Origin of the sequence: Massilia polaris (genome assembly GCF_012927275.1) — a bacterium.
GTDB lineage: Bacteria > Pseudomonadota > Gammaproteobacteria > Burkholderiales > Burkholderiaceae_D > Telluria_A > Telluria_A polaris.
Window position 1 is genome coordinate 1 of the sequence record NZ_JABBGG010000003.1, and the last position, 230686, is coordinate 230686.

Below are 230686 nucleotides of genomic sequence, written 5' to 3' on the forward strand. Positions count from 1 at the left end.
CGTAACATCATTTCGGTGTTGTACGACACCATTCCGGTATCGTGACCGCTGATTCCGGCATCGTGACCGCTGATTCCGGTGGCGGCCGAAATCGGTCACGATAGACCGGAATGGGTGGTCACGATGGACCAGAATGACCGGTCACGATAGACCGGAATCACTGGTCACGATGGGCCGGAATACCCACCAATCTCAAGAACCGCGTCGAAGAGGCCACGGAAGCCGCCGTTGTCGCTTTCTCCCTAGAGCAACCGGCCTTCGGGCAGGTTCGTGCTTCTAACGAGCTGCGCAAGCGTGGCATCTTCATTTCTCCGTCTGGTGTCCGCTCAGTATGGTTACGCCGCGATCTGGAATCGTTCAAGAAGCGACTGAAAGCGCTCGAATCCCATGTGGCAGCGACCGGCGAGGTACTGACTGAGGCCCAGGTCGTCGCTCTTGAGCGCAAGCAGGACGACGACGTCGCCCATGGCGAAATCGAAACGGCCCACCCTGGTTACCTTGGTAGCCAGGACACCTTCTACGTAGGCACGATTAAGGGCGTCGGTCGCATCTATCAGCAGACCTATGTTGATACCTATTCGAAGTGGGCTGCCGCCAAGCTGTACAACACGAAAACGCCGATCACAGCGGCCGATCTACTCAACGACCGTGTTCTTCCATCCATGGAAGAGCACGGAATGGGGGTGATCCGCGTACTGACCGATCGCGGTACCGAGTTCTGCGGCAAGGCCGAGTCGCATGACTATCAACTGTACCTGGCACTGAACGACATCGAGCACACGAAGACAAAGGTTCGCCACCCGCAAACCAATGGGATCTGCGAGCGCTTTCACAAGACGATCCTGCAGGAGTTCTACCAAGTTGCGTTTCGTCGAAAAATCTATCGCGGCATCGAAGAACTTCAGGCCGACCTAGACGACTGGATCGGCTACTACAACAATGAACGGACGCACCAGGGCAAAATGTGCTGCGGCCGAACCCCGGTGCAAACACTGGTTGACGGAAAGGAGGCGTGGCGCGATAAAATCACCACATTGAATAGCTGAATTTGACCTGACAGTCGCAGGCTTCAAACCGGGTAACTGTCAGATCAAGTCGCGATTACTACACATCAGGCCGGCTTGCAAGGTGACGACCTGCTCGCTCCACGTCCTTCCATCGCATCTGTTCGCGACCGGTTCGAGCTCGAAGACGAGGCGCGCCTTGTACGGCTCGGCGCCCACGAACTCCTCAGCGTCATTCCAATAGCGAAGTGTTCCTGACGCGCCCGATTTGCCCTCCGCCCCCGGCGTCCCGACGCTCCCTTTGTCCCCATAGTTCCCGCCCGAACCGCCGCCTCCGCAATTGTTGCCGGGGCCCGACGCGCCCCCGGCACCGGGGTCTCCTGCGTCGCCGCGCTCCCCACCCGGTCCGCCGGATGCTGGGTTGAGATCGACGGCCAACGTGTTGGCTTCGAGGCTCTTCAACAAATTCGATGACAACGTAATTGTCGCTCCATCTCCTCCTGAACCACCAGTGCCACCGGCTCCACTAACACCGCCATTACCCCCACGGCCACCGTTGCCAGGACCCGCTTTTGTGCCCCCGTAGGCATTGCATGAGCGTTTCGCGCCCTTCTCGCCGTTGCCGCCGCGCCCACCTTTGCCCCCCTTTTGTCCTTGTCCGCCCGACTGCCCAGCAGCGAGCAGCGTGACCCGTCCGGCACCGGTCAACTCTCCTATCTCGAACACGAGCGACGAAGCGTTGGCGCCGCCGTCCCCTTTAGCTCCTTGGTCACCCGCTTTTCCGGTGTCCCCGTCGCAGCCATCGCGGTCGCGGCTGCAACTACGAATTCCCCCGGTTGCTCCTGTCGCGGCCACCCCTTGCTTTGGCGACGGGCGATCGTCAGGGGCGTAGAAGCCGATGCGGACGTCGCCATCGACTCGGGCGTTCTTCGCCGAGATGAGGATGCGTCGTCCTTTGGAGTAGTACGCGCCGCTCTCGAACACGAGGGTATCGTTCTCCGGTACCGAAATCGAGACGACGTCCTGGACGGCGGCAGCGTCGAACGCGGCTCGGAAGGATACGTCCGCCGCGCTCGCGCCCAAGGGGAACACTGTCGCGACAACGGCGATCGCGGTCGCCATGAGCACCATCGCGGCCGCGTGGCGTGGCTGAGTGATGTTCGCGAATTTGGCACTCATGTTCATTGAACGATCCTTCTCCAGAAAGTGAAGCCGTCGATCACCGGTACGGACTTCCAGTTCGCGTCTTGAGGGGAGCCCCCGACGGTGACGGACAAGAAGTACAAGGTCCGGGCAGGCGGCGCCGCTCGGGACTGACGAAGCGACTCGAAGGTAAGCGGTGTCTCGGCCTCGGCCCTACGTTGGCTAACGCTGGCGGGCTCCTTGTTTGAGCTACGTATGACGGCGGTCTTCTCGCCGTTTGGAACGCTAAGGTCCACGTATGCGCACTCGGCGTTGCGCCTTAGCTCGCCAGCCGTCCGGTAGGTTACATCGAAGAAAAGGGTCTTGCCGGCCAGGGCGGCCTCGTTCCGGACACGCGGATCAACAATCCCGACCCGCAGCAGTCGCTCGGGCAGCGGCGCTGGAGGACGTGTCATATCGAACGGGATGAGTAGGGTAAATTGCTGCTGCTCACGTGCCTCGGGACTTTCGATTTGTCTCCGAATTTGAGCGTTGAGTTGCTCCATGAATAAGCGCACGTTGGGAGGCGCGCTCCGGCCATTCGCAATCTGTTGCTGATCGAAGAACGGCTGCGCGCCCGAGGCTCGCTCCGCCTGGTACAACTGCCATGCCTGATCAATGCTTCTCGCGATCCCATCGAGAACGGCCATGTGCTTCGCAATCTCGTTGTCGAGATGTGCCGCCGTAAGCGCGACCGGAGTGGTCGCCCCAGGCGAATCGGGCGAGTACCTGCCTGCCGCCAGGTAGGCCGTGAACTCCTCCGGATACGTGAGGATCTCCGGCGGCAGCGAGGGTGTTTTCCAGGTCTCGAAGAAGAGACTGCGACGAAGATCCATCGCGTCGTAATACAGCGCCTGGAGTTCCCGCGCCCACAATTGAAGCGCCGCAGTTTTCCACCGCACGAGCTCTTGGTCATTCGACGGTTTCAACTCAAGCAGCACTTGCTCAACCAGCCGAGTTTCCGCCAACTCCGCCTCGTCCGCAGCTATGGTGTTATGCAGCCCGTCGAGTTTCGCAGTGAGATCCGACAACTCGCGCTGGACATCTGCCAAGCGAGCCAGCTGGCGTTGGAGGGCGCCGTTGTTCTTCTCGATATCGTTGAGCGTTAAATTGTCCGGCTTCGGGATCGCGCCCATTCCGTCGTGCACGGCTTTGACCTTCGACGCGAAGTCGCCTGCGGATTGCCCGGCGCGCTTGGCTGCCTCGGTTCGCGTCAACGGCTTCTTGGCCCCTTCGGGCACCACCTGTTTTCCCGTGAAGACCTGCTCGGCGTCCCTAAGGTCGGCGGTATGTTTTTCCCAGGCCTGCCGAGCCGAATGAAGCTTCTGATACATCTGGGCGTTCTTCGCGGCGATGGTAGCGAGCGTTTCGACGTTTAGCGGTTGGCCTGCATTGTTCGCGTAGACTATGTCGCCAGCGACGCCAACACCGGCGGCGATGGCGGCGCCAGCTGCGGGTGTTCCGATGAAGGAGGCGCCGACAGCGAGGACAGTCGTACCAATTCGGATGTTCCGGAGGTCGCCGTCGCGCCCAGTACGACGTTCGAGTTCCTTGCGGCTGTATTCGCGCTCGTAGGCGACGGCCGCATCGATCTGCTCGGCTCTGGCCAAGGCGCTCGCGATGTCAGTAAAGACCGTGCTCATCTCGGCGCGGCGCAGATTCTGAGCCTCGCCGAGGAATCGGATCCGTGATGTCGCCGCGTTCAACGCATAGGTGTCCAGTACGGGGGCCGAGTGCGCCGACATGATGAGCGTCTTGAGCTTCGACAGCTGGCCGCTGGCGGACTCACGCGACAGCTTGAACCGATCCATGGCCGAAAGCATGTCCTTAGACGGGACGTGCGCGGGACCGCGGCCGCGCTGGTCGACATTCCGCCTCATTAATAGCTCAAGCGCGTCCATATCCATCAGAACTTCCGCGCGCTCAAGCGTCTCGACCAGTGGCCGGACCGCCCGAATGCGTTCCGCAAGGGTCGTCTTTCTTCCTTCGTCGAAAGGGGTCAGGGCGTGGTGCTTGCGCAGTTTGTAGGCCGTGTACGCCGGCCAGGCGACGACACCCTTCATTGCCTCGACGGCGGCGTTCGCGCCATCGTCGCTCACCGTGACGTTCCATTCGGCCGGCAGCGACGCTGGAAACGCGCCATCGAAATTTGAACTGTGGCGCCACAGCGACCTGGAGGCCGCGACACCTTGTAGGATTCCGGCAGTCGTCAGGAGTTGTTGCGCGCGCACGGTGACTCGCCGCGCGCGGTTCGGATTGACCGAAACCTGTAGCGGAAGCGCCAGCGACTTGCGCAGGTCAAGCTGAATGGCGTTAACCTCGAGTCCGTCCGCCGTTGCTGCGGGCTTGGTTAATGCGATCAGGCCCCGGTTTTCGAACGACACCTGATCGGCGTAGATGCGGATCATGCCGCTCTGAAGCGAGATAGGCTCGAGGATGCGCACCACCCGGGCGTCGAAGACCACCTCGGCGATATTGCCTGGCGCCTTGTCGACGGTTCGCACCAATGAGGCAAACCGGGCCGCGTCAACGATGAGGATGTCTCCGACGACCGTTATCCGAAGCCTGCCGCCGCCAAGGTCCTTGACAGCCATCTCGTACGCCGCGTCCTCGTCCCACGCGACGGTCGCAACCGGCGGAAGCGTGAGGGGTGGGCAGAGCGCGGCGGGCGCCAGTGGTTCGGCACGCGCGACGCGCGGTGGAGTCGTCTGCGCGTAACACGCCACCGTGCAGCACGTGGCGAGGGCGGCCAAGATTGCGCGTTGCCTCATCAATGATCCCATTTATTCCGTTCTATTAAGCAACGTTACCGCATTCATTGTGCTCGCGTCAACATTATGCAATGGCCATGCCCAATGATTCCGCGAGGAGGTGCGGAAACAGATGAAATTAGGTTGGCGCTGTCGGCCCGGCACCGACGTTGAGCGCCTAGCTACTATCGAGACTCGGCTAGTTTTCGTTATCGTCAACCGGGCTATAGACGTCCAGACCAAGTTCGATGCCGCGTGCACCAAGAGCGAGCATGCTTTCGGCACTTAGCGAAAAGCAGTCATACCCACTTTGCATGAATACACCGCAAAATATCTATATCGTAGGAGGAGGTCAGGGCCTGCCGAACTCAAGGTCGTTGATCATTTTGGCAATTAGCCATTTGATTTGGCCGAGGCGGCCGACATATCTCATGCAAGACCATAAACGCGGCATTCGGTGAAATGGCAGTACATAGCTTAACGAGTTCGCCAGCCTTTATCTCATCTGACAGTTTGTGTCCGGTCAAGTCTGAGCTAGTACAGTTGAGCATCCGTTCCATGTCGTAAAGAACCTATTCCGCCATCGTAAGGCGCGCTATCGTGGTCTGGGCCGGAAGACGTTTTTCGATACCCAACACCCGAGGTGCGTCCTGAGCGCCGAAATGGCGCCGGGGAACTCCAGATTGCGTCGAAAAGTTCGTTGCCAGCGCATCAAATCGCGCAACTTCCATTTTCTGACTAACCCGTTTTTGAAAAACTCGCGCTGATCGGCGGGAAAAGTGAATTGATCAGGGCTTCCCTAGTGAGGGAATCCGGCCTATCGATCGATGTAAGGCTTTTGAAACTATTGTATTGATGAGCGAAAGCCAGGAGTTCTGCCAAAAATACACGACAAGGTCAAATGCGCGGGCATGCGCGTACGATATCTTGGCACTTGAAAGCGATGTTTGCTACAGGTGTATGTGCTGCCCTCTCTTTTTCATTTCGTACATCGCGTCGTCCGCTTTTTTAAGCAGCTGCTGTGCGTTTACGCCGTGTTCCGGATAGATCGCAATTCCAATACTCGGCGTTATGGATAGCGTCAGGTCGCGCACATGCATCTGACCACATAATTCGGTGCGGATTTTTGCCGCGACCAGTTCCGCGTCGCCGCGGAGGCACGCGCGGTCAAGCAGCACGACAAACTCGTCTCCACCAAGCCTCGCAACTGTATCGGTATCGCGTACACACTGGCCGATACGCCGCGCCACTTCCTGTAGTAGCTTGTCGCCCGTTTCGTGTCCATACAGGTCGTTGATGGGCTTGAACTTGTCGAGGTCGACATACAACAGCGAGAAGCCGTGATTGTTACGCCGCGCGCGAGCCAGTGCAGTATCGAGGCGGTCAAGTAGCAGCGTTCTGTTTGGCAAGCCAGTCAGCGCGTCGTGCTGCGCCATGTGGCGCAGCTGCGAGTGCAGCCGCTTGCGCTTGATCGCCGTCGCGATCTGGGTCGATACAAACTGCAGCAGCTCCTTATCGCGTTCGGTGTAGCACGGCGATCCGTTCGGCTCCATGACCGCCAGCGCGCCAATCACGCCATTGCTCGACGCGAGGGGCAATCCAAGCCAGCACGGGGCGACGCGCGTGGCAGCGTCGCGCAGGAAGTCAGGCAGCTCCACGTGTGACGTTGGCTTGAGCAGCAGCGGCCGCCCCAATCTGATGACGTGTTCGCACAGGGTGTGATGGGCAGCTTCGCTTGCAGCTGTCGATCCGTCCAGCCCGTGGACGTGGTATTTGAAGTCTAGATGCTCGTGCGTTGCGTCGAGGAGCGCGATGGTAAGTCCGGGCGCCGGCAGCAGTTCGTTGATGATGCGGTGGATCTGTGGGTAGAGCGCGCACAGGTCGTTGGCGATGTGGACGGCTTCCGAGATGGCGTACAGCGCGGCCTGCACGGCCTCGGATCGCTTGCGCTCCGTGATGTCATGTGCGATCGCGATGCGCACCTGGTCGGACTGCGACCAGCGGGCGGACCACGAAATATGCACCCTGCTGCCATCCTTGCGCAGGTAGCAGTTTTCGAAATTCGTTTTGCAGTCGCCCGTCATGATCTGGCGCGCCGCCTCAAGCGTGCGCGCGCGGTCGTCTGGAGCGACCATCTCGATCATCAGGGTGCCAACCATTTCTTCGGGCCGGTAGCCGAAGATCCGCTCGCAGGCAGCACTCACAAAGAGAAATCGCCCCTCCCAGTCGACCACGCAGACAGCGTCGAGGAGAAGGTCAACAAAGCCAGATGGCGGCGTGAATGCTCGGGTTTCCATTTGAAAACTATTCTATCCCTATGCGCACCGCATAGGCGCAAATATCTCCTCTTCGTACAACATTAGGCTCCCGGGGGCAACGGTCCGATTCACATCATCCGACTAAAGTACCGATCACTGACCCGAGTAATCCTCCGGCGGCGCCAGCTAGCGCCACCCACCAACGCTTATCTTTCCGATGTTCTAGAGCGCGCGAGTGCAAGTTTACAGCTGTGTCAACCAGCGCCTTAATATCAGACGGTGACAATGGCACCCGAGAGACTCGCGCTTGTTGCTCAAGGGGCAATATTCGATATTCTGCTGCGGTTAGGACGCGCTCCTCATCAACGTCATAACGCTTAGGAAACTGGCGGCGCCATACCAAGGACGCTCGAACGCGTGCCGAATCGAGTCTAAAGAACTCAGGATGCTCTAAGAAAACGACTTTCCATTTCCCTGCCTGCGATTTGTCCGCGGACATGCGATCTGCCCATTCTTCGAAGGAAAGCTTATAAAACTTATAGGTTGCCATTGCCTGAATCGCCGCAATAACATCGCTGAGGCGTTGCGGATCCGCTAGGTAGGGCGATAGCGTCGTATCTTCACGCCTCCAGAGATTGTTGATAAGGGATCGAACCTGTTTCATATGAGGCCAAATGGTGGTTGAGGGGGACGCGAACGAAGTTAGAAATATTTTTAAAAATCGATCGAAGGGCGAGGTTCGACAAAGCTCTCCCTTCGATACCAGAGTTGACGCCAGCTCCGGGAAGGACAGTCCCGCGACGTCAGTCATTGACCAAGCCGCGGGCGAGTGGTTCCCAGCAATCGTTGAAGTGTTTGAAGAAATGACCTGTTGCGTTGCGCTGGTAGATTTACGGCCGTCACAAACCAGAGGTGTTGAAGAAAATCTGTGGAATCGGCAAAATAGTTAGGGTATGCCTCCTTAATACCGCCCACTGCCGTAGTCGACACCAGCGCAACGACCCTGTGTGGGGTTTCCGCGGCAATTTTTTCACACTTAATGTATCGTGCCTCAGCCTCGGCGTTCATATCATCACTGTAGAGCGAGCTGCTAACTTGTCGCTTTTTTGTATCAACCTCGATTAGAGCATAGCCGGTTACAGGGACTTCACTTAGTCGTTCGTTTATGATGTTAAGGGATTGGGCGAAAGCGTTGAATTTAGTGATTACATCCAGTTGCACACAGGCTTCTTGTGCGACGCGACATGCCTCGATAAGATCGGGCCTAGCAAGAATCTTGCCCTCGTAATTTTCGTATTTTTCCGCATCGGTCAAGGTATCGAATAAGTGAATCGATTCCATAACCGCAAATTGTTCACTGACGCTGCGAAAAAATTTCTTCCAATCTGCATTTCCTTGGTTTGATTTCAATGCTTGGCCAGTGAAAAGATCCACAATTTCCAACGCTGTTGCCCAATCGTGCTGAAGAGACGTTCGCACTTGAATTTCAATACTTTTCATCTCTTCCGACGACTCGCCGAACGCCCCTATCAAGTGATACCCGCGGTAACCGTCGTCCTTCGGATTTTTAATATAATCTTTGGATTTGATCTTCCCAGTGCTCACCTTGAATTCAGGACGTTTCCTGAGTTCGCGAACAAGCTGCCTCAAACGTTTCTCATTCGAAACAATTGCGCGACATCCACCAATGTCTTGCATATTTCGAAGTTTCATCGTGTCATAGCGACGCAACTTAGCCACGATGGAAACGTAACGCTTCAACCTCTTTGCGAAAATTGTCGATTTATCTTTTTTCTGCGCCACGTTTTGCAAAATGTTAAATGCAATTTCAAGTGGCTTTTCATGGCTAAAACGCCAGTATGAGAGGATGTCCATCGCTTCCGAGTATGCCGCCGGGTCGGTGTTTATTAGGTCGGCATCGAGCAATTTTTCGCCGGCTTTGATAATCGCTTTTCCAGAATACATTCGCTAGATTGCTCGCAAAGAATAATTGATTGATGGGATAACGCATTGTCAGTCAGCACGACCAACGCCACTGACTTCGCTCTATTCTAGCGTGGTAAATCCGAATCCGCCTCCGCCCGGGGTCTCAATCACGAACATGTCGCCGGCCTGCATATCCGTTTTACCGATGTGTGCGAGCTGTTCGACGCTGCCGTCGGCGCGAACGACAGTGTTGACGCCCTTCGCGCCCTCGCCTCCGCCTGCCATGCCGAACGGCGCGTAGATGCGGTTGTTGGACAGGATCGCCGCTGTCATCGGTTCGAGGAAGCGCACTTTACGCACGCCGCCGTTACCGCCATGCCAGCGCCCTTCTCCCCCCGAACCTTGGCGGATCTCGTAGCTCTCAAGCCGCACCGGGAATCGGAATTCGAGGATCTCGGGGTCGGTGAGGCGCGAGTTCGTCATATTGGTCTGCACCACATCGGTTCCGTCGAAACCCTCACCCGCACCGGAACCGCCCGAAATCGTCTCGTAATACTGGTACTTCGCATTCCCGAACGTGAAGTTGTTCATCGTGCCTTGCGATGCCGCCAGCACGCCCAGTGCGCCGTACAGGGCGTTGGTGATGCAGGTCGAGGTTTCGACGTTGCCCGAGACGACCGACGCCGGATACTGCGGATTGAGCATCGAGCCAGGCGGGATGATGACGTTGAGCGGCTTGAGGCAGCCCGCGTTGAGCGGAATTTCGTCGTCGACCAGCGTGCGGAACACGTACAGCACCGCCGCCATGCACACCGCCGACGGCGCGTTGAAGTTATTTTCAAGCTGGCCGGAGGTGCCGGTGAAATCGATTGTCGCGCTGCGGGTCGGATGATCGACCTTGATCGAGACCTGGATCTGGGCGCCGTTATCGAGCTGGCAGGTGTAGCCGCCGTCCTTCAGCGCGGTGATCACGCGGCGCACCGCTTCTTCCGCGTTGTCCTGTACGTGCCCCATGTATGCCTGCACGACGTCCAATCCGAAGTGCGCGACCATCTTGTGCAGTTCGTCGACGCCCTTCTGGTTTGCCGCGACCTGCGCGCGAAGGTCGGCCATGTTCTGGTCGGGATTGCGGGCCGGATAACGCGCACCGGCCAGCAGCGCCCGGGTCTCGGCGTCGCGCAGCAGTCCATTGGCGCCGTCGACCAGTTTGAAGTTGTTGATCAAAACGCCTTCCTGGTCGATGGTCACCGAATCAGGCGGCATCGAGCCTGGCGTGGTGCCGCCGATATCCGCATGGTGGCCGCGCGAGCCGACGTAGAACAGGATGGTCTGGTCCGCCTCGTCGAACACCGGCGAGATCACCGTCACGTCAGGCAGGTGCGTGCCGCCGTGGTAAGGATCGTTCAGCATGAATACGTCGCCGGGGCGCATCGCGCCTGCGTTTTCGCGCATGACGGTCTTGATGCTCTCGCCCATCGAGCCAAGGTGCACTGGCATGTGCGGCGCGTTGGCGATCAGGTTGCCGCGTGCGTCGAACAATGCGCAGCTGAAGTCGAGGCGCTCCTTGATGTTGACCGAGTAGGCGGTGTTCTGCAGGCGCAGCCCCATCTGCTCGGCGATCGACATGAACAGGTTATTGAAGATCTCGAGCATCACCGGATCGGCCGTCGTGCCGATCGCACGGCGCTCCGGCAGTGCTTCGACGCGCGTCAGCACGAGGTGGTTGAAGTCGGTTACCTGCGCCTGCCAGCCTGGCTCCACAACGGTGGTCGAGTTGTCTTCGGCGATGATGGCGGGACCCTTGATGACGTCACCGGGCCGCATGCCAGCACGCTTGTACAGGCCAGTCTCGTGCCACTCATCGCCGCCGAACATGCGCACGCGCTCATGCGGCATCAGCGGCGCGCTGCGCTCGGAAATATCGGAGGCGAAGCTTTCAGCGGGCGCGTCGGATTTGCCGATGGCTTCCACCGAGACGGCTTCCACGACGAGGGCCTTGGACGGCATCAGGAACGAGAAGCGCTTCTTGTACGCGGTCTCGAACTGAGCCTTCATGCTGCCCGGCGCGTCGAACAGCACGATGATGGCCGAATCGGTGCCTTCATAACGCAGGTGGACGCGGCGTACCAGCTCAATGCGCTCCGGTGCTACGCCCTGCTTCACCAGTTCATCGGTCGCGCCCTGGCCCAGCACTGCCAGGCGCTCATCGAGGGCCGCCTGTGCCAGGTCGTCAAGCCGCTGTTCGACAGCGGACTCGCGCATCGATGTCTGGTCCGCGAGTCCCATTCCGTACGCGGACATCACACCCGCCAGCGTATGGATGAAAACCGTTTTCATGCCCAGGGCATCGGCCACCAGGCAGGCGTGCTGACCGCCCGCGCCGCCAAAGCTGGTGAGCGCGTATTCGGTCACGTCGTGGCCGCGCTGCACCGAGATCTGCTTGATCGCGTTGGCCATGTTACCGACGGCGATCTGGATGAAACCATCGGCAACCTGCTCGGGCGCGGGCGTCGTGCCGGTGGCTGCGCCGATGTCGCGCGCCATTGCGGCGAACGCGGTGCGCACCGCTTCGACGTCCAGCGGCTGGCTGGCTTCCGGGCCGAACACCTTCGGGAAATGGCCCGGCTGGATTTTACCGAGCATGACGTTGCAGTCGGTGACTGCAAGCGGGCCGCCGCGGCGATAGCTTGCCGGCCCGGGATTGGCGCCCGCGCTGTCAGGGCCGACGCGGTAGCGGCTGCCGTCGAAGTGCAGGATCGAGCCGCCGCCCGCGGCGACCGTGTGAATGCTCATCATCGGCGCGCGCATGCGCACGCCCGCCACCTGGGTCTCGAACACCCTTTCGAACTCGCCCGAGAAGTGCGAGACGTCGGTCGAGGTGCCGCCCATGTCGAAGCCGATAACGCGGTCGAAGCCCGCCAGCTGGCTGGCGCGCACCATGCCGACGATGCCGCCGGCGGGGCCGGACAGGATGCTGTCCTTGCCCTGGAAGGTGCGCGCATCGGTCAGGCCGCCGTTCGACTGCATGAACTGCAGGTTCACATTCGGCATCTGGCGCGCGACCTGGTCGACGTAGCGGCGCAGGATCGGCGACAGGTAGGCGTCGACGACGGTGGTATCGCCGCGCGCGACCAGCTTCATCATCGGGCTGACCTGGTGCGACACCGATATTTGCGTAAAGCCGATCTCGCGCGCGATGCGGGCGGCGGCGGCCTCGTGTTCAGTGAAGCGGTAGCCGTGCATGAAGACGATGGCGAGTGAGCGCAGGCCGCTGTCGAACGCCGCCTGCAGCCCGGCGCGCGTGGCTTCCTCGTCGATGGCCTGCACGATCTCTCCATGCGCGCCCATGCGTTCGTCGACTTCAATCACGTGGCTGTACAGGAGTTCGGGCAGCACGATATGGCGGTCGAACAGGCGCGGACGGTTCTGGTACGCGATGCGCAGCGCGTCGCGGAAGCCGCGCGTGATCGCGAGCGCGGTGTGTTCGCCTTTGCGCTCCAGCAGTGCGTTGGTGGCCACCGTGGTGCCCATCTTGACCGCTTCGATCGTGGACACGGGAACCGGTTCGCCTTCGGCCACGCCGAGCAAGTGGCGGATGCCGGCTACCGCCGCATCGCGGTATTGCTCGGGATTCTCCGACAGCAGCTTGTGCGTCACGATACGGCCGTCCGGCTGGCGCGCGACGATGTCCGTGAATGTTCCGCCCCGGTCGATCCAGAATTGCCAATCCATGCGTGTCCCCTGCAAATTCGTTTGAGCGCATATTGTAGTGCGCCGGCCGCTGATTTTAGCGAAAATGCAGTTTTGAAGTTTCAGCAAGCACTCGGAGGCTACATGGGAGCACTTTTCAGCGTCGCGGAGATCCGGCAGGCGGAACAGGCAGCGGCGGCGCAACTGGCGCCAGGAACACTGATGCAGCGCGCGGGCCAGGTGGCCGCGCGCATCGCGATCGACCTCCTGGGCGAAACGCCCGCACCGCCTGTGCTGGTCCTCGCCGGCCCCGGAAACAATGGCGGCGATGCACTTGAAGTGGCGGCCAACCTCGCGCAGGCCGGTGTCGACGTCACCGTCGTCCACCTGGCTTGCGTCGGCGATCCTTCGGCGGAAACCGCGCATGCGCTGGCCAAGGCGCGCGCCAGCACTGCCGAATTCACAGATGCGTTGCCGGCCGGCGGGCCGTGGGCGCTGGTTGTCGACGGCCTGTTCGGGATCGGGCTGGCGCGACCGGTGCAGGGCGAGGCACGCGCCATGATCGAGGCGGTGAACGCCCTGGATTGCCCGGTGCTGGCGCTTGATGTACCGAGCGGGCTCGATGCCGATTCCGGCGCCGTGATCGGGCCGGATGGCGTTGCGGTCCGCGCGACCCACACGGTCACCTTCATTGGCAACAAGCCGGGCTTGCACACCTTTGGCGGCCGCGATTACGCCGGCGAGGTGCTGGTCGCACGACTCGGTATTGCGGAAGACATGCTGCCGGGCGCCAGCGTCCACCTCAATGAGCCGCACCTGTTCGACCTGGCGTTCGTGGCGCGCCTGCATGACTCGCACAAGGGCAGTTTCGGCGACGTCGCCGTCGTGGGCGGTGCCCGCGGAATGGCCGGCGCCCCGATCCTGGCGGCGAAGGCTGCGCTGTTTTCCGGCGCCGGACGCGTGTATGTGGCCTCGATCGACCACGGACCGGCTTACGACAACGCCCAGCCCGAGCTGATGTTCCGCGATGCGGCCAACCACAACTTCGACGGAAGCACCATCGTCGCGGGTCCGGGCATGGGGGATTCCGCGACCGCGATTCGCGTGCTGGCCAGGGCGCTCGATGGCGACAGCCCGCTGGTGCTCGATGCGGACGCCCTCAACCTGATTGCTGCCAGCCCTGACCTGCAATCGCGCCTGTCGGCCCGCCATGCATCGTCGATACTGACGCCGCACCCTTTGGAAGCGGCGCGCCTGCTGGGTGTCACGGCCGGCGTCATACAGGGCGACCGGCTGGAAGCGGCGCGCGAGATCGCTGCCCGGTTCGATGCCTACGTCGTGCTGAAGGGATCGGGCACCATCATCGCGATGCCCGATGGCGAGGCCGCGATCAACCCGACCGGCAATCCGGGTCTCGCCAGCGCTGGCACTGGAGACGTGCTGGCAGGTCTATGCGGCAGCCTGATGGCGCAAGGCTGGCCGGCGCGCGATGCGGCGCTGGCCGCGGTGTGGATGCACGGCGAGGCGGCCGACCGGCTGGTGGCGCAAGGCGCCGGTCCGATCGGACTGACCGCCGGCGAGCTGCCGGAGGCGATTCGGGCAGTCCTGAACCGGATGGTGGCGGAACGGCCTAAACGAGCCGGCCAGCCGCAATCGTGATGATGCGGGCGCAGCGGGCCGCGATCGACGGGTCGTGCGTGACCAGCACGAGGGTGGAGCCGCGCTCGCGGTTCAGCTCAAACATCAATTGGATGACCGACTCGCCGGTTGCCGCATCGAGGCTGCCGGTCGGTTCGTCCGCGAACAGCAGCGGCGGTTCGGTGACGAAGGCGCGCGCCAGGGCGACGCGCTGCTGCTCGCCGCCGGACAGGTACTTCGGATAATGCTTCAGGCGGCTCGACAGCCCTACCCGGCCCAGCATCGCAGTCGCCTTCTCTTTCGCGTCGGCCTCGCCCCGCAATTCCATCGGCAGCATCACGTTTTCAAGCGCGTTCAAATGGGCCAGCAACTGGAAGGACTGGAACACGAACCCCAGCTTGGCCTTGCGCAGCGATGCGCGGCCATCCTCGTCCAGGGCGAAGATATCGCTGCCGTCGAGGATGACTTTGCCGGTCGATGGCGTGTCGAGGCCGGCGAGCAGGCCCAGCAGGGTGGACTTGCCGGAACCCGAAGCCCCGACAATGGCAAGCGTCTCAGCCGGTTGCACTGTAAAATCGACGCTGTGCAAAATGGTGAGCTCGCCACTGGCGTCAGCCACCCGCTTTGATAAATTGATTACTTCGATTGCCGCCGTCGATTTGGCAACGTTGTCAACGTAACTATTGGAAGCTTCTGGAATGTCACGCATGCTTGTTAGTCTCAATAAACTGTGGGTCGGCGCCCTGTTGCTGCTTGCCGCATCGGCGAGCGCCTATTCTGCACCAAAAACGGTGCTCGTGCTTGGCGACAGCCTGTCGGCCGAGTACGGTCTGAACCGCGGTAGCGGCTGGGTGGCGCTGCTCGAAAAGAAGCTCAAGGCCGAACGCATCAGCGCGACGATCGTCAACGCCAGCATCAGCGGCGAAACCACCAGCGGCGGACGCGCGCGCCTGCCCGCGCTGATCAGGCAGCACAAGCCATCGGTCGTCGTGATCGAACTGGGCGCCAACGACGGCCTGCGCGGCCTGCCGGTCGCCTCGGCCGAAGACAATCTGCGCACGATGGTCGACCTGGCCAGGAAGAACGACGCCCAGGTCCTGCTGGTCGGCATGCGCATGCCGCCGAATTACGGCCGTGCGTACACCGAGCAGTTCTTCAATATGTACACCAAGCTGTCGACCAGGTACAAAGCGCCGCTGGTGCCGTTCATGCTGGAAGGCGTGGCCGACCAGCCGAAGCTGTTCCAGGCCGACCGCCTGCACCCGAACGCGGACGCGCACCCGATCATCCTGGCTAACATCTGGCCCAAGTTCAAGCCGCTCGTAAAGGCCCAATGAAGTATCCTGCCCTATTAAACTTCCGCGACATCCTGCCGCAACTCGGCCAATTCGATACGATCATCGACGCCCGCAGCGAGGCCGAGTACGCGCTCGATCATCTTCCGGGCGCGATCAACTGCCCTGTGTTGAACAACGACGAGCGCGTACGCGTCGGCACGATGTACAAGCAGGTCGGCGCGTTCGAGGCCAAGAAGCTCGGCGCGGCGCTGGTCGCGCGCAACATCGCGCGCCATATTGAAGAACGCTTCGCCGACAAGCCGCGCGAATGGAAGCCGCTGGTGTACTGCTGGCGCGGCGGGAACCGCAGCGGTTCGATGGCGCACGTGCTGGCGCGGATCGGCTGGCCGGCGATCCAGCTTGACGGCGGTTACAAGGCCTACCGCGCTCACGTCAGCGAGAAGCTGTCCGAAACCCCGCCGCACACGTTCAAGGTTATTTGCGGGACCACGGGCAGCGGCAAGAGCCGGCTGCTGGAGGTGATGGCCGGGATTGGCGCACAGGTGCTCGATCTCGAGCAGCTAGCGGCGCATCGCGGTTCGGTGCTCGGCAACCTGCCGAGCCAACCGCAGCCTTCGCAGAAGATGTTCGAGTCGACGATCTGGCAGAAGCTGCGCGAGTTCGATCCTGCTGTGACGGTGTTTGTGGAGTCCGAGAGCAAGAAGGTCGGGCAGCTGCGCGTGCCGGATGCGGTGATGGAGAAAATGCGGCAATCGCCGTGCGTGTCGCTGACCCTGTCGCGGCCGAACCGGGTGCGCTTGCTGATGGAGGATTACGAGCACTTTACCCAGAGCCCGGATACGCTCAATGCGCAGCTGGATTGCCTGGTGAAGCTGCACGGGCGCGAGAAAATCGACAGCTGGCATCAGATGGCCAATAGCGGCCGGATGCCGGAACTCGTCGATGAACTGCTGGTTGAGCATTACGACCCGGCTTACCTGAAGTCGATCGACCGGAACTTTGTGCAGTTCAACGAAGCCGAGGTGCTGGAGCTGGGCGATATTTCGGAGGCGGAGTTCCTGTCCGCGGCCAGGCGCTTGCGCGGGTAGCAGCGTGGCATGGGTTCCATAAAACAGAAAAGACCCGGCAGCTTCCGCTGACCGGGTCTTTTGATATGCGCCGCTGATTAGTTAGCTGCGGCTTCCGTCTTCGCTGGCTGTGCCACCGTGATCTTGGTCTTGGCCTTTTGCTTCAGCGCTTCGATGAAGCCGTACATCTCCTGCTGGCCAACCACGCCTGCGATCTGCTCCGCTTCGGCCGCGCGGCGCGCCGCGTCAGGCGTTGCCGGCATCGCTACCTTGCCGATGCGGTACACGCCATAACCCGAGCCCGGGACTTCAACGCCAACATACGCCGGCAGCTTGCTCGCATCCGCCTTCAGCACCGCGAGTGCGGCCGTCGGGTTGATGGTCGGCTGCTTGGTACGCGACACCAAGACCGGCGCGCCGAAACCAGCGGCGTCGCCCGATGCCTTGGCCGCAGCCAGCTTCGCTTCGCCAGCCTTGCGGGCCAGCTTGATCGCTTCTTCGACCGTCACGCGCTGGCGGATCGCCGCATCGACTTCGGCCAGCGGACGCTTGGTCGCAGGCTTGAATTCCACCACGCGGCCGGCAACCAGGGTGCCAGGCGCTACTTCAACCGCTTCGGTGTTGCGCTTGTTCTTCAGCGAGTCGGCCGCGAATACCGCTTGCAGGAACTTGGCGTTGTTGTACGGTGCGTCGGCCAGTGCCGGCGACGGGGTGCGCGCCAGGTTGTCCACGGTCTGCACGGTCAGCTTGAGCTTGTCGGCGACCGGCTTCAGGCTGTCCGATTGCTCGTACACGGTATCGTTAAATACTTCGGCCAGTTCCGAGAACTTTTTCGACATCGTGGCCTTCTTCAGTTCCGCAGTGATCTCGCCTTTGACATCGTCCAGGGTCTTGGTCGCAGCCGGCACAACGCTGGTGACGGTGATGATGTGGAAGCCGAACTCGGATTCCACCAGGGCGCTGATCTCGCCTTGCTTCAGCTTGGCGATCGCGTCTTCAACCGACGGCACGAACGCGCCCTTCTCTACCACGCCCAGGTCGCCGCCTACTTCGGCCGAGCCAGGATCCTGCGATTTCGCCTTGGCGATTGCCGCGAAGTTGGCCGGGGTGGCGCGCACTTCGGCGAGGATCGCTTCCGCCTTCTGCTTGGCGGCGGCCTTGTCGGCAGCGCTGGCGCCCTTAGGCGCGTTGACCAGGATGTGGCTTGCGGTGCGGCGCTCAGGCGAGCCGTAACGCTTCTGATTCTTGTTGTAGAAGTCGGAGACTTCCGCATCGCCGACGGCGACCTGGCTTTCAACGGCGGCCGTATCGAGCACGACGTATTCAACTTTGGCGCGTTCAGGAACGGCGAACAGCGCGGCGTTCTTGTCGTAGTAGGCCTTGACCATGTCGTCGGTGACCTTGACCTGGGTGATGAAGTCGGACACCGGGAATACCAGTTCCTGCACTTCGCGTTCCTGGTCGTTGACGTCGGACAGGCGCTTCGAGACCGAGCGCGGTACGAACGCGCTGGCCTGGACCGCGTTGTTCAGCTGCTGCATCGCCATGTCGCGACGCATGCGCGCGTCGAACATCGCAGGCGACATGCCCTGCGCGGCCAGCACGGCCTTGTACTGCTCCATGTCGAAGCTGCCGTCCGCCTTCTTGAAGGCTTCGATGCCGGCAATGGTCTGGGCCAGCGTGGCGTCGTTGACGGTGAGGTGGCTGCGTTTGATTTCCGCTTCCAGCGCGCGCTCGGCGATCAGGTTGTCGAGGACAGCCTGGCGTGCTTCCGGTGTTTCGAACATCTTCTGGTCGAACTGTTCGCCCATGCTCTGGCGATAGCGGTCCATTTGCTGGCGCTGCGCCTCTTCCCATTCCTGCTGGGTGATCTTCCTGCCGTCGACGGTTGCCACGCCAGTGGTGGCGTCGCCGCTTTGATAGCTGCTGACGCCGACCAGAACGAACGAGGGCACGATCAGCAGCATCAGGAAGACCTGCATCAAGCGTTTGTGAGTGCGGATAAATTCAAACATGGATCAGCCACTTCGAAATTAAGGTAAATGCAACGTGCACATAGAAAAAAAGGCGAACTTTCGTTCGCCTTTTTCTTTGTTCTTGGCGGAGCGGACGGGACTCGCCGACGTTCCGCCGGCCGCGGATTCCCCTGCAGGGAAATCCCTTCGAGCCCGAACCGCATTCCCCGCAGGGGGAATGCTTCTTCCATCTCAATTCTTGGCGGAGCGGACGGGACTCGCCGACGTTCCGCCGGCCGCGGATTCCCCTGCAGGGAAATCCCTTCGAGCCCGAACCGCATTCCCCGCAGGGGGAATGCTTCTTCCATCTCAATTCTTGGCGGAGCGGACGGGACTCGAACCCGCGACCCCCGGCGTGACAGGCCGGTATTCTAACCAACTGAACTACCGCTCCAAATTATGTGCTCCCTGGCGGAGCGGACGGGACTCGAACCCGCGACCCCCGGCGTGACAGGCCGGTATTCTAACCAACTGAACTACCGCTCCAGGAAAACACGATACAAGCTGTACTTGGTGGTGGGCGCTGAGAGGCTCGAACTCCCGACCTAAGCCTTGTAAGGGCTCCGCTCTACCAACTGAGCTAAGCGCCCGCACACTGCCAAATACATCCGGCGTTTGTCACAACGCCGAAGGCCATTAGTTTACTGCATCTTTCAGCGCTTTGCCAGCTTTAAATTTCGGAACGCGCTGCGCCTCGATTTTGATGGCTTCCTTGGTGCGCGGATTGCGGCCCGTGCGGGCTGCACGCTCGCCTACCGAGAAGGTGCCGAAGCCGACCAGGGTGACCGTGTCGTTCTTCTGCAGGCTGGTGGTGACTGCTTCAATCATGGCATCGAGTGCACGTGTAGCCGAGGCCTTGGTGATGTCCGCGGACTTGGCGATTTGTTCAATCAATTCTGTTTTGTTCACATGTGCCTCATTACTTGAAAGGTGCGCCAAAAATTGCGCAGCGCGTATTAAACGCGCTGGCCCTCCCGTGTGTCAAGCCGAAATGAAACAAGCGCCACGAGGGCGCTTGCTTGGCGAGCCGGCTTACCTTGGCTTAGTGCTTGTTAGTGCTTGACGACGTCCGCCTGGCCATCGGCAGCCGGAGCCGCGGTCACGGCGACCGGCGCCACTTCCACGATCGGCTGCGGGTGGCGTTCCAGCGCAATCTCAAGCACCTTGTCGATCCAGCGAACCGGAACGATTTCGAGCTTGTTCTTGACGTTGTCCGGAATCTCGGCCAGGTCCTTCACGTTCTGCTCAGGGATGATCACGGTCTTGATGCCGCCGCGATGCGCCGCCAGCAGTTTTTCCTTCAGGCCGCCGATCGGCAGCACTTCGCCACGCAGCGTGATCTCGCCGGTCATGGCCACGTCGGCGCGGACTGGGATGCCGGTGAATACCGATACCAGTGCGGTCGTCATGGCGATACCCGCGGAAGGACCGTCCTTCGGCGTCGCGCCTTCCGGCACGTGGATGTGGATGTCGCTCTTCTCGAACACGTCGTTCTTGATGCCGAGGCGGTTGGAACGCGAACGCACCACGGTACGCGCCGCTTCGATCGATTCCTTCATCACGTCGCCCAGCGTACCGGTGCGGACCACAACGCCCTTGCCCGGCATCGTCACGGCTTCGATGGTCAGCAGGTCGCCGCCCACTTCGGTCCATGCAAGGCCGACCACCTGGCCGATCTGGTTTTCCTTCTCGGCCACGCCGAAGTCGTAGCGGCGCACGCCCAGGAACTTATCCAGGTTCTTGCCGTTGACGATGACCTTCTTCTCGGACGCCTTCAGCAGCAGCATCTTGACGACCTTCCGGCAGATCTTCGAGATTTCACGCTCGAGCGAACGCACGCCAGCTTCGCGGGTGTAGTAGCGGATGATGTCGCGCACGGCGCTTTCTTCCACCTTGATCTCTTCCTCGCGCAGGCCGTTCGCCTTGATCTGCTTCGGCAGCAGGTAGCGCTGGGCGATGCTGGTCTTTTCGTCCTCGGTGTACCCGGACAGGCGGATCACCTCCATACGGTCGAGCAGCGCCGGCGGGATGTTGTACGAGTTCGAGGTCGCCACGAACATCACGTCCGACAGGTCGAAGTCGACTTCGATGTAGTGGTCCGAGAACGTGTGGTTCTGTTCAGGGTCCAGCACCTCGAGCAGCGCCGACGACGGGTCGCCGCGGAAGTCCGCGCCCATCTTGTCGATCTCGTCGAGCAGGAACAGCGGATTGCGCACGCCGACTTTCGACAGCGACTGCAGCACCTTGCCCGGCATCGAGCCGATATAGGTGCGGCGGTGGCCGCGGATCTCGGCTTCGTCGCGCACGCCGCCGAGCGCCATGCGCACGAACTTGCGGTTGGTGGCCTTGGCGATCGACTGCCCCAGCGAAGTCTTGCCGACGCCCGGAGGACCGACGAAGCACAGGATCGGCGCCTTCAGCTTGTCGACGCGTTGCTGGACCGCGAGGTATTCCAGGATGCGTTCTTTAACCTTGTCGAGACCGTAGTGGTCGCCTTCGAGCACTTTCTCGGCGTTGACCAGGTCGTTGTTGACCTTGGACTTTTTCTTCCACGGCAGGTTGACCAGGGTGTCGATGTAATTGCGCACGACGGTCGCTTCCGCGGACATCGGCGACATCAGCTTGAGCTTCTTGATCTCGTTGTTGGCCTTGTCCAGTGCCTCTTTCGGCATTTTGGCGGCAATTACCTTCTTCTCGAGTTCGTCGATATCGGCGCCGTCTTCGCCCTCGCCCAGTTCCTTCTGGATAGCTTTGACCTGTTCGTTCAGGTAGTACTCGCGCTGCGATTTTTCCATCTGGCGCTTGACGCGGCCGCGGATGCGCTTTTCGACCTGCAGGATGTCGAGTTCGCCTTCCAGCTGGCCGAGCAGGTGCTCGAGTCGCTTGGCGACGTTGAAGATCTCGAGGATGACCTGCTTCTGCTCAAGCTTGAGCGGCAGATGGGCGGCCACGGTGTCGGCCAGGCGGCCGGCGTCGTCGATGCCTGCCAGCGAAGCGAGGATCTCGGGTGGAATCTTCTTGTTCAGTTTGACGTATTGGTCGAACTGCTGGACGATCGCGCGGCGCATCGCTTCGACTTCGGAGTCGTCGCCGACTTCGGAAGAAAGCGGGGTCAGGTCCGCGATAAAGTGCGTCGGCGCATCGCTGACATGATTGATGCGCGCACGCTGGGCGCCCTCGACCAGGACCTTGACGGTGCCGTCGGGGAGCTTAAGCATTTGCAAAATGTTTGCCACGCAACCGATTTCATAGATGTCGGACGCGGATGGCTCGTCCTTGGCGGCAGCCTTTTGCGCGGCAAGCATGATGCTCTTGCCCTGCTCCATCGCGGCTTCCAGCGCCTTGATGGACTTCGGCCGGCCGACGAACAGCGGGATCACCATGTGCGGGAACACGACTACATCACGCAACGGCAACAATGGCAGCGTCGTTTGCTCGGTTAGTTTGGAAGTTGTCATGGCATACCTTATAGAAAGCGTGTATCACAATATTGGCACAGCATCGCCAAAACACAAGGCCGCACGATTAATATTCTCCGAAGTTAATTTGATTAATTCATCAACTTATTTGAATACCGCGGGCAATGCCATAAAAGAATTTAGCACTTCATTAAATAAAAAAGCCACCGCGCAGCTGGCTTGCTGCGAGTGGCTTTTCGATTGAAGCCTGCTTCTTTTATTGAGCTAAATTGTACCGCCAAGAATTGAGGAATCAAACGTTTTTGTTGCGCGCACACACCGTTTTATCAGTTTTCGCCCGATGCTTTAGGCGTTTCGCTGTAAATCAGCAAAGGTTTGGCGCCATTCGTGATCGTATTTTCATCAATTACGACCTTCACGACATTTTGCTGATTCGGCAGGTCGTACATAACATCCAGCAAAGCGTGTTCGAGAATGGAACGCAATCCGCGCGCACCGGTTTTACGGGCCAGTGCTTTACGTGCAATTGCGTGCAAAGCAGCAGGACGAATTTCCAGTTCCGCGCCTTCCATTTCAAGCAACTTGGTGTATTGCTTGATAAGGGCGTTCTTTGGCTCAATCAGGATCTGGATCAGCGCTTCCTCGGTCAGTTCCGACAAGGTTGCGACAACCGGCAGGCGGCCAACCAGTTCCGGAATCAGGCCGAACTTGATCAGGTCTTCCGGTTCGGCTTCCAGCAGCACGTCGCTGCTGGCGCGCTGGGTCTGGCTCTTGACGCTGGCCGAGAAACCGATGCCGCTCTTTTCGGAGCGGTTCTGGATGATCTTGACCAGGCCGTCGAACGCGCCGCCGCAGATGAACATGATGTTGGTCGTGTCGATCTGGACGAAGTCCTGGTTCGGGTGCTTGCGCCCGCCTTGCGGCGGTACCGATGCCATGGTGCCTTCGATCAGCTTGAGCAGCGCCTGCTGCACGCCCTCGCCCGATACGTCGCGGGTGATCGACGGATTGTCCGACTTGCGCGAGATCTTGTCGATTTCATCGATGTAGACGATGCCGCGCTGGGCCTTGTCGACTTCGTAGTTGCAGCTTTGCAGCAGCTTCTGGATGATGTTCTCGACGTCTTCGCCCACGTAGCCGGCTTCGGTCAGGGTGGTGGCGTCGGCGATCACGAACGGCACGTTGAGCATGCGCGCCAGGGTCTGCGCCAGCAGGGTCTTGCCCGAGCCGGTAGGACCGACCAGCAAGATGTTGCTCTTGGCCAGTTCGACGTCGTCTTTCTTGCCCAGGTGCTTGAGGCGCTTGTAGTGGTTGTACACCGCTACCGACAGGATGCGCTTGGCGGTTTGCTGGCCGATGACGTACTGGTCCAGCAACTCGGCGATCTCGTGCGGGGTCGGCAGGTCGCTCTTGGCGCCCGCTACCGTCTCCACATTCGACGTCTCGTCGCGGATGATGTCATTGCACAGGTCGATGCACTCGTCGCAGATGAACACGGAGGGACCCGCGATGAGCTTCTTGACCTCGTGCTGGCTCTTGCCGCAGAACGAGCAGTAGAGGAGTTTTTCGCCGCTGGAGGATTTTTTGTCTGACATGGGGCAGATTTCTATTCGATTGCTAAAATATAACGCTAATACGAGTGCGCAACAAGTGCGCGCATAACTGCCATGCTACCCGAAATAAAAACAAAACGCCCGAACGTTGCGGCGCCCGGGCGTTTTTCAGCAACAGCGTGGCTGGATTACTTCCCGCATCACGCTCGGCTGGTCAACACTTTGTCGATCAGGCCATACTCGGCTGCCTCGTCGCTCGACATGAAGCGATCGCGGTCGGTGTCCTTGTGGATCTGCTCGACGGTCTGGCCGGTGTTCTCGGCCATGATGCGCGCCAGGCGCTCGCGCAGGTAGAGAATTTCCTTGGCCTGGATTTCGATGTCCGAAGCCATGCCTTGCGAGCCGCCCGACGGCTGGTGAATCATGATGCGCGAGTTCGGCAACGAGAAACGCTTGCCCTTGGTGCCGGCAGCCAGCAGGAAGGCGCCCATCGAGGCCGCCAGGCCGGTGCACAGCGTGGAGACGTCCGGCTTGATGAAGTTCATCGTGTCGAAAATCGCCAGGCCGGCCGAGACGGAGCCGCCAGGTGAGTTGATGTAGAGCGAAATATCCTTGTCAGGATTCTCGCTCTCCAGGAACAGCATCTGGGCCACGATCAGGTTGGCCATCTGGTCGTTGACAGGACCGACCAGGAAGATCACGCGTTCTTTCAGCAGGCGCGAGTAGATATCGTAAGCGCGCTCGCCGCGGCCGCTCTGTTCCACGACCATCGGCACGAGGCCGAGTGCTTGTGTGTCCAATGCCGGATTATGATTCATACCTGTCTTTTCCTCTGTGTAAGGGGAGCTTAAAACGAACTTTAAGCTTGTGCGTTGCTTCCCATCAATTCGTCGAAGGCGACGTCCTTGGTGACGACTTTTGCCTTCTCGAGCACATAGTTAACGACGTTTTCTTCCAATACAAGAGCTTCGATGTCGGCCAGGCGGCGACGGTCGCTGTAGTAGTACTTCAGGACTTCTTTCGGATCTTCGTAGCTCTGTGCGAAATCTTCGATCTGGCCCTTGACCTGCTCAGGCTTGGCTTGCAGGTTGTTGTCGCCCACCAGCTGCTGCAGGATCAGGCCCAGCTTGACGCGGCGCTCCGCCTTTTCAGCGAACAGCTCGGTCGGGAAAGGCATGTTCTTGACGTCCATGCCGCGCTGCGCCATGTCGCTGCGGGTCATTTCCGCCAGGCGCTCGGAATCCTGCTGGATCATGACGGTAGGAACTTGCAGTTCGGTAACTTTCAGCAGCGCGTCCATGACGGCTTCCTTGTTGCGCGCCTTGATACGGCCGGCAACTTCACGCTCCAGGTTGACCTTGATGTCCGAACGCATTTTTTCCAGGTCGCCGTCTTCCATGCCCAGCGACTTCGCGAATTCCGCGTCGACTGCTGGCAGGTGGGCCCATTCCAGGTGCTTCAGGGTGATCGTGAAGTCGGCGGTTTTGCCGGCCACGTCCTTGCCGTGGTAGTCCTCTGGGAATGCCAGTGGGAAGGTCTTGCTGTCGCCGGCCTTCAGGCCAACGGTCGCTGCTTCGAATTCCGGCAGCATGCGGCCTTCGCCGAGCACGAAGCTGTAGTCGTCAGCTTTGCCGCCTGGGAACTCAACGCCGTCGATCTTGCCGACGAAGTCGACGGTCACGCGGTCGCCGTTTTCAGCGACTGGCTTGCCGCCGTCGCCGTGCGGGCCGGCTTCGCCCTTGGTGTGGTAATGCACGCGCTGCTTGCGCAGGATGTCGATGGTCTTGTCGATTTCAGCATCGGTGACGTCGGACTTGATGGTTTCGACTTCAACCGACGCCAGGTCGCCAACCACGACTTCCGGGTAGACTTCGAAGGTGGCGTCGAAGGTCAGGGTGCCTTCCGGGCTATCTTCTTTTGGCTCGATTTTCGGGAAGCCGGCGACGCGCAGCTGGTTCTCGTTGGCAGCTTCGTTGAAAGCGCGGCCGACCTTGTCGTTCAGCACGTCCGATTCGATCTGGTAGCCGTATTGGGCGGCGACCATTTTCATCGGAACCTTGCCTGGACGGAAGCCAGGGGCTTTGGCCGTCTTGGCCTGCTTTTTCAAGCGCTTTTCAACTTCCGTACGGACGTCAGTCAGCGGAAAAGAGATCGTCATGCGACGTTCGAGTTTACCCAGGGTTTCGACTGCAGTTGCCATTGTTAAAATCGTCCAAAAAATAATTATTCGTGTGGTGCGAGGAGGGGGACTCGAACCCCCACACCATTGCTGGCGTCAGGACCTAAACCTGGTGCGTCTACCAATTTCGCCATCCTCGCGGGATCGTTGGCCGCACCGACAAAAACAAAGGGCGTCCGAAGGTCAAACCGGCCGCCCTGCACTGCCTTTGTTAGGGGCTACAACATCAACCCGGTATTTTACTGGATTTTCTGACACCACAGGGCGAATTTTGAAATGGGGCGGAACGGGGCCTCAAAACGTCGTTCCCGCCTGCGCGGGAACGACCCTTTTGAGGCTGCCGGTGTCAGGTGCCTACTGGCTTCCTGACCCTGAACCAGGCCGCGTACAAGGCCGGCAGGAACAGCAAGGTCAGCGCCGTCGCCACCACCAGCCCGCCCATGATCGCCACCGCCATCGGCCCCCAGAACACGGAGCGCGTCAGCGGAATCATGGCGAGCGCCGCGGCGGCGGCGGTCAGCACGATCGGACGCGCGCGCCGCACCGCCGCGTCGATCACGGCATTCCACGCTTCCGCCCCATTCGCGATATCGCGTTCGATCTGGTCCACCAGGATCACCGAATTCCGGATGATCATGCCGAACAGCGCGATCACGCCAAGGTTCGCGACGAAGCCGAACGGACGTGAAAGCAACAGCAGCGCCATCGCGGCGCCGGCCACGCCCAGCGGGCCAGTCAGGAATACCATCACCGAACGCGAGAAGCTATGCAGCTGCAGCATCAGCAGCGTGAACACAATGAACAGCACCAGCGGCACATTCGCCGCGATCGACGCTTCCGCCGCCGCGCTGTCGGCCGCCGCACCGGCAACCTCGATCGTATAACCCGGCGGCAGCTTGGCGCGCAGGTCAGCCAGCGACTCCAACACCTGGTCCGACACGGTCGGCCCCTGGATGCCGTCGACGACATCCGACTGCACGGTGATCGCCCACTCGCGCCCTTCGCGCCACACCACGCCCGGCTCCCACACGAAGGCGACGCGCGCCACCTGCGAGATCGTCACCGAACGCCCCGACGGGGTCGGCACGTTGGTCTCGTTCAGCGCCGACAGCGTGGCGCGCTCTTCGACCGGCTGGCGGATCACGATGTCGATCAGCTTGTTATCTTCCCTGAACTGCCCCACCGGGGTGCCGGACAAGATGGTATTCGCTACCCGCATCACCGATTGCGACGTCACGCCCAACGCGCGCATCTTGGCCTGGTCGAGGTCCAGGCGCAACACCTTGACCGACTCGTTCCAGTTGTCGTTCACACCCAGCGAGTTCGGATTGGCGCGCATGACCTCCTTGACCTGGTCGGCCAGCGCGCGCGTGGTCGCGATGTCAGGCCCGCCGACACGGAACTGCACCGGATACGGCACCGGCGGCCCGTTCGGCAGCAGCCTGACCCTGCCTCGCACTTCGGGGAAGTCGTTCTCGAATACTTCGACGATCTTCAGGCGCAACTCTTCGCGCGCCTTCAGGCTGGTCGGCAGCACCACCAGCTGAGCGACGTTCGACTGCGGGAATATCTGGTCGAGCGGCAGGTAGAAGCGCGGGCTGCCGGTGCCGACATAGCTGGTCACGCTTTCCACATTCTCCTGCTTGCCGATGAAGGCCTCGAACTTCTTGACCTGCGCCTCGGTGGCGCTGAACGCGGCCCCTTCCGGCATCCACATCTCGACCATCAGCTCCGGCCGGCTGGAGTCAGGGAAGAACTGCTTCTCGATGAACTTGAAGCCGAATACGCCCAGCCCGAACACCGCCAGCGTCATCGCGATGGTCGCAAAGCGCCATTCGACGCACCACGCCACGACTTTGCGGAAGCGCAGGTAGGCCGGCGTGTTGAACACGTCATGTTCGCTTTCGCCGGCCGTCGTCGCGTGCGGTTTCACCTTCAGCAGCAGGAAGCCGATGTACGGCGTGAAGATGACCGCCACCAGCCACGAGACCAGCAGCGCGATCGCGTTCACCGAGAACATCGAGAACGTGTACTCGCCCGCTGCGGACTGGGCCAGGCCGATCGGCAGGAAGCCCGCAGCGGTAATCAGGGTACCGGTCAGCATCGGCATGGCAGTCGAGGTGTAGGCGAAGGTGGCCGCATCGAAGCGCGACATGCCCTCCTCCATTTTGCGCACCATCATCTCGACCGCGATGATGGCGTCGTCGACCAGCAGGCCAAGCGCGATGATCAGGGCGCCGAGCGAAATCTTGTGCAGGTCGATGTGGAAAATGCTCATCAACAGGAAGGTAATCGCCAGCACCAGCGGAATGGTCAGCGCCACCACCAGGCCTGGGCGCGGATCGATGCGCAGCGGCTTGGTATGCAGGCCGAGCGCGATGAAGCTCACGGCAAGCACGATCAGCACCGCCTCGATCAGCACCTTGATGAACTCACCGACCGATGCGGCAACCGCGCGCGGCTGGTCAGATACCCGTTCAAGCTCGATCCCGACCGGCAGCTGCGACTTGATGCGCGCAACCGTCTCCTCGAGGCCCTTGCCCATCGTGATGATATTGCCGCCCTTTTCCATCGACACGCCAAGGCCGATCACTTCCTGGCCGTTGAAGCGCATCTTGTCCTGCGGCGGGTCCTTGTACTCGCGCTTGATCTTCGCAAAGTCGCCGAGGCGGAAAGTCGCGCCGTTGGCGCGCAGCTGCAGCGATTCGAGCTCCTTGACGTCTTGCAGCGCTCCGGTGACGCGCACCTGCAGGTTGTCGGTCGGCGTCACCATCACGCCGCTCGCCTCGATCGCGTTCTGGGTGGCGATCTGGTTGACGATCACGTCGAACGGCACGCCCAGTTGCGAGAACTTCTTGTGCGAGAACTCGATCGTGATCTTCTCGTCCTGCACGCCGAACTGTTCTACCTTGGCCACCAGCGGCACGCGCAGCAGCTGCTGGCGCACGAAGTCGGCGTGGTCCTTCATCTCGGCGTAATTGAAGCCATCGCCGCTCAATGCGAAGATCGATCCGTAGGTATCGCCGAATTCGTCATTGAAGAACGGGCCGATCACCCCTGCGGGCAGCGTGGCGCGGATGTCGCCGATCTTCTTGCGCACCTGGTACCACGACGCGGACGTCTCGGAAGGCGGCGTCGATTCGCGCAACTCGACGATGATGAAGGTCTCGCCCGGTTTCGAGTAGCTCTTGATCTTGTCGATGTAAGGCGTTTCCTGCAGCTTGCGTTCGAGCTTGTCGGTGACCTGTTCGGCCATCTGCACCGCGGTAGCGCCAGGCCAGATCGCCCGCACGACCATCACGCGGAAGGTGAACGGCGGATCTTCATCCTGGCCGAGATTGCCGTAACTGAGGATACCGCCGATCAGCAGCGCGCCCATCAGGTAGCGGATCAGCGGGATGTGTTCGAGCGCCCAGCGTGAAAGATTAAAACCCCTCATTTCACTGCCCCGGCGGCTGCCACGGGCGCGACCTGCCCGGACAGCAGTTTGACCTTCTGTCCGTTCTTCAGCTTGTTCACGCCGGCGGTGACGATGGTCTGGCCCGGCGCGATGCCGCTCGCGATGACCACGTCGTTGCCGGACGTGCCGCCAACCTGCACGGGCACCAGCTTCACGGCGCCTTTTTCGACGACCCACACGGCAGTCGACGACTTCTCATGGAACAGCGCCGTCAGCGGAACGCGCATCTGCGGCGTCGCCCACTTCGATGCGAACTGCACGCGCGCCGTCATGCCCAGCTTGACGTCGCTGCCTGCGCCAGGAATCGACACGCGCACCGGGTAGGTACGAGTGGCAGGATCGGCCACCGGCGACACTTCGCGGATCGTGCCGCGGATGGCGACATCGGGGTTGGCCCACATGCGCACCGTGACGTCCTGCACCTTGCGCATCGCGTCGACCTTGTCTTCCGGGAGCGAGATCACGATCTCTTTATCGTTGGTGTTGGCGACGCTGGCGACCGGCGTGCCGGCAGCCACCACCTGCCCTACTTCGGCGCTGATGGCGGTGACGACGCCGTCCGTGTCGGACACCAGTGTCGAGTACTGCGCCTGGTTCGACTGCGCCGAGTAGCCGGCCCTGGCCGCATCGACATTGGCCTGCGCCGATGCGAACGCCGATTTGCGTGCGTCGAGCACGGCCTGGCTGACGAAATTCTGCTTGCGCAGCTCCTGGTAGCGTTTCAATTCGGCGCGCGCCAGGTCGCGCTGGGTTTCGGCGGCACGCAGCGAGGCGCGTGCCTGCGTCTGCGACAACTGCAAGTCCTGCGGGTCAAGCTGCATCAGCACCTGGCCGCGTTTGACGACAGTGCCCACATCGACCTTGCGCGCGATGATCTTGCCGCCGACGCGAAAGCCCAGGCGCGATTCGACGCGCGGACGCACCTCACCGGCAAACTCCGCGTTGACGTCGATATCGCTGCTGCCCACCACGATGGCCCTGACCGGCCGGACATCCTCCTGTTTCGGCGCGTCCTTCGAACACGCCGCCAGCAACAGCAGCAGCGAGGTGGAGAGCATGAGGCCGACAGCGGCGGGGCTTTTGGGGCGCAGTTTTTTCAGGGCGAACACGGTGTTTTCCTTTACTATGCGGTGGCGCCTGGGCCACCAATTGCTTAAGCGACAAGATGGTACTACTTTTACATGCGCTCAGCTACTGACTTTCAGGTTATTAATTATAGCTGTGCAGAAATTCCTTTGCTAATGACTTTTGCGTCACTTACTCCTTCATGCCTGTCGATCATTACGAAAATTTTCCTGTCGCTTCTGTATTGATGCCGAGACGGCTGGTCCCGGCCATCGAGGCGATCTACGCCTTTGCGCGCAGCGCGGACGACCTGGCCGATGAGGGCGACGCGGCGCCGGCCGAGCGGTTGGCGGCACTGGCGGCATATGAAGAGGCGCTCGACGGCATCGAGAGCGGCGAGCTGCAGGCCGACCCGCTGTTCGCACGGCTTGCCAGGGTGATCGCGCAATACAAGCTGCCGCTGCAGCCATTCCGCGACCTGCTGTCGGCCTTCCGCCAGGATGTCGTCACCACCCGCTACGCCGGATTCGACGCGCTGCTCGATTACTGCCGCCGCTCGGCCAACCCGGTCGGCCTGCTGATGCTGTCGCTGTACGGTGCCGCCGGCGAGCGTAACGTCCGCGACTCGGACGCGATCTGCTCGGCGCTCCAGCTGATCAACTTCCTGCAGGACGTGGCGATCGACCGCAACAAGGACCGCATCTATATCCCGCTGGACGACCTCGCGCGGTTCGGCGTCGATCCGGCCCAGCTTGACCAGGGCCTCGCTGACGAGCGCTGGCGTGCGCTGATGGCGTTCGAGGTGCGGCGTGCCCGCGCGCTGATGCTCGCCGGCGCCCCGCTCGCGCGCCGGCTCCCCGGCCGCATCGGCTGGGAGCTGCGCCTGGTGGTCCAGGGCGGCCTGCGCATCCTCGACAAGATCGAAGGTGTCGGCTACGACGTGTTCACGCGCCGCCCGCAGCTGAAACCGGCGGACTGGGCAGTCATGCTGTGGCGCGCGATCCGGATGTAACGAAAAATCAAGCTCCCAGCGGTATCGGCAACACCCATCGGCTAGAATAGCGGCTTCCTGTCGCGCACCCTTGCTTTTAGAACATGTCTCCCGACGAATACTGCCACCAGAAAACCGTTCAAAGCGGTTCGAGTTTTTACTACAGCTTCCTGTTCCTGCCGCAGGAGCGCCGCCGCGCGATTACCGCGCTGTATGCGTTCTGCCGCGAAGTCGACGACACGGTCGACGACTGCACCGACCAGTCGGTCGCGCGCATCAAGCTGGCCTGGTGGCGCACCGAAGTCTCGAAAATGTACGAGGGCACGCCGGCCCACCCGGTGATGCAGGCATTGCAGCCGCACCTGGCCGTGTACAAGCTCGAACAACAGCACCTGCTGGCGATCGTCGATGGCATGGAGATGGACCTCGACCAGAGCCGCTACCTCGACTACCCGGCCCTGCAGCGCTACTGCTGGCACGTGGCGAGCGTGGTCGGCATCCTGTCGGCCAGCATCTTCGGCGTGACCAATCCGCGCACGCTGGAATACGCCGAGAAGCTGGGCCTCGCGTTCCAGCTGACGAACATCATCCGCGACGTCGGCGAAGATGCGCGCAAGGGCCGCATCTACCTGCCGATCAACGAGCTCCAGCAGTTCGGCGTGACGGCGGCGGACCTGCTCAACGCGCGCCACAGCGACAAGTTCGAAGCGCTGATGCGCTTCCAGGTCGCGCGTGCATACAAGATGTACGATGAAGCGATGGCGCTGCTGCCGAAGGAAGACCGCCGCGCGCAGCGTCCGGGCCTGATGATGGCCGCGATCTACCGCACCGTGCTCGACGAAATCGAACGCGACAACTACCAGGTACTGAACCAGCGGATCTCGCTCACGCCCATCCGGAAGCTCTGGCTGGCGTGGAAGACCTATGTCCGCAGCTAAGGCGCCGGCCAGCGCCGCCGTCATCGGCGGCGGCTGGGCAGGCTGCGCGGCCGCGGTGGAGCTGGCCCATGCAGGGTGCAAGGTCACGCTGTTCGAAGCCGCCCGTTCGCTGGGCGGGCGCGCGCGCAGCGTCGAGGTGCACGGCAAACTGCTCGACAACGGCCAGCACATCATGCTGGGCGCGTACAGCGACACCTTGCGCCTGCTGCGCCGCGTCGGCATCAAGCCGGCCGCCGCCCTGCTCCACCTTCCCCTGCAAATGCGCTATCCGCCGGGGTCCGGCATGGACTTCGTCGCAGCGCGCCTGCCTGCGCCGCTGCACCTGGCCATCGCGCTGCTGCGCGCGAAGGGACTGGGAGGCGACGACAAAATGGCGCTGGCCCGTTTCTCGACCAGCGCGCGCTGGATGGACTGGACGCTGTACAACGACTGCAGCGTCACCGAACTGCTCGAACGCTTCGACCAGACCCCGCGCCTGATCGCGCTGATGTGGCGTCCGCTGTGCCTTGCGGCCCTCAACACGCCGCCGGAGCGGGCGTCGGCGCAGGTGTTCCTCAATGTGCTGCGCGACAGCCTGGGCGCGCAGCGCGCCGCGTCGGACATGCTGGTGCCGCGCCTCGCGCTCGGCGCCCTGTTCCCAGCAGCGGCGGCCGGCTACGTCGAATCGCGCGGCGGGATTGTCCGCATCGGCGCGCGCGTCGATGCGCTCGAGGCTGCGGGCGATGGCTGGCAACTGCGCTGCGGCGCCGAATCGCAGGCATTTGACGCGGTAATCATCGCCACCCCGCCTTACGTCGCGGAATCGCTGCTCGAAGGACTGGACGCGGCGCCGATTCCCGCGTTCGAGTACGAGCCGATCACCACCTGCTATCTCCAGTACGGCGCCGCCGTGCGCCTCGGCCTGCCGTTTTACGCGCTGGAAGAGCATCCGGAATCGGGCGAATGGGGCCAGTTCCTGTTCGACCGGGGGCAGCTCGACAAGGACCAGGCCGGGCTGCTGGCAGTTGTCATCAGTGCATCGGGCAGCGCCGTTGAGCTTGGCCAGGATGCGCTCAGCGCCGCCGTCGCGCAGCAGTTGGCGCGCGTGCTGGGCCGGCCGGAGCTGGGCTCGCCCTCGTGGACCAAGGTCATCACGGAAAAGCGTGCGACCTTCGCCTGCACGCCGGGACTGCTACGCCCGGGCAATGAAACGGGCCTGCCGGGCCTCTGGCTGGCGGGCGATTACACCGCCAGCGACTACCCGGCGACCCTGGAAGGCGCCGTGCGCAGCGGATCGGCGGCCGCGCGCGCCGTGCTGCAGCGCACAGCCATCCCCTGATATGGCCTCCTGCCCCGCGAAAAATGCAGCCTGTCGCACGGCGGTGGCAGCCAGGTGAGCGTTTGCGTAAAGTCACATCATCGAAACAGGTCTTTCATGATGGATTTGCAAATGAACATCACCCTTGTCCTTCGCGCACTGGCCTTGCTGGCATTTGTCGCCGCAAGCACAGCAGTGATTGTCATCCCGGAACTGATTGGCGGCATCCGCGCGCCGCAAACGCATATCGCCGTCGTGGCCCTTGCCCACGGCTGACGGCAACTGATTGGAGCAACACATGGGCAAACTTGAATATCTCGACGCATTAAAGCGTGCCATGGCCGGGCTGCCGGTCGAGGCGCAAGCCAAGACCCTGGCTTACTACGAACAGCGTTTCGTCGACGGCGTCGCCGCTGGCCTGAGCGAAGAAGAAATCGCGAAGGGTCTCGACGATCCGAAAAAGATCGCCATGACGCTGCGCGCCAACACCCATATGCGCGCTTTCGAGGAAAAGAAGAACCCGGCGAACTTCGTGCGCCTGATGGTCGCGGTCATTGGCCTGGCCATCTTCAACCTGTTCATGGTGGTGCCGGCGATCGTCTACGCATCGCTGCTGGCGACGCTGTACGCATGCGGCCTGGCGCTCTACCTCGGCGGCGTGGCGGTCACCGCCAGCGGCCTGGCCGGCGCCAGCGAGCTGGTACTGGACGGGCCGCTGCGGCACTTCGTGATCCATGGCCGCGACGATGACGGCGAACGGCGCCAGGCCAAGGTCACCATCGATGCGATGGGCGTGCACGTCGATGAAAACCACAAAGGCGACGAAGCGGAAGCCTCGGCCTCCGCCACCGCCAGCGTCGATGTGGACGTCTCCGAGGACACCAACCGCTCCGAACGCGTGATCCGCGGCGCCGAATCGGTGGCTGAACGCGGCATCAAGGTCTACACCGACATGGACGCCGATTCGCGCGCAACCCAGACCGCGGTCGGCCTGGCGATGGTACTTGGCGGGATCGTGCTGTTCCTGCTCAGCCTTGTCGTGACGCGCTACACCTTCATCGGCATCCGGCGCTACATCGATATGAACCTGTCCCTGCTCAAGGGCGCCTGAACCAGATCGGAGTCGCAATGAGAACATTATTAAAAGTCGGATTCGGCATGCTGGTACTGGCGTTCGCGCTGATCGCCATGTCCTACAGCATGCTGCGCGCCGAAGGCACCGCGGGGTCGTCGAATCCTGAAGGCCGCATGGTCGATACCGAAACCCGCAAGGTCGAGGCCCGCGTCACCAGCATCGACCTGACCGGGCCGATCGACCTGACCTTGCGCCAGGGCGCGGTGCCGTCGCTGACGGTGCGCGGCGAAAAGCGCCTGCTCGGGAATGTGGAGACCATCCAGGTCGGCGATACGCTGGAAATCGCGACCAAGGGCATGCTGCTGCATCACCGAAATCCGTTGCAGGTCGTGCTGGTGCTGCCGTCGCTGGAAAGTGTCAGCATCAACGGCAGCGGCTCCAGCACCGTCAACGGCTTCATCGGCGACAAGGCCAATGTGGAGCTGCACGGGTCGGGCAACCTCAAGTTCAACGGGCGCTATCGCGAAGTCGTCGCCGGCGTGCATGGCAGCGGCGAGGTCGAAGTCAATGGCGGCGCCAGCGAAAAGGTCGCCGTCGAAGTGGTCGGCTCCGGCCAGATGACGGTGGTCGGATCGGCCGAAGAATTCAAAGTTGAACAGACCGGATCGGGCGACCTGAATGCGCGCCACCTGGCCGCGCGCGCGGTCAATGTCGAGTTGATGGGCTCAGGGACGTCGATTGTCCAGGCGCGCGAAGTGGCCGCGGTGAGCCTGCGCGGCAGCGGCGACGTCACCGTCCATGGCAGCCCAAGCCAGCGCAGCGTCAGCCGCACCGGCTCCGGCGACGTCACTTTCCGCTAGTAGCCAGCCACGCCAGCGCGCCGTTTGCCGCGGCGCGCGCGCTGGCAAAGCACGCGGTCAGAAGATATCCCCCGGTCGGCGCTTCCCAGTCGACCATTTCTCCCGCTACGAAGACCCCCGGTAGTGCGCGCAGCATGCCGCTTTCCGCCTCAATCGCCTCGAAGCGCACGCCCCCGGCGCTGCTGATCGCCTCGTCGATCGGGCGCGCACGGATCAACCTCAAGGGCAGGTGTTTGAGCGCGGCCGCCAGCAGCGCCGGGTTGGCGAAGTCCTGCTTCGACAGGCACTCGTGCAGCAGCCCGGACTTGACGCCCTTGATACCCAGCCGGCTTTGCAGGTGGCTGGGCATCGAACGGGCGCCGCGCGGGCGCGACACTTCTTCAAACACGCGTTCCGCAGCCAGGTCGGGCAGGAGGTCGAGCCAGATGGTGGTGCTGCCTTCGGCCTCGACCTGGTCGCGCAGGGCGGCGGACAGCGCGTAAATCAGGCTGCCCTCGACGCCGGTTTGCGTGACGACGAACTGGCCCTGCTTGCGAACCATCTGGCCGCCCCTGTCGCGCGAAGTCACGGCCACGGTAATCAAAGGTTCACCCGCGTGGCGGCTGCTGAAATGCTCGCTCCAGTCCACCTCGAATCCGCAGTTGGCCGGGCGCAGCGGTGCTACGTCCACTTCTTTGGCCTGCAGCAGCGGCACCCACGCGCCGTCCGAACCGAGTCGTGCCCAGCTGCAGCCGCCCAGTGCGAGGACCACGGCGTCGGCTTCGGCTTCAAGCTCGCCCTCCGGCGCAGCGAACAGCAGCTTGTCGCCGCGCCAGCCCAGCCAGCGATGGCGCATGTGGAACTGGACGCCGGACTCGCGCAGGCGGTGCAGCCAGGCGCGCAGCAGCGGGGCCGCCTTCATATCGGTCGGGAAGACGCGCCCGGAGCTGCCGACGAATGTCTCGACGCCCAGGCCGTGAATCCAGTCGCGCACCGCTGCGGCGTCAAAGCACTCGAGCCAGCGGGCGACCTGCTGTTCGCGCCCGCCATAGCGCGCGACAAATGCTTCATACGGCTCGGAGTGGGTGATGTTCATGCCGCCCTTCCCCGCCAACAGGAACTTGCGGCCGACGGACGGCATCGCATCGTAGAGGTTGACCTGCACGCCGCCCGCACCCAGGACTTCGGCCGCCATCAGGCCTGCCGGGCCGCCGCCGATGATGGCGACTCTTTTAGTGCGGAGGGAATTGATTGGCATCGATGCGGCGCTTGCGATTGAAGGACCGCCATTTTAGTCGAGATTGGCCTCGCCCAGACAGATGTAAAGGGAACTTGACATGCAAAACCAAGCCGCCTAATATGTAAAGCATACTTGACTAAACGGAGCGATGGCATGCATGAGAAGACGGTAGCGCGAATCTATACGAGGGAAATGTGCGGCGCCATGTTTGTGTATGTGGTCTTGCTGGTCGCCTCGATCAAGCTTGGACGTCCGATGGCCGACGGCGTTGGCCGCATCCTGGCGCTGGCTAGCCGGGTGATCGGTGTCCTGCTGGTGGTGTGGGCCCTGGCGCGCCACTTCCGCCGGGTCGACGAATTCATTCGCCAGACCACGCTGGAAAGCATCGCCATCGCAGCCGCTGTTGCCGCAGGCCTCAGCTTCACCTACGGCTTCCTCGAAACCGCCGGCTATCCGCGCCTGTCCATGTTCGTCGTGCTGCCGCTGATGTTCGGGGTGTGGGGCGTAGTGTCCTGCGTGCGCGCAATCGCCAACCGATGAACAACAGCATTCGCGCCTTGCGGGCCGAATGCGGCTGGAGCCAGGCCCACCTGGCAGACCTGCTGCAGGTCTCGCGCCAGACAGTCAACGCGATCGAGACCGGCCGCTACGACCCCAGCCTGCCGCTTGCGTTTGCCATTGCAAAGCTATTCTCACAACCGATTGAAGCGATCTTCACCCCAGACCAGGAGCCAGCATGAAAAAAGCCGCCGTTCTTCTCGCACTGCTGTTCGCAGCTGGTGCTCCCGCACACGCGCAGGACGAACCGCGCAACCGCTTCGCTTCAACCGAAGTCGCTTCCGAGCGCTTCGAAGTGGGCGCGCTGGCGGTCGAACGCCACGGCAGACGTGGTACGCCGATGATCCTGATCCCAGGGCTGGCCAGTGGAAGCTGGGTATGGCAGGACGCGATTCGCACTTTCCGCGACGACCATGTGCTGTATGTGGTGACGCTGCCGGGCTTCGACGGCCGCGCGCCGATAGCGGGGAACATGCTCGATGAGGTACAGAAGTCGCTGCACCAGCTGATCGACTCGCGCAAGCTGGCCAGGCCAGTGCTGGTCGGGCACAGCCTGGGAGGCACGCTTGCGATCGCGATCGCGGCGCAGCATCCCAACCTGGCTGGAGGCGTTGTCAGCATCGACGGATTGCCGGTCTTCCCCGGCACCGAGGATATGCCGCCCGAGCAGCGCCCGCAACTCGCCAGCGGCATCATGCGCCGCATGGCCGGGCTGACGCCTGCGGCCTTCGCCGGCCAGCAGCAGCAATATATGCGCAGCATTGGCGTAGTCGACATGGCGCGCGCCGATGAACTGGCCAAGCTGACCGCGCGCAGCGATCCGGCAGCGACGGTGCAGTACATGGCAGCTGTGATGGCGCAGGACCTTCGTCCCGGCCTCCCGCAGATAACGGCGCCGGTGCTGGTGCTGGCGCCGTTCCTGGAACTGGACGCGACCGATCCGAGCGCCGGCATGGCCAGCAAGGTCGGCTACTACACCGAGTTGATGTCGGGTACCCCGAAATTGAGCGTGGTCGGCATACCGGGCGCGCGCCACTTCGCGATGATCGACCAGCCGCAGCGCGTCACCGACGCGATCCGCGCATTCTTGAAGTCACGGTAGGGAGAAGTCGATGAAAAGCACGGGATTCTGGATCAGGCGCTATGCCGTTGTCGCTGGCGGCGCTTTCGTCCTGCTGGTGGCAGCCGGTTTGCTGAAGGGCCGCGAACCTGAACGAGTCCTGGCCGAGTCCTTGTTCTGGGGAGTGGTAACGGCGGCGGTATTTACCGCCTTCCGCTACCGTAGCGCGCGCAAAGGCGAGGCGTGCGCGCTGTGCCGCGATACGGTCGAAGACTAGCCGCCGGTCACTGGAGGGAAGAAGGCGACTTCACCGCCTGCTTCCACCAGCGTATCGGGCGGGCACATGACATGGTTGAACGCGGTGCGCAGCGGACGGTCGGCGGCCAGGGCAGTTTGCCAATCACCTCCACGCGCCATCAGGTGTTCGCGAACCGCGCCGACGGTCGTCACGCCTGGCGGCAGCGTCATAGTCTCTTGCGCGGTGCCGACGGCTTCACGCACGCTGGCAAAAAATCGCAGCGTAATTTCCATAGTGTTTCCTAGTGCAGTAATTCGCTGAATGGGACGAAGCGGACGGTATCGCCCGCGGCGATGGCGTTCGACGGCGGATTGTCGATCAGCCCATCGCCCCAGACGGTCGAGGTGAGGACACCTGAACCCTGGTTCGGGAACAGGTCGAGTCCGCCGTTAGTGTTGATCTTCGCGCGCAAGAACTCATTGCGGCGGTCGGCCCTCGGCCAGTTGAAATCGGCGCGCATGCTGAAGGCGCGCGGCGCGACGTCGCCCTGCACGCCTTGCAGGCGCAGGATGAACGGACGCACGAACAGCAAGAACGTGATGAAGCTCGATACCGGATTCCCCGGTAGGCCCAGGAAAAACGCGCTGCCTTCGGCGCGCCGCACTTGGCCGAACGCCAGCGGTTTGCCTGGCTTGACGGCGATCTGCCACATGTTCAGGCGCCCTTCCGCCTCGACTGCCGGCTTGATGTGATCTTCTTCGCCGACCGACACACCGCCAGAGGTGATGATCAGGTCATGTTCGCGCGCCGCGTTGCGCAGCATATCGCGCGTCGCGTCCAGCGTGTCCGGCACGATGCCGAAATCGCTAATCATGCAGCCGAGGTTTTCCAGCAGTGCGCGCAGCGTAAATCGATTCGAGTTGTAGACAGCGCCGGGCGCCAGCGGCTCGCCCGGCATCGCCAGTTCGTCCCCGGTGAAGAAAACGGCTACTTTGAGCTTGCGGAACACGGGCACATTGGCCAGGCCGACCGAGGCCGCGAGTCCCATTTCCTGGCTTCGCAGGCGTGTGCCGGCAGGCAGGATCACCGCACCGGCGGTGATGTCTTCGCCGGCGCGGCGGATCCATTCACCGCTCTTCGGCGCATGGCGAATGATCACCTGGTCGGGCGCCACTGCTTCGCACTGCTCCTGCATCACGACCGCGTCCGCGCCATCGGGAATCATCGCACCGGTAAAGATGCGTGCTGCCTGTCCGGGCGCAAGGAATTGCCCAACGTGGCCAGCCGGTATGCGCTGGCCGACCGCCAGCGTCGCGTCGCCGCGCGCGCAGTCGGCCGATCGAACTGCATAACCGTCCATCTGCGTGTTGTCCGCCGAAGGCACGTTGAGCGTTGAGACCTGGGCGGCGGCGAGCACGCGGCCGTTGGCATCCAGCGTCGCCACCGCTTCGGTTTCGCTAACGGGGCGCGCGGCCTCCATCAGGAAGTCGAGCGCCTCGCTCACCGCGAGCATGGGTTTCGGTGCAGGGTTCATGCTCACAGCCCGGTGTGTTCCGCGATGTAGGCCTTCATTTTCGCTACATCCGGCGGCATGACGATGAATTTCTGCGGCAGCGATTCGATGTCCTCGAAACCCGCCGGGCGTTCCGCGTCCATGCCGACTGCTTCGAGAATGGTCTCGTTGAACTTGGCCGCAAGCGCGGTCTCCAGCACGATCATCGGCACGCCAGCGGCGATATGTTCGCGCGCGACCTTGATGCCGTCGGCGGTGTGGGTATCGATGGTGATGCCGTAGTCGTCGAGCACTTCACGGATCGTGTCCACGCGGTTGGCGTGGTTCGAACTGCCGGAGACAAACCCGTAGTTGGCCACGAGGCGGAACTCGTCGCCGTCGCTGCCCGGCTCGCCGGACAGGTCGAAGCCGCCGTCGGTTTCCACTTTCTGGAACAGCGCGCGCACGCGGTTGGCGTCGCGGCCGACCAGGTCATACACGAAGCGTTCGAAGTTCGACGCCTTCGAGATGTCCATCGACGGGCTGCTGGTGTGGTAGGTCTCGGACGCCTTGCGCACGCGGTACACGCCGGTGCGGAAGAACTCGTCGAGCACATTGTTCTCGTTGGTCGCGACGACCAGTTTGTCGATCGGCAGGCCCATCATGCGGGCGATATGGCCGGCGCAGATGTTCCCGAAATTCCCGGACGGTACGGTGAACGACACCTTTTGCTCGTTGCTGGTCGTGGCAGCCAGGTAGCCGCGGAAGTAATAGACGACTTGCGCGACCACGCGCGCCCAGTTGATCGAATTGACGGTGCCGATCTTCTGGCGCGCCTTGAAATCGAGGTCGTTGGATACTGCCTTGACCATATCCTGGCAATCGTCAAACACGCCTTCGACGGCGACGTTGAAGATGTTCGGGTCCTGGAGGCTGAACATCTGCGCGGTCTGGAACGCGCTCATCTTCTTGTGCGGCGAGAGCATGAACACCCGGATGCCCCTCTTGCCGCGCATCGCGTATTCCGCGGCGCTGCCGGTGTCGCCCGACGTGGCGCCGAAGATGTTCAGCTCCGCGTTGTTCCTGGCCAGCGTGTATTCGAACAGGTTGCCCAGCAACTGCATCGCCATGTCCTTGAAGGCCAGGGTCGGACCGTTCGACAGCGCTTGCAGGACCAGGGTCTTGTCGCCGTCCTGCTCGAGCACGCGCAGTGGCGTAATGTCCTTTGCCGCCTCGCCGTCACGGGCGTTGCGATAGACGTTGGCAGTGTAGGTCTTGGTAGTGAGCGCCTTCAGGTCGGCGTCCGGAATATCGGTCGCGAACTTCTTGAGGATTTCATAGGCCAGGTCGGCGTACGACAGCTTGCGCCACGCATCAAGTTCGCCGCTGGTCACCTGCGGGTATTCCGAAGGAAGATACAGGCCGCCATCCGGGGCGAGGCCGCCCAACAGGATGTCTGAAAACTGCCGGGGGGCTTGCGATGCGGCCGCTGACGCAGCGCGGGTAGACACGTAATGCATAGGTGGGAACGTCCGTTTGGGCTAGCGCTGGATAACAAAGCAATGAAATCGAACGTTTATTATAGCCCGGGAACGACAATCAGCAAGCCGGGTGGTTCACCGTCACGACGTGGATGGCGAGGCCGCCCAGCGACGTTTCCTTGTACTTGTCCTGCATGTCCGCGCCGGTCTGGCGCATCGTTTCGATCACCGAGTCGAGGCTGACGAAGTGTGTTCCGTCGCCCTTCAGCGCAAGCGAGGCCGCGGTAATCGCCTTGATGGCGCCCATGCCATTACGCTCGATGCACGGGATCTGAACCAGCCCGCCGATCGGGTCGCAGGTCATGCCGAGGTGGTGCTCGATGCCGATTTCGGCTGCGTTCTCGACCTGCTCGTTGGTGCCGCCCAGCGCCGCCACCAGGCCGGCAGCAGCCATCGCGCAGGCCACGCCGACTTCGCCCTGACAGCCAACTTCGGCGCCGGAGATCGACGCGTTCTTCTTGCACAGCATGCCGATTGCGGCAGACGTCAGCATGAAATCGCGAATACCTTTGACCGGGTCGCTCGGACGGCAGTCCTCCGCGTAGTAGCGCAGCACGGCCGGGATGATGCCCGCCGCGCCATTGGTAGGCGCGGTGACGACACGCCCGCCGGCCGCATTTTCCTCGTTGACCGCCATCGCATACAGGCTGACGCAGTGGAGCGCGTCGTGCGGCAGGTCGTTGGTGCGGTCGCCGCCCTTGTCTTCGGACTGCTTCCACAAGGTGGCCGCACGGCGCTTCACATTCAGGCCGCCCGGCAGCTGGCCGCCGGTGACGAGACCGTGCGCGATACAGTCGCTCATCACGTGCCAGATCTTGTCGATGCCGGCGTTGAGTTCTTCGTCGCTTATGCGAACGCGCTCGTTCGCACGCAGCATCTGCGGGATCGACAGGCCGGATTCCTGGCCATGGGCGAGCAGCTGCACCATCGTATCGAACGGGAACGGCACCGGCGTCGATGGCGGAGCGTCAGGACTTCCTTCCGCCTCGCCGGCCGCATGGATAAATCCACCGCCGACGGAGTAGAACACCTTTTCAATGACGCTGCCATCGGCCAGCTTGAGCGTAAAGCGCATGCCATTCGGATGCTCGGGCAGGCTGGTCCGCTTGTGGAAGACCAGGTCGGTGGCGCGATTGAACGGCACCTCGTGCGTTCCGAGCAGGCGCAGCTTGCCATCGAGTTCGACTTCGGCCAGCTGGTCTTCGACCGCTTCCGGATCGACATCCTGCGGCGTTTCGCCCATCAGGCCAAGGATCACCGCCTTGTCGGTCGCGTGTCCCACACCGGTGAGGGCCAGCGATCCATACAAGGCCGCTTCGATGCCGACAGCGTTGTCCAGCGAGCCGCATTCGACCAGGAAGCGGCGTGCGGCGACCATCGGTCCCACGGTGTGGGAACTCGACGGCCCTATGCCGATTTTAAACAGGTCGAATACGCTCATGTCCATCAGCTTGTCTCTTTATATTTTGTCGTTTTTTGGGTGAAGCAGCTCAGGCAGCTTTGGTCAGGCCGACGTCGATATTCTCGAGCATGTCGGTGACCATCTGTTCCAGGCCGATGCGGGCTTTCCAGCCCCAATCGCTGGTGGCGCGGCTGTCGTCCAGGCTCTTCGGCCAGGTATCGGCAATCGCCTGGCGGCTGTCCGGTTCGTACGCGACCTTGAACTCGGGGACCGAGCGCGTGATCGCGACGGCCAGTTCGGCCGGATTGAACGACAGGCCAGCCACATTGTACGACGAACGGATCTGCACCTTGTCCGCCGGGGCTTCCATCAGTTCGATGGTAGCGCGGATCGCGTCAGGCATGTAGATCATCGGCAGCGTGGTTTCAGGGCCGAGGAAGCAGTCGTAACGCTCGCCGCGCAGCGCCGCGTGGAAGATCGCGATGGCGTAGTCGGTGGTGCCGCCGCCAGGAGGCGACTTGAAGCTGATGATGCCAGGGTAGCGAATGCTGCGCACGTCGACGCCGTACTTGGTGAAGTAGTACTCGCACAGGCGCTCGCCGGCCAGCTTGCTGATGCCGTAGATCGTGGTGGGGTCCATCACCGTGTACTGCGGCGTATTGACGGCCGGCGTGTTCGGGCCGAAGGCCGCGATCGACGAAGGCCAGAAGATGCGCAGCGGCTTGCCTGCCTCGCCGCGCTCGCGCGCCACTTCGAGGATGTTCAGCAGGCCGTCCATATTCAGGGTCCACGCCTTCAGCGGGGCCCGTTCGCCGGTGGCCGACAGCAGCGCCGCCAGCTGGTAGACCTGGGTGATGCCTTCGTCGGCGACGAATTTCGCCAGGCCTGCCTTGTCAAGCACATCGAGCTGGGTGTAGCGCGCTGCCTTGTACACGTTGGTGGCGCCGATGTCCGATGCGATGACGTTCTGCGCGCCGTGCTGCAGGGCCAGCGCCTCGACCAGTTCACTGCCGATCTGGCCGTTGGCGCCGATGATGAGAATGCGTTCCATGATAATCCTGTTGTTCTTAGTTCTTGAGAATGCCCAGCTCGCGCCCGGCCTGTTCGAATGCCTTGAGTACCGTTTCAAGCTGCTCGCGGGTGTGCGCCGCCGACAGCTGGACGCGCACGCGCGCCTGGCCCATTGGCACCACCGGATAGAAGAAGCCCGACAGCAGCACGCCCAGTTCATACATTCGGGCGGCGAATTTTTGTGCGACCGGCGCTTCGAACAGCATCACCGGGACGACCGGGTGGGTGCCCGGCTTGATGATGAAGCCGATGCGCTCGATCTCGGCGCGGAAGAAGGCGGTGTTCTCGTGCAGGCGGTCGCGCAGTTCGGTCGACTTCGACAGGCGCTCGAGCACCGACAGCGATGCGCCGGCGATCGATGGCGCCAGCGTGTTCGAGAACAGGTAAGGACGCGACTTCTGGCGCAGCGTGTCGACGACTTCCTTGCGCGCCGCGGTAAAGCCGCCCATCGCGCCGCCGAGGGCTTTGCCGAGCGTGCCGGTGATGATGTCGATGCGGCCGATGACGTTGTGGTGCTCGTGGGTGCCGCGGCCGGTCTTGCCCATGAAGCCGGACGCGTGGCATTCGTCGATCATGGTCAGCGCGCCGTACTTGTCGGCCAGGTCGCAGATCTTGTCCAGCTGGGCGATCGTGCCGTCCATCGAGAACACGCCGTCGGTCACGATGACCTTGTGGCGCTTGCCGGCCGCGGTGGCAGCCTGCAGCTGCGCTTCGAGGTCGGCCATGTCGTTGTGCGCGTAGCGGTAGCGGCCCGCTTTGCACAGGCGGATGCCGTCGATGATCGAAGCGTGGTTCAGCGCGTCGGAGATGATCGCATCGTTCTCGTCGAACAACGGCTCGAACACGCCGCCGTTGGCATCGAAAGCCGCTGCGTACAGGATGGTGTCTTCGGTGCCGAGGAAGTCGGACAGCGCTTTTTCAAGCTGCTTATGGACAGTCTGGGTGCCGCAGATGAAGCGCACCGACGACAGGCCGTAGCCATACTTCTCGGTCGCCTCGATCGACGCCTGCTGCGTTTGCAGGTCGCCGGACAGGCCGAGGTAGTTATTCGCGCACATGTTAATCAGCTTGCGGCCGTCTTCGGCCACCACTTCGGCGCCCTGGCGCGATGCGAGCACGCGCTCCGGCTTGTACAGGCCCTGCTCGCGCAGCGTGTCCAGGTTCTGCTGCAGGCCGCTGAAAAACGCGTTTTTGGCTTGATCGCTCATCTTTATCCTCGTCGTGGTGGTGCCGGTTGCTTGACCGACTGTTGCACAATGCTGTACCGTAGTTGCAGATCTTGTACCTGTTCGATCATTTCGTCTTTATCCGATATGTCGAACTCGAATTCAATATAATGGATATTACCCAAGCCCAGTGAAGTTGGCAAGCAACAGTTTGGGTAATCCAATAACTTGCAAATTACATAAGCGTGCTGATGAATACACCCCTGTCGACCAACTCCCCGCCCGAAGTCGGGGCAACCCTGCAGCGGCTGCGCCTTGCGCGCGGCCTGACGCTGGAGGATCTGTCGCGTATCGCGGGCGTATCGAAGTCGATGTTATCGCAGATTGAACGCGAAAAAGCGAATCCGACCATTGCCATCACGTGGCGCCTGGCCAACGCGCTGGGCGTGCCGATCGGGGATTTGCTGGCGTCGGACACGCGCGAAGTCGAGACGATCCGCGTGCTGGACGCACACGAAACCCCCACCCTGCCCGGCGCGCACGCCGGCTACATCCTGCGCATCCTCGGACCGATGGAAATGGCGGGCAAGTATGAGTGGTATGAGCTGACCCTGGCGCCGGGCGGCGAACTGGCGTCGCAGGCGCATGATCCGGGCACCAGCGAGCACCTGACCGTCACGCACGGTTCGGTTGAGGTGGAAGTCGGCACCAGCAAGCGCAAGCTCAAGCTCGGCGGCACCGCGCGCTATCCGGCCGACCAGGACCACATCATTCGCAACACCGGCAAATCCGAAGCCAAGGCGCTGCTGGTAGTAGTCCACCGTTAACATTCAATCGTTTTAAAGCGTTGCAAAACCCATCGGGGTCCGTCCCCGGGGACGGACCCCGACGTTGGGGAAGTTGAGGGTAAGAAAAAAGCGCACGGGCCGGAGCCGCGTGCGCTTTTTCGTTTGGGGTGTCGCTGATTACTGGGCGGCGACTTTCGTCGGTTCGCTCATCTTCAACGCACGCGACAGGAAGCCCCAGCGGTCGGCTACTTCTTCGATCACCTTCGCCGTCGGCTTGCCGGCGCCATGGCCTGCCTTCGTGTCGATGCGGATCAGGATCGGCGCGCCGCCAGCTTGCGCGGCCTGCGCTGCGGCCGCGAACTTGAAGCTGTGCGCTGGTACGACACGGTCGTCGTGGTCAGCCGTCGTGACCATCGTCGCCGGGTAGCAGCTGCCCGATTTCAGGTTGTGCAGCGGCGAGTACTTGACCAGCGCCTTGAACTCGTCCGCATTTTCCGATGAGCCGTAGTCCGAGGTCCAGGCCCAGCCGATCGTGAACTTGTGGAAGCGCAGCATGTCCATCACGCCGACTTGCGGAATGGCCGCGCCGAACAGTTCCGGACGTTGCGTCATCGCCGCGCCAACCAGCAGGCCGCCGTTGCTGCCGCCGCCAATCGCCAGCTTCGATGGCGCGGTGATCTTGTTGGCTACCAGCCATTCAGCCGCGCCGATGAAGTCGTCGAACACGTTCTGCTTTTGCAGCTTGGTGCCCGCGGCGTGCCATTGCTCGCCGTATTCACCGCCGCCGCGCAGGTTGGCAACCACATACACGCCGCCCATTTCCATCCATGCCAGGTTGGCCGGCGAGAAGGTCGGGGTCAGCGAGATGTTGAAGCCGCCGTAGCCGTACAGGTAGGTCGGGTTGCTGCCGTCCATCTTCAGGCCCTTCTTGGACACGATGAACATCGGGACCTTGGTGCCGTCGCGGCTGGTGTAGAACTGCTGACGGGTTTCATACTGGCTTGGGTCGAAGTCGACCTTCGGCTGGCGGAACACCGTGCTCTTGCCGTTCTTCAGGTCGAGGCGGTAGATGGTGGTCGGGTTGGTGAAGCCGGTGAACGCGTAGAAGGTCTCGCTGTCCTTGCGCTTGCCGTTGAAGCCCGATGCCGAGCCGATGCCCGGCAGTGCGATTTCACGCACGGCTTTGCCCTTGAGGTCGAAGACCTTGACCATGCTGCGCGCGTCAGCCAGGTATTCCGTCACGAGCTGGTTGTTGAGCAGGCTGGCGCCCATCAGCGTTTCTTTGGATTCAGGTACGACCTGCTTCCAGTTCGCCTCAAGCGGCTTGCGGACGTCGATGGCGACGATGCGCTTGCGCGGTGCGTTCTTGTCGGTGGCGAAGTACATCACCGATCCGTCGTTGTCGATGAAGTCGTACGATGCTTCGAACTCGTCCACCAGCGCGACGACTTTCGAGTCGGCGCGGCTCAGGTCCTTGTAGAACACGCGGTACTTCGGCGCAGTGCCTTTGGTCGCGGTGATCAAGAGGTACTTGCCGTCGTCGGTGACTACGGCGCGGAAGCCCCATTCCTTCTGGTCAGGACGGTCGTACACCAGCGTGTCGGCGCTCTGCGGCGTGCCGACCTTGTGGTAGTACAGCTTCTGGAAGTAGTTGACGTCGGCCAGCTTGGTGGCTTCCTTCGGCTCGTCGTAGCGGCTGTAGAAGAAGCCTTTGCCGTCCTTGGCCCATGCGGTCGCGGAGAACTTGACCCACTTCAGGTGGTCCGCCAGGTCCTTGCCGGTTTCGATGTCGCGCACTTTCCATTCGGTCCAGTCGGAGCCGGAGGCGGCGGTGCCGTAGGCGAGCAGCTTGCCGTCCCGGCTGACCGCGGCGCCTGCCAGCGCGACGGTACCGTCGGCTGCGAGGGTGTTCGGGTCGAGCAGCACGCGCGGCGTGTCGCTCAGGGCTTTCATGGTGTACAGCACCGACTGCGGTTGCAGGCCGTCGTTGCGGGTGTAGAAGTAGCGGCCGCCTTCCTTGTACGGGACGCTGAAGCGCTCGTAGTTCCACAGCTTGGTCAGGCGCTGGCGGATGTTTTCACGCTCAGGGATCTGGCCGAGGTAGGATTGCGTAACCTTGTTCTGCGCATCGACCCATTCCTTGGTCTCGGCGCTGTTGGCGTCTTCCAGCCAGCGGTACGGGTCGGCGATCGTGGTGCCGTGGTAGTTGTCCTGCTGGTCGACTTTTTTGGTGACCGGGTAGGCGATGGTAACGCCTGCAGGGGCGCACACTTGCGCCATGGCCGGTGCGCCGAGTGTGGCGAGCAAGCCGACGAGAATGGATGCATGTCTCAGTTGCATATGTATGGCATCTTTCGGAAAAGAGTCTTAAGGCTGGGAATTGCCGACACGATGATAGCGCGAAATGCTGCGTCTGGCGACCTCCGGCGTTGCACCGGCGGCAGATGGGATAACGTTGCGATTCCGCGTAATTACACGCCGCGTTCGACCTGGGTGAGGCGGCCGCGCTCCATCACCCAGCGGCGCGACAGGTCGAGCGCCGAACCGATCTCGGCGGGCGTGAGGCGGCGCGCGACGATGCTTTTGTTGGCGCTGGCAGTCTGGTCGCCGGCGTCGGCCGCCAGCAGCATCCACATGTACTGGCGCACCGCGTCGCGCGCGACCCCGCGCCCGCTGCCGTACATGCCGCCGAGGTTGTACTGGGCCAGCGCGTGGCCCTGCTCGGCTGCCTGGCCGTACCAGAACACGGCCATGTGGTCGTCCTGCGGTACGCCCTGGCCGTTGGCGTACATGACCCCGAGGTTGTTCTGCGCGCTGGGATCGCCCTGCTCGGCGGCGATGCGGTACCACTGGGCGGCCTGCACTTCGTCCCTGGTCACGCCCTGCCCCGTCGCGTAGATGACGCCGAGGTTGAACTGGGCGTTCGGCGCGCCCTGTTCGGCGGCGCGGCGGTACCACTCGAGCGCCTTGTTCTCGTCGCGCCCGGTGCCGCGGCCGGTGGCGTACATGCTGCCGAGGTTGTACTGGGCCATCATGTGGCCGTGCTCTGCCGCGCGCTGGTACCAGGCCAGCGCGCGCGCTTCGTCGCGCTCGACGCCCTGGCCGCTTGCCAGCATCGTGCCCAGTTTGTATTGGGATTCCTTGTCGCCCTGGTCGCCGGCGCGTTGCAGCCAGGCGCAGGCGCGCAGCGGGTCGGCGCGCACGCCGAGTCCGTCGGCATAGGCCAGGCCCAGTTCGCGCTGGGCACCCGCGTTGCCTTGCGCGGCGGCCTGGCGAAACCAGCACACGGCCTGCGCCGCGCTGGCCTCCACGCCCAGTCCGCGCTTGTACATCATGCCGAGGTGGAGCTGGGCGATGGCGTCGCCCTGCACGGCGGCCTTGCGGAACCAGGCCATGGCGAGCGGGTAATTGACGGCGGCGCCGCGGCCGTACAGGTAGCACTCGGCCAGCAGGCTTTGCGCGCTGGCGACGCCCTGCTCCGCGGCGCGGTAGAACCAGGCCAGCGCGAGTTCGTGGCTTTGCTCGACGCCACGCCCTTTTTTGTACATCTGGCCGAGATTTTGCTGGGCGGAGGCGTCGCCCTGCTCGGCTGCGTGGCGGAACCAGTAGACGGCCTCGGCATCGCTTTTTTGCACGCCGCGGCCGTTGTAGTACAGCGCGCCGAGGTGGTTCTGGGCGAATGCCAGTCCCTGCAGCGCGGCCTGGCGCAGCCAGCGGAAGGCGCGCGCGTAGTCGCGCTCGATGCCGTCGCCCTTCTTGTACATCAATCCGAGGTTGAACTGCGCATACGCATTTCCAGCCTCGGCCGCGTGCCTGAACCAGACGTAAGTTTGATAGTTCTCGCGGGAGATATTCTGGCGGTTCATTCGCATCCTCCGGCTCGCGGGCCGTGAACTTGCAGGATTGGGCGGCGGCGGGCGCCAGGCAATACAGATAATTATTGATAAAATCTTAATTCGGGAAGGATGCGCCGGTTTGACTGCGCACAAGCGTGCTCTCGGCGTGGCGCGCTATGGCGGCGTAAAAAAACCCCGGAATGATCTCTCACAACGGGGTTGATTGCGGCAGGAAACGCGTATGCGCGATTCCTGCCGTCGCGGGCGCTTAGAAGCGGGTGCGCACGCCGAACACGAAATTGCGGCCAGGGAGCGGCGAGACGTCCTTCAGCAGCGAGGTCGACAGGCGGATATCCTCGTCCAGCAGGTTCTTCGCGAGCAGGAACCAGGTCAGGTCGTGGCTGCGGTATTTCTGCGTGTACGACAGGTTGGCGCCGAGCTGGGTGTAGGCCGGCGTTGCCGTTTCTTCGACGCTGGCGAGGCGGTCCTGTTCCATCGCGCGCATCAGCGACATGCCGGTGCGCAGCGGACCCTTGCGGTAGCCGAGGTCGAAGCCGACGCGCTTGGCAGGCTGCAGCGGCAGGCTGTCGCCGCGCTCAAGCTTGCCGCGCGAGGTGTCGGCGAAGGCGCGCAGCGACAGGCCCTGGCCGAGCTGGTTGTAGCCGATCTCGGCTTCCGCGCCGCGGATGCGGGCGTCGGCTTGCTCGAAGATGCGTTCGCGCAGCTCTTCACCTTCTTCCTCGACCAGCACGCCGGTGATGTGGCCGAACACGAAGTCCTTGACCTTGTTTTCGAACAGGTTGGCCTTCCAGCGCACCAGACCCGTGGTCTTCTGCACGGTCAGCTCGATGTTGTGCGAGGTTTCCTTCTTGAAGTCCGGATTGCCGATGTCGAAGGTTTCGGTGGCGTGGTGCGGACCTTCCGAATACAGTTCCTCGGTCGCGGGTGCGCGCTGGGCCACCGACAGCGTCATGCCCGCGCTATAGCCGGGCAATACCGGATACATGCCGCCGATCGAATACGAGGCCAGGTCGAAGTCGCGCTTCTGCATGCCGGACGGGCGGCGTTTGACCGATTCCAGGCGCACACCGGCGTTCATGCGCAGCTTGCCGAAGTCGCGCTCCTCGACCAGGAAGCCGGCCACCGAGGTCGAATGGGTGGCCGGCACCGTGGTGTGGTCCTCGTGTTCGCTGAGCGCCGCGAAGTGGGTATTCTCGGTCTGCATGCCGAGCGTGCCGTGCCAGCCGGCCAGCGGCTTGTGCGCCAGTTCCCAGCGCGACTCCAGCGAGCGGTTGGTGAATTTCACTTCCGGTTCGTTGGCCGCGTCCAGTTCGGTGTGCTGGTAATCGGTGTAGCCAAGCTTGAACTTGAAGCTTTCGACGCCGTCAAACGGTGTGTTGACCAGGCTGTCGATGTCGTAGCGCGTCTGCGACTGGTCGATGCGCGCGCCTTCGCCGCTTGGAATGCCGTACAGGCTGTCCAGCAGCGAGAACGAGGCGCCGACATGGCCCCAATCGCCGATCAGCGAGGCGCCGGCGCCGCCGGTTTCCTGGCGGGTAAACGAATCGCTGAGGCGGCCGCGCGGCGAACTGTCGTCGCCAAGGGCGCGTGGGCCGGGAATCTTGTAGTCATGGGCGCGGCGGATGTTGCCGTCGACGTGGAAACCAATCGCGCCAGCCGCCGCATCGATCGAACCCGAGGCATTGCGCGAGTCGTCGACCGTGCCGTAGCGCACTTCGGCCTGGCCTACCGGCTTTTGTTCCAGGTGGGTCGGGATGCGTTCGTTGACCACATTCACCAGGCCGCCGATCGCGCCCGATCCGTACAGCAGCGCAGCCGGGCCGCGCAGGATTTCGATCTGGCGCGCCACCGCGCCTTCGGCGGCGACCGCGTGGTCGTTCGACAGGCCGGACACGTCGGAGACGGCCATGCCGTTTTCCAGCATCTTGACGCGCGAACCTTCCAGGCCGCGGATGATCGGGCGCGATGCGCCGGGGCCGAAGCCGGAGGCGGATACGCCCAGCTCCTGCGACAGCGTTTCGCCGAGCGAGCCGCCGACCTTGTCGCGCAGTTCGTCGCCGGACAGGATCTTTGCCGGCGTCAGGATCTGGTCGCCTTCGGCGGCGCGGAACGGGGTGGCGGTAACGACCACTTTCGGAATGGCCGCGTCAGTGCCCTGCGGCGCGGACTGGGCGTGGGACAGCGTGGACAATGCGGACAGGACCGCAGCGGCGGCCAGCTTACGTTGGAATTTCATTGATAACCTCAAGCGAAACAATATGACAGGCAAGCGCCAGGCGGGCCGCAGGCGGCCGCAAGGAGCGAATTCATTCGTAGGTGCTGTCAGGCTTGGGGCGGTGCGCGGGGATTGAAGCCGCAGACGACACGCGCGCAATGGCCGCCGCGGTCGGTGGAGATGAAGGCCGTGGCGGCATTGTCGCCGGCACAGAAGGTGCGAGGTGCCGAGCCCAGCGGCGCGACCAGCTGCGCCAGCGCCAGGCAATGGTCGCAGGTCTGGTCCTGTGCGACGGCGGATGACAGGCCGCTGTCGTCGTATGCGTGCTGTTCCGCGTTGGCGCTGTGCAGCGTGCCGGTCCAGTGCGACAAGGCATGCGCGAACGCCATCTGCTGCGACAGCAGCAGCAACAGCGATAGCAGGATGCGATTGAAAACGTGGCGGCTCATGATTGCCGACATTGTAATGCGATCCCGGCCACTCAGGGAACCGTATTTTCCTGCGCGTATTTATGCAGGTAGGCGGGAACCTTGGCGGCGGCAAGCTTGTTAAGCGACACCAGCAGCTGCGGTTCGACCGACGGCAGACGGTAGGTCGCGCCGAGGTGGCTGCCGATATGGCTCAGCACTTCGGCCGCGACTTCGGCATCCGACTCGGCCCGGTGGGCGGCGCTGCGGAAGCGGATCCCGAGCTGGCCCGACAGCTGGCCAAGCTTATAGCTCGGCATGCCCGGGAAGATACGGCGCGACAGCTTCAGCGAACAGACCAGGCCGGCATGGGCCGTGGCGAGGCCGAGCCGTTCGCTCTCGGCGTTGAGGAACTTTTCGTCGAAGCTGGCGTTGTGGGCCGACAGCATGTCGCTGCCGATGAAATCGAGCAACTCCGGGATGACGCGCGCCACCGGCGGCGCATGGTCGACCATGTCCTGGCTGATCCCGGTCAGCGCGGTGATAAACGACGGAATGCGCGCGCCGCAATTGATCAGGGACACGTAACGCTCGGTCACCCTGCCGCCGACGATGCGCAGCGCCGCCACCTCGGTCACCCGGTCGCCCATGGCCGGCGACAGCCCGGTGGTCTCGAAGTCGATCATGACGATCGGTTTTTGTATCATCGCTTATCCAAATTTACGTACTGCATCCAGTGCCAGCCCGGCGCCGATACTGCCGAACAGGTCGCCTTCGACCTTGCGGGCTTTCGGCAACAGCGCGCCGAGCCGCTGGCGCAGCATCGGTACGCCGCTCGAGCCGCCGGTGAAGAACACGGTGTCGACCGCGTCCGCCCCGACGCCGGCCTCGGCCAGCATCTTCGTGACGGCCTGCTCGCAAGACAATACCAGATGTCCGGTCGCAGCCTCGAAACGGTCGCGCTGCAAGGTCAGCAAGTCCGGCGGCGACAGGCGGTCGAGGTCGAGCGTGGCGGTGGCGGCGTCGGACAGTGCGATCTTGCCCTCCTCCATTTTCATCGCCAGCCAGTGGCCGGAGCGGTCTTCGATCAGGTTCTGCAGCCGGACCAGCTTGGCGGGCTCCTGGGCGTCGCGCACCAGGTCCTCGAGCTGGGCCGCGGCCTTGCGCGTGTACGCCTGGTTGATCGTGTGCCAGGTTGCAAGGTTGAAATAATAGCTGGACGGGATTTCGCTGTTGTTCCTGAGCAGGGTCTTGTAGCCGAGCAGCGGCATCGCCGCGTCCAGGCTCAGGTACTTGTCGAAGTCGGTGCCGCCGATGTGGACGCCGCCGGTGGCGAGGATATCGTCGCGGCGGTCGGCCTTCAGGGCGCGCTGGGGCGACAGCCGCACCAGCGAGAAGTCCGAAGTGCCGCCGCCAATGTCGGCGATCAGCACCAGCTCTTCCTGGCTGATGTGCGATTCGTAGTCGAACGCGGCGGCAATCGGCTCGTACTGGAACGCGACGTGCTGGAAGCCGACCGAGCGGGCCACTTCAGCCAGCGTGTCTTCGGCCAGCTGGTCGGCGGCCGCGTTGTCATCGATGAAATACACGGGGCGGCCGAACACGGCGGAAGTGAATTCGCGGCCGGCGGCCGTCTCGGCGCGGCGCTTGACCTCGCCGATGAACTGGGCCAGCAGCATGCGGAACGGCAGCGAGCGCCCCGCCACCTCGGTTTGCCCGTCAATCAGGCTGGTGCCGAGCAGGCTCTTGAGCGATCGCATCAGGCGGCCTTCATAGCCGGCCAGGTAGCCCGCCAGCGCAGCGCGGCCGTAGCTGACCTCTTCGTCCTCGGCATTGAAGAACACCACCGACGGCAGCGTTGGCTTGCCATCTTCCAGGGTCAGCAGCGCCGACGCCAGTCCGCCAGGCGGCTGCATGCCCGGACGCGACCCGATCCAGCCGACGGTGGAGTTGGAGGTGCCGAAGTCGACTCCGCAAGCAATTGCCATGTGACCCTTCCTGTTCAAGAGGGGCGGTATGTTACCAGATTTGTTGCGCGGCGCCCCAGCCATTTTGCCGCCCGGCGCGAACGTTGCTGCTGATCAAAAAGTTTCCACGCTTAAAAAGCTACGCTTCCAGACTGGTAGCCACCATTGAACAGGGGAACATCGTGAGGACACTTCATTGCAGCGCCTGGATCCTGCTCGCCGGACTCGTGCTCGCTGGTTGCGGCGGAGGCAGCGCCGGCGGCCCGAATACTTGCTCCCTTACCAATCCCGGCGGTTGCGGCGGCAGCGCCCAGCCAGGCCCGGCACCGGCAACCCCGCCCGCGCCCGACCCGGCCGCCAGGGCCGCCTCGGTCAGCCTGGTCTTCAGCAACAGCGAACTGGGCTCGGCCGGGTTGGCGGATGACGAGGTCACCGTCACGGCGCTGGTCAAGAGCACCGACAACACGGCGGTCGCGGAGGCGCCGATTTCGTTTTCGGCAGATTCCGGCTTCTTGGCGGTGGGCGCCCCCAGGACCGACCGCAGCGGCAAGGCCGGCGCGGTGCTTGGCACCGGCGGCTCGCGCCTGAACCGGCCGATCAGGATCAGCGCCAGGGTTGGCGCCCGCACCGCCTCCGCCGTGATCCACGTGGTCGGCACCCGCCTGACCATGGCCGGCCCGAGCCAGGTGAACCTGGGCGAGTCGGCCGACCTGGTGGCGACGCTGGTCGATTCGGCCAACCGTCCGATCAGCGGTGAAACAGTCAGTGCCAGCGTCAAGAACGGCAACGTGCTGGCCACGCTCAGCACCATCAGCGACAGCCAGGGCGAGGTCCGCATGAAACTGCAGGGTTCGCAGCGCGGCGACGAACAGGTGACCGTGTCGGCACTGGGCGCCAGCGCGGCCAAGCCGGTGACGGTGTCCGGCAGCGAGCTGGTGCTGCTGCCCGCGGTCACCGTTGGTGCCAGCGGCGTCGAGATGCTCAAGGAAATCATGGTGGACAGCTGCTCACCGGTCGACGGCCGTTACATGACTGCGCAGACCGGCACCGTGACCCTGACCACGTCGCGCGGCACGCTGTTCCGCGACGCCGCCTGCACGCAGGCGCTGGCCGGGTCGCTGTCGATCGCCAACGGCAGCGTGCCGCGTACTTATATCCGGTCCGCCAGCGCCGGGGTCAGCACGGTCGACGCGGTCATTGCCGGGGGACCCGCGGCGTCGACCCGGCTCGAATTCGTCGCGCCGCTGGCCGCGAGCGCCAGGCTGAACCTGCAGGCCGACCTCGCCGTCCTCGGCAGCGGCGAACGCAGCAACCTGATCGCCGTGGTGCGCGACGGCACGCCTGCCAACAACCTGGTCAAGGGCGCGCTGGTCCAGTTCTCGATCCTGGCCGACCCGAGCGGCGGCAACCTGGTCTCGCCATTTTCCGCCGTCAGCGGCAGCGACGGCGTGGCGCGCGGCTGGTTCGTGGCCGGCCCGGCCGATGGCGGCAAGGATGGCACCGTGCTGCAGGCGCGCCTTGCCGCGCTGCCCGGCGCCACGGCATCGACCGCCCTGACGGTCAACAGGAAGGCTTTGTCGATCCAGTTCGGCACCGGCAATTCGCTGTTCGAATATTCGCCGACCGTCCTGCAGAAGGAATTCTCGGTGTTCGTATCGGACAGCGCCGGCAGCCCCGTGAAGGATGTCGCGATCTCGGTCGCCGCCTGGCCCACCATGTACCGCAAGGGGCGCTATGCCTGGCAATCGTTCACCCCGCCATTGCTGGAGCCGGGCATGTGGGTACAGTTCGCTCCGATCACTCCCTGCGACAACGAGGACGTGGCGCGGCGCGGCCTGTATGACCGGGCCTTCGACCGCAACGGCAACGGCGTGCTGGAGCCGGGCATCCCCCTGTCGGTCGTCAGCGGCGGCAGGACCGACGCCTTCGGCATGACCACGGTGTCGCTGCGCTACCCGCGCGACCGCGCCAACTGGGTGCGCGTCGAGCTGACTGTCTCCGGCACGGTGGCGGGGACCGAATCGCGCGCCCGCAATGCGCTCTGGCTGCCGGCCCTGGCCGATGACCTGGCCAGGTACACCGTCAGCCCTCCGGGCGAGATCAGCCCGTATGGCGAGTCGGCCTCGTGCGCCAGCAGCCTGTGAGGCTGGACGGGTTCCGTCATTACGGGATTATGTTGCCATACGGCAATGCGGTGCGCTACACTTGGCCACCCGTTGTTCGGGATGACCCCTCAGCCTGCCCGCAATGACCAACTCGACGCCGCAACTCAGCCATACCATTGCCGACATCAAGGCCATCATCCAGCGCGAATCGCGGCGGGTGACGTCCTACGATGTCGCGATCCTGGCCGGGGTGTCGCAGTCGGCGGTATCGCGCTGCTTCAAACCCGGCGCGAGCGTGTCGAAAGCGACCTACGCGCGCGTCATGCAGGCGGCCCAGGACCTCGATTACACTCCCAACGCCGCCGCACGCAGCCTGATCACGCGGCGCAGCAACCTGGTCGCCGTGATCGTCGCCGGCGCCGTTTCCCAGCATTACTCCGATGTCCTCTCCGAGCTCAGCCGGCAGTTCAGCGTGCGCGGCATGCACATCATCCTGTTCAACCTGCCGTCCGAGAGCGCGATGGAGCGCACCCTGGCCGAGGTATGGCAGCACCAGGTCGACGGCGCCGTGGTCGCCGCACGCCTGTCGGGCGAACAGGCGGCCGAGTTTGAACGCCGGCGCATCCCGATCGTGCTGTTCAACCGTAGCCTGGCGGACCGCGCGGTCAGCGCGGTGGTCTGCAACCAGGAAGAAGCGGCGCGCGCGATGGTCACCCGGCTCGCGGCGGCCGGCCACCAGCGCTTCGCCATGATCGACGGGCCCGGACATTCGCCCATCGCACAGCAGCGCAAGCGCGGGGTCGCGCGGCGGCTGGAAGAACTGGGCCTGCCGGCGCCGCTGGTGGTCGCCGGCGCGTTCGACTACGCCAGCGGGGCGCGCGGCCTGCGCGACATCATCGACCGCCTCGGCGGCGTGCCCGACGTCATCGTCTGCGGCAACGACCTGATGGCGATCGGCTGCCTCGACAGCGCGCGCCATGATTTCAACATCGACGTGCCGGGCCGCCTGTCGGTGACCGGTTTCGACGGCATCGCCGCTGCCAGCTGGATCAGCTACAACCTGACCACGATGCGCCAGCCGCTGCATTCCATGGCGCACGCGGCGGCCGAGATGCTGGTCGGACTGGTATCCGGCACCGGCGGCGCCCACGAGCGGCGCACCTACTCGGCGACCTTCGTCGGCGGCGGCACGGCCCGGCTCGGTCCGGCCTGATGGCGCCACCGCGCGCAACCAGGCGCGGCTAGCGCGGCAGCTTGACGGCGGTGAAGCGCTTCCATAATTTGCGGGCTTTGCCGCCGCTGCCTGCAGCACGTTCGGCAAGCGCTGCCCGGACGGGCGCGATCGCGCCGGCCAGGTCGTGGCGTGCGTTTTCCATCTGCCCGAGCAGGCCCTCGCCCACGGTGGCATCATGGACCTTGCCCAGCTCATCCTGCAATGCGCCTAACGCCCTGACGTAGCGACGGACCTGCTTGCCGCGGTACAGCGAGGCGAAGAATTCGCTCGCGTAGCGCGCCTTTTTGGCGGCGATACGGGCACGGTGCAGGGTCTCCGGCGTGGGCGCGGACAGCGCGCGGCCGCGTTTCTTCATCCGCTTGTGGGCGCGCCGCAATACCTTGCTGGCGAACCCGGCCACGGGTGCGTCGAGGCGGCTCTTGCCCCTGCCGGTGCCCGGTTCGCGCCAGCCGTTGCCGAACATCCAGCGCCCGAGCGACAGCATCAACTTGGTGTAGCGCGGCGAATTGACGGCGGCGGCGGCGCTCAGGTGCGCGTCGCGGCCGCTGTCGAGCGCCGCGTGCGTCACGTCCAGCAGCGGTCCGGCAGCGGGAATGTGCTTCGCCAGCAAGGGCAAGGTGGAACCGGCCAGCACGTCCCAGTCGCGCGCATTGCCCAGCTCATGCGCGAGCCAGTCGACGTCCTGCCCTATCTCGGCGGGCAATTGCACGACATCCTTGAACACATCCAGCGCGGACCGCAGGCGGCGCAGGCCGACACGCATCTGGTGCAGGCTTTCGCCGTTGTAATCGTGGACGACGCCGGCCGCGTTGGCCTGGATTTGCGCGAGGCAATTGGCCGCGATGGCTTTGAACGCCTGCTCCACATTGCTGCCCTTTGCCAGCAGGACGGGCAGGTTGGCGGTCGCCATGCGCGGATGCGGCCGGCACAGCGAATAGCCGCGTTCAACCTTGCTCATCGTGCCGATATGCATGGGTAGGCGCTCATGCAAGGCCAGCGCAAGGTCGAACAGGTGGATGGCGTTGCCGGACTTCAGTTCGAGTTCGATCTCGCTGACGGGCACCGCTTCGTCGCCGCACTCGAGCTTGCCGATGTCGAGCGCGAACTCGACCCGGTCGCCGTCGGGCAGGCGCAGGTCCCACAGGCTGCGCGTGACCTGGCTCTGGAAGATGGGCACCAGCCGGCTTTCGGTAGCCGGCGCGCGCAGCAGCTTGCTCCATGGCGCCTTGCGGTCGACCATCGCGCGTAGCGCTGGAAGGTCGGGCTCGGCACCCGGCACCTTCGACTCCCATTCGTAACGCCGGTGCAGGCCGGCACTGGCGTCGCCACCGGCCTTCAGCGTCTGGATGAACTCGTCGCCGACCCGGCGCACGCGCAGGCCCGCGCCGGCTTGTTTGAGCTGCTGGCGCGCAGTGTCGAAATACGTGTCTGACATCTGCAGCTCGCGCGCCGGCCCCGCCGCATATTGCCGCAGCAAGGGAAGCTCACGCAAGGTGGCCGTGTCTTGCGGCCGGACCAGCAACTTCAGTTCGATTTCCATGAGGGGCCCTGGTGGACGTGCCCAGCCATTTTATAGCGACGCGCCGAACAACTGCGCCACGCTCAAGCGGGGTTGCTTTCCATGAAGATGGCGGCGTTCGGCACGACCAGCGCGTCGCCGAGATTGAGCAACCTTTCGCGTCAGGGCGCGAAAGGTTGCGGCACAAAACCGCGCAGCCAGGGCAAAATCTCATTCATTTTTCAGCACCTACAACAAAGCAACCTGAAAATGCATGACGACGTGATGCTTTATGGAAGCACTGGAATGGTGCGAATGTGTCAATCTGGTGGACCGCTTTGGCCTGTGTCGCCAAAGCTGATGCCGAGCTCGCGCGCGGTGGCGACGGTGTCGCCATCGACCGGCACGCGCTTGCTGCGACCGACGACGTCGGCCAGCGCGACGAGATTGATCCCCGGATAGCCGAGCGCCACCATGACCCCGCCATGGCCATCGGCCAGGGCACGGACGGCGGCCGCGCCGAAGCGCGACGCGCACACGCGGTCGAAGGCGGACGGACTGCCGCCACGCAGCAGGTGGCCGAGCACCAGCGAGCGGCATTCCTTGCCGGTGCGCTCTTCGAGCAGCGCCGCCACGCGCGCGCCGATACCGCCGAGCCGCTCCGCGTGCCCGCCGGCCGCCGGCGCGAGCAAAGCGCGCTCGCCGCCAAGCTGTTGCGCACCCTCCGCCACCACGACAATCGCATGGCGCCTGCCCGCTCCATCACGTACCAGGATGGCATCGGCGACCCGATCGATATCGAAGGGAATTTCCGGAATCAGGATCGCATGGGCGCCACCCGCCATTCCGGCATGCAGCGCGATCCAGCCTGCGTAACGGCCCATCACCTCAACCACCATCACGCGGTGATGGCTTTGCGCGGTGCTGTGCAGCCGGTCGATGCACTCGGTGGCGAAACCGACTGCCGTGTCGAAGCCGAAGGTCGAGAAAGTGCGGTCAAGGTCATTGTCGATCGTCTTCGGCACGCCAACGACGCGCAATCCCTTCTGGTAAAGCTGATTGGCGATGCCCATGGAGCCGTCGCCGCCGACGATCACCAGCGCTTCGAAGCGCTGCTGCCTGCACAGGTCGACCACTTCGCCGGAGCGGTCACGCTCGCTCATTGATCCGTCGGCGCCGCGAACGGGAAAGCGAAGCGGGTTGCCGCGGTTGGTGCTGCCAAGGATCGTGCCGCCGAGATGCGCGATGCCGTGCACGTCATCAGCGGTCAGCCGCTGTACCGGCTGCCCCATGCAGAGATCGGGCGAAAGCAAGCCATTGAAACCATCGCGGATGCCGTAGCACTCCCAGCCCAGCCTTTCGGCCGACAGCACGACAGCGCGGATCACCGCATTTAATCCGGGGGCGTCGCCGCCGCCCGTCAGCAATCCGATTCGCGTTACCCGCTTATCCATGCGCGCTCCTGTCGCGAAACCTTCCCGTCATGCCGGCTTGATGAACGCCTTTACGAAGTCGAATGACGTCACCACGCCGACCACCGTCTCCTTGCTCATCACTACAACGTGGTGCTCCTGCCGTTCGACCATTAAACGCGCAAGTTCGCTGATGGGGGCATCGGCATTCACCTCCAGCGGTTTGTACAAACAGATTTCCCACGCACGCACCGCCGCCGGATCGCGTTTGGCGGACTTAAACTGGATAATGTCGGCTGCGCTGATCACGCCCAACAGCGCGCCCTTCGGCGAATCGATCACCGGAACGAACGACAAGCCGTTTTCGGACAGTTGTGCGCTGACCGATTCGATGGTGTCGTCGGCCCTGGCGGTTACCACCGGCGTCGACATCAGGAATGACACAGGCTGCTCCATGTTCTCCTCCATGGCTAAGCTGCCTTGGTTCGGCGCGGGGCGATACCGAGCTTGCTTTCGGCATCGAGCACTTCGCGTATCGTCTTGATCATCGAATCCGGATTCAGGCTGATCGAGTCGATGCCGTTCTCCACCAGGAAGCGCGCAACCTCCGGATAATCGGACGGCGCTTGCCCGCATATGCCGACGTGCCGGCCATTTCGCCTGCCGCCCTCGATCGTCATGCGGATCATTTCGAGCACGCCCGGGTCGCGCTCATCGAAATCGAACGCGACGATTTCCGAATCGCGATCCACGCCGAGCACCAGCTGGGTCAGGTCGTTGGAACCGATTGAGAATCCGTCAAACAGCTTGGCGAACGCATCGATCTGGATGACGTTATTCGGAATCTCGCACATGACGTAGACCTCCAGGCCGTTGGCGCCGCGCGCCAAGCCATGTTCCGCCATCGCGCGGAGAACATCCCCGGCTTCCTTGATTCTTCGGCAAAATGGCATCATCAGCCTGACGTTGGTGAGGCCCATCTCTTCGCGAACCCGTTTCATCGCGCGGCATTCAAGCGCAAAACCCTCGGCATAGGCCGGATGCGAATAGCGCGCAGCGCCGCGAAAACCGAGCATCGGGTTTTCTTCCTTCGGCTCGAACCAGGCGCCGCCAAGCAGGCTCGCATATTCATTCGTTTTAAAGTCGGACATGCGCACGATGACCGGTTTCGGAAAGAATGCCGCGGCAATCGTCCCGACGCCTTCGGCAAGCTGCTGGACAAAATAATCGCCCGGGGCGGCGAATCCCCGGCCGAGCGCCTCTACCTGCTCGCGAATGGCCGGGTCGTCTATCTTCTCCGGGTGCACCAAGGCCATCGGATGCACCTTGATGTATTCGGCGACGATAAACTCCATCCGTGCCAGCCCTACCCCGTCGTTCGGCAAAAAGCAGGTCTTGAACGCCGTTTCCGGGTTGCCGACATTGACCATCATATGGGTTGCCGGCATTGGCAGTGCCGACAGGTCGATTGTCGTTTTCGTGAATGGAACCCGGCCCGCGTAGACGCGCCCGACATCGCCTTCCGCGCAGGAGACGGTGATCTGGTCGCCGGTCTTTATCTTTTCCGTGGCGGTTCCGCTGCCAACGATCGCCGGCACGCCAATCTCGCGTGCGACTATGGCCGCGTGGCAGGTCCGGCCGCCGCGGTTCGTGACAACCGCCGCCGCCGTTTTCATCACCGTCCCCCAGTCGGGCATCGTGGTATCGGCCACGAGTATTTCGCCAGTCTGGAACTGGTTGAGCTGGTTGACGTCGGCGATGACACGCGCCATTCCGGCCGCCACTTTGGTGCCTACGGCGCGTCCGGACACCACCGCCTCGCCGCTGCGTTCCAGCCGGTATTCATCCAGCGTGGCAGCCGATTTTTGCGACGCCACCGTTTCGGGCCGTGCCTGGACGACATACAACAGCCCATCGACGCCATCCTTCGCCCATTCCACATCCATCGGCACCGGATGGCCTGCCTTTTCGCTGTAATGCTCTTCGATACGCATCGCCGCTTCAGCCAGTTGAACGACCTCCTCGTCGGCCAGGCAGAAGCGCTCACGGTCCGCCTGCGGCGTCGGCTCGTTGCGCGTCGTATCGCCGGCCGCGTCGCCCGAGTACACCATTTTAATTTCCTTGCTTCCCAGCGTGCGGCGCAGTACCGTTCGGCTACCGCTGCGACAGGTCGGCTTGAACACGTAGAACTCGTCCGGATCCAGCGTGCCCTGCACGACGTTTTCACCGAGGCCGTAAGCCCCGGTGACGAACACCACATCGCGGAAACCTGTCTCCGTGTCGAGCGAAAATGTGACGCCGCTGCACGCGAGATCCGAGCGCACCATTTTCATGATGCCGACCGAGAGGAAAACCTTGAAATGATCGAAACCGTTTTCAATCCGGTAAATGATGGCCCGGTCCTTGAACAGGCTGGCGAAACAACGGCGCACGCTGTCGAGCAGTCGATCTTCTCCCGAGATATTGAGATAGGTCTCATGCTGTCCCGCGAAGCTGGCGGTCGGCAGGTCTTCGGCGGTGGCCGAACTGCGCACGGCGACCGTGAGGTCGTCGCCGTATTCCCGTCTCAGCTCGCGGTACGCCTGAAGCACCTGGTCGGCGAGTTCCACCGGCAGTGGCGCGCTGTAGACAAGTTCCCGCGCACTCTGTGCCCGGCGCGCGAGATCATCGACATCCGCCGGATCGAGGCCTTCCAGCGCGTAGTGCAGGCGCGGCCACGCGCCGGCCCGGTCCAGCGTGGCCCTGTAGGCCTCCGCGGTAATCGCGAAGCCGTTGGGCACGCGCACGCCCTGCTGCGTGAGCTGGCGGTACATTTCCCCGAGCGACGCGTTCTTTCCGCCGACCAGCGGCACGTCGGCGATGCCAAGACCGGAAAACCAACGGATGTAGCCGGCACGCTCGCTCATGTGCCCGCCCGCTTATGTTGGGGCCCCTGGTATTCGAGCTCAGCGCGCCGCCACTTTCCGAGATCGGCCGCGGCCTCGTAGGTGCCCTGGAAGAAGTCGAGCAGCAGGTCATCGGGCTGTGCCGCCTCGCGCACGGCATCGTAGGGCAGGATGAACTCGCCAAAGGCTTCGTTGTACGTTGCTGTGGCCGGGGGCGGCTGTGCGGTGTTGAAACCGGCGGGTTGCGGATGCGCATACGCGTAGAAGATCGGCATCGGCAGCGCGTCGCCGCCGGGCCAGAAGCCGCAGCTGTACACCTCATGCGAATACGCATCGCGCGTGACCCAGTCGGGACAGTTCGGTATGCCGCCCGGATGCTGAGGCGCCCGGGCGCCGGAAAAGCGCGTAACGGCCAGGTCGAAACTGCCCCAGAAGAAATGTACTGGGCTGCACTTGCCGACGAAGCGCGTGCGGAATTCCTTCATCACGCGATCGGCTTGCAGCAGCGCGCGCCAGAACCGGTTCGCCGCCGCAGCATCGTAGGACGCATGCCGGTCGTCCTGGTCAAACGGGATGGCGTCGGCGATTTCGTTCGGCCTCGGCCCGATCTGGATAGTCAATCCGAGGCCGGACAGGCAGGCGAAGAATTCCCGATAGAAGCTCGCCACCGAGCGTGGCTGCAAGCCCATCGCTTTCGCCAGGCCGTCGCTGGTGCTGATGCGCAGCAGGTGGTCGATGAAGTCGAACTCGACGTCGAAGGCACGCGAACCGTAGGGAATTGGCGAGGTCGTCAGGCCGCGCGCGGTGAGGTAGAACGGAACGTGCCAGGAATGGTTGAGCCAGGGCGTCCGGACAAGCCGGACCTTGCCGACGATCTGTGTCCACAAGTGGAGTGTGGCGCAGGTCTCCTTCCAATCATGGAACGGCAATCCCGGCCATGCTGAGTTATCGGGTTTGGCGCCCGCAGACGCTGAGAGTGGCATCGACCCTCCTGCTCGTTGATACGTCGTTTAATTATGCGCTTGCCGCAGGATGTTGGACAGCACATCGCGCGATTATTTAAGCGGGTCGGGTCGCTCGGCTCCGCGCGCGGACTGGCGCAGCAGGTCCGGACGGATAAAGCCCCCGGGAATGAGGACCCGCCCGGCGACCTTTTCAATTTCAGCGACTTTTCTCGCCTGCGCCAGTCCAAATCCAATTCCTTGCACGATGAAGAGAGGTGTCCATCGATCGGGGAACCCAGGAATGTATAATCGCGCCGAAAGCGCACAAACGAAAAACGCTGCGGTATCAGCGCAGCGTTTCGTAAGAACGTATCGGGCAGGGCAACCCGGATTGTCAGGCTCCCATTCGAACCGTCACTCCGTACCGTGCAGCAGCGAGCGCCGGCGTGCGTAGCCGAAGTAGATCACCAGGCCGATCGCCAGCCAGATGCCGAAAGCGATCCAGGTGGTCATGCTCAGGAATGCCATCAGTACGATGCAAAACGCGATGGCCAGCAGCGGAATCACTGGCACCCAAGGGCAGCGGAAGGCGCGGTGCAACTCAGGGCGCTTTATGCGCAGCACGATCACTGCGACCGACACCAGGCTGAACGCCGCCAGCGTACCAATGTTGATCAACTCTGCCAGCACGCCGAGCGGGACGACGGCGGCGATCAGGCCGAACACGATGCCGACGACCCAGGTCGCGAAGAACGGCGTGCCGTACTTCGGGTGCAGGGTCGACAGCTTCTTTGGCAGCAGGCCGTCGCGCGACATCGCGAACAGGACACGGGTCTGGCCATAGGCCATCACCAGGATCACCGTGGTCATGCCGAGAATCGCGCCCATGTCGACGAAGCCGGCAACCCAGTTCTCGCCGGCGTACTGCAGCGCGAGCGACACCGGGTGGTCAACGCCAAGATACTTCTGGAATGGGACGATGCCGGTCATGATGGCCGACACAACCACGTACAGGACAGCGCAGGCGGCGAGCGAGCCGATAATGCCGATCGGCAGGTCACGCTCGGGACGCTTGACTTCTTCGGCCGCGGAGGTCACCGCGTCGAAACCAATAAATGCGAAGAACACCAGTGCCGCCGCGCTCATCACGCCATTCATTCCATACGGCATAAATGGCTGCCAGTTCGCCGGCTGCACGTGGCGTGCACCGACGACGATAAACAGCAGCACGACGCCAACCTTGATCAGCACCATGATGTTGTTCAGCCGCGCCGATTCACGCACGCCCCACGACAGCATTGTCGTCAGGACCAGCATGATCACCAGCGCCGGCAGGTTGAACCATGTTTCCACGCCCGGCAGCGCGCCAGGCGCAGCCGACAGCACTTTGGGAAGCTCGATCCCGAATCCCATCAGCAGCGATTGGAAGTAGCCGGACCAGCCGACCGATACGGCCGACGTGGCAAGGCCGTATTCCAGCAGCAGGTCCCAGCCGATCATCCAGGCCACCACCTCGCCCAGCGTGGCGTAGCTGTAGGTATAGATCGAGCCGGCCACTGGAACGGTCGAAGCGAATTCAGCGTAGCAGAGTGCGGCGAACGCACAGGCCAGTGCCGCGATGACAAACGAGACGGTCAAGGCGGGACCGGCAGTCACGGCGCCGGTGCCGGTGAGTACGAAGATGCCGGTGCCGACGATGGCGCCGATGCCCATCAATACCAGGTCGAATGGACCAAGGACCTTTTTGAGTCCGCCTGGGGCACGGCTTGCCGCCACCATGGTGTCAAGATTCTTTGTTCTGAAAATACTCACTACGTTGCCTCCAAATTTAAATCGCCTGCTGCTGCATGTTGCTATCCCAGAAACGACTTCCCCGAAAAAATAAAGGCCTGCGATCCGGAGACGCAAGCCTTTAAATAGAAACGAAACCTGGTGGGAAGTACAAGTTTCGAACTTGTGACCCCTGCAGTGTGAATGCAGTGCTCTACCCCTGAGCTAACCTCCCGAAGTGGCCCGTATTATGGCACATCCGCATCGAAACGTCACGCCTGAGTGCGGCATTACAGCGCACAGATCTGGTACCGGACGTCGCGGCGGTCGTCCGCCTGCGGCCCGGCGACCATGTAGGTGTCCCATCCCAAACGTCGGCCGCGCGGCTCCTCCGTCAGCGAAACACCGCGCACTTCAGCCGCCAGCAGCACCAGCTCGACTTCGTATTCGAGCGACACGCCGGTGAACATATTGACCATGCTGCGCAGCGCGCGCGCAGCCATTCCGCCGGGAAGAAAGGCGTTGAAACTGGCGCCGTCCAGCGGCCCTACCAACAGGCGCAGGCGCAGGTCGCGCTGCCAGACGCGCGCACCGACCATCGCGCCGGCGCCAAGCGCCGAATTGGCGCCTCCCAGCGTCGTCTGCTGGCCGGCCGGCACGTCGTACCAGCAACCGATAAACTGTTCGGCCCTTACCGGCTGGCCGAAATACTCCGACAACATGCGCGCGATCTGGATCGCCGACGCCGGCCGCTGGCGCATCGAGGCGGAAAAGTAGCCGATCGATTCATCCAGCACGAAACCGCCCATCTCGTCCGCGAGGCGCTTGCGCAGCGAGCCACTCCCCAGCCCGGCCAGCGCGAGCAGCAGCGAAAGGAAGGTATCGTGCCCATCGAGCTGGTACTTCAACTCCAGGCGGTACTTGCGCCACGCTTCATAGAACAGGGCGAGCGAGCGGTTCGAATACGTATCGAGGAAGGCGCGCGGGCCTTCGTCCTTCTGGTACAGGAGATGGGCGGCGATCCGCTCGGTGTAATGAGCCGGGAGTGACCCGGTACTGCCCAACAGGCCCATGAAGCTGGGCGTCATTCGTACATACTTCAGCGTCGCCGACTGCAGCGAGCTGCCATGCGAGGCCGCGTCGCGCCGAAAGTCACGCGGTTCGGTATCGATGGCTTCGATCTGGCTGGCCGGGAAACCGAGCGATGTCGAATTCTGGAAGCGTAAGAAGTTCGCGACCAGCCCGTGCTGTGGAGTCCCATGGCGCTTGAGCCAGAGTTCGAGCAGGCGCACCGCCTGGAAGTACTCGAAGCGGTACGGCGCCTGGAACAGGCGTTCGATTACAGCAGGCTCAAATCGCCGCTTCGGGGCATGCATCTCAATAGCTCTTCTCCGGTTTTACTGGATGCCACCACCAGCTGCGTGAAGCTGTTGGCGTGTACGTACAGTCCAAGGAAGCGTTCAATGATATGGGCGAAGGCATGAATCCCGCTGCCGACGAATGCCTCTTCGTCGATGGTCAGGCGCACCTCGACGCCGCGAACCAGGCAGGCGAACGGGTTCCCCGGAAGCCAGGTATTGGCCGCCTTGTGCGAGATCGCCGCAATGCCGCCGATCTGGCGCTGCGATGACGGAGAACGCGGCAGGTCGTACAGCGCGAGCATCTCGCGAAAGGCATCCAGGCCGCCGTCGGACAGCGACAGGTGGTTGAGCGACAGGTGCGAGATCAGGCGCCAGTGCGCGCCCTGCCCGCGCTCGAAGCGGGTGGACGGTGTCGGCTTGCGCAGGAAGCTGATCGCGCGCACGCTGGAGCCGCCTTCGAGAAGCAAGTCGCCGCCCCGCTGGCCATAGGCCAGCAAAGCCGGCAAGTCGCGGTTGGTGCACGTCAGTTCGACACTCAGGGTGTCGGTCTCCACCGCGGCCGGGTCGAAGTCGATATCGACGATCGAAATCTGCGTTTCGAAGCCGGGACTGTTCTCGGCCAGCGTGTCGTCGCGCCGCATCACCCAGTAATGGCCGCGCTCTTCCGGGGTCTGGCCGTGCTGGAGCGAATAGAACGGCCGGAACTGCACGATCGATTCACCCTGCGGCGTCTGGCGCACCAGGCTGACCGAGTCAATCGAGTGCACCTCGAAGGCGTAGGCGCGGCGCGCGTCGGCCAGCACCGGGTAGCTCGCGGAGGTATGCGTCAGGCGGATCGGTTCACCATGGTGGTGAAACAGGTTGACCACGGGCGTACACCCAAGCAGCAGGTTGTTGGTCGACAGGGTGCCCAGCATGCGCGCGATGTTCGAGTCGGTGCGCATGCCCGAAAGCGCCAGGTGCAGGGTGATCGACTTTGTGCCGGATGGGAGCAAGGCGCACAGCGCAGCAATGTCGATATCAAAGAAGTTGAATTTCTCGGGGAAGCAGAAGTATTCGGTCAGCAGCCGATATGCTACGTGGGAGCGTGCGGGAAAATCGATCAGCGTTTCATCTTCATCGAAGCCGGCGGCGCCGAGCGGAATCGCGGGCACCTGAATCCACCGTCCGTTCCCTTCGGCCTCGACGTAAGCGGCAACGGTGCGCATGAAAAGCGCGTCGCGAAGCGCGGCGCAGAACGACGACTCGCCGTCGATGAACACGCGCAGCTTGCGAACGGCCAGCTGCCCTATCCCACCCTGCTCCGCAGTGCTGGCGATCGTCAGACTCACGCTCGACGTCGCGCCGACGGGCGGCCGGACCGCTTCGGGTGCATTGATGATCGCGGCGAATGACGCTGCCGTGAGGGCCAGTGGCGCCACCGTGACCGGGTACACGCTGCGGAACGTGCAGGCGGCCCCGCGTACCGGCCGCGTCTTCATTGCCGTGCCGCGCTCGATTACGCTGGCTGTAGTCAGCTGCGCCGCCGCGCCGGCGAAGTCCATCTGCGCGATCGAGCAGGAGGGAAACGGCCGCAGGTAGTGCGGATACAGCACTTCGAACAGCGCCTCGGTGAATTCGGGGTAATCGTCATCGAGCCGCTTCGCGATGCGTGAGTTGAGCAGCGCGAACGATTCAATCATGCGTTCGATGTGAGGGTCTTCGCAAACCTCGCCGCCGATCAGCAGGCGGCCGGCGATCTTTGGATAGCGTTCGGCAAATTCGCGCGAATAGCGGCGCAGGAAGCCCAGTTCCCGCTCGTAATACGGCAGTAGTTGTTCCACCCTCAACCTCCCGCCGGCGCCGCGCGCCGCGCCTTGTCGATGCTGTAATGGAGCGTCGACGGTTGCAGCTGGGCGTCGAAATTCACCGGCTCTTGCGAGGAGCTCACCACCATCAGCGCGGTGATCGAGAAATTCAGGCTATTGATCGCACCATCGCTCGCTTCAAGCGAAGCGCTGACATTGCGCAGGCGCGGTTCGTGGCGCGCGATGGTCTTCTCCAGGCACGCGCAGATGTGGGCGCGATCGTCGGGACTCGATAGCGATCTTCCGGCAAAATCGGTCAGGCCGTAAGTCACCACCGAGCGGCTGCTTTCGGGGAAGTCCTTCAACAATTCTTCCGACAGCGCGGTGCGGGTGTTGAGCAGCGCCTCGAGGTCGCGCGCCACCGAATCCTTCAAGTCGTCCACCGACATGCGAGAGACGGTGGCGCTGGTGGGGCCGCGGACCGGGACATCCATCAAGCGGTCGAATAAGCCAGGTGTGAAACCCTTCATCGGCACCCCCACGTTCGTCGGCCGGTCGCGGCCGCAGGGTGAAATCTTTACATAGTTAGAGACGAAAAAACAGTTCAATTCGGAACGACCTACGCTCACGTTGAGCAAGCGCAAACGGGCACATCATTGGACTACAAATGTGGCTGGGAAAGGTTATGTTTGCCAACTTAACGTTGGGCAAACGAGAGGCGGCCAACATGAGCGGTAAAGTTCTCTGGGGCGAGGGCCTGTTCCTGCGCCCTCAGCATTTCCAGCAGCAAGACCAGTACCACGAACAACGGCTCCATGAGAGTGTCAAGGCGGTCCACCCGTATGCCTGGGGCGTGAGCCACCTCGACGTCGACCGCGACGCGCTGGCAAGCAACGGACTGCGCTTCCTCGACCTGTCGCTGCGCTTTCAGGATGGCGACCTGTACGACGCTCCCGGCGCCGATGAGCTCCCGGATACGGTCGACCTGAGCCAGCTGCTCCAGTCCCAGCAGAGCGTGACGTACTACGCCGCCCTGCCCGCCTTCAAGCCATTTGGCGGCAACTTCAGCCAGATCGGCCAGGCCAAGGATGCGGCGCGCTTCATCCAGTCCAACCACGACACGCCGGACCTCTACACCAACGCCGCCCAGGCCCAGCTGTCCTACCTGAGGAAGAAGCTTCGCCTGGTATCCGAATTTGAGCCGCGCGACTCGTACACGCACTTCCCGCTGTTGCGCCTGCGCCGCGCGTCGGCCGGGGGCTTTGAAATGGACCCGTCGTTTGTGCCTCCAAGCCTGTCGGTGGCTGCGGCACCGATCCTGTTCATGCAGCTGCGCCGCCTGCTCGACGCGCTGCAGGCGAAGGTGAGCGCGTTGTACGGACACCACCGCGAGCCAAGCCGCAACGTGATCGAATTCCGCTCCGGCGACATGTCGTCGTTCTGGCTGCTGCATACTGCGAGTTCCGCGTTTGCCGCGCTGACGCATCACTTCAACCATCCTGCGCTGCATCCTGAACGGCTGTATGAGCAGCTGCTTGGCATCGCCGGCGGCCTGATGACGTTTTCCAAGAGCTGGACGCTTGCCGACCTTCCGCCGTACCAGCACAACGATCCCGGCCCGGCCTTCGCGAAGCTGCACCAGATCATTCGCGAGCTCGTCGACACCGTCATCTCGTCCAAGTATTTCGCCATCGCGCTGAACCAGGTCAGGCCTTCGTACTACAGCGGCATGCTCGACTCGGGCAAGATCGACGAGAAGACGGCATTCTACGTGGCGGTGTCGGCCAACATGCCGCTGGTCGAACTGGTGGAGGTGGTGCCGCTGCGCTTCAAAGTCGGGGCGCCCGACGACGTTGAGAAGTGCGTGCTGTCGGCATTGCCCGGCGTGCGGCTTCAGCATGCGCCGCAAGTGCCGGCGGCAGTGCCGGTGCGGCCCGACACTTGCTACTTCACCGTTGAAGCGAAGGGGCAGATGTATGAACGCATGCTGCAGGCGCAGTCAATCTCGATCTATGTTCCGTCCGGTATGCAGGAGCTGAAGCTGGAGCTGGTGGCGGTGACGTCTTGATCCGCCTGGAATGGATGGAATCCTACTGACCCGAAGCCGTTGAGAAGCCAGGCGAACGGCCCCGACGCTACTGGCCGAACTTGCGGAGCGCGCGCTCAAGGGCGGCGGCGCCACATGGTCAGGCGTGGCGATGCTCATCGCCGACACCGGGCCTCGATTGAAGCGCGTGATGGAACTGATGGAATTTGCGTCGGGCGCGATGCCGCAGCTAGATGGTGCGGCCGACATCGTCCGCGAAGATCCGTACCAGCGTTGCGTCGCCGTTATCCGGCCTTACGCGTCAGCGTAGTTACGCCAAACGCATGTGCCCTTGACCTGCTTGTCGAGGCCGTCGAGCAGGCCTCCATGGGCAGCGAGCTCATCGTCACTGGCGCGCTGGACAATGATTTCGGCCAGCGCCACTGCCTCCAGCGCGACGCCGGAGCCCTGCGTTTCTACCTCGTCGTACATCGACAGGCTGTTCTGGCCACGCGTCATCGACAGATACACGTCGGCCAGCAACTCGGCATCGAGCAGCGCACCGTGCAGCTTGCGGTGAGAGTTCGATACGCCATAGCGGTCGCACAGCGCGTCCAGCGAATTGCGCTTACCCGGATGCATTTCCTTGGCATTGACCAGTGTATCGATCACGCCACTGGCGTGGCTCACGAAAGGCGGCAGCCCCAGCAGTTTGAACTCATGGTTGAGGAACCCCAGGTCGAACGGCGCATTATGGATGATGAGCTCGGATCCCTCGATATAGTCGCGCAATTCTGCCGCAATTTCGGAGAACTTCGGTTTATCGCGCAAAAACTCCGACGTCAATCCGTGAACCGCCAGCGCGCCCTCGTCCGATTCGCGCTCAGGATTGATGTAGCGATGGAAGTTATTCCCGGTCAGCATGCGGTTCTTGAGCTCGACGCAACCGATTTCAATGACGCGGTCGCCTGTTCGCGGGTTCAGGCCGGTGGTTTCGGTATCAAGTACGATTTGACGCATGGAATTTAGTGAGGTGGTGAAACAAGTTGACGCAGTATAACAGCCGCCGATCAGCGGCGGACCGTTTCAACGCCCTTGTTGGCGAGCACGTCAGCGCGCTCATTGCCCGGATGCCCGTTGTGGCCACGCACCCAGCGCCAGTCGACCTTGTGCTGCTGTTGCGCCAGGTCGAGGGCCTTCCAGAGGTCTTCGTTCTTGACCGGTTCCTTGGCCGCGGTTTTCCAGCCGCGCGCTTTCCAGCCGTGGATCCATTCCGAAATGCCCTTCTGTACGTACTGGCTGTCGGTATGGAGAACGACTTCGCAAGGACGGTTCAATGTGCCAAGCGCTTCGATGACAGCGCGCAACTCCATGCGGTTGTTGGTGGTGTTGAGCTCGCCACCGAAGATTTCCTTCTCGTGACCGTCAGCGACCAGCAGCGCGCCCCAGCCGCCAGTACCCGGGTTTCCCTTGCAGGCGCCATCCGTATAAATCTCTACTTTGCTCATCCAGCTTTTCTACTTTCTGTTAGTTGCGGGCACGCCTTGGGACGCCGATGCCGATTTTTTATTCCATGCGGGTCCGATCAGCGTCATACCCTTGACCCGCTTGACAGCATGCACCATGTACACCGCGCCAAGGTAAGGCCACCAGCGCTTGCCGGCATTCTCCATGAATGCGAAACGGTTCAGCCAGTGCGTCGACCGGCACGGCGGCGCATAACAGCCGAAATGGCTGCGCGTTACGCCAAGATTCAACAATTTTAACCAGTCTTTCATCCGGGGCATAGAAATGAATTCGCCGGCGACAGGCAGATATGGACTGCGCGTGATGCGCCGGACACCCTGCCGGACTCCCCACAGGCTTGCCGGATTGAACCCGCAGATGATGACCTGCCCTTCCGGAATCAGCACCCGCTCGACTTCACGCAGCACCTGGTGCGGTTCGGCGGCAAATTCCAGCACGTGCGGCATCACCACGAGGTCAAGGCTTTGCGAGGCGAACGGCAGTTCGGCGAAATCCAGCGCGACGGCGATCTGCTTGTTGCCGGCCGCCAGCGCGAGCTCGTCCAGGTTCGACATGCGCGTCGCAGCCTGCCACTTGTTCGGCATGCGGTTGGCCGCCAGCGCGTCGATTTGCGGCATGCCCACCTGCACGGCGTTGTAGCCGAAAATATTGGCCGTCAACTCGTCCAGGCATGCCTGTTCCCACTCGCGCACGTAGATCCCGGCGGGTGATTTCAGCCAGCCGTCGAGCGCTATAATGGATTTTTCGGATGCCGCGCTGTCCATGCCTACCCTTTTGTCAAAAACAACACTATGACGTCGATTCCGCGCAGCGATTTGACCGTGCTTGCCATCCCCGCCTTTAAAGATAATTATCTTTGGCTGATTCATGACGGGGTCAAGGCCGCGGTCGTCGATCCCGGCGATGCCGAACCGATCATTGAAGCCCTGACGGCAAATAACCTCGCCCTGACTGCCATTTTACTCACCCATCACCATGCTGACCACATTGGTGGAGTTCAACAGTTGTTGGCACACGCGAGCGTCCCTGTTTTCGGCCCGCGCAATGACGATATTCCGGCCGTGACGCATCCTCTGGCGCAAGGCGATCACATCCGCTTGCGCGGCCTTGAACTGGCATTGAGCGTGCTGGATGTGCCGGGCCACACCCTCGGACATATCGCATACGTCCGCGCGACGGCGGGAGCGCGCTGGCTGTTCTGCGGCGACACCTTGTTCGCCGGCGGATGTGGCCGCGTATTCGAGGGTACGGCAGCGCAGATGGCGGACTCGCTCGGCAAGCTGGCGGCGCTGCCAAACGATACCAAAGTGTTCTGTGCGCACGAATACACCTTGGCCAACCTGCGCTTCGCCCAGGCGGTCGAGCCTGGCAATGCTGACCTGGCGAAACGGGTTGAGGTCGAGACGGCGAAACGCGCGCGCAATGAGCCGACGGTGCCGTCGACGATTGCGCTGGAGAAGGCGACCAATCCGTTTTTGCGCTATCGCGAGCCGGCGATTGTGGACACGCTCGTGAAGCAAGGCCGGCTGGAGGCGGGAGCGCCGCCCGTTCATGCATTTGCAGCGCTGAGGGAGTGGAAGAATACCTTCTGATGTTATCTCGTCGCTCCCGCGAAAGCGGGAACGACACCGATTCAGATCTCTTCGTACAGCGGTAAAGTCAGGAACTCGGCAAACGATTCCGACGTCGACATTTCCTCGAAGATTTCGGCAGCACGCGCATAGCTCGGATCCGAACCGTTCGGCGCGACTTCCTTCACCTTGGCCAGCTCTTCCGGAATCATCGCGCGCACCATCTCCGCGGTCACCTTGCGGCCATCTTCCAGCACGCCCTTCGGCGTACGAATCCACTGCCATACCTGCGAACGGCTGATCTCGGCGGTGGCGGCATCTTCCATCAGGTTATGGATCGGCACACAGCCATTGCCCGTCAGCCAGCTGCCGAGGTAGTGGATGCCGACGTTGATGTTGTAGCGCAGCCCGGCTTCGGTAATCGGCGCTTCCGGCTTGAAGTCCAGCAGTTTGGCGGCTGTGACTTCAACGTCCGGACGCTGCTTCCCGATCTGGTTCGGCTTGTCGCCGAGCACCTTGGTGAACTCGGTCATTGCGAGGTCGACGAGACCGGGGTGGGCAACCCAGCCGCCGTCATAACCGTCGGTCGCATCGCGCGCCTTGTCGGTGCGCACGCCGCCCATCGCGATGTCGTTCTTCGCCGGATCATTCTTGATCGGAATCAGCGCCGACATGCCGCCGATGGCAGGTGCGTTTCGCTTGTGGCAGGTCTTCAGCAACAGCAGCGCGTAGGCGCGCATGAACGGCGCCGTCATCGTCACCTTCGGACGGTCGGCCAGGCAGAAGTCCTTATCCAGCTTGAATTTCTTGATGCACGAGAAGATGTAATCCCAGCGGCCGGCGTTCAGGCCCGAACTGTGTTCGCGCAGTTCGTACAGGATTTCATCCATCTCGAACGCGGCCAGGATGGTCTCGATCAGCACGGTTGCCTTGATGGTTCCCTGCGGCAGGCCCAGCTCGTTTTGCGTCATCACGAAGATGTCGTTCCACAGGCGCGCCTCGAGGTGCGATTCCATTTTCGGCAGGTAGAAGTACGGACCCGCACCGCGCGCCAGCTGCTCCTTCGCGTTGTGCACCATGAACAGCGCGAAGTCGAAGATGCCGCCCGATACGCGCTTGCCGTCAACCAGTACATGCTTTTCGTCCAGGTGCCAGCCGCGCGGACGCACGACCAACGTCGCCACCTTCTCGTTCAGCTTGTACGACTTGCCGTTCTGCTCCAGCGAGATGGTGCCGCGCACCGCGTCGCGCATGTTGACCTGGCCGGTGACCTGGTTGTCCCAGTTCGGCGTATTCGAATCTTCGAAATCGGTCATGTAGCTGTCGGCGCCCGAGTTCAGCGCGTTGATGACCATCTTGCGTTCAACCGGCCCCGTGATTTCGACGCGGCGGCATTCGAGCGCCTTCGGGATCGGGGCGATCTTCCAGTCGCCGGCGCGGATGTGCGCGGTCTCGGCGAGAAAGTCCGGACGCTCGCCCGCATCCAGGCGCCTGGCGCGTTCGCCCCGTGCCGCAAGCAGTTGCTGGCGGCGCGGTTCGAACTCGCGCGTCAGTTTCGCGACCAGCGCAAGTGCTTCCGGCGTCAGGATCTGTTCGTAGCCGGGCTTGATCTCGGCGATGATTTCCATGCCGGCTGGGGTCGGGATGCTCATGGGTTGCTGCTCCGGTAGAGTGAAGGTGGATGCTGGGCGTTTCAATTAAGTTAAAGTATATTCACTATCTGGTAGCTAAACGAGACAATTAATACATTCATCTGTGCGTTTTTGTCACAGATAAGAGGAAACGCATGGGACAGTTTCGCCAGATATCCACCTTCGTCGAAGTTGTCGCGCGCGGCAGCTTGTCGGCCGCGGCGCGCGCCGAAGGCATCGCACCGGCAATGATCGGGCGCCGCCTCGATGCGCTGGAGACGCGACTCGGCGTCAAGCTACTTCAGCGCACCACGCGCAAGCTGGTGCTGACCAATGAGGGCGCGGCCTTCCTGGAGGACTGCCAGCGCATCCTGAGCGAACTCGAAGAGGCCGAATCGGCGGTGGCCGAGCGCAGCGCCAAGGCCACCGGGCACCTGCTGGTGTCGGCGCCGGCCGGCTTCGGCAGGCAGCATGTGGCGCCGCTGCTGCCCTCCTTCCTTGCCGAACATCGCGACGTCACCGTCAACCTCAACCTGAACGACCGCATCGTCGACGTTGTCGGCGACGGCGTCGACGTGGCGATCCGCATCGCCAGCCTGTCCGATTCGAGCCTGGTCGGCGTCAAGCTTGCCGCCAACCAGCGCGTGCTGGTGGCCGCGCCCGCCTACCTGCGCCGCAAAGGCACGCCGAGCACCTTGGCCGACCTGGCCAAACACAATTGCCTGGCGATCAGCAGCGAAGGCAGCCAGCGCGGCTGGTCCTTCAGCGACAACGGCAAGATCGTGACCTTCAAGGTCGCCGGAAACATGGTGTGCAACGATGGCGCGGTGCTGCACGACTGGGCGCTGTCGGGCAAAGGCCTGGCGTGGCGTTCGATGTGGGAGGTGCGCAGCGATATCGAGGCGGGCCGCCTGCGCACGGTGCTGGACCAGTTCGCGGCGCCCGGCAACGACATCTGCGCGGTGTTCGCGCAGCGCCGCCATCTGCCGCTGCGTATCAGGGCCTTCGTCGATTTCCTGCGGCACACGTACTCGGGCGAGGAGTACTGGCGTAAACGATAAAGGCCGGAATTAACCGGCCTTTCGTCATCCCTGCCTCAACAGCAGGGGCGAAAAAAAATCCCCGGAAACCGAGGATTTTTATTTGGATTCAGCTATTAGATAGGCTGAATGTTCGAAGCTTGCTTGCCCTTAGGGCCAGCAGTTACTTCGAAAGAGACGCGCTGGTTCTCTTGCAGGGACTTGAAGCCTGCCGACTGGATAGCCGAGAAGTGAGCGAACAGATCTTCGCCGCCTTCATCAGGGGTGATGAAGCCGAAGCCCTTCGAGTCATTGAACCATTTTACGATGCCAGTTGCCATTACAATTTCCTATTTCAGTTAAGTGGACTTGCGTCCGTTTTCGATCGTTTGAAGAACCAAGTAAGAAATGACAGACAAACTGCACTACTACCTCGAATCCAACGATCCCGTATTATACCGAATAAAACACAAAATGCACGTCCCGCGAAAAATAAAATGCTGACCGTAGAAATAATTCAGTGTGTCAACTATTTAACGCCCGTGTTCACTGCGGCAGTACGGTGAATATAGGGCATCGAAGCGGTACAAGTTTGCGTTATATCAAACGACCATCGTAAGATATCTTGCATTAGGTAACCGCGTCGCACAATTGATCGACTCGCTTGAACGGCAATCTCAGGGATATTGATCGGCTTTCGGATTCATTTCGGCCCAGGCCACATATTCATCCAGCCCGGCCATCCAGTTTTCCCAATCCTGCGGCGCCACCGCGTCGAACGCCATCAGCACGCGCAGGCGCTGTTCAAGCTGGCGCGCCTGCTGGCCGAGTACGCGGAACCCGAAGGTGGCCGCCGATCCGGCGATCGTGTGCAGGATCTGGTGCAGCTCGCCGACCAGCCCGTTGTCCGGCGCGGCAACGTCGAAACGCATGCGCGCGTCGTGCAACCGCGCCATCGTGCTGGGCACGCTGGAAGCGAACTTGTCATTGAGCGCGTTAAGGCGGGCGAAGAAATCCTGGTCAATCAGCGTGGCCATGGGGCTGCTTACTTGGTGCCGAAGATACGGTCGCCGGCGTCGCCCAGGCCCGGCACGATGTAAGCATGGTCGTTCAGGTGCGAATCGAGCGAGGCGACGTACAGCTTGACCTTCGGGTGCGACTTCTGGAACACCTCGACGCCTTCCGGCGCAGCTACCAGCGCCAGGAAGATGATCTGCTCGTCGCTGACGCCGCGCTTCTTCAGCACGTCGACCGCATGCACCGCGGAATTGCCGGTGGCAACCATCGGGTCGCACAGGATGAAGATGCGGTCGCTGGTGTCCGGCAGGCGCACCAGGTATTCGACCGGCATGTGGGTGTCAGGATCGCGGAACACGCCGACGTGGCCGACGCGCGCCGACGGCACCAGTTCCAGCAGGCCGTCGCTCATGCCGATGCCGGCGCGCAGGATCGGCACGATCGCCAGTTTCTTGCCGGCGATGACAGGCGCGTCGATGGTGACCAGCGGGGTCTCGATCTTGCGGGTGGTCAGCGGCAGGTCGCGGGTAATCTCGTAACCCATCAGCAGCGTGATTTCCTTCAGCAGTTCGCGGAAGGTGCGCGTGGAGGTGTCGCGCTCGCGCATGTGGCTCAATTTATGCTGGATCAGCGGATGATTCAGGATAAACAGGTTGGGAAAGCGTGGATCTTGTTTCATTATATTGTTCATTTATTCGTCTAAGTGAGGCGATTGCGCCATTATCCCAGCCACGGCGGTGTTTGTCCTCATTTTGGCAAATAAATGTCCAACGGTCACGTTAAATGATGCAAAAACATCAATCACCCGGTCAGGTGGCGAGCGCCCGCGCCAGGATGGCGTCGCAATCGACGCCATCCGGAAGCCGGCCGTAGGCGCCGCCCACGTCCTGCGCCAGGCGCGAACGCACGAAGGCATCGGCGACGAAGGCCGGCGCATGGCGCAGCAGCAGCGCCGCCTGGACCGCGACGACGATCCGCTCCGCCAGCCGGCGCGCGCCGTACTCGTCCTGCGGCTGCGCCAGGTCCGCCAGCAGCCGTTCGCTGTAAACAATGAATGCGGCATTGCCGCTGCCGGCGAGCGCAAGTTCGGCCGCCAGCACGTCGCGCGTGTCGGGAGACTTGCCGAACGCGCGCAGAACGTCCAGGCACATCACGTTGCCCGAACCCTCCCAGATCGAGTTGACCGGGAATTCGCGGTACAGCCGCGCCAGCGGGCCGTCTTCGACATAGCCGTTGCCACCGATGACTTCCATCGCCTCAGCCCCGAAGCCCGGGCCGCGCTTGCAGATCCAGTATTTGCCGGCCGGCGTCAGGATTCGCCCGAGCAGCGCCTGCGCCGAATCGCCCGCCTCGTCGAAGCAGCGCGCCAGCCGCAGCGCAAAGGCCGTCGCCGCTTCCGATTCGAGCGCCAGGTCGGCCAGCACGTTCTGCATCAACGGCTGCTGCGCGAGCTTGCGGCCAAAGGCGGCGCGTCCGCGCGCGTGATGCAATGCATGTGTCAGCGCGGCGCGCATGATGCCGGCGCTGCCGACCACGCAATCGAGGCGCGTGTGGCTGCCCATCTCGAGGATGGTCGGAATGCCGCGCCCGACCTTCCCGACCAGCCAGCCAGTGGCGCCCTCGAACTCCACCTCCGACGATGCATTCGAGCGGTTGCCCAGCTTGTCCTTCAGGCGCTGCACGCGAATCGCGTTGCGGCTGCCGTCCGGCAGAAAGCGCGGCACGAAGAAGCACGACAGGCCCGCGCTGCCTTCGTCGCCGGTCTGCGCGAGCACCAGGTGGGCGTCGGACTGCGGCGCCGAGAAGAACCATTTGTGCCCGACGATGCGCCATGCGCCCTCGCCTTCGGCGCCAAAGCGCTCACGCGCCGCGCCGGCCTCCATCGGATCGGCGCGCGTGGTGTTGGCGCGCACGTCGGTGCCGCCCTGCTTTTCCGTCATGCCCATTCCGACCAGCGCGCCGGTCTTCTGCTCGATCGGCAGAGAGCGCGGATCGTACTGGCGCGACAGGATCTTCGGCAGCCATTTGTCGGCGATCGGGCCGGCCTGGCGCAGCGCGGGAACCGACGCATAGGTCATCGTGACCGGGCACTGGCTGCCGTTTTCCAGCTGCCCGAACAGCAGGTACTGGGCGGCGCGCGCCACCTGGGCGCCCGGCCTGGCTGAATCCCATGGCGACGCATGCGCGCCCGCCTCGATCAGCATCGACATCAGCTGGTGCCACGACGGATGGAATTCGATTTCGTCGATACGGCGCCCGCCGCGGTCGAAATTTACGAGGCGCGGTCCATTCACATTGGCCAGGCGGGCCAGGTCCAGCGTCTCCGCGCTGCCCAGCTTTGCGCCCAGTTCGCGCAGGCCGTCGGCGGCCCACGCTGCGCCTTCGCGCCCGAGCGCCTCCATCAGCGCGGGATCGCAGGCGAACAGGTTCACGTTTTCGAAAGGGGGCGACTGGTTGAATACCTCGTGCGTGTCGAATTCGCTCATCTCGAAAATCTCTTCAGCTTGAAATGTTAATAATGGAAAGCCACACCGGCGCTTGCAAATTTATATACCAGTTATGGTTAACCCGTCCCGTGGAGGCTAGCGCAAACCCCAGCGCGAAGCAAGCAGCGCCCCCGGCGCGGCGCGGGGCGCGCCGCGCCGGGGGCCCCGCAAAAATGGCTGAGCGAAGTCAAATTTAGCGAAATCAATAGCCTGGGCGGGCATTTTTAATGCGTTTTGGCATCTTTCGATAATACTTTTGGCTCTACTTTGGTAGACTTGCACGGGTTCAAACCGACCCGCCCCAAAATTCCGTCGCCGCGCCGGATATTTCCAGGCCCACTGAAAAGAAAGTTGTATTTGCCAGATGCGTTCCAGTCCTCCATCAGTGCCTGAGCGTGACCTGCCCGTCGGGCAGCTTGCCGCCTCTGACGCCCCGGCGCTCGATCCGCTCCTGGAGGCCGCCGGCGATATTGTGTTTGTGCTCGACACTTCCGGCGCGATCACGAACGCCAGCAAGCGCGCCGGCGCCCTGGCCGGCAGTTCACGCGGCCTGCGCGGCGTGGCGCTGGCCACACTGGCGGCCGATGCCGACCAGCCGGTGTTGCGCAACGCGATCGCGGACGCAGCCGGCGCAGCGGACGCCGTCTGCATCGAAGCGCGCCTCAGGACGCCCGAAAAAGAGATCTGGTTCGAATTCCGCCTTGCCGCATACAGGCTCGCCGACGGCGCGGCCGCCGTGCTGGCGGTCGGGCGCGACATGTCCGGCCAGCACGCCACCGAAGAACGCTTGCGCCACATGGCCACGCACGACGGCCTGACCGAACTGCCCAACCGCCTCCTGCTGTCCGACCGTATCCGGATGGTGATCGCGCAGTCGCGTCGTTCCGGCCAGGGCTTCGTGGTCGCGACCATCGGCCTGGACGGATTCAAGAAGGTCAACGATGGCCTCGGCCACCCGGTCGGCGACGCCGTGCTGCGCATGGCTGCGGCGCGCCTGCGCAAGACGCTGCGCGACAGCGACACGCTGGCGCGCAGCGGCGGCGACGAGTTTGTCGCGGTCCTGCCAGGCACCCACAGCGAGGCGCAGATCAAGCTGGTCACCGGGCGCCTGCTGGCGACGCTGCAGTCGCCGTTTGAAATCGACAAGCACACGGTCTACCTTGGCGCGTCCGTCGGCGTGTCGATCTACCCGCAGCACGCCGAGGACGAAGTACGCCTGGTGGCGCTGGCCGACGCCGCCATGTCGCGCGCGAAGGAAACCGGCAAGGCGCGCTGCGTGGTCTACAGCGCGCGCCAGAGCGGGCCGCCGGAGCACGACATCTCGCTGGAAGCGGCGATGTTCGAGGCGGTGCGCGAAGGCGAGTTTTTGCTGTACTACCAGCCGATCGTCGATGCGCGCACGCGCCAGATCCAGGGCTTCGAGACGCTGATGCGATGGAAGCACCCGACCCTCGGCATGGTGCCGCCGGTACGCTTCATTCCGATCGCCGAAACCAATGGCCTGATCAACCTGCTGGGCGCGTGGGCCTTGAAGGCGGCCTGCGTGCAGCTCAAGCAGTTCGAGGAAGCGGCGCGCCGCAAACTGTACATCTCGGTCAACATCAGCCCGCGCCAGTTCCGCAGCGATAAATTCCTCGACGTGCTCGACGACGCTCTCGCATTCTCGGGCTTGGGCGGCGAGCAGCTGGTCCTCGAAATCACCGAAGGCACGCTGATGGTCGACCCGGCCCACGCGGAAGCCCTGCTGAACCGCATGGCCGAACGCCGCGCGCGCATCGCCATCGACGACTTCGGCACGGGGTACTCGTCGCTGGCCTACCTGAAGCGCTTCCCGATATCGGTGCTCAAGGTCGACCGCGCCTTCGTCAAGGACCTGCCGGACTCGCCCAAGGATGGCGCCATCTGCAACGCCGTGCTCGACCTGGCCAAGCACCTTGGCTTGTCGGTCGTCGCGGAAGGCGTCGAGACCGAAGATCAGCTGAACTACCTCGAACAGCGCGGCTGCGAGTTCGTCCAGGGCTACCTGACCGGCAAGCCGATGCCGGCCCATGTGGCGATGGCCGCCCTCACCGAAGACCTGTACACAGCCCTGTTGCCAACCGACCGAAGGGCGGGAAACCCATGACCACGACTGCCAATCCACCGTCATCGATGACGGCCGAAACCACCCTTGCGCTGCTATGGGAACGCACCCGCCGCCAGGGTGACATGCCCGGGTTCACCAAGGCGATCAGCGCCATCCTCGGCGCCATGCGCGGCGAAGACGAGCACGAATTCAATATGACGCAGACGGTCCTGACCGACCCGGTGCTGACCCAGAAGGTGCTGCGCCTTGCGAACAGCGGCATGTACTCGGCCTTCGGCCAGCGCGTCAACACGGTGTCGAAGGCCGTGCTGGTGCTGGGCACCGAGGCGATCGGCCACCTTGCGCTGGGCCTGAAGCTGATCGAGGAACTGTCCAAATCGCTGCCCGACTCCGCAGTCGCCCACATCGAAATGGAGAAGGCGGTGCTGGCCGGGATGGTGGCGCAGCAGGTGGCCGCCGGCTGCGCGCCGAACGTAGCCGAAGAAGCGGTGGTCTGCTCGATCCTGCATACGCTGGGCCGCATGATGGTGTCGTTCTATATGCCTGAGCGCTGGCAGCAGCTACGGCAGCATGGCGCCGGCCACGAGGATGCGGCGGCGCAGGCGGTGCTTGGCCTGTCGCTCGAACGAATCGGCCTGGCCGCTGCGCGCCACTGGGGACTGCCGCCGAACCTGCTCAGCGGCATGCGGCGCCTCGAAGCGGGCGAACGCAGCGACACCTTCGACCATGGCGACTGGCTTGCCGCGGTATCGACCATGTCGGCCCAGTGCGCCGACGCCTTGTGGGGCGACGAACCCGGAAGCGCGGACGTAATCAGCGCGCTGGCCGCGAAGTTTTCGGCGATGCTGGCGATCGCGCCGGACACCATCGTGGCCGCCATCGCGAAAGCCAAACTAGCTGCCGCCGCCGACCTCTCGATCGCGCCGCTGGCCAAGCCGGCAGAGAGGCGCGCCCAGGCCGCTGCGTCGACCCGCATGCGCGCCGAAGGAAACCGCATCCTGGCCAGCGGCGTGGCCGACATGCGCGACGTGTCGGTGAGCGCGAGCCCCGGCCAGATGACGTCGATGGCGCTGGAAACCCTGTACCAGGGGCTGTCGTTCACGCATGCGATGGCGTTCATGCGCAACCGCCGCGACCGCGAGTACACCTGCAAGATGGGCTTCGGCGACGGCGTCCAGGCCATGATGCCGGAGATGCGCTTTAACGATTCCTACGAAGCGAACGTGTTCCACGCCGCGCTGAACAGCGACCGCGTGATTTTCATCGAGAATGCGCGCGACCCGAAGTTCGCGGCCAAGCTGCCGTCGTGGTGGAAGAATACGCTGTCGGGCGCGCGCAGCTTCGTCATCCTGCCGCTGTGCGCCAACGGCCAGGCCGTCGGCTTCCTGTACGGCGACTGGGACGAGAGCTTCCCGGCGATCCAGCTGAGTCCCGCGGAATTCGCGCTGATGAACGACCTGCGCGGCCTCGTCATGAAGTCGGTCGAACGGCGCCGCCAGGGCGAGATCGCGGCCCTGGGGCGCGTCAACTGAGGGCGCGAGCGGCCTAGGCGATCCTGGGGGTGTTGACGCGGACGTCGCCGCACTGTGCACGGTGCACCAGCGCGTGGTCGATCAGCACCAGGGCCAGCATGGCCTCCGCAATCGGGGTGGCGCGGATGCCGACGCACGGATCGTGGCGGCCGAAGGTTTCGACCATCACCGGCTTGCCGTCCTTGTCGATCGAGCGGCGCGGCGTGCGGATCGACGACGTCGGCTTGATGGCGATCGAGACCAGGATGTCCTGTCCGGTCGATATCCCGCCCAGCACGCCGCCCGCGTTATTCCCGATAAAGCCGTCCGGCGTCAGCTCGTCGCCATGCTCCGAGCCTTTCTGCACCACGCTGTTGAAACCAGCCCCGATCTCCACGCCCTTGACCGCGTTAATGCCCATCATGGCGTACGCGATGTCGGCATCGAGCTTGTCGTAGATCGGCTGGCCGAGGCCGACCGGCACGTTCTGCGCGACGACGTCGATGCGCGCCCCGATCGAGTCGCCGGCGCGGCGCAGTTCGTCCATGGCCGCCTCCATGCGCGCGATCAGCGCCGCATCGGCGCTGGCGGCGAAAAACGGGTTGTTGTGCACATGCTCCCAGCTATCGAACGGCACCGCGATGTCGCCCAGCTGGCTCATGCAGCCCTTGAACACGGTGCCGTACTGCTGCAGCAGCCATTTTTTCGCGATGGCGCCGGCGCCGACCACGGGCGCGGTCAGGCGCGCCGACGAACGGCCGCCGCCGCGCGGATCGCGCACGCCGTACTTGTGCCAGTAAGTGTAGTCGGCATGGCCGGGGCGGAAGCTCTCGGCGATGTTGCCGTAGTCCTTGCTGCGCTGGTCTTCGTTGCGGATCAGGAGCGCGATCGGGGTGCCGGTGGTGACGCCTTCGTACACGCCCGACAAAATCTCGACACGGTCCGGCTCCTGGCGCTGGGTGACGTGGCGCGAGGTGCCTGGACGGCGGCGGTCCAGGTCTGGCTGGATGTCGGCTTCCGACAGCGGCAGTCCTGGCGGGCAACCGTCGATGACGCAGCCGATGGCCGGGCCATGCGATTCGCCGAAGGTTGAGACGGTAAACAGCTTGCCAAATGAATTGCCGGACATGATAAGGAGAGGAATGGCGAAAAAGCCAATTCTACCGTACGCAGGACGATGCTGCTGCCCTGCCCTTCGGTGTCGCCGCCACGCCTTCCTGCCTTACTCCGGGCAGTGCCTCGGAGTAAGGGCTCAATCCTCTTGCGCTGTCTCGGCTGGCCAGTCGCGGATGTAGGCTTTGAGCATGCGGTTCTCGAAGTTCTGGGCTTCCAGCATGGCGCGCGCGACATCGTAGAACGAGATGACGCCGAGCAGCGTCTTGGCATTCATCACCGGCAGGTAGCGCGCGTGCTTCTCCAGCATCATGCGGCGCACTTCGTTGACTTCGGTGTCGGGCGTGACGGTGATCGGATGGTCATCCATATATCTGCGCACGGTGCCGCCGCCGACCGAACCATTGTTCGCGTGCAGTGTGCTGATCACTTCGCGGAAGGTCAGCATGCCGACCAGGTCGCCGAACTCCATCACCACCAGCGAGCCGATATCCTTCTCCGCCATGATGTTCACCGCGTCGACCAGCGGCATTTCGGGCGTGGCGGTGTACAGGATGTTGCCTTTAACCTGGAGGATTTCAGAGACTTTCATGGTGGTCACCCTGTGGGAAGGTTTATCTGCGCTTGCATAGCCGTAAGCTTTACCCGAATGTAGCCTAAGCGTAGCAAAAAATCCAGCATTGCGAAAAATCAAAGCCTTCTGGCGTGCCTCGCATGCTACGATGCGGGCCATTCAATTTCCTGGATGAGCCTACCATGAGCGGTCCCCAGTATCCCGGTTTCGACACCCTGTCGCTGCACGCCGGCGCCACGCCCGATCCTGCCACCGGCGCGCGCGCCACGCCCGTTTATTTCACCGCCTCGTTTGCGTTCAAGGATTCCGACCACGCCGCGTCGCTGTTTAACATGGAGCGCGCGGGCCACGTGTATTCGCGCATTTCGAACCCGACCAACGCCGTGCTGGAAGAACGCATCGCCGCGCTGGAGGGCGGCGTGGCCGGCATCGCCACCGCCAGCGGCCAGGCCGCGATGCACCTGGGGCTTGCGACCATCGCCGGCGCCGGCTCGCACATCGTCGCCTCGCGCGCGCTGTACGGCGGCTCGCAGAACCTGCTGGCCTACACGATGAAGCGCTTCGGCATCGAGACCACCTTCGTCGACCCGCGCGACCTCGATGCATGGCGCGCCGCGATCCGCCCCGAAACCAAGGCGCTGTTCGCCGAGACCCTCGGCAACCCGGGCCTCGACGTGCTGGACATCCCGAACGTCGCCGCCATCGCGCATGAGAACCACCTGCCGCTGATGATGGATTCGACCTTCACCACGCCTTACCTGCTGCGCCCCTTCGACCACGGCGCCGACCTGGTGTTCCACTCGGCGACCAAGTTCCTGTGCGGGCACGGCACCGCGATCGGCGGGCTGCTGGTGGACGGCGGCACCTTCGACTGGCAAACCGCTTACGACAAGACCGGGCGCTTCGGCGAGCTGTGCGAGCCGTATGACGGCTTCCACGGCATGGTGTTCGCCGAGGAATCGACGGTAGCCCCGTTCGCGCTGCGCGCGCGCCGCGAAGGGCTGCGCGATTTCGGCGCCGTCATGAGCCCGCACAACGCGTTCGCCGTCCTGCAAGGAATCGAGACGCTGGGCCTGCGCATGGACCGCCACGTCGCCAACACCCGCAAGGTGGTCGAATTCCTGCTGTCGAATCCGGCGGTGGAGTCGGTGTCGTACCCGGAGCTGGAATCGCACCCGGATTACGACCTGGCCAAGCGCCTGCTGCCGAAGGGCTGCGGCGCCGTGTTCTCCTTCACGCTCAAGGGCGACCGCGCTGCGGGCCGCCGCTTCGTCGATGCCCTGAAGATCTTCTCGCACCTGGCCAACGTCGGCGATGCCAAGTCGCTGGTGATCCACCCTGCTTCAACCACCCACTTCCGGGTGCCGGCCGAACAGCTGGCAGCATCGGGCATCCGCGAAGGCACGATGCGCCTGTCGGTCGGCCTTGAAAACGTCGAGGACCTGATCGAGGACCTGGCGCGCGGCCTCAAACTGTCGCAGAAGGGAGCCTGACATGATCCTGAACGTCCAAGGCAAGCAGGCTTACTGCTACACCGGCGGCAAGGCGTTCGACGCCTCCCGCCCGACCGTCGCGTTCATCCACGGCGCCCAGAACGACCACTCGGTGTTCGCGCTCCAGACCCGCTACTTCGCCCATCACGGCTTCAACGTGCTGGCGGTCGACCTGCCCGGCCATGGCCGCAGTGCGGGGCCGGCACTGGCCAGCGTGCCCGGGATGGCCGACTGGCTGCTGGCGGTGCTCGATGCTGCCGGCGTCGGCCAGGCCATGCTGGTGGGTCACAGCATGGGATCGCTGATCGCGCTGGAAGCGTCGCACCAGGCGCCCGACAAGGTCAGCAAGCTGGCGCTGCTGGGCACGACCTGGCCGATGAAGGTAGCTGACGCACTGCTGGAAACCTCGAAAAACGATGAAGCTGTTGCGATCGACATGGTCAATATCTGGTCGCATTCGTCGATGGCGCAAAAACCGTCCTGCCCGGGCCCGGGCTTCTACACGATGGGCATGGCGCGACGGTTGATGCAGCGCATGTCGGCGATCAACCCGGAGCAGCTGTTCTTTACCGACTTCAGCGCCTGCAACGCCTACGCCAACGGCCAGGCGGCGGCGGAAGCGGTGCGCTGCCCGGTGCTGTTCGTGTTTGGCGCCAAGGACATGATGACGCCGCCGCGGTCGACAAAATCGCTGACCACGGCGATGCCTCACGGCAAGATCGTGCAAGTCGACGCGGGCCACAGCATGATGCAGGAGCAGCCCGACGCCGTGCTGGATGCCCTGTTCAGCTTCGCCAGCGCCGCAAACTAGACCAGCAAGCTCAGCTGGTCGCTTGCGCGGCCAGCTGGCCGGATTCGAAATGCTCGGCCAGGCTCTGGCCCAGCTGGATTTCGACGGCGCCCTCGACCTGGCGCGCCAGCGCGGAAATATCGAGCGTCATCGGCGAATCCGGATTCAGGTCGTAGGCGGCGCCCGCGTCCAGGGTCAGTCCGCCGAACACGAACAGACGGTACACCTCCGATATCTTCAGCCTGGACAGGTTCACCAGCAGCACCCAGTTATCGGCGCCCTCGCGTCCGCGCCGGCGCCATTTCGAACGCGCGATCACATCCGTCTGGACCCGGCCGACCCAGCCCACCGTGACCATCTTCCCCATCAGCGCGGTCATCTCTTCGTAGCCGATGCGGGTATGCGCGCGGATCTCCTCGCTCGACACCAGCGCCGTATCGCCCTGCTGCGCGCGGCCGTGCATCACCTTCAGGATCGCCATCGCGTCGACAAAGGCGCCGCCCGGCACCGGCTCGTACCACCAGCGTTCGTACTTGACCACCGGCAGTGCGGCAGTCAGCACCGCGCCGGCCAGCGTGATCATCCACGACAGGTAGAGCCACAGCAGGAACAGCGGCAGCGCGGCCAGCGCGCCGTAGATGATGGCGTAGGTCGGAAACTGGCGGATAAACAGCGCGAACAGGCGCTTCGCGATCTCGAAGGCGATTGCGGCCACCAGCCCGCCCCAGACGGCGTCGCGCCAGTCTACGAAGCGGTTCGGCACAGTCACATAGAGCATCGTGTAGGCGCCGGTGGTCAGGGCGATCGACACCAGCGTATAGAACACCGTGGCGACCAGCGGCGCGCTTCTGGCCAGGCCAGTGGTGGCGCCGAACAGCTGCGAGGTCGCGGTGATCGACAGGCCCATTAACAATGGCCCGAGCGTCGCCAGCGCCCAGTAAATCGTGATCCGCTGCGCCAGCGGGCGCCCCTGCCGCACGCGCCAGATCTGGTTGAACGCGCGTTCGATCATGCCCATCATCGCGGCCGACGTGAGAATCAGCGCGACCGCGCCGACCGCGGACAGGCTCTTGGCTTTGCTGGCGAACTGCGTGAGGTTGCCGATGATGGTGTTGGCGATCCCCTTCGGCATCAGGGTCTGCACGAAGTAGGCGTCCAGCGCGCTGCGGAAGCTGCCGAAAATCGGGAAGGTCGTGAAAATCGCCAGCACGATCGTCAGCAACGGCACCAGCGCGAGCGTGGTGGTGAAGGTCAGGCTGCCGGCCAGTTGCGGCAGGCGCTCCTCGTTCAGGCGGCGCCGTGCAAACTGGAGCAGATCGCGCATCTGGCTCCAGGTCAGGCCGCGCATTGCGGCGGCGCCGACATCGATCATGTCGCTGGTGGACCGGGAGAGTGAACGGACTGTTTTTGAAAGCATGAACTGGTGAAAATCAGGCCCGGCTGCGGCGTGACAGAGTATAAAGCGCCCTATAATACCAACGATGAACCAAACCAATCCGATAATTCTCGTTTTATACTACTCGCGCCACGGCGCCACCCGCAAACTCGCCGAACTGATCGCCCAGGGCATTGAAAGCATTCCGGGCGCCGAAGCGCGGCTGCGGACTGTGCCGGCGGTATCGACCGTGACCGAAGCGACCGAGCCGGACATCCCGGCCAGCGGCGCACCGTACGTCGAACTGCAGGACCTGGCCGACTGTGCCGGATTGGCCATGGGTTCGCCCACCCGCTTTGGTAACATGGCGGCGGCAATGAAGTATTTTTTGGACGGCACCTCGACCGACTGGCTGGCAGGTACACTGGCGGGAAAGCCGGCGGCGGTATTCACGTCGACCGGCAGCCTGCACGGCGGCCAGGAGTCGACCTTGCTGTCGATGATGATCCCGCTGCTGCACCACGGGATGCTGGTCATGGGCCTGCCGTACACGCAGCCCGAACTAATGACGACCGCGACCGGCGGCAGTCCGTACGGGCCGACCCACTGGTCGGGGCTCGACGGCGACAAGCCGGTCAGCGACGATGAAAAGCGGCTGGCGATCGAAGCCGGGCGCCGGCTGGCCGAAACGGCGGCGCGCCTCTGGAGGACAAGGTAATGGAAACATCGAAGGTCTATCACATCGGAGCCGCGACCAGCCTGGCAATCCTGATCGCATGGCTGCTGGCATGGGAGATGGTGGTCGCGCCGCTCAAGCCGGGCGGATCACTGCTGGCGCTGAAGGTCATCCCGCTGCTGCTGCCGCTGCGCGGCGTACTCAAGCGCGACGTCTACACGCTGCAATGGTCATCGATGCTGATCCTGCTGTTCTTCGCCGAAGGCATCGTGCGCGGCTACAGCGACCGCGATGCCATCTCGCGCATGATGGGCTGGGGCGAAGTCGCGCTGGTTTGCGTCTACTTTACCTGCGCCCTGCTCTACCTGCGCCCCTACAAAAAGGCCGCCAAGAAGATCGCGCGCGAACTTCTCGACAAGGTAAACCGCGCGACCCATGAGTGAGGAATTCCTCTCGCACTGCCGCCATATCGCCGGCGAACCGTTCGTCCTGACGACGGCCGCCGACATGGCCCCTTACCTCGACGACTGGCGCGGCCGGTTCACGGGGAAGGCGCTGGCCGTACTGCGCCCCGCCGGCACCGGGCAGGTGGCGCAACTGGTCAAGGCGTGTGCGCACTGGCGCATCCCGGTGGTGCCGCAGGGCGGCAGGACAGGACTGGTGCTGGGCAGCGTGCCGGACCAAAGCGGCAGCGCGGTGGTGCTGTCGCTGTCGCGCATGAACCAGGTGCGCTCGATCGACGCGGTCAACCGCACGATGACGGTGGACGCGGGCTGCATCCTCCAGCAGGTGCAGGACGCAGCCGCGCTGCACGACTGCCTGTACCCGCTGTCGCTCGCCTCGGAAGGCAGTTGCACCGTCGGCGGCAACCTGTCCACCAATGCCGGCGGCACCGCCGTCCTCCGCTACGGTAACGCGCGCGAGCTGTGTCTCGGTCTTGAGGTGGTGACGCCGCAAGGCGACATCTGGAACGGCCTGCGCGCCCTGCGCAAGGACAATACCGGCTACGACCTGCGCGACCTGTTCATCGGCGCCGAAGGCACGCTCGGCGTCATCACCGCCGCAGTGCTCAAACTGCACCCTCTGCCCAAGGCGTCGTCCACCGCGCTGGTGGCGCTCGGCACAGTGCGCGACGCGCTCGACCTGCTGACGCTCATGCAGGACCGCTGCGGCGCCTGCCTGACCGGCTTCGAACTGATGTCCGCCGTCTGCCTGGAGCTGGTCGCCACCCACTTCCCCGATTTGCCCAGGCCATTCGCCAGGCTCCACGGCCAATATGTGCTGCTTGAATTGTCCAGCTGCGAGTCGGAACAGCAGGCGTCCGGCATGCTCGAACGTGCGGTCGCCGTCGCGCTTGAGCGCTGCATCGCGCGGGACGCGGTCGTCGCCACATCGGCGGCCCAGTCGCGCGGCCTGTGGGACCTGCGCGAACACATCTCGATGGCGCAGGCAAAAGCCGGAAAGAACATCAAGCACGACATCGCGCTGCCAATCTCGCGCATCGCGCGCTTTATCGCCACCACCGACGCCCATCTGCGCGAAGCCTTCCCGGGCTGCGTGCTGGTGACCTTCGGGCACCTCGGCGACGGCAACCTGCATTACAACGTCGCGCCGCCGGAAGGCGTGCCGCATGATGAATTCCTCGACAACGAGCCGGCCATCAACCGCATCGTGCACGACCAGGTCGACGCGTTCGGCGGTTCGATTTCGGCCGAACACGGCATCGGCGCCCTCAAGCGTGACGAACTCAGCCGTTACAAATCCCCAGTCGAACTGGACATGATGCGTGCGATCAAAGCGGCGCTCGACCCTCTCGGCATCATGAACCCTGGCAAAGTCCTCTGAGCGAAGGAGTCGTCATGGTGCGCATGCTGGTGGTCCTCGCAAGCCTTGTCGCTTGCGCGCAGGTGTCGTCACAGACTGTTTACAAATGCAGCGCCAACGGCAAGGTGACGTATGGCGAACAGCCATGCAGCGCCGGGGCACAGGCCACGCTCGACGTTCCGCCCCCGCCGCCGCCCGATCCCGAACTGAAGGAACGGCTGGCGCGCCAGAAGGCGCTGGCCGACTCGCTCGAAAAGGATCGCCGCGAAGCGCAGGTGCAGGCGGCAACGGCCGCTCGCCCTGCCGCCGCCGCGCGCCCATCCCCGCAAATGCAGCGCTGCGAGAAGCTGCGCCTGCAGCTGAGGTGGGCTGAGGAAGACCTGCGCAAGGCCGCCGGCCCGGCTACCGAAGCGCTCCGGCTCAAGGCGCAACGCCAGGCCGAGGCGATGGCAGTTGAATGCCAGCGTTAGGCGTCCTGTCACGCTGGCTGCTGCTTGGCGAATGGCGCGCCCATCCCCTGCGCGCGATTGTCGCGATCATCGCCATCGCGGTCGGCGTCGCGATGGGATTTGCCGTCCACCTGATTAACGCCGCCGCCTTCAACGAATTTTCCGCCGCCGTCAAAAGCATCGCCGGGCAGGCCGACGTCCAGGTCACCGGGCGGGAGGCATGGTTCGACGAAGCGGTCTATCCGCGCCTTGCCAATCATCCGATGGTGGCCATTGCCTCGCCAGTGCTGGAGTTCCAGGTCGGCGCCGCCGGCAAGGAAGGGCCGCTCAGGGTCATCGGCATCGATGTGTTCCGCGCAGGGCAAGTGACGCCGGGCCTGATCGGCGCCGCCGACAACGGCAAGGCCACCGATACGCTCGCCGACGACGCGGTCTTCCTCTCTCCTGCCGCCCTCGAATGGCTCGGCGTGCGTGCCGGCGCCAGCGTGCCGCTGCGCGCCGGCACGGCGGCGGTCATGCTGCGCGTGGCCGGCAGCATGCTGCAGTCGCTGCCTGGCCAGCGCATCGGCGTCATGGACATCGGCGCGGCGCAGTGGCGCTTCAAGAAAACCGGGCAGCTGTCTCGGATCGACCTCAAGCTGCGTAGTGGCGTCAACCGCGACGCCTTTGAACGCGACCTGGCGCGCGAGCTTGAAAAGGACTTCCCCGGACGGTTCCTGGTCGGGCAGCCGGGCGACGAGGAACAGGAAAGCCGCACCAACAGCATGAGCCGCGCCTACCGGGTCAACCTGACCGTGCTCGCGCTGGTGGCGCTGTTCACCGGCGCGTTCCTCGTGTTCTCAACCCAGGCGCTGGCCGTCATCCGCCGCCGGGGGCAGTTCGCGCTGCTGCGGGTGCTGGGGCTGGAACGGCGGGCTTTGCTGCGCCAGGTCCTGATCGAGGGCGCAAGCCTCGGCGTCATCGGCGCGCTGCTCGGCATCGCGGGCGGCTACGGGCTGGCCGCCGCTGCGCTACATTTTTTCGGCGGCGACCTTGGCGCCGGCTATTTTGCGGGCGTCAATCCGGAGGTCCAGTTCGCGCCAGTCGCCGCAGCCGTATTCTTTTCGCTGGGTTTTGGCGTGGCGCTGCTCGGCTGCCTGGCGCCGGCATGGGAAGCATCGCGGGCGGCTCCCGCAGCTGCCCTGAAGTCCGGCGCCGATGAAACGGCGCTGACGCACCTGGACCGCATCTGGCCATCGCTGGTCTGCATCGCGCTGGCAGCCGCGCTGTCGCAAGCGCCACCCGTATTTGAGCTTCCGATTCCCGGCTACCTTTCCATCGCCCTGTTGCTGGTCGGCGGCATCGGGCTGATGCCGCGCCTTGCGCGCAGCCTGTTTGGCGCGGCCAGCCGCCGCTACCAGCGCGACGCCTCCCCATCGCCAGTTCCGGCACTCGCGCTGGCGCGGCTCGGCAACGCGTCCGGGCAGGCCGCGATCGCACTGGGCGGCGTGCTGGCCAGCTTCAGCCTGATGGTCGCGATGGCGATCATGGTGTCGAGCTTCCGCATGTCGCTCGACGAATGGCTGGTGCAATTGCTGCCGGCGGACCTTTATGCGCAGGTCGGGTCCAGCAGCGGCGCCGGCACTTTGGGGCTGGCCGAACAGGCTGCGATCGAAGGTCTTCCGGGTCTCGCGCGCATCGAATTCCAGCGCACGCGCCAGGTCTCGCTCGATCCTGCGCGCCCGCCGGTACGCCTGATGGCGCGGCCGATCGACCCGCTCGATCCGGGCAAGACCATGGCGATGACCGGCCAGTCGCTGCCGGTACCGGAGGGCGCCATGCCGGCCTGGGTATCGGAAGCCATGCTGGACCTGTACAAGGTCAAGCCGGGCGGCACGCTCGCGCTCCCGGTCGGGGGACGCATGCACGGCTTTTTCGTCGCTGGCGCCTGGCGCGATTACTCGAGCCAGTCCGGCGCCGTTCAGATGCGGCTGTCGGACTACCGCGCGCTGACCGGCGACACTGGCGCGAACGCATTCGCCATCTGGACGGATAAAGACGTTCCCGCCGCCCGCATCGAACAACAGATTCGCGCGCTGCCGTTCGGCGCCGCGCTCGAATACGCCCGCCCGGATGACATCCGATCCATGAGCCTGACGATATTCGACCGCAGCTTCGCCGTCACCTACCTGCTCGAAGCAATCGCGATTGCCATCGGGCTGTCCGGCGTCGCGGCCACGTTTTCGGCACAGACGCTGGCGCGTGCGAAGGAATTCGGCATGCTGCGGCATGTCGGCGTGACCCGCGGCCAGGTGCTGCGCATCCTGGCGCTTGAAGGAGGCGCGCTGACGGCGCTCGGGATCGCATGCGGCTTCCTGCTGGGACTTGTCATCAGCCTGATCCTCGTCTTCGTGGTCAATCCGCAGTCGTTCCATTGGTCGATGCAGCTGCACGTGCCATGGCCATTGATCGCAGTGGTCGCAACGGTACTGCTTGCGGCCTCGGTGCTGACGGCACTGATGTCCGGCCGCTATGCGCTGTCGGGCGGTCCAATTCGCGCGGTCAGGGAGGACTGGTGATGCGTATCCTGCTGGCGTTCCTGCTGTTCGCGGCGCAGCTGTGCCGCGCCGCGCCGCCTGTGTTCGCGCCGGTGACACCCGGCGCTGCGCTCGCGTTCCCGAAGGATTTCGGCGCCCATCCCGACTTCCGAACCGAATGGTGGTACGTCACCGGCTGGCTGAACACCGCCGACGGCAAACCGCTTGGGTTCCAGGTCACGTTCTTCCGCAGCCGCACCGGGCACGACCCGGCCAACCCGAGCGCGTTCGCACCAAAGCAGCTGATTATTGGCCATGCCGCGCTGTCCGACCCGTCGCTCGGCAAGCTTGTGCACGACCAGCGCAGCGCGCGCGAGGGCTTCGGACTGGCCTATGCAAAGACCGGCACCACCGACCTCAAACTCGACGACTGGCGGATGACGCGCGCCGCAGACGGCAGCTACAAGGTCAGCATCAAGTCGGCGCAGGTAGCGCTGGACCTTCGCCTCGCACCGACCCAGCCGGTACTACTCCAGGGCGCTGGCGGCTTCTCACGCAAGGGGGCGGACCCGCGCAACGCCAGCTACTACTACAGCGAACCGCAGCTGAAAGTCAGCGGCACCGTGGCCAGCGCCAAGGGCGGTAAAGCCAGGGTGGAAGGAACGGCGTGGCTCGATCACGAGTGGTCCAGCGAAGCGCTCGACCCGGCCGCCAGCGGGTGGGACTGGATCGGCGCCAACCTCGACGACGGCTCGGCCCTGATGGCTTTCCAGATAAGAGGCAAGCAAGGTGGTAAACTATGGGGTCATGCGATGCTGCGCGACGCCTCCGGCAAGGTCACGCAGTATTCGCCCGATCAGGTCAGCTTCACTCCGCACGCGCGGTGGAAATCGCCGCGCACCAATGCCGTCTACCCGGTGGCGACGACGATTGTCACGGGCCGCACGCGCTGGCAGGTCAAGCCATTGCAGGAAGACCAGGAACTCGATTCGCGGCTATCCACGGGCGCCGTTTATTGGGAAGGCGCGGTGACGATCAGCCGCGATGGTGTCCCCGCCGGGCGTGGATACCTCGAGATGACTGGGTACGTCCGGCCGATGAAACTTTAAAAACAACAGAAAACGACAGCACTAACACGATGAGCAAGAGCACCACCAGCACCACCCAGCCCGATCCGAGAGCGGAAAAGGGCAGCCTCGCCGCGTTCAAGGGCCTATTGCCCTTCCTTCGTCCGTACCGCCGCCGGTTCATACTGGCCGCGATCGCGCTGGTGTTCGCCGCCGGCGCCACGCTCGCCATTCCTTACGCCTTCAAGCAGATGATCGACCACGGCTTCGCGCCGGCGGCCGGCCAGCGCAACATCGAAAACGTCAACGAAACCTTTCTCGCGCTGTTCGCGGTAGCGAGCGTGCTGGCGGTGGCGACTGCCGCGCGTTTTTATACCGTGTCCTGGCTGGGCGAGCGCGTGACCGCCGACATCCGCGGCGCGGTCTACGGCCACGTCGTCACGCAGAGCCCCGAGTTTTTCGAGACCACGCAGACTGGCGAAGTCCTGTCGCGGATCACGACCGACACCACGCTGATCCAGGCGGTCGTCGGCACCAGCATCTCGGTCGCCCTGCGCAACATGCTGCTGTTCCTCGGCGGCCTGGTGATGCTGTTCGTGACCAGCCCCAAGCTATCGTCGATCATCCTCGGCCTGCTGGTGCTGGTGGTGGTTCCGATCGTGCTGTTCGGCCGCCGCGTACGCGCCCTCTCGCGCGCCTCGCAGGACCGCATCGCGGACGCCTCGGCAATGGCCGGCGAAATCCTCAACGCGATGCCGACGGTCCAATCGTTCACGCATGAACACATCGAATCGGCGCGTTTCGGCAAGTCGGTCGAAGGCGCGTTTTCCACCGCGATGAAGCGCATCCGCGCCCGCTCGCTGCTGACGATGATCGCGATCGTGCTCGTATTCGGCACCATCGTCTTCGTGTTGTGGCTCGGCGCCCACGCGGTACTCGAAGGCTCGATGACGGGCGGCGACCTCGGACAGTTCATTTTGTATGCGTCCATCGTCGCCGGGTCGATCGGCGCGCTGTCGGAAGTGATGGGCGAAGCGCAGCGCGCCGCCGGCGCTACCGAGCGCCTGCTCGAACTGCTGTCGGTGAAGTCGCCTATCCAGAATCCGGCCAAGCCCGCAGCACTTCCCGCGCGTACGGCCAACGGCGCCGCGCTCGCGCTCAACGACGTCACCTTCTCGTACCCATCGCGTCCTGAAACCGCGGCGCTCGGACACCTTTCGCTGCAGATCAAACCGGGTGAGACGGTCGCGGTGGTGGGTCCATCGGGCGCCGGCAAGACGACGCTGTTCCAGCTGTTCCTGCGCTTCTACGACCCGCAGGCTGGCTCGATCACGCTCGACGGCGTCGACATCCGCCAGCTTGACCTGCACACGCTGCGCGATGCGATCGGCATCGTCCCGCAAGACACGGTCATATTCTCGGCCGACGCGATGGAAAATATCCGCTACGGCCGCGCCGGCGCGACCGACGAAGAAGTGATTGCAGCCGCAAAGATGGCGGCGGCCCACGAGTTCATCGAACGCCTTCCACAGGGTTACAAGTCATTCCTTGGCGAGCGTGGCGTGCGCCTGTCGGGCGGCCAGCGTCAACGCATCGCGATCGCGCGTGCGCTGCTGAAAAATCCACCTCTGCTGCTGCTCGACGAAGCGACCAGCGCCCTCGACGCCGAATCCGAACGACTCGTTCAAAGTGCGCTGGAAGCGGCGATGGTCGGCCGCACCACGGTCATCATCGCGCATCGTTTGGCGACAGTGCAGCGCGCCGACCGCATCATCGTGATGGAAGACGGCAAGATCGTCGAAACCGGCACGCACTCCTCGCTGGTAGCGCTCGGCGGCATCTACGCCAACCTCGCCGCGCTCCAGTTCCACAACGTGCACGTAACTCATTGATTTCTGAACCGTGTCTGTCCTGAGGAACATTGATTCCTCAATCGGGGTCCGTCCCCGGGGACGGACCCCGATTTTCCAGAAGGAATTGTTGTGACCGATGCTGAGCTGCTGAAACTATGTCATACGGTATTGCCGGGCCACCGGGCGAAGACGCCTGCGGAAATGTTTTCGTCAATGGCTGCGTGGTGCGAGGCGAACGATGTCGCGCACGACGTCTATGGCAATGGCGAACTCATTCAGCAGTTCGAACAGAAAATCGCCAGCCTGCTTGGCTATGAAGCCGCAGTGTTCTGCATCAGCGGGACGATGGCGCAGGTCACCGCGCTGCGCCTGGCTTGCGAGGATCGCGGCAGCCGCCTGGCTGCGCTGCACCCGACCTCCCACATCTTCGTCCACGAAAAATCCAACTACCAGTTGCTTGACCACTTCGATGCGCTCCAGGTGGGCGATCGTCATCGACCATTCACGGCAGCGGATCTCGCAGTCATACCCGATCGGCTGGGCGCCGTTGGCCTTGAACTGCCAATGCGCGAGATTGGCGGACAAGTACCGGCATGGGACGAGCTCGAAGCGATCAAGGCCCACTGCCGCAGCCGCAACGTGCACCTGCACATGGACGGCGCCCGCCTGTGGGAAGCCGCCGCCGGCTATAAGCATTCGGCGAAAGAGATCGCTTCGGGTTTCGATTCCGCTTACGTCTCACTTTATAAAGGCATCGGCGGCCTGGGAGGCGCAATGCTGGCCGGGACCGAACGCTTCGTCGCGCGCGCCGCGGAATGGTTCCGCCGACAGGGTGGCAATGTGATCCACCGTTCGCCTTATGTCGTCGCCGCCGCGATGCAGTTCGACCAGCGCCTCGCCGAGATGCCCCTGTACTTCCGCCGCACCGAACGCTTGTACGAGACGCTGCGCGATTACCCGCTGATCAAAGTGAATCCGGCCAGGCCCCAGGCGAATATGCTTCACCTGCACCTGCCGGTGTCGCGCGAGCGCGCGCTTGCGATCCGCAACGAGATCGCGCGCGACCATAAAGTCTGGCTGTTCGGCCGCGCCGCACATGGCGCGCTGTCTGACACCAGCCTCGTCGAGCTGTACGTCGGCGACAACCTGGCCCGCATGCCGGACCACGACCTGCGCGCAGCGCTGGACCTGCTGGTCGCCGCAATGGAAAACCCGGCCTGGGTTACAATCACGCCTTCACCATAAGAGTCCCTCGATGCGCCAATACCTTGATTTCATGCGCCATGTCCGTGACCATGGCACCGCGAAGACCGACCGTACCGGCACCGGTACGCGTTCAGTATTCGGCTACCAGATGCGCTTCAATCTACAGGACGGCTTTCCGCTCCTGACGACCAAGAAGATCCACCTCAAGTCGATCATCCATGAACTGATCTGGTTCCTCGCCGGCTCGACCAACATCGCCTACCTGAAGGAAAACGGCGTCTCGATCTGGGACGAGTGGGCCGATGCCGAAGGCAACCTGGGCCCGATCTACGGCTACCAGTGGCGCAACTGGCCGACGCCCGACGGCGGCCATATCGATCAGGTCTCGCAGGTGCTCGACCAGATCCGGAACAACCCGGATTCGCGCCGGATGATGGTCTCGGCCTGGAATGTCGCCGACATCCCGCAGATGAAACTGCCGCCTTGCCACGCGCTGTTCCAGTTCTATGTCGCCGACGGCAAGCTGTCGTGCCAGCTGTACCAGCGCAGCGCCGACATCTTCCTGGGCGTGCCGTTCAATATCGCGTCGTACGCGCTGCTGACCCACATGATGGCGCAGCAGGCTGGCCTCGAGGTCGGCGACTTTGTCTGGACCGGCGGCGACTGCCACCTCTACTCGAATCATATGGAGCAGGTCGACCTGCAGCTGTCGCGAACAACAGGCCCGCTGCCGCAGCTGGTCATCAAGCGCAAGCCGGACTCGCTGTTCGGCTACAAGTTCGACGACTTCGAAGTCACCGGCTACGAGCCGCAAGCTGCGATCAAAGCGCCAGTGGCGGTTTAACATGACCCAGCTGACCATCGTCGTCGCCATCGACGCCCAGCGCGGCATCGGCGTGAACAACACTCTGCCCTGGCACCTGCCGGAAGACCTGGCGCACTTCAAGCGTGTCACCCTCGGACACCCGATCATCATGGGCCGCAAGACCTTCGACTCGATCGGCCGCGCGCTGCCAGGCCGCCGCAACATCGTCATCACGCGCAATCCGGACTGGCGCCACGAAGGCGTGGAAGCCGTGACATCGCTGCCTGCGGCCATGGCGCTGGTCGGCGACGAAGCGGCGGCTATCATCGGCGGCGCGCAGATTTTCAACGAGTCGCTGCCGCTGGCCGACCGCATGATCGTCACCGAGATCGAACACACCTTCGCGTGCGACACCTTCTTCCCCGAACTGGCGCCCGGCGCATGGCAGGAAACGGCGCGCGTGACTCACCATTCGGACGCCAACGGTTTCGATTTTTCGTACGTGACGTACGAGCGGATCTGAGTGTTTTATTTCCAGAATTGCAAGAGTGCGCCAAACTCGACAAGTAGTGGTTACTCTTACAAAAGTTTTTCACCGGATTGCGGACATTTCTGCGAAAATCCGCTTCTTATTTTTTTCGGTGCCGTGAGCGACGTCCTGCCTTTTGCCAGTGACAGCCCTCGCGGCGCTTCGCTTTGGAGCTGTCCATGAAATTTCGTTTCCCAATCGTCATTATCGACGAGGATTTTCGTTCCGAGAACACATCCGGTCTCGGCATTCGCGCACTCGCAGCCGCGATGGAAAAAGAAGGCATGGAAGTGCTCGGCCTGACCAGCTACGGCGACCTGTCGCAGTTCGCGCAGCAGCAGTCGCGCGCGTCGGCTTTCGTGCTGTCGATCGACGATGAGGAATTCGGCGAGGGCTCGATCGAAGAGACCAATTTCGCGCTGACCGCGCTGCGCGCGTTCGTCAAGGAGATCCGCCACAAGAATGCGGACATCCCGATCTACATCTATGGCGAAACGCGCACCTCGCGCCACATCCCGAACGACGTGTTGAGGGAGCTGCACGGCTTCATCCACATGTTCGAGGACACGCCGGAGTTCGTGGCGCGCCACATCATCCGCGAAGCGAAGTCCTACCTGGACGGCCTCGCGCCGCCGTTCTTCCGCGCGCTGGTCAACTACGCCAACGATGGTTCGTATTCCTGGCACTGCCCTGGCCATTCGGGCGGCGTCGCCTTCCTGAAGTCGCCGATCGGCCAGATGTTCCACCAGTTCTTCGGCGAGAACATGCTGCGCGCCGACGTCTGCAACGCGGTCGAGGAACTTGGCCAGCTGCTGGACCACACCGGCCCGGTCGCCAAGTCCGAGCGCAATGCCGCGCGCATCTTCAACGCCGATCACTGCTACTTCGTCACCAACGGCACCTCGACCTCGAACAAGATGGTCTGGCACTCGACCGTCGCGCCAGGCGATATCGTGGTCGTCGACCGCAACTGCCACAAGTCGATCCTGCACTCGATCATCATGTGCGGCGCGATCCCTGTGTTCCTCATGCCGACCCGGAACCACCTCGGCATCATCGGCCCGATCCCGCTGGAAGAGTTCACGCCTGAATCGATCGCCCGCAAGATCGAGGCGAACCCGTTTGCGCGCGAAGCCGTCAACAAGAAGCCGCGCATCCTGACCATTACCCAGTCGACCTACGACGGCGTGGTGTACAACGTCGAGACGCTGCGCGAAATGTTGGACGGTAAGATCGACACGCTCCACTTCGACGAAGCGTGGCTGCCGCATGCGACCTTCCACGACTTCTACAAGAACATGCACGCGATCGGCAAGGACCGCCCGCGCGCCAAGGAGTCGATGATCTTCTCGACCCAGTCGACCCACAAGCTGCTGGCAGGCCTGTCGCAGGCCTCGCAGGTGCTGGTGCGCGAATCGGAAACGGTCAAGCTGGACCAGGATGCCTTCAATGAAGCCTACCTGATGCACACCTCGACCTCGCCGCAGTACTCGATCATCGCCTCGTGCGACGTCGCCGCTGCAATGATGGAAGCGCCTGGCGGGACCGCGCTGGTGGAAGAATCGATCTTCGAAGCGCTCGACTTCCGCCGCGCGATGAAGAAGGTCGATGCCGAATTCGGCAACGACTGGTGGTTCAAGGTCTGGGGCCCGGACACCTTCTCCGAAGAAGGCATCGGCACCCAGGACGACTGGATGATCCGCGCCGAAGACACCTGGCACGGCTTCGGCAAACTGGCGCCGGGCTTCAACATGCTCGATCCGATCAAGGCCACGGTTGTCACGCCTGGCCTGTCGCTGGACGGCCAGTTCGGCGACACCGGCATCCCTGCGTCGATCGTCACCAAGTACCTGGCCGAACACGGCGTCATCATCGAGAAGTGCGGCCTGTACTCGTTCTTCATCATGTTCACGATCGGCATCACCAAGGGCCGCTGGAATACGCTGGTCACGGCGCTGCAGCAATTCAAGGACGACTACGACAAGAACCAGCCGATGTGGCGCATCCTGCCCGAGTTCGCGGCAGCGAACCCGCGCTACGAAGCCTGGGGCCTGCGCGACCTGTGCCAGTCGATCCACGACTTCTACAAGAAGTCGGACGTCGCCCGCCTGACCACCGAGATGTACCTGTCGGACATGGTGCCTGCGATGAAGCCGTCGGACGCCTTCGCCAAAATGGCGCACCGCGAGATCGAGCGCGTCTCGATCGAAGAACTCGAAGGCCGCATCACTGCGATCCTGCTGACGCCGTACCCGCCGGGCATCCCGCTGCTGATCCCGGGCGAGCGCTTCAACAGGACGATCGTCGACTACCTGCGCTTTGCACGCGACTTCAACGAGCGCTTCCCCGGCTTCGAGACCGACGTGCACGGCCTGGTCAAGCGCGAAGTGGACGGCAAAATGGGCTACTTCGTCGACTGCGTGAAGCTGGACGGCGAACTTCGCTGACCGCTAACCGGTCGCTGGAATAAAAAAGGAACCTCACGGTTCCTTTTTTTTACGCCTTCGGCAGCGTCACTCCACTCTGCCCCTGGTACTTTCCGCCGCGATCCTTGTACGAGACCTCGCACACCTCATCGCTCTCGAAGAACAGCACCTGCGCGCAGCCCTCGCCCGCGTAGATCTTTGCCGGCAGCGGCGTGGTGTTCGAGAACTCCAGCGTCACATAGCCTTCCCATTCAGGCTCGAACGGCGTCACGTTGACGATAATGCCGCAGCGCGCGTAGGTCGATTTGCCGAGGCAAACGGTCAGCACATTACGCGGAATGCGAAAGTACTCGATGGTACGCGCCAGCGCGAACGAGTTCGGCGGGATGATGCAGACGTCGCTCTTGATGTCCACGAACGAATTCGAATCGAAGTTCTTGGGATCGACGATCGTGCTGTTAATGTTGGTGAACACCTTGAATTCGTCGGCGCAGCGGATGTCGTAGCCGTACGAGGAGGTGCCGTAAGAAATGATGCGCCGTCCTTCCTCTTCACGCACCTGGTTGGGAAAAAACGGTTCGATCATGCCGGTGGACTCGGCCATGCGGCGGATCCATTTGTCGCTCTTGATAGTCATCGCTGGGTTCTTGGAGTGAAAGGAATGCAGCGATTTTACGCGAAAAAAATTCAGCCAGGTTGATCGGCCTGGCGCAGCAGGCGGTCGATCATCTCGCGCGTCAGTTTGGCGGTCAATTCGGGCGACTCCATCGGAAACAGGTGTCCGCCTTCGATCTCGACGAAATTTTCCCCGACCAGCTGGCGCGTGGCGCCGCGCCCCGCCTGCCGCAACTCAATCGACCGCGTTCCCGCGACGAAGCCGATCGGCACGGGAAAGCGCCTGCCGGTGACGCTGCCCATGTGGTGCGGCAGCGCGTTATAGATCTCGGTCTCCACTTCGCGCGAGAATCGCAGCTCGACGCCGCCGTCCGGGTGGGGCTTCAGGCCATGCTCAAGGTAAGCATCGAGCACCCCAGGCGCCCAGGCCGCGAACATGTCCTTGGAATTGAAATGTTCAAAGGCCGCGGCACGGTCAGGCCAGGTATGTCGCCGCCGGCGCGAGAATTTCGCGGGCGAAAAGCGGTCGGCGTGGCCGAGCCGCTTGACGGCCCGCCAGATCCACGCGCGCCAGCCCGCCACCACCGGAGAATCGAGCATCACCACGCAACGAACGAGTTCCGGGCGCTGCTTCGCTGCCATCATGCTGAGCATGCCGCCGAGCGAATGGCCGACCAGGATCGCAGGCTGCCGGTAGCTCTCGAGCTGCTCAATCAGCTCGGCGACCAGCTCGGGCCAGCCGTCGGTAACCGGGTAGCGCGGGTCGTGGCCGTGCATGTCGACGCAGCGGATATCGAAATCCGCACGCAGATAGTCGAAGAAATGGCTGTAGGCGCCAGCTGGATAGCTGTTGCCGTGGCTGAAGTGCAGCAGGGGTTTGGTCATTGGGCTCTTGGCCGGATTAGTGTGGCGTGAATTGTAATGCGATTGCGGGCGCCAGGTTAGAAGGAACAATCTAGCGCAGGTGCCAATACCGTGCGTTTTCGCGCCGGTACTCTGTCGCGTCTACACGGGCTCCAAACCTGAAGGTCACCGCGCCGGCTTGATCGGTTCGCAGCCGCTCGACGCCCAACTTCTCGTAACGCTGGATCACCTCGGCCTTGGGATGGCGATACCGGTTGCGGTAGCCAACCTGGAACAGCGCTATGCTGGGCCCGACCCCGGCCAGGAATGCTTGCGTGGACGACGTACCGCTGCCGTGGTGCGGCGCCAGCAATACATCGGAACGCAGGCCGCGCGACTCCCGCGCCAGCAGCTGCGCCTCCTGCGCCGCCTCGATGTCGCCCGCGAGCAGGATCGAATGCCTGCCAGACGTGATCCGCAAGGTGCAGCTGCGCGCGTTGGTCTTGAGGCTGGTGTCGGCGTAGCTTTCAGGTGTCGGGTGCAGCATCTCGAACCGTATGCCATCCCACAACCAGCCCTGCCCGGCCACGCAGCGGTGGTGCGATGGCGAGGCCTTGACGACCGGGTGGTCGAACCAAAGCGACGAAGCCACCCACCCTGTCTTCACCGCGTCCAGTATTGTGAGCGCGCCGCCCGAGTGATCGACGTCGCTATGGGAAACGATGATCCCGTCCAGCGATTCGATCCCGCGCGCCCGCAGGTACGGCAGGATCACCCGATTGCCGCCGTTCGATTCAGTCGAGTAGAGAGGCCCGGTGTCGTACAGCAGGCGATGGTGGCTGGTCTCAATCAGCAGTGCTGTGCCCTGCCCCACGTCGAACGCGGTAACGTGCATCTCGCCCTCGCGGGGATGCGTGGGAAGGTTGGCCAGGAGCGGCAGCCAGCCCGCCACGCCAATCCAGCGTACAGGCCAGCCGCGCGGCGCGAGCATCCACACGGTGCCGGCAATCGCGAACGCGAACATCCATGGGTCAGGCACCGGTGCGGTCCACACCGCGAAGCGCATATCGCCCACCCAGGCAAGCAGCGCCGCGAGCCCTTCCATTACGAGGTGCGCGGCGCCCAGCAGGATATTCGACAGCGGTGCTGGAAGCAGGCTGCCGGCCAGCGACAATGGTGTGACGATGAAGCTCACCAGCGGGATTGCCAGCGCATTGGCGAACGGGCTTACCAGCGACACCTGGGAGAACAGCAGCATTGTCAGCGGTACGAGTCCGATCGTCACCACATACTGCGTGTGCGTGCCGACGCGCAGCGCGGCCGCCATGCGTGTCTCACGAGGCCTGGTACGGCCGCTGGTCGCATACAGGATGACTGCGATGGCGCCGAACGATAGCCAGAAGCCGGGCGCCCGCACCGCCCACGGATCGAGCAGCACTACCAGCCCGAGTGCGGCGCACAGCACGTGCGAAACATTGGTGATGCGGCCGAACCAAAGCGCTGCGGCCACCACGGTCAGCATGTAGAGGGTGCGCTGGGCCGGTATCCCGAAGCCGGCAAGCAGCACGTACAGCAGCCCTGCTCCGGCGCCAGCAAGCGCTGCGACCTTCGGCGCAGGGACTATCAACGGAAGCTGCGCATCGGTGAAGAATGATCGTCGCCACAGGCTGGACGCAATAACAGCGAACAGTCCCGCGACCATCGTAATGTGCAGCCCGGAGATCGACACCAGGTGACTGATGCCGGTACGGTTGAACACCTTCCAGTCCGACTGGTCGATTGCGCGCTGGTCGCCGACCACCAGCGCAACGATCACCCCGGCGTACTCTTTGCCGGCCAGGGCGGCCCGGATACGCGCGCGAAGCGTGGCGCGCGAGCGTTCGACCAGGGTCGAGAACGCCGGCACGAAAGCATCGATTCGCCTGTTCCCATCGACATCGGGACGAATATAGCCGGTGGCGCGAATGCCCTGTTCGAGCAGCCACGCCTCGTAGTCGAAGCCATGCGGGTTCGCGTTCCCATGCGGGCGCTGGAGGCGAACGGTCAGTTGCCATCGCTCGCCCGGCTGAACATCTCCAACCTGGCGGGCTGAATCGCGAAAGCCCGTGTACCAGGCCAGTGCGACTCGCGGCGGCACAGGAAAACGCGCGCCTTGTGCCTGCTCGACTCTAAAATGGAATCGCACGCCCTGGTCGAAATTGTATGGGAGGCTGTCGACGACGCCCGTCAGCGCCAAGTCGCGGCCCTCGTCCTCTTTCGACAGTGTCGGCGCGAGCGCGAGGCCGGCAAGAAAGGCGGCCCAGCAGAAGCCGAGCAAGCCTCCGCCAACCGTGTTGATAACCGGTCGCCGGAGCAGCAGCATCAAGGCGCCAGCGATTGCCAGTCCCGCCACGACAGCTTCGTCCGGCAAGGCCGCGCGCGTCTGCAGCAGCGCAGCGCCTGCGACAAATCCAAGGATCACGCAGCGCATCGGTGGTGGCCGGAGAAGGAAATCCCCAAGTATTGCGCTGGTTCGCTGACCCGGCTTTGGTCAAACTCAAGCTTGAGTGGTGTCGCGGAGGAGTGCCGACAAACGCGGCATGGCGGCCACCGCGGCGCGCATCGTCGCCGTTCTCACGCGGTCAACGTCCAGTTGGCGCAGTTCGGCCAGCATCTCGCCGATCGCAGGAAGATACTCCGGACTATTTCGGCCGGGGTGAATCCACGCAGGCGACATGTCAGGGGCGTCGGTTTCGAGCACGATCGATTCAAGCGGCAGCATGACGGCGAGCCTGCGTATCTGCAAAGCGCGCGTGAAGGTCATGGCGCCGCCGAAGCCAAGCTTGAAACCGAGATCGATGAAGGCCTGGGCTTGCTGGAAGCTGCCGTTGAAAGCGTGCGCGATGCCGCCAGCCGGGCGAATCTGCCGCACATGCTTGAGTACCTGGTCTTGCGAGCGGCGCACGTGCATCAGCACCGGCAGGTCGAAATCGCGTGCTATACGGAGCTGTTCGCGGAAGAAGTATTCCTGCTTCTCCCGCATCGCGGGCTCGCACAGCATCGGTATGAAGTAATCGAGGCCGATCTCGCCGACCGCCACGAAGCGCCAGTCTGCCAACGCTGCCTCGACGGCGCGGCGCATGATGGCCAGATCGTCTTCGGTCGCATTTGGAACGTAGATCGGATGGATGCCAAGCGCGTAACTCGCATTCCCCGCTTCACCGGCCAGTTGCGCGACGGCCTCGAAATTGTGACGGTCGACAGCCGGAATGACGATCATCCCGACCCCTGCGTCAGCTGCCCGGCCAGCTACCGCCAGTGACTCGCCGCCGAATTCGTGCGCGTCAAGGTGGCAGTGGGTGTCGATCCACATCTCAGGCTTCCTGCAGCCCGTTCTCGGTCAGGCGCAGCACGCGGTCGCAGCGGCGCGCCAGTTCGATGTCGTGCGTGACAATGACGAACGCGGTGCCGAGGGACCTGGACAGCTCCAGCATCAGGTCGAACACGTGTTCCGCCGTGGCGTGATCGAGGTTACCGGTCGGCTCGTCGGCCAGCACGCAGCCTGGCTGGGTGACCAGCGCGCGCGCCAATGCCACGCGCTGGCGCTCTCCGCCCGACAGTTCGCCCGGCACGTGGATCACGCGATTGGCCAGGTTCACGCGCGCCAGGATCTCCTCGGCCTTTGCGACCGCCACGGCGCGCTTTTCACGGCGGATCATCAGCGGCATCGCGACGTTATCGAGCGCCGAGAATTCCGGCAGCAGGTGGTGGAACTGGTAGACGAAACCGAGCGTGTTGTTACGCAGCTCGCCGCGGCGCGTCTCCGACAGGTTGGCGAAGTCCTCGCCCATCAAGGTGACAGAACCGGTGGTCGGCGTATCGAGCCCGCCAAGCAGGTGCAGCAGGGTCGACTTGCCGGACCCGGACGCGCCGACGATGGCGACCCGTTCGCCGCGATAGATCGCGAAGTCGATGTTGTTCAATACCGGCACCGAGTAGCTGCCCTGGGTGAAGGTCTTGCCAAGGCCGCGGCAAGCGAGGACTGGCGTGTTGTTCGTGTTATTCATAACGCAGGGCCTCCGCAGGTTTTACTCGCGCAGCGGAGTAGCTTGGATACAGCGTGGCGACAAAGGCCAGCACCACCGACATGCCGCCGATTTTTGCGACGTCGATCCAGCGCAGGTCGGACGGCAAGGTGCTGATCAGGTAGATGTCCTTCGACAGGAACTGGACGCCCAGCATCCGCTCGATGAACGGCACGATGACGTCGATGTTCAGCGCCACCAGCACGCCGAAGCCGACGCCCAGCGCGGTGCCCATGATGCCGACCAGCGCGCCCTGGATCATGAAGATCTTCATGATCGAGCGCGGCGACGAGCCGAGCGTGCGCAGGATCGCGATGTCGGCCTGCTTGTCGGTTACCGTCATCACCAGGGTCGACACAAGGTTGAACGCAGCCACGGCGATGATCAGCGTAAGAATAATGAACATCATTTTCTTCTCGGTCTGGACCGCGGCGAACCAGTTGGCGTTCTGCTTGGACCAGTCGCGGATCAACAGGTCGCCGGACATCGACTTTGCCAGCTCATTCGCCACGAATGGCGCACGGTGCATGTCCTCGATACGCAGGCGAATGCCGGACGGCGCTTCCAGCCGCTCCAGCTTTTGCGCGTCGTCGATATTGATAAAGGCGAGCCCCGAATCGAACTCGAAGTGGCCCGCCTCGAAGATGCCGGACACGGTGAACGAGCGGGTGCGCGGCAGCACGCCGGCCGGCGTGGTCTGCGCCTGCGCCAGCATCATGGTGACCTTGTCGCCCATGCCGACGTTGAGCGAACGCGCCAGGGCATAGCCCATGACGATGTTGAAGGAGCCAGGCTGCAGCGATTCCAGGCTCCCGCGCTTGACGTTCTTGGCGACGTCCGACACCTTGTGTTCTTCCGACGGCAGGATCCCGCGGATGACCGACGGACGCATCACGCCGTCCTGCAGCAGCATGCCCTGGGTTTCGACGAATGGCGCCGCGCCCTTGACGGCCGGGTTGGCGAACGCCTCCTTCGAGGCCTGCTGCCAGTTCGGCATCGCGCCGCGCGCATCGAACACTTCAATGTGGGCCAGCACCGACAGCATGCGGTCGGTGACTTCTTTCTGGAAGCCGTTCATCACGGACAGCACCACGATCAGGGCGGCGACGCCGAGCGCGATGCCGGCCACCGAAATCAACGAGATAAACGATATAAAACTGTTGCGGCCGCTGCGGCGGCCGGCGCGCGTGTAGCGCAGCCCGACCAGCCATTCGTACGGTAATTTGTGGATGATGCTCATGGAATCCGAAGTTTATATAAGAGCACGAAGTGTGCCACACAAAGCTCATCCATGAATAGGACTTGCACAATTGAATCGCCCTCCCCGGCATGAGAATTCATTGAACTTGGTCAGCATCGTCACGTCCGTACCCGGTAATTTCTCGTCGACACACCATATGAAATACAATGCGGCATGACCCAGATTTCGCTTGTCCTGCCGTTTGCCCTGCCCCCTCCTGAACTGGCTCCCGACCTGGTGCGTGCACTGGACGTCCCGTCACTTGCCAGCCTGATAACCCGCACTTCCTCGTTCCAGCCGGTCCCGTTCGAAGGCCCGTTGCGCATGCTGCCGCATGAACTGTGGCTGGCGCGCGCGATCAGCCTCGATGCGAGCGACCGCCCGGCGCTGGCTGCGCAGGCGATGCTCGGGTACCGGCTCGATCCGGGCGACGGCAACTGGCTCATCGTCCATCCGTCGCATATCGAAATCGCGCGCAGCCACATGCTGATGGCGGACCTGCGCACGCTCGACCTGGAAGAGCGTCATTCGCGCATGCTGTTCGACGCCGCCAAGCCCTATTTCGACGAAGCGGGCAAGACGCTGCTGTACGGCGACGCCCACACATGGTTCATGCGCGCCGATAGCTGGACCGGGCTGGATACCTCGACGCCCGATGCCGCAGCCGGCATGAACCTGTCGGACTGGCTGCCGCGCGGCGACAAGTCCATCGAATACCGCAAGCTGCAGAACGAAGTCCAGATGCTGTGGTTCCAGAACCCGGCCAACAGCGAACGCGAAGCGCGCGGCCAGCGCGCCATCAACGCGTTCTGGCCATGGGGCTGCGCGAGCGCGCATGAAGCAATCCCCGCCACGGCGCCGCTGCTTGCCGCAACCGACGCGCCAGGCTGGCTGTCGTCGCTCGCACAGCTGCGCAACCCTGCGCTGGCCGAGCTGCTCGCCAGCAGCGACGGCGACGCACTCCACCTATGCGACAGCCTCACCCAGGCGGCGATCGGCGCCGACTGGGCGGCATGGCTGGCGCAGATGAAGCGTCTCGACAAGACCGTGTTCGCCCCGGCCCTCGCGGCGGTGCGCGAAGGGCGCATAAAAAAACTGCGCCTGGTGCTGAGCCACCGCGACCGCCACATCGAATTCACCACGACCAAACTGGCGCAGAACATGTTCTGGCGCCGTCCATCGCTCGACCGATTGCTGCCATGACCCGTATCGCCACCCGTCCCTGCTCGTTCCGAACCTCCGAGATGCTGCGCCAGGGAGGCGTGCACCCGGTGCTCGCCCGCCTGTTCGCATCGCGCGGCCTCACCGACGTGCGCGAACTATCGAGCGAACTGGCGGCGCTGGTGCCGCCTTCCGGCCTGCTGCACATTGACGCTGCCGCCGTATTCCTCGCCGACGCCATCGCCGCGCAAAAGCGCATGGTCATCGTCGCCGACTACGACTGCGATGGCGCAACCGCCTGCGCCACCGCGCTGCGCGGCCTGCGCGCGATGGGCGCGCACGTTGACTACATCGTGCCGAACCGATTTGAATACGGCTATGGGCTGACGCCGGAGATCGTCGCGCTGACGGCGCGCGAGAAGACGCCTGACATCATCATCACAGTCGACAACGGCATCGCCAGCATCGACGGCGTGCTGGCCGCCAAACAGCTCGGCATCGACGTCGTCGTCACCGACCACCACCTGCCGGGCGATACGCTGCCCGAGGCCCGTGTCATCGTCAATCCGAACCAGCCCGAGTGCGGCTTCCCCAGCAAGAACCTGGCCGGCGTCGGCGTGGTGTTCTACGTACTGCTGGCGTTGCGCGCGGAACTGCGCCGCCGCGGCGTATTCGACGCCCAGACGCAGCCGAAGCTCGACAACCTGCTCGACCTCGTCGCACTGGGCACGGTGGCCGACGTCGTCAAGCTCGACGCCAACAACCGCATCCTGGTCGCACAAGGCATCAAACGGATGCGCGCGGGGCGCATGCATGCCGGCGTGGCCGCGCTGTTCCGTGTCGCCGGGCGCGAAGCGCGCAGCGCATCGCCGTTCGACCTGGGATTCGCGGTTGGTCCGCGCCTGAACGCGGCGGGGCGGCTGGACGACATGTCGCTCGGGATCGAATGCCTGATCACCGACGACGAAGGCCGTGCCTGGGCGATCGCCCAGCAGCTCAACGACATCAACCTGAAACGGCGCGAGATCGAAGCGGACATGCAGGACACCGCCCTGCTTCACCTCGACGCGTTCGAACCGGCCACCAGCAGCACCATCTGCGTGTTCGACGAAAGCTGGCACCAGGGAGTGATCGGCATCGTCGCCTCACGCCTGAAAGAGAAGTTCTTCCGCCCGACGATCACCTTCGCACCGGGCAGCGATGGCTGGCTGAAGGGTTCGGGACGGTCGATCCCCGGCTTCCACCTGCGCGACGCGCTCGATTTGGTATCGAAGCGCGCCCCGTCCCTGATCGACAAATTCGGCGGCCACGCGATGGCGGCGGGCCTGACGATCCGGGCAGATGCGCTCGACGCTTTTTCGGAGGCGTTCGAAACGGTCGGGCGCGCGCTCCTGACCCAGCAACAGCTGGAACGAGTCATCGAGACCGACGGCCCGCTGGAGGACGCGTACTACACGACGCAGTTCATCGAGGTGATCGATGGGCAGGTGTGGGGGCAAGGATTCGCGCCGCCGGTCTTCTGCGACGAGTTCCGCGTCATCAGCCAGCGCATCCTCAAGGAGCGGCACCTGAAGCTGCTGCTTGAGCGGAACGGCCAGCGGTATGACGCGATCTGGTTCGGCCACACCGCATCGGTGGGTGACCGCGCGCGCGTGGCGTTCAGGCTGGACGCCAACGAGTACAACGGCGTCACCCGGGTGCAACTGATGGTCGAACACGCCGAACCCGCGTGACGAAAGTCCGGCGTCAAGCGCGGGAGCCTGAAGGCGGTCCTGTCATCCCAAATTTTTCTGCGCCAGCAGGAGCAAGCTTCCGGCCGCAGCGGCGGTCACGATCCAGATTCCCATTCGGGCCAGCATTGCCATGTATTTCGCGCGCTCGGCCGGATCGTCCACCCAGTTCCGGCCGAACGCCCTGGCCTCGCGGCCAACGACAAAATACACGGCCGGCATGATGATAAAGACCGCTGCGACGGCGAGCCAGGCGACGTTTTCCACCAGGCCGGACGAGAATGCGCCGGTGCCGGACCACGCAGCGAACGGAAGTACGCCCAGCGAAGTCCAAAGTCCCGCCAAAGCGGCGGTTCGGTTGCTCGGTTCAGTCTTCATCTATTCCTTTTTTCGATTCGGGGTCCGTCCCCGGGGACGGACCCCGAATTTCGGTGTCTGCCGATAAATTATGGATTCTTGCAGTCGCAAACATCCGATCCGCGGTTAAACACGATACGCCACTTGCCCGGAGCTTCCAGTCGCCAGATCGAGCTGAAGCGCGCGATCAGCTTGCCCTTGGGGTCGTACGCGGGCCCGCCGCTGATCGCCAGCGTGCCGGACGCGAGCACCTCCACTTCATCCGGCTCCCACGAGAACGGGGCTTCCGGCTTGTCATAGAATCGCTTCCATTCCTGCGCTACCGCGCCTTTCCCATGCTGCGCCTGCTTCGGCCCCGAAAAAAACACGGCCTCGTCGGATAAAAAACTCGTGAACGCAGCATGATCGCGCGCTTTCATTGTCGCCGCGAACGCGCGCTCCGTGTCCGTTACCTGCTGCTTCAACTCTGCGTTAGTCGTCGGCGCCGCTGCTGCCGCACCGATCATGGCGAATACCAGGCTGAACCCCGCTATGCGTTTGAGAATACCCATCGCCGTCCTTTCGAGTGATAACCCAGCCATTCTGCCACCGGCTTGCACAAAGATAAACATCTCTATCGCGAGCGCCGCTTGTACGTTCCATTAAATCGGAGTATAACTAATCCATAACCGGAGCAACCATGAACAATCTAGCCTACGCCTATCCAAAAAGCCGCTTCGAGCCGGCCGTGCTGGTTGACCTGAACGCCAGGCCGGAGCGCGAGCGCCTGTCCAAGTCGGCCCTGAAGGGATTCTTCAAACTTGTGGCCGCGTGGAAGCTGCGCGATGAGGATGCGCGCGAGCTGCTGGGCGGTTTGTCCTCCTCCACCTTCTACGAGTGGAAGAAGAATCCCGACCGCGTTCTCGAGGTCGACCGCATTACGCGCATTTCCTACCTTCTCGGCATCTACAAGGCGCTGCATATCCTTTACGGCGACAAGCTGGCCGACGAATGGGCCACGCTGCCGAACAAGAACCCGATCTTCGGCGGCCGCACCCCGCTGTCGCAAATGCTGGCGGGCGGCCTGCTGGCGATGCAAATGGTGCGCAAGCTGCTTGACGCGCGTCGCGGAGGCCTTTGATCTTGCCGCGCGAGCCAAAGCTGGCGCCGCTGCGCCAGTTCGATACCTGCCGCCTGATTCCATCGCGCTTCGCCGATGTCGAGGACTCGGTGTTGAGCCCTCTCGCCGACAGCAACGACGAGCTGCGCGACCTGTTCGACCTCGATAACGCCACCAACGAGCGGCTGCGCGGTGAATACGGCGGCCTGCCCGGTATCGGCGTCGACGAACTGGTCTTCGGCGTACCGAACTTCAGGATCATCAACGCGGCCTACACCTATCCCCGTCCCGAAGGAAGCCGCTTCAACGACGGCGAACGGGGCGCGTGGTACAGCGCGTTCGACGCCCCGACCGCCCTCGCCGAGATTACCTTCCACAAAACGGTGGAGTACCAGGAGATCGACCGCTTCGACGACAGCGTTACCTACCAGGCGATGCTGGCCGACTTCACCAGCACCTTCCACGACCTGCGCGGCGAAGAAGGCTTCGATAACTGCCTCGATCCGTCCAGCTACATCGACTCGCAACTGCTCGCGGCCCAGCTGCTCGAAGCCGGGTCGATGGGCGTCATCTACCCAAGCGTACGCCTCGCAGGCGGCACCAACCTCGCCTGCTTCCGTCCCGCGCTGGTGGGCAATGTGCGCAGGGGCCAGGCGTATCGGTTAACATGGGCGGGTTCGCCGGTTCCGGTGATCGAATCCATCTGATACTTTAATTCCGACTCAAGCATGAAAACCAAGCCCGAAAACGATACCGACCTGCGCATTAAGATCAACCGCGAGACCGCGCGCCTGCCGTGGTCCGAACTGGAAAAGCACTTCGCGCAAGGGAACGTGGTGTACGTGAGCGCAGAACTCGACTTGGTCGATGTGGCGGTGCGCATCTCGCACGACGACAAGGACAGCATCAGCGGCTGGATGGCCGACGGCAAAGTGGCGAAGGTCACCGACGTGCAAGCGGCAACATGGGCTGCGGCCGATGCGCAGCTGTGGACATCGGTCGTCAGTCCTTTCGTACTGGTCCAACCTGAGAAAACGAAACTGCATTGAAGCCCTTAAGCGACGAAAAAATCATCGACTCATGGTCGAAGAATACCGCCCCATGGACCAACGCCGTGCGCGGCGGCGAAATCGAAAGCCGCAAACTGGTCACTGACCAGGCGATCGTCAACGCCGTGCGTGGCCGGTCGCCTCGCACCGGCATCGACATCGGCTGCGGCGAAGGCTGGCTTATACGGGCGCTCGATGGCATCGAGATGATCGGCGTCGATGCCGTGCCCGGCCTCGTGGACATGGCAAACGCGGCTGGCGGCGGTGACTTCCGCGTGATGTCGTACGAGGAACTCGGCGCGGGTCGCCTGAATGCATCAGTCGATGTCGCTATCTGCAATTTTTCGCTGATCGGAAAGGAATCTGTCGAAGGCCTGCTGCGTGCAGCCCCGTCGCTGCTAAACCATGGTGGCGCGCTGATCGTGCAGACCCTTCACCCGCACCTTGCATGCGGCGACGCGCCCTACCAGGATGGATGGCGCGAGGGATCATGGTCCGGCTTCAGTACCGATTTTACCGATGCGCCGCCCTGGTATTTCCGCACCCTTGAAACCTGGGTCAGGCTGTTCAGCGAGAGCGGCTTGCGCCTGGTTGAGATGCGCGAACCGCTTCACCCGGCGACCGGCAAGCCGGTTTCCGTTATTTTCATCGGAGAGCGCAAATGAAGACTATTTTTACCGCGTCCGTATTCGATGCGACCGTCATCGTGGACGGGAACGAACTATTCAAAGGCAAGGGATCGGCCGGGCTGTGGGCCGAGAAGCTCGCGGCCGAAATCGGCAGCGAGGTGACGGTCGAGAAGATCGGCGCCGGCTGGGCCTTGCGCGGCCAGGTCGACGGCGTCGACTGCACCTGGGGCATTCACGGCCAGCGCCTGATGCAGATCGACCGCGGCTGAACCTCTGCTCAGGGTGCCGGCGCGCGATGTTTCAGCGCGTGCGCCATTTCCTTTATCAGGGCGGCGGCCCGCTGCTCATCGCGGTCGAATCCCATCGAACCATCGCGCAGGGCCATCGCCAGCTGCTGCATCGCTTCCGGATGGTCGCGTTCCGCAGCCGCTTCCAGCCACTTGCGCGCCCCGCCCTCGTCCCTCGGCATCCGCTGGCCCGAGTACAACACGTTTGACAAGAGGAACATCGCAGCCGGATCGCCTGCACGAGCTGAAGCTAGCATCGCCCTGGCGGTATGAGCGCTGTCGCGCCGCGTTCCCATGCCGCTTCGGAGCATTGTCCCGGCACTGCTCGCGGCACTAGCCCCTCCCTTGGCCAGGTCGACCGCATATAGCGCGAAGCCCTTGCCGAGTCCATCATCGTCGCGCAGCTGCGACACATTGTGCAGGCCTGCTTCATGCGCCAGTTCCACCATGCCTGGCGCTGAATGGAAGACGACCGGGCCGGCCGTCCTCACCTTCGTGAACGCCCAGCTGCGGCCACCACCGTGCGTCGCGCGGCTCAGGTTCTTCGTCTCCTTGATATAGGCAATCAGGACCTCACGGTTATTATCCGGCGACGCGATCACCGTCTTGCTGCCGTCGAGGCCAGGGAAGCCGCCGCCGCCACTCGCCCGGTAGTTATTGGTCGCGACCAGGAATTCGTCACCAGCGCCAACCGGTTTGCCGCGGTAGCGGAGCTTGCGGATGCGGTCGCCCGCCGCTTGCGTCACATCGATTTCATAACGCACATCGGCCGAACTCAGGCTGTCGAAGTTATACGACGCGAAAGCCGGATTGACCAGCTCCTGCTGCTCGTTGCGGGCAGGGTCGATCCTGTTGAAGCGCCCGGCGGCATGCTCCAGCCACGACTTGAGTTCCAGCCCGTTCACCTTGACCGCATACAGCGCGTTCGGATACAGGTACAAGTCAGCCGCGTTGTTCAAGGCAAGGCTGCCCGCTGCGACGTCGGTGAAATCAGTCACGCCGGCGTTACCGCTTTTGAACGGCGCCGACATCGACAGCACCGGCAGCCTGGCGTACTGCGGCATCGACGCCCTGACGTACTTCGCCACGTAGTCTGCCTGCGCCTGGTTCACAACCGCCATCGCGGAGACGTCTCCGACGTCGGCAAAGTAGGTCGACATGCGGAATGCGGTCGTGCCGACAGGCGTCTTCACGTAGCGGATTGTCGCCTCGTGCTCATGCGCGACCAGTTCAAGCACCGAAGGATCGGCTGCGACGTATGCCTTGTCGGAGCGCTGCGCACTGCGCGCTTCGACAGTGGTTTTGGCTTTATCGACCACCCATCGCCTGCCGTCATGCGACAACTGCAGCCCGATAACGCCGAGATGTTTGCCCCACAGGCTGGCCATCACCGTCGGCACCCCGTGCACCAGCCCCTTCGCCTTGTCGACACCGGGCAGGTTGAACTGCGCGACCTTGCTCTTCGCATTCGGGAACACCTGGTGCGAATGCCCGATCAGCATGGCGTCCACGCCGGGCACCTGGGCCAGGTAGTAGTTAGCGTTTTCCATCGTCGGCGAGTACGGCGCCGCATCGAGCCCGCCGTGCGAGATCGCGACAATCAGGTCGGCGCCTTGTGCGCGCATCTCCGGGATGTACTTCTGCGCCGATTCGCGTACGCCCTCGGTATAGACTTTCCCATCGAGCCAGCGCTTGTCCCACGACATAATGGTTGGAGGCGCAAAGCTGATGATGCCTACCTTGAGCGTCGCCGAAAACGGCCTGCCGCTCGCATCCTGTGCGCTGATCTTCCTCGCGATGATGTGGTACGGCGCGAACAGCGGCTTGCCTGTCTTCAGGCTGTAGACGTTCGCCAGCACCTGCGGGAACGCTGGCCCGGCGCAGCGCGGTCCGGACTGGTCGACGCCATCGACCTCGAAGCGCTTGCCGGTCACCTGCGACAGGTGCGCCAGGCCGTAGTTGAATTCGTGATTGCCGATGCCGCCGCCGTCGAACTTCAGGTGGTTCATGGCCTTGTAGATCGCCAGTACCTGGTCGCACGCGAGCGGCGCAACCAGCGCCTGGTAGTCCGACAACGCGGTGCCCTGGATCGTATCGCCGTTATCGAGCAGCAGCGTGTTGGCGTACTGTTTGCGCGCTTCGGCGATCAGCGCCGCGGTGCGGTCCAATCCGAGCGATGGATCGGGAGCCAGTTTGTAATAATCGTAACCGACGACGTTCGAGTGCAGGTCCGTGGTCTCCAGCAGCGCCACAGTGGCGCGGCTGCCCGCTGGCGTGCCGCCCGGCGCGGTGGCGCACGCAGCCAAAACGGCGGGAACAAGCAAAGTGCAAATTTGATAACGCATGGGCGGCCCGGGGATAGGTATTGGCAGGATGATACGGGACTGCCGCCGGCATGGGCAAGCGCCCGCGCCTTGCTGCGCCCGTCATCGGGTATAATCTAGGGTTCGATTCAACCAACTATTTAGACCGGAACGCCATGGAAGCCGAACGCATCAACGCCCTCTCCGCCCTGCTGAACGATCTCACCGATCGTGAAGCCGAACTTCGGAGGTATCTTTGACTTCGATAAAAAGTCAGAGAAGCTCGAACAAGTAAACGAAGAACTCGAAGATCCGACCGTCTGGAACGATCCAAAACGCGCGCAGGATCTCGGCAAGGAGAAGAAGGCGCTGGAGGCGATCGTCGATACGTTGACCTCCGCCAAGGCCAACCTGGGCGATGCGAACGACCTGTTCGCGATGGCGCGTGAAGAAGGCGACGATGACACGCTCGAAGCGATCATCGGCGACGCCGACGAAATCCGCAAGGTCATCGAATCGATGGAGTTCCGCCGGATGTTCAACAATCCGATGGACCCGAACAACTGCTTCATCGACATCCAGGCCGGCGCGGGCGGTACCGAAGCGCAGGACTGGGCGTCCATGCTGCTGCGCCAGTACCTGCGCTACTGCGAACGCAAGGGCTTCAAGGTCGAGATCATGGAGCAGTCCGACGGCGAAGTCGCGGGCATCAAGACCGCCACGCTGAAGGTCGAGGGCGACTACGCCTATGGCCACCTGCGCACTGAAACCGGCGTTCACCGCCTGGTGCGCAAGTCGCCGTTCGACTCGGCCAACGGCCGCCATACCTCGTTCACCAGCCTGTTCGTCTACCCGGAAGTCGACGATTCGATCGAGATCGACGTCAATCCGGCCGATATCCGCATCGACACCTACCGCGCGTCCGGCGCGGGCGGACAGCACATCAACAAGACCGACTCCGCGGTCCGCATGACGCACATGCCGTCCGGGATCGTCGTGCAGTGCCAGAACGACCGAAGCCAGCACCGCAACCGCGCCGAAGCGATGGACATGCTGAAGGCGAAGCTGTACGAGATGGAACTGCGCAAGCGCATGAGCGAACAGCAGAAGCTGGAAGACTCCAAGACCGACGTCGGCTGGGGCCACCAGATCCGTTCGTACGTGCTGGACCAGTCGCGCATCAAGGATTTGCGCACCAACTTCGAGACCGGTAACACCAAGGGCGTGCTGGACGGCGACCTGGACGACTTCATCTCCGCGTCCCTGAAGCAGGGCGTATGACGATGTCCGATACCAGGCGTGCATTCGTCTTCGACATGGACGGTACGATCGTCGACAACATGTCCTTCCATACCGATTCGTGGATCACGTTCTTCAAGCGTCGCGGCAAGGACATCGATGCGGACGAATTTTTCCGTACCACCGCGGGACGCCAGGGCAAGGAGATCATCCGCGCCCACATGGGCGAGCACCTGCCCGACCATGAAGTGCTGGAGCTGAACGCCGAGAAGGAATCGGTCTACCGCGAACTGTACGAACCGCACCGCAAGACCGTCACCGGTTTCGACGACCTGGTCGAACAGGCCAAGCTGCGCGGCGTCGGGCTGGCCGTCGCCACCGCTGCGCCGAACGCGAACATCGAGTTCACCCTCGATGGCCTCGACCTGCGCCGCCACTTCGACACCGTCGTCGGCGCTGCCGATGTCGCGCGCGGCAAGCCGCATCCGGACGTGTTCCTGCTGGCCGCTGAACGCTGCGGCGTGAAGCCGGAAAACTGCATCGTTTTCGAAGATGCGCCGCTCGGCGTGGAAGCGGCCCGCCGCGCAGGCATGCGCTGCGTCGTGCTGACGACCACCCTGCCAGCAGAAGCCTTCGCCGAATTCGACAACGTGATCCACATTGCCAGCGACTTTTCCGAGCTGACGATCGACGAGCTGTTCCCCGCATAATCAATCAAAACTAGCGATACTTATCATGACTACGGATATCCAAGAACAAGCCGCAGCACCGGCGGACGACAACAAGATCATCGCCGAGCGCCGCGTCAAGCTGGCAGCCCTGCGCGAAAAAGGCGTGGCCTTCCCGAACGATTTCCGTCCACAGCACAAGGCGGCCGGCCTGCACGAGCAGTACGGCGCCAAATCGCGCGAAGAACTCGAAGCCGAAGCGATTCCGGTCGTGCTGGCTGGCCGCATGATGCTCAAGCGCGAAGCCGGCAAGAAGGCCGCCTTCGCCACGCTGCAGGATTCGTCCGGCGTGCGTGCCGATGGCCGCATCCAGATCTACGCCACCCTCGACCTCACCGGCGAAGCCGCGATGGAAGCGCTGCACCACTACGACCTGGGCGATATCCTGGGCGTGGAAGGCACGCTGTTCAAGACCAAGACCGACGAACTGACGATCAAGGTCACCAGCCTGCGCCTGCTCACCAAGTCGCTGCGCCCGCTGCCGGACAAGTTCCACGGCCTGGCCGACCAGGAGACCAAGTACCGCCAGCGTTACGTCGACCTGATCATGAGCGAAGAGACGCGCCGCACCTTCAAGGCGCGTACCGCCGCGATGTCGTCGATCCGCCGCTTCATGGAAAAGCACGAGTTCATGGAAGTCGAGACGCCGATGCTGCACACCATTCCTGGTGGCGCCGCCGCGAAGCCGTTCATCACCCACCACAACGCGCTCGACATGGAGATGTTCCTGCGTATCGCGCCGGAGCTGTACCTGAAGCGCCTGGTGGTTGGCGGTTTCGACCGCGTATTCGAAGTGAACCGCAACTTCCGCAATGAAGGCGTCTCGCCGCGCCACAATCCGGAATTCACGATGATGGAGTTCTATGCGGCCTACGTCGATTACCAGTGGCTGATGGACTTCACCGAAGCCGTCATCCGCCAGGCTGCGATCGATGCGCACGGCACCGCGATGCTGACCTACGGCGGCCGTGAGCTGGACCTGTCGAAGCCGTTCAACCGCCTGACCATCGTCGGCGCGATCAACAAGTTCGCTCCGCACTACAGCAGCGAGCAGCTGAACGACTCGGCATTCATCCGCACCGAACTGAAAAAGTTCGGCGTGAATCCGATGGCGGGCTGGGGCCTGGGCGCGTTGCAACTGGCGCTGTTCGAAGAGACGGCCGAATCGCAGCTCTGGGAACCGACCTACATCATCGACTACCCGGTTGAAGTATCGCCGCTGGCACGTGCGTCCGACACGCGCGAAGGCATCACCGAGCGCTTCGAGCTGTTCATCGTCGGCCGCGAAATCGCCAACGGCTTCTCGGAGCTGAACGACGCCGAAGACCAGGCAGCGCGCTTCCACGCACAGGTGGCGGCGAAGGACGCTGGCGACGAAGAAGCGATGTTCTATGACGCGGACTACATCCGCGCGCTGGAATACGGCATGCCGCCAGCTGGCGGCTGCGGCATCGGCATCGACCGCCTGATGATGCTGATTACGGACTCGCCAAACATCCGCGACGTGATCCTCTTCCCGCACCTGCGCCGCGAAGACTGATCAGAATGAAATTGGGGCCCTTTCGGGGCCCCAATTTTTTTGTCTGACGTCGTTTAGTTGACGTTCTTCGCTATGAAGAATACGACTGTGACAAGAAAAGTGCCGAATCCATACATTTTCCACGTTAGCGTGTTGATCGTCTTCTGGAACTCTTCTCGCGGAACGTAATTGGAACGAATAACAGCGAGATCAAGCTTCACGGCGTCGACATCTTCTTTGGTCGCGTAGTTTGAGCGCACGACTGCAAGGTCGATTCTCATCGACGCCATGCCTGCTTCTAAGGAAGTGATACGATCATCAAGGCTCATACGACGATCATTGTCGTATCGCCGGCAACTGTCAAGCGGCGCACACTAACCACCTGTGCGCCGGATGACCAGCCTCAACTATTGAACAATCCGATAGCAAGGAACATAAGCCTTGCCCGGCAATTTCATCCGGCTCTGCTCGACGAACGACGTCAGCAGCGCATCCATCGGACCCATGATTGCCGGGTCGCCGTGGATTTCAAAGTGCCCGAACTTTTCAATTGCACGGATACCCTCGTCCTTGACGTTACCGGCCACCACACCTGAAAACGCGCGCCGCAGATTTGCCGCGAGCTGGTGCTTTTCCTGGTTTTTATGCAGGCTCAGGTTGCGCATGTTTTCATGCGTCGGCCTGAACGGACGCTGGAATTCCGGATCGATGCGCAGCAGCCAGTTGAAGTAATAGGCATCGCTGCGCGATTTGCGGTATTCGCGCACTTCCTTGATCCCGGTCTGCATCTCGCGCGCGACCATTTCCGGATCGTCGACGATGATCTTGTAGCGCTTCTGCGCCTCTTCGCCAAGCGTCTGCCCGATGAAATCGTCAATCTGGGCGAAGTACTCGCGCGAGGTTTCCGGCCCGGTGAAAATAAGCGGGAACGGCATGTCGGCGTTATCCGGATGGAGCAAGATACCGAGGACATACAGGATTTCCTCGGCAGTACCCGCGCCGCCCGGGAACACGATAATCCCATGGCCGGTACGGACAAACGCTTCAAGGCGCTTTTCGATATCCGGCATGATGACCAGGTCATTGACGATCGGGTTTGGCGATTCGGCCGCGATAATGCCCGGCTCGGAAATGCCCAGATAGCGGCCAGTGCTGCGGCGCTGCTTCGCATGGCCGATGGTGGCGCCCTTCATCGGGCCTTTCATCGCGCCGGGACCGCAGCCGGTGCAGATATCGAGATCGCGCAGGCCAAGCTGGTAGCCGACCTCTTTCGAGTAGTTGTATTCGACCCGGTTGATCGAGTGGCCGCCCCAGCACACCACCAGGTTCGGATTGCGCTGCGGCTGCAGCACATTCGCATTACGCATGATGTGGAATACCGCATCGGTAATGCCTTCGGTGCGGGTTAGGTCGAAATTCGGGTTATCGGTAATCTCGCTGCTGGTAAAAATAATATCGCGCAGTACCGCGAACAGGTGCTCGTGGATCCCTTTGATCATTTTTCCATCGACGAAAGCGATGGCCGGGGCTCCCTTGATTTCGAGCTTGATGCCGCGCTCGCGCTGCACGATGCTGATGTCGAAAGATTTATAACGCTCCAGCAGTTCCTTGCCATCGTCAATCGAGCTGCCGCAATTGAGTACCGCCAGCGCGCAATTACGGAACACCTGGTAAAGGCCGCCCTGGCTGGTGTCGAGAAGCTTGACGACTTCGGACTTCGACAGCACTTCAAGCCGGCCTTCCGGCGAAATGAGGGTATCGACAACGTCGTGCTCCATAGTACAGATTCCTTTTTCAATATCTGTGAAACGATCAATGCCTGCACTGCCAATATACGACAACTGGCGCGAATAGGGGCGTGGCTTTCGCAAGCCGTGTGGCGGGTAAGTACACGCCGGATACCGCATCTGGCAAAAATTCGCAGAATGTGACGGATTTACATTAAAATGCAGCCCAGTTGGAATTTTCCGTCCTAAACGACGCAGCTTTCCACCGATGATCGTATCAACCTAAACCAGTCAGGAGACCCCCGCATGAGCGGAGCCGCTACCACACCAAATCAGGAAGTCGTTATTCCCGAGTTCAAGCAGATGATGGGACACCCAGGTCCGCTTTGGATGTTATTCATGACCGAATTCTGGGAGCGTTTCGCTTTCTACGGCATCCGTTGGGCGCTTGTGCTTTATATCGTCGCCCAGTTCCATGAAGGCGCAGGCACCGGCCAGGCCGCCGCCAACCTGACCTATGGTTCCTACCTTGCACTGGTTTATGCCGGCGCGGTATTCGGCGGCTATGTCGCCGACCGCGTCATCGGTTACCAGCGTTCGATCCTGATCGGCGCGCTGTTCATGGCGGCCGGCCTGTTCGCCATTACCATCCCCGACCCGAAGATCTTCAACCTGGGCCTGGCCACCATCATCGTCGGTAACGGCATGTTCAAACCGAACATCTCGACCATGGTCGGCAAGCTGTACGCGCTGAACGACACCCGTCGCGATTCCGGCTTCACCATCTTCTACATGGGTATCAATGCCGGCGCGTTCGTCGCACCGATCCTGACCCAGGTCCTGGCACAGAAGATCTTCGGCACCGACGGCACCCCAGCATACAAGGTCGTGTTCTTCGCGTCCGGCATCGGCATGCTGATCAGCCTCGTATGGTTCTACATCGGCCGCGCTTCGCTCAAGGGCATCGGCGCACCGGATGAAAGCGGCCAAAGCCGCACCCGCGCAATCATGGTCGCCGTTGGCGCACTGTTCGTCATCCCGCTGGTGTACTTCCTGCTCGCACTGGGCGCAGCCACGCTGCAGATCATCCTGAGCATCATGTTCGTCATCCTGGCGATCATGCTGATGATCGAAGGTATCCGCGAAGGCAAGATCGCGCGCGACAAGACCATCGCGATGATGATCATCTTTGCGTTCAACATCCTGTTCTGGATGTTCTTCGAACAGGCGGGCAGCTCGTTCACCTTCCTGGCCGAGAACATCGTCGACCGTGTCGGCGCCCTTGGCATGGATGTCTTCCCGACCGCCTGGTTCCAGAGCGTGAACTCGGTCGCCATCATCGTCTGCGCACCGCTGATCGCATGGGTGTGGGTCGCCATGGGCCGCAAGAACGTCAACCCGTCGATCCCGCGCAAATTCGGCCTGGGCATCCTGTTCAACGGCCTGGCTTTCGGCCTGCTGATGTATGCGCTGTCGTTCCTGGTTGATCCAACCTACGGCAAGATCCCGTTCTGGACCCTGTTCGCGGTCTACTGGATCCAGTCGATCGGTGAGCTGTGCCTGTCGCCTATCGGCCTGTCGATGGTCACCAAGCTGGCGCCAACGCGCCTGGTTGGCCTGGGCATGGGCGGCTGGTTCCTGTCGACCGGTATCGGCAACAACCTGTCGGGCATCTTCGCGAGCCACGTCAGCGGCGAGTCCGGCATGTCGGTCGCATCGGCGCTGTCGGGCTACACCTTCGGGTTCTGGTCGCTGATGGCCGGCGGCTTGATCCTGTTCCTGCTCGCACCGCAGATCCAGAAGCTGATGCACGGCGTGAAGTAATACATCGCCTGCATCGTAAAAATGGCGGCCTTCGGGCCGCCATTTTTTTATCCGTTCTGTTCCAGCTGGCGCCGCATCTCGTCCATCTCGCCCACCAGCCAGGCGCGGAAGCGCTGCACCTTCGGCATGTTCTCCTTGCGTGGATTAACCAGGAAGCGGTAGCCATTGGCGAACGGCGCGCTGCGGCAGTTGATCTGCCTGAGTGAGCCTTTCAGGATGTCCTGGCAGGCGATCCCGTACGCCACCAGCGCGATCCCCTGCCCCGCCACCGCGGCCTGCGCAAGCACGCCCCAGTGGCTGTACCCGCGCGAGAAATCGTATTTGCCTTTCAATGCGCGGTTCTCATTAAGCAGCTGAAGCCATGACTCCGGCGACTTCTCGTACAGCAGCGGGAAGTTGGGCAGGTCCGCCAAGCTCAGTTCGGACTGGCCCGGCGCCAGTAAATCAGGGCTGTAGACGGCTATCAGGCGCTCGCGGAACAGCAAGGCAGGGTCGCCGTCGCCGACCGGTCCGTAGCGCACCGCGACGTCGGTCGCATCATCCTCGAGATCGACCGGCGCATCGTTCGAATCGAGGCGGATGTCCAGCTCCGGATACAGCTTGGTGAATCGGTGCATGCGCGGCACCAGCCACTTGATCGCAAACGAGTGGGTCGTCGAAATGCGCAGTACCGATTCCTCGCTGCCCGCCTGCAGCGCGCCGATCTTTGCGCGCAGCTCACCCAGCATGCGGCCCACCGCGATCGCCAGTTCCTGCCCCTTTTCCGTCAGCGTCACGTGGCGCGGGTGGCGGATGAACAGCGCGAACCCGAGGTTTTCTTCCAGGTGACGGACCTGCTGGCTGATCGCCGCCGGAGTCTTGTGCAGCTCTTGCGCCGCCAGCTTGAAACTGCCCCAGCGCGCCGCGCAATCGAAATCGATCAGCCCCGAGAGACTGCGTACCGGTTTCACAATCGCCCCATGGATAAGTTTTTCTTAGTCAATGCCATAATTTTTATCGGTTGATCAATTTCCATCATAAGCAGAAAATATACGCGATCCAACCAGGAAATGCCATGCACAAGAATATATTGGTGATGGGCGGCACTCGCCATGTCGGCAAGCTGCTCGTCCAGAAACTCGTCAATGCAGGCCACCGGGTCACTATCGCCACGCGCGGCCGCGCGCCCGACCCTTTCGGCGAGCGCATCAAGCGTATCCGCGTCGACCGGCGCGATGAAGCAGGCATGCGCCGCGCGTTTGCGGGAATCGAAGGCTACGACGTCGTCTACGACCAGATGTGTTACAGCCCGCTGGACGCCGCGATCGCGGTGCGCGTATTTTCAGGGCGCGTGAAGCGCTACATCATGGCCTCGACGGTCGACGTGTACCGTGGCCTGATGGAAAACCAGGACAGCCCGTACGCCGAGACCGACCTGAATGTACTCGGGCAGATGATCGACACGCGCTACCCATGGCACGATCCGTCGCGCGCGGTGGAAAGCTACGTCGCAGGCAAGCTGCAGGCCGAGGCCTACCTGTACCGCGACGGCACACTGCCGCTGGTTACCGCGCGAATTGGCCACGTACTTGCCGGCCCCGAGGACTTTACCGGGCGCCTGGCGCACTATGTCGACCTGGTTCGCCTGCGCGCACCGCTGCGCTACACGAACGCCGCGGCGGCGAGTTCGTTCATCGACGGCCACGCCGCCAGCAGCTTCCTGGCGTGGGCAGGGTCGCAGGACTTCACCGGCCCGATCAATGCTGCCTGCGATGGCGGCATGTCGGCCTTCGACCTGCTCCACCGCGCAGGGCGCGCGCTCGATGAACCGGTGAGCGCCATCCCGGCCGCGAAAGCGGGACCCGCGGGCGAATTAAGCCCGTTCGACTACCCTCATCCGCTGATGCTGGACACCAGCCGCGCGGCGCGCCTCGGCTATCGCTTCGGCCATATCGACGAGTGGGCCGACGACATCATCCGCCAGCACGACCTCGCCTTCGTCTGACCGACGGCACAAAATGAAAACGGGCGCTTTCGCGCCCGTTTTGCATTCCGGCCTGAATCGCTTTAAACCTTGAGTTTCTTCTCGCGCGCGATCCAGTACAGCAGCACGACCAGTCCCGCGTACGGCAACAGCGACAGCCAGTCGGAGCTTGCGCCCGCATAGAACGGGTTGTACGCCTCCGCCCACTTCATCATCGTGGTATCGAAATCGGTCAGCACGCCCGCCGTGATGGCGATGACGATGCCGGCCAGCGCGCCGCCTGCGATGTAGCCCGATGCCAGCAAGGTGCCAGAACTACGGTCGCCCGCGGCTTGCTGCTCTTCCGGCGTCATCGACGCGATATGCGGCAGCTGGTTATTGCGGCGGTCGACCAGCCAGCGGATAAAGCCGCCAACCGCGATCGGCGCCGTCGACACCAGCGGAAGGTAGACGCCCACCGAGAAGGCAAGCGACTGCACGCCCGCCATTTCGAGCACGACGGCGATCATCACGCCAAGCAGCACCAGCGTCCACGGAAGCTGCTGGTCGAGGATACCCTTGATGATGTAAGACATCAGCACCGCCTTTGGCGCATCGAACTTCTTCACCTCAGAGCCGTCCGGGCGCTTGGTGTGGGTGCCGTTAATGCCCGGGTCGACCAGGTAAGCCAGTTCGCCATTGGCGTTGACGAGGTATTTACCCGCCGGGCCGCCGACGGTGTCGGTCTTCTGCCAGACCTTGTAGGTATTGCTGTCGGTCGCCGCTTGCGGCCCCTGCAGCTGCGCGGTCGCGGTCAGCTTGCTGGCGTCGACCTTCAGGCCAGGCGCCACTTGCGCCGCCGGCACGTAGACCGTGCTGGCGTCATTCAGCTTGAGCAGGATCGGGCCGAGGATCAGCGCCGACGCGAACGCGCCGCACAGGATCGCGTACTGCTGCAGTTTTGGCGTTGCGCCTACCAGGAAGCCGGTCTTCAGGTCTTGCGACGTGGTGCCCGCGTTACTTGCCGCGATACAGACGATCGCGCCAACCGACAGCGCCGTCACGTAGTACTGGCCGCCGGTCCATCCCATGAACAGGAAGATCAGGCAGGTGAACAGCAAAGTCGCCACCGCCATCCCCGAAATCGGGTTCGACGACGAGCCCACTTCACCGGTCAGGCGCGACGACACGGTCGCGAACAGGAAACCGAACACCAGGATCAGCAGCGCGCCCAGCAGGTTCATATGCAGCGGGGTGGCGACCGTAATGATGGCGATGATCGCGAGGCAGCCGATGACGACCCATTTAAGCGGGATGTCGCGGTCCGTACGCACCGATTCGTCTGCTGCGCTGCCCTTGCCCATGCCGGACAAGCCGCCTTTCAGGCCGTTCCAGATGGTCGGCATCGAGCGCACCAGGCTAATCAGGCCGCCGGCTGCAACAGCGCCGGCACCGATGTACAGGACGTAGGCGCTGCGGATATCGTTGGCGTTCATATCCTTGATCAGCATGGTGCCCGGCGATACAGGGACCGTGAGCAGCTCGCCGAAGAATTTGATCATCGGGATCAAGAGCAGGTACGACAGCACGCCGCCGGCCGCCATGGTCGCGGCAATGCGCGGGCCGATGATGTAGCCCACGCCAAGCAGCTCCGGCGACAGTTCGGCGCCGACGGAACCCGCCTTCAGCGGCGCGCCGAACTCGAAGTTGGCCGTGTCCTTCCAGCCCTTGAACGAGATATTGCCAACCTTGTACAGCAGGCCGAGGCCGAAGCCGCCGAAGATAATCGCGGCGCGGCGTTTGGCGGTGCGCGCCTCATCCGAACCCGCTTCGCGGATTTCGCCCGCCGCTGCGCGCGACGTTTCGGTAGCGGCGGCCTTCAGCACCTCGGCGCACGCGGTGCCTTCCGGGTATTTCAGCTGATAATGCTGGTCCACGATCATGGTGCGGCGCATCGGGATCATCATCAGGATGCCGAGCAGGCCGCCCAGCACGCCCACCAGCATCACGCGCGAGATCTCGAGGTCGAAGCCGAGGATCAGAATCGCCGGCATGGTCACGCCCAGGCCGAACGCGATCGACTCGCCCGCCGAACCGGCGGTCTGGGTAATACTGTTTTCGAGGATCGTCGAATCGCGCCCGCCCATCTTTTTGGCGAGGCCGAACAGGGTAATCGCGATGACCGCCACGGGAATCGAGGCGCTGACCGTCAGGCCCACCTTGAGCACGAGGTAAAGCGACGAGGCGCCGAACACCATGCCGAGCAGGATGCCCATGGCCAGTGCGCGGAAGGTCATCTCTGGAAGGTGCGCCGAGGCAGGTATGTACGGCTTGACCGGGCTACGGGTCGGATCGTATGGCATGAAGACAGTCCTTGAAGGATTTTTTTCGCAGGCGTGACTATCGCACAAGCCTGCCCGCATGGAAAGCGGCGGCATACCAATCGACTATAATTCGCCCGACCAAGGCGACCCCGCCGACGCTTCCAGAGAGTGCAGCTTGAGAATTTCTTCCCGCCTGGCGCAAAAGCGATCTACCGGCACAAACCGCGGTTTCATCCTGATCATCCTGATCATCCTGCTCTTGCTGCTGGCTGGCGCCGCCGCCGCCGGCTGGTTCCTGTGGTCGATCGCGAAGAATGTGCCCGAGATCGATGCGGTCACCGATTACAAGCCGAAGATCCCGCTGCGTATTTACACTGCCGACCAGGTGCTGATCGGCGAATTCGGCGTCGAGCGCCGCGACTTCGTGCCGATCGCGCAGATGCCGGACCTGATGAAGAAGGCCGTGCTGGCAATCGAGGACACGCGCTTCTATGAACACGGCGGCATCGACTGGATCCGTGCGATGGGTGCGGCCAAAGCCAACCTCCAGGGCGGCTTCCGCGAGGGTGCCTCGACCATCACCATGCAGGTGGCGCGCACCTTCTTCCTGTCGCGCGAAAAAATCGTGTCGCGCAAGCTGACCGAAATCGCCCTGGCGCTGAAGATCGAAAAGGCGCTCTCGAAGGACCAGATCCTCGAGCTGTACATGAACCAGATTTACCTGGGCCAGCGCGCCTACGGTTTCTCCAGCGCGGCGCGCGCCTACTTCGGCAAGCGGCTCGACCAGTTGTCGGTCGGCGAAATCGCCATGCTCGCGGGCCTTCCGCAGAATCCTTCGCGCCACAATCCCGCGGTCAACCTGAAGCGCGCCACCCAGCGCCAGCATGCCGTCCTCAAGCGCATGTATGAACTCGATTACGTCACCGAATCCCAGTACCGCCAGGCGCTCGACCAGCCGGTACGGGTCAAGCCCGGCGGCCAGCAGTTCGCCACCCACGCCGAATATGTGGCCGAACTGGCGCGGCAGGCGGTCTACGAGCAGTTCCAGGACGAGGCCTACACCTCCGGCATCCGCGTGACCACGACGATCCTGTCGCACGACCAGGACGCGGCCTACGAATCGGTACGGCGCAACGTGCTGGCGTACGACCAGCGCCATGGCTACCGGGGCCCCGAGGGCTTCATCGACTTGCCGTCCGATCCCGCCGAGCGCGACATCGCCATCGACGAGGCGCTGCAGAAGCGCCCCTCTTCCGACGGCCTGATCCCTGCGGTCGTCACGGCCGTGTCGCCACGCGAAGTGAGCGTCGAAACGCAGGGTGGCGATTCGCTCGGCATCAGCGGCGCCGGCCTGCGCTTCGTCGCGCAGGCATTGCCTGAAAAGGCGAAGGCCTCGATCCGGCTGCGTCCCGGCGCGCTGGTGCGCGTCATGCAGGACAGCCGCAAGGCGTGGTCGATCGTGCAGGTGCCCCAGGTAGCGGCGGCGTTCGTCGCGCTCGACCAGAACACCGGCGCATACCGCGCGCTGGTTGGCGGCTTCGACTTCAACCTGCACAAGTTCAACCACGTCACCCAGGCCTGGCGCCAGCCCGGGTCCGCGATCAAGCCGTTCGTGTATTCGGCGGCGCTGGAAAAAGGCTATTCGCCGGGCACGATGATCCTCGACGAAGCCCTCGACCTTCCCGGTGAGAACGCGGGCGCCACCTGGTCGCCGCAGAACGACGACGGCAAATTCGATGGCGCGGTATCGATGCGCGATTCGCTCGCCCATTCGAAGAACGTGACCACGGTGCGCCTGCTGCGCGCGGTGTCGGTGCCGTACGCGCACGAATATCTCGGCAGGTTCGGCTTCGACCGTACCCGCCATCCAAAGAACCTGACGCTGGCCCTCGGCACCGGCGCCGTGACGCCGCTCCAGATGGCGGGAGGCTACGCCGTCTTTGCCAATGGCGGTTATTCGGTACAGCCTTACCTGATCGCGAAAATCCAGGACGCCAGCGGCGCGGTGATCAAGGAGTTCACGCGCCCCGCTGCGCCGCCCGAAAACCAGCGCGTGATCGACCAGCGCAATGCCTTCGTGGTCGACACCATGCTGCGCGCGGTAACGTCATACGGGACCGGTGCTGCGGCCGGAGCGCGCCTTGGTCGCACCGACATCTCCGGCAAGACCGGCACGACGAGCGATGCGATCGACGGCTGGTTCGCCGGATATGGCGGCGACGTGGTCGCGGTGGCGTGGATGGGCTATGACGAGCCGAAGTCGCTGGGCGGGCGCGAGTTCGGCGCCACCTTGTCGCTGCCAATCTGGATCGACTATATGAAGGCTGCCATCGCCAGGCGTCCCGTCCACGCGCGGGAAGCGCCCGAAGGCGTGATGCAGGAAGCCGGCGACTGGATCTATTCCGAATACGCAGGGCTCGACGACTTCAGGTCCATCGACATTACGCCTTTGCCCGAAAGCCCGCCTGCCGAGCCGGAGGAGGAGCAGGATCCGCCGCCGCCGTCCGAGCCTGGGCCGGACAATTAACGTGGCTTTGCACCTGCAGTACGCGGGCGCGCGCCTGCACCCTCCCCCTTATCCGGATCGGCGAACGCCTCGCTCAGCGGGGTGCGCCGGCGCCCGGCCCCGGCCTGTTCGCACTGGCCGCCAGGTGCGGATCGGGCAGCATCAGCGGATCGCGCAGCTTGATGATCTGCTCCAGCCCGTCGCTGTCGACGACCCGGATGCTGTTCAGGCTGACGCCGTCCCGGTCGACCCAGATTTCTGTCACATTGGGAATATTGTGCTCCCAGCGCTCCAGCATTATTTCCAACAATTCACTCTTGTGGTCATAGGTGATGCCGTTCAGCGGCGCAAACCGCGATTCGACCTGCGCTCCCAGCGAAAGCGACTCGACGTCAATCTCCGCCTGCTTACCGGTCAGCATCTTTGACATTGAATCAAAGTATGTTGCCCAAGACGCCTTGTCCAGTTTTTCGATGCTCATGGTGACCTCCTTGCGTAATACTTACACTGTATACTTCGACCCGGCGCGCTGCCGAAAATTCCACAGGTGAGCGCAGACCGCGTCCGGCTGCTGCGGGCCCCGTAAGGTAGAATTGCCCTTCGACACACGCGTGCACATAAAATCAACAGCAAGGACGATGAATGGCGTTTCAGATTGAGCACAAACTTGTCATCGGCGTGGCATCGAGCGCGCTGTTCGACCTGGCCGGATCGCACCAGGTCTACCTCGACAGCGGTCCGGAGGAATACCGCAAGCACCAGGAGCAGAACCTCGACGTCATCCTGGGTAAAGGCGTGGCCTTCCCCTTCATCCGCCGCTTCCTCAACATTAACAAGTGCTTCCCGCGCCAGTCTCCGGTCGAAGTTGTGCTGTTTTCGCGCAATTCGCCCGAAACCGGCCTGCGCGTGATGCGTTCGATCGCCCACTACGGCCTCGACATTTCGCGCGCCGCTTTCATGACCGGCAAATCGCCGTACACCTACCTGCCGGCGTTCAACGCTTCGCTGTTCCTGTCGGCGAACGAGGAAGACGTGCGCAACGCGATCCAAGCCGGCTACCCGGCCGGCATTGTGCTGCCCTCGAAGATCAGCGACGAGGATGACGACATCGAGCTGCGCGTGGCCTTCGACTTCGACGGCGTGCTGGCCGACGACGAATCGGAGACCGTCTTCAAGCGCAACAACGACCTCAATGAGTTCCACGCCCACGAAACCGAACATATGGCGGTGCCGCACCAGCCAGGCCCGCTGGCCGACATGTTCCAGAAGCTGGCGCTGATGCAGCGCCTGGAAGAGCGCATGCAGAAGCGCGATCCCAACTACCGCAAGATCCTCCGCATCGCCATCATCACCGCCCGTAACGCGCCGGCGCACGAACGGGTCGTCACCACGCTCAAGAGCTGGGGCGTGTCGGCCAACGAGACCTTCTTCCTGGGCGGGATGAACAAGACCCGGGTGCTGTCCGTCTTCAAGCCGCATATCTTCTTCGATGACCAGCTGACCCACCTGAAATCCTCGCCGGGAGGGACGATCCCGATGGTTCACGTGCCGTTCGGCGTCGCCAACCGGGGACAGATATAATTACCACCCCTTTCGAGCACCCATAAAGCTGTCGCCTGCATGCCTTTCGATTTAAAGAAGTCCCTTCCTAAAACCGGCACCCGGTTTGCGCTGCCTACCCTGTACGGGTCGTCGGACGCCTACGCGCTGTCGGTTGCCGCGCTTGAACTCAAGGCCGCGAAGCAGATGCTGGCGGTCGTGGTGGCCAACGCCAGCGACGCCCAGCGCCTGCTCGACGAGATTCCGTGGTTCGCCGAAGGGAAGCTGGCATGCCACCTGCTGCCGGACTGGGAAACCCTGCCATACGACGCGTTCTCGCCGCACCAGGACCTGGTATCCGAGCGCCTGGCCACGCTGCACGAAATCCGGAACGGCCAGTGCGACGTACTGATCGTCCCGGCCACCACCGCGCTGGTGCGGCTGGCGCCGCCGTCCTTCCTGGCGGCTTACACTTTCTTCTTCAAGCAGGGCGAGAAACTCGACGAGGCCCGTCTGAAGTCGCAGCTGACGCTGGCCGGCTACACCCACGTGTCGCAGGTGATGTCGCCGGGCGAATACTCGGTGCGCGGCGGCCTGATCGACCTGTTCCCGATGGGTTCCGCGCTGCCGTACCGGCTCGACCTGTTCGGCGACGAGATCGAAACCATCCGCACCTTCGACGCCGACACCCAGCGCTCGCTGTACCCGGTGCGCGAAGTGCGCCTGCTGCCGGGCCGCGAGTTCCCGATGGACGAACCTGCCCGCACCGCATTCCGCAGCCGCTGGCGCGAGCGCTTCGAAGGCGATCCATCGCGTTCGGTCGTGTACAAGGACATCAGCAGCGGCATCGCCTCGGCCGGCATCGAATACTACCTGCCGCTGTTTTTCGAAGAAACGGCCACGCTGTTCGACTACCTGCCGCAAGGCGCCAGCCTCGCGCTGGTGGGCGACATCGACGCGGCCATCAAGCGCTTCACGCTCGACACCGAATCGCGCTTCCGCTTCCTGAAGGCGGACCGCGACCGCCCTATCCTGCGCCCGGACGAACTGTTCCTCAGCGACGAAGCCTTCTTCACCCTGGCCAAGCCGTACGGCCGGCTGGCGATCGCCAAGGACAACGACGGCCAGGCATCCGAACTGTCGGCGCCGATTCCCAACATCGCCGTCAACCGCCGCCTCGACGACCCGCTGGCCAACCTGCGCTCCTACCTGATGCAGGGCGGCGGCCGCCGCGTGATGATCTGCGCCGAGTCGAACGGGCGCCGCGAAACGCTGCAGCAGTATGTCGCCGAATACCAGCTCCAGTTGACGCCAGTCGAAGGCTTCGAAGGCTTCCTGCAGTCCGATGCCAAGCTGGCCCTGGGCGTGGCGCCGCTGCAGGCCGGTTTCGAACTGGTCGAAACCGGCGCCGGCGACCTGGTCTTCATCACCGAAACCGAGTTGTACGCCGGGTCGGGCCGCCGCGCCGGCAAGAAGAAACAGGAAGCCACCACCCAGGTCGAAGCGATGGTGCGCGACCTGTCCGAGCTGAAGATCGGCGACCCGGTGGTCCACATCAACCACGGCATCGGGCGCTACATGGGCCTGGCCAGCATGGACCTGGGCGAAGGCGAAACCGAGTTCCTCCACCTCGAGTACGCGAAAGACACCAAGCTGTATGTGCCGGTATCGCAGCTGCACGTGATTTCGCGCTACTCGGGCGGTTCTGCCGAAGACGCGCCGCTTCACGCGCTCGGCTCGGGACATTGGGAAAAGGCGAAGCGCAAGGCCGCCGAACAGGTGCGCGACACCGCCGCGGAGCTGCTCAACATCTACGCGCGCCGCGCCGCGCGCCAGGGCCACGCGTTCGAATATTCCGCGCACGACTACCAGAACTTCGCCGACAGCTTCGGCTTCGACGAAACGCCCGACCAGGCCGAAGCGATCAACAACGTCATCAAGGATATGACCTCGGGAAAGCCGATGGACCGGCTGGTATGCGGCGACGTTGGCTTCGGCAAGACCGAAGTCGCGCTGCGCGCCGCCTTTATCGCGGTCATGGGCGGCAAGCAGGTAGCGATCCTTGCGCCCACCACGCTGCTGGCCGAACAGCATGCACAGACCTTCGCGGACCGCTTTGCCGACTGGCCGGTACGCATCGCCGAGCTGTCGCGCTTCCGCACCGGCAAGGAGATCAACGCGGCGATCAAGGGCATGGCCGACGGCACCCTCGATATCGTCATCGGCACCCACAAGCTGCTCTCAAGCGACGTCAAGTTCGACCGCCTCGGCCTGGTCATCATCGACGAGGAGCACCGCTTCGGCGTGCGCCAGAAGGAAGCGCTGAAGGCGCTGCGCGCCGAAGTCGACGTGCTGACCCTGACGGCGACGCCGATTCCGCGCACGCTGGGCATGGCGCTCGAAGGCCTGCGCGACTTCTCGATCATTGCCACCGCCCCGCAAAAGCGCCTGGCGATCAAAACGTTTGTACGCGGCGAAGACGGCTCGATCATCCGCGAAGCCTGCCTGCGCGAGCTGAAGCGCGGCGGCCAGATCTACTTCCTGCACAACGAGGTCGAGACCATCCAGAACCGGCTGGCGATGCTGACCGAACTGCTGCCCGAAGCGCGCATCGGCGTCGCCCACGGCCAGATGCACGAGCGCGACCTGGAAAAAGTGATGCGCGACTTCGTGGCGCAGCGCTTCAACGTCCTGCTGTGCACGACCATCATCGAGACCGGCATCGACGTGCCGACCGCGAACACCATCATCATGCACCGCGCCGACAAGTTCGGCCTGGCGCAATTGCACCAGTTGCGCGGCCGGGTCGGCCGTTCGCACCACCAGGCCTACGCCTACCTGCTGGTGAACGATGTCAGCAGCCTGACAAAACAGGCGCAGCGCCGCCTCGATGCGATCCAGCAGATGGAAGAGCTGGGCAGCGGCTTCTTCCTGGCGATGCACGACCTTGAAATCCGCGGCGCCGGCGAAGTGCTGGGCGAGAACCAGTCCGGCGAGATGCTGGAGATCGGCTTCCAGCTGTACTCGGACATGCTGAACGAGGCCGTCCGCGCGCTCAAGGCTGGCAAGGAGCCCGACCTGGCAGCGCCGCTGGCCACCACCACCGAAATCAACCTGCACGTGCCGGCGCTGCTGCCAGCCGACTTCTGCGGCGACGTGCACGAGCGCCTGTCGATCTACAAGCGTATGGCCAACTGCGAGACGCAGGAACGCATCGACGACATGCAGGAAGAACTGATCGACCGTTTCGGCAAGCTGCCCGATCCGGTCAAGGCGCTGATCGAAACGCACCGCCTGCGCATCGCCGCGAAAGCTGTGGGCATCGTCAAGATCGACGTGCACGCCGAGGCGGCCAGCCTGCAATTCATGGTCAACCCGCCGATCGAATCGATGCGCATCATCACGCTGATCCAGAAGAACCGCCACATCAAGCTCGCGGGACAGGACAAGCTGAAGATCACTGCCAGCATGCCCGACCTCGCAGCGCGCGTGAACCAGGTCAAACAGACCATCAAACAACTCCTGACATGAACATGAACCTGGTACTACAGGGGCCGAACGCGCAGCGCGACGTCCTCGACCGCATCGCCGCACGCGCGAATCCGGAACGAATTGTCCCGTTAAGCGACCATGCCGTTCGCTGCGAGCAGTTCGCCTATTCGCTGGAACTGAAGCAGGCAATCGAACTTGCCGCCCACACCGCGCAGGTCGATGCGACCTTCATCGAGGCTGGCCGCACGCTGGCCGACTTCAAGCTGGTGGCGATGGACATGGATTCGACCCTGATCACGATCGAATGCATCGACGAGATCGCGGACATGCAAGGCCTCAAGCCGCAGGTAGCGGAGATCACCGAAGCCGCGATGCGCGGCGAGCTCGATTTCTCGGACAGCCTGAAGCGCCGGGTGGCGCTGCTCGAGGGCCTCGACGCGTCGGCGCTGGAGCGCGTGTACGCCGAACGGCTGCAGGTTTCGATGGGCGGCGAGAAGATGCTGGCCGCGGTCCAGGCGGCGGGCCTCAAGACGCTGCTGGTGTCGGGCGGCTTCACCTTCTTCACCGAGCGCCTGCAACAGCGGCTGGGACTCGATTTCGTCCATGCCAACGAACTGGAAATCGTCGACGGCAAGCTGACCGGCCGCGTGGTTGGCGGCATCGTCGACGCCGAGGAAAAGAAGCGCACGGTCGAACGCATTTGCGCACAGCTGGGCGCCGGCCCGCAACAGGCGATCGTGATGGGCGACGGCGCCAACGACCTGAAGATGATGAAAATCTCGGGCCTGTCGGTCGCCTTCCGCGCCAAGCCGGTGGTGTACCAGCAGGCTGACGTGGCGCTCAACTTCAGCGGCCTCGACGGGTTGCTGAACATCTTGGCGGAGTGAGTCAAGGCAAGTTTCAGTGTTGTTTCTGCTTGTAACAGAAGGTAATCGCCAAGCGGACCGCAACGAAATTTCATATGATGTGGTATCCAGCAGGAGAACCGCATCATGAAAACCCTTATCATCATCGCAGCCGCAGCCGTGCTCGCCGGCTGCGCAACTGCGCCCGGCCCGCAATACGGCTATGGCGCACCGGCCGACCCGTCGCAGTGGCATGTTGTTTCCGTGACACCTGTTCCGGCAGGCACGGGCGCGCGAATCGCGGCAAATTCGCCGGACGGCTCGCGCGTCGAGTATTCGTCCGCGCCGGTCTATGTGCAACAACAACCGGTCTACGCGCCGCAGCCGGTGTACACGCCGCAGCCGTCCTACTACTACCCACCGGTATCGCTGAGCCTGGGCTTTGTCTTCGGACGCCACTGGAGCAGCGGCGGGCGCCGCCACCACGGACGCCGTCACCGCTAAGGCAATAATTGCATCCAGTAATTGTCTTGAATGTAACTACGTGAAATAATCAGGGGCCGTTAATCCGGCCCCTGTTTTTTTTCACCCTACAGAATTTTCCCGCCGATGCCTAGAACGCCCGAGCGGCGCGAACAGATTGCATGAAACTTCGCGCGCACTATTTCCTGCTAGCGTTTTGCATCGTCATCCCGGTCGCCATCTGTTGCAGCATCGCGCTCAACATGCTGAGGAACGCCGAGCGCGAATCCGCAATCCAGCGCATCCACGAAAGCGCGCGCCTGACCGCGCTGGTGGTCGACGCGGACATCGACCGCGCCAAGGCAGTCCTGCAAGTGCTGGCGAATTCCCAGGCGCTCGCCCACGGTGACCGCAAGCGTTTCCACCAGGAGGCCCTGGCGGCCAACGCGGGGCCGGGGGCCTGGATCATCTTGTACGACAAGACCGGCCAGCAATTGATCAATACCCGTCATCCGTTCGGCCGCCCGCTACCGCGGCGCCCGGATCCCGAGCAGGTCGCCGCCCTGCTCGCGAACGGCAAGGTGAACGTCAGCGGCATGCGCTGGGGCGCCGAACTGAACAACAATTTCGTGATGGTCGAGCGCGCGATCGAATCGCCATCCGGCGAGCGTTATGTTATCGGCCAGGCCTTTTCGCCGGCGTTTTTCACCCACGCGTTTTCGAACAGCGCGATCCCGTCCACCTGGCTGGTGGGGATTTTCGACGCCAATGGCGTCTACATCGCGCGCAGGTACGAGGCCGAGAAATTCGTGGGCAAGGCAGTACCGCCGCATGTCCTTGCCGCCTTCAATTCGGCCCCCAATGGCAACCTGCCCAGCAAGACCGCCAAAGGCGCCCGGCTGTATAACGTGTTTACGCATTCGGCGCTGTCCAGCTGGACGATTGCGATCGGCGCGCCGGTCAAGGAACTCGATGACGCCGTCTGGAACGGCATCGGCGTTGTCGCCATCGGCCTGCTGATCGCGATCCTGGGCGCGCTCACGCTGACCATGATGACCGGACGCAGGCTGGTGGCGTTCATCCGGCGCGCATCGGACGCCGCGCGCTCGCTGGGCCGCGGCGACACGGTCGCCACGCTTCCGCCATCGATCATCGACGAACTCGACGAGCTCAATGTCGCCATCATGGACGCCAGCCGCCGCCTGCAATCCGAAATGCGCTCGCGCGCCGATGCGGAAAGCGATCGCAATACCTTGCTCGTCCTCGAGAAGAACGCCCGCGCGAAGGCCGAACAGCAAAACTCGGCCAAGGACGAATTCCTCGCGATGCTGGGACACGAGCTACGCAACCCGCTCAGCGCCGTGACCAGCGCGGTCAGCATCCTGGAAAGCGGCCGGCCGCTGCGCGACGAAATCGTCCAGCGCACCCACGGCGTATTGCGGCGCCAGACCGACCACCTGCGCAAGCTGGTCGACGACCTGCTGGAAGTGAACCGGGCGCTGATGGGCAAGCTCATCCTCGACAAGGCGCCGGCCGACTTGGCGGCGGTCACGCAGCGCTGCGTCGAGACGCTGCAAGCAAGCGGGCGCACCGACGGTTTCGAGCTGCGCGTGTCCACCGAGCCGGCCCCGGTGCTGGCCGATACGACCCGGCTGCTCCAGGTGATCGACAATATCCTCGATAATGCGATCAAGTACAGCCCTGCGGGTGGCCGGATCGAAGTCACCGTGCGCAGCGCCGATGGCCACGCCGAACTGCAGGTGCGCGATTCCGGCCTTGGCATCAATCCGGAACTGCTGCCAAGCGTCTTCGACGTGTTCGTACAGGGCGCCCAGACGCTGCAGCGGGCGCAAGGCGGCCTGGGTATCGGCCTGTCGCTGGTGCGCCGCCTGGTCGGCATGCATGAAGGCAGCGTCACGATCGCCAGTGCCGGCGCCGGCCAGGGCTGCATCGTCACGGTGCGCCTCCCGCTGCTCGCCAGCCGTGCGCTGCCGGCGCCGGAAGCGCCTGCCGCGATGGCCGCGCCGGGACGCCGTGTGCTGCTGATCGAAGATAACGAGGATGCACGCGACATGATGGCGATGCTGCTCGAACTGCGTTCGTGCATCGTCTACACCGCCGAGAATGGCCCCGACGGGATCGCCCTTGCGCTCGCGCGCCAGCCGGAGATCGCGCTGATCGACATCGGCCTGGGGGAGATGGACGGCTACGCGGTCGCACGCGCGCTCAAGGCCAACCCGCTGACGGCGCGGATCGTGCTGGTGGCGCTGACCGGATACGGTACGGGCGCCGACCGCCGGCGCGCCTTCGACGCCGGTTTCGACCAGCACTGCACCAAGCCGATCAAGCCGGATGAACTGGACGCTATCCTTGCGTGACGACGGGCGTGCAGCGCCATGTGCTTCCCGAAGTCGCGCAGGTACTCGTCAGGGTACGACGAATAGTAAATGCGCGGAGACCCGTGCAGGCGCACGTAGATATCGGCGCTGCCTGGCTGGTGCGCTCCTGGCTGCGCGTACGTCTTCTGGCGGCGGGGCCGGTAGAACGACGAGTTGATCTCGACCGCGCCGAACACTTTCGCGTAGCGTTCGAGGCGGCTCCCCTCTTCGGCAAACGCGCCGGTCACGTCGCGCGGAATCGTCCAGTACGGGTGCGCACGTTCCGGCAAGCAGGCTCGCCGATCCCGCCTTACAATGGCGATATTGACTACATTTCGCGGCGCGAGGTATCCATGACTGAACCACTACACATCGTTTGTCCTCATTGCGACGCGGTCAACCGCCTTAGCCAGCAGCGCCTGAGCGACCAGCCCGTGTGCGGCAAGTGCTCGCGCGAGCTGTTCATGGCCAAGCCGCTGGATGTGAGCAGCGTGCGCTTCGCCAGGCACATCGAGCGCAGCGACATTCCGGTGCTGGTCGACTTCTGGGCGCCATGGTGCGGCCCGTGCAGGCAGATGGCGCCAGCCTACCAGCAGGCCGCCCAGCGGCTGGAGCCGATGGTCCGGCTGCTGAAGGTGGACACCGAAAGCGCCCAGGACGTCGGTGCGCGCTACAACATCCGTTCGATCCCGACGCTGGCCTTGTTCCTTCGCGGGCGCGAAGTCGCGCGCCAGCCGGGCGCGATGGATGCCGGCGGCATCGTCGCCTGGACGCAGGCCCAGGTGCAGGCAGCCACCGCCCGCTAACGCCCCGAATCACATCACCAACCAAGGAGCCACCATGTCCCAACAACTCGTCCTGGACGACGTTTCCGACGCCAAGAACCTGGCGCGCATCCTTTACGTCGCGCACGGCATCACCTTCTTCTTCTCGCTAGGGATGCTGTCGATCCTGCCGGTGATCGTCAACCACGTCAAACGGCCCGATACCGTGGGCTCGATGGTCCATAGCCATCATACATGGATGATCCGGACGTTCTGGTACTACATCGCGTGGATGGCCCTCGGATGGGTATTGTTCGCGACGCTCATCGGCCTCCCGCTGGCATTGGTGGTCTGGGGCTGCGCCTGGGTGTGGCACGCGTACCGCCTGATCCGCGGTTTCGTCGACCTTAACAACAACCGGGCCGAATACCTGTAGATCCCGCCTACAGCGTCGCCAGCGCGCGTTCGATGTCGGCGATCAGGTCGGCGCTGTCCTCCAGGCCGATGTTGAAGCGGACCAGCGTGCCGCCGTCCTGCCAGTCGCGGCGCATGTGCTGGATCCGGTAAGGCATCACCAGGCTGTTCGCGCCGCCCCAGCTGTAGCCAAGGCCGAACAGTTCCAGGCTGTCGATGAAGCGGTCGGTCTGCGCTTCGCTGTAGCGCACATCGAACAGCACCGAGAACAAGCCGCCCGCGCCGGTGAAATCGCGCTTCCACGTCTCGTGCCCCGGGCAGTCTTCGAATGCCGGGTGCAGCACTTTGGTGATTTCCGGACGCGCCTTGAGCCAGGCCGCGACCGTGCGCGCGCTGGCGTCATGCGCCTCGAAGCGCAGCTTCATGCTCGGCAGCCCGCGCATCACGAGGAAGGCGTCGTCCGCGCTGACGCCCATGCCCAGGCGCATATGCGCCAACGCGAGGCGGTCGTTCAGGGCGGCGTCGCGCGTCACCAGGGCGCCCATCAACACATCCGAGCCACCCGACTGGTACTTGGTCAGCGCCTGCATCACGATGTCCACGCCCATGTCGAACCCGCGCAGCGCGAGGCCGGCAGACCAGGTGTTGTCCAGCGCGACCAGCACGCCGCGCGCGTGCGCAGCTTCGCAGATGGCCGGCAGGTCGGGCACTTCCATCGAGACGGAACCGGGGGCTTCGGTCCAGATCAACTTTGTGTTCGGCTGGATCAGGCCGGCGATGCCGGCGCCGACCAGCGGGTCGTAGTAGCGCGCGGTGATGCCGAAGTCGTTGGCCAGCCACTTGCCCAGTTCGCGGTTCGGGTTGTAGACGTTCTCGGGCAGCAGGACGTCGTCGCCGGTTTTCAGCAGCGCGAAGTCGACCATCGCGATGGCGGCCAGGCCGCTCGGCGCCAGCAGGCAGTGGGTGCCGCCTTCCAGTTCGGCCAGGCGCGCTTCGAGCGTGAAGGTGGTGGGCGTGCCGTGCAGGCCGTAGTTGTAGGCGTTTTTGTTTTTCCACTCGCCCGAGCGCATGGCGGCGACGTCTTTGAACAGGACCGTCGAGGCGTGGTGGATCGCCGGGGGATAGGCGTCGAAGCCGTCAGGGGCGGTGTACGCCGGGTGGATGATCGAGGTCTGGAGGGTTTTTTTCATGGCCGTGGCGTAGTTCGGCGGATGTGCGGGGGCGCCGAGCCTTCGCTTATCCGCCGTGAATCAAGTTAGCTTAAGCGACCGACGCCCACAGGTCATGCGCGTCGGCGCTGGTGATCACAACATCGGCAAACTCGCCAACCACCAGCTTCTTGCCGGGCACCAGCGAACGCTTGATGTGCACCACGCCGTCGATTTCCGGCGCATCCGCAGCCGAACGGCCGATCGCTTCCTTGGCGCCGACTTCGTCGATCAGCACGCGCACGGTCTTGCCGATCTTGGCCTGCAGCCGCTTGGCCGAAATCTCTTCCTGCAGCAGCATCACGCGCGCACGGCGCTCCTCGCGCACTTCTTCCGGCACCGGGTTGGCGATCTCGTTGGCGGTCGCGCCTTCGACCGGCGAGTAGGCAAAGCAGCCCAGACGGTCGATCTGCGCTTCCTTCAGGAAGTCGAGCAGGTATTCGAATTCTTCCTCGGTCTCGCCGGGGAAGCCGGCGATGAAGGTCGAACGGATCACGAGATCCGGGTTCATCGCGCGCCATGCCTGGATGCGGTCGAGGTTCTTCTCGCCGCTGGCCGGGCGCTTCATGCGCTTCAGGACGTCCGGGTGCGCGTGCTGCAGCGGGATGTCGAGGTAGGGCAGGATGTTCTCGCCGGTCATCATCGGGATAACCTGGTCGACGTGCGGGTACGGGTACACGTAGTGCAGGCGCACCCACGCGCCGTATTGCCTGGCCAGCTGGCCGAGCGCTTCGACCAGCTGCGTCATGTGGGTCTTGACCGGGCGGCCGTTCCAGAAGCCGGAGCGGAACTTGACGTCGACGCCATAGGCGCTGGTGTCCTGCGAGATGACCAGCAGTTCCTTGACGCCGGCCTTGAACAGGTTCTCGGCTTCGAGCATCAGGTCGGCGATCGGGCGCGATACGAGGTCGCCGCGCATCGACGGGATGATGCAGAAGCTGCAGCGGTGGTTGCAGCCTTCGGAAATTTTCAGGTAGGCGTAGTGCTTCGGCGTCAGCTTGATGCCCTGCGCCGGCACCAGGTCGAAGAACGGCTCATGCGGCTTCGGCAGGTGCAGGTGGACCGAGTTCATGACTTCGCCGACCGCGTGCGGGCCGGTAACGGCCAGTACCTTCGGGTGGATCTTCATGATGATGTCGTCGCCGGCCGCATCCTTCTTGGCGCCCAGGCAGCCGGTCACGATGACCTTGCCGTTGGCGGCGATCGCTTCGCCGATCGCGTCGAGCGACTCCTGCACCGCGGCGTCGATGAAGCCGCAGGTGTTGACGATGACAAGGTCGGCGCCCTCGTACGTCTTGGCCGTGTCGTAGCCTTCGGCGCGCAGCTGGGTCAGGATCTGTTCGGAATCGACCAGCGCCTTCGGGCAGCCGAGCGAGACGAAACCTACCTTGGGTGCGGCGGCGGGAATGCCGGTCACAGGGTCTTTTGCGGGAACGGGGATACGGCGGAGTTCGGACATGGGGGAGCGAGGAAATTGCAGGGGAATCGGCTATTGTACCGCACTGCAATGCCTCGATGTTGGGCGATGTACGCCGGAGACGCTATGGCGTGGCTCCGGCGCAGCCCTTGATGTTGCTTACTTCTTATCGACTGGTACGAATGGGAACGCGCCGAACATGGTCTTGCTCTGCGATTGCATCTGTTCCTGCATCTGCACGAACAGGTTTTTGCTCTGGTCGATGTAGTTGTTCATCATGCCTTGCATCATCGGTCCCTGGACATTCATGAACTGGGTCCACATTTCCGGGCTGAAGGGCTTGCCTTCGAACGAGCCCGCCGTGCCGCTGGTGAACTTGTTCTGGATGTCGGTAAACGCCTGGACGTTCTTTTCCAGGTAGGAACCCATCATGCCTTGCATCGCATGGCCGTAATAACGGATGATCTGCGAAAGCACCACGCTCGTGAACATCGGTGCGCCGTTCGCTTCCTCTTCCAGGATGATCTGCAGCAGGATGCTGCGGGTCAGGTCATCGCTGGTCTTCGCATCGACAACGGCAAACTCGTCTCCATCCAGCACCAGTTGTTTAACGTCTGACAAAGTGATGTACGAACTCGTCTGGGTGTCATACAGGCGACGGTTAGGGTACTTCTTGATCAGGCGTTCAGCGCTCTTTTTTGCACTACTCATCTCAGGTTTCCACTATTGCGCCGCAGCGCATTTGAATAATTACGAAAAAAAGGCGGACTTCGGTCCGCCCTCCTGTCAAGCCTACTCCGGGCATTATAAAGTGCTTGAACAGGAAAATACCACTTTACAGGAAGGGCTGCAGTAATTATTGCACTGCATACTAAGCGTAAATACCCGGCAACTAACGTTGCCGGGTGTTCAACGTCAGTCGCCACGCACTTTGACATAGCGGCCGGGCGCCGGTTCGATCGGCCGGAACTGTGCATTGCCGGGCTTGGCCGGGGCCTTGATGTCCTTGCCGCCATTGTCCGCGAGGAACTTGGCCCACTCGCCCCACCAGCTTCCCTTGTGCTCGGTGGAGCCTTCGATCCAGGCGGCTGCCGTCTTCGGCCGCGCCTTGCCGTTGCCGTCGTTGAGCCAGTAGCTGCGTTTTCCCTTCGATGCCGGATTGATCACCCCGGCGATATGGCCGGACGCGCCCAGCACGAAGCGGTTTGCCTTCGGCTTCTTCGGATTGAGCAGCGACATCGACTCGAACGCCGCGGTCCACGGCACGATGTGGTCTTCCTTCGAACCGAACAGGAACACGGGCGCGTCGATGCTGCCGAGGTGGACCGGCACCCCGGCGACCGTCAGTTTACCGCCTTCGCGCAAGTTGTTTTCCAGATACATATTGCGGAGGTACCAGCAAAACATCGGGCCCGGCAGGTTGGTGCTGTCGGCGTTCCAGTACAGCAGGTCGAACGCGGGTGGTTCGTTGCCCTTCAGGTAATTCGACTGGACGTAGTTCCATACCAGGTCGTTTGGACGCAGTGCGGAGAAGGTCGTGGCCAGGTCGCGGCCCGGCATCAGCCCGCCCTGGCCCAGCGCCTGTTCGCGCATCGCTACCTGGGCCTGGTCGATAAAGACGTCCAGCACGCCGGTGTCCTTGAAATCCAGCAAGGTCGTCAGCAGGGTAACGCTGGATGCGGCCTGGTCGCCGCGGCCCGCCAGCACGGCAAGCGCGCTGGCGACGATGGTGCCGCCGACGCAGAAGCCGAAGGCGTTGATCTTGTCCAGGCCGCTGATCGCGCGGGTCACTTCAATCGCCTTGATCGCGCCGGTCTCGACGTAATCGTCCCAGGTCAGCGAGCCCAGGTCCTTGCCAGGATTGCGCCACGACATCAGCATCACGGTATTGCCCTGCTCCACCGCGTAGCGCACCACCGAGTTTTCAGGCTGCAGGTCGAGGATGTAGAACTTGTTGATGCAAGGTGGCACGATCAGCAGCGGCGTTTGGTGGACCGTCGGCGTGACTGGATCGTACTGGATCAGCTGGAACAGTTCGTTCTCGAAGACCACCTGGCCCGGCGCGGTGGCGACATTGCGGCCGACCTCGAAGGCGGACTCGTCGGATTGAGAAATGCGGCCCTTCTGCATATCGGCCAGCATGTTGGCCAGGCCCTTGGTCAGGCTCTCGCCCTTGGTGTCGATCAGCTTTTGCTGCGCTTCAGGATTTGTCGCAAGGTAGTTAGCGGGCGACATCGCATCGACCATCTGCTGGACGGCAAAGCGGATTTTCTGGAGTTCGCGCGGGGGCGCGTCGACCGCTTCGGCCAGCGCCACCAGGAACTCGCCATGCAGCAGGTAGGATGCGGCGTGGAACGCGTTCAGCGGGTTGGACTGCCATTCAGGGGCAGAAAAACGGCGGTCCGACAGCGCCGGCTTGCGCGAGGCGATAAAATCCTGCCACAGCGCGCCGGCTTTCTGCATGTAGTCGGCGCGGATCTCATCCAGTTTGGCTGGCTTGATCGAAACGCCGGCATCCTTCATCATGCCAGCCAACGGATTGGCGCTTTGCTCGGGCAGCTTGAACCATGATTGCCATCCTTGCGGATTGGCGAACTGCGTCATCCAGGCCGAGGCCATCGCTTGCGGATCGGGCATATTCATGTGGGTATCCATTGTTAAAATCGTGTTTCGAATAAGGAAAACCTATGTTGATCGTCGCAATAGCATGGATTTACGTGGTCGCGCTGATGTCGCTGACGGAAACCTCCATCGTCGCCGGCGTCATGACCTTCCTCGGCTACTGCGTGCTGCCATTGTCAATACTCTACTATCTTACAGGCTCCCGGCGCCGGATGCGCAAGGCCGAGATGAAGGCCGCACGCAGCGCTGCGGCGGCGCCCGTCGCAGCGCCCGCTGCACTCGGCGATGGCGGCAGTGACGGCGGTTCGGGTGGCTGCGACGGCGGCGGGACTTGCTGAGTTGGCAGTATTGGCCAAGCCCGCTTGTCCTACTTGAGCCAGATCAAACTCGCCTGACGGCCTGTCAGGTGGTCGCGGCGGTACGAATAGAAACTGTCGCGTTCGGTAAATGTACAGTGGGTTCCGCCTGAAGCCCGGGTAACGCCATCGCGCGCCAGGAACAGCCGCGCCAGCGAATAGATGTCCGCCAGGTACTTGCCCTCATGGCCAGGATACGGAGCGAAAGCCGCCCTCACCTGATGCGCTTCGGCATCGCCATGTGCGCCTGCCACAAAACTCTCCAGCACATCGGCGCCGACTTCAAACGCTTGCGGCCCGATGGCCGGCCCCAGCCACGCGGTGATCTCGCCGGCGCCGCGCGCGCGCATCGCCGCCACGGTTTCAGCCAGCACGCCCGCAGCAAGCCCACGCCAGCCCGCATGCGCTGCGCCAACCACTTTTCCTTCGAGGTCGGCAAACAGCACCGGCAGGCAGTCGGCGGTCATCACCGCGCACACCACGCCGGGGCGATCGGACACGCCGGCATCAGCCACCTGCACCGGCGCGCCGGGGATCACGGTGGCCGAGTCGGCCACTGCGATACCGTGGACCTGCGACGTCCAGGCAGGCGTTGCCGGCAGCAGCGACTGCAGCAGCGCCCGGTTCTCGCGCACGGCTTCGGCATCGTCGCCGCAATGCAGGCCAAGGTTCAGCCCGCAGCCACCGCGCCCGTCGTCGTAAGGCCCGGTGCTGACGCCGCCGCCGCGCAGCGTGGCCATCGCCCCGATGTTGGCGGGGGCGTCTGGCCAGTCCGGCGTGATGAATTGCGCTTGCGTCATGCCGCTTCAGGTTCCGGGATACCGCACCTTGCAATCAGCTCGGCGAAGTCGCCCGCCAGCGGCACGATCCACTCGCAGTCATCGCCGGTGCCGGGATGCACCAGCCCGAGGCGGCGCGCCTGCAGCGCCTGGCGGTGGAAGAACGGCGCCAGGTGCTGCTTGCCGTACACCGTGTCGCCGACCAGCGCGAAGCCGATCGACATCATGTGCACGCGGATCTGGTGGGTACGCCCCGTTTCGAGCTGGCACTGCACCAGGCTGACCGGACGGCCTTCCAGCACGCCGCTGGAAAGGCGCTCGTAATGCGTGATGGCCGGCTTGGCCGAGAAGTTGGTCGACACCGCCATCTTGACGCGGTCTTTCGGGTGGCGACCCATCGACGCGTCGATGGTGCCGGACAGCTGCGGCGTGCCCCATACCAGCGCGAAATACTCGCGCTTGACGCTGCGCGCCTGCAGCTGGCGCACCAGGTCGGTCTGCGCCGCCAGCGTCTTGCCGACGACCATCAGGCCGCTGGTATCCTTGTCGAGGCGGTGCACGATGCCGGCGCGCGGCACATTCGCCAGTTGCGGGCAGTGGTGCAGCAGGCCGTTGAGCAAGGTCCCCGACCAGTTGCCGGCGCCAGGATGCACGACCAGGCCGGCCGGCTTGTTGATGACGATGATGTGCTCGTCCTCGTGCACGATGTCGAGCTCGATTGCTTCAGCTACGTAGGCTTGGTCTTCCGGCGCGCTTTGTGGCAGGATAACGACCGTTTCATCGCCATACGCGGTATCCTTGCCGCGCTTCGGCTTGCCGTCGACGAGCACGTGCCCGCCTTCGAACCATTGCTGGATGCGGCTGCGCGAATATTGCGGCACCAGGCCGGCGACGACTTTGTCGAGGCGCTGGCCGCATGCGTCCGGCGCCAGTTCCAGGGTGATCGGGGACAGGTCGGATCCGGCGAGTGCCGGCGCAAATTCAGCGTCCAGTTCATCGTCAAAATCCGGGTCTTCAGGTAAATCCGCCGAAATCGGCGTTGGAGTTAATATCACAGCATTCCCATCGGCTATAATCAGCCTTTCGTTGAAACTCGAATAATTCTTGCAAAAAGATATGCAAAAAAAATTGAAAGTAGTTGTTGCTTCGTTCCTTCTGCTTGGTATGTCGGCTTGCAGCTTGTTGCCGGAAAAGACCGACGAGACCAAAAACTGGTCGGTAGAGAAATTATACGCTGAGGCGCGCGCTGAAATGACCGGCGGTCATTACGAGAGTGCGATCAAGCTGTTCGAACGCCTCGAATCCAACTACCCGTTCGGCACCTACGCCGCACAGGCGCAGATGGAAATCGCGTACGCCCATTACAAGACCCAGGACCAGGCCCAGGCGCTGGCGGCGGTCGAGCGCTTCATCAAGCTGCACCCGAATCACGCCGCGGTCGATTACATGTACTACCTGCGCGGCCTGATCAGCTTCAACGACCAGGTCGGTTTCCTCGGCTCGCTGTACACCCAGGACCCGACCGAGCGCGACCCGAAAGCGACGCGCGAATCGTTCGCCGCGTTCAAGGCGCTGGTCGACAAATTCCCGAACAGTGTCTACGCGGCAGACTCGATCGCGCGCATGAAGTACCTGGTCAACGCGATGGCACAGTACGAAGTGCACGTGGCCAACTACTACTTCCGCCGCGGCGCCTACCTCGCCTCGCTGAACCGCGCGCAAAAAGCGGTCCAGGAATACCAGGACGCCCCGGCGATCGAAGAAGCGCTGTGGCTGATGGTCCAGAACTACGACAAGCTCAATATGCCTGAGATGCGTGCCGACGCGCGCCGCGTCTTCGTCAAGAGTTTCCCGAGCAGCCGCTTCCTGAACGCGAACGCGCAAGGCAAGCAGTGGTGGAGATTCTGGGGCGGCAAATAATCTAGCCCGCTCCCCTTGGGGGTCAGGTCTGGCAATCGGACATTTTAGTTCCGCAATGTCCGATTGCCAGACCTGACCCCCAAGGAGGAATCAGGCGACTTTGCGGCGGAACACCCAGGTCTTGTCGTTCGACGCATCCTTCACAAACGCATAACCGTCCACGTCGAAGCGCTTGAGCTTTTGCGGGTCGGCAATCCCCTTCACCGCCGCGTAGCGCGCCATCATGCCGCGGGCGCGCTTGGCAAAGAACGAGATAATCTTGTACTGTCCGTTCTTCCAGTCCTCGAACACCGGCGTGATCACCGGCACCGACAGCAGCTTCGGCTTGACCGACTTGAAGTATTCCTCCGACGCCAGGTTCACCAGCACTTTCGCGTCCTGTTCCGCAGCCAGTTCGTTCAGCTTGCCGGTGACGGTTTCGCCCCAGAATGCGTACAGGTCCTTGCCGTGGGGCGTCGACAGGCGCGTGCCCATTTCGAGCCGGTGCGGCTGGATCAGGTCGAGCGGCCGCAGCACGCCATACAGGCCGGACAGGATGCGCAGCTTCGATTGCGCGTACGCGAGCTGCTTGGGCTTGAGCGAGCGCGCGTCGAAACCGTCGTAGACGTCACCGTTGAAGGTCATGATGGCCTGGCGCCCGTCCGCCGGTTCGGCATTCCAGCTCGCGTAGCGGCCCACGTTGAGCGCCGACAGCGTGTCCGAGATGCTCATCAGGCTGCCAAGGTCCGCCGGCGAATAGCTGCGCAGCACGTCGATCAGTTCGCGCGATCGGTGCAGGAAGTCAGGCGTGGTGTGCAGCTTGGTGGTGGGAGGCGTTTCGAGGTCGAGCGATTTTGCGGGCGACAAGACAATCAGCATAGAATTAGTTCAACAATCAAACGATAAACAATCCGACATGATACCTGCTCCAGCGAAACGCATCGTCATCGATACCAACGTCTGCCTCGACCTGTTCGTGTTCCACGACCCGCGCTGGAACACGCTGCTGGCCGACATCGAAAGCGGCGCGCTCGAAGTCGTCACGCGTTTCGATTGCCGCGACGAATACCACGTCGTGCTGCACTACCCTCACCTGCCGCTCGACGCGGCCAGCCGCCCGCGTTCGGCCGAGCGCTTCGATTCGCTGGTCAAGGTGGTCGCGCCCGAACCAAAGCTGATCCGCCTGCCGGTATGCAGCGACAAGGATGACCAGAAATTCCTCGAGGTGGCGCGCGACGCCAGCGCCGAGATTTTGATCACCAAGGACAAGGCCCTGCTGAAGCTGGCCCGCAAGACCGCGCAAGCTGGTTTGTTCCGCATCATGTTGCCGGAAGCATGGGTCAAAGCACGGGCTGCCGAAGCTGCGCTAGAATGAAAAGTCGCTCAATAACTTTCAACGCATCATGAACAGCCCTACCCTGCGCACCAAACTCCCCGCCGTCGGCACCACCGTCTTCACCCGCATGTCGGCCCTGGCAGTCGAGCACAGCGCAGTCAACCTGGGCCAGGGCTTCCCCGACTTCGCATCCGACCCGGCACTGCAGCAGATGGTGTCGGACGCCATGCGGGCCGGCCACAACCAGTATCCGATGATGTCCGGCGTGCCCGCCCTGCGCGAGGCGATCGCCGCCAAGGTGGCGACGCTGTACGGCCACGCCTACGACGCCGCAACTGAAATCACCGTCACCTCCGGCGCCAGCCAGGCCGTACAGACGGCCATCCTGTGCTGCGTGCATCCGGGCGACGAAGTGATCGTCATCGAACCTGCCTACGACTGCTACCTGCCCAATATCACGCTGGCGGGCGGCGTGACGGTGGCGGTCTCGATGGAACTGGGCGCCGATGGCTACAGCGTGCCGTGGCACAAGCTTGCAGCGGCGGTCACAGCGCGCACCCGCCTGATCATCATCAATTCGCCGCACAACCCGACCGGCTCGATCCTGCGCGAGTCCGACCTGCAGGCGCTGTCCGACATCGTTCACGGCACCGATATTCTTGTGTTGTCCGACGAGGTCTACGAGCACATGGTGTTCGACGGCGCGCGCCATGAATCGGTATGCCGCCATGCGGACCTGGTCGCGCGCTCGTTCGTGATCTCCAGCTTCGGTAAAACCTATCACGTGACCGGCTGGAAGGTCGGCTACGTGGCGGCGCCGAAGGCGTTGATGGCGGAGTTCCGCAAGGTGCACCAGTACAACGTGTTCACGGTCAACACGCCGATGCAGCACGGCATTGCCAACTACATGGCCGATCCGAAGCCATATCTTGCGTTGCCTTCCTTTTACCAGCGCAAGCGCGACCTGTTCCGCGAAGGACTGGCCAAGTCGCGCTTTACGCTGCTGCCTGCCGATGGCACCTACTTCCAGTGCGTGCGTTACGCCGCGATTTCCAGGCTGGATGAGGCGGCGTTCTCCGAATGGCTGACGACAGAAATCAAGGTCGCGGCAATCCCTGTCTCGGCGTTCTACAGCCAGCCGCAGGAATCGGGCATCGTGCGCTTCTGCTTCGCGAAAAAGGACGAGACGCTGCAGCTGGCGTTGGAGCGCCTGTCCAGCTTGTAAGATCACCGTGGGGAGACCGTCATGGCAGAATTGGAAGCCACGCAACACGTTCCCGCCGCCCCGGCCTCGGTCCTGCGCAGCCTGAACCTGCTCGCGCATCGGCTCGAACGGGTCTTGGTATCGCTGGGGGCTGACGGCGGTGCCGACACCGAGCTGCGCTCCATCGCCGGCGGCATCCTCGAGGCCGCGCAGAGATCGCCCGACGTTGCACTTGCGAGCATTTACCGGAACCAGATTGCCGGCCCGTACGCGGTTCGCCACTGCGTCGAGGTTGCCATTATCTGTGCGCTGGTCGCGCCCGCCATCCCCACCATCGCGGCCGCGTTGACGATGAACGCCGGCATGGTCCGGCTCGTTGAAACATTCCAGCTCCGGGATTGCGCGCTCAGCGACGAGGAACGCCGCGCGGTCCTGCACCACCCGGCCGAAAGCGCGGAGCTGCTGCGCCGGGCCGGCGTCGACGATGAGGCGTGGATCGCCTGCGTGCTCGCTCATCACGAGCTTGACGATGGCAGCGGCTATCCAGAGGGACGCCGGGCAGGCGACATACCGGAAGCGGCCAGGCTGATCGGCATGGCCGACCGCTACTGTGCGATGGTCTCGGCGCGCAACTACAGGCGGTCCCTGCTGCCTCCCGACGCACTCAGGAAACTACGCGCCGATGGCAACCACCAGCGGCTGATGGCGGCGTTCGAGCAGGACATCGGCGAGTACCCGCCGGGCACGCTGGTCCGCCTGGCCAACGGCGAAACGGGGGTGGTGTCATCGCGCCGAGGCGAGGACGGCGCGATCCAGGTCCATACCTTGCGCGACACTTTGGGGGTGCCGTTCCTGCCCTTCGAACAGCGCAGCACGCGCGAGCCGCATTTCGCCATCGCCGGGGCGCTGCACGAAGACAGCGCCGGATTGCGGTTCAGCATGCGCCAGATTTGGGGCGACGCCGCCGCGGTCTGATTACTTCGCGAACGACGCCATGAACTCAGGCAAGCCTGCCACCCGGTCGGCATTGATTTTGGCGACCGACGGCCGTTCCGCCATGCGCTTCAGGTAGTCCTTGACCGGCAAGACGGCCAGCAGGTCTTCGCCATATATCTTCTTGGTCGCCGATATCGCCAGCGGCAGGTGGCAAACAGCCACACAGTCCGCCAGCGTGAATTCTTCACCCGCGATGTACGGCGAGAATTTCGCCAGCTGCGCGAACGCCGGAATATTCTTGGCCAACTGCTTGCGGACGCGTTCCTTGGTGCTGTCGGACACGGTGCCGCCGAAGAATGCCGCGCCGTACAATTCGCGCACGACCAGTTCCAGGTGCAGTTCAATGAAGGTGATCAGCTCCTGCACCTTGGCGGCGCGGAATGGTCCTGCCGGCAGCAGCGCCGGCTGCGGATAGCGCGCTTCGATGTAGTTGACCAGCACCTGCGACTCCGCGAGGGTGCCGTCTTCCGTTTCCAGATACGGAACCTTGCCGAGCGGCGACTTGGCCAGGATCTCCGCCTTCGGCGTACCCAAGGTAACGCACTCCTCGAACGGGACGTTCTTTTCCAGCAGTACCAGCTTTACTTTATTGTAGTAATTGCTCGCGGCGAAGCCACATAACTTAAGCATATCTATCTGCTCCAGAAGGTTAGCGCGACAGCAGTTCCAGCTTGCGGTCAACAAATGTTCGCAACTGCGGGGTCAGGTTCGTCGACTGGCTGGCGCGTTCAAACGCTGCCACGGCCTCCGCCGTCCGTTTCTCGGCCTGCAGGGAAATGCCCAGGCCCATCCACCAGATGCCGTTGCCCGGCGCGCTGCGCAGTGCAGCCTGGTATTGTTCCGCCGCCTCGCGGTGCCGGTCGTCGCGCGCCAGCGCGCCCGCGAGGAAGGCGTAGTATTCGCCATTGCCCTGCGCGTACGGCAAGGTACGCATCAGTGTATCGATGCCGGAGGTACCGCCCTCGATCTGCAAGCGCGCCAGCAGCATCGCCATCGCCGGCTGGCGCGGGTCGAGCGTCAGGCCGTTTTGCAGCACGCGCATCGCCGGACCCTTGCGGCCCGCTTCCACCAGCAGCCCGACCAGCGTCTGGCGCGCCGCCTCGTGGCGCGGCTCGATGCTGATCGCCTGCTCGAAGCCTGCGATGGCCTCGCCGACGCGGCCATCCTGCAAGCTGGCGAGCGCGCGGTTGTATTCGCTTTCGGCACGCTGGCGCGGGGTCATCTGGCGGCCGGTTTCCGTTGGCGGCTGCGGCCTGCCTGGTTCGGCAAGCTGCGTTGACGCCGCCACGACCGGCACGGCGCGCTTCGGCGTTTCATGTCGTGGGACCGCTGGCCGCGGCGCCGGTTCCTGGTCTGGCTCAGTTGCGCGCGCCGGCTCGACCTGGATTATCGGCATTGGCGGCGCTTCGTCATCGACCACTTCGGGCGGCATCTGCTGCACCATCTTTACGGGTGCGCTCGCGACTGCGCCGGCTGCCGGCCGCTTCAACCACCAGTAACCGGCGCCAGCCGCCAGCATCAACGCGACGGCAGCGGCGACGCCGATGGCGGCCACCGGCGGGTTGCGGCCATGGGAAACCGATTTGAGCTTGCTCTGCGCGGCGGCGCCCGGCGCGGCGGCGCCCGGCGCGGAACCGCGGGCGTCCAGGTCCTGCAGCATTTTGTTAATGAGGCTCAACTTGTCAACGCCCAGGCCAGCCCGCCGGCAGCCGCCAGCACGGAAAACGACGCGGCCCACGGCCACAGGCGCCGCCTGGCGGTGATCGTGTCGCGCGCGGCCACCGATACATGCTGGCGCGTCACTTCCTGCTTGCCCTGGCCGTACGCCACCATCAGCGACTTGTGCGCAAGGATGTTGACCAGGCGCGGAATCCCGCCGCTGGCGCGATACAGTTTCGACACGGCGCCACGGCTGAACAGGCGGGAGCCGCCGAAGCCGGCAACGCGCAGGCGGTGCGCCAGGTAGTAATCGAGGTCGTCCTTGCGCAGCGGGCCAAGGTGGTAATGGAAAATAATGCGCTGGGCCAGCTGGCGCACCGAGTCGAGCTCCAGCTTGCGGTTCAGTTCGGGCTGGCCGAACAGCACGATTTGCAGCAGCTTGCGCTTTTCCGTCTCCAGGTTCGTCAGAAGGCGCAGCGCCTCCAGGCTGACCACCGGAATCGCCTGCGCTTCATCGAGGCACAGCACCACGCGCTTGCCTTCGACGGCCAGGCCCATCAGGCGCATCATCAGCGCCTTGATCAGCTTGTGCTGGTCGACGCCCTTCTCCAGTTCGATCGACAGCTCGTCGGCCAGCGCAAGCATCAGGGTGCGCGGTTCGAGGTAGGGGTTGGGAATGTAGGCGGTAACGAAGTCGTCGCCAAGCGTGGCCATGAACTTTCGGCACAGCAGGGTCTTGCCGGTACCGACCTCGCCGGTGATCTTGATGAAGCCGTCGCCGTTGCGGGCGGCGACCAGCAGCGTGTTGAGCGCCTCCTGCGAGTGCGGACTGGTAAAGAAGAAGCTCGTATCCGGCGTAATGCTGAACGGAACCTCGCGCAGGCCGAAGTGCTCGGTGTACATTACTTGCGCCTTCCTGCGTTCGGGTCCAGGTCCTGGATACGGCGGCTGGTGTCGAGCAGGTCCTGGTTCCAGCTGTCGCCGCCTTCGACGATGGTCGGCTTGATCAGCACGACCAGCTCACGCTTCTGGTTCACATTATTCTTGTTGCGGAACAGGTTGCCGATCACCGGCAGGTTGCCCGCGCCCGGCACTTGCGAGCGGTCGTTGGTCGAGGCCTGGCGCATCAGCCCCCCAATGGCGACGACCTGGCCGTTCTGGCCGCGCACCATGCTGTCGATCTCGGAAGTCGAGGACGCCGCCAGCGGCAGGCTCAGGTTGCCGGCGCTGCCCAGGTTGATGGCCTTGGTAACAGTGGTGACCTGGCTGACCGATGGGTGCACGTGCAGGATGATGTTGCCCTTGTCGTCGATCTGCGGGGTCACGTCCAGCACCACGCCCGAGAAGAAGGGCTGCAAAGTCACGCTCGGCGTCACGGTATTTCCGGTCGTGTTGGTGTTGGTGGTCGTGGTCACGCCAGTCACATAGAACTCGTCGGTGCCGATCTTCAGCACTGCCTTCTGGTTGTTCAAGGTCGCAACACGCGGGCTCGACAGGACGTGGACGGTCCCCTGCGACTCCAGGAAGGAGATCAGCGCGGCGAAATTATTGGTCTGGAATGCCAGGCCGAACAGCGAGCTGCCGAGGCTGCTGGCGTTGGCCAGCGCAAAGCCGGTCGAGGCCAGCAAGCCGGTAGCGTCCGACATCGTTGGTGGCTGGCCGCCGCCGAACGGCAACGGAGCGAGCGTCGTACCGGGGCCGACATAGCCTGTCGACACGCGGTTGCCATGCGAGCTCTTGAACGAGGCAAACGAAGCCCAGTTGATGCCGCTCTGGAAGCTGTCGTTCAGTTCCACTTCAAGGATCTTTGCCTCGAGAATGACCTGGCGGTCCACCGACAGCTGGGTCGCCTTCAGGTAGCGGTCGACATTGCGCAGTTCTTCCGGCATCGCGCGGATCACCAGCACGCCCGACTGCGGGCTGATCACGACGCTGCGGCCACCTTTTTCCGACTCCCCGACGATGGCCTCGATGGCCGCCTTCAGCTCGACCCAGAAGTCGTTGCCCGACGTAGTGTTGACGCTGGAACTGTCCGCTGCCGAGCGGTTGCCGTTGGCATCGCCCTGATTATTGTTCTGATTGTTCTGGTTCAATGCAGTACCGTCGCCGCCGCTATTGCTGATGCCCGCGTTCGCCACCGAGGTCGACGTCACGCGCAGGTTCGACACGCCCTTGCGCGAACCAATCAGGTAGTTGACCTGGAACATTCTGGTCTGCATCGTCAACGGCTTGATCGCAATGCGCGTGCCCTGGATCTGGTATTCGTAACCGTACAGTTCGCGCACGGCGTCGAGCGCCTCGATCATTGTCACGTCCTTCAAATTGGCCGTGATCGTGCCGCTCACTTCCGGATGCACCAGCATGTTGAAGCGGGTGCCGGCAACCAGCGAATTGAAGAACTGCTGTGCAGGTACGTTGTTGAAGGACACGTTGAAACGCTCCTCCAGCGCCGGCCGCGCCTTCGGCAGCTGCGCGGCGAGCGCCGAGGCTGGCGGCAGCAAGGCGTTCGAGACGGCGTCGTCGACCTTTGCCGCGCTGGCGGGCTTCGCGGCCGCGCCGGATACCTCGGCGCTGATCCTGTCGTAGGTCGCGCGCTCGGACGGCGTGCCGCAGCCAGCGAGGGCAAGGGCGGCGGCGATCAGGAGAAGTTTTTGCATGCTGTCTGTCTTCATGGCGTGGCTATTGTTGTACGGACTTCGTGTTCTCGCCAGCAGCTGCCGCCGGGAACAATTTCAGCACTTGTTTCTTGCCGCCTTTCGACAGCACGACCTCGGTTTGCGTCATGCGTTCGACGCGCGCGCCCTTGATGTTGTCGCCCAGCCGGACCATCTCGCCGTCGATCACCGCCACGTGCCGTCCGCCCGGCGTGCGCGCGATCAGGATCGACTGCAGGCGCGGGCCTTCCAGCGCCACCGGTCCTCCCGTCGCCCCCTTGGCATTTGCCATCAGCGATGCCGGCGGGCGTGTCGGATCCTGCAATGCCTGTGCGCACACAACGCCTGCCGTGAGTGTACATGCTGCCATGAAGAAAATGCTGGCTATCGCTTTCACAGCTTCATCCATTTCCGGTCCAGGCTCAGCGTGTGCAAGGTCAAGGTCAGGCGCGAGTTCGGGTACTCTTCGACGTCGAGCGCGGCGCTGCTCCACAACAACTGGGTCGGCATCGTCTCGAGCGCGTTCATGTAGTTGATCATGTCGAGGTAGTTGCCGCGCACCGTGACCTGGACGGCGTGGCGGTACAGCAGCGCAGCGCCGCCCGTGGCCGCAGCGCCAGATGCCGGGTTGTAGCTGGCCTCGGCGACGGCGGTGGCCGGCAAGGTCTTCATCGACACCAGCGTCAATCGTCCGTTTGCTGCGAGAATGGCCTCCAGCAGCGGCGCGATCTTCTCGGGCGCAACCAGGCCCTGTTCGAGCGCGCGCAGCTTGCCGCCGAGCGAATCGATATCGGCCTTGACTGCCGCCAGGCGCGTGCGGTTCGGCGCATCCGGATCCATCGAGAAACCCGACAGCTTGGCGCTGATCTCGCCGTCGATGCCGCTGATGTTGTTGCGGACCTGGGCGATCTGCGTGCGCAGTGCCTGTTCCTTGGCGAACAAGGGACCCAGCATCAAGGAATACACGACGAACAAAATGGCCGCGGCCGCGGCCACGAATACCATCGCGCGCTCGCGCAGGCTGAGCGCATCGATCTTGTTGCCGAGCGCGACAAGGCGTGCAGTCATCGCGCGGCCTCCTGCACGACCGATTCAAGGCGGAACTCGACGAACGGTGCTGCGCTGGACTTGCCGCCTTCGTCTTTCATCTCGCCCTGGGCAATCTCGAGGCTGGAGAACGACTTGCCCTGCATCACAGGCTCGCGCGTCAGGCGACTGATGTAGCCCGGCACCATGCTGCCTTCCAGCGCCCTGCCCCGGATGCCGATGTCAGTCCCGGCGACCGAAACACCGGTCAGCCACAGCCCATTCATGTTCTGGCGCGCCAGTGCCTTGTAGTATTCGGAATAGCCGGTCGTGTTGCCGAGTTCTCCGCGTTCGAGTACACCCGACACCAGCCGCAAGGAACGCAGTTGCGCCTCCGCCTCAGCGATTTGAGCTTCCAGCTCTTTACTCGGCGGCCTTGGCGCGAATTCGGCGTTCACCATGGCCTGGCGGGCCCGCTTCTGCACCAGCTGGGCGTTGACCGCCATCGCTTCCTGCTCGCGCGCGTTGACGTGATGCTTGCCGTACGCAACCATCGCCAGCGAACCGAACAGCAGCACGCCGAGCGCCTGGGCCATGGCAATGCTGCTGAAGACCTTCTTCTGCTTGAGGAAGACCGGGTTGAAGAGGTTTATCTGCTGGCTCAAAGCCGCGTCTCCTCATGGCGCAAGGCCGCGCCGATGGTGAAGAAGAAGCGCTGCTGCGCCGCTTTGTCCAGCAGTTCGGGCACGCCGCTGATGTCCAGCGCGTCGCCCAGGTCCATCGTCTGGACCGGCGTGTACAGGTTGCTCGACAGGTATTCCTCGAGGCCCGTGACTGCGCTCGGCGCGAGCAGAAGCTTGGAAACGCTGATGAAATGGAACTGGCGGTCGAAGTGATCGAGCGAGCGTTGCAGCTCAAGCGTGATCTTGTCGAAGCTGGCGTGCTTGCGGTCGTGGTCGGTGTCGAGCAATTGCTCGAGCGTGACGTCGATGCGGCGCGACAGGTAGAGTTCGCCCGTGAAGGTCACCGTCAGCAAGCCGCCGTCGGCGCCGAACGACAGCATCGCCAGGCCGCAGCCTTCGGGCTCTACCAGGGTCGAAATATTTCGCTGCGCCATTTCGGGAATATCGATCACCGACAGGCCCACTTTGGCCGTGGCAAAAAGGGCCTGGCGCTTTTCGATGACGCTGTTGCGCGCGGCGACGGCGAACATGCCGTGGTTGGTGCGCACTGTGGCGTTCTTGTCGGCCGGGATATCGAGCACGTCGATGGTGGCGTCGTCGACGTGGAAGTCGAGCATGTCCTTCAGGCGCCAGCGCACCGCGGTCTTGAGTTCGTCGGCGGGAACGTTCGGCGCCTCGCCGGCCAGCATCTGGTACTCGCCGCCGGACAGGACGGTGGTGCAGTGGAAGGTGGCGGCGCGCAACTCGCGGCCTGCCTTCTCGAGCAGATCGGCGTCGGGGCGGCCAGCGTAAAACACACATGTCTCCACCGCCGGACGGGCACCGGGAACACGCGAAATGCGGGCGGCGGCGATGCCATCGCCACGCAGCGAAAATGACAGCCAGGATTCAATCTTCTTCGCTTGTTTGAAAAAACGCATGCAGGCAAAAGGTAAAGTTAGGCGACTAAATGAAGAACGCGCGATAGGCGCTTGATTATATTCAAGTTTCGCAGGGTATCGATACTAATTTTACAACTGGGAAATATATATTCTGTTTTTCGCGCAGTTGGGCTGCAAATACGCCACGCCGGGGCTGGCTAGTGGAGTTCGCGCAGGTAGATCAGCGGGCTCTTGTAGGTGCCGAATTTGATCCTTGCCTTCGTGCTTGGCAACCAGAGGAGGTGGTCGACCAGCAAGTCGACGCTGCCGGCCTTCCCGGGCAACGAATTGACCGAGAACCTGGCGGTACCGGCGGACAGCAGCTGCAGCGGAGAAGGTAGCAGACTGAGCACACTTCCGCCAAGGCTGCCATTGAGCTTCGTGAAGGTGGCCCTGGATGGATCGATCAAGTTGTGGTTGTCGGTGCTGCTCGGTTCCCAGTTGCTGCCGCTCCAGTATTGCGCGCTGACTTGCACGGGAAGATTCAGCCGCTCCGAGCCGTGTGCGCTTGGCACCAGCAGGCGGCCATTGACGATCCGGATGCCCGCCTCGGGCGAGTCCACCGGCAGCTTCGAGCTTACTGCTCCTCCGCTCTCCACAGCGCGCAGGTAGATACTGTCGGGCGCGCCCCACGGCCCCTGCGGTGAATCGCGATCAAACGGATTGAGCAGCGTGTAAGAAGGTTCAACCGTGGCCACGCCATCGATAAACTTCCCGGCAGGCGCAGTGGCAGGACTCAGGCTAAGCTTTTGCACCGTACCGCCGGCCTGGTCCCATGCCGACAACACGACTTCACGGGCGAAACCGCCCCGGTAGTTCATTGTCCGAACGCCGCTGGCGCTTCGCGCTGTGACCATGACCTCGAATGCTTCCCTTGAATATGCCCCCGCCTCGATACCGGACGGGCATCCCATTTTGATCCTGCACGCCATCCTCTGGCTTGTACTGGTCATGAAATGGTGGGGAATGAAACGTCCAGCCGTGGCCGGCGTAACGATCAGCTTGTCGAGCCGGACATCCAGGTACGTCGACGCCGCGATGCCGGGCGTCAGCTGGATAATGCCGACGTCGTCCCACTTGAATTGCGCTGTCGCCTTTCCGTTTGCCGGTGTACCGAACTTGCCGATCAGTTCGGGAAGTACACGGACCGCGCCGTCGTGCGCGTCAACGTCGTCGTGCAGCATCGCTGCCTTACCCGGTACCGTACTCGCGCCGACCGACACTGCCGGCACCAGGAACAGCGCAGGGTCGCTCTCCCGGCCAAAATTCGGTGTCAGCGTTTTAGACTTTGCATAGGCGCCGACCGTCACCGTGAATGGAACGCCAGCACGGATGACAAACGCGTGGTCATCGGCAAGCGCGCCTGGCACAGCTGTTGTTCCGTCGTTCCCCTTGATGTCGGAAATCCTTACCTCATCCGGAACAGACACGAATGCCATGCTGCCGCTCGCTTTCCGGCTTGCTACCGGACGCAGGAATAATCGAATTTGGCCTACGTCGGCATAACTGAAGCTGGCCGCCGCCGACACACCGTTGAACGTCACCGTCACGGGGGCGGACCAATTGGCGGGCTCGACGCCGTCGCTCGCGCAGACCGGCAAGGTCTTGAGGGCGTAACTCGCCGACACCCCGGCGGGTGACGATGGATTCAGGCAGCTCAGGCCAAACTCCATCGATTCTGTTGCCGGTGAAGGGGCAACAGGCACGCCATTCGAAACCGGAGTGATATAAATAGTGCGAACTTCACCTGCGACGATCGGTGCAAGTGTCGTCGAACATTGTTTTTCGGAATCCAGTGGCACTCCCGCGTTGCATGCCGAATCGGTGAACACATATTTAAGGGAGCCATCCGATACAACCCCCTTGACGATAACTGTATTATTTTCAGGAACCGGATCGTACATCTTGCCGGTTACCGCAGCACTCACGGAAATCGTCCCGCTGGCGCTCACCTTTGCCGTGAGGATCAGGCTCCCCAACGCCGAGCCGGATGAAAGCGATGCCGGGTTGCTACACGTGACGACCTGCCCTGCGCTGCTGCATGTCCAGCCCGTCCCTGTGCCCGACACAAACGCCAATCCCGAAGGCAAGGTCGTGGTAACAACGGTCGGCCCGCTTTCGGTGCTGGGCCCTTTATTCGACACGGTCACCGTATAGCCGACGCTCTGGCCGGGCGTCATCTCGTTATTCTGCAGCATCGAAATGTTGAGGTCCGACATCGGAACGTTCGGCAATGCGACGACTTCCGCGCTGAGCAGGACGAGGTCCTGCCCCGACTCGTAGCGGGTCGATGCCGTGGTCTGGCCGCCCTGGATGACGGGGTAGCCTACCGTGTAGGCATCGAAATCGATGCCGTACGACTTCTTGTCCCCGTCAATGTTACTTTGCGAGTTGAACTGGTTCCCGCTTGGATTAAGGGAGTCCGTCATCGCGTATCCATTGAAGCTGAGATTCTCGCCGGAACCGTCCAGCGTCACATCGCCTTCCCAAGTAATGTGCGCCACCCGGCCAGTTGCGCTGCCGACGGGGTTCGGCACGCGGAAACCGCTGAGGCTCAGCGAGATGCCGTTGTAGCGCATGTACTGGAACCCTTCGTACAGGTTCAACATGCGGAACGGCTCGCTGTCATCCGAGTAAACCACCAGCAGCGCGAATCCGCCCAGAACACCTTCAACCGAGCAGTACGGGGCATTGGTATCGACGGTCAGGCCCCTGAACGAGTATTTATCGTAATCCTCTGCCTTCTTACCGTTGCCGTTGCCATTGCCTTTGCCGTTCTTATCGTTCTCTTTCTTATCGCCCCACTTCTTCTTGACCTGTTCGGTTACATCCACAGCACCGGAATAATAGTTATAGTTATTACCGATCGTGGTCGAGTAGTAGCGTCTTTCGGCCTCGGCGCTGACGGAAACGCCATCGAAAACAACGGTGAAATCAGGGTTGTAGTTGGAGCCTGCCCAGTACAGCTGGGCGCTGAGGATGGTCGCTGTCGAGGGTATGCCCGCCAGGCTGGTCGTGCGGTCGATGCTCGGGTCGAACACTTCGCACGGCTTGTTGTTACCCTTGTTGCGAATGGTTTGCTGGATACCGGCAAAGTTCACGTTGCCGGCGAAACTCTTGAGCAGGCGGATAGCAGTATCAGCGCGCGCCACCTGACAAGCCAACGCAAGCGCCAGCATCAGGACAAGCCGCGTGACAAGATTGAATTGGGCCATCAGAACGTCGCCTCCATCGCACGCTGCACGTAGTCCGAGGTATTAACCGGGTTCGGGCACAGGCCGCCTGCGTTGGGCGCATTGCACGCGGTGGCGGTGACCTTCCAGCGGTCCAGTGCGCCCTCGACGCCGCTGTCGGTCGCCGGGCCAGCTGCTCTCACGCATCGGACAGTCACTGTGAACCCGCGCAACGACGTCGCGCCGTCCATGGAAAACGACGATTCAGCGTCGCACGTTCCTTGCCGCGCCTGCTTGAAAATACCCCACTCAAGCCCTGCGCGCGCCGCCTGGTAGGCGCGCGCCCCCTGGATGTCCAGGGCCGAGCTTGTCTGCTGCGTGGTGAATACCGTGACCATCGCAACGGCCAGCGTGGCGATGACGACGAGCAGGAAGATCGCCGTGACAAGGCCGACGCCGCGGCTGCGCACCAGCGCTGGCATGGCTGATCGGATGTTGTGCGTCATGGCGTGTTGTCCACGTGAACCTGGTGTACCAGTTTGATGGAGCCACCGTCGCCAGGCGATTCAAGCACCAGCGTCAATATCACCAGTGCGCCGCGGCTGTTCGCGTCGGTTGAGTAATCGAACTTGCAGCCGGTGACCCGCTGGGCCAGCAGGTTGGTAGGAACGAATGCCCCAGTAGGCTTACCCTTGACGATGCCGTAGTTCCATTGACGGCTCATGGTGCCGCTGCCGCCAGCGCCGGGCGTGCAGAAGTAGCTTACCGGTTGCCCGACGACATGGAAGCGCGATCCTGGCGATGGCATCGGCGGATTCTGCTGCGCAAATGGATTGGCCTGCAGCTCGATCTGGTAAAGGCCCTTGGCAGCGTCGACGGTCGTGAACTTTTCGACTGTGGCCCTGTTACCGCCGACGTAAGCATCCGCAGGGTCGATGCCGAGGTTGTAGACGACCACGTAGTCGCCCTTCATGATGGCGTGGTTTGCGTCCGGCGCATGCCCGATCATGGTGAATGTGCGTTTGCCGGGATCGACGAAATCGAGCACCGGCTGGCCTGCCAGGTCGTCATCCGGGGTCAGGTAGCGCCCGCCCGCCTTGGTCATGAAAAACGATATCGCATTGCCGCCATCGCTGATAACGATGCTGTTCGGCAGCGCGAGGCGCAACTCACGCGCCATGCGCCGCAGCGACAGGTCGGCGATGTCGGTCAGTTCGGCACGGGCGACGCTGTCGTGGTAGCCCTGCACAGGCATGCGGATGAACACGGCTACCACCGCGCCCAGCACGCCGATGATGACGATGACCATCACCGCCTCGATCAGCGTGAAGCCCGCCTGGCGCGCCTGGTGGATTGCGCGCACGGTCATGGGAAGGTTGGCGCGTAGCGCGTCCGGTAGGCGTCGAGCGCCAGCGTCTGGCCGTCATAGCTGACCTCGACTTTGATGTGAAGCACGTCGCTGTCTGCCCCGGTGCCGCCGATACCGTTCAGCGCCGCCGGACTGATTGTGACCTGGGCCGAATAGCCATCCACTTCCATCGGAGTACCGTTCGTATCGGCAAGTTTGTCTGCGGTGTTATTGAACGCCGCCTTGGCGACGCCCGGCTCGTCCACGTAATCATTGATGTTGTCGTAAGGCCGGCTACCGACGGGTTCGCCCCCACGTCCCTGCCCGAATGATTCCTGGATAGTGCAGTCGGCCGCACTGGTAGTCGTTGGCTCGACGGCCTTCGGATCGGTCGGGTCGCAATAGGTGAAGCCGGCCAGCCTGACTTCCTCAAGCAGGCCTTCGGCGATCATCAGCGCCTGCTTCTGGCGCACCGGGTCGGCGCTGCCCTTGGTGGTGAAGTTCAGTACCTGCAGCAGGCCCGCCAGCGCCGCGCCGATGATCACGATGAACATGATCAGTTCGATCAACGTAACACCGCGTTGGCGCAAGGGTTTAATAAACATAGCCGGTCTCCGGCACAACCATCACGCTGCGCTCGTCGCCGTCACCTTCAATTTTTACCAGGACGCGCTGGAAATTTCCCAGCGTGCCGTCTGCGTTGACGGCGTTAGGCTTGCCGAGCGCGTCGAACGCGAACGAGGCTGCCGGTCCGGACACGGTCTGGGTAACGCCTGCCGGGACTCCCTCGCACAGCCATGACGCGGAATTATCGCAATGCTGCAGCGTGCTTGCCGATCCGCTGTTGGCGCCGGACGGGGCGATGACGCGCGATGCGGCGTTGCAATCCGCTTCAAAACACAACTCGACACTGTCGGTGTCGACCCGCGCGTACACGGGCCGGTTTTGCGCGACAGCCAGCTTCTGGCCATAGCGCAGGATCGAGCGTGCCTGGTTGGCGAACGCGTCCGCGTCAAAGCTGGCGCGGTCGAAATAGCGTGCGGAAGCGATCGCGCCGAGCACGCCGATGATGATCAGTACCGCAATCAGCTCGATCATCGTGACGCCCAGTTGGAAACGCCAGACGTGACTGTGGCCGGTCACGATCTTCGGTACTCGAGAATCGTCGCCAGCCACAGGAACTTTTGCCCGAAACTATTTATTCGCAGTCGGCTGCGGTCGCAGTCAGCGTGAAGGCCGGCGCAACGCCCTTCACGGTGGACGGAGTGTAGCGCAGCACGCATCGAGTCGTCGCAGCCTGGCTGCGCAGGGACATCGGATAGATCGACAGCGTTCCGGCAGCGGCGACAACGTGGTAGTCAGCCGCGAGGCCGGCCAGGGCCGCGGTCGGCGCGGTTGCGCGCAGGTAGCCATCCGCGAGCGTCGTGTATTGCGCAGTCACACCTTCGACAGTCAGGGTGGTAAGCGGGGTGCCGGTACCATTGACCAGGTACTTTCCCTTTGCCATTGCAACGGTCGAGCTCAGCGCGCCCTTGGCCGCTTGCAGGCTCGCCAGACGGGCGTCGCCGCCGAGGCTGGAAAATTTCGGCAGTGCCGTTGCGGCAAGAATGCCGAGGATAACAATAACGACGATCAGTTCGATCAGCGTGAAACCGGCTTGGGCATTGCGCTTCATGTTCGATTTATTCATTAAGAACTCTCCGGTGCGGTAATTGGGCTGGTTTGGTCCGACCCATTTCTTGTTTAGTTTACGATTCTTTTTCCGATACTTGATCCAGGACGACGCCATTATTCCCAGCTGACAGCCCAAGAGTCTTACCATGTTGCGAGGTCAAGGCGATGAATTTTACCTTGAATCTGAGCAATGTTTGTTCTGGGGATTGGAAAGTTTTTCGGACCGATGCTGTATAGACCAGCTCTTTCTTGCCACGGTCGAAGTACCAGCAGTCGTCGGGTAAGCTATTTCCCTCTGGGGAATAGTATTCCCCTAGGTAATTAGCCGGTAACTCAACGAGCAAGGACATTGGATTCTCGTCTATAATCCGCGGCAACTCGTGTTCCCTTTTCGCAACAGAAAGTTGTGCGGTTCGCACGCTCAGCGCGGTGCGCAGCGTTCCAACGAGCCGCTGCACGGCAAGCTGTTGCGCCTCCCGTTGGTACGAATGCAATCGAACCAGCAGTAAAGACGTTAGTACCACGACAATAATCGTGGCCGCAGCCAGTTCGAACAATGTGAACCCGCGGCAGCGCGACTGCGGCATGACTGGCCGCGGGTTCGCGCTCATCGTTTCATGGCGGCGCTGCCAAGATCCCAGATCGGCAGGAAGATGCCGAGGGCGAGCACCAGCACCATCACGCCCAGGAAGGTAATCAGGATCGGCTCGATCTGGGCTGACAGCGTCTTGAGTTCGTAGTCCACTTCGCGCTCGTACATCGCCGCGATTTCATCCATCAGGTCGTCGAGCGAGCCCGACTCTTCGCCCACCGCGATCATCTGCAGCACGATCGGCGTGAACACGCCTGCCGTGACCGAAGTGCGCAGGATCGACTCGCCGCGCTCGACGCCGTCGCGCATCTGCTCGATCCGGGCGCACAGGTAGGCGTTATCGACGGTCTGCGACACCACCGTCAGCGCATGCACGATCGGCACCCCGCTCTTCGACGACAATGCGAAGCTGCGCGCAAAGCGCGCCATCGTCCCCTTCATGATGATCTTGCCGGCAATCGGGATCCCCAGCTTGCGCCGGTCCCACGAATAGCGGCCGGCCGGCGTCGCGATCCACGCACGCACCCCTGCGATCACGCCCGCCAGGAGCACCAGCATCACCATCCAGTAGTCGAGCATGAACTGCGAGGCGCCCATCAGGATGCGCGTCACCAGAGGCAGTTCGGCGTGCATGCCGGCGAACACCTTGGCGAACTGCGGGATCACGAACACGTTCACCACCACCATCGCAATCACCATCGCGATCACCACGAAGGTCGGGTAACGGGTGGCGGTCTTGACGCGGTTGCGCATGTCGCGGTCGAATTCGAGGTGATCGAACAGGCGCAGGAACACGTCGTCCAGGCGGCCGGTCATTTCCCCTACCTTCACCATCGACAGATAGAAGTTATTGAATACGTCGGGGTGCCGGCGCATTGCGGCCGATAGTTCGCGACCGGAGTCAAGCGACTCGCGCAGGTCCTTGATCACGCGGGCGAACGACTTGCTGACCGCCGATTCCTGCAGCCCGGCCAGGCCGCGCATGATCGGCACGCCCGACTTGAGCAGCGTGTAAAGCTGGCGGCTGAAAAGCTGCACGTCCATCGACGTGACCTTCTTTTCGGTCAGCTTGTCCCACAAGGTCTGGTTCGAGGCGCTGGCCGCCGTCTTTTTAGTCAGCGTGATCTCGATAGGCGTCACGTCGGTGCCGAACAGCTGGTCGGCCACCGCGCCGCTGTCGGCGCCTTCCAGCACGCCTTGCATCAATTCGCCGCGCGCGTTGCGGCCTTTGTAGGCGAAGAACGGCACTTAGTCCTCCAGCTGGTTACTAATGCGCATTGCTTCGGACACCGTCGTGCGGCCCTGGACCGCCAGTTGCACGGCGTGGCGGCGCAGCGTGGCGCCTCCCATTTCCTGTTGCGCGGCCTTGAGGAAGTGCGCCGGGTCCGGATGGTTGGACGCATCGACAACCGCCTGCGTCATCTCCAGCAGCTCATAGACGCCGGTCCGGCCGCGGTAACCCATGCCATTGCAGTGCGAGCAGCCTTTCCCGTGGAAGAACCGGGCCTTGTCGACGTGTTCCAGCAATTCGTAGCGCAGCCACTCATGTTCGGCCGGCGTAGGCTGGTGCGGCACGGTGCAGCTTTCGCAGATCACGCGCACCAGGCGCTGGGCCAGCACCGCCTGCAGCGAGCTGCCGACCATGTAGCGCGGCACACCCATGTCCATCAGGCGCAGCGGCGTGCTGGCGGCATCGTTGGTATGCAGCGTCGACAGCACCAGGTGGCCGGTCATCGCCGCGCGCAGGCCGATCTGGGCGGTCTCCTGGTCGCGCATCTCGCCGACCAGCACGATGTCCGGATCCTGGCGCAGCGCGGAGCGCAGCACGCGCGCGAACGACAGCTCGATCTTCTCGTTAACCTGCACCTGGTTGATGCCCGGCAGGCGGTATTCGACCGGGTCTTCGACGGTAATCAGCTTCTTTTCCAGCGAATTGAGTTCGGCCAGCGCGCTGTACAAGGTGGTGGTCTTGCCGCTACCAGTCGGGCCGGTGACCAGCACCAGGCCGTTCGGACGCTGCACGATGGCGCGGAAGCGCTTGACCAGCTTGGGCGGCATGCCGATCGCGTCGAGGCGCAAGGTGGTCCCGCCCTGGTTCAGCAAACGCATGACCACCGATTCGCCGTACTGGGTCGGCATCGTCGAGATACGCACGTCGATCCGCTGCTGCTTGACCTTGATGGCAAAGCGGCCGTCCTGCGGCAGGCGCTTTTCGGAAATGTCGAGGTCCGACATCAGCTTCAGGCGCAGCGCCAGCGGCGTGGCGATCTTGATATCGGCCTCAGTCTGCAGGTGCAGCACGCCGTCGATGCGGAAACGGATCTGCAGGCGCGACTCCTGCGGCTCGATATGGATGTCGGACGCGCGCACCTGGGTGGCGTCGTCGAACACCGATTGCAGCAGCTTGACGATCGGCGCTTCTTCCAGGCCCGGATTGGCGGCCAGCGCGCCGAAGTCGACGAAGCTGTCGCCGAGGTCCTGTTCCAGCTCGCGCGCCGCCTCGGTGATTTCCTCGGTGCGGCGGTAGATGCGGTCGATCGCGGCCAGCACTTCGGTCTCGTTGACGACCGCCAGCTCGATGTTCTGCTTGACCAGCCGCGCGATCTCGTCGTACGCGAACAGGTCGGTCGGGTCGGAGATGCCGACCAGCAGGCTTCCGCGCCGGTCTTCCAGCACCAGCGCGCGGAAGCGGCGGGCCTGCGTTTCAGGCAGCATCCGAACCAGATCCGGGTTGATATTGTAGAACTTGAGATGGATGAACGGGATGGCCAGCTGGTGCGCCAGCGCGCCAGAGATCTGCTCTTCGGTGACGAAGCCGTTTTCGACGAACACGCGGCCCAGCTTTCGGCCGGTGCGCTTCTGCTCGGCCAGCGCCATGCCCAACTGCTCTTCGGATAACAGCTTTTCCTGGACCAGGATTTCTCCCAGCCTGACTTTTTCTGGCCTTGCCATCGACTACCCCGTGAGTTGAACGAACCGCGCGGGCCATTTTAGTCTAGAAATGCCAGTCTTTTGACGTAGGGAATGATTTCTCTGCCGCCATTTGTGAAAACCCGACAGAGTGGGATACAGTGAGACTTTTCCGTCACCACCAATCCTATGCCCACCCGCGCATCGCAACGCCGCCGAATCTTCCTGATGCGCCACGGCAGCGTCACCTACTTCGACCAGTCCGGGAAACCAATCCTGCCCGAAACGGTACCGCTCAATGAGTTGGGCCGTGACCAGGCCAGTGCCGCCGGCCGCGTGTTTGCCGCCGACCAGATCCGTTTCGACCGGGTCATCGTGTCGGGCCTCCCGCGCACAGTGGAAACCGCCAGGCGCGTGCTGATGGAAACAGGCCAGGACATCGAGCTTGAAACGTGGCCGGCGCTGGAGGAAATCCGCGGCGGACGCCTGTCGGCCATTCCTGAACACGAACTGAAAAGCGCCTTCACCGGCGTGTTCGAAGGGCTGGCCGGCGAAGACCAGCGCTTCCTTGGCGGCGAGTCGGTCGGCGAACTGATGGACCGGATCCATCCTGCAATTGAGCGCCTGCGCGCCGACAAAGCGTGGGACACTGTGCTGCTGGTCCTGCATGGCGGGGTCAACTGCGCGATCCTGTCGCTGGCACTGACTGGCCAGCGCATGTTCCTGGGCGGCCTCGCGCAGATGCCTGGCTGCATCAACGCGCTCGACGTCGGCGAGATTGAGAACGACTGGGTGGTGCGCTTCGCGAACTACGCCCCGCCCGGCCCGCTGCAGGCACAGGCGCGCAGCACGACTATGGAACAGCTGTTTGAGCAGTACAAAAAATGGCGCTGAATTTTCTACCGATAAAAAGTACGGTCGTTCTATTCATGAGCTGGAATAAATAGACAACAAGGAGACGCGATGTTCGAAGAAATGATGGGGACCAAACCGGTCTCGGATCGCCAGAAGTTCGATGTCGAGGCCCTCGACGCCTACATGCGCGAGCACGTCGAAGGCTACCAGGGCGGTCCGCTGGCGGTGGAACAGTTCAAGGGCGGGCAATCGAATCCAACCTTCAAAATCAGCAACGGCAGCCAGCAGTACGTGCTGCGCACCAAGCCCGGCCCGGCCGCCAAGCTGCTGCCGTCGGCGCACGCGATCGACCGCGAGTACCGCGTGATGGACGCGCTTCACAAAGCAGGCTTCCCCGCAGCGCGCCAATACGCGCTGTGCCTCGACGAGTCGGTGATCGGCCGCGCGTTCTTCATCATGGAATTCGTCGAAGGCCGCGTGCTGTGGGAACAATCGCTGCCCGGCATGACGCCGTCCGAACGCACCGCGATCTACGGCGAGATGAACCGCGTGCTCGCCCAGCTGCACAGCATCGACTACGCCGCCATCGGCCTGGCCGATTTCGGCAAGCCAGGCAACTACTTCGGCCGCCAAATCGAACGCTGGACGCGCCAGTACCAGGCCTCAAGCACCGAAACCATCGAAGCGATGGACAAGGTGATCGAATGGCTGCCGCAGAATATCCCGCCCGGCGACGACACCTCGATCGTGCACGGCGACTACCGCCTCGACAACCTGATCTTCCACCCGACCGAGCCACGCATCCTCGCCGTGCTGGACTGGGAACTGTCGACCGTTGGCCACCCCGCTGCCGATTTCTCGTATCACTGCATGAGCTGGCACATCGCGCCGGGACAGTTCCGCGGCATCGGCGGGATGGATCTGAAGGCGCTCGGCATCCCGAGCCAGGACGAATATATCGCCTGCTACTGCGCGCGCACCGGCAAGACCATCCACGCCGAAGACTTCAACTTCTACCTCGCCTACAACATGTTCCGCCTCGCGGGCATCATGCAAGGCATTATGAAGCGCTACGTGGACGGCACCGCATCGAGCGCGCAGGCGCTGGAGAACGGCAAGGCAGCGCGGCCGATGGCCGAAATGGGCTGGCACTACGCGCAGCTGGCCATCGCCGAACAAAACTAACCCTCAAGGGCGATCATGGATTTCGACTATTCCGAGCGCTGCAAGGAACTGCAAGCACGCCTGCTCGCCTTCATGGACGAGCACATCTACCCGAACGAGAAGGCCTTCAAGGCGGAAGTTGACCGCAGTGGAAGCGACAAGGGCGACCGCTGGATTCCCACTGCGCTGATTGAGCGCCTCAAGCCGCTGGCGCGCGAACAGGGCCTGTGGAACCTGTTCCTGCCGAAGTCGCCGCGCGCGCCGGAAGGCTTGTCCAACCTGGATTACGCGCCGCTGTGCGAGATCATGGGCCGCGTGAGCTGGGCGCCGGAAGTGTTCAACTGCGCCGCGCCGGACACCGGCAACATGGAAACCATTGAGCGTTACGGCAGCGAAGGGCACAAGCGCGAGTGGCTCGAGCCCCTGCTCCGAGGCGAGATCCGTTCAGCCTTCGCGATGACCGAGCCTGACGTCGCATCGTCCGACGCGACCAACATCCAGACCCGCATCGAGCGGGACGGCGGCGATTACGTCATCAATGGCCACAAGTGGTGGATCTCCGGCGCCGGCGACCCGCGCTGCAAGATCTTCATCGTGATGGGCAAGACCGACCCGGACGCCGCGCGCCACGTGCAGCAATCGATGCTGATGGTGGCGGCCGATACGCCGGGCATCACCATCGTGCGCCCGCTGCCGGTGTTCGGCTACGACGATGCGCCGCACGGTCACTGCGAGATCCGGTTCGAGAACGTGCGTGTGCCGGCGTCCGCGATGCTGCTGGGCGAAGGACGCGGCTTTGAAATCGCCCAGGGACGCCTCGGCCCTGGCCGCATCCACCACTGCATGCGAGCCATCGGCGTGGCGGAACGCGCGCTGGAGCTGATGTGCAAGCGGCTCGACAGCCGGGTCGCGTTCGGCAAGAAGATCTCGGAACAAGGCGTATGGCGCGAACGGATCGCCGAGTCGCGCATCCGCATCGACATGGCGCGCTTGCTGACCCTGAAGGCGGCGTCGATGATGGACACGGTCGGCAACAAGAAGGCGCAGGCCGAAATCGCGATGATCAAGGTGGTGGCGCCGAACGTCGCGCAGCAGGTGCTCGACTGGGCGATCCAGGCGCACGGCGCGGCTGGCGTATCGGACGACTTCCCGCTGGCTTACCAGTGGGCCGGCAACCGCACCTTGCGCCTGGCGGACGGTCCGGACGAGGTGCACCGCAACGCGGTGGCCAAGCTGGAACTGGCAAAGTACGCGGGATAACAAACAATGAGCCTGCAAGCCGTGCGTGAATTCTTCCACGCCCATAATCTGGAAATACCAATCATTAAACTGGAAGTCAGCACAGCCACAGTCGCACTCGCCGCCGAAGCCCACCGTGTCGTGGACGTCTGCTAACGAAAATAGTGACGGCAATGTTGGCTAGCGAACTGGGGCCATGGACAAGCCTTGAACAAAGAAAATTTCATTCAAGCATGTTTTATTGTTATTGTTTCATCATTAATTAAACAAATTACCACTTGCCGCCCGTGAGGCGACACCGAATAGCGGGTCCATACTGAAAATGTTCCTGGGTAGTCTTTGTGCATCATCTCGTCATGGACACTACGATGCTCGATTTCCTACATCTTGTCGTTGTTGCACCCGACAGCAGCCTGCTCTACGCAGGCATGTACGACCCGGTTCTCGTCACGCTATCGGTCGTCGTCGCGATGTTCGCATCCTACGCCGCGCTGCTCGTTTCCCGCCGCGTTGCGGCAACCAGGAAACACCGGCGCATGTGGCTGCTCGCCGGCGGCGTTTGCCTGGGCCTGGGCATTTGGGCGATGCATTTTGTCGGCATGCTGGCCTTCGCACTGCCCTGCACCAGGAGTTATGACTACCGCCTCACCTTCCTCTCCACCATTCCAGCCATGCTGGCCTGCACGCTGGCGTTGAACGTGATCAGCCAACGCGTGATCAGTCCGTTGCGGCTGGGCGTGGGCGCCATCCTGCTGGGTGCAGGGATCGGCGCCATGCACTATTCGGGTATGGCCGCGATGAACCTGGATGGCATCATCCGCTACGATCTCAAGCTGTTCCTGCTGTCGATGGTGGTTGCGGTGCTGCTGGCAGGGCTAGCCCTTTGGATCAAGTTCCGGCTGCCGGCCTGGCCTGCGCTGTGCGCCGGCGTGATGGGATTGGCAGTGGCCGGCATGCACTACACGGCCATGGCGGCCGCCTATTTCGTGCGCGACGGCGACAGCAAACTGGTCGACTCGCAGATCAGTCCGACCTTGCTTTCCGCCGTGGTCCTAACCGCTACCAGCGTCATCATTACCGGTACCATCGTCGCGACCTATGTCGGCAAGCATAAATTGTTTTCCTTTGACCGCTCGTACCGGCTGATCGGCCTTCTCATTGCCCTGTGGGCCGTAATTTCAGCGTTCGGCGTCGACTATTTCCAGCGCCGGCTCGCCGACGAGATCGTGCAACAGGAAACACAACGAGCCCGCCAGCAGGCTGAGGACATCGCCGCGAATATCGAGGACAGCCTGCAACTGTTCAAGGGCATTCCAAAAGTGACGGTCCACGACGGCACCACGCGCCAAATCCTGCGCCGCTTTGGCCCGGACGCCGTCCCATTGTCGCTCGCGCCAACGGAGCGCAAGCAGTTGTGGACGCAGGACCGCGAGCTCGACCAGCTCAATAGTTCGCTTGCGTTCACCGCTTCCAGTTTCAAGGCGGATGCGATCTGGATTGTCAACGCGGCAGGGGACTGCATCGCCGCCAGTAACGCCGGCGGGCCCGAGAGTTTCGTCGGGACCAACTTTGCCGATCGCGTTTATTTTCTGCAGGCGCGGGCCGGCGGCGGCGGCCACCAATATGCGGTGAACCGCGCAAGCAAGGCCGCCGGCGTGTTCTTTTCGTATCCCTTGATCGAACAGGGCCGCTTCCTCGGCGCCGCCGTGGTCAAACGCAGTTTCCTGGCCTTGTCGCCCTGGACCCGCCAATCCAGCGCCTTCCTGGTGGACGCCAACGGTGTCATCGTGTTTTCGCCGGACAAGCGGTATGAATTCCGCACGCTGCCAAGCGCCACGATCGCAGCCATGCCGATCGACAAGCGTATTCTGCAATACTTGCGCAGCAGCTTCGAACCGCTGTCGATCACGCCCTGGGGCGAACGGGGCCTGCCCGGGGTGGTTCGGCTGGGGACCGATAAGATGCCCGTCGTTCTGGGCATGAAGGCCATCGCCGGCGCCGCCATTAGCGTGTACGTTCCGCGTCCGCTCCGCGACCTGAGGCGCCTGCACACGCAACGCCTCTGGCTGTTCGTGCTGATCGCTGTGACGGGCGGCACATTGATCGTCGCTGCATCGGCCATCGTCCTCTACCTGCGCGAAACCAAGCGGGTCGAAGCCGATTTGCGGGTGGCCGCGGCTGCCTTCGAATCGCAGGAGGGCATGGTGATCACCGATGCCGCACACCTGGTCTTACGCACGAACCGCGCCTACACGGACATTACCGGCTTTGCCGCCAAGGATGTGGCCGACCGCGAGTTGGTGCTGCTCGACCCGGACCGCCACAACGCGGCATTTGGCGCAGCGATCTGGCAGGTGATCGAGGACGAGGGATGCTGGCAAGGCGAAATCTGGACCCGTCGCAAGAATGGCGAACCCTACCCGGAATCGCTGGTGGTTACCGCCGTCAAGAACGCGAACGGCGACGTCACCCACTATGTGTGTGCGCTGACCGACATCACCGCGCGCAAGGCGGCGGAAGAGGAAATTCGGAACCTCGCCTTGTATGACTTCCTGACCGGCCTGCCAAACCGGCGTTGCCTGATGGAACGCCTGCACCATGCACTCGCCGCATCGATGCGCACAGGCCTGCACGGCGCCTTGCTGTTCATCGACCTGGACAACTTCAAGGATCTCAACGACACGCTCGGCCACAATATGGGCGACCTGCTGCTGCAGCAGGCGGCGCCGCGTTTTCGCACCTGCGTGCGCGAGAGCGACACGGTGGCCCGCCTTGGTGGCGACGAATTTATCGTCATGCTCGAAGGACTGGACAACGACGCGCTCGCGGCGGCCGAGCATGCCCGGCTGGTGGGCGAGAAAATCCTGGAACAGATGAAGCTGGCCTATGTGCTCGATCAGTACCAGCACATGTGCACCGCGAGCATCGGCATCACTTTGTTCCTTGGGCATGGCGAAGACGTCGAAGCCCTGCTCAAGCAGACCGACCTGGCAATGTATCAGTCCAAGGCGGCCGGCCGCAATACCCTGCGCTTTTTCGACCCGGCCATGCAGGCCGTGGTGTCGGCCCGGGCCAGCCTCGACAACGATTTGCGCATTGGCTTGAAGCAGCGCCAGTTTCAGCTCTACTACCAGCCCCAGGTCGACGACGCCGGCAACCTGGTGGCGGCCGAAGCGCTGCTGCGCTGGCACCACCCGCAGCGCGGAATGGTGCTGCCGACCGAATTCATTCCGGCTGCGGAAGAATCGGACCTGATCCTGGCGCTGGGCGACTGGGTGCTTGAAACTGCCTGCGCCCAGCTCGTTACGTGGGCGGCGCGCCCGGCGACGGCGACATTGTGCATCGCCATCAACGTCAGCCCGCGCCAATTCCGCCAACCGGACTTTGTCGGCCGCGTACTATCCGTGCTGGCCGCGAGCGGCGCTGATCCGTGCAAGCTCAAAGTGGAGCTGACCGAGAACCTGCTGCTCGACGACGTCGGCCAGACTATCGCCAAGATGGAAGCGCTCAAGACCCAAGGCGTGGGCATCTCGCTGGACGACTTTGGCACTGGTTATTCTTCGCTGACCTATCTCAAGCGCCTGCCCATTTGCGAGTTGAAGATCGACCGCTCCTTCGTACGCGACATCCTGACCAGCCCGGACGATGCCTCGATCATCAAGACCATCCTGACGCTGGCGCACAATCTGGGGATCGACGCCGTGGCCGAAGGCGTCGAATCGGATGCGCAACGCGCCTTCCTGGCCAACCTGGGCTGCAAGGCCTTCCAGGGTTACCTGTTTGGGCGTCCAGTGCCACCGGCCGAGTTCGACCTGTTCGTCGAGCGCGCTCCTGCCGACGCCTAGTGCTGGTTGCCGTTGCCAAGCAACGCCTTCAGTTCCGCCAGCCCGACGATCTCATGCATCGGCGCCCTCGTTCGGCCGGCGGCCGTACATGCCCATGCCTTCGATGGTGCAGACCAGCTCCCCTTTCTCGTTGCGCGCTTCCCAGGTCGACCACACGACCCCGCGGTCAGGCTTCGAGCCCGAGGCCTTTACCTGCGTCGTGATGTAGCGGACGCTGAGCGTGTCGTTCGGCCGCACCGGCAGGATCCAGCGTACCTTCTCAAGTCCCGGAGAACCCATACTCGACGAGTTCCCCAGCACGCTGTCGACGACGATGCGCATCATCATGCTGCAGGTGTGCCAGCCGCTGGCGATCACGCCGCCGAAAATGGATTTTCCGGCTGCGTCATGATCGACGTGGAAGGGCTGCGGGTCGAAGTCGGCCGCGAACTCGATGATCTCCTGCTCGGTCACGGTACGCGTGCCGAGCTCGATCTCCTGGCCCGGGAAGAAGTCCTCGAAGTACCAGCGGCGGCCGCTCATGCGAATTCCCCTTGCGCGAATCCTGGCTGGGCGATGAAGCGCGCCAGGTGGTGGTCGGAATCGCCAAGCGACAGTTCGATCATCGTCAGGCGCTTGAAGTGGTGCGCGGCCGGCAGTTCGTCCGTGACGCCCATCCCGCCGTGCAGCTGCACCGCCTGCTGGCCGACGAACTTCGCGGCTTGACCGACACGGAACTTGGCCGCGGAAACCGCGCGGCGGCGTTCCTGCACGTCGCCGGAACCCAGTTTGACGGCGGCCAGCAGCGCCATCGAGCGCGCCTGCTCGAGGTGAATGTACATGTCGGCCATCCGGTGCTGCAGCGCCTGGAACTTGCCGATCGGCGCGCCAAACTGGTTGCGCGTCTTCAGGTATTCCAGCGTCGCGGCGAAGATGGCTTCCATCGCGCCAAGCGCTTCCGCGCACAGCAGGCCGGCGCCGTAATCGGCGCCGGCATCGAGGATGTCCCAGCCCGCATCTGGTTTGCCCACCAGCGCGGATGCCGGCACCTGCACGTTGTCGAACACGATATCGGCGGCACGCTGGCCGTCGAGCGTGCGGTAATCGGTCACGCGCACGCCGGCAGTATCCTTCGGCACGACGAACAAGGTCACTCCCGCTGTGTCGCGCTGCGCGCCCGAGGTGCGCGCGGAGACGATCAGGCTGGCGGCCTGGCCGCCGTGGATCACCACGCTCTTGCGGCCATTGATTGAGTAGCCGCCGCCCGCCGCGGTTGCGGTCGTTGCGATGTCGGAGAGGTCATGGCGCGACTGCTTTTCGCCCAGCGCGCACGCCAGCTTCAGTCCGCCACCGGCCACCTGTTCGAGCAGGTCCGAATGGCCGCCGCCCAGCTTGAGGAACTCCGCACCCAGCACAGTTGCGAAGTAAGGCTCGACCACGAGGCCGCGCCCGATCTCCTGCATCACGACGAACATGTCGACCGCGGTTCCGTTGAAGCCGCCCTGCTCTTCCGGCACCGGCAGTGCCGTCATGCCCAGTTCGGCAAGCGTCGCCCACGCCGCATCGGACACGCCGCTGTCGGAGTGGATGATCTTCCTGCGCGCATCGAAGTTGTAGTCCTTGGCGATCCAGCGCTTGAGGGCATCGGCAAACTGCTGCTGTTCTTCCTTGAAATTGAAATCCATGCTCAGTCCCTCACAGGCCCAGGATCATCTGGGTGATGATGTTTCGTTGAATCTCGTTCGAGCCGCCGTAGATGGAGGTCTTGCGGAAATTAAAGTAGTGCGAGGCCAGCGGCGCGGCGTCATCCTCGCCGGAGACCGCATGTCCGGCGGCGCCTTCAAGGTAGTCCGGATCGAACGGCAGAGCCAGCGGGCCGACCGCTTCGACCATCAGCTCGGACAGGGTCTGCTGGATGTCGGTACCGCGCACCTTGAGCACGGAGGCTTCCGGACCCGGCGCCGTGTTCGCTTGTGCGAGTACGCGCAGCACGGTCATCTCGAGCGCCATCAGCTCGATCTCCAGCGTGGCGACCTTGGCGGCGAACAGCGGATCTTCCATTAAAGGCCTGCCGTTCTTCGACTGCGCGGCGGCCAGTTTCTTGAGCGATGCCAGTTCGCGCTTTGAGCGGCCCACCGCTGCGATCCCTGTACGTTCGTGGCCGAGCAGGTATTTGGCGTAGGTCCAGCCCTTGTTCTCCTGGCCGATCAGGTTCTGCACCGGCACCTTGACGTTATCGAAGAACACCTCGTTCACTTCGTGGTCTTCGTCGAGCATGATAATCGGGCGTACCGTCACGCCAGGCGCATGCATGTCGATCAGCAGGAACGAGATGCCCTCCTGCTTGCGCACGCCGCTGTCGGTGCGCACCAGGCAGAAGATCATGTCGGCATGCTGCGCCAGCGTGGTCCAGGTCTTCTGGCCGTTGACGATGTAGTGCTCGCCGTCGCGCACGGCGGTGGTCTTGAGCGAAGCGAGGTCCGACCCCGCGCCCGGCTCCGAATAGCCCTGGCACCACCAGTCCTCGCAGGACAAGATGCGTGGCAGGTAATGGGCTTTCTGGGCGTCGTTGCCAAAGGCCATGATGACCGGAGCGACCATGTTGACGCCGAACGGCAGGACCGGCGGGGTGCCGGCGCGCGCGCATTCTTCTTCCCAGATATGGCGCTGCACCGGCGTCCATCCGGCGCCGCCAAATTCGACCGGCCACGCAGGCGCTACCCAGCCTTGCCTGGCCAGGATCTTGTGCCAGCGCACGTAGTCGTCCTTCGACATGCGCAGGTGCTTGCGCACTTTCTGCTGCAGGTCGGCAGGCAGGTTGGCGGCGAGGAAGGCGCGCACGTGATCGCGAAACGCCAGGTCCTCGCTCGTATAGTTCAGGTCCATACATTCTCCTTGTTATTCGCCGCCAAAAAAGCACGATCGTTCACAAGAATTGTACATGAAAAAAACGCCGCCAAGGCATGCACCCGGCGGCGTTTTTTATTCAGCTTTTCAGCTGATGGGAAGTCGATCAGCGCGACCGGCGACGCGATACCAGGCCAGCACCTGCGAGGCCGGCGAGCAGCAGTGCGATCGAACCTGGTTCAGGGATTTCTGCCGCTCCGCCACCGCCGCCGTTATCGCCACCGCCAGGAACGTCGATATCGACGCCGCTGCCGGTACCAGGAACTTCAAGGTCGGTGCCACCGCCGCCGCCAATGCCGCCGCCGCCGCCACCGCCACCGCCGCCGCCACCGCCGCCGCCACCGCCAGCACCGCCGCCGCCACTTGCGCCGCCGTCAACCACAGGCGCAGCGCCGCCGCCGCCGACACCGATGCCCGACATGCCGCCAGATGCATTAGGTGCGAACAACACCGCGGAGTTGCCGGATGCGTCGCCGTGTGCCGCGAGACTCGTGTGCATGCTCCATGCTTGCGAGAACGCTGCCCAGTTGCCGCTTGCGACAATGGAGTCCATGCTGTTGAGGGCGCCGACAACACTGACGGAACCCGATTGCAGGGTCCAGCCACCGAGCATGCTAGCAGTAGACGATGTCGGATTTGCGTGCGCCGAAGCAGCACCAGCGAACATAGCTGCGATAACGAGTGAACGAATGACCATATGACCCCCATTTATATTCTCAACAACAAAGATATAAGTTTTGCAACGATGTGCAATCCTAACATTACTGAAAATAAATGCAACGTTTACTGCATTTCAATCGTGCGCTGGAGAATTCAGCAAGAACAATGGCGGGCAAATGATAAAAAAATGGCCACATATCGGTATGCGGCCATTCTTGGAGAAGACGTACTACAGCTGTTTATCAGGGCGAACTTGCCTTGGTGGCGGGCATGTACGGCATTGCCCGCAATGCCATCCGGGTGTCCGTTTTGAGCAGGCCAACCGCGTCGGCCAGCACATTCGCGGCTTCGTGCAGCATCACGTCCTTGGCGTCCTTGGCGGCTTTTTCCGCTGCCAGCTCGGCTGCGAGATTGCGTTCGTCCGCCTGCAGGCCATCATCCTGGCGCGAGGAACCCTTGACCGCAGCGACCGCCTTCACCGGCTTGGTCGGCGCCGGCACCGTGCTGCGCACTTCCTTGCCTGCCGGCGAAGGCGCCGGCTCGGCCGCGGCCACCGCGGCGGCCAGGCGGGCTTCGCGCAGCTTGCTGCGTACATCCTGGGCATCGCGTTCCTTGCGGCGCACCGCTTCGTTCAGCGAGATCGCGTTGTCCTTGCGCACCTTGCGTACGAGGGCCAGGTCTTCCTGCAGGAACTTGAAGTCCTTGTCCCTGGCGATACGCGCATCGTGGCGCTTTTGCAGCGGCGCAACCAGTTCCTTCAGGTCGCCCAGCGGTACGAATAGCGCCGGCTTGATGGCGACCCATGGCAAGGCGTTGTCGAAGCTCGATTCGCCGAAGTTGTCGAGATCGGCCGTGACCGGCATCTTGATGTCCGGCGTCACGCCGCGCAGCTGGGTGGTGCCACCATTGATGCGGAAGAACTGGGCGATCGTCATCTTCAGCTCGCCGTAGCGCGCCTTCTCGCCCTGGGCGAATCGGTCGAGGTTCACCAGCGTCTGGACAGTGCCCTTGCCGAAGCTTGGCTCGCCGATGACGAGGCCGCGGCCGTAGTCCTGGATTGCCGCGGCGAAGATTTCCGACGCCGACGCCGAACCACGGTTGATCAGCACGCCTACCGGACCGGACCATGCCAGGCCGGCGTTGGTATCGCTCTCGACGTCGACCCGCCCTTCGGCGCTGCGCTGCATGACGACCGGGCCCTTGTCGATGAACAGGCCGGTCAGCTCGACCGCCTCCATCAGCGAGCCGCCGCCGTTGTTGCGCAGGTCGATCAGGACGTTGTCGACTTTATCCTTCTTCAGTTCACCCAGGATGCGGGCCACGTCGCGCGTTGCGCTCTTGAAATCCTTGTCGCCGCGGCGCTTGGCTTCGAAATCCTGGTAGAAGGTCGGCAGCGAAATGATGCCAACCCGGCGATTCACGCCGCCTTCCTTGACTTCGATGATCTGCTTCTTGGCGGCCTGCTCTTCCATGCTGATCTTCTTGCGCACCATCGCCACGGTGACGTGCTTGCCGTCAGGGCCGGCTTCGGCCGGCAGGACGTCCAGCCGTACCGTCGAGCCCTTGGCGCCGCGCACCAGCTGGACGACATCGTCGATGCGCCAGCCGAGCACGTCGGTAAAGGCCGGGGTGTCGCCCTGGGCCACGCCCAGGATGCGGTCGCCTACCTTCAGCTTGCCCGACAGCGCAGCCGGGCTGCCTGGAACGATTTCGCGGATGATGGTGTATTCGTCGCGGGTCTGCAACACGGCGCCGATGCCTTCCAGCGACAGGCGCATGGCGATGTCGAAGTTTTCGGCCGAGCGCGGGCCCAGGTAATTGGTGTGCGGCTCGATCGAGGTGGCGTAGGCGTTCATGAACATCTGGAACACGTCCTCGTTGTTCAGTTTGCGCACGCGGCTCTGGTAATTCTCGTAACGCTTGTCGAGGGTTTCGCGGATGGCCTTATCTTCCTTGCCGGCAAGTTTCAGGCGCAGCCAGTCGTTCTTGACGCGCTTGCGCCACAGGTCCTGGGCTTCGTCGTCGGTCTTCGGCCAGGCAGCCTTTTCGCGGTCGAGCTGCATGCTCTCGTCCACGCTGAAGTCCATTTTGGTTTTCAGCAATTCACGCGCGTGGGCGATGCGCTCGGAAAAGCGCTGCTGGTAGGCGCCGTAGATCGCGAACGGGATCGACAGGTTCTCATTGTTGATCGCGTCGTCCAGCTTGGTGCGGGCGGGCGCGAACTGCTCGATGTCGGCTTGCGTGAAGAACAGCTTTTCGCCGTCCAGCGACTCGAAGTACTTGTCGAAGATCTTCTCCGACATCGCATCGTCCAGCGGCATCGCCTTGTAGTGATAGCGGCCCAGCAGGCGCGAAGCCCACAGCGCGGCCTGGGTCTGGGCGGGAATCGGTTTGAGCTGGGTCGCGGCAACGCGCTCAGGCTGGGGGGTTGCCGCTTGGGTCGACATGGCAAAAGCCATCGCGACCATCAACATGTGCTTCTTCATTCGTTGTGTCTCCGAGCGTGAATCCGATGTAACTGCGGGCGGTCCGGCGCAATGCAAGAGCGCAGAGCCTGTCAAATAAGGCGGTAAGCAATTCTAACAGCACGGCGCCGTAGGCAGAGCCAGCTGAAACGATATTTTCCAATCCCAGCTTACTGCCAGTTGGGTCCGCACAATCCGCCTTTTACAAATCGAAACAGTCGGGGATTTATGGCAAGTGCCGGAGTGCTCACACCAAGGTCGAAAGATATGTCAGGCCGCCAATGATGATCAGGTAAGGCCAGGAGCGCGCGGCCAGGCGCCAGTCGCCGCCGGATGGCCAGAATGACAGGAACTGCGGGGCAAGCGCGAAGGCGATGGCCAGGTCGAGCGGCTGAAAACTCCAGCCCGGCCGGATCCGCCATGACGCGACCGCCAGCGGCAGCAGGATCACCAGCAGCGGCGCCAATGCCGCCGGCGCCGCGTTGTACCAGCGAACGCGGGTCAGCATCACCGAACCGAGTTCCCAGTGCTGCCCTACCCTGCGCGGGATCACCGTGAACGATGCGGGGCGGGCGCCGGTGGCCAGCCCGACGACGAAGTGCGCCAGTTCGTGGCTGATCGTGCCGAGCACGGTGAACAGGAAGAAGTACGGATGGCTGCGCGCCAGCGCGCGGATCACGATGGCCAGGGCGGCCGACGGCAGCAGGTAAAGAAGGATCTCGCCGTTACGGCAAATGAGGTCGGGTGCGAACGCGCGGCAGCTGTCGATAAGCGTCATCTGCCGCGCAGCCGGTCAGGTCGAGTAGAAGCAGCGGCCGCAGGCCTGGCGATAGCGCTCATTGCCGCCGATGGACACCTGCTCGCCCTCGCGGATGCGCTTGCCGTCGTCGTCGACGCGGATATTCATGGTCGCCTTTTTACCGCAGGTGCAGATGTTCTTGATTTCCTCGATGTCGTCGGCGAGCGCCAGCAGATAGGCCGAACCGGGGAACGGCTCGCCGCGGAAGTCGCTGCGCAGGCCGTAGCAGATCACCGGCACGCCTTTTACCTGGGCCAGCTGGTGCAGCTGCTGCACCTGGCTGGTGCTGAGGAACTGGGCTTCGTCGACCAGCACGCAGGATACCTGCGGCGAATCGGCCAGGAAGTCGGTCTCGGGACCGAAGGTATCCACATGGCGCTGCGGCCCGAGGCGAGATGTCACCTGCCCGACGCCGTAGCGGCTGTCGATGATGGCCGTGTACAGCTTGACTTTCTGACCCTGTTCTTCATAGTTGTGGGCCACTTGCAGCAGCGCCGTCGATTTACCGGCGTTCATCGCCGAATACCTGAAATAGAGTTTTGCCACTGCCAGACCTAGCTAAATTGAAGGGGCGGATTATATCAAGCGCGGACTACTGCCCCGGGTGGTATTTGCGTTCGAGGTTCTTTTCGATGTCCTCTTTATAGAACAGCACGTCCTTGAACTGGCCTCTGCTATACATCTCGGCCTGGTCGGCGAAGTGCTTCGATGCCGGATCGCTGCTCTGGCCGCCTGCCAGGATGCTCCTGGCGCGGATGCGCGGCCCGAATTCAACCGCTGCCACGAAGCTGTTGCCACGGTCGCCGTAGATGCGTTTCGTGGTTTGCGGCGCGACCATGCCGAACGACGCCAGCGAACCCCACACCGCCGACGGGAACGCGACCGGGTAGCTTGGCTTCGCGTCGTCGTACTGCTGGCTGATGTCGCCGCTGACGCGCTGGAAGCGGTTGATTTCGCCCCACGGCGTCTGCCAGCTGCCGAAGTCCGCCTCCAGTTTGGCCGACGCGCGTGCCAGCCCCTCCAGCCGCTCCTGCGCGGTGCCGTGGGCCGTAATGTAATCGAGGACCGGGATGCCCTGCGCGCGCGCCATCGGCCCGTTACGCTTGACCAGGTCCTGCGCCCAGTAGATCGCCAGCGAGGTCGGAACCGATTCCACCGAATAGCGCAGGTCCCAGCCGCGCAAGGCCGCAACCTGCGCGGCCAGCTGCGCCTTGAGCGGATTGCCGGCATCGGCATCGTCCCAGGCCTTGACCAGTTGCGGCAGCAGCGGCTCGAAGCCGGTCAGGTAGTTATCGTAGGCGGACGAGATCAGGCTCTCGAGCGTGAAGTCCTTTTTGTTTTCGAGGACGCGCAGCGCATGCAGGCCGCGCGCATTCTCGGGCAGGGACCACATGTACTTCGGATAGGCCGATTCTTTCGGGCTGGCATAGCCGGCCGAACGGAATGGCCAGTTGTTGGTGTTCTGGATCCAGCCGTTGGCGGGATTGAACAGCGTGATGGTTTCCCTGATCGCGTGCAGGCCCTTCCACTCGGTGGCGGCAAGGCTGCCGTCGACTGGCTTGCTCCAGTCGAAGCGCGGATCGCGCTTCGGCAGGAAGTTACCATGGAAGTAAGCGATGTTCCCGTCCGCGTCGGCGTAGACCGTGTTGTTCGACGAGTTGGTGCGCAGCTCCATCGACTTGTAGAAGTCCTTGTAGCTCCGGGCCTTGGTGCGCGTGTACGACTGGGTGAGCGCCTTGAGCGGCTCGTCCATCATCTTCACCGCGACCCACTTGCCGTCAAGCTCGCGCACGACCGGACCGTGATGGGTAAAATACGCCGTGACGGTTTTGCTGGCCATGCCGGACGCCGTCTTGTACGGCAGCGCGATCGGCACTTCTCTTACCCTCAGCTCCTTGCCGTCGTACTTATAGAAGTACTTCCCGTCCTTCTGGACCACGGTTTCGAGGTATTCGTCGATGACGTCGCCGCCGCCGGAGGTATGCATCCACCCCGCCCGTTCGTTGAAGCCCTGGTAAACAAAGAACTGGCCCCACGTGACCGCGCCGTATGCGTTCAGGCCTTCTTCGCTGACGACATGGACTTCGGGACGGAAGTAAAACGAGGTGTGCGGATTAATCAGCAGCAGCGCCTTGCCGGACGCGCTCAGCTTCGGCGCGATCGCAAAGCCATTGGAGCCGCGCGGTTCCTCGTCGAAGCCTTTGCCGGCCACCTGCACCGGCTTGGGCAGCTTGCCGTACAGTTGTTCCAGCTGCTTCAGGTCGATCTCTTCGATGTCGCCGCCGATGCTGCCTTCGCTGAACGACAGCGCCATCCACGGCTCGAACCGGGTGATCAGCTTCGGCTTTAGTTCGGCATGCGTATGCAGGTAGTAGTTCAGGCCATCGGCCCATGCGTCCATCAGCTTCTTCAGCCATGCCGGGCTGGCCGCGTACTTCGCCTTCATGTCGGCGGGGTCGATGTACAGCTTCATGCGCAGGTCGCGCCAGACCTGCGCTTCGCCCTCGACCTCGGCCAGGCGTCCCATCGCATTGATGAAATTGAGCTCGACCCGGTTGAAGTCGTCCTCGGCCTGCGCGTACATCAGGCCAAATACCGCGTCGGCGTCGGTCTTGCCGAATACGTGGGGAATGCCCCACTTGTCGCGCATGATGGTGACGCGCTGCGCCAGCTTGTTCCAGCGCGCGACATCCGCTTCGCTGCTGGCCTTGACGACCATCGACGCATCGTAAGGCGCGGCAATCGCCGGCTGGAGGGCGGCGCACGCGAACAAGGCGGTGAAGAGGAAGCGTTTGCTGGACATCGGGCGGTCTCCTGTTTTTCGTTTTTTGTTGTGCTGCTTAGCCCTGCGAACCGAGTTGTTCGCGCAGCGCCCTGTTCTCGGCGCTCAGTTCATCGACTCGCGCGCGCAGCACGGCGACCTGGGCGCGCAGCTGGGTTTCGGCGTCGGCAGGTTCGCCAGCGTCAGCGTCGCCATCCTCCTTCGGCTCCCTGCGCGGGCGAGTGGCGGCCTTCTGCTCGCGCACCTGGCGCGCTGCCTGCTGGAGTTCCTTGCGGCCGCCCGCGACCGCGGCAACCTGCATCGCTTCCGGAAGCTGGGCGACGTTGGCGGCCGCGTTGATGGAGATGGTGCCGGCGCGGACCGCCTCCACCAGTTCCGGCGTCGCAGCCTTCTGGATGCGTTCGATCTGGCTGATGGTATTACTCGACACGCGCGCCGCCTTGGCGATGTCTTCGCGCGTGTTCCATGGCGGCGCTTCCGGCACCTTCGCTGCTTCGCCCTCGTCCGCCGCAGCGGGCTGCCCGGCGCGCTGCATCATCCGGGTCGACACGATGTTCTTCTTGCGCAGGGCGAGCACGCCGCGCTGGTAGTCCGATACGCTGCGCCGCGCCAGGTGGTTATCGATCATCCACAGCATGACGTCTTCGAGCGAAGCGAAGGTGGTGTTCTGTACGGTCTTGAATTCGATGCCGTGGCGCTGGCAGATCTCGTAGCGGTTATGGCCGTCGATGAGGGTGTCGCCCCACAGCACCAGCGCGTCGCGGCAGCCTTCAGCCAGCAGGCTGCGTTCGAGCGCAGCGTATTCGATGGCGGCGAGCGGGTCGACAAAGGAACGCAGTTCCTCGTTGATCTTAATGTTCAATGCTTATCCTTGATGGTTCGGGCACGCGAACCCGCACGCGTGCGCCACGCATCGTACACCATCTTGCGTTAGGGCTAAAGTGGCGGAAAGTGCCCTGCACTCGTTGCCTGATGTGCTAGAATCTTGGCCGCTGCCCGGATGGTGAAACTGGTAGACACCCGAGACTTAAAATCTCGTGCTCGTAAGGGCGTGCCGGTTCGATTCCGGCTCCGGGCACCAGCAGCTTGTGACATTAATACCACCCCCATTCCTGCGGATCTCCTAATCTCTTGAGGCCGTAAGGACCCGGTCGCCCCTACTTCGTCCCGGAGTGATTTTTTGTCCTCTTCAGGCGCTAGGGACTCGACTCAACTCATCTCCAGAATCAGCGTGAATCGCACTTTGCTCCTTGATAAAGGGGGAACGGGCCATCGTTACTTTCTTTCAGAAGGTCAAACGGGAGGCGAAAGGCGGCGTTCTAGGCGTCGCCACGCCTGCAATGCGCGCCGTAGAGGCCGCGTGTCTTCCGTATGCCGCATACCGAAACGTAACAAGGCAGGCACGCGGCCCATCCGGTCAGAAACTTCTAGCAAGACGCTAATGCCCCGACCAAGGTCGATGTCCAATTGTGTCTTAAAAACCGGCCCGGCGACGTCCCTGGGCCAGAATGCATCCGCCGCCGCTTCCGCCGTGGCGAATTCCAAGAGTACATCCGAAGGAACCTCTCGTAATGCCTGCCGACACACCGGGTATAGCTCGGGAAGCATGAATCCACCAAGCTTACGGATAGCAGAAGCGTTTCCGGCAAAGCTAAGCGGCCGAGCGTTTAGCATTAGGGACGCAATTACTTCCAACGATGGCCCCGCCGACACAAGGTAGTGAATCTCATCGGCCCATGTACGCATTTGGTCATTTATTCCGGCCGGGTTGCTTAGATCATGGAGTGCGGCTTCAAACTCTTGAGAGAGAAACCGGAAAACACTCGGGTGGACACGCAGTTCGGCTGCAGCCGCCTGGCGCGCGCCCGGCGCTAAAGGACGTAAGAGCCAAAGCCGAACCTCGTCAATAGAACTTAGCGTTTCCGCGCGATCCCAAACTGCAGTGAAATTCTGCTGCCCCCCGCGCCGGAAAAGGCCTGCCGCCGCCTCGAACGCTTCGACCGCACTTATACGATAGCGCCGATCCAAGACAAAGGGCGCCCTCCCTAGACGTTCGGCCTCGCTCGTGAGAAGTCGCTGCGTGGGCAATATCTCGCCGTCAATTGTGCTTGTATCAAACAAGAATGCCAAGCACACCTTCCATAAGTTAGATTCGACGAGAGAGCTCGCTTCACCTTCCAAGCCGATAGAATTGGTCAAATGCTCGGTTAGGAAAGTGTGCGCATGTGTGGTGATCCCGCGCCAGTCCCCTTGAGCGAATAAATATTCAATGTCGGCACCGCTCAGCCCGATTCGCTCATGAATTGACGAAGTAAGTGCGACGGCGGATTCCGCCGCGACTTTGTACATCCGGGAACGGTGTCGCTCTTGTTCGAGTTCGCGCTCCCGCGGCCCCAACGTATCTAATTCCTCATCAGTGAGATCCACCCTGGCCTGTTGGCGCAACCGGGCTGAACGTGCGGTAGGTAGGCACTCAATGTCCGCGCCGAGGGATCGAACCAGAGCAATTGCCTTGGTATATTCAAGTTCCGGGTCGCGGACGAACAGAAGATGGTAATTGGCCTCGAGTTGCGCGCTCTCGCTATCGAGCTCCAAGGCTTTCCCGCTGGAATAATAATCAACCGCGGCCCAGTGCACAGCCGCCAGTTGGTGGCAGCGGTCGCTGTCGTACATCAACCGAAGCATAAGACGGCGCAAGTCCTTGCGATGGAAGAGCACGTCTGGTGAACTGCTGGGCTCAACCAACCATACCTGCCGGGCCAGTTCGTTGAACAACCCTCGCGACCGCTCCTCACCAAGCGGTCCCAACCCAAGGGGCCTTGCAAGAACCTCACGAATAATACTCGGGGTGATTCGGCGAAGAACCAATCCGGGATGGGCTAAGTCAGCAACAATCGGATCGGTTGTTCGGAGTCGCTTTAGGATCCTATCATAAAGGAAACTCTGTGCAGCGTTGCGACCTAAGCGATCTACAGCGAGATGCTGCTCGCCGTCCCGCACAAGGCGTCCGAGAAGCCTTAGCATTAGGGGATTACCCCCATGGCGCTCGACCAAGCCCCGAGCTTGCCCCACCGAAAGTTGATCGTCAGCCTGCATACGAAGAAATTTAGCTGCTGAGCGTGACGGGAGGTCACCTACGTCAATCGTTCGAGGCTCAGATCCTGCCACTTGGCTAAATAGGTCAAGTGGGAGTGTCCTTCCACTCACGACTATCGAAAGTTGTGCGAAACCATACTCGTAAACCAGAGACTTGATCCACTGCTCGACTAAAACAAGTTCAGCGTCACCCCGTATCAGCACCTCCTCAAACGTGTCAAGAACCAGCACCGTCGGCAGCTCGCCAAGGCCGAACTCGGCACAGAATTTTTCCCATGCAGAGCGGACAATACTCGTCATAGTAGCCAACTCGCGATATGAGTTGGAACTGGATTGTCCCGCGCCTAGGAAACGTTCAAGCTCGCGCGCGAACTGGCGCAACGGTCGCGCGTGTTCGGGGTAATGCATGGCCAATTGTCGTGCAAAGGCGATCATTAGCCGGTCTGCCCGTGGTATCGCAAGACTCGGCGAATCAAAATCCAGACACACTGTTGGACGATCGAACCGCTCGCTGTGGCGTAACACTAGCTCGGCCAGTAGCGCGGACTTGCCGCTCCCTCCAACGCCGGTAACTAGGACGACATTCGCGCGGGGCCTTGATTCGCCAAAACTGCCGACGGCTGACGGGTCAGCCGTGACCCATTGCATTAACTTTCGCAACAATGTCCCGCGTCCCACCAATCCTGTAGGAAGGGCAACACGCAGCGCGCGTTTAGTCTGCGCCCACTCCATTTGGCTTTCTAACCGATCGCTTACGCCTGTAGGGAGGAAAGCATGCAGAAATTGCGCCGCAGTGCGCAACTTCGTCTGTTCCGCAATTGACAAGGTCTCCACATCGATTTCTTCCCGTCGCAGTAGTCGTAGCATCCAAAGGCCGAAACCGTTGACGAACGTTGGCGCAATACCTGCTAACGTCAGTAACGCGTTGCGTGCACTGAGTCGTTGTAAAACGGCGATACGTACGTCCGATTGCAAAGTCCAGCGCATCGCTGACTGAGGTGCCAGTACAGGCTCACAGTGAAGGGAAAACGCTGTCATCAATGTTAGGTCGAAAGAACGGCCATTTCCGAACAGCGTTCGAGGCTCAAATGATTCAGCGAAAACCACTTTCTCCTCGAACGCGGCGAGTTGCTCCTTGTCGGCGTCCGCCACATTGATGCGAGTAATCATTGGGTCGCCTCGAACTGCCGGTCCATCAGCTTCCGATACATCTCGGCCATCCGCCCGCAATCGTCGTTGGGGCCAGCCGCCATCACCGCATCGGCGATCACATTAACTGTTTCTGGCGCTGCGTACCCGCGCCGAGCTACCAGTTCGAGCCTCGCCGTCACGCGGACATCATTCACAGTTACCGACCCGATCTCATCTTGCGCGACGACGGCGTACGGGATATTTCCGGTATCAGCGCCGCCGACAAGCATGAGGCGGAGTTGGGCGTGGTGTGACGCGCGCTGCACAAGATGTTCTATGAACAAAGCAGTTCCCCCGGGTGGAAGCGTGGCAGAATCGAGATCGTCGAGGACGATCCATAAGCGCTTCCCGTCCAGCGCCTGTTCAAGGGCGCGCATGAAGGCGGGTATAAGGTGATCACGAAACCACGCAGGCAGCGCGCTGTCGGCCTCTGTGTACAGCGGCAACTGAGCACTTTGTTCGCCAGACCCACCGGCCAAATGCAACCAATTCTCCGCGAGCTGGCTTACATCGAGGGGCAAGGTTCTTGCCGACGCCAGCACGACAATATCGCCGGAATGCAGCACGCGCTGACGGAGAATCTGGGCGCTGAACGATCTGCCGCTCTTTGACGCGCCTGTTATCACTATCACTCGCAAGTTGCCCGTTAGCGCATCGTGAATCATTTCCTGCAAGCGGCCACGACCGAAGACCGGTTGTCGGTTTGCCTCGACCTGCCAAAGCGGATCCATTCCTTCCGTTATGGCGAGCGGCAGATTGAGGGATGCGATCCGTTGGGTCGGAACCGCAACGTTTGAAACTATGTGACCGTTTTGTTTTATGCAGCCTTGATGCAAGCCTATCGGGCGGTAAGCCTCATCCAGCACGATGCCGCCTGAGGATCCAGGCATAGTATTTGCGTCGTGGGGCAGACGGGTCCGGATGTTTTCAGGCCATAATTCCCCAGCGACGCCGTCGGCACATCTCATCGGATCGGAAGCTGGATGCTGCACAACTACGACTGCTTCGTTCAGTCGGGGCAGTCGACTCTCGGCAATATTGTAATATCCCCGTTCGCGACCCAACGGGCGGGCCAGCCGAAGCGCAGCGAAATCGAGGCAGCTTTCAAAATCGAGTAATCCATCCGTAAGGCCAAAGGGCACCGTGTCATTGGACTCGTCCGCATGCTGCATACTGTAGGCTAGCAACCAGTCCCTCGCGACACGCTCCTCCCTTCCAATTCCCCTTCTTAGATAATCGAATGTTAATGTCAATCGAGACGCGCTATCCGGCGACGGCTTTGCGTGGTCCGGCGGTAGCAACAATGGTCTGATAACGTGGTGAGCTGTCAAGACGACTTGGGGCCCAACTAGAAACCCAGTTCCCCAGGTGACACCGTCATTGCCATCTACTTTGATCAGGCAGACGCGAGATGAGGCACGAGCTAGCCCGGCAGCCGATTCTGCTACGAGTGGCATCCCAGCTGTGGGCTTGAGGATTGCTTGCCCTTCAAAGCGATACGAAGAGTTGGCTTCAGGGGGCGTTAGTGTGCCGTGTTCGACTAGCGCATTGAGAAGTTCTGGGAACCAGCCCTGCTCATAAGCATGGGCGAAGGCATACGCGAACGGGGTCCAATCCGGAGATCCGTCGAAGAGGTAGGGAACCACGATGAACAGATATCCCCCGTGCCGTTGCGCGAGCGGGTCATATATTTCAGCAAAACGCTCCGGTATCTGAACCGATTTCCCTAACCGCGTAAAGTCAGGTGCAACCTTCACCGAACCGTCCACGCCAGCTTATCAGTCGAAAGGAAAGTGTTGGTGTTTCGCAGGCGTGCCAATCCGTGTGCATAGTTAGTGCGCAGCCACGCGCCACCAAAATGCAAGCCGACGGCTTGCCCATCAAACGACAAGACACACGACCCGGACGAGCCGCCGAGTGTGGTCGCATCGTGTTCAAATGCCCAGCCCCCGTCCGTCCACTTCTGCCACCCGGGCGCTCCCGGGGCAACCGTTCGCACGCCGTATTCGTCGAATAATTCACCCAGACGCGCTACCACCGCCGCATCGATACTACCGTCCACCCCTGTTGGTAAATTGCCCGGACGAGCCGGATAACCGATCACGACCAATTCGCCCAGCGCACCGAGCAGATTTTCGTGCGGGCTTAACGGCACCGGCAGTGGAAGCGTTGTTCCTGCTTCGTTGATCGACTCCACCTGCAGTAGGGCTGCATCGAGGGCGGTTAATCCGTTCTGTCCACGATTGCCGATAACGTGTGGTCCTGCCGCCACTATCCGTAATATGCGGAAGCGCGACGCAATATTAATCCCGTTCGGCGCATCTGCGAAATCGATAGTCACTTCCGCGTCCAGATGCCACTCATTCGTACCGGCGATTGGTTCGGCGAACGCCTGAATCACGTGGCGATTTGTTAGGATTAGCCCGGCCCCTGCAACAAAACCGGTCCCAACATGGCGGCCATGGGAATCAACTCGCCCTACAGCGGCAATTCGCTGAGCGAGGTCGCCCGGTGGTCTCTGTAGCAGATAAAACCTATCGCGCCATTCACTAGCGCGCGGGTCATTCAAATTAATATCTCCGTTGACGGTCTTTAGCACCGGTCGGCCAGTCAAAAGGATAAGCGCTTCTAGGCCAAATTTTCCGTCTTCAGTAAGCGGGCTATCGCCTGCAAGCTCTACTAACGCTTGCTTCCCGGCAGTCATCACTTGACGCGCAGCGTCGTTTGCTTGCGCCGGAAGAATAGCCTCGAGCCGACGCAATTGCTGTCCCAACCCATCCCCGCGCAAATAATTTCTCACGGTTTCCTGGGAAAAGTTGTCACCGGCGGACTCCAACTTCGTTCCTGATGCTGCTACAGCAAGACGAAGGCGCTCTCGACACCATACTGCATCGCGGCCCGGCTCAGCAGAAATGTTTCCGCAGCTAGCAGTCTTCACACTCGTGTCGTTCATATTCGTTCGTAGCTTGATTGATTGATTCACAGCATTATGCATTAATGACTGGTAGAAAATTATCACAATTTGTCACACATGGAGATTGTCCGAAAATGCGCCAAACCCGACACCGGACGGGAAAAAGTCATTCTGTGAGGAAGCAAAGATATCAGCAGTTGTGGCGTGCCGTAGTTCAATTTTGTTTGCATCCGCAAATAACTTTCAACAAAGAGTGTGGTTTTTGGCCGAGTATCACTCGGCAATCACATTGCTGTGTGGACATACCTGGACGGGAAAGCTATCCTGATCCCGAATTCCGCATGCTACCGTTGCAAACATGTACTCGACTCCCGATCCGCACAGCATCACCCGCCTGAACGCGCGCAAGCGTCCCGCCGCCGCGCTCGCTGCGGGAGTGCTGGCGCTCGCGCTGCTCCTGCTGGTGGCGGCGCAGCTGCATCACGCGTGGTCGTCGTATGAGGCACGGCTGGCCGAGACCCGATCCGCCACCTCGAACATGGCGCGGGCGCTGGCGGCCCAGGGGGAAGGTTCGATCCGCATCGTGGACACGGTGCTCGCCAGCGTGGTCGAACGCATCGAAAACGACCCGGGCGGCGCCACTTCCGCACGGCTGCGCGGGTACCTGATGGACACGGTCCGGACGGTGCCCGAACTGCACGGCCTGTTCGTCTACGGCCCCGATGGCAGCTGGATTGTCAGCTCCCTGGCGACTCCGATACAAGGCAACAATTCCGACCGCGAGTATTTCCAGCACCACTTGAAAAATACCGACGGCCGCGTCCACATCGGCGCCCCGGTCAAAAGCAAGTCCACCGGCGTCTGGATCCTGCCGGTCTCGCGCCGGCTGGAAAATGCCGACGGCTCGTTCGCCGGCGTTGTGCTGGGAACGATGCGCGTCGACTTCTTTGCCGAGTTGTATGACAGCTTCGACGTCGGCCAGTCCGGCGTGATTTTCCTCACGCTCGACGACGGCACGCTGGTCTATCGGCGCCCTTTCAACGCCACACTGCCTGGAACCAAGCTTAACGGCCCTGTATTCAAGCTGTACCGCGAAAATGGTCCGGTTGGCAGCGCCATGCTGCGCTCGAAAATCGACCAGGTCGAACGCCTCTACAGCTACCGCCATTTGGATACCTTCCCGCTGATCGTCGGCAGCGCCCAGTCGAAAGACGAGATCCTGGCCGAGTGGTACCGCTCGACGGGCGCGCTGGCGGTGGGTTCGCTGGCGGCGATCCTGTTCATTGGGTGGCTGGGAAAACGCCTGGTTGGCCAGATCGTCCTTCGCGACAGGCTCGAGCACGAGCTGTCGCTCGCCGGCACCACGCTCGAAGCGAAAAACGCCGAGCTGCGCACCCTCGCCAGCGTCGACAGCCTGACCGGGCTGGCCAACCGCCGCACCCTGGACGCGGTGCTGGCCCGAGAGCTGAGCCGGGCGCGCCGGTCGGGCGCGCCGCTGTCGCTGATCATCGTGGATGTCGATTACTTCAAGAAATTCAACGACCGCTACGGCCACGTGGCGGGCGACGAATGCCTGAGGATGGTCGGCTCGCTCCTGCTGGCCTCGCTCGGGCGCCCGGCTGACGTGGCCGCGCGTTACGGCGGCGAAGAGTTCGCCGTGCTGCTGCCCGACACCCGGAAAGATGGCGCAATCAAGATCGCCGAACGGATGCGCGCGGGCCTTGTCGAACTGGGCATCGACCATGCCGATAATCCGCAGGGCGTGGTCACCCTTAGCGGCGGCGTTTATACTTTCGATGCCGCCAGGGATGCCAGCCTCACTCGTGAAGGCCTGATAGCCCGGGCAGATCAACGCCTGTACGCGGCCAAACAAGGCGGCCGCAACCGTATTGCGACCGACCTCACGTTTCCAGCTGAAGGGCCCGCCTGAGCCACCGGCGCCAGATAAACTACCGCAACCAGGTCAAGGATACTGTCATGCAAACACCACAGCGCGAGCGTGCCCTGGTACCGTTCGCTGAACTGCACGGCCTGTTGGCCAGCATCTTCGAGCGTCACGGCGCGTCGCCCGAGGTCGCGGCTATCCTTGCCGACAACTGCGCCAGCGTGCAGCGCGACGGCGCCGAATCGCACGGCACCTTTCGCATCCCGGGCTACCTCGCCACGCTGGCCAGCGGCTGGGTCGACGCCAAGGCGGTCCCGGTCGTGACCGACGCCGCGCCCGGCTACGTCAGCGTCGACGCGATGAACGGCTTTGCCCAGCCCGCACTTGCCGCCGCGCGGGCGCTGGTCACGGCCAAGGCCCGCGCCAACGGCATTGCCCTGCTGGCGATCCACAATTCACATCACTTTTCGGCGCTGTGGCCGGATGTCGAGCCGTTCGCCCGTGACGGCCTGGTAGCACTGGCTTTCGTCAACAGCATGGCGTGCGTCGTTCCCCACGGCGGCCAGCACGCTTTGTTCGGCACCAACCCGATCGCTTTCGCGGCCCCGCGCGCCGGCGCCGATCCGCTCGTGTTCGACCTGGCCACCAGCGCGATGGCCCACGGCGATGTGCAGATCGCCGCCCGCGAGGGTCAGTCCTTGCCCGAGGGTGTAGGCGTGGACCGCGCAGGCAAGCCAACCCGCACGCCGGCGGCAGTGCTGGACGGCGGCGCGCTTTGTCCATTCGGCGGACACAAGGGCTCGGCGTTGTCGATGATGGTTGAAATCCTGGCCGCGGCTCTGACTGGCGGCAATTTCTCGTTCGAATTCAACTGGTCCGGCCACCCGGGCGCGCAGACGCCGCGCACCGGCCAGCTCTTGATCGTCATCGATCCGGCACGGCAGGCGGGGAATGGTTTTGCGGCGCGCATCGAGACGCTGGTGCGCGAGATGAGGGCTGCGGGCCAGGAACGCCAGCCGGGCGAACGGCGCTATCTCCAGCGCGCCGCGTCGGAGCGCGATGGCGTGCCGATCGCGGCGACGGAGCTGGAAGGATTGCGCCGGCTGGCGGCGCCGGCCGGCACAGCCTAGGTCCGGACGGCGCCAAGCAGCGGGGCACGCACCGTTTTTGCCGGGCGAGCGCCAAGGTGCTGCTGCCCGGAGGTCTTGAACACACTCACCGCATGCGCGAGTTCAGCGGCCTGCCGGCGCAAGGATTCGGCCGCTGCGGCCGCCTCCTCCACCAGCGCCGCGTTCTGCTGGGTGGCGCCATCCATCTGCGAGATCGCCTCGTTGACCTGGCCGATGCCGGCATTTTGCTCGGCGCTGACCATGGCGATATCGGAAATCATCGCCGTGACGCGCTGGACGCTCGCCACCACTTCTTCCATCGTGCTGCCTGCATCGCCGACCAGCTTGCTGCCCGTCGCCACCTTCGCAACCGAATCGCCGATCAGTTCCTTGATCTCCTTCGCCGCCGCGGCCGAGCGCTGCGCCAGGTTGCGCACTTCGCCCGCGACCACGGCAAAACCGCGCCCCTGTTCACCGGCGCGCGCGGCTTCCACTGCCGCGTTCAGCGCGAGGATGTTGGTCTGGAAGGCGATGCCGTCGATCACCGAGATGATGTCCACAATCCGGCGCGACGATTCGTTGATCGATCCCATCGTCTCAACCACCTGTGCGACCGCCGCCCCGCCGCGCACCGCGACTGCGGAGGCGGTCGCCGCCAGCTTGCTGGCCTCGTCGGCGCTGTTGCCGTTCTGCCTGACGGCGCTGGTCAGTTCTTCCATCGCCGAGGCGGTTTCCTCCAGCGAGCCCGCCTGTTCCTCGGTGCGGGCCGACAGATCGAAGTTGCCATTCGCGATCTCGGTCGACGCGTGGGCAATCGCATCGGTGCCGGAGCGGACCTGGACCACCAGCGCCGACAAGTTGTGCTGCATATCCTTAAGTGCCTGCAGCAAGATGCCCACTTCATCGGTACTGGCGACCGAAATGTGTTGCGACAGGTCGCCCGACGCCACCGTGCGTGCGATCGATACGGCCTCGCCCAGCGGACGGGTGATGCTGCGACCGAGCCAGACCATGAAGACGGTGCCGGAGAACAGCGCCGCAGCCATCGCGAGGACCAGCCAGCGCAGCGAGGTGTTTTGCACGGTTTCCTGCTCCGCCTGCATCGCGGCGGTCATGGCGACCGACTGGGCGCGGATGAAGGCGACGATTTCATCGATTTTTTTGGTTGGCTCGCGATCCGAGCCCTTGACCAGCGCATCGACGACCTTGTGCGCGTCCGGATTGGCGGCATCGTATTTTTCCAGCGCACCCATGTAGTTCTTATCGAGCTTGTCATGAGCGGCAATTGCCTCGGCCATCAAGGGCGTTTGCAATCCGAGCGTGCCCAGCAGCGTCGCAGTGTTCTCCAGCTGGGTGCGGGTTGCTTTCGATTGCTTTTGGAAAGCGTCGCGGTATTTGGCAAACTGGTCCGGATCGCCGCCGCGCAGCAGGATGTTCTTCCACTCCTGTACCTGAATCTTGAAATCCACTTGTGCGGCGCGGGCCGTGTCGACGGCATCGCCAAGCAGCACGACCCGCTGGACCGTTTCGGCGCCGTGCGCGCCGGAGGTCCGCAGCGCGTTCCAGCCGACTGCGCCAATGACCAGCATCGCGGCGAAAAACATAGTTCCGAGCAAGTAAATACGAATTGCAATCTTCATGTTGGCCAGTTTCATACCATTTCTCTCATCATCGACAACGCGTTAAAACGACGGCTTGGCCAGTCCTTGGTAGCAATCTAGATGATGCTGCATGGCACAATAAAAGCCAAGCACTGAAGCATTACATGTCGTCGCTGGGATACTGTTTTTTTACGCTGCAATGTCACCCATACAACACCCGGCCGCAATCAAAAGGCGTACGCGCCTCCGCATCCGCGCCATTTCTGCTTGCCGGGATCATCACATCGGGCAGGGCCTGGATCAAAAAAGGCAGCTCCGAAGAGCTGCCTTTCCATTCATCGGATGAAAGCCGATGCTTAGTGCTGGTAGGCGCCGATGTCGAAACCTGTGCTGCTGTTGCGCGGGCGGCCGACGACGTCGGTCGGGTGCGCGTAGGTCGACGTTCCACGGGCAACTGCTGCCGAGCCCGAGGTGATCTTCAGGTTCTGCGTACCTGTGCGGCTGTACGAGGTGAAACCTGGCACGGTTGCCACGGTGCCGGTGTGCTTCAGGCCGTTCTTCAAGGTCCACGGGTAGGTGTTCTGGTACACCAGGTTGTTGCGGTAGGTGTTGCTGGTACCGGTACGCCCCTGCTCCGAGATGCCGTACTTGTTGTCGTACACGATGTTGTTGTACACGTGGACGTTGTTCGCGCCCGCGGTCGTGAAGTAGTAGTCGCCGCCGCCAACGATGATGCCGGTGCCCGACGAGGTCACCGTGTTGTTGGTGATGATGACGTTGTTCGCATCGTGCCACAGGTGGATCGCCGCTTCGGCAACCCGGTATACCACGTTGTTCTTGATCGTTCCCGAAGTGCTCATGTAGATACCCTGGACGAAGTGGCAGGCGGTCGGGCCAATGTCGTGAACGACGTTCGAAACGATGTCTGCCTTGACGCCCTTGTAGTAGCTGTCCGCGCCGATCGCCGAACCGCCGCCGCTGGTGCACGGGATGGTCTTGGCGATGTGGTGGACGTAGTTGTCACGGATCGAATCGTAGGAACCGCCGTTGTAGATACCATAGCGCCACTTGGTGCCGGACTGGATGGCGCTGCCGTTGACTTCGAAGCCGATGATGTCCACATAGCTGCCGCGGTTGTCGAATGCGACGTCGCCGGTCGAGTTAGCAGGCGGCACGATTTTCGCGCCCCACTTGGTGGTCGACACAAAGTAGATACGGCCGCTCGCCGTGCCCGAGATGGTGTTGCGGAAGCCTCCCGAGTAGGTGCCCGGGGCAACGAACACGGTGCTGTTCGGGCGTACCGCCTTGACGGCGCGCGCCAGCGTGCGGAACGGCGCCGCCTTGGTGCCGGCGGCGGCGTCGTTGCCGGTAGGCGAAACGTAATAGTTGTAGCTGGTGACTGGCGTGACGGCCGTGGCCACGGATGGGGCCGGCGCCGGGCTGGCGACGGCCGGCGCATTGCGCACGCCGCGGCGGCTCAGCGGGGTCGAGGCTGGCGCTACTTCAGTTTGGGTTGCGGAGACATCGGCTACCGCGCCACCGTTGTAGCCCTGGATGTCGAATGCGTCCGGCGCTGCGGCGGCGGAAGCGGCGGCAGTCAGCAAGACGGCAGCGCTGCAGCACAGCAAAGCATTGATACGGAGATCCGGGGCGATAGTGGTGAGCTTGATCATCAAAATGGTTCCTACCTTTAAAGAAGACATGAGTAAGCTTTGAGCTGTGGAAACTGCCTTAGTTCAACGTTTTCCAAGATAAATTTCCATGCAGTATCAAAAAGCTAAACACTTTTTCCCGATAGAAAATGAACAGAAAGCTGCAACTAGTCCGGCGCGCCATTGTCTGAGTGCTAGGCCCATTCACTCGCGGAGACCGCACCCATGAGCGACAACAAACACGTCAGAGACACGCTTGGGGAGGGAGAGCACTACGCGGGATTAATTTTGGGAAAGGACGGTGAGCCCGATCACCACCTGGTGTTGATGGGCGGCGAGGTTGCCGAGGCGGGTTGGGCCCCAGCGACGAGTTGGGCCAGGGCGCTGGGGGGAGAATTGCCGACGCGCCGGGAGTTGTCGCTGCTGTTCGCCAACCTGAAGGAACAGTTCGAGCGCGAGTGGTACTGGTCGCGCGAACCGCAGGCCGGCCACCCGCATTTGGTGTGGGGGCAGAATTTCGCGAGTGGGATACAGACGGTGTACGGGCGGGCGTTCAGGGGGCACGCCCGCGCGGTGCGGCGGATGCCGGTGGAATAGCCTGGTCCGCCCGGAACCGGTTTACTTCGCCGGCTCGATCCGCAGCAACTGCCCGTCCGCCGCATCGGTCAGCAGGTACAAATACCCATCCGGCCCCTGCTTCACATCGCGCACGCGCTTGCCGATCTCCAGCCGCTCCTGCTTCGTCACATTGCCGTCCTTGTCGAGCGCAACACGGCGCACATCCTGCGCCGCCAGCCCGCCACTGAACAGGCTGCCGCGCCATTGCGGGAAATGCATGCCGGTGTAATACGCCAGGCCGGACGGCGCCGGCGACGGCACCCACGCGACCTTCGGCCCCGTCATGCCCGGCACCACCTTCACGCCCACAGGCTCCGCAGTGCGGTAGTCGGCGCCGTAGCTTTGCAGCGGCCAGCCGTAGTTGCCGCCGCCTTCAATCAGGTTGAGCTCGTCCCCGCCGCGCGGACCGTGTTCGGTCGCCCACACCCGTCCGCTGGCCGCATCGCGCGCCAGCGCCTGGATATTGCGATGACCGTAGCTCCAGATCTCCGGCAGCGCGCCGTCCCTGGCCGCCAGCGGATTGGCCGCGGCCGGTTTGCCCTGGTCGGTCAGGCGCAGGATCGAGCCCTGGTGGCTGGCCAGGTTCTGGGCCTGATCGCGCGCCAGCATCGAACCGATGCGCTGGGGCGGGTTGCCGCCGTCGCCGATGCTCATCAACAGGCTACCGTCCGGCAGCCACAGCAGGCGCGATCCGAAGTGCTGGCCGCCGCTCTTGTCCGGCTGGACCTGGAAAATCTTCTTGATCGAATGCACGCGCTTGCCGTCGAAGACGCCTTGCACCAGCGTCGTGCGGTTGGCCTCGCTGGTGCCGGTCGACAGCGTCATGTAGACGCGCGGATTGGCCTTGTCGGCCGGGTGCAGCGCGATGTCGAGCAGGCCGCCCTGCCCGCCGGTGAACACTTCCGGCAACCCTTCCATCGGCACGTTGTCGAAGCGCGATCCATTCAGGATGTGCAGCCTGCCCTTCTTGCTGGTCACCAGCAGCTTGCCGTTCGGCAGCCACGCCATGCCCCAGGGCTGGTCCAGCCCGCCGGCAACGGCTACCGCGCGCCATCCTTTCACGGACCGCGGCGCGTCGCTTGGCGCCAGTTGGGCCAGCGCGTTCGCGCTTGCCAGCGCTGCGCATGCGGCAGCAACGCACATCAGGGTCCTGCGGCCAGCTTGGATCATGGCGTCTCCTTGTTCAGTAAAAATGACAATCCCTATCGTACCGGATTGCCGCCCAGATGCTAAGCTGATATGTGCTCTACCGTACAGTCGAGCAGCCCGAGTCGCGCTATTCTGGATTTGTCTTTTTGACATATATCGCTGTAGAACAGAAAAGGAAAAATAATGGATATCATCGTCAACCTCATCGTCTACCTGGTCATCCTCGGACTAATCTGGTGGCTGGTCACCCTGCTGCCGTTGCCGGCGCCTATTGCCGGTATCGTCCGCGTGCTGTTCATCATCCTGCTGATCATGATCGCCCTCGCGGTGTTCGGCATCATTCCGGGTAGCTACCTGCCGCGCCTGAACCTGTAGTCGTTCCATCCGGGGCCGTCCTGGCAGCATGACTGGCCCCGTCCCGCCTTTTTCCGCTTAGCGCGGCTCGCTCCAGCGTCCGATCGGTTCTTCCATATTGGCGAGGAACCATGCGGTCGACGCCATCAGCGCCACATGCCGGCGCAAGTCTTCCTTGTCCACTTTGTCGAACGTATCCGCCGCCGTATGGTGATAGTGGAAGTAGGTCGACGTGTCGACCAGCGGCGCGAAGCTTGGCACGCCCGCTTTCTCGAGCCCCGACAGGTCGCCCGTGCCCAGCACATCTTCACGGCGGAACGCGCTCGCGCCCATTGGCTGCAGCACCGCCTGCAAAGGCGCGAACAGCTTGACTGCCTGCGCGCCCACGCTCATGCGCATGCCGAACGGACGCCCGGCGCCGTTGTCGCTTTCGATCGCCGCGATATGCGTTTCGAGCTTCGCCTTGTTCGACTCCAGGTAAGCGCGAGCGCCGCGCGTGCCGTTTTCCTCATTGGCCCAGGCGATCACGCGGATCGTGCGGCGCGGTCGGAAGTTCAGCTTCTTGAGCGTGTCCACCACCGCCATCGCGCCGACAACGCCGGCCGCATCGTCGTGCGCGCCGGTGCCAAGGTCCCACGAGTCGAGGTGGCCGGACACGATCACGATTTCCTCTGGTTTGTCGGTGCCGGGGAAGTCGGCGATCACGTTGAAGCTGTCGGCGTCGGGGTGGGTCTGCGGCGTCAGGGTCAGGTGCATCGCCAGCGGTCCGCGCGCTGCGAGGCGCGACATCAGCATCGCGTCTTCCACCGACACGGCGGCGGCAGGAATGCGCGCGTTGTCGTCGAGGCGGGTGGCGCCGGTGTGGGCGATGCGGTAGTTGGCGCCGCCGACCGAACGCACCAGCGCGGCCACAGCGCCCATTTGCGCGGCCATGCGCGGGCCGTTGGTACGGTACTGCGAACCCTGGCCGTAGGCCGGACCGGCCAGTCCGCGGTCGGCCATGAACTGGTCGAACGCTACGTCGAACAGGACGATGCGTCCCTTGACCTCGGCCGCGCGCGCCTTCAGTTCGTCGAAACTGCGCACCACGATGACCTGCGCATTCAGGCCGGAAGCAGGCGTGGCGCCGGATCCGCCCAGCGCCGTCAGCACAACGCGCTGGCTGACGCCATCGGGGCGGCCCTTGTAATCGACCAGTTCGCCCGTCTCCACGCCGCGCACCCAATGCGGCACCTTGACCGGCTCCAGCGTCACTGTCGCGCCGAGTTTGCGCATGGTGTCCGCCACTTGCCGGATCGCCGCCGCTTCGCCGGCGGAGCCGGACAGGCGCGGGCCGATCAGGTCCGTCATGTCGGCCAGGCGCTCGTAGGCCCAGTCGCTTGCCAGCGCGGTGTCGCGGATCTTGACGAGTGCGGCGGGGTCGTTGCCGGGCGTGGCGGCGAAGGCGCTTGCAGCGAAAATGGAACTTGCGAGTACGGTCAACAGCAGTAGCTTGCGTGGCATGCGGCGTATCCTTCGGGATCGGTTTTTATAAGATCCAAAACAATAGCGCATCTAAACGGAAATTGCTGTCTTTACGTTAATCCGGCTTATGCGGTGACGAGGCGCAGCAGCGTAATTTCCGACGGCGCACCGAAGCGTTTCGGCGGCCCCCAGTATCCGGTGCCGCGGCTTGTATATACCCACATCGCGCCGGCCTGGTTCAGGCCCGCCGTGAAAGACTGCTGCAGCGGAACCAACAGGTTCCACGGATAGAACTGCCCGCCGTGCGTATGGCCCGACAGCTGCAGGTCGAAGCCAGCGGCGGCCGCCGCTTCGGCGCTGCGCGGCTGATGTGCCAACAGCACGCGCACCGTCACATTCGCCGGCGCGCCCGCAGCGGCGGCACGCGGATCGCTGCGCTGCGAAGGATCGAAATGGTGGGCGGTGAAATCGGTCACGCCCGCGATCATCACGCCGTCGCCTCCGCGCTCACGTACGACGTGCTCATTGTTCAGGACCGTCAGTCCGAGGCGACGCAGCTCGGCGATCCATTCGCTGGCGCCGGAATAGTATTCATGGTTACCGGTGACAAAAAAGGTCCCGTCCGGCGCCGCCAGGTTCGCAAGCGGCGCGGTATGCGCCGACAATCGCTGGACGCTGCCGTCGACCAGGTCGCCCGTGATGGCGATCGCATCGGGCTTGAGCGCATTGACCCGCGCGACGATCGCCTCGAGGTAGCTGCGCTTGATGGTCGGGCCGATATGGACATCCGATATCTGCGCGATCGAATAACCGTGCAAGGACTTCGGCAAGCCAGGGATGGGCACATCCACCTCGACCACGCGCGCCAGCCGGCGTGCGTTGAAGAAGCCAGCCAGCGTGGCGGCCAGTGCAAGCAGCGGAACGGCAATCGCGCTGCCGCGGCCGAAACCATTTCCCGCGCCGCCGATAAGCGCAAGAATCAACAGCGTCACATCGCGCATTAAGGTCAGGACCAGCAGCGACGAGAACATGCCCATCGCGAGCATGCCGGCCCACGACAGCTGGTCGGACCAGCGCAAGCTTCGCAGGCCGGATGCCAGCAGGCCGGCGGGCACCAGCAGCGCCGACGCCGCAAGCAGCAAATACGCGGCGGCCGCCCACACGCCTTCCGGCTCGATCGACGGCAGCAGGCGCATGCCCACGTAGAGGTGCAGCAGGGCCGACAGGGCGAATACCATCAAGGTGACGCGGCGTGGGGGCATTGGGAAATCCGGTAATTGAGCACAACACTCACCACAAATGGGGTGCTATCCGGTTTCCTGCAAGGGGAACAGGTGTTGTTACGGTCATCGCTGCATTTGTAATATTCTGTATTAACAATAGCGACTATTTTGGCAATCGATATAGTGGAGTCATGCCCGGCGCTGTTTGAGATCATTCCGATCCAGTTGTGGCAGAAGGAACCGCCATGTTTACCACCATGAACAAAAAACTTATCGGTGTCGCCCTGCTGGCTGCAACGGCTTTCTCGTCCAGCGCGATGGCCAACGACCGCGGCGTCAATACAGCCCTCGGCGCAGTTGTCGGCGCTGCCATCGGTCACTCGACCGGCAGCCGTAACGGCGCACTGGTTGGCGGCGTGATTGGCGCAGCAGTCGGCAACGCCTCCGGCTCGCGCGGCAATTCGTACCAGGCCGAATACCACGACAACGGCCGTTACTATGACGACCGCCGCTATGGCTATGCGCCGGCGCCAGTCTACGTCCAGGAGCGCGTGTACCACGAGCCGCGCCGTGTCTACTACGAAGCGCCGGCCCGCTATTACGCGCAACCGCAGGTGGTCTATGTCGAGAAGCGCCATGGCCGCCGCGGCCACCACCACCGCCGTGGCTATGACCGCTACGACCGCTACGACCGCTACGATGACCGCGGTTACGGTTACGGATACCGCTAAGCAGCAGCTTTCCCCATCCCCCCGCTAGGCAGCGCTGACGGCATCTGCCGTTACGCGCTGCCGCGGGGGGAACCATGCTGGAAGCAGGACAAGTCGTACCGCTCGGAGCAGGCGCCTACCGCCTGCGCAAACAGCTCGCCGGATCGAGCTACGGCGTGGTCTGGCAGGCCGCCGGGCCGTCATCCGATGTCGCCCTCAAGCTGGTCAATCGCCCGCAAATGGCGCGCGCCCTGCCCGCCCATCGCGACCGCTGGATCGCCAGCGCCAACACCGAAATAGTCTTCCTCCGCTCCCTGCGTCCGTGGGACGAGCGCCACATCGTGCGCCTGCTCGACAGCGGCGACCATGACGGCCTGCCCGTGATGGCGCTTGAGTTGATGGACACCGACCTGGGACGCCACCTCGCCGGCGAACGCGCCGCCGGACGCCGCGCGAGCCTCGCCGCCATCCTCGGATGGATGGAGCAGATCAACCAGGCGCTCGCCAAGGTCCACCAGTACGGCTGGAACTACCTCGACCTCAAGCCGGCCAATGTGCTGCTCGGCGCTTCCCGTGACAACGTCAAGCTGGCCGACTTTGGCACCAGCCGCGCGCGCGCCGGCGCGCCCTGCGCCGGCTTTGCGGGCACCGCCAACTGGCAGGCGCCCGAGCAGTTTTTCGCCACCCCGAAGAACACCTACGACACCGACTGGCGCAGCGATTATTTCGCGCTGGGCGCGATGTTTTATTACCTTGTCACCGACGGACTGCCGCTGCGTTTCTGCCGCGATTGCGGACAAGCCTGGCGCGAGCACCAGTCGCGCGGAGCGCAGCAGATGCTGGCGGCGAACCATGGCGAACTGCCCGCTACCCTGTGCGGGGACGAAGCGGCACTGTTTGTGCGGCGCATCCGCCAGCGCGCAGGCGGCTTGCGGACGACAGGCGCCTGTGCATCGCTCGCGCTCTTGCGTGCGCTGCTGGCGGCGGACCGGTGCGAGCGCCCTGCCCACGGCATGCAGATCGCACGCATGATCGCTGCAATCCGCGCCCGGGCCGTGCCATGAAGCCGCGCGCATACGTCGGGCGGACCATCGCAATTGCGCTGCTTGCCCTTCTGTGCGCGCTTCAGCTGTTTGGCCTTCTGCGTGCCCCGGCGCTTTGGTCGCCGGCGGTCATTGGCGTAACCCTGGCGCCAGGGGAGTCAGTGGCACTTGGCCAACGTGAACTTGCGGCTCCATTGGCCGACCCCGCTCATATCCGCTTGAGGCGCGACGCGGACGGGGGCTGGTGGCTACGAAACACCAGCGCGGGCAAGCAGGTGGCGCTTGAACGCCGCGAAGCGAACTCCCGCACCGGTACCGCAAGGCCGGCCCCCGGACAGCAGCTGAGGATCGGCCAGGAACAGTTCACCCTCACTTCCGCCGATTCGCGCGAAGTCGCTTTCACCGGCGCGGGCAGCGCGTGGCGTTACGACGGCGCCGTCTTGCTGCGGGATGGCCAGATGCAGCCATCATGTCCCGGGACCTCGATCGGTTCCCGCGCACGCGCACTCTGGAACCGGACGGGACTGGCATTTGCGCGCCCGCTTTCCTTTGGCGGCAATCTCCATTGCGATAACAGGCTCGGTGTCGCTTACGTCGCGCCAGGCAGCGCGCTTATACGGCGGGCGGACGGCGGGCTCCTGATCGAGGTACCAGCGGCCGACGGCCAGCGCATCCCGCTGATGCTCACCATCGACGGCGTGGCCGGCAACCTCGCCGAGAAAGAGGTGGCCCTCGCGGGCGTCGAATCCATCGCGGCCGGCCGCACCCGGCTTTCACTGCGCACCGACGGCGCGCGCCTGCTGCTGGAACCGCAGCGCCACGTCGCGCTGTACGCCGAGCCGCGCGTGCTCTTGCCGCCGGGCGTACAGTGGCAATGGCGCCAGCGGGGGCTGTGGTCGCTTCCAGCGGCGGGTGGACTGATCGCCGCTATGGTCCTGCTGGCACTGGCAGGCGTGCTCGCACGGTGTCGCGGCAGTTGGCCGTTTGTTCGCGGCGTGAGCACGCATACGCGCGCCGCTGCGGGCGCCAGCCTGATGGTTGCCCTATGCGGCGTGGCCTTCCTGCTGGTGCTTCGCGGCGGCGCGCCGCCTGGTGCAGGCATATCGGCGCTGCTTGGGTGGGCGGCGCTGTGGTGCTGCCTGCTGGCGCCGGGACGGCTCGGCGTGGCGGCCGTGGCGGGCGTGCTGCTGGTCGCCGTCGGCCTTCTCGCCCAGCTCGAACTCGGCCTCGCAGCGATGGAGTCATCCATGCTGCGGCACTTCCAGAAGACCGCGGCATTGCTGGCGATCGGCCTTGGCGCGGGATCGTTCATCCGGCTATGGATGGGTGCCCGGCGCGGTCTCGCACCGCAGGCGCGCATCGAATATGGCTTCGCGATACTGGCCATCGGCGCGCTCGCCGCCCTCCTGCTGCAGGTCGCGTTCGGCAACGAGACTGGCGTGTTCGACGTCCAGCCGGTCGAATTTGCCAAGCTCGCGCTCACCGTGCTGACCGCGCACTGCCTCGCCATCGGACTGGGCTGGCATGCGGCGCCTGCCGATGCAAGCCTGCCGCTGCGCTGGTTCAGGCTTGGCGCGCCGGTGCTGCTGTTCCTCGCAATGACCGGCTTCGCGCTGGTACAGGTCGACGACTATTCACCCCTTATCCTGCTTGGCCTGTGGAGCGCCGCGATGGTATTCGCATGGTCGCTCGCAAGCCGCCGCCGGGCTTGCGCCGCCGCGGTAGCGTGCGCGGTGCTGGCGCTGGCAGGCGGCATCGCCCTCATGCGCGGCGCCGGCCCGCAGCAAGTGGCCGACCTCGGTTTCTATGCGGACCGCTTCATGGTATGGCTCGACCCGTCCACCCATCCCCACACCGGCCAGCAGCTCCTGCTTGGCGCGCGTGCGATCGCCGAAGGCGCCTGGCTTGGCAGCGACAGCCTGTTAGGCGTCGCCAACCTTGGCTTGCCTGGATCGAGCGCCTTGCTGGTACCGGCGGTGGAGGACGATTTTGCGCCTTCGTTTTTCCTCAACCGCCACGGCCTTGCCGCCGGCCTTGCGCTGTGGCTGCTGCAGGCGCTGTTTGTCCTCGGATTGCTGCAGACCGCAGCGCGCGCGAATGCCACAGCCAGGGCGACGGGCGACTTCCGCCAGGCCTGGCTGGGCCGCTTCCGCTGCTTCGCGCTGTGCGGCGGCGCCGCCTTCGTACTTGGACACTTCGTACTGTCGTGGGGAACCAACCTGGCGATCTTCCCGGTCATGGGCCAGCCCATGAGCTTCTTGTCGGCGGGCGGCAGCCACCTGCTGTTTTTCATCTGCCCCCTGCTTATGTTCGATGCAGTCAGTGCACAATCTTTAGAGGAGAGTCGAGATGCCAGTCTATGTCCAACATGAAGTGCTCGGCAGGGTGAACGATGTGTTCAACGCCGAAGCCATCTGGCAGGCCCCCGGCCTGGCCCTGTTCTCGCGCAAGCCGCTGCTGCGCGATTTGCTGGAGCGTTCGCCGCGCGAGCATCGCGGGCGCGCGGCCACGCGCTGCTTCTCGCACGTCACACTGGCGCTGCCGCAGGACCAGGTCGACGACGACCGCCACCTGACGCGCGGCGCGCGCGTGCGCGACCTGGCGCAGTCGCTGGCGACGCTGCACCAGAAGGATTTCGGCGACCTGCTGGGCGGCGACCAGGTGCGCTACGACGTCGTCGGCGCCGCCACGCTGGAGCCAGGCCAGGTCGAGGTGCGCTTCGGGCACGCGGTCTACCTGCCGGCGCCGGAAGAAAAAATCCTGTACTCGGTCGCGGCGTCCACCGACAGCGCCATCTGGAAACCGGTCTGTCCGATTTATCCGGACCAGCGCCTGGCGCTGATCGGCATTGACGGCGCCAGCGCCAGCCACGCCGTGCCGGGCTGGCCGTTCGGAGCGGTCGGCGCGATCCTGCTGATCAACGATGGCCCCGATGCCCCGGTCGAAGTCCAGGTGCGCCCGAAGGACGCCCTCGACTGCAGCTTCGATCCGCTCAGCGGCTACTACGTGATCAAGGGCGCGAATGCACGCCTGTTCCTCAAGGTGACACGCGTCGGCGCGCCGGTGGCAGCGGCCGCTCCCGCCCCCGAGCCGGTCAAGCCGGCAACGGTATGGAAGCCGCGCGCCGGGGACGAGGCCATGGCCAGCATCCGCCCGCCAGCGGAAGGCGATGCGACCTACGCGCCAGTCGCCCAGCAGCGCGTGAGCCTTGCCGCCCTCGCCCTGCCGCGCCTGAGCCGCTACCGCGAAACCGGAGCACGCATGCTGGAGGTCGGCTTCGACGCCGCGCTCGGCGTGACCGCCAGCGAAAACGATTCGGTCATCAGGTTCGCGGTGGACGACACCGACGAACTGCACGCGGTGACTGCGGCCGGGCGCCAGCGCATCAGCATTCCGGCCAGTTTCACGCCGGTCGATTCAGCTCCGATCGCGCTGCGCGAAGCGCCGCCCGAAATGGCGGACCGCTACTGCGCCATCGTTTGCCTGGCCGCGCCGCCAAGCGTGCCGGTGGCGAGCGGAGTGCGCTTTGTGTTCGGCCGCGGCGCGCCGATGCTGGCCAGCCTGCGGGTGCTCGATTCCGCGCGCTTCCTGCACCGCGCGGACGGCATCGATGTGGCCAGCGCCGACCGCATCGGCCTGTCGCGCACCGCATTCAGCTTCGAGGCGGCGAGCGGCGGCTACAAGATCGGCAGGCTCAGCGCGACGCAGGCGCTTTACCACCTGGACGAGCAGATGCGCTTCGTCGCCGCGATCGGCGAGGCCAGTGCGGATACGCCTTACCTGCTTCCTGCCGGCCATCACCTGGTCGCCGGCCATTACGTGCTGCGTTTCGACGCCTGAGTCATGACCACGTTCGCCGCATACGGCATTGGCCTGCTGGTCACCCTGGCGCTGGCGTCGATGCTGACGCCAGCCAGCTGGTGGCGACGGCTGAACGCCCGCGCAATGGCGCTTGTGGTGGCCGGGACCTGGGGCATCGGGGCAATGCTGGCGGCCGCGATGCCCGCACCAGGCCCGGCGCCTGTTTCGCGCTACGAGCAGCCAGCCCGCCACTATCAGGTATTCCGCGCGCTGAACCTGCGCGACGGCACTGGCACTAGTGCAAAGCGCCTCGCGGTAGTGCCGGCGGGCGCGATCGTCGCCGCTACCGGCATGCGCGACGGCGACTGGTGGCAGGTGCGCGCAAGGATCGGAGGTGCCCAGGTAACCGGATGGGCCAGCAGCCTGTGGCTACGCCGTGCGGACGAGAGGCGCCACTGACGGGCCGAGCACCATCGGATTGAACTCCAGGCCATTCTTGCACTGCGTCGGCAAGGTGCGTACGAACCCCAGCGTTTCATACATCGGCATCGCGTAGTTCGATGCATTCACAGTGAAGCCACCATCAGAGCCGCCCGTCATGGCAACGTCCCTGGCATGCTCCCACAGCTTTCGGCCGATGCCCTGCCGGTGGAACTGCGCCGCCACGAACAAGTGGAACACGTGCTGTCGCTCGCGTACGGCGATGAACCCGGCCAGTTGCCCATCCACCTCGGCGACGTGATAGACATAACCCTCGCGGACAAGCCGCCGCAACGCCGCGGCGTCGTTCTCGCGCAGGAAGGTCGAGGCCTGCTCCGGCGAACAGGTCTCCAGGAAGTAGTCGCGCGCCAGCACTTCAAGCAGCCGCGCGACCGCGCCGATATCGGCATCATTCATTTCCCGCAAAAGCATAATCGTTCCGTCCGATGTCTTGCCAGTTTGGCATGGCCAAAATACCATACCTGCACAGGCATGTGTTCGCGTGTTGACGCTATACGGCGGCGTCCGTAGACTAGCCGGATGCCGAAATCGAGTTTGTCTTCCCCGCTGCCTGCGCAGCCCGCGCGCACGCGGGTTCCGTTATCGAAGCCCCTGCGGCATCCGCGCTACCGGCGCCTGTGGATGGCCAACCTCGTTTCGAACCTCGGCACCTGGACCCAGACCTTTGCGTCGGCATGGCTGATCGCCTCGATGTCTGAATCGGCGGCGATCACGACCTTGGTGCAGACCGCGACCTACATCCCGATCTTCCTGTTCGCGCTGTTCGCCGGCGTGATCGCCGACGCGGTCGACCGTCCAAAATTCCTGTTCTTCTGTAACCTGTACATGGCGCTGTGCGCGTGCGCGATGGCCGTGCTGGTCATCAGCGGCAATGCATCGGCTCCGCCAGTGCTCGCGCTGACCTTCTGCCTGGCCACCGGGTCGGCCTTTGTATGGCCAGCCTGGCAAGCCTCGGTTTCCGGCCTGGTCGAGCCGGACGAACTGGAAGCCGCCGCCACGCTGAATAACCTGAGCTACAGCGTCGCCTCGATCGTCGGCCCGGCGCTGGGCGGCATCCTGTTCAACTGGATCGGCGCGGGTGCGCTATTTCTCGTCAATGCCATTTCCTTCGTCGGCTTGCTCAGCGTGTACTGGGCGTGGTGGCAGGAGCGGCTTCCAAATACCGCCGCGCGCCACGGCTTCGTCCACAGCATGAAGGCCGGCCTGTCGACGGCGTTCGGCTGCGGGCGCTACCGGCGCATCCTGGTCAACGTCTGCACCGTCTTCTTCGCCAGTATCGCGTTCGCGGCGCTGCTGCCGCTGTTCGTGCGCGATGTGCTGCGGCTCGACTCGAGCACCTTCGGCACGCTGATGGGCAGCCTTGGCGCGGGCGCGGTGCTGGCGGCCTTCCTGCTTCCGAGCCTGCGCGTCCGCTTCGACAAGACGACCCTGCTGTCCGGCGCATTGCTGGTGTATGGCCTGATGCTGATGCTGATGCCGCTGATTACTTCGCTTTGGCTGCTGGTGCCGCTGATCGTCTGCGGCGGCATGGCCTGGTCGGCCATCGTCTCCACGATGAACGCCGCGGCGCAGGCCTCGTTCCCGCACAGCCTCCGGGCTCGCACGCTGTCGATCTACCTGTTCGTCATGGCGGGAGGTTACGCGCTTGGCAGCCTGGTGTGGGGCCGGGTGGCCGACGGCGCTGGCGTCAAGGTCGCATTTGCCGTCGCCGGGGCCTGCCTGGTCGTCAATGCCGTCATGCTGGCGACACGTAAACACGACAACCCGATCTGATTAATTCGGCTAAGCTGGCGGAATGATCACAGCGCCAGACAGCCTTTACTTCGGTCCCCGCCTCGACGTGGCTGCGCAGAGCAGCATTGGCGAAGGCGAACGGCCGCGCGCCGAGAACCAGGATAACTTCCTGCTGATCGACGCCAACGGCAATGCCGCCTTCCTCGCAAACCAGCAGGCGTCCACGGCGACGGTTAGCGGCTGGCCCCAGGGACACGCCCGCCTGGCTGTACTGGACGGCATGGGTGGCCACGGCCACGGGCGCGAGGCGGCCGAAGCTGTCGTCGCCGGCATGCTGGCGATGCCCGCCTGCGCCACGCTCGGCGAACTGTCCGACCGGCTCGACAGCTTGCACCACCACCTGCAAGCCGTGTTCGGCGACGATTCCCAGGTCGACCGCCGCCCGGGCACCACCCTGACTTTGCTTGAAATTCCTCTCGGCAAACCGGCGCTGCTGTTCCATGTCGGCGATTCGCGGCTGTACAGGGTGGCCGGTGGCCGTGCCGCGCCGCTGACAGTCGATCATGTGCCGGCAACGGCATTCGCCATGGCCGGGCTGATCGGCGAAACGGAATGGTGGCAGCAGGTGCACGGCGAACACCGTTCGCAGATCTCCCAGGCGTTTCTTCTTGGCAACGCATTCGCCAACCCGGCCCAGCTGGAGGATCCGCTGTTCGCGCTCTCCCCGCGCGAGCTGCCCGATTTCCTGGGCCACCTGCAGGACCGCCGCGCCGTGGAGCTGGAACCGGGCGCCGACTACCTGCTCGCCACCGATGGCTTCTGGTCCTGTTCGGGCGCATCGGCCTGGGTATCGCGCTGGCCGGCAGTGCTGGCCAGCGCGCAACGCGCCGATGCCGCCTGCGCCGCCCTGTTCGAGGAAATACGCATGAATCCGCCGGCGGACCTGCACAGCGACAACCTGACCGCCATCCTGCTGCGGGTCCAGGCCGAGCCGGCCGCCGATGAGACCGCCCTGCCCGGCGGACCATCCTGAGCCCTGCGCCACCGCGCGCTGAAAACAGGTACGCTCAGCCGATGAATGAACGGCCGGGCCAGTCATGAAAAAATGCAGTCATCCAGAGCATCCGTACTGCACCCAGTGGGTACTGCCTGGTGAGCGCGCGTGCCCGAGCGGCCATCTCCAGCCCGCCGCCGCGCTGGCCGCCGATGAACTTCCCGGCGAGCCGCCGCGCCCCCTCCTGCACATCAGCGGCTTCGATCCGCGCGCCGCCGGCGGCCGCCAGACCATCAAGGTCGAGCTGCGCGGCATGCCGGAAGACGCCCCCGCCGCCATCACCATGGAACTGGCGTCGGCGCTGTTCCCGGGCGGCGCGTCGCGCCACGCTTTCGAGCGCAACCTGCAGGGGCACTGGCGCCCGCAGTTCGTCGAATTCAGCTCGCGCGACAAGGAGCACGGCCAATACCGCGTCGAGGCCGAGCTGCGCTGCAGCCACGGCACGCATGTCCGGCGGCGCTGGGTGTGCACGCTGATCATCCTGGTGCCGCGATCGGACGCCAGCCTGTCCGAAATCCACCAGACCTTCCTCGCCACCCACAAGAACGTCAGCGTGACAGCGGACGACGGATCGATCGCGCGGGTCAGCGCGCAGGCCGGCGGCGGACGGCTGGACATCGGCGTCACTGCACGCAATGCGTCGATCGCGCGGCTCGACCTCGATGCGCGCAACGGCAGGGTCGCGGTCGGCTTTTCCAGCATCGCATGGGACGAGGACCTGATTGAAATCGAGATACCCGAGGAACCGGAAAAGCACCCGCATCCGGCAACTGCAGGCGAGGTGTCAAATCACGATGCCAGCGCCAGTCTCCCGCGACACATCCGCATGTTCGCGCTCGATGAATTCGTACTGGGACGATTCGACCCGCACGACAGCGCTGCCGCCATCCCGCTTGCGCACTTCGCCGGCGGCGGCCATCGTGATGAGGGCGGCCTGACCAGGCGACTGTCCGCGCGCCACGCCGTTATCCGCCGTAGCGGCAACGGATTCGAGATCGAGGACGTGTCGCGCTACGGCCTGCTGGTGGACGGCGCCTGGCCCGGAAAACACCAGCCGGCGCCGCTGCGGCTTGGCACGCGCATCGAAATGACGGCCAGCGTGCGCGGCGTCGTGCAGCTGGTCGTCACCGCGCTGCTGCCGACGGGTCTCGTCCTGCACCGCGAAGATGACGGCGCGCAGGACGAATGCTTTGTCCTCGTCGATCCCGAACGCCACCCCGGCCGCGAACCTGTGCGGCCGGCCATGCTCCCGCGGGCGGCCGCGATGCCGCTGCTGTTCCATCACAACGGCGGCTTCTGGCGCCTGGACCCTGCAGGCGGGACCCAGGTAGCGGTCATTCCTGACCCGGCTTTCGCTTGATGCTACTCTTCGGATGGCAACCCGGCCACAACCTGACAGGAGACAAACATGCAGTCAGCAGCGACCAGTGTCGATGCCTACCTTGATACCCTGCCCGATGAGCGCCGCGCGATCGTCGAAGCGGTGCGCGATGTCATTCTGGCGAACCTCGACAGCGGCTACCGCGAAACGATGCAATACGGGATGATCGGCTATGCGGTGCCGCACGATGTTTTCCCGGCCGGCTACCACTGCGACCCGAAGCAGCCGCTGCCGTTTGCCGGGCTGGCATCGCAGAAAAACCATATTTCGCTGTACCTGATGGGGCTGTATTTCGGCTGCGCCAGCGACCAGGAAACCGACGAGGTGAAATGGTTCCGCGACGCGTGGGCGAAGGCTGGAAAGAAGCAACTCGACATGGGGAAAAGCTGCGTGCGCTTCAAGAAGCTGGAGGATGTCCCGTTGGACGTGATTGGTGAAGCCGTCCGACGCATGCCGGCCCAGCTGTACATCGAACGCTACCAGCAGGGCCTGGCGGCCGCAGGGAGCGGCCGCTCCAGCCGGAAGGTCTAGTCCGGGATCATCACCAGGAAGATCAGCGCCAGTCCGGACAGCATCACCGCTTCGAGGGTGAAGACGATGGCCGGGATACGTATGTCGTCAGGGATTCTGAAATGCATGATGTCCTCCGTACGGTTGAACATGCGCTTCCACTTTAGACTCTTCGTACGCGGCGCGGCGCGCGGTTTGCAGTTTTTTATGACGACAAGGGGTACAACGATGCGGATGCGGATGCCGATCCTGATGATGACCACGTTGCTTACCTTAGCGGCATGCAAGGAGCCGCCTCCTGCCGAGGCAGCCCCGCGCGCAGCGGCCAGCGCCAGCCCGGTATTGTCCACCCAGGGTTATGGCCCGGTGCGCTTTGGCGCCAAGCTCAGCGACATGGAGCAATTGCTTGGCGAAAAAAGCCAGCCCCCAGGCGTGCAAGATCCGGCTTGCAGCTCCATCCGGTTCGATAAGTTGCCCGGCGTACGTTTCATGGTCGAAAACGGCGTCCTTACCCGGGCCGATGCCGATGCCGGCCTGCCGAACGAACTTGGCCTGGCGGTCGGCGACACGCTGGAGCAGGCGAAGAAGAAGCATCCGGCCATCGTGATCGGACCGCACAAATACGTCCCCGATGGGCACTACCTCACCGTCCGGGGCGCTGACGCCAGGACCGCGATTGTGATGGAGGACGATGGGAAGAGGATTACCAAGATCCGCGCCGGACTTGAGCCTGCCGTCAGTTACGTTGAAGGTTGCCTGTGACGGCGAGGGCGCGCGCGACGCGAAAGCCGACGATGTCATTGCTCAGCACTGCCGAATAGCCGTTGCGCAGCGCCGAGCGCAGGTAGCGCGGGTTGTACAGCCAGGAGCCGCCGCGCAGGATGCGCCGGCCCTGGTCGCCGCCCTCTTCCCACGCGCCCCCATCGGCCGGGGCGCCGATGTAATTGTCGTGCACGACGTCCTGCACCCACTCCCACACATTGCCGTGCATGTCGTACAGCCCCCAGCGGTTCGGCGCGAAAGCGCCCGCCGGCGTGGTGCCCTGCCTGAATACGCCCTTCGGGCTGCCGCCGTAGCTGTAATTGCCGTCGTAATTCGCGCGGCTGGTGTCGATGCTGTCGCCGAACGAGAATGCGGTTTTGGTGCCGGCACGGCAGGCGTACTCCCATTCGGCTTCGCTCGGCAGCCGGTAGTGCTGGCCAGTCTGTTCGCTCAGCCAGCGCACATACTTCTGCGCGTCGTCCCATGAGACGCCGACCACAGGGTGATCCTCGGCCTGGCGAAAGCCGGGCGACGCCCAGTTGACCTCACCATGCGGCCGCCAGTTCGCCGCCATCGCAAAGCGGCGCCATTCTCCAACGGTCACCGCGGAGCGTCCGAGGACGAATGCCTGTTCGATGCCGACCCAGTGCTGCGGCGTTTCGCGTTCGAGCCACGCCAGCTGCGCGCCCGCCTCGATCGCCTTCTTGCGTTCATGTTCGGGAGAACCCATCTGGAAGCGTCCCGCCGCTATCTCGACCATCGCCGGGCCGTGGCCGCTGCCGTCGACGAAGGCATCGCGCAGGATGCCATGCTCCGATGGCGACGATTCGGCGTCGGCGACAGGCGGTGGCGTGACACCGGCGTTCTCGGTCCGGGCACGCTGCTGCTCGGCACGATATGCCGCGGCCGCCTTGGCCTGGTGAACCCGGCGCTGCTCCTGTTCCGCCACGCGCGCTTTCTCCATGCCGGCGGCGCGCCGCTCGCGCAGTTGTTCTCGCAGCGCCTCCCGGCGCACACGCCGCGCCGCATCGTGCTCGGCGCGCGTGCGCTTCGCCTCTTCCCGCTGCAGCTTCTGGCGGGCGAGTTTGGCCAGCCTGGCGGCCTCGGACTGGACCTCGTTCGGCGGGGGCTCCGCGGCGGCATGCGTTTCGTCGGCGGCCGCGTTGCGCAAAGCTGCCACGAGTTCCATGACGGTCTGCGGGCGCGCGCCGCTGTCCCATGCGAATCCGCGCTGGAGTTCCGCCCACTGCCCTTCGCTCAGCCTTGCCGGCTTGATCGCCTGGTCGGAGGCGCTGCGCGGCGCGCGGAACGGCAGCCGGCCCTCCAGCATCTGGTAGATCATGATGGCCACCGCGTACACGTCGAGCGACTGCGCCGGCTCGCGGCGCGGCGTGCCGGCTTCAGGGGCGCGGTATCCGGCGGTGCCCGCGCTGCCTGGCGCTTCCGCCGCAGCATTGCCCGTACCTTGCCTGACCCGCGCCGCGATGCCGAAGTCGAGCAGCTTGATATCGCCTTTCGCCGTCACAAACACGTTGCCCGGCTTGATGTCGCGGTGGACCAGTTTGCGCCTGTCCCATGCGTATTCCAGCGCAGCCGCGATCGCTGCGGTTAGCGCCAGCGCGCGCTCGAGGGTGAGCCGCCCTTCGCGCGCCAGCACGCCGTCGAGGTCCTCGCCCTCAAGGCATTCCATGATGATGAAGTAGCTGGTGGTGGCCGGGTCGCGCGCCCATTCGTAGACGCGCACGATGTTCTCGTGCGCCAGCTTGCGGGCCTCGGTCGCTTCTTCGACCAGCAGGCGCGCGCGCGCGGCGCTCTGGGTCAGCTGCGGCGGCAGGATTTTCAGGGCGACCATCGCGCTGTGGCCAAGCTCGGCGTGGGTAGCGAGATCGGTCGCCTGCCACACCTGGCCCATGCCGCCGTGCGCGATGAGGCGTTCGAGGCGGTAGCGGCGGTCCGGCGGGCCGACCTCCATGCCGGCCATCAGGCCAAGTTCCGTGCCCGGCCGCGGGGGGAACTGGTTGCCGCGCGCATCCGGCAGCGCATACTCCGCGTCGAGGATGGCGTTCTTGCGGCTGTCGAACTCCTGCTGGCTTAGCAGGCCGTCCTCATGCAATGAGCGCAACTCGCGGATTTTTTCATGCGCGGTGTGCATGGCATGGCTCAGGGTTGCAGCGGCGCGCCGCACTGCGCGCAGAAGCGGTCGCCGGGTCCGGCGATATGGCCATTCGGACAGGTTCGCATCGCGGGAATCGCACCGCGCACCTGGGCCACGCCGACGCCAAGCTGCGACTGTGTCGACAACGCCGCCTTGTTGACGTCGTTCTGGAGCGTCATCAGGTCGACCTGGTGTTGCCGGTCCTTGTCCACCTCGAGATCGCGCCGGGCACGGTCCTGCCGCACCCGCTCGTCGGCCAGCTTCGCCGCATCGACCGGGCTGACGCCGCCGAGCGCCTCCAGCTGGCCAGCGCTCATCGACGCATGCACCTGCGTTTTCATGTAATCGGCAAGCAGGGCCGCATTTTCAGCGGGCGCAAGCACCACCTTCGCGGTATCGTCCAGGCCGCCGATGCGGTCCATACGGTGCAGCTCGTGCTGCCACTGCGCTTCGTTTTCCTGGCGCTTGAGGGCGTGGCGGCGTTCCTCGGCGTCGAGTAGGGTTTCCTGCTCCTTGTGCGTGTGCAGCGCATCGGCTTCGATCGTCCGCATCAGCTTTTCGTGCTGCGCATCGGCGTCGGCGCGGCCGGACGCGCGCAGCAGGTCGCGCTGGCGGTCCAGCGCGACCTGGTCTTCCCATTCCTGTTCGCGCTCCGCCTCGCGCCGCCGCGCCGCGTTGACCAGCGCCAGCGACTGCACACTGGCGCGCTGCTGCTCGCGTTCGAGCGCCCGATCGTATTCCTGCGCTTCGCGCTCGCTCTCGTGCAGGCGCGCGAGTTCGGCGCGCTTGCGCGTTTCGTCTTCGATCGCCAGCGCCTGCGTGATCTTGTTCTGGATCTGCTGCTGCAGCAGCTGGTGGGAGAAGCGCTGGCGCGCCAGCAGCTGCGCGTTGCCGGCGTCCTGGCGTGCCGCTTCCAGTTCGGTATGCATGCGGATGCGGGCCAGCTGGCGCAGGTGTTCCCAGTCGGCCGCCTCATCGGCGCGCGCCTTGCCTTTTTTGGATAGTTCGTGCTCAAGCTCGGCCAGCATGTCGCCGGCGCCGCGCATGATCGCCTCCTTGCGGTTCTTCGACTCGAGGATGCGGCTGTACAGGTCGATCTCGCGGGCCCGCAGCGCGTGCACGCGCTCGGCGTGCTGCACCGACAGCTCGGCGCGCTCGACGGTTTCTTGCTGGCGGATCTCGGCGCGCCGGTAGCGCAGCCGCACATCCTGTTCCTCGCGCCGGATGCGCTGCCATTCCTCGTCGTTGTACAGCTGGTCGAGCTGCTTTTCGTGTTCCAGCTTGACGTGGCGTTCGTCGGTCACCATCCACAAGCTGCCGATGCGCTCGCGGTTGGCGTCGAATTTATCGTGATGCAGCGACAGCGTGTCGACCTGCACCACCGCCAGGCCATATTCTGCGAGCCGCATCTTCAACGCGCTTTGCAGGCGTTCATCGAGCTGGAGACGCAGTTCGCGGTTGGCCGCCATGTCGCGCAGCGACTGCGACGCGACAAACTCCGCGGCCAGCTGGCGCACCGACGGCGCCAGCAAATCGCGCAGGTGTTCGGCGGTAACGGTCCCTGGCGCGGTCATGAAATGCTGGGCGAACATCGGGACCTGGTCGATCTTGAGGCTCACCCGGAAGCTGGCCGAAACAGCCAGGTGTTCGGCCGTGCGCAGATCGCCAAAACTGAAATCGACCGGCAAGGCGGCGCTGCGGGTGATCAGGATTTCGGCGTGCTGGTCGCGCAGCAGGTTGTTCAGGCGCGAGAAGAAACCCTCGATCTCGTATTCGCCCTGCGGTACTTCGGTTGCCTTATCGCGCTGCAATATGTATGCGCGGGCGGTTGCCGGAACGCGCAGGGTTTTGACGAACAGGCCGGACAATTCGCGCACGCCGAAGAAGACGGCCAGTTCGCCGTCGCCTGGAATCCAGCGGTTGTCGCGCAGCAGCGGTTCGCTGCGGGGCGCGCCCAAGGTCAGGCCGCAGCGGGAGCAATAGCCGGAATCGCCGGTATTCTTGTGCTCGCAGCGCGGACATTTGACGCCGCCGAATCCGAACATCTGAAACATCTCGACTCCTGGTTGGCCTTGAGTGTGTTGTACGCAAGTTAATTCTAGCAGGGACAGCCGAGCTTCACATTGCCGTGCTCAAGCGTGCGCCCCCCTGCTCAGGGCATGCCTATCCGGTCGATGCAGGCCATGCTGGCGCCCTTCGCGCGCAGGGCAGCGGCGAAGCCGGCGGGCAGTTCGCCCTCCCACGCGCGCGGCAGCAGTACGCGGTCGCCGGCGCCGGCCTGGGACAGCACCAGTACGCATTTCGGCTCGCAGCCCTGTACCGGGTCGACCCGGCCGGACTGCCAGGCGGACGAACATCCGGTCGCGATCACCCTGCCTCGCGCGAGGAATTCGCGGCCGCGCGCCATGCGGTCGGCGACGACCAGCGCCAGTTCGAAGGAGTTGCCCTGGAACCGGGGCTCGGCGAAGCGCACGGCTGTGCGCCAGCGGCCCTCGCCCCTTGCATCGAACCGGCGGGCCCCGGCCAGCGCCTGGCGCACCGCCAGTTGGCGGGTCAGGTCGAGACCGGGAGCCGCGATGGTGTCTTCTTCCTCACCGGCGGGTTGGTCGAGCGGGTACACGCTGACCTCGACCCAGCACAGGCTGTCGTTGATGCCGCCGCTGTGCAGCGGGAACCATGCGCGCGCGGTCGATACGGCGTCACCGGCGTCGGGCTGCCCGGCCAGGGCGCCGAGGAATGCAAGCTGGCCCGGCCCGCCGCGCAGCAGCGCGTGGTTCGACCCGGCCGGTGTGACAGCGTGGCCATCGACCCGCCCAAGCTGCCAATGGTCGGACCAGCCGTTGGCGTGCAGCGGAGCGTCGGGAATGACGCCGCGCGCCATGCGGTCGGCCAGCACCACGGCCAGTTCCCAGTCGCGCTCCCCAGGTCCCGGCGCGCGGTCCATCGTCACCAGCACCTGGTCGCGGCTGTCATGGCGGGCTTCGGTCAGGCGCGCAAGGCGTGCTACCTGCTGCATCCGTTCGGCCAGCGCCGGCCCGCCAGGCCCGCTGCACTTGACCTCCGCCCGTCCCGCGCGCGGACGGCGCACCGCGGTCACCGACAGCACGGAGCCGTCCGCGAGCGTGCTGCGGCACTCGCTCATGGCGCCTCCCCTTCGGCCGACCTGCGCGCGGCGCTGGCGTGTTCGAGGTTGGCGACGATGCGATCAAAGTCATCCATCACGGCCGCCAGCGGACCGCCCCTGATCCGTGCCAGCAGCGCCCACGCTTCGTCCAGCGCCTTCGACGCAAGTACGCTGTGCCGCGTTCGGCGGACCTGCTGGCGCAGGTCCAGGCGCTGGCCTGGTGCGGCCAGTTCCAGCGCCGGCATCGTGGCGACCGACATGCTGACCTGGTCGAGGCGGCGCAGCAGCGCCTGGTGCTGGCGGAACAGCTCCAGGCCCGGCGGCATCGCGACAAGCCGCAAGGCCGACGTCAGGCGCGGAAGTTCGAGGAACAGCCGGCGTAACGCATGCGCATCGTCGCCAGGCGAATCAAGCTCTGGCACAACAGGAGCAGCGGTTTGATTTCCGGGTGATGGGAGCGCCTTCAGCAGCGCCGCGTAATCGCCGACGTCCGCGGGCATGCAGTCCTCGACAGTCACGCCGAAGCGCATGTACAGCAGTTCGTCGACGCCGGCGCGGAATGCATCCCACTCGCCGAGCGTCGCGCAAGGCGGCAGCTCGATATTTCCCTGAACCAGTTCGCGCCGGATGGCTTGCTCGATGGCGCAGCGGAGTCCGGCCAGTTCAAGCCGTTCTCCGGCCTCGCTGGCGAGGAACAGGTCGAAACGCTGTTGCGCCACACGCGGGTCGGGCGCATCGACGACAAAAACCAGCCGCAATCCGGCTTCCGGCGCGGCGGCGAACGGAACCAGGTCTACCGTGTAGGGACCGGGGTGAAAACAGTACAGCAGCTCGCCCTTTGCAAGGCATGTCCGCGAGCCGGGGGCAATGCGCCGGGTAGCGCCTTGCCCGTCGCAGGCGACGCCAATGCAGCCGGGCGCCAGGCCGGATACGCGCAACGCGACCGTTCCCACGCCGGGAACGCCCTCCGTTTCGCGCCGCCTGAAGATACCCATCGCGGCGGCCTATGCGCGCACCGGTTCGACAGCGAAGCCGCCGCCGTGCCGCTGGAAGTGCGGCGCCGGGTCGGATACGAACGGCCACACGCCCTCGCATTCGCCGTCGGCGTCGAGATGGCCTTGCAGGACAACCGTTCCGGCGCCATCGCGCACACGCAGCAGGGTCGGTTCGCGCATCAGGCGCGCGGCGAACGGCGCAACCGCCGCCAGTGCGAGGATCACCTGCCACTTCGCGCCATCTTCGACAAAGTGCAGCGTCCAGCAGCCGTCGTCGGTGGACAGGCCGGCAAGCGCTTCGCCGCTGGCGGCAGCGCGCAGCATGCCCGCGCTGCCTGCCCACGCCTCGGCGGCGCGGCGTTCCAGCGCCAGGTGACGGAAGCGCCGCAATGTCAGCGGAGACTGTTCCAGCGCTGCGCGTTCCGCGCCGGCCAGCGGACGCACGCCGTCGAGGGCCTCGCGCATGCAGGCATCGGTCAGCATCAGGCGGTCGCCTTCTACCCGGCGCGCCAGCAGCAGGTGCTCGCGCAGCCTGCAGGTGTCAAGGTTTGGACTGGTCACGTGATTCTCCTTTTATGGCCGGGCTGCGCCCATCAGCTTTGCGATTGCCTGGTCGCGCCGCTTGCGCAAGGTCGGCAGCGATACATGGTCCTGCAGTGCCAGCTGCTGCATCGTCGGAAGCTCGCCGGTGGCCGGGTCCAGCCATTCGTCCGGGTAGGTCTCGTCGGCGCCGCCCACCATCTTCAGGTACACGGCGAGATAGACCGGAAGCGAACTGCCGGCCAGCGCCTGCGCAGTCCAGCTTGCGGCGTCGGCCGCCGCGGGCCCGGGCGGAGCGTCGTCCGGGTCGTCGCCGGCGCGTGATTCGGAGACAACGCGCCACAGGTCCTCAAGCCATTCTGCGGCTTCGTTCGCATCGAGCATGCGGTCGCAGTCGCGGTTCGACGACAGCTCTTCGTATTCGCCGATTTCGGCCAGCATGGCACGGATTTTTTCGGGACTGGATTTGAGGTTGGCGAAGCGCTTGGAGCGCGTATGCAGGGGGCCCGGCGCGCCGCTGAAACGCTCCAGCGTTTCGCTCCAGCTGACCACCCACCCGGCCTTGCAGTCGCCCGCGCCGCGCATCTGGCGCACTTCTATCGGCACGCCCTCGACCGGCCGGCCGATGATCGCGGCGACCTGCTCGCGGTGCTCGCGCCATGCGCCGAAGATGCGTGCGATCTCGGAACTGGCCGTGTCGAGCATGCGGTAGGCGTACATCTTGTTCGGGCTGCAGCTGCGGCCGCACGCTACCTGGTAGTTGTCGGAGTCGACCTTGTCGCGCAGGACGGCGAACATGTCATTGACCTTTTTGCGCAGGATGGCCTCGCCGCCGGGGCCGTCCCAGAAGGCGCCGCAGCGCGCATGTTCCGCCGCCACCGCGCTGCGGAAGGCGGCCCAGTCGGCGGGACGGGCCTGCAGTTCGCACACCAATTCGAGCGCCAGTTCCAGCGTGCTGTCGCCGTAGCTGTTGCCGGGAGCGGTGGCGCGGGCGCAGCGCCGGTTTGCGTGCAACAGCTCGGCCATCGCATCAAGGTAGGCATCGAGGCAGGCTTGCTGCTGCGACAAGTCGGGAAGCCGCGGACAAAGGCTGGCGAGCGCCTGCAGGGAGCATTGCCCCAGCAGTTTTCGCACGTGTTCCCAGCCGTGCTCCTGGTAACGGGTTCCCGGCAAGCGCATGCCAATCCTCGTCCAGAACAGCGAAAACCGCCCGCTCGGCGGTTCGTAAAATCATGCCATACGAATAAGATTCGCGAGGCACGCTTGAAACTGCTTACTGCCGGGCTCGCTCCATCGATGCGAGCACCGCTGCGACCACCGGCGCGGCATGGCCGCCACCGGTTGCTTCCGAGTGGCTGATGAAGGCGGAGATGGCGAGCCGGCGGGGCTGGTTCGGCAAGGTCCCGGGTTCAAGCCAGCCGGTGAACCACACGGTCGACCGGTCGCCGATGGTGGGCGCGGTGCCGGTTTTACCGGAAAGTCCCGCGCGTATGTGGGCCAGTTGCGGAGCGCTGAACGCGGCGGCTGCAGTGCCGGAATCGATCACTCCCTTCATCCCGGCGCGAACGCGGTCCAGGCGGACGCCGAGCGGTTCGGGTTTGCTTACCGCAGCCTCGCGCCCGTCGAGCGCCAGCAGGAGTCGCGGAGCGGCGAGGCCGCCCTGCCCGACCGCCGCCGATACAAGCGCCATTTGCAGCGGCGTCGCCTGCATGCGCAGCCCGATCGCCATCTGGCGCAGCTCATGGCGCGTATGCACCGGGTCGACCCGGGCGGCGCTGGCCTGCAGCGCGTCCCATTGCGACCACGGGTATTCCGGCGGCAGCAGGCCGCCGTCGAGCCGCCACGCTTTGCCGAAACCGAGCTGGCGCGCCATGCCCATGACCGGGCGGATGCTGTCGAGGGCGCCCGGCTCCAGCGGATGCAGGTCGGGGGCGCCGCCTTCGGGCCGGCCAAACAGGCTGCGGTCGGCAAGCTCCCCGGACCAGGCGAACCAGGTGTTCAGGCTGTACGTCAGCGCCTGCGCCAGGCCAAGGCGCCCGTCATGGGCGCGCCGGTCGAGGTGCTGGTCGCGGAAATTGGTGATGTGCGCCTGGCGCGTCTGGAACGGATAGGTGGCGGCGTTGGTCTGGAATGCGTACCCCTTGCGCGCGGCCATCTGGTTGATCGCGTCGAGCGGCAGGCCGGCCAGCAGTGCAGCGATCTGCGGATCGCGGCGGGCCGCCAGCTCCAGTCCGAGCGCGCTGACTACCTTGAACGTGGAGCCGGGGCTGCGGTGGACGCCGCCGTCATGCTGGAAGGCGGGCAGCCGCAAGGCGCTGCGCGCCGGGTTGGTACGGTCGAAATCACGCACCTCGTCCCAGTTCGCCGCGGTGACGGCGCCCGCCCCCGCGCCGGCTGCCGCCAGCACATCGCCGGTTTCGGCATCGAGCACGACCATCCCTGCCTGCCGCCCGTGCGGAACCGGCTCGCCGCCGTGGCAGCGCGCGCCGTCCCACCGGCCGCGCCGCATGCCCAGGCAGTCGAGCACCGCCTGGCTGGAGGCCTGCAGCGCCAGATCGATGCTCAGGCGGGCATTGTGCATCCCGCCGCTGGCGGGAAGACGCGCGAGCATGCCGGCGACGCTGTTCGGGTGGTCGCTGCGCATGCCGAGCAATGGAGCGAGGCCCGCGTCAATGGCTGCCGGTGTCGGACTGCCGCCGCTCCAGAGGACTGTGCCGTTGCGATCTTCGAGCCGCACGTCGGCCGATGCGGCACGGCGCTGCGCGCCTTCGTCCTGCAGCAGCGCATGCCACGCAAGGCGCCCGCCCTCCACGCGGAGGTGGCGGTACTTCTGGTCCGCCGGCGCGGCTAGCGCCCCCATTTCGATTGGCGTCGCGTGGATGGAAATGCTGCGCGCACCCGGCGTAAGTTCAAGGTCGAGCAGCTGGACCGCATCGGCGGACGGGCAGGCGCGCCCCGTGCACGCGGGCGCCGGGTGCGCGCGCATGCTGGCGCCATCGACCGAGAGCACACGCCCGGCGAGCAGCAGCTGAAGCCTTTCCCCTCCGGCCGCCGGCTGCGGCAGCGCAAGCGTCACCTGGGCCCTTGCCGCACCGGCCGCCTGTGGCCACCGCGCGATGCGGGTCCACGGCGCCCAGCCTTGCGGGAGTTCGGCAAACAGCCTGCTTGCCGCCAACGGCATCGCGCCGGTCGTTGGCGCGGCGGCATTGCCGACGTTCGCCTGGCAGTCGCCGTGGGCGCTGACCGGCCGGACGCGCCACGCCAGCAGGCGCCGCTCGCTGTTGAAGATCCTGACCTGTTCGCGCACGAAAGCGCCGTCGGCCATCCGGTACAAGCGTTCGAGCAGCGCCTGCGCATGTTCGTCCTGCGGCACCTGACGCCATGCCGGCAGCTCGACGGCGCGCGCGCCGCCGGATGCGGCACGCCAAGCCGCCAGGTCGCGCGGCGCCAGTTCAGCAATGCCTCCGGCGCCAAGCCTGACCAGCCCACGTTCGGCGAGACCCTGGAACAACTGCTGGTCCTCCAGCCTTGGCGAGGGAGCTGTGCTGACCCGGTATTCGCCGGGGCGCATCCATGCGGACACCGGCTGCCCTTCCATCGGGAACGCATGGACGATCGCCTTATCCGCCCTGATGCCATCCGGCCGGAATACCTGCATGACCAGGTCGCCGGCCTCGGGACAGGCGCGATTGGTGCGGCGCTGGATCCGCAGGGCCGCGCCGCCACCCCAGGCCAGCCATCCCTCGCGAAGCAGCGCGCCTTTGCCGCGCGCTCCCTCGCTGACTCGTCCGCCGCTGGCGTCAGAAAGCCACCGTACAACGGGGCCGCGCCCTTCCCATTCGACCTGCAGCTTGTCCGCGCCGATGCTGCCGGTGACGGTCAGGCGCGGCATATCGGTAACGTCAGGCGCGGCCAGTGCGACGTGGCGCAGCGACACCGCGCCCGGCTGGGCTTCGTTGCGCGCGGCCCAGCGTGCAACATCGGCGAAGTGGTAGCCCGCCCGGACAGGCAGCAGCCGGCGCCCTGCGGCCTGCGTGCACAGGTCGACGACGACCGCCGGCGCGGCGCGCATTCCTGACGAGACGAGGAAGGCGCCTGCGGCGGCGTGCTGGAATGTGATCCCAGGGCTGGCCGGCACGCTGAACGCGGCGGCGGGCATTACCGGCTGGAAAATGTCGGCGGCGGAGCTACGGGCATCCGTGGACAGTGCCAGCTGGCGCGCGTGGCCGGCGATTACCATCGCGCCGCCGAACGCTGCGATGCAGCCTGCCGCAGCGATCCATTGCACCGGTGAAGGCGACGGCAAGCGCCAAGTGCTGCGCGGCCGACGCGGCCTCGTCGCAGCGGTGAAGTTCCGCTCGCGCCGCCACGCCGCACGGCGGCCCGCCGCCGACCGCAATGTCTCGCTGATCCAGCCGTTCATAGCAATTGCGCTCCCCGTGCCCGCCCGTGGCCCGCGCTGCTGCCGGGCCTGCACTGCCTTAGCGGAGGGGGATGCAAAAGTTATCTCTGCCGTATCGTTTCGTCGCGCTTTTTACGCAGGTCGGGCCGCGAAAACTACGGCTTGTCGCAATCCGGTGGAGCGAAAGCGCGCCCGTGGCTACAGTGAATCCATCGAAACCAACCTTGAAAGGAACGTCATCATGAACATCCTTAAAAACATGGAAGCAGTCTTCCTCGTCTCCCTGGCCATCGCCGGCCCAGCCAGCGTCGCCTTCGATGCGCTGCCAGAAGCGAACGCCACCCGCATGCCGGTCGCAGCCGCCGCAACCCAGCAAGCGATTCCCGTAGTCGTCGTCAGCGCCCGCCGCATGACCGCTGAAGAGAAGCGCCTGTCGCTGGAAGAAGAGGCCCGCGACGCATCGTTCAAGGTCGCCTCACGAAGCAGCTTTTGACGACAAAATCACCTCGCGTGCTCTTCCGTCGGACCAGACGGAGCACGCGACGGCGCGCGCTCCTACAGCACTTGTAACAAAGACGGGCGAACCGCGTCAAAATCTGTTTCAGTTGTAAGTTGTTGAATCGTGTGCGCTATTTCTCCGAAGGCGTTGATATATTGAACTCACGCTTTTTCTTTGAGGATCAATAAAATGAAACGCACACTCACACTCGCCGCCATGATTGCCCTCGGTGCCGCTGCCTACATGCCGCTGTCGTCGCTTGCACAATCCGAATTTAGCGTCGTCATTGGTTCGGCCCCGCCTGCCCCGCGCTTTGAAAGCGTGCCAGCCCCACGTGCCGGCTATGTCTGGGCGCCAGGTTACTGGAACTGGACCGGCAACCGCCACGAATGGAGCGCCGGACACTGGGAACGCTCCCGTGACGGCTACGCCTGGCGTCCCGCCGAATGGCGCCGCGATTCGCGCGGCTATGGCCTGCACCAAGGCGGCTGGGTCGTCGTGGACGACCGCGATTACGGCGGCATCCGCTCGGCGCCTCCGCCACTGCGCTATGAGCGCGTCCCGCACGCCCGCCGCGGCTACATCTGGGAGCCGGGCCATTGGGAATGGCGCCGCGGACGCTACCAGTGGATCCAGGGCGCATGGATCAGCGCACGCCCGGGCTACGTCTACCGTCCGCACGAATGGCGTCAGCGCGATGGCCGCTGGCACTATGAGGAACCACGCTGGTCCCGCGGTGGCCGCGACCGCGATCGTGACGGCGTGCCAGACCGCCTCGAACGCGGCGACCGCCACGACCGAGACATCGACAATGACGGCGTCTCGAACCGCCGCGATGCCGACCGTGACGGCGACGGCGTCCGCAACGACCAGGACCGCCGCCCGGACAACGAGCGCCGCTACTAAGCGCTGGCCGGTAACGGACAGAAGCCACCACGACAGCATGTCGTGGTGGTTTTTTTCATGCAGGAAACAGGTTTAGTGGTAACCCTCGTCCACCTTGACCGTACCGCGGAACAGCCAGAACACCAGCACGGTGTACGCAAGAATCACCGGCAACAGGATCGATGCTCCGATCAGGTAAAACATCTGCGACGACGGATGCGCCGCCGCATCCCACACGGTCATCGTCGGCGGCACCAGGTAAGGCACGTTCGACACCACGAGCCCGCCGAATGCAAGCAGGAAGATCGCGATCGCCGAGCCAAACGGCAGCAGGGTCCGCCCTTTGCGGATGCCGTACCAGCACAGCCACGAAAACAGCGCCGTCGCGACCGGCACCTGGGCCAGGAAGAAGGTGTTCGGAAAGCTGAACCAGCGCTCGGCGATACGGCTGATCTGCAACGGCGTCCAGATGCTCACCACGACGATGAAACTGAGCAAGCCCAGCAGCAACGGAGCGGCCATCCGGCGCGCATGCCGCTCGACCTCCCCTTCGGTCTTGAACAGCAACCACGTCGCTCCCAGCAGCGCGTATCCGGCAACCATTCCCAGGCCGCACATGACCGAGAATGGTGTCAGCCAGTCGAACGTGCCCCCGGCGAACTGGCCATCCACAACCTTAATTTCTTGCAACACGCCGCCCAGGATCAGGCCCTGGGAAAACGCCGCCAGCGTCGAGCCGCCGGCGAACGCCGCGTCCCATTTGCGATGGTCCGGCTTGGCGACCCAGCGGAATTCAAACGCCACGCCGCGGAAGATCAGCGCCAGCAGCAGCACCAGCACAGGCAGGTACATGGCCGGCAAAATGACCGCGAAAGCCTTCGGAAAACCGGC

At 63.5% G+C, this 230686-nt stretch carries 194 protein-coding genes, 6 tRNA genes and 3 pseudogenes (1 of these 203 cut by a window edge); 85 read left to right on the top strand and 118 right to left on the bottom strand.

Annotation, left to right across the window (positions count from 1 at the left end):
• Nucleotides 1–188: 188 nt before the first annotated feature.
• Nucleotides 189–1046: pseudogene (locus HHL21_RS06315) on the top strand (IS481 family transposase); the annotation flags it as partial.
• Nucleotides 1047–1085: 39 nt separating this feature from the next.
• Here the strand turns inward: HHL21_RS06315 and HHL21_RS06320 are convergent.
• The 6 genes from HHL21_RS06320 to HHL21_RS06345 form a co-directional block, all read right to left on the bottom strand.
• Complete coding sequence (locus HHL21_RS06320; RefSeq protein ID WP_169464428.1) at nucleotides 1086–2189, bottom strand: hypothetical protein; 1104 nt, start codon at nucleotides 2187–2189, stop codon at nucleotides 1086–1088.
• Nucleotides 2186–4780: a hypothetical protein gene (locus HHL21_RS06325; RefSeq protein WP_169464429.1), complete on the bottom strand. Its 2595-nt coding sequence runs from the start codon at nucleotides 4778–4780 to the stop codon at nucleotides 2186–2188. Before HHL21_RS06325 ends, HHL21_RS06320 begins: the two co-directional genes overlap by 4 nt.
• Before the next feature lie 1106 nt (nucleotides 4781–5886).
• Entirely contained in the window at nucleotides 5887–7233 is a 1347-nt protein-coding gene (locus HHL21_RS06330; RefSeq protein ID WP_169464430.1) for a sensor domain-containing protein, read from the bottom strand.
• 94 nt (nucleotides 7234–7327) lie between these two features.
• Nucleotides 7328–8005, bottom strand: coding sequence for a hypothetical protein (locus HHL21_RS06335; protein WP_206085640.1), 678 nt, complete (start codon nucleotides 8003–8005; stop codon nucleotides 7328–7330).
• Nucleotides 8002–9159, bottom strand: coding sequence for a RelA/SpoT domain-containing protein (locus HHL21_RS06340; RefSeq protein ID WP_169464431.1), 1158 nt, complete (start codon nucleotides 9157–9159; stop codon nucleotides 8002–8004). Before HHL21_RS06340 ends, HHL21_RS06335 begins: the two co-directional genes overlap by 4 nt.
• An 81-nt stretch (nucleotides 9160–9240) precedes the next feature.
• The gene (locus tag HHL21_RS06345) at nucleotides 9241–12852 is read right to left on the bottom strand and encodes a hydantoinase B/oxoprolinase family protein (RefSeq protein WP_169464432.1); all 3612 of its coding nucleotides are present in this window, start codon (nucleotides 12850–12852) and stop codon (nucleotides 9241–9243) included.
• Nucleotides 12853–12954: 102 nt separating this feature from the next.
• On the opposite strand from HHL21_RS06345, the gene HHL21_RS06350 reads away from it, so the two are divergent.
• Entirely contained in the window at nucleotides 12955–14469 is a 1515-nt protein-coding gene (locus tag HHL21_RS06350; protein WP_169464433.1) for an NAD(P)H-hydrate dehydratase, read from the top strand.
• Here HHL21_RS06350 and HHL21_RS06355 read toward each other — a convergent pair.
• Entirely contained in the window at nucleotides 14441–15157 is a 717-nt protein-coding gene (locus HHL21_RS06355) for an ABC transporter ATP-binding protein (RefSeq protein ID WP_169464434.1), read from the bottom strand. The two genes, HHL21_RS06350 and HHL21_RS06355, sit on opposite strands and share 29 nt — an antisense overlap.
• Between HHL21_RS06355 and HHL21_RS06360 the strand changes: the two genes are divergently transcribed.
• Nucleotides 15156–15785 (top strand): arylesterase, encoded by a 630-nt coding sequence (locus HHL21_RS06360; protein WP_229496145.1) that lies wholly within the window; start codon nucleotides 15156–15158, stop codon nucleotides 15783–15785. The two genes, HHL21_RS06355 and HHL21_RS06360, sit on opposite strands and share 2 nt — an antisense overlap.
• Nucleotides 15782–16834 (top strand): tRNA 2-selenouridine(34) synthase MnmH, encoded by a 1053-nt coding sequence (mnmH, locus tag HHL21_RS06365; RefSeq protein WP_169464436.1) that lies wholly within the window; start codon nucleotides 15782–15784, stop codon nucleotides 16832–16834. Before HHL21_RS06360 ends, mnmH begins: the two co-directional genes overlap by 4 nt.
• 77 nt (nucleotides 16835–16911) lie before the next feature.
• On the opposite strand, the gene HHL21_RS06370 is transcribed toward mnmH, so the two are convergent.
• The 6 genes from HHL21_RS06370 to lon all read right to left on the bottom strand — a co-directional run bounded on the left by HHL21_RS06370 (nucleotide 16912) and on the right by lon (nucleotide 22286).
• Complete coding sequence (locus tag HHL21_RS06370) at nucleotides 16912–18828, bottom strand: SurA N-terminal domain-containing protein (protein WP_169464437.1); 1917 nt, start codon at nucleotides 18826–18828, stop codon at nucleotides 16912–16914.
• A gap of 317 nt (nucleotides 18829–19145) precedes the next feature.
• Nucleotides 19146–19222 (bottom strand) — tRNA-Asp (locus tag HHL21_RS06375).
• A 15-nt stretch (nucleotides 19223–19237) separates the two neighbouring features.
• Nucleotides 19238–19314: transfer RNA gene (locus HHL21_RS06380), tRNA-Asp, on the bottom strand.
• Between the two features lie 28 nt (nucleotides 19315–19342).
• A tRNA-Val gene (locus tag HHL21_RS06385) sits at nucleotides 19343–19418 on the bottom strand.
• A 46-nt stretch (nucleotides 19419–19464) separates the two neighbouring features.
• On the bottom strand, nucleotides 19465–19737 hold the full coding sequence (locus HHL21_RS06390; protein WP_169464438.1) for an HU family DNA-binding protein: 273 nt from the start codon (nucleotides 19735–19737) through the stop codon (nucleotides 19465–19467).
• 143 nt (nucleotides 19738–19880) lie between these two features.
• Nucleotides 19881–22286 (bottom strand): endopeptidase La, encoded by a 2406-nt coding sequence (gene lon / locus HHL21_RS06395; RefSeq protein WP_169464439.1) that lies wholly within the window; start codon nucleotides 22284–22286, stop codon nucleotides 19881–19883.
• On the opposite strand from lon, the gene HHL21_RS06400 reads away from it, so the two are divergent.
• Nucleotides 22285–22491, top strand: a complete 207-nt coding sequence (locus tag HHL21_RS06400) for a hypothetical protein (RefSeq protein ID WP_169464440.1) — start codon at nucleotides 22285–22287, stop codon at nucleotides 22489–22491. The genes lon and HHL21_RS06400 overlap by 2 nt on opposite strands.
• Nucleotides 22492–22573: 82 nt before the next feature.
• On the opposite strand, the gene clpX is transcribed toward HHL21_RS06400, so the two are convergent.
• The 6 genes from clpX to HHL21_RS06430 form a co-directional block, all read right to left on the bottom strand.
• Nucleotides 22574–23842, bottom strand: a complete 1269-nt coding sequence (clpX, locus tag HHL21_RS06405) for an ATP-dependent Clp protease ATP-binding subunit ClpX (protein WP_169464441.1) — start codon at nucleotides 23840–23842, stop codon at nucleotides 22574–22576.
• Nucleotides 23843–24000: 158 nt separating this feature from the next.
• Entirely contained in the window at nucleotides 24001–24618 is a 618-nt protein-coding gene (gene clpP / locus HHL21_RS06410; RefSeq protein ID WP_169464442.1) for an ATP-dependent Clp endopeptidase proteolytic subunit ClpP, read from the bottom strand.
• 41 nt (nucleotides 24619–24659) lie between these two features.
• Nucleotides 24660–26000, bottom strand: a complete 1341-nt coding sequence (tig, locus tag HHL21_RS06415; RefSeq protein ID WP_169464443.1) for a trigger factor — start codon at nucleotides 25998–26000, stop codon at nucleotides 24660–24662.
• Nucleotides 26001–26032: 32 nt separating this feature from the next.
• Nucleotides 26033–26119, bottom strand: a tRNA-Leu gene (locus HHL21_RS06420).
• 206 nt (nucleotides 26120–26325) lie between these two features.
• Nucleotides 26326–29418 (bottom strand): efflux RND transporter permease subunit, encoded by a 3093-nt coding sequence (locus tag HHL21_RS06425; RefSeq protein WP_169464444.1) that lies wholly within the window; start codon nucleotides 29416–29418, stop codon nucleotides 26326–26328.
• On the bottom strand, nucleotides 29415–30548 hold the full coding sequence (locus HHL21_RS06430; protein ID WP_370659676.1) for an efflux RND transporter periplasmic adaptor subunit: 1134 nt from the start codon (nucleotides 30546–30548) through the stop codon (nucleotides 29415–29417). Before HHL21_RS06430 ends, HHL21_RS06425 begins: the two co-directional genes overlap by 4 nt.
• 158 nt (nucleotides 30549–30706) lie before the next feature.
• On the opposite strand from HHL21_RS06430, the gene hpnC reads away from it, so the two are divergent.
• The 6 genes from hpnC (at nucleotide 30707) to HHL21_RS06460 (ending at nucleotide 35665) form a co-directional block, all read left to right on the top strand.
• A complete protein-coding gene (gene hpnC, locus HHL21_RS06435; RefSeq protein WP_169464445.1) occupies nucleotides 30707–31516 on the top strand; it encodes a squalene synthase HpnC in 810 nt (269 codons plus the stop codon).
• An 83-nt stretch (nucleotides 31517–31599) separates the two neighbouring features.
• Nucleotides 31600–32433: a presqualene diphosphate synthase HpnD gene (hpnD, locus tag HHL21_RS06440; protein WP_169464446.1), complete on the top strand. Its 834-nt coding sequence runs from the start codon at nucleotides 31600–31602 to the stop codon at nucleotides 32431–32433.
• Nucleotides 32420–33751 carry a hydroxysqualene dehydroxylase HpnE gene (hpnE, locus tag HHL21_RS06445; RefSeq protein ID WP_169464447.1) on the top strand — a complete coding sequence of 444 codons (1332 nt, stop codon included), beginning with the start codon at nucleotides 32420–32422 and terminating at the stop codon, nucleotides 33749–33751. The genes hpnD and hpnE overlap by 14 nt, the downstream gene beginning before the upstream one ends.
• Nucleotides 33752–33862: 111 nt before the next feature.
• Nucleotides 33863–34006: a hypothetical protein gene (locus tag HHL21_RS06450; RefSeq protein WP_169464448.1), complete on the top strand. Its 144-nt coding sequence runs from the start codon at nucleotides 33863–33865 to the stop codon at nucleotides 34004–34006.
• 22 nt (nucleotides 34007–34028) lie between these two features.
• Complete coding sequence (locus HHL21_RS06455; RefSeq protein WP_169464449.1) at nucleotides 34029–34841, top strand: DUF1700 domain-containing protein; 813 nt, start codon at nucleotides 34029–34031, stop codon at nucleotides 34839–34841.
• A gap of 17 nt (nucleotides 34842–34858) precedes the next feature.
• Entirely contained in the window at nucleotides 34859–35665 is an 807-nt protein-coding gene (locus HHL21_RS06460; protein ID WP_169464450.1) for a head GIN domain-containing protein, read from the top strand.
• Here the strand turns inward: HHL21_RS06460 and HHL21_RS06465 are convergent.
• Complete coding sequence (locus HHL21_RS06465; protein WP_169464451.1) at nucleotides 35652–36902, bottom strand: TIGR03862 family flavoprotein; 1251 nt, start codon at nucleotides 36900–36902, stop codon at nucleotides 35652–35654. The genes HHL21_RS06460 and HHL21_RS06465 overlap by 14 nt on opposite strands.
• A gap of 135 nt (nucleotides 36903–37037) precedes the next feature.
• On the opposite strand from HHL21_RS06465, the gene HHL21_RS06470 reads away from it, so the two are divergent.
• Genes HHL21_RS06470 through HHL21_RS06485 form a run of 4 tightly spaced genes read left to right on the top strand, consistent with a single transcriptional unit; the run spans nucleotide 37038 to nucleotide 38779 of the window.
• Nucleotides 37038–37424, top strand: a complete 387-nt coding sequence (locus HHL21_RS06470) for a hypothetical protein (RefSeq protein WP_169464452.1) — start codon at nucleotides 37038–37040, stop codon at nucleotides 37422–37424.
• Complete coding sequence (locus HHL21_RS06475; protein ID WP_169464453.1) at nucleotides 37421–37624, top strand: helix-turn-helix transcriptional regulator; 204 nt, start codon at nucleotides 37421–37423, stop codon at nucleotides 37622–37624. The genes HHL21_RS06470 and HHL21_RS06475 overlap by 4 nt, the downstream gene beginning before the upstream one ends.
• The gene (locus HHL21_RS06480; RefSeq protein WP_169464454.1) at nucleotides 37621–38544 is read left to right on the top strand and encodes an alpha/beta fold hydrolase; all 924 of its coding nucleotides are present in this window, start codon (nucleotides 37621–37623) and stop codon (nucleotides 38542–38544) included. Before HHL21_RS06475 ends, HHL21_RS06480 begins: the two co-directional genes overlap by 4 nt.
• Nucleotides 38545–38554: 10 nt before the next feature.
• A complete protein-coding gene (locus HHL21_RS06485; RefSeq protein WP_169464455.1) occupies nucleotides 38555–38779 on the top strand; it encodes a hypothetical protein in 225 nt (74 codons plus the stop codon).
• On the opposite strand, the gene moaD is transcribed toward HHL21_RS06485, so the two are convergent.
• The 6 genes from moaD to kbl form a co-directional block, all read right to left on the bottom strand.
• A complete protein-coding gene (moaD, locus tag HHL21_RS06490; RefSeq protein ID WP_169464456.1) occupies nucleotides 38776–39033 on the bottom strand; it encodes a molybdopterin converting factor subunit 1 in 258 nt (85 codons plus the stop codon). The two genes, HHL21_RS06485 and moaD, sit on opposite strands and share 4 nt — an antisense overlap.
• A gap of 8 nt (nucleotides 39034–39041) precedes the next feature.
• Nucleotides 39042–40274, bottom strand: a complete 1233-nt coding sequence (locus tag HHL21_RS06495; protein ID WP_169464457.1) for a molybdopterin molybdotransferase MoeA — start codon at nucleotides 40272–40274, stop codon at nucleotides 39042–39044.
• A gap of 2 nt (nucleotides 40275–40276) precedes the next feature.
• On the bottom strand, nucleotides 40277–41752 hold the full coding sequence (gene thrC / locus HHL21_RS06500) for a threonine synthase (protein WP_169464458.1): 1476 nt from the start codon (nucleotides 41750–41752) through the stop codon (nucleotides 40277–40279).
• A 79-nt stretch (nucleotides 41753–41831) separates the two neighbouring features.
• The gene (locus tag HHL21_RS06505) at nucleotides 41832–43220 is read right to left on the bottom strand and encodes an L-serine ammonia-lyase (protein ID WP_169464459.1); all 1389 of its coding nucleotides are present in this window, start codon (nucleotides 43218–43220) and stop codon (nucleotides 41832–41834) included.
• A gap of 43 nt (nucleotides 43221–43263) precedes the next feature.
• Complete coding sequence (locus tag HHL21_RS06510) at nucleotides 43264–44226, bottom strand: NAD-dependent epimerase/dehydratase family protein (protein ID WP_169464460.1); 963 nt, start codon at nucleotides 44224–44226, stop codon at nucleotides 43264–43266.
• 16 nt (nucleotides 44227–44242) lie between these two features.
• Nucleotides 44243–45454, bottom strand: a complete 1212-nt coding sequence (kbl, locus tag HHL21_RS06515; protein WP_169464461.1) for a glycine C-acetyltransferase — start codon at nucleotides 45452–45454, stop codon at nucleotides 44243–44245.
• A 209-nt stretch (nucleotides 45455–45663) separates the two neighbouring features.
• Here kbl and HHL21_RS06520 point away from each other — a divergent pair, with 209 nt between their 5' ends.
• Complete coding sequence (locus HHL21_RS06520; RefSeq protein WP_169464462.1) at nucleotides 45664–46239, top strand: helix-turn-helix domain-containing protein; 576 nt, start codon at nucleotides 45664–45666, stop codon at nucleotides 46237–46239.
• 138 nt (nucleotides 46240–46377) lie between these two features.
• Here HHL21_RS06520 and HHL21_RS06525 read toward each other — a convergent pair whose 3' ends face one another.
• From HHL21_RS06525 to HHL21_RS06550, 6 genes are all read right to left on the bottom strand, one after another.
• Nucleotides 46378–48540: a prolyl oligopeptidase family serine peptidase gene (locus HHL21_RS06525; RefSeq protein WP_169464463.1), complete on the bottom strand. Its 2163-nt coding sequence runs from the start codon at nucleotides 48538–48540 to the stop codon at nucleotides 46378–46380.
• A 131-nt stretch (nucleotides 48541–48671) separates the two neighbouring features.
• On the bottom strand, nucleotides 48672–50066 hold the full coding sequence (locus HHL21_RS06530) for a tetratricopeptide repeat protein (protein WP_169464464.1): 1395 nt from the start codon (nucleotides 50064–50066) through the stop codon (nucleotides 48672–48674).
• Between the two features lie 238 nt (nucleotides 50067–50304).
• Nucleotides 50305–52293, bottom strand: coding sequence for a TonB-dependent receptor (locus HHL21_RS06535; protein ID WP_169464465.1), 1989 nt, complete (start codon nucleotides 52291–52293; stop codon nucleotides 50305–50307).
• A gap of 86 nt (nucleotides 52294–52379) precedes the next feature.
• Entirely contained in the window at nucleotides 52380–52721 is a 342-nt protein-coding gene (locus HHL21_RS06540; protein WP_169464466.1) for a DUF2946 family protein, read from the bottom strand.
• A 32-nt stretch (nucleotides 52722–52753) separates the two neighbouring features.
• Nucleotides 52754–53386: a 3'-5' exonuclease gene (locus tag HHL21_RS06545; RefSeq protein ID WP_169464467.1), complete on the bottom strand. Its 633-nt coding sequence runs from the start codon at nucleotides 53384–53386 to the stop codon at nucleotides 52754–52756.
• 3 nt (nucleotides 53387–53389) lie between these two features.
• Nucleotides 53390–54667: an Hsp70 family protein gene (locus HHL21_RS06550; RefSeq protein ID WP_169464468.1), complete on the bottom strand. Its 1278-nt coding sequence runs from the start codon at nucleotides 54665–54667 to the stop codon at nucleotides 53390–53392.
• A 161-nt stretch (nucleotides 54668–54828) separates the two neighbouring features.
• On the opposite strand from HHL21_RS06550, the gene HHL21_RS06555 reads away from it, so the two are divergent.
• Nucleotides 54829–56790: an Ig-like domain-containing protein gene (locus tag HHL21_RS06555; RefSeq protein WP_169464469.1), complete on the top strand. Its 1962-nt coding sequence runs from the start codon at nucleotides 54829–54831 to the stop codon at nucleotides 56788–56790.
• A 103-nt stretch (nucleotides 56791–56893) separates the two neighbouring features.
• Nucleotides 56894–57964, top strand: coding sequence for a LacI family DNA-binding transcriptional regulator (locus HHL21_RS06560; RefSeq protein ID WP_169464470.1), 1071 nt, complete (start codon nucleotides 56894–56896; stop codon nucleotides 57962–57964).
• 28 nt (nucleotides 57965–57992) lie between these two features.
• On the opposite strand, the gene HHL21_RS06565 is transcribed toward HHL21_RS06560, so the two are convergent.
• From HHL21_RS06565 to tssE, 10 genes are all read right to left on the bottom strand, one after another.
• Nucleotides 57993–59525: a CYTH and CHAD domain-containing protein gene (locus tag HHL21_RS06565; protein WP_169464471.1), complete on the bottom strand. Its 1533-nt coding sequence runs from the start codon at nucleotides 59523–59525 to the stop codon at nucleotides 57993–57995.
• Between the two features lie 278 nt (nucleotides 59526–59803).
• Nucleotides 59804–60937: a 6-phosphofructokinase gene (locus tag HHL21_RS06570; protein WP_169464472.1), complete on the bottom strand. Its 1134-nt coding sequence runs from the start codon at nucleotides 60935–60937 to the stop codon at nucleotides 59804–59806.
• Nucleotides 60938–60964: 27 nt separating this feature from the next.
• Nucleotides 60965–61351, bottom strand: coding sequence for a CBS domain-containing protein (locus HHL21_RS06575; protein WP_169464473.1), 387 nt, complete (start codon nucleotides 61349–61351; stop codon nucleotides 60965–60967).
• A 14-nt stretch (nucleotides 61352–61365) separates the two neighbouring features.
• Nucleotides 61366–63801 carry a phosphoenolpyruvate synthase gene (gene ppsA / locus HHL21_RS06580; protein ID WP_169464474.1) on the bottom strand — a complete coding sequence of 812 codons (2436 nt, stop codon included), beginning with the start codon at nucleotides 63799–63801 and terminating at the stop codon, nucleotides 61366–61368.
• Complete coding sequence (locus HHL21_RS06585) at nucleotides 63798–64763, bottom strand: DUF5996 family protein (protein ID WP_169464475.1); 966 nt, start codon at nucleotides 64761–64763, stop codon at nucleotides 63798–63800. The genes ppsA and HHL21_RS06585 overlap by 4 nt, the downstream gene beginning before the upstream one ends.
• A gap of 375 nt (nucleotides 64764–65138) precedes the next feature.
• Nucleotides 65139–66536, bottom strand: a complete 1398-nt coding sequence (gene bcaP, locus HHL21_RS06590) for a branched-chain amino acid transporter BcaP (protein ID WP_169464476.1) — start codon at nucleotides 66534–66536, stop codon at nucleotides 65139–65141.
• Nucleotides 66537–66654: 118 nt separating this feature from the next.
• A tRNA-Val gene (locus HHL21_RS06595) sits at nucleotides 66655–66729 on the bottom strand.
• 55 nt (nucleotides 66730–66784) lie between these two features.
• Nucleotides 66785–67870 (bottom strand): type VI secretion system baseplate subunit TssG, encoded by a 1086-nt coding sequence (tssG, locus tag HHL21_RS06600; protein ID WP_169464477.1) that lies wholly within the window; start codon nucleotides 67868–67870, stop codon nucleotides 66785–66787.
• A complete protein-coding gene (gene tssF / locus HHL21_RS06605; RefSeq protein WP_169464478.1) occupies nucleotides 67834–69678 on the bottom strand; it encodes a type VI secretion system baseplate subunit TssF in 1845 nt (614 codons plus the stop codon). The genes tssG and tssF overlap by 37 nt, the downstream gene beginning before the upstream one ends.
• 2 nt (nucleotides 69679–69680) lie before the next feature.
• The gene (gene tssE, locus HHL21_RS06610) at nucleotides 69681–70172 is read right to left on the bottom strand and encodes a type VI secretion system baseplate subunit TssE (RefSeq protein ID WP_169464479.1); all 492 of its coding nucleotides are present in this window, start codon (nucleotides 70170–70172) and stop codon (nucleotides 69681–69683) included.
• Between the two features lie 197 nt (nucleotides 70173–70369).
• On the opposite strand from tssE, the gene tssK reads away from it, so the two are divergent.
• Complete coding sequence (gene tssK / locus HHL21_RS06615) at nucleotides 70370–71710, top strand: type VI secretion system baseplate subunit TssK (RefSeq protein ID WP_169464480.1); 1341 nt, start codon at nucleotides 70370–70372, stop codon at nucleotides 71708–71710.
• A 130-nt stretch (nucleotides 71711–71840) separates the two neighbouring features.
• On the top strand, nucleotides 71841–71999 hold the full coding sequence (locus HHL21_RS06620) for a hypothetical protein (protein WP_169464481.1): 159 nt from the start codon (nucleotides 71841–71843) through the stop codon (nucleotides 71997–71999).
• Here HHL21_RS06620 and dnaQ read toward each other — a convergent pair.
• From dnaQ to HHL21_RS06635, 3 genes are read right to left on the bottom strand one after another with little or no spacing between them, the layout of a single operon-like run.
• Nucleotides 71984–72688 carry a DNA polymerase III subunit epsilon gene (gene dnaQ / locus HHL21_RS06625; protein ID WP_169464482.1) on the bottom strand — a complete coding sequence of 235 codons (705 nt, stop codon included), beginning with the start codon at nucleotides 72686–72688 and terminating at the stop codon, nucleotides 71984–71986. The two genes, HHL21_RS06620 and dnaQ, sit on opposite strands and share 16 nt — an antisense overlap.
• A 50-nt stretch (nucleotides 72689–72738) precedes the next feature.
• On the bottom strand, nucleotides 72739–73176 hold the full coding sequence (rnhA, locus tag HHL21_RS06630) for a ribonuclease HI (RefSeq protein WP_169464483.1): 438 nt from the start codon (nucleotides 73174–73176) through the stop codon (nucleotides 72739–72741).
• 9 nt (nucleotides 73177–73185) lie between these two features.
• On the bottom strand, nucleotides 73186–73959 hold the full coding sequence (locus HHL21_RS06635; RefSeq protein WP_169464716.1) for a class I SAM-dependent methyltransferase: 774 nt from the start codon (nucleotides 73957–73959) through the stop codon (nucleotides 73186–73188).
• A gap of 27 nt (nucleotides 73960–73986) precedes the next feature.
• Between HHL21_RS06635 and gloB the strand changes: the two genes are divergently transcribed.
• Complete coding sequence (gene gloB / locus HHL21_RS06640; protein ID WP_169464484.1) at nucleotides 73987–74787, top strand: hydroxyacylglutathione hydrolase; 801 nt, start codon at nucleotides 73987–73989, stop codon at nucleotides 74785–74787.
• Between the two features lie 41 nt (nucleotides 74788–74828).
• Here the strand turns inward: gloB and aceB are convergent, their stop codons facing one another.
• Nucleotides 74829–76418, bottom strand: coding sequence for a malate synthase A (aceB, locus tag HHL21_RS06645; protein WP_169464485.1), 1590 nt, complete (start codon nucleotides 76416–76418; stop codon nucleotides 74829–74831).
• A 134-nt stretch (nucleotides 76419–76552) separates the two neighbouring features.
• Between aceB and HHL21_RS06650 the strand changes: the two genes are divergently transcribed.
• Complete coding sequence (locus HHL21_RS06650) at nucleotides 76553–77458, top strand: LysR family transcriptional regulator (RefSeq protein ID WP_169464486.1); 906 nt, start codon at nucleotides 76553–76555, stop codon at nucleotides 77456–77458.
• 95 nt (nucleotides 77459–77553) lie between these two features.
• Here the strand turns inward: HHL21_RS06650 and HHL21_RS06655 are convergent, their stop codons facing one another.
• From HHL21_RS06655 to HHL21_RS06670, 4 genes are all read right to left on the bottom strand, one after another.
• Nucleotides 77554–77757 (bottom strand): cold-shock protein, encoded by a 204-nt coding sequence (locus HHL21_RS06655; protein WP_020703630.1) that lies wholly within the window; start codon nucleotides 77755–77757, stop codon nucleotides 77554–77556.
• A 336-nt stretch (nucleotides 77758–78093) separates the two neighbouring features.
• Nucleotides 78094–78453: an Hpt domain-containing protein gene (locus tag HHL21_RS06660; RefSeq protein ID WP_169464487.1), complete on the bottom strand. Its 360-nt coding sequence runs from the start codon at nucleotides 78451–78453 to the stop codon at nucleotides 78094–78096.
• An 8-nt stretch (nucleotides 78454–78461) separates the two neighbouring features.
• The gene (gene upp, locus HHL21_RS06665; RefSeq protein ID WP_169464488.1) at nucleotides 78462–79112 is read right to left on the bottom strand and encodes a uracil phosphoribosyltransferase; all 651 of its coding nucleotides are present in this window, start codon (nucleotides 79110–79112) and stop codon (nucleotides 78462–78464) included.
• Nucleotides 79113–79242: 130 nt separating this feature from the next.
• Complete coding sequence (locus tag HHL21_RS06670) at nucleotides 79243–80919, bottom strand: isovaleryl-CoA dehydrogenase (protein ID WP_169464489.1); 1677 nt, start codon at nucleotides 80917–80919, stop codon at nucleotides 79243–79245.
• Nucleotides 80920–81283: 364 nt separating this feature from the next.
• Here HHL21_RS06670 and HHL21_RS06675 point away from each other — a divergent pair, with 364 nt between their 5' ends.
• Together HHL21_RS06675 and HHL21_RS06680 are read left to right on the top strand one after the other, a co-directional pair.
• On the top strand, nucleotides 81284–83044 hold the full coding sequence (locus tag HHL21_RS06675) for a putative bifunctional diguanylate cyclase/phosphodiesterase (RefSeq protein ID WP_169464490.1): 1761 nt from the start codon (nucleotides 81284–81286) through the stop codon (nucleotides 83042–83044).
• Nucleotides 83041–84537, top strand: coding sequence for an HDOD domain-containing protein (locus HHL21_RS06680; RefSeq protein ID WP_229496148.1), 1497 nt, complete (start codon nucleotides 83041–83043; stop codon nucleotides 84535–84537). The genes HHL21_RS06675 and HHL21_RS06680 overlap by 4 nt, the downstream gene beginning before the upstream one ends.
• A gap of 13 nt (nucleotides 84538–84550) precedes the next feature.
• Here HHL21_RS06680 and aroC read toward each other — a convergent pair whose 3' ends face one another.
• Together aroC and HHL21_RS06690 are read right to left on the bottom strand one after the other, a co-directional pair.
• Complete coding sequence (aroC, locus tag HHL21_RS06685; RefSeq protein ID WP_169464491.1) at nucleotides 84551–85645, bottom strand: chorismate synthase; 1095 nt, start codon at nucleotides 85643–85645, stop codon at nucleotides 84551–84553.
• 123 nt (nucleotides 85646–85768) lie between these two features.
• Nucleotides 85769–86221 (bottom strand): CBS domain-containing protein, encoded by a 453-nt coding sequence (locus HHL21_RS06690; RefSeq protein ID WP_169464492.1) that lies wholly within the window; start codon nucleotides 86219–86221, stop codon nucleotides 85769–85771.
• 164 nt (nucleotides 86222–86385) lie between these two features.
• On the opposite strand from HHL21_RS06690, the gene HHL21_RS06695 reads away from it, so the two are divergent.
• Both HHL21_RS06695 and HHL21_RS06700 read left to right on the top strand, forming a co-directional pair.
• The gene (locus HHL21_RS06695) at nucleotides 86386–87696 is read left to right on the top strand and encodes an O-acetylhomoserine aminocarboxypropyltransferase (protein WP_169464493.1); all 1311 of its coding nucleotides are present in this window, start codon (nucleotides 86386–86388) and stop codon (nucleotides 87694–87696) included.
• Between the two features lies 1 nt (nucleotide 87697).
• Entirely contained in the window at nucleotides 87698–88507 is an 810-nt protein-coding gene (locus HHL21_RS06700; RefSeq protein ID WP_169464494.1) for an alpha/beta fold hydrolase, read from the top strand.
• Nucleotides 88508–88517: 10 nt separating this feature from the next.
• On the opposite strand, the gene HHL21_RS06705 is transcribed toward HHL21_RS06700, so the two are convergent.
• Nucleotides 88518–89858, bottom strand: coding sequence for a YihY family inner membrane protein (locus tag HHL21_RS06705; RefSeq protein WP_229496150.1), 1341 nt, complete (start codon nucleotides 89856–89858; stop codon nucleotides 88518–88520).
• A gap of 109 nt (nucleotides 89859–89967) precedes the next feature.
• On the opposite strand from HHL21_RS06705, the gene wrbA reads away from it, so the two are divergent.
• From wrbA to HHL21_RS06760, 11 genes are all read left to right on the top strand, one after another.
• Nucleotides 89968–90579, top strand: a complete 612-nt coding sequence (gene wrbA / locus HHL21_RS06710) for an NAD(P)H:quinone oxidoreductase (RefSeq protein WP_169464496.1) — start codon at nucleotides 89968–89970, stop codon at nucleotides 90577–90579.
• Nucleotides 90579–90980, top strand: a complete 402-nt coding sequence (locus HHL21_RS06715; protein ID WP_169464497.1) for a DUF2069 domain-containing protein — start codon at nucleotides 90579–90581, stop codon at nucleotides 90978–90980. The genes wrbA and HHL21_RS06715 overlap by 1 nt, the downstream gene beginning before the upstream one ends.
• Nucleotides 90973–92382, top strand: a complete 1410-nt coding sequence (locus HHL21_RS06720) for an FAD-binding oxidoreductase (RefSeq protein ID WP_169464498.1) — start codon at nucleotides 90973–90975, stop codon at nucleotides 92380–92382. Before HHL21_RS06715 ends, HHL21_RS06720 begins: the two co-directional genes overlap by 8 nt.
• Nucleotides 92383–92396: 14 nt before the next feature.
• Nucleotides 92397–92831 (top strand): DUF4124 domain-containing protein, encoded by a 435-nt coding sequence (locus HHL21_RS06725; RefSeq protein WP_169464499.1) that lies wholly within the window; start codon nucleotides 92397–92399, stop codon nucleotides 92829–92831.
• Entirely contained in the window at nucleotides 92819–95368 is a 2550-nt protein-coding gene (locus HHL21_RS06730; protein WP_169464500.1) for an FtsX-like permease family protein, read from the top strand. The genes HHL21_RS06725 and HHL21_RS06730 overlap by 13 nt, the downstream gene beginning before the upstream one ends.
• Nucleotides 95368–96435 (top strand): lipocalin-like domain-containing protein, encoded by a 1068-nt coding sequence (locus HHL21_RS06735; RefSeq protein WP_169464501.1) that lies wholly within the window; start codon nucleotides 95368–95370, stop codon nucleotides 96433–96435. Before HHL21_RS06730 ends, HHL21_RS06735 begins: the two co-directional genes overlap by 1 nt.
• Before the next feature lie 29 nt (nucleotides 96436–96464).
• Nucleotides 96465–98285 carry an ABC transporter transmembrane domain-containing protein gene (locus tag HHL21_RS06740; protein WP_169464502.1) on the top strand — a complete coding sequence of 607 codons (1821 nt, stop codon included), beginning with the start codon at nucleotides 96465–96467 and terminating at the stop codon, nucleotides 98283–98285.
• A 90-nt stretch (nucleotides 98286–98375) separates the two neighbouring features.
• The gene (locus tag HHL21_RS06745) at nucleotides 98376–99491 is read left to right on the top strand and encodes a threonine aldolase family protein (RefSeq protein ID WP_169464503.1); all 1116 of its coding nucleotides are present in this window, start codon (nucleotides 98376–98378) and stop codon (nucleotides 99489–99491) included.
• Between the two features lie 10 nt (nucleotides 99492–99501).
• Nucleotides 99502–100296 (top strand): thymidylate synthase, encoded by a 795-nt coding sequence (locus HHL21_RS06750; protein ID WP_169464504.1) that lies wholly within the window; start codon nucleotides 99502–99504, stop codon nucleotides 100294–100296.
• A gap of 1 nt (nucleotide 100297) precedes the next feature.
• A complete protein-coding gene (locus tag HHL21_RS06755) occupies nucleotides 100298–100780 on the top strand; it encodes a dihydrofolate reductase (RefSeq protein WP_169464505.1) in 483 nt (160 codons plus the stop codon).
• A 185-nt stretch (nucleotides 100781–100965) separates the two neighbouring features.
• Complete coding sequence (locus tag HHL21_RS06760; RefSeq protein ID WP_169464506.1) at nucleotides 100966–103233, top strand: arginine/lysine/ornithine decarboxylase; 2268 nt, start codon at nucleotides 100966–100968, stop codon at nucleotides 103231–103233.
• Nucleotides 103234–103282: 49 nt separating this feature from the next.
• On the opposite strand, the gene dcd is transcribed toward HHL21_RS06760, so the two are convergent.
• The 6 genes from dcd to HHL21_RS06790 all read right to left on the bottom strand — a co-directional run bounded on the left by dcd (nucleotide 103283) and on the right by HHL21_RS06790 (nucleotide 109974).
• Entirely contained in the window at nucleotides 103283–103849 is a 567-nt protein-coding gene (gene dcd / locus HHL21_RS06765; RefSeq protein ID WP_169464507.1) for a dCTP deaminase, read from the bottom strand.
• Nucleotides 103850–103899: 50 nt separating this feature from the next.
• Nucleotides 103900–104712 (bottom strand): alpha/beta fold hydrolase, encoded by an 813-nt coding sequence (locus HHL21_RS06770; RefSeq protein ID WP_169464508.1) that lies wholly within the window; start codon nucleotides 104710–104712, stop codon nucleotides 103900–103902.
• A 70-nt stretch (nucleotides 104713–104782) separates the two neighbouring features.
• Nucleotides 104783–107140 (bottom strand): DNA internalization-related competence protein ComEC/Rec2, encoded by a 2358-nt coding sequence (locus HHL21_RS06775; protein ID WP_169464509.1) that lies wholly within the window; start codon nucleotides 107138–107140, stop codon nucleotides 104783–104785.
• Between the two features lie 66 nt (nucleotides 107141–107206).
• On the bottom strand, nucleotides 107207–108022 hold the full coding sequence (locus HHL21_RS06780) for a TatD family hydrolase (protein WP_169464510.1): 816 nt from the start codon (nucleotides 108020–108022) through the stop codon (nucleotides 107207–107209).
• A gap of 1 nt (nucleotide 108023) precedes the next feature.
• Nucleotides 108024–108716: a lipoprotein-releasing ABC transporter ATP-binding protein LolD gene (gene lolD, locus HHL21_RS06785; protein ID WP_169464511.1), complete on the bottom strand. Its 693-nt coding sequence runs from the start codon at nucleotides 108714–108716 to the stop codon at nucleotides 108024–108026.
• Nucleotides 108709–109974, bottom strand: coding sequence for a lipoprotein-releasing ABC transporter permease subunit (locus tag HHL21_RS06790; RefSeq protein ID WP_169464512.1), 1266 nt, complete (start codon nucleotides 109972–109974; stop codon nucleotides 108709–108711). The genes lolD and HHL21_RS06790 overlap by 8 nt, the downstream gene beginning before the upstream one ends.
• Before the next feature lie 174 nt (nucleotides 109975–110148).
• Here HHL21_RS06790 and HHL21_RS06795 point away from each other — a divergent pair, with 174 nt between their 5' ends.
• Together HHL21_RS06795 and recJ are read left to right on the top strand one after the other, a co-directional pair.
• Nucleotides 110149–111177 carry a hypothetical protein gene (locus tag HHL21_RS06795; protein ID WP_169464513.1) on the top strand — a complete coding sequence of 343 codons (1029 nt, stop codon included), beginning with the start codon at nucleotides 110149–110151 and terminating at the stop codon, nucleotides 111175–111177.
• Entirely contained in the window at nucleotides 111174–112868 is a 1695-nt protein-coding gene (recJ, locus tag HHL21_RS06800; protein ID WP_169464514.1) for a single-stranded-DNA-specific exonuclease RecJ, read from the top strand. The genes HHL21_RS06795 and recJ overlap by 4 nt, the downstream gene beginning before the upstream one ends.
• Nucleotides 112869–112910: 42 nt before the next feature.
• Here recJ and HHL21_RS06805 read toward each other — a convergent pair whose 3' ends face one another.
• Nucleotides 112911–113243, bottom strand: coding sequence for a hypothetical protein (locus tag HHL21_RS06805; protein WP_169464515.1), 333 nt, complete (start codon nucleotides 113241–113243; stop codon nucleotides 112911–112913).
• A 68-nt stretch (nucleotides 113244–113311) separates the two neighbouring features.
• Complete coding sequence (locus tag HHL21_RS06810; protein WP_229496152.1) at nucleotides 113312–113833, bottom strand: YybH family protein; 522 nt, start codon at nucleotides 113831–113833, stop codon at nucleotides 113312–113314.
• A 68-nt stretch (nucleotides 113834–113901) separates the two neighbouring features.
• Between HHL21_RS06810 and HHL21_RS06815 the strand changes: the two genes are divergently transcribed.
• The 5 genes from HHL21_RS06815 (at nucleotide 113902) to HHL21_RS06835 (ending at nucleotide 116268) form a co-directional block, all read left to right on the top strand.
• Nucleotides 113902–114342: an MbcA/ParS/Xre antitoxin family protein gene (locus HHL21_RS06815; protein WP_169464516.1), complete on the top strand. Its 441-nt coding sequence runs from the start codon at nucleotides 113902–113904 to the stop codon at nucleotides 114340–114342.
• 2 nt (nucleotides 114343–114344) lie between these two features.
• Nucleotides 114345–115028 (top strand): RES family NAD+ phosphorylase, encoded by a 684-nt coding sequence (locus HHL21_RS06820; protein ID WP_169464517.1) that lies wholly within the window; start codon nucleotides 114345–114347, stop codon nucleotides 115026–115028.
• A gap of 21 nt (nucleotides 115029–115049) precedes the next feature.
• Nucleotides 115050–115370, top strand: a complete 321-nt coding sequence (locus HHL21_RS06825) for a DUF2288 domain-containing protein (RefSeq protein ID WP_169464518.1) — start codon at nucleotides 115050–115052, stop codon at nucleotides 115368–115370.
• A gap of 65 nt (nucleotides 115371–115435) precedes the next feature.
• Nucleotides 115436–116035: a class I SAM-dependent methyltransferase gene (locus HHL21_RS06830; RefSeq protein ID WP_370659677.1), complete on the top strand. Its 600-nt coding sequence runs from the start codon at nucleotides 115436–115438 to the stop codon at nucleotides 116033–116035.
• A complete protein-coding gene (locus HHL21_RS06835; RefSeq protein WP_169464520.1) occupies nucleotides 116032–116268 on the top strand; it encodes a hypothetical protein in 237 nt (78 codons plus the stop codon). Before HHL21_RS06830 ends, HHL21_RS06835 begins: the two co-directional genes overlap by 4 nt.
• A 362-nt stretch (nucleotides 116269–116630) precedes the next feature.
• Here HHL21_RS06835 and HHL21_RS06840 read toward each other — a convergent pair.
• Nucleotides 116631–118631: pseudogene (locus tag HHL21_RS06840) on the bottom strand (bifunctional 2',3'-cyclic-nucleotide 2'-phosphodiesterase/3'-nucleotidase); the annotation flags it as partial.
• Nucleotides 118632–118681: 50 nt separating this feature from the next.
• Here HHL21_RS06840 and HHL21_RS21370 point away from each other — a divergent pair.
• The 4 genes from HHL21_RS21370 (at nucleotide 118682) to lysS (ending at nucleotide 122096) form a co-directional block, all read left to right on the top strand.
• Nucleotides 118682–118849, top strand: coding sequence for a hypothetical protein (locus tag HHL21_RS21370; RefSeq protein ID WP_206085677.1), 168 nt, complete (start codon nucleotides 118682–118684; stop codon nucleotides 118847–118849).
• Nucleotides 118766–119870 (top strand): peptide chain release factor 2 gene (prfB, locus tag HHL21_RS06845; protein WP_169464522.1). Its coding sequence is split into 2 segments (ribosomal slippage): nucleotides 118766–118846 and nucleotides 118848–119870, totalling 1104 coding nucleotides; the frame shifts between segments, so codons are not numbered across the junction. Before HHL21_RS21370 ends, prfB begins: the two co-directional genes overlap by 84 nt.
• 2 nt (nucleotides 119871–119872) lie before the next feature.
• Nucleotides 119873–120538 (top strand): HAD family hydrolase, encoded by a 666-nt coding sequence (locus HHL21_RS06850; RefSeq protein ID WP_169464719.1) that lies wholly within the window; start codon nucleotides 119873–119875, stop codon nucleotides 120536–120538.
• A gap of 25 nt (nucleotides 120539–120563) precedes the next feature.
• Entirely contained in the window at nucleotides 120564–122096 is a 1533-nt protein-coding gene (gene lysS / locus HHL21_RS06855; protein WP_169464523.1) for a lysine--tRNA ligase, read from the top strand.
• Nucleotides 122097–122149: 53 nt separating this feature from the next.
• Here the strand turns inward: lysS and HHL21_RS06860 are convergent, their stop codons facing one another.
• Nucleotides 122150–122404, bottom strand: coding sequence for a hypothetical protein (locus HHL21_RS06860; RefSeq protein ID WP_169464524.1), 255 nt, complete (start codon nucleotides 122402–122404; stop codon nucleotides 122150–122152).
• 78 nt (nucleotides 122405–122482) lie between these two features.
• A complete protein-coding gene (ppnN, locus tag HHL21_RS06865) occupies nucleotides 122483–123853 on the bottom strand; it encodes a nucleotide 5'-monophosphate nucleosidase PpnN (protein WP_169464525.1) in 1371 nt (456 codons plus the stop codon).
• A gap of 315 nt (nucleotides 123854–124168) precedes the next feature.
• Here ppnN and HHL21_RS06870 point away from each other — a divergent pair, with 315 nt between their 5' ends.
• Nucleotides 124169–125626: a peptide MFS transporter gene (locus tag HHL21_RS06870; RefSeq protein WP_441295187.1), complete on the top strand. Its 1458-nt coding sequence runs from the start codon at nucleotides 124169–124171 to the stop codon at nucleotides 125624–125626.
• A gap of 47 nt (nucleotides 125627–125673) precedes the next feature.
• On the opposite strand, the gene HHL21_RS06875 is transcribed toward HHL21_RS06870, so the two are convergent.
• Nucleotides 125674–126576, bottom strand: a complete 903-nt coding sequence (locus tag HHL21_RS06875) for a LysR substrate-binding domain-containing protein (RefSeq protein WP_370659678.1) — start codon at nucleotides 126574–126576, stop codon at nucleotides 125674–125676.
• A gap of 104 nt (nucleotides 126577–126680) precedes the next feature.
• On the opposite strand from HHL21_RS06875, the gene HHL21_RS06880 reads away from it, so the two are divergent.
• Entirely contained in the window at nucleotides 126681–127610 is a 930-nt protein-coding gene (locus HHL21_RS06880) for an NAD-dependent epimerase/dehydratase family protein (protein ID WP_169464527.1), read from the top strand.
• Nucleotides 127611–127672: 62 nt separating this feature from the next.
• Here the strand turns inward: HHL21_RS06880 and HHL21_RS06885 are convergent, their stop codons facing one another.
• Nucleotides 127673–129931 carry an OPT family oligopeptide transporter gene (locus HHL21_RS06885; RefSeq protein ID WP_169464528.1) on the bottom strand — a complete coding sequence of 753 codons (2259 nt, stop codon included), beginning with the start codon at nucleotides 129929–129931 and terminating at the stop codon, nucleotides 127673–127675.
• 136 nt (nucleotides 129932–130067) lie between these two features.
• Here HHL21_RS06885 and HHL21_RS06890 point away from each other — a divergent pair, with 136 nt between their 5' ends.
• Nucleotides 130068–132419, top strand: a complete 2352-nt coding sequence (locus HHL21_RS06890) for a penicillin-binding protein 1A (RefSeq protein WP_229496154.1) — start codon at nucleotides 130068–130070, stop codon at nucleotides 132417–132419.
• A 73-nt stretch (nucleotides 132420–132492) separates the two neighbouring features.
• On the opposite strand, the gene HHL21_RS06895 is transcribed toward HHL21_RS06890, so the two are convergent.
• Nucleotides 132493–132879, bottom strand: a complete 387-nt coding sequence (locus HHL21_RS06895; RefSeq protein WP_169464530.1) for a DUF5335 family protein — start codon at nucleotides 132877–132879, stop codon at nucleotides 132493–132495.
• 161 nt (nucleotides 132880–133040) lie between these two features.
• On the opposite strand from HHL21_RS06895, the gene HHL21_RS06900 reads away from it, so the two are divergent.
• The 5 genes from HHL21_RS06900 to HHL21_RS06920 all read left to right on the top strand — a co-directional run bounded on the left by HHL21_RS06900 (nucleotide 133041) and on the right by HHL21_RS06920 (nucleotide 141114).
• Nucleotides 133041–133979, top strand: a complete 939-nt coding sequence (locus HHL21_RS06900; RefSeq protein WP_169464531.1) for a 5'-nucleotidase — start codon at nucleotides 133041–133043, stop codon at nucleotides 133977–133979.
• A 39-nt stretch (nucleotides 133980–134018) separates the two neighbouring features.
• Nucleotides 134019–137468 carry a transcription-repair coupling factor gene (gene mfd / locus HHL21_RS06905; protein ID WP_169464532.1) on the top strand — a complete coding sequence of 1150 codons (3450 nt, stop codon included), beginning with the start codon at nucleotides 134019–134021 and terminating at the stop codon, nucleotides 137466–137468.
• 2 nt (nucleotides 137469–137470) lie between these two features.
• Nucleotides 137471–138316 carry a phosphoserine phosphatase SerB gene (gene serB / locus HHL21_RS06910; RefSeq protein WP_169464533.1) on the top strand — a complete coding sequence of 282 codons (846 nt, stop codon included), beginning with the start codon at nucleotides 137471–137473 and terminating at the stop codon, nucleotides 138314–138316.
• 105 nt (nucleotides 138317–138421) lie between these two features.
• Nucleotides 138422–138778 (top strand): hypothetical protein, encoded by a 357-nt coding sequence (locus tag HHL21_RS06915; protein ID WP_169464534.1) that lies wholly within the window; start codon nucleotides 138422–138424, stop codon nucleotides 138776–138778.
• A gap of 140 nt (nucleotides 138779–138918) precedes the next feature.
• A complete protein-coding gene (locus HHL21_RS06920) occupies nucleotides 138919–141114 on the top strand; it encodes an ATP-binding protein (protein ID WP_169464535.1) in 2196 nt (731 codons plus the stop codon).
• A gap of 146 nt (nucleotides 141115–141260) precedes the next feature.
• Here HHL21_RS06920 and HHL21_RS21375 read toward each other — a convergent pair.
• Nucleotides 141261–141362 (bottom strand): annotated as a pseudogene (locus HHL21_RS21375) (DUF72 domain-containing protein); the annotation flags it as partial.
• 105 nt (nucleotides 141363–141467) lie between these two features.
• Between HHL21_RS21375 and trxC the strand changes: the two are divergent.
• Nucleotides 141468–141920, top strand: coding sequence for a thioredoxin TrxC (gene trxC, locus HHL21_RS06930; RefSeq protein WP_169464536.1), 453 nt, complete (start codon nucleotides 141468–141470; stop codon nucleotides 141918–141920).
• A gap of 34 nt (nucleotides 141921–141954) precedes the next feature.
• Nucleotides 141955–142314, top strand: a complete 360-nt coding sequence (locus HHL21_RS06935; protein ID WP_169464537.1) for a DUF4870 family protein — start codon at nucleotides 141955–141957, stop codon at nucleotides 142312–142314.
• Between the two features lie 7 nt (nucleotides 142315–142321).
• Here the strand turns inward: HHL21_RS06935 and HHL21_RS06940 are convergent, their stop codons facing one another.
• From HHL21_RS06940 to phaC, 4 genes are all read right to left on the bottom strand, one after another.
• A complete protein-coding gene (locus tag HHL21_RS06940) occupies nucleotides 142322–143482 on the bottom strand; it encodes a cystathionine beta-lyase (RefSeq protein ID WP_169464538.1) in 1161 nt (386 codons plus the stop codon).
• A gap of 70 nt (nucleotides 143483–143552) precedes the next feature.
• Nucleotides 143553–144959, bottom strand: coding sequence for a 30S ribosomal protein S12 methylthiotransferase RimO (rimO, locus tag HHL21_RS06945; protein WP_169464539.1), 1407 nt, complete (start codon nucleotides 144957–144959; stop codon nucleotides 143553–143555).
• Nucleotides 144960–145076: 117 nt separating this feature from the next.
• Complete coding sequence (gene phaR / locus HHL21_RS06950) at nucleotides 145077–145628, bottom strand: polyhydroxyalkanoate synthesis repressor PhaR (protein WP_169464540.1); 552 nt, start codon at nucleotides 145626–145628, stop codon at nucleotides 145077–145079.
• Between the two features lie 204 nt (nucleotides 145629–145832).
• Nucleotides 145833–147560 (bottom strand): class I poly(R)-hydroxyalkanoic acid synthase, encoded by a 1728-nt coding sequence (phaC, locus tag HHL21_RS06955; protein WP_169464541.1) that lies wholly within the window; start codon nucleotides 147558–147560, stop codon nucleotides 145833–145835.
• A gap of 44 nt (nucleotides 147561–147604) precedes the next feature.
• Here phaC and HHL21_RS06960 point away from each other — a divergent pair, with 44 nt between their 5' ends.
• Complete coding sequence (locus HHL21_RS06960; RefSeq protein WP_169464542.1) at nucleotides 147605–147877, top strand: hypothetical protein; 273 nt, start codon at nucleotides 147605–147607, stop codon at nucleotides 147875–147877.
• A 29-nt stretch (nucleotides 147878–147906) separates the two neighbouring features.
• Here HHL21_RS06960 and pgeF read toward each other — a convergent pair whose 3' ends face one another.
• Complete coding sequence (gene pgeF / locus HHL21_RS06965) at nucleotides 147907–148695, bottom strand: peptidoglycan editing factor PgeF (protein WP_169464543.1); 789 nt, start codon at nucleotides 148693–148695, stop codon at nucleotides 147907–147909.
• Complete coding sequence (locus tag HHL21_RS06970; protein WP_169464544.1) at nucleotides 148692–149729, bottom strand: RluA family pseudouridine synthase; 1038 nt, start codon at nucleotides 149727–149729, stop codon at nucleotides 148692–148694. The genes pgeF and HHL21_RS06970 overlap by 4 nt, the downstream gene beginning before the upstream one ends.
• A gap of 61 nt (nucleotides 149730–149790) precedes the next feature.
• Here HHL21_RS06970 and HHL21_RS06975 point away from each other — a divergent pair, with 61 nt between their 5' ends.
• Entirely contained in the window at nucleotides 149791–150594 is an 804-nt protein-coding gene (locus HHL21_RS06975; protein WP_169464545.1) for an outer membrane protein assembly factor BamD, read from the top strand.
• A gap of 90 nt (nucleotides 150595–150684) precedes the next feature.
• Here HHL21_RS06975 and yaaA read toward each other — a convergent pair whose 3' ends face one another.
• Nucleotides 150685–151452, bottom strand: a complete 768-nt coding sequence (yaaA, locus tag HHL21_RS06980) for a peroxide stress protein YaaA (RefSeq protein WP_169464546.1) — start codon at nucleotides 151450–151452, stop codon at nucleotides 150685–150687.
• A 37-nt stretch (nucleotides 151453–151489) separates the two neighbouring features.
• On the opposite strand from yaaA, the gene HHL21_RS06985 reads away from it, so the two are divergent.
• From HHL21_RS06985 to HHL21_RS06995, 3 genes are read left to right on the top strand one after another with little or no spacing between them, the layout of a single operon-like run.
• Nucleotides 151490–151948: a putative toxin-antitoxin system toxin component, PIN family gene (locus HHL21_RS06985; RefSeq protein ID WP_169464547.1), complete on the top strand. Its 459-nt coding sequence runs from the start codon at nucleotides 151490–151492 to the stop codon at nucleotides 151946–151948.
• A gap of 28 nt (nucleotides 151949–151976) precedes the next feature.
• Nucleotides 151977–153134: a pyridoxal phosphate-dependent aminotransferase gene (locus HHL21_RS06990; RefSeq protein ID WP_169464548.1), complete on the top strand. Its 1158-nt coding sequence runs from the start codon at nucleotides 151977–151979 to the stop codon at nucleotides 153132–153134.
• 21 nt (nucleotides 153135–153155) lie between these two features.
• Nucleotides 153156–154088: an HD-GYP domain-containing protein gene (locus HHL21_RS06995; RefSeq protein WP_169464549.1), complete on the top strand. Its 933-nt coding sequence runs from the start codon at nucleotides 153156–153158 to the stop codon at nucleotides 154086–154088.
• Here HHL21_RS06995 and HHL21_RS07000 read toward each other — a convergent pair whose 3' ends face one another.
• The 17 genes from HHL21_RS07000 to HHL21_RS07080 all read right to left on the bottom strand — a co-directional run bounded on the left by HHL21_RS07000 (nucleotide 154089) and on the right by HHL21_RS07080 (nucleotide 170790).
• The gene (locus HHL21_RS07000) at nucleotides 154089–154739 is read right to left on the bottom strand and encodes a glutathione S-transferase family protein (protein WP_169464550.1); all 651 of its coding nucleotides are present in this window, start codon (nucleotides 154737–154739) and stop codon (nucleotides 154089–154091) included.
• Between the two features lie 19 nt (nucleotides 154740–154758).
• Complete coding sequence (locus HHL21_RS07005; RefSeq protein ID WP_169464551.1) at nucleotides 154759–155787, bottom strand: tetratricopeptide repeat protein; 1029 nt, start codon at nucleotides 155785–155787, stop codon at nucleotides 154759–154761.
• Nucleotides 155784–156671, bottom strand: coding sequence for an ExeA family protein (locus HHL21_RS07010; RefSeq protein ID WP_169464552.1), 888 nt, complete (start codon nucleotides 156669–156671; stop codon nucleotides 155784–155786). The genes HHL21_RS07005 and HHL21_RS07010 overlap by 4 nt, the downstream gene beginning before the upstream one ends.
• Nucleotides 156671–158425 (bottom strand): pilus (MSHA type) biogenesis protein MshL, encoded by a 1755-nt coding sequence (gene mshL, locus HHL21_RS07015; RefSeq protein ID WP_169464553.1) that lies wholly within the window; start codon nucleotides 158423–158425, stop codon nucleotides 156671–156673. The genes HHL21_RS07010 and mshL overlap by 1 nt, the downstream gene beginning before the upstream one ends.
• A gap of 22 nt (nucleotides 158426–158447) precedes the next feature.
• Entirely contained in the window at nucleotides 158448–158714 is a 267-nt protein-coding gene (locus tag HHL21_RS07020) for a hypothetical protein (protein ID WP_229496156.1), read from the bottom strand.
• 101 nt (nucleotides 158715–158815) lie between these two features.
• Complete coding sequence (locus tag HHL21_RS07025) at nucleotides 158816–159490, bottom strand: hypothetical protein (protein WP_169464555.1); 675 nt, start codon at nucleotides 159488–159490, stop codon at nucleotides 158816–158818.
• Nucleotides 159487–160113: a PilN domain-containing protein gene (locus HHL21_RS07030; RefSeq protein ID WP_169464556.1), complete on the bottom strand. Its 627-nt coding sequence runs from the start codon at nucleotides 160111–160113 to the stop codon at nucleotides 159487–159489. The genes HHL21_RS07025 and HHL21_RS07030 overlap by 4 nt, the downstream gene beginning before the upstream one ends.
• Nucleotides 160110–160928: a type IV pilus biogenesis protein PilM gene (pilM, locus tag HHL21_RS07035; protein WP_370659679.1), complete on the bottom strand. Its 819-nt coding sequence runs from the start codon at nucleotides 160926–160928 to the stop codon at nucleotides 160110–160112. The genes HHL21_RS07030 and pilM overlap by 4 nt, the downstream gene beginning before the upstream one ends.
• A 281-nt stretch (nucleotides 160929–161209) precedes the next feature.
• Nucleotides 161210–164266, bottom strand: a complete 3057-nt coding sequence (locus HHL21_RS07040) for a DUF6701 domain-containing protein (protein ID WP_169464558.1) — start codon at nucleotides 164264–164266, stop codon at nucleotides 161210–161212.
• The gene (locus HHL21_RS07045) at nucleotides 164266–164730 is read right to left on the bottom strand and encodes an agglutinin biogenesis protein MshP (protein WP_229496158.1); all 465 of its coding nucleotides are present in this window, start codon (nucleotides 164728–164730) and stop codon (nucleotides 164266–164268) included. Before HHL21_RS07045 ends, HHL21_RS07040 begins: the two co-directional genes overlap by 1 nt.
• Complete coding sequence (locus tag HHL21_RS07050; RefSeq protein ID WP_169464559.1) at nucleotides 164727–165593, bottom strand: type II secretion system protein; 867 nt, start codon at nucleotides 165591–165593, stop codon at nucleotides 164727–164729. The genes HHL21_RS07045 and HHL21_RS07050 overlap by 4 nt, the downstream gene beginning before the upstream one ends.
• Nucleotides 165590–166177 carry a type II secretion system protein gene (locus HHL21_RS07055; RefSeq protein ID WP_169464560.1) on the bottom strand — a complete coding sequence of 196 codons (588 nt, stop codon included), beginning with the start codon at nucleotides 166175–166177 and terminating at the stop codon, nucleotides 165590–165592. The genes HHL21_RS07050 and HHL21_RS07055 overlap by 4 nt, the downstream gene beginning before the upstream one ends.
• Nucleotides 166167–166715 carry a prepilin-type N-terminal cleavage/methylation domain-containing protein gene (locus HHL21_RS07060; protein ID WP_169464561.1) on the bottom strand — a complete coding sequence of 183 codons (549 nt, stop codon included), beginning with the start codon at nucleotides 166713–166715 and terminating at the stop codon, nucleotides 166167–166169. Before HHL21_RS07060 ends, HHL21_RS07055 begins: the two co-directional genes overlap by 11 nt.
• Before the next feature lie 55 nt (nucleotides 166716–166770).
• The gene (locus HHL21_RS22020; RefSeq protein WP_169464562.1) at nucleotides 166771–167262 is read right to left on the bottom strand and encodes a type II secretion system protein; all 492 of its coding nucleotides are present in this window, start codon (nucleotides 167260–167262) and stop codon (nucleotides 166771–166773) included.
• Nucleotides 167263–167320: 58 nt separating this feature from the next.
• Nucleotides 167321–167857, bottom strand: a complete 537-nt coding sequence (locus tag HHL21_RS07070) for a hypothetical protein (RefSeq protein WP_169464563.1) — start codon at nucleotides 167855–167857, stop codon at nucleotides 167321–167323.
• Complete coding sequence (locus tag HHL21_RS07075) at nucleotides 167854–169086, bottom strand: type II secretion system F family protein (RefSeq protein ID WP_169464564.1); 1233 nt, start codon at nucleotides 169084–169086, stop codon at nucleotides 167854–167856. Before HHL21_RS07075 ends, HHL21_RS07070 begins: the two co-directional genes overlap by 4 nt.
• Nucleotides 169087–170790, bottom strand: coding sequence for a GspE/PulE family protein (locus tag HHL21_RS07080; protein ID WP_169464565.1), 1704 nt, complete (start codon nucleotides 170788–170790; stop codon nucleotides 169087–169089).
• Nucleotides 170791–170937: 147 nt separating this feature from the next.
• On the opposite strand from HHL21_RS07080, the gene HHL21_RS07085 reads away from it, so the two are divergent.
• From HHL21_RS07085 to HHL21_RS07105, 5 genes are all read left to right on the top strand, one after another.
• Nucleotides 170938–171642, top strand: a complete 705-nt coding sequence (locus HHL21_RS07085; RefSeq protein ID WP_229496160.1) for a histidine phosphatase family protein — start codon at nucleotides 170938–170940, stop codon at nucleotides 171640–171642.
• Nucleotides 171643–171711: 69 nt separating this feature from the next.
• Nucleotides 171712–172788: a phosphotransferase gene (locus tag HHL21_RS07090; protein WP_169464566.1), complete on the top strand. Its 1077-nt coding sequence runs from the start codon at nucleotides 171712–171714 to the stop codon at nucleotides 172786–172788.
• 15 nt (nucleotides 172789–172803) lie between these two features.
• Complete coding sequence (locus HHL21_RS07095) at nucleotides 172804–174027, top strand: acyl-CoA dehydrogenase family protein (protein WP_169464567.1); 1224 nt, start codon at nucleotides 172804–172806, stop codon at nucleotides 174025–174027.
• 6 nt (nucleotides 174028–174033) lie between these two features.
• The gene (locus tag HHL21_RS21895) at nucleotides 174034–174162 is read left to right on the top strand and encodes a YbaK/EbsC family protein (RefSeq protein WP_267874056.1); all 129 of its coding nucleotides are present in this window, start codon (nucleotides 174034–174036) and stop codon (nucleotides 174160–174162) included.
• Between the two features lie 212 nt (nucleotides 174163–174374).
• Nucleotides 174375–177851, top strand: a complete 3477-nt coding sequence (locus tag HHL21_RS07105) for an EAL domain-containing protein (RefSeq protein WP_169464568.1) — start codon at nucleotides 174375–174377, stop codon at nucleotides 177849–177851.
• Nucleotides 177852–177902: 51 nt separating this feature from the next.
• Here HHL21_RS07105 and HHL21_RS07110 read toward each other — a convergent pair whose 3' ends face one another.
• From HHL21_RS07110 to HHL21_RS07150, 9 genes are all read right to left on the bottom strand, one after another.
• Entirely contained in the window at nucleotides 177903–178373 is a 471-nt protein-coding gene (locus HHL21_RS07110; RefSeq protein WP_169464569.1) for a MaoC family dehydratase, read from the bottom strand.
• Complete coding sequence (locus HHL21_RS07115) at nucleotides 178370–179515, bottom strand: acyl-CoA dehydrogenase family protein (protein ID WP_169464570.1); 1146 nt, start codon at nucleotides 179513–179515, stop codon at nucleotides 178370–178372. Before HHL21_RS07115 ends, HHL21_RS07110 begins: the two co-directional genes overlap by 4 nt.
• 10 nt (nucleotides 179516–179525) lie before the next feature.
• Nucleotides 179526–180716 carry an acyl-CoA dehydrogenase family protein gene (locus tag HHL21_RS07120; protein WP_169464571.1) on the bottom strand — a complete coding sequence of 397 codons (1191 nt, stop codon included), beginning with the start codon at nucleotides 180714–180716 and terminating at the stop codon, nucleotides 179526–179528.
• Nucleotides 180717–180843: 127 nt separating this feature from the next.
• Nucleotides 180844–181236: a PEP-CTERM sorting domain-containing protein gene (locus HHL21_RS21900; RefSeq protein ID WP_206085645.1), complete on the bottom strand. Its 393-nt coding sequence runs from the start codon at nucleotides 181234–181236 to the stop codon at nucleotides 180844–180846.
• A 403-nt stretch (nucleotides 181237–181639) separates the two neighbouring features.
• Nucleotides 181640–183883: a carboxy terminal-processing peptidase gene (locus HHL21_RS07130; protein WP_169464572.1), complete on the bottom strand. Its 2244-nt coding sequence runs from the start codon at nucleotides 183881–183883 to the stop codon at nucleotides 181640–181642.
• A 226-nt stretch (nucleotides 183884–184109) separates the two neighbouring features.
• The gene (locus HHL21_RS07135) at nucleotides 184110–184640 is read right to left on the bottom strand and encodes a hypothetical protein (RefSeq protein ID WP_169464573.1); all 531 of its coding nucleotides are present in this window, start codon (nucleotides 184638–184640) and stop codon (nucleotides 184110–184112) included.
• Nucleotides 184641–184655: 15 nt separating this feature from the next.
• Nucleotides 184656–185207: a thymidine kinase gene (locus HHL21_RS07140; RefSeq protein WP_169464574.1), complete on the bottom strand. Its 552-nt coding sequence runs from the start codon at nucleotides 185205–185207 to the stop codon at nucleotides 184656–184658.
• Nucleotides 185208–185253: 46 nt separating this feature from the next.
• Nucleotides 185254–187464 carry a penicillin acylase family protein gene (locus tag HHL21_RS07145; RefSeq protein WP_169464575.1) on the bottom strand — a complete coding sequence of 737 codons (2211 nt, stop codon included), beginning with the start codon at nucleotides 187462–187464 and terminating at the stop codon, nucleotides 185254–185256.
• Between the two features lie 37 nt (nucleotides 187465–187501).
• Entirely contained in the window at nucleotides 187502–188305 is an 804-nt protein-coding gene (locus HHL21_RS07150) for a hypothetical protein (RefSeq protein ID WP_169464576.1), read from the bottom strand.
• Nucleotides 188306–188437: 132 nt separating this feature from the next.
• On the opposite strand from HHL21_RS07150, the gene HHL21_RS07155 reads away from it, so the two are divergent.
• Nucleotides 188438–188524, top strand: a tRNA-Leu gene (locus HHL21_RS07155).
• Nucleotides 188525–188736: 212 nt separating this feature from the next.
• Here the strand turns inward: HHL21_RS07155 and HHL21_RS07160 are convergent.
• From HHL21_RS07160 to HHL21_RS07170, 3 genes are read right to left on the bottom strand one after another with little or no spacing between them, the layout of a single operon-like run.
• Nucleotides 188737–191709: a hypothetical protein gene (locus HHL21_RS07160; protein ID WP_169464577.1), complete on the bottom strand. Its 2973-nt coding sequence runs from the start codon at nucleotides 191707–191709 to the stop codon at nucleotides 188737–188739.
• Nucleotides 191706–193487, bottom strand: coding sequence for a trypsin-like peptidase domain-containing protein (locus HHL21_RS07165; protein WP_169464578.1), 1782 nt, complete (start codon nucleotides 193485–193487; stop codon nucleotides 191706–191708). Before HHL21_RS07165 ends, HHL21_RS07160 begins: the two co-directional genes overlap by 4 nt.
• On the bottom strand, nucleotides 193484–194683 hold the full coding sequence (locus tag HHL21_RS07170) for a trypsin-like serine peptidase (RefSeq protein WP_169464579.1): 1200 nt from the start codon (nucleotides 194681–194683) through the stop codon (nucleotides 193484–193486). Before HHL21_RS07170 ends, HHL21_RS07165 begins: the two co-directional genes overlap by 4 nt.
• Nucleotides 194684–195002: 319 nt before the next feature.
• Here HHL21_RS07170 and HHL21_RS07175 point away from each other — a divergent pair, with 319 nt between their 5' ends.
• Together HHL21_RS07175 and HHL21_RS07180 are read left to right on the top strand one after the other, a co-directional pair.
• Nucleotides 195003–196574 carry a sensor domain-containing diguanylate cyclase gene (locus HHL21_RS07175; RefSeq protein ID WP_169464580.1) on the top strand — a complete coding sequence of 524 codons (1572 nt, stop codon included), beginning with the start codon at nucleotides 195003–195005 and terminating at the stop codon, nucleotides 196572–196574.
• Nucleotides 196575–196621: 47 nt separating this feature from the next.
• Nucleotides 196622–197659: an Ldh family oxidoreductase gene (locus tag HHL21_RS07180; RefSeq protein ID WP_169464581.1), complete on the top strand. Its 1038-nt coding sequence runs from the start codon at nucleotides 196622–196624 to the stop codon at nucleotides 197657–197659.
• Here HHL21_RS07180 and HHL21_RS07185 read toward each other — a convergent pair.
• Together HHL21_RS07185 and HHL21_RS07190 are read right to left on the bottom strand one after the other, a co-directional pair.
• Nucleotides 197656–199293, bottom strand: coding sequence for a methyl-accepting chemotaxis protein (locus HHL21_RS07185; RefSeq protein WP_169464582.1), 1638 nt, complete (start codon nucleotides 199291–199293; stop codon nucleotides 197656–197658). The two genes, HHL21_RS07180 and HHL21_RS07185, sit on opposite strands and share 4 nt — an antisense overlap.
• A gap of 302 nt (nucleotides 199294–199595) precedes the next feature.
• Nucleotides 199596–200912 carry a DUF1565 domain-containing protein gene (locus HHL21_RS07190; RefSeq protein ID WP_229496162.1) on the bottom strand — a complete coding sequence of 439 codons (1317 nt, stop codon included), beginning with the start codon at nucleotides 200910–200912 and terminating at the stop codon, nucleotides 199596–199598.
• 204 nt (nucleotides 200913–201116) lie between these two features.
• Here HHL21_RS07190 and HHL21_RS07195 point away from each other — a divergent pair, with 204 nt between their 5' ends.
• Nucleotides 201117–201488: an Lcl C-terminal domain-containing protein gene (locus HHL21_RS07195; protein WP_169464584.1), complete on the top strand. Its 372-nt coding sequence runs from the start codon at nucleotides 201117–201119 to the stop codon at nucleotides 201486–201488.
• A gap of 21 nt (nucleotides 201489–201509) precedes the next feature.
• Here HHL21_RS07195 and HHL21_RS07200 read toward each other — a convergent pair whose 3' ends face one another.
• A complete protein-coding gene (locus HHL21_RS07200) occupies nucleotides 201510–202679 on the bottom strand; it encodes a PQQ-dependent sugar dehydrogenase (RefSeq protein WP_169464585.1) in 1170 nt (389 codons plus the stop codon).
• 162 nt (nucleotides 202680–202841) lie between these two features.
• Here HHL21_RS07200 and HHL21_RS07205 point away from each other — a divergent pair, with 162 nt between their 5' ends.
• On the top strand, nucleotides 202842–203033 hold the full coding sequence (locus tag HHL21_RS07205) for a Thivi_2564 family membrane protein (protein ID WP_169464586.1): 192 nt from the start codon (nucleotides 202842–202844) through the stop codon (nucleotides 203031–203033).
• A 57-nt stretch (nucleotides 203034–203090) separates the two neighbouring features.
• On the opposite strand, the gene HHL21_RS07210 is transcribed toward HHL21_RS07205, so the two are convergent.
• Both HHL21_RS07210 and HHL21_RS07215 read right to left on the bottom strand, forming a co-directional pair.
• Complete coding sequence (locus HHL21_RS07210; RefSeq protein ID WP_169464587.1) at nucleotides 203091–204515, bottom strand: M20/M25/M40 family metallo-hydrolase; 1425 nt, start codon at nucleotides 204513–204515, stop codon at nucleotides 203091–203093.
• Nucleotides 204516–204601: 86 nt separating this feature from the next.
• Entirely contained in the window at nucleotides 204602–205738 is a 1137-nt protein-coding gene (locus HHL21_RS07215; RefSeq protein WP_169464588.1) for a metallophosphoesterase, read from the bottom strand.
• A gap of 218 nt (nucleotides 205739–205956) precedes the next feature.
• Here HHL21_RS07215 and HHL21_RS07220 point away from each other — a divergent pair, with 218 nt between their 5' ends.
• The 5 genes from HHL21_RS07220 (at nucleotide 205957) to HHL21_RS07240 (ending at nucleotide 211712) form a co-directional block, all read left to right on the top strand.
• The gene (locus HHL21_RS07220; protein ID WP_169464589.1) at nucleotides 205957–206430 is read left to right on the top strand and encodes a YMGG-like glycine zipper-containing protein; all 474 of its coding nucleotides are present in this window, start codon (nucleotides 205957–205959) and stop codon (nucleotides 206428–206430) included.
• Between the two features lie 74 nt (nucleotides 206431–206504).
• Complete coding sequence (locus HHL21_RS07225) at nucleotides 206505–207473, top strand: protein kinase domain-containing protein (RefSeq protein WP_169464590.1); 969 nt, start codon at nucleotides 206505–206507, stop codon at nucleotides 207471–207473.
• 140 nt (nucleotides 207474–207613) lie between these two features.
• Nucleotides 207614–209824, top strand: coding sequence for an FtsW/RodA/SpoVE family cell cycle protein (locus HHL21_RS07230; protein ID WP_370659680.1), 2211 nt, complete (start codon nucleotides 207614–207616; stop codon nucleotides 209822–209824).
• Nucleotides 209802–211292, top strand: coding sequence for a hypothetical protein (locus HHL21_RS07235; protein ID WP_169464592.1), 1491 nt, complete (start codon nucleotides 209802–209804; stop codon nucleotides 211290–211292). Before HHL21_RS07230 ends, HHL21_RS07235 begins: the two co-directional genes overlap by 23 nt.
• Nucleotides 211293–211295: 3 nt before the next feature.
• The gene (locus HHL21_RS07240) at nucleotides 211296–211712 is read left to right on the top strand and encodes an SH3 domain-containing protein (RefSeq protein ID WP_169464593.1); all 417 of its coding nucleotides are present in this window, start codon (nucleotides 211296–211298) and stop codon (nucleotides 211710–211712) included.
• On the opposite strand, the gene HHL21_RS07245 is transcribed toward HHL21_RS07240, so the two are convergent.
• On the bottom strand, nucleotides 211683–212150 hold the full coding sequence (locus tag HHL21_RS07245; protein ID WP_229496164.1) for a GNAT family N-acetyltransferase: 468 nt from the start codon (nucleotides 212148–212150) through the stop codon (nucleotides 211683–211685). The genes HHL21_RS07240 and HHL21_RS07245 overlap by 30 nt on opposite strands.
• Before the next feature lie 123 nt (nucleotides 212151–212273).
• Here HHL21_RS07245 and HHL21_RS07250 point away from each other — a divergent pair, with 123 nt between their 5' ends.
• The 5 genes from HHL21_RS07250 to HHL21_RS07270 all read left to right on the top strand — a co-directional run bounded on the left by HHL21_RS07250 (nucleotide 212274) and on the right by HHL21_RS07270 (nucleotide 217195).
• Entirely contained in the window at nucleotides 212274–213527 is a 1254-nt protein-coding gene (locus HHL21_RS07250; RefSeq protein ID WP_169464595.1) for an MFS transporter, read from the top strand.
• Nucleotides 213528–213549: 22 nt separating this feature from the next.
• Nucleotides 213550–214521 (top strand): PP2C family protein-serine/threonine phosphatase, encoded by a 972-nt coding sequence (locus HHL21_RS07255; RefSeq protein WP_169464596.1) that lies wholly within the window; start codon nucleotides 213550–213552, stop codon nucleotides 214519–214521.
• Between the two features lie 64 nt (nucleotides 214522–214585).
• Complete coding sequence (locus tag HHL21_RS07260; protein WP_169464597.1) at nucleotides 214586–215902, top strand: FHA domain-containing protein; 1317 nt, start codon at nucleotides 214586–214588, stop codon at nucleotides 215900–215902.
• Between the two features lie 48 nt (nucleotides 215903–215950).
• Nucleotides 215951–216454 carry a DUF1801 domain-containing protein gene (locus tag HHL21_RS07265; protein WP_169464598.1) on the top strand — a complete coding sequence of 168 codons (504 nt, stop codon included), beginning with the start codon at nucleotides 215951–215953 and terminating at the stop codon, nucleotides 216452–216454.
• A 105-nt stretch (nucleotides 216455–216559) separates the two neighbouring features.
• Nucleotides 216560–217195: a hypothetical protein gene (locus tag HHL21_RS07270; RefSeq protein WP_169464599.1), complete on the top strand. Its 636-nt coding sequence runs from the start codon at nucleotides 216560–216562 to the stop codon at nucleotides 217193–217195.
• Here HHL21_RS07270 and HHL21_RS07275 read toward each other — a convergent pair.
• The 7 genes from HHL21_RS07275 to HHL21_RS07305 form a co-directional block, all read right to left on the bottom strand.
• Nucleotides 217170–219347, bottom strand: coding sequence for a bifunctional serine/threonine-protein kinase/formylglycine-generating enzyme family protein (locus HHL21_RS07275; RefSeq protein WP_169464600.1), 2178 nt, complete (start codon nucleotides 219345–219347; stop codon nucleotides 217170–217172). The two genes, HHL21_RS07270 and HHL21_RS07275, sit on opposite strands and share 26 nt — an antisense overlap.
• An 8-nt stretch (nucleotides 219348–219355) precedes the next feature.
• Nucleotides 219356–221404 carry an SPFH domain-containing protein gene (locus HHL21_RS07280; protein ID WP_169464601.1) on the bottom strand — a complete coding sequence of 683 codons (2049 nt, stop codon included), beginning with the start codon at nucleotides 221402–221404 and terminating at the stop codon, nucleotides 219356–219358.
• Between the two features lie 98 nt (nucleotides 221405–221502).
• A complete protein-coding gene (locus HHL21_RS07285) occupies nucleotides 221503–222492 on the bottom strand; it encodes a hypothetical protein (protein WP_169464602.1) in 990 nt (329 codons plus the stop codon).
• Nucleotides 222489–223469 carry a hypothetical protein gene (locus HHL21_RS07290; protein WP_169464603.1) on the bottom strand — a complete coding sequence of 327 codons (981 nt, stop codon included), beginning with the start codon at nucleotides 223467–223469 and terminating at the stop codon, nucleotides 222489–222491. Before HHL21_RS07290 ends, HHL21_RS07285 begins: the two co-directional genes overlap by 4 nt.
• Nucleotides 223470–223478: 9 nt before the next feature.
• Complete coding sequence (locus tag HHL21_RS07295; RefSeq protein ID WP_169464604.1) at nucleotides 223479–224030, bottom strand: hypothetical protein; 552 nt, start codon at nucleotides 224028–224030, stop codon at nucleotides 223479–223481.
• A 12-nt stretch (nucleotides 224031–224042) separates the two neighbouring features.
• Entirely contained in the window at nucleotides 224043–225188 is a 1146-nt protein-coding gene (locus tag HHL21_RS07300) for a hypothetical protein (RefSeq protein ID WP_169464605.1), read from the bottom strand.
• 94 nt (nucleotides 225189–225282) lie between these two features.
• Nucleotides 225283–228315: a penicillin-binding transpeptidase domain-containing protein gene (locus tag HHL21_RS07305; RefSeq protein ID WP_229496168.1), complete on the bottom strand. Its 3033-nt coding sequence runs from the start codon at nucleotides 228313–228315 to the stop codon at nucleotides 225283–225285.
• Between the two features lie 337 nt (nucleotides 228316–228652).
• On the opposite strand from HHL21_RS07305, the gene HHL21_RS07310 reads away from it, so the two are divergent.
• The gene (locus tag HHL21_RS07310; RefSeq protein WP_169464427.1) at nucleotides 228653–228904 is read left to right on the top strand and encodes a hypothetical protein; all 252 of its coding nucleotides are present in this window, start codon (nucleotides 228653–228655) and stop codon (nucleotides 228902–228904) included.
• Nucleotides 228905–229099: 195 nt separating this feature from the next.
• The gene (locus HHL21_RS07315; protein ID WP_169464607.1) at nucleotides 229100–229816 is read left to right on the top strand and encodes a thrombospondin type 3 repeat-containing protein; all 717 of its coding nucleotides are present in this window, start codon (nucleotides 229100–229102) and stop codon (nucleotides 229814–229816) included.
• Nucleotides 229817–229888: 72 nt separating this feature from the next.
• Here the strand turns inward: HHL21_RS07315 and cydB are convergent, their stop codons facing one another.
• Nucleotides 229889–230686, bottom strand: the 3' portion of a protein-coding gene (gene cydB / locus HHL21_RS07320; protein WP_169464608.1) for a cytochrome d ubiquinol oxidase subunit II. The gene runs 216 nt beyond the window's last position; 798 of the gene's 1014 nt are visible here — the last part of the coding sequence; the start codon falls outside the window, past its right edge — the gene reads right to left on this strand; it ends in the stop codon at nucleotides 229889–229891.

Bases quoted from the DNA above. Each gene is read 5' to 3' on its own strand.
- HHL21_RS07020 (WP_229496156.1), bottom strand. From the start codon at position 158,714: ATGGCAAATGCCAAGGGGGCGACGGGAGGACCGGTGGCGCTGGAAGGC.
- HHL21_RS07195 (WP_169464584.1), top strand. From the start codon at position 201,117: ATGAGCGACAACAAACACGTCAGAGACACGCTTGGGGAGGGAGAGCAC.
- thrC (WP_169464458.1), bottom strand. From the start codon at position 41,752: ATGCATTACGTGTCTACCCGCGCTGCGTCAGCGGCCGCATCGCAAGCC.
- HHL21_RS07205 (WP_169464586.1), top strand. From the start codon at position 202,842: ATGGATATCATCGTCAACCTCATCGTCTACCTGGTCATCCTCGGACTA.
- HHL21_RS06620 (WP_169464481.1), top strand. From the start codon at position 71,841: ATGCTCATCGCCGACACCGGGCCTCGATTGAAGCGCGTGATGGAACTG.
- HHL21_RS07045 (WP_229496158.1), bottom strand. From the start codon at position 164,730: ATGACGCACAACATCCGATCAGCCATGCCAGCGCTGGTGCGCAGCCGC.
- HHL21_RS06705 (WP_229496150.1), bottom strand. From the start codon at position 89,858: ATGATCGATGTCGGCGCCGCCGCAATGCGCGGCCTGACCTGGAGCCAG.
- kbl (WP_169464461.1), bottom strand. From the start codon at position 45,454: ATGAGCGATCAAGCCAAAAACGCGTTTTTCAGCGGCCTGCAGCAGAAC.
- HHL21_RS06790 (WP_169464512.1), bottom strand. From the start codon at position 109,974: ATGAGCATCATCCACAAATTACCGTACGAATGGCTGGTCGGGCTGCGC.
- HHL21_RS07210 (WP_169464587.1), bottom strand. From the start codon at position 204,515: ATGCCACGCAAGCTACTGCTGTTGACCGTACTCGCAAGTTCCATTTTC.
- HHL21_RS06525 (WP_169464463.1), bottom strand. From the start codon at position 48,540: ATGCAACTGAGACATGCATCCATTCTCGTCGGCTTGCTCGCCACACTC.
- tssK (WP_169464480.1), top strand. From the start codon at position 70,370: ATGAGCGGTAAAGTTCTCTGGGGCGAGGGCCTGTTCCTGCGCCCTCAG.
- HHL21_RS07285 (WP_169464602.1), bottom strand. From the start codon at position 222,492: ATGAGCGAGTGCCGCAGCACGCTCGCGGACGGCTCCGTGCTGTCGGTG.
- HHL21_RS06975 (WP_169464545.1), top strand. From the start codon at position 149,791: ATGCAAAAAAAATTGAAAGTAGTTGTTGCTTCGTTCCTTCTGCTTGGT.
- HHL21_RS06920 (WP_169464535.1), top strand. From the start codon at position 138,919: ATGAAACTTCGCGCGCACTATTTCCTGCTAGCGTTTTGCATCGTCATC.
- HHL21_RS06340 (WP_169464431.1), bottom strand. From the start codon at position 9,159: ATGTATTCTGGAAAAGCGATTATCAAAGCCGGCGAAAAATTGCTCGAT.
- HHL21_RS06835 (WP_169464520.1), top strand. From the start codon at position 116,032: ATGAAGACTATTTTTACCGCGTCCGTATTCGATGCGACCGTCATCGTG.
- HHL21_RS07180 (WP_169464581.1), top strand. From the start codon at position 196,622: ATGCAAACACCACAGCGCGAGCGTGCCCTGGTACCGTTCGCTGAACTG.
- HHL21_RS07190 (WP_229496162.1), bottom strand. From the start codon at position 200,912: ATGATCAAGCTCACCACTATCGCCCCGGATCTCCGTATCAATGCTTTG.
- HHL21_RS07250 (WP_169464595.1), top strand. From the start codon at position 212,274: ATGCCGAAATCGAGTTTGTCTTCCCCGCTGCCTGCGCAGCCCGCGCGC.
- dcd (WP_169464507.1), bottom strand. From the start codon at position 103,849: ATGACTATCAAGAGCGACAAATGGATCCGCCGCATGGCCGAGTCCACC.
- HHL21_RS07290 (WP_169464603.1), bottom strand. From the start codon at position 223,469: ATGGGTATCTTCAGGCGGCGCGAAACGGAGGGCGTTCCCGGCGTGGGA.
- HHL21_RS06655 (WP_020703630.1), bottom strand. From the start codon at position 77,757: ATGGCAACTGGCATCGTAAAATGGTTCAATGACTCGAAGGGCTTCGGC.
- HHL21_RS06360 (WP_229496145.1), top strand. From the start codon at position 15,156: ATGCTTGTTAGTCTCAATAAACTGTGGGTCGGCGCCCTGTTGCTGCTT.
- HHL21_RS07260 (WP_169464597.1), top strand. From the start codon at position 214,586: ATGAAAAAATGCAGTCATCCAGAGCATCCGTACTGCACCCAGTGGGTA.
- HHL21_RS07315 (WP_169464607.1), top strand. From the start codon at position 229,100: ATGAAACGCACACTCACACTCGCCGCCATGATTGCCCTCGGTGCCGCT.
- HHL21_RS07025 (WP_169464555.1), bottom strand. From the start codon at position 159,490: ATGACTGCACGCCTTGTCGCGCTCGGCAACAAGATCGATGCGCTCAGC.
- HHL21_RS07300 (WP_169464605.1), bottom strand. From the start codon at position 225,188: ATGCGCTTGCCGGGAACCCGTTACCAGGAGCACGGCTGGGAACACGTG.
- HHL21_RS07185 (WP_169464582.1), bottom strand. From the start codon at position 199,293: ATGAAACTGGCCAACATGAAGATTGCAATTCGTATTTACTTGCTCGGA.
- HHL21_RS06940 (WP_169464538.1), bottom strand. From the start codon at position 143,482: ATGAAAAAAACCCTCCAGACCTCGATCATCCACCCGGCGTACACCGCC.
- pgeF (WP_169464543.1), bottom strand. From the start codon at position 148,695: ATGACGCAAGCGCAATTCATCACGCCGGACTGGCCAGACGCCCCCGCC.
- HHL21_RS21370 (WP_206085677.1), top strand. From the start codon at position 118,682: ATGGGCAAGCGCCCGCGCCTTGCTGCGCCCGTCATCGGGTATAATCTA.
- HHL21_RS06650 (WP_169464486.1), top strand. From the start codon at position 76,553: ATGGGACAGTTTCGCCAGATATCCACCTTCGTCGAAGTTGTCGCGCGC.
- phaR (WP_169464540.1), bottom strand. From the start codon at position 145,628: ATGAGTAGTGCAAAAAAGAGCGCTGAACGCCTGATCAAGAAGTACCCT.
- HHL21_RS07130 (WP_169464572.1), bottom strand. From the start codon at position 183,883: ATGAAGAAGCACATGTTGATGGTCGCGATGGCTTTTGCCATGTCGACC.
- HHL21_RS06585 (WP_169464475.1), bottom strand. From the start codon at position 64,763: ATGCCACTCTCAGCGTCTGCGGGCGCCAAACCCGATAACTCAGCATGG.
- ppnN (WP_169464525.1), bottom strand. From the start codon at position 123,853: ATGGAGCACGACGTTGTCGATACCCTCATTTCGCCGGAAGGCCGGCTT.
- lon (WP_169464439.1), bottom strand. From the start codon at position 22,286: ATGACAACTTCCAAACTAACCGAGCAAACGACGCTGCCATTGTTGCCG.
- HHL21_RS06575 (WP_169464473.1), bottom strand. From the start codon at position 61,351: ATGGAGCAGCCTGTGTCATTCCTGATGTCGACGCCGGTGGTAACCGCC.
- HHL21_RS06565 (WP_169464471.1), bottom strand. From the start codon at position 59,525: ATGGAAATCGAACTGAAGTTGCTGGTCCGGCCGCAAGACACGGCCACC.
- HHL21_RS07275 (WP_169464600.1), bottom strand. From the start codon at position 219,347: ATGCACACCGCGCATGAAAAAATCCGCGAGTTGCGCTCATTGCATGAG.
- HHL21_RS06495 (WP_169464457.1), bottom strand. From the start codon at position 40,274: ATGAACCCTGCACCGAAACCCATGCTCGCGGTGAGCGAGGCGCTCGAC.
- HHL21_RS07245 (WP_229496164.1), bottom strand. From the start codon at position 212,150: ATGAATGATGCCGATATCGGCGCGGTCGCGCGGCTGCTTGAAGTGCTG.
- HHL21_RS07170 (WP_169464579.1), bottom strand. From the start codon at position 194,683: ATGAACGACACGAGTGTGAAGACTGCTAGCTGCGGAAACATTTCTGCT.
- HHL21_RS07105 (WP_169464568.1), top strand. From the start codon at position 174,375: ATGCTCGATTTCCTACATCTTGTCGTTGTTGCACCCGACAGCAGCCTG.
- HHL21_RS06505 (WP_169464459.1), bottom strand. From the start codon at position 43,220: ATGGACATGAGCGTATTCGACCTGTTTAAAATCGGCATAGGGCCGTCG.
- HHL21_RS06560 (WP_169464470.1), top strand. From the start codon at position 56,894: ATGACCAACTCGACGCCGCAACTCAGCCATACCATTGCCGACATCAAG.
- HHL21_RS07160 (WP_169464577.1), bottom strand. From the start codon at position 191,709: ATGATTACTCGCATCAATGTGGCGGACGCCGACAAGGAGCAACTCGCC.
- HHL21_RS06810 (WP_229496152.1), bottom strand. From the start codon at position 113,833: ATGTTTATCTTTGTGCAAGCCGGTGGCAGAATGGCTGGGTTATCACTC.
- HHL21_RS07235 (WP_169464592.1), top strand. From the start codon at position 209,802: ATGCCAGTCTATGTCCAACATGAAGTGCTCGGCAGGGTGAACGATGTG.
- HHL21_RS06895 (WP_169464530.1), bottom strand. From the start codon at position 132,879: ATGAGCATCGAAAAACTGGACAAGGCGTCTTGGGCAACATACTTTGAT.
- HHL21_RS06350 (WP_169464433.1), top strand. From the start codon at position 12,955: ATGGGAGCACTTTTCAGCGTCGCGGAGATCCGGCAGGCGGAACAGGCA.
- HHL21_RS06675 (WP_169464490.1), top strand. From the start codon at position 81,284: ATGCGTTCCAGTCCTCCATCAGTGCCTGAGCGTGACCTGCCCGTCGGG.
- HHL21_RS06770 (WP_169464508.1), bottom strand. From the start codon at position 104,712: ATGACCAAACCCCTGCTGCACTTCAGCCACGGCAACAGCTATCCAGCT.
- HHL21_RS06635 (WP_169464716.1), bottom strand. From the start codon at position 73,959: ATGGACAGCGCGGCATCCGAAAAATCCATTATAGCGCTCGACGGCTGG.
- HHL21_RS06695 (WP_169464493.1), top strand. From the start codon at position 86,386: ATGAGCGGTCCCCAGTATCCCGGTTTCGACACCCTGTCGCTGCACGCC.
- HHL21_RS06860 (WP_169464524.1), bottom strand. From the start codon at position 122,404: ATGAGCCTTGATGATCGTATCACTTCCTTAGAAGCAGGCATGGCGTCG.
- HHL21_RS06320 (WP_169464428.1), bottom strand. From the start codon at position 2,189: ATGAACATGAGTGCCAAATTCGCGAACATCACTCAGCCACGCCACGCG.
- tssG (WP_169464477.1), bottom strand. From the start codon at position 67,870: ATGCATGCCCCGAAGCGGCGATTTGAGCCTGCTGTAATCGAACGCCTG.
- HHL21_RS07080 (WP_169464565.1), bottom strand. From the start codon at position 170,790: ATGGCAAGGCCAGAAAAAGTCAGGCTGGGAGAAATCCTGGTCCAGGAA.
- HHL21_RS06325 (WP_169464429.1), bottom strand. From the start codon at position 4,780: ATGGCTGTCAAGGACCTTGGCGGCGGCAGGCTTCGGATAACGGTCGTC.
- tig (WP_169464443.1), bottom strand. From the start codon at position 26,000: ATGGCAACTGCAGTCGAAACCCTGGGTAAACTCGAACGTCGCATGACG.
- lysS (WP_169464523.1), top strand. From the start codon at position 120,564: ATGACTACGGATATCCAAGAACAAGCCGCAGCACCGGCGGACGACAAC.
- HHL21_RS06460 (WP_169464450.1), top strand. From the start codon at position 34,859: ATGAGAACATTATTAAAAGTCGGATTCGGCATGCTGGTACTGGCGTTC.
- HHL21_RS07265 (WP_169464598.1), top strand. From the start codon at position 215,951: ATGCAGTCAGCAGCGACCAGTGTCGATGCCTACCTTGATACCCTGCCC.
- HHL21_RS06805 (WP_169464515.1), bottom strand. From the start codon at position 113,243: ATGAAGACTGAACCGAGCAACCGAACCGCCGCTTTGGCGGGACTTTGG.
- HHL21_RS06985 (WP_169464547.1), top strand. From the start codon at position 151,490: ATGATACCTGCTCCAGCGAAACGCATCGTCATCGATACCAACGTCTGC.
- HHL21_RS06540 (WP_169464466.1), bottom strand. From the start codon at position 52,721: ATGAGCCGCCACGTTTTCAATCGCATCCTGCTATCGCTGTTGCTGCTG.
- HHL21_RS07175 (WP_169464580.1), top strand. From the start codon at position 195,003: ATGTACTCGACTCCCGATCCGCACAGCATCACCCGCCTGAACGCGCGC.
- gloB (WP_169464484.1), top strand. From the start codon at position 73,987: ATGACGTCGATTCCGCGCAGCGATTTGACCGTGCTTGCCATCCCCGCC.
- HHL21_RS06850 (WP_169464719.1), top strand. From the start codon at position 119,873: ATGTCCGATACCAGGCGTGCATTCGTCTTCGACATGGACGGTACGATC.
- HHL21_RS07310 (WP_169464427.1), top strand. From the start codon at position 228,653: ATGAACATCCTTAAAAACATGGAAGCAGTCTTCCTCGTCTCCCTGGCC.
- HHL21_RS06545 (WP_169464467.1), bottom strand. From the start codon at position 53,386: ATGATACAAAAACCGATCGTCATGATCGACTTCGAGACCACCGGGCTG.
- HHL21_RS06680 (WP_229496148.1), top strand. From the start codon at position 83,041: ATGACCACGACTGCCAATCCACCGTCATCGATGACGGCCGAAACCACC.
- moaD (WP_169464456.1), bottom strand. From the start codon at position 39,033: ATGGAAATTACGCTGCGATTTTTTGCCAGCGTGCGTGAAGCCGTCGGC.
- ppsA (WP_169464474.1), bottom strand. From the start codon at position 63,801: ATGAGCGAGCGTGCCGGCTACATCCGTTGGTTTTCCGGTCTTGGCATC.
- HHL21_RS07135 (WP_169464573.1), bottom strand. From the start codon at position 184,640: ATGACGCTTATCGACAGCTGCCGCGCGTTCGCACCCGACCTCATTTGC.
- HHL21_RS06795 (WP_169464513.1), top strand. From the start codon at position 110,149: ATGACCCAGATTTCGCTTGTCCTGCCGTTTGCCCTGCCCCCTCCTGAA.
- HHL21_RS06485 (WP_169464455.1), top strand. From the start codon at position 38,555: ATGAAAAGCACGGGATTCTGGATCAGGCGCTATGCCGTTGTCGCTGGC.
- recJ (WP_169464514.1), top strand. From the start codon at position 111,174: ATGACCCGTATCGCCACCCGTCCCTGCTCGTTCCGAACCTCCGAGATG.
- HHL21_RS06725 (WP_169464499.1), top strand. From the start codon at position 92,397: ATGGTGCGCATGCTGGTGGTCCTCGCAAGCCTTGTCGCTTGCGCGCAG.
- HHL21_RS21895 (WP_267874056.1), top strand. From the start codon at position 174,034: ATGAGCCTGCAAGCCGTGCGTGAATTCTTCCACGCCCATAATCTGGAA.
- HHL21_RS06480 (WP_169464454.1), top strand. From the start codon at position 37,621: ATGAAAAAAGCCGCCGTTCTTCTCGCACTGCTGTTCGCAGCTGGTGCT.
- HHL21_RS07270 (WP_169464599.1), top strand. From the start codon at position 216,560: ATGATGTCCTCCGTACGGTTGAACATGCGCTTCCACTTTAGACTCTTC.
- HHL21_RS06550 (WP_169464468.1), bottom strand. From the start codon at position 54,667: ATGGCAATTGCTTGCGGAGTCGACTTCGGCACCTCCAACTCCACCGTC.
- serB (WP_169464533.1), top strand. From the start codon at position 137,471: ATGAACCTGGTACTACAGGGGCCGAACGCGCAGCGCGACGTCCTCGAC.
- phaC (WP_169464541.1), bottom strand. From the start codon at position 147,560: ATGAATATGCCCGATCCGCAAGCGATGGCCTCGGCCTGGATGACGCAG.
- hpnD (WP_169464446.1), top strand. From the start codon at position 31,600: ATGTCTCCCGACGAATACTGCCACCAGAAAACCGTTCAAAGCGGTTCG.
- mfd (WP_169464532.1), top strand. From the start codon at position 134,019: ATGCCTTTCGATTTAAAGAAGTCCCTTCCTAAAACCGGCACCCGGTTT.
- HHL21_RS21900 (WP_206085645.1), bottom strand. From the start codon at position 181,236: ATGCACACGAGTCTCGCGGCACACGGCGACGCATCCGGCAACTCCGCG.
- HHL21_RS06690 (WP_169464492.1), bottom strand. From the start codon at position 86,221: ATGAAAGTCTCTGAAATCCTCCAGGTTAAAGGCAACATCCTGTACACC.
- HHL21_RS06355 (WP_169464434.1), bottom strand. From the start codon at position 15,157: ATGCGTGACATTCCAGAAGCTTCCAATAGTTACGTTGACAACGTTGCC.
- HHL21_RS06825 (WP_169464518.1), top strand. From the start codon at position 115,050: ATGAAAACCAAGCCCGAAAACGATACCGACCTGCGCATTAAGATCAAC.
- HHL21_RS06760 (WP_169464506.1), top strand. From the start codon at position 100,966: ATGAAATTTCGTTTCCCAATCGTCATTATCGACGAGGATTTTCGTTCC.
- HHL21_RS07120 (WP_169464571.1), bottom strand. From the start codon at position 180,716: ATGGACCTGAACTATACGAGCGAGGACCTGGCGTTTCGCGATCACGTG.
- wrbA (WP_169464496.1), top strand. From the start codon at position 89,968: ATGAACCAAACCAATCCGATAATTCTCGTTTTATACTACTCGCGCCAC.
- HHL21_RS06715 (WP_169464497.1), top strand. From the start codon at position 90,579: ATGGAAACATCGAAGGTCTATCACATCGGAGCCGCGACCAGCCTGGCA.
- HHL21_RS06730 (WP_169464500.1), top strand. From the start codon at position 92,819: ATGCCAGCGTTAGGCGTCCTGTCACGCTGGCTGCTGCTTGGCGAATGG.
- HHL21_RS06775 (WP_169464509.1), bottom strand. From the start codon at position 107,140: ATGCGCTGCGTGATCCTTGGATTTGTCGCAGGCGCTGCGCTGCTGCAG.
- yaaA (WP_169464546.1), bottom strand. From the start codon at position 151,452: ATGCTGATTGTCTTGTCGCCCGCAAAATCGCTCGACCTCGAAACGCCT.
- HHL21_RS07220 (WP_169464589.1), top strand. From the start codon at position 205,957: ATGAACAAAAAACTTATCGGTGTCGCCCTGCTGGCTGCAACGGCTTTC.
- rnhA (WP_169464483.1), bottom strand. From the start codon at position 73,176: ATGAGCAAAGTAGAGATTTATACGGATGGCGCCTGCAAGGGAAACCCG.
- mshL (WP_169464553.1), bottom strand. From the start codon at position 158,425: ATGCAAAAACTTCTCCTGATCGCCGCCGCCCTTGCCCTCGCTGGCTGC.
- HHL21_RS07225 (WP_169464590.1), top strand. From the start codon at position 206,505: ATGCTGGAAGCAGGACAAGTCGTACCGCTCGGAGCAGGCGCCTACCGC.
- HHL21_RS07090 (WP_169464566.1), top strand. From the start codon at position 171,712: ATGTTCGAAGAAATGATGGGGACCAAACCGGTCTCGGATCGCCAGAAG.
- HHL21_RS06750 (WP_169464504.1), top strand. From the start codon at position 99,502: ATGCGCCAATACCTTGATTTCATGCGCCATGTCCGTGACCATGGCACC.
- HHL21_RS06330 (WP_169464430.1), bottom strand. From the start codon at position 7,233: ATGGAAACCCGAGCATTCACGCCGCCATCTGGCTTTGTTGACCTTCTC.
- HHL21_RS07240 (WP_169464593.1), top strand. From the start codon at position 211,296: ATGACCACGTTCGCCGCATACGGCATTGGCCTGCTGGTCACCCTGGCG.
- HHL21_RS07010 (WP_169464552.1), bottom strand. From the start codon at position 156,671: ATGTACACCGAGCACTTCGGCCTGCGCGAGGTTCCGTTCAGCATTACG.
- HHL21_RS06700 (WP_169464494.1), top strand. From the start codon at position 87,698: ATGATCCTGAACGTCCAAGGCAAGCAGGCTTACTGCTACACCGGCGGC.
- HHL21_RS06670 (WP_169464489.1), bottom strand. From the start codon at position 80,919: ATGAGCGAATTCGACACGCACGAGGTATTCAACCAGTCGCCCCCTTTC.
- HHL21_RS07055 (WP_169464560.1), bottom strand. From the start codon at position 166,177: ATGTTTATTAAACCCTTGCGCCAACGCGGTGTTACGTTGATCGAACTG.
- HHL21_RS06900 (WP_169464531.1), top strand. From the start codon at position 133,041: ATGGCGTTTCAGATTGAGCACAAACTTGTCATCGGCGTGGCATCGAGC.
- HHL21_RS07215 (WP_169464588.1), bottom strand. From the start codon at position 205,738: ATGCCCCCACGCCGCGTCACCTTGATGGTATTCGCCCTGTCGGCCCTG.
- HHL21_RS06735 (WP_169464501.1), top strand. From the start codon at position 95,368: ATGCGTATCCTGCTGGCGTTCCTGCTGTTCGCGGCGCAGCTGTGCCGC.
- HHL21_RS06450 (WP_169464448.1), top strand. From the start codon at position 33,863: ATGAACATCACCCTTGTCCTTCGCGCACTGGCCTTGCTGGCATTTGTC.
- HHL21_RS06345 (WP_169464432.1), bottom strand. From the start codon at position 12,852: ATGGATTGGCAATTCTGGATCGACCGGGGCGGAACATTCACGGACATC.
- HHL21_RS07095 (WP_169464567.1), top strand. From the start codon at position 172,804: ATGGATTTCGACTATTCCGAGCGCTGCAAGGAACTGCAAGCACGCCTG.
- HHL21_RS06465 (WP_169464451.1), bottom strand. From the start codon at position 36,902: ATGCCAATCAATTCCCTCCGCACTAAAAGAGTCGCCATCATCGGCGGC.
- tssE (WP_169464479.1), bottom strand. From the start codon at position 70,172: ATGAAGGGTTTCACACCTGGCTTATTCGACCGCTTGATGGATGTCCCG.
- clpX (WP_169464441.1), bottom strand. From the start codon at position 23,842: ATGTCAGACAAAAAATCCTCCAGCGGCGAAAAACTCCTCTACTGCTCG.
- HHL21_RS07110 (WP_169464569.1), bottom strand. From the start codon at position 178,373: ATGAGCGGCCGCCGCTGGTACTTCGAGGACTTCTTCCCGGGCCAGGAG.
- HHL21_RS06740 (WP_169464502.1), top strand. From the start codon at position 96,465: ATGAGCAAGAGCACCACCAGCACCACCCAGCCCGATCCGAGAGCGGAA.
- HHL21_RS06815 (WP_169464516.1), top strand. From the start codon at position 113,902: ATGAACAATCTAGCCTACGCCTATCCAAAAAGCCGCTTCGAGCCGGCC.
- HHL21_RS06990 (WP_169464548.1), top strand. From the start codon at position 151,977: ATGAACAGCCCTACCCTGCGCACCAAACTCCCCGCCGTCGGCACCACC.
- HHL21_RS07280 (WP_169464601.1), bottom strand. From the start codon at position 221,404: ATGTTTCAGATGTTCGGATTCGGCGGCGTCAAATGTCCGCGCTGCGAG.
- aceB (WP_169464485.1), bottom strand. From the start codon at position 76,418: ATGAGCATCCCGACCCCAGCCGGCATGGAAATCATCGCCGAGATCAAG.
- HHL21_RS07085 (WP_229496160.1), top strand. From the start codon at position 170,938: ATGCCCACCCGCGCATCGCAACGCCGCCGAATCTTCCTGATGCGCCAC.
- HHL21_RS07050 (WP_169464559.1), bottom strand. From the start codon at position 165,593: ATGACCGTGCGCGCAATCCACCAGGCGCGCCAGGCGGGCTTCACGCTG.
- HHL21_RS06530 (WP_169464464.1), bottom strand. From the start codon at position 50,066: ATGAACCGCCAGAATATCTCCCGCGAGAACTATCAAACTTACGTCTGG.
- HHL21_RS07040 (WP_169464558.1), bottom strand. From the start codon at position 164,266: ATGGCCCAATTCAATCTTGTCACGCGGCTTGTCCTGATGCTGGCGCTT.
- HHL21_RS06960 (WP_169464542.1), top strand. From the start codon at position 147,605: ATGTTGATCGTCGCAATAGCATGGATTTACGTGGTCGCGCTGATGTCG.
- HHL21_RS06535 (WP_169464465.1), bottom strand. From the start codon at position 52,293: ATGAAATTCCAACGTAAGCTGGCCGCCGCTGCGGTCCTGTCCGCATTG.
- HHL21_RS07200 (WP_169464585.1), bottom strand. From the start codon at position 202,679: ATGATCCAAGCTGGCCGCAGGACCCTGATGTGCGTTGCTGCCGCATGC.
- HHL21_RS06475 (WP_169464453.1), top strand. From the start codon at position 37,421: ATGAACAACAGCATTCGCGCCTTGCGGGCCGAATGCGGCTGGAGCCAG.
- aroC (WP_169464491.1), bottom strand. From the start codon at position 85,645: ATGTCCGGCAATTCATTTGGCAAGCTGTTTACCGTCTCAACCTTCGGC.
- HHL21_RS06885 (WP_169464528.1), bottom strand. From the start codon at position 129,931: ATGCCATACGATCCGACCCGTAGCCCGGTCAAGCCGTACATACCTGCC.
- clpP (WP_169464442.1), bottom strand. From the start codon at position 24,618: ATGAATCATAATCCGGCATTGGACACACAAGCACTCGGCCTCGTGCCG.
- HHL21_RS06780 (WP_169464510.1), bottom strand. From the start codon at position 108,022: ATGTGGATCGACACCCACTGCCACCTTGACGCGCACGAATTCGGCGGC.
- HHL21_RS07115 (WP_169464570.1), bottom strand. From the start codon at position 179,515: ATGGATTTCAATTTCAAGGAAGAACAGCAGCAGTTTGCCGATGCCCTC.
- upp (WP_169464488.1), bottom strand. From the start codon at position 79,112: ATGAAACAAGATCCACGCTTTCCCAACCTGTTTATCCTGAATCATCCG.
- HHL21_RS06570 (WP_169464472.1), bottom strand. From the start codon at position 60,937: ATGGATAAGCGGGTAACGCGAATCGGATTGCTGACGGGCGGCGGCGAC.
- HHL21_RS06660 (WP_169464487.1), bottom strand. From the start codon at position 78,453: ATGGCCACGCTGATTGACCAGGATTTCTTCGCCCGCCTTAACGCGCTC.
- HHL21_RS06425 (WP_169464444.1), bottom strand. From the start codon at position 29,418: ATGAGGGGTTTTAATCTTTCACGCTGGGCGCTCGAACACATCCCGCTG.
- HHL21_RS07070 (WP_169464563.1), bottom strand. From the start codon at position 167,857: ATGAGCGCGAACCCGCGGCCAGTCATGCCGCAGTCGCGCTGCCGCGGG.
- HHL21_RS06935 (WP_169464537.1), top strand. From the start codon at position 141,955: ATGTCCCAACAACTCGTCCTGGACGACGTTTCCGACGCCAAGAACCTG.
- HHL21_RS06455 (WP_169464449.1), top strand. From the start codon at position 34,029: ATGGGCAAACTTGAATATCTCGACGCATTAAAGCGTGCCATGGCCGGG.
- HHL21_RS06520 (WP_169464462.1), top strand. From the start codon at position 45,664: ATGAATACACCCCTGTCGACCAACTCCCCGCCCGAAGTCGGGGCAACC.
- HHL21_RS06995 (WP_169464549.1), top strand. From the start codon at position 153,156: ATGGCAGAATTGGAAGCCACGCAACACGTTCCCGCCGCCCCGGCCTCG.
- HHL21_RS06400 (WP_169464440.1), top strand. From the start codon at position 22,285: ATGGCATACCTTATAGAAAGCGTGTATCACAATATTGGCACAGCATCG.
- rimO (WP_169464539.1), bottom strand. From the start codon at position 144,959: ATGTCCGAACTCCGCCGTATCCCCGTTCCCGCAAAAGACCCTGTGACC.
- HHL21_RS07000 (WP_169464550.1), bottom strand. From the start codon at position 154,739: ATGCTTAAGTTATGTGGCTTCGCCGCGAGCAATTACTACAATAAAGTA.
- lolD (WP_169464511.1), bottom strand. From the start codon at position 108,716: ATGAATAACACGAACAACACGCCAGTCCTCGCTTGCCGCGGCCTTGGC.
- HHL21_RS06335 (WP_206085640.1), bottom strand. From the start codon at position 8,005: ATGACTGACGTCGCGGGACTGTCCTTCCCGGAGCTGGCGTCAACTCTG.
- HHL21_RS06510 (WP_169464460.1), bottom strand. From the start codon at position 44,226: ATGGAACGCATTCTCATCATCGGCGCCAACGGCCAGATCGGCAGTGAA.
- HHL21_RS07255 (WP_169464596.1), top strand. From the start codon at position 213,550: ATGATCACAGCGCCAGACAGCCTTTACTTCGGTCCCCGCCTCGACGTG.
- dnaQ (WP_169464482.1), bottom strand. From the start codon at position 72,688: ATGCGTCAAATCGTACTTGATACCGAAACCACCGGCCTGAACCCGCGA.
- hpnC (WP_169464445.1), top strand. From the start codon at position 30,707: ATGCCTGTCGATCATTACGAAAATTTTCCTGTCGCTTCTGTATTGATG.
- HHL21_RS06370 (WP_169464437.1), bottom strand. From the start codon at position 18,828: ATGTTTGAATTTATCCGCACTCACAAACGCTTGATGCAGGTCTTCCTG.
- HHL21_RS06755 (WP_169464505.1), top strand. From the start codon at position 100,298: ATGACCCAGCTGACCATCGTCGTCGCCATCGACGCCCAGCGCGGCATC.
- HHL21_RS06720 (WP_169464498.1), top strand. From the start codon at position 90,973: ATGAGTGAGGAATTCCTCTCGCACTGCCGCCATATCGCCGGCGAACCG.
- HHL21_RS06470 (WP_169464452.1), top strand. From the start codon at position 37,038: ATGCATGAGAAGACGGTAGCGCGAATCTATACGAGGGAAATGTGCGGC.
- HHL21_RS06880 (WP_169464527.1), top strand. From the start codon at position 126,681: ATGCACAAGAATATATTGGTGATGGGCGGCACTCGCCATGTCGGCAAG.
- hpnE (WP_169464447.1), top strand. From the start codon at position 32,420: ATGTCCGCAGCTAAGGCGCCGGCCAGCGCCGCCGTCATCGGCGGCGGC.
- HHL21_RS22020 (WP_169464562.1), bottom strand. From the start codon at position 167,262: ATGAATAAATCGAACATGAAGCGCAATGCCCAAGCCGGTTTCACGCTG.
- trxC (WP_169464536.1), top strand. From the start codon at position 141,468: ATGACTGAACCACTACACATCGTTTGTCCTCATTGCGACGCGGTCAAC.
- HHL21_RS06915 (WP_169464534.1), top strand. From the start codon at position 138,422: ATGAAAACCCTTATCATCATCGCAGCCGCAGCCGTGCTCGCCGGCTGC.
- HHL21_RS07145 (WP_169464575.1), bottom strand. From the start codon at position 187,464: ATGTCCAGCAAACGCTTCCTCTTCACCGCCTTGTTCGCGTGCGCCGCC.
- HHL21_RS06870 (WP_441295187.1), top strand. From the start codon at position 124,169: ATGGGACACCCAGGTCCGCTTTGGATGTTATTCATGACCGAATTCTGG.
- mnmH (WP_169464436.1), top strand. From the start codon at position 15,782: ATGAAGTATCCTGCCCTATTAAACTTCCGCGACATCCTGCCGCAACTC.